Annotated in this window: 222 protein-coding genes and 1 tRNA gene (2 of these 223 running past the window's edge); 105 read left to right on the top strand and 118 right to left on the bottom strand. The window is 72.1% G+C overall.

Features of this window, described 5'->3' with window-relative positions; all coding sequences use genetic code 11:
• The 22 genes from polA to ITJ48_RS01545 all read left to right on the top strand — a co-directional run.
• Positions 1–1177: the final stretch of a DNA polymerase I gene (gene polA, locus ITJ48_RS01645; RefSeq protein ID WP_194612154.1), read on the top strand. It extends 1496 nt beyond the left edge of the window; only the last 1177 of its 2673 coding nucleotides appear in the window; its start codon lies beyond the left edge, outside the window; it ends in the stop codon at positions 1175–1177.
• A gap of 237 nt (positions 1178–1414) precedes the next feature.
• Entirely contained in the window at positions 1415–2176 is a 762-nt protein-coding gene (locus tag ITJ48_RS01640; protein WP_123545849.1) for a DeoR/GlpR family DNA-binding transcription regulator, read from the top strand.
• A complete protein-coding gene (pfkB, locus tag ITJ48_RS01635; RefSeq protein WP_194612153.1) occupies positions 2173–3195 on the top strand; it encodes a 1-phosphofructokinase in 1023 nt (340 codons plus the stop codon). The genes ITJ48_RS01640 and pfkB overlap by 4 nt, the downstream gene beginning before the upstream one ends.
• Before the next feature lie 22 nt (positions 3196–3217).
• Entirely contained in the window at positions 3218–4384 is a 1167-nt protein-coding gene (locus tag ITJ48_RS01630; RefSeq protein WP_228506183.1) for a PTS mannitol transporter subunit IICB, read from the top strand.
• A gap of 57 nt (positions 4385–4441) precedes the next feature.
• On the top strand, positions 4442–4750 hold the full coding sequence (locus ITJ48_RS15985; RefSeq protein ID WP_146900799.1) for a PTS lactose transporter subunit IIB: 309 nt from the start codon (positions 4442–4444) through the stop codon (positions 4748–4750).
• 2 nt (positions 4751–4752) lie between these two features.
• Positions 4753–5217: a PTS sugar transporter subunit IIA gene (locus ITJ48_RS01625; protein ID WP_123545845.1), complete on the top strand. Its 465-nt coding sequence runs from the start codon at positions 4753–4755 to the stop codon at positions 5215–5217.
• Positions 5218–5236: 19 nt separating this feature from the next.
• Complete coding sequence (locus tag ITJ48_RS01620; protein WP_194612152.1) at positions 5237–6322, top strand: zinc-dependent dehydrogenase; 1086 nt, start codon at positions 5237–5239, stop codon at positions 6320–6322.
• Positions 6323–6379: 57 nt separating this feature from the next.
• A complete protein-coding gene (locus ITJ48_RS01615) occupies positions 6380–6649 on the top strand; it encodes an HPr family phosphocarrier protein (protein WP_194612151.1) in 270 nt (89 codons plus the stop codon).
• A gap of 78 nt (positions 6650–6727) precedes the next feature.
• On the top strand, positions 6728–8416 hold the full coding sequence (locus ITJ48_RS01610) for a DUF885 domain-containing protein (protein ID WP_194612150.1): 1689 nt from the start codon (positions 6728–6730) through the stop codon (positions 8414–8416).
• A gap of 147 nt (positions 8417–8563) precedes the next feature.
• A complete protein-coding gene (gene rpsA, locus ITJ48_RS01605; protein WP_123545838.1) occupies positions 8564–10009 on the top strand; it encodes a 30S ribosomal protein S1 in 1446 nt (481 codons plus the stop codon).
• A gap of 110 nt (positions 10010–10119) precedes the next feature.
• Entirely contained in the window at positions 10120–10770 is a 651-nt protein-coding gene (coaE, locus tag ITJ48_RS01600) for a dephospho-CoA kinase (RefSeq protein ID WP_194612149.1), read from the top strand.
• Between the two features lie 10 nt (positions 10771–10780).
• Complete coding sequence (gene uvrB / locus ITJ48_RS01595) at positions 10781–12847, top strand: excinuclease ABC subunit UvrB (protein WP_123545834.1); 2067 nt, start codon at positions 10781–10783, stop codon at positions 12845–12847.
• Positions 12837–13739 carry an SDR family NAD(P)-dependent oxidoreductase gene (locus ITJ48_RS01590; protein ID WP_194612148.1) on the top strand — a complete coding sequence of 301 codons (903 nt, stop codon included), beginning with the start codon at positions 12837–12839 and terminating at the stop codon, positions 13737–13739. The genes uvrB and ITJ48_RS01590 overlap by 11 nt, the downstream gene beginning before the upstream one ends.
• Before the next feature lie 78 nt (positions 13740–13817).
• Positions 13818–16787 (top strand): excinuclease ABC subunit UvrA, encoded by a 2970-nt coding sequence (gene uvrA / locus ITJ48_RS01585; RefSeq protein ID WP_194612147.1) that lies wholly within the window; start codon positions 13818–13820, stop codon positions 16785–16787.
• The gene (uvrC, locus tag ITJ48_RS01580; RefSeq protein WP_194612146.1) at positions 16784–18778 is read left to right on the top strand and encodes an excinuclease ABC subunit UvrC; all 1995 of its coding nucleotides are present in this window, start codon (positions 16784–16786) and stop codon (positions 18776–18778) included. The genes uvrA and uvrC overlap by 4 nt, the downstream gene beginning before the upstream one ends.
• Positions 18779–18830: 52 nt before the next feature.
• The gene (rapZ, locus tag ITJ48_RS01575; protein WP_123545826.1) at positions 18831–19712 is read left to right on the top strand and encodes an RNase adapter RapZ; all 882 of its coding nucleotides are present in this window, start codon (positions 18831–18833) and stop codon (positions 19710–19712) included.
• Between the two features lie 85 nt (positions 19713–19797).
• Positions 19798–20778: a DNA-binding protein WhiA gene (whiA, locus tag ITJ48_RS01570; RefSeq protein ID WP_194612145.1), complete on the top strand. Its 981-nt coding sequence runs from the start codon at positions 19798–19800 to the stop codon at positions 20776–20778.
• A gap of 161 nt (positions 20779–20939) precedes the next feature.
• On the top strand, positions 20940–21944 hold the full coding sequence (gap, locus tag ITJ48_RS01565; protein ID WP_123545822.1) for a type I glyceraldehyde-3-phosphate dehydrogenase: 1005 nt from the start codon (positions 20940–20942) through the stop codon (positions 21942–21944).
• A gap of 94 nt (positions 21945–22038) precedes the next feature.
• The gene (pgk, locus tag ITJ48_RS01560) at positions 22039–23250 is read left to right on the top strand and encodes a phosphoglycerate kinase (RefSeq protein WP_194612144.1); all 1212 of its coding nucleotides are present in this window, start codon (positions 22039–22041) and stop codon (positions 23248–23250) included.
• Positions 23244–24032, top strand: a complete 789-nt coding sequence (tpiA, locus tag ITJ48_RS01555) for a triose-phosphate isomerase (protein ID WP_192169053.1) — start codon at positions 23244–23246, stop codon at positions 24030–24032. Before pgk ends, tpiA begins: the two co-directional genes overlap by 7 nt.
• 105 nt (positions 24033–24137) lie before the next feature.
• On the top strand, positions 24138–24389 hold the full coding sequence (gene secG / locus ITJ48_RS01550) for a preprotein translocase subunit SecG (RefSeq protein ID WP_056054823.1): 252 nt from the start codon (positions 24138–24140) through the stop codon (positions 24387–24389).
• Positions 24389–24745, top strand: coding sequence for an RNA polymerase-binding protein RbpA (locus tag ITJ48_RS01545; protein WP_123545816.1), 357 nt, complete (start codon positions 24389–24391; stop codon positions 24743–24745). The genes secG and ITJ48_RS01545 overlap by 1 nt, the downstream gene beginning before the upstream one ends.
• Before the next feature lie 112 nt (positions 24746–24857).
• Here the strand turns inward: ITJ48_RS01545 and pgl are convergent, their stop codons facing one another.
• From pgl to tkt, 6 genes are all read right to left on the bottom strand, one after another.
• Positions 24858–25628: a 6-phosphogluconolactonase gene (pgl, locus tag ITJ48_RS01540; RefSeq protein WP_123545814.1), complete on the bottom strand. Its 771-nt coding sequence runs from the start codon at positions 25626–25628 to the stop codon at positions 24858–24860.
• Positions 25629–25642: 14 nt separating this feature from the next.
• Positions 25643–26587 carry a glucose-6-phosphate dehydrogenase assembly protein OpcA gene (locus tag ITJ48_RS01535; RefSeq protein WP_192041670.1) on the bottom strand — a complete coding sequence of 315 codons (945 nt, stop codon included), beginning with the start codon at positions 26585–26587 and terminating at the stop codon, positions 25643–25645.
• Positions 26584–28119, bottom strand: coding sequence for a glucose-6-phosphate dehydrogenase (gene zwf / locus ITJ48_RS01530; protein ID WP_194612143.1), 1536 nt, complete (start codon positions 28117–28119; stop codon positions 26584–26586). The genes ITJ48_RS01535 and zwf overlap by 4 nt, the downstream gene beginning before the upstream one ends.
• Positions 28120–28227: 108 nt before the next feature.
• Entirely contained in the window at positions 28228–29823 is a 1596-nt protein-coding gene (locus ITJ48_RS01525) for a glucose-6-phosphate isomerase (protein ID WP_194612142.1), read from the bottom strand.
• Positions 29820–30950 carry a transaldolase gene (gene tal / locus ITJ48_RS01520; RefSeq protein WP_194612141.1) on the bottom strand — a complete coding sequence of 377 codons (1131 nt, stop codon included), beginning with the start codon at positions 30948–30950 and terminating at the stop codon, positions 29820–29822. Before tal ends, ITJ48_RS01525 begins: the two co-directional genes overlap by 4 nt.
• Before the next feature lie 26 nt (positions 30951–30976).
• On the bottom strand, positions 30977–33070 hold the full coding sequence (gene tkt, locus ITJ48_RS01515; protein WP_194612140.1) for a transketolase: 2094 nt from the start codon (positions 33068–33070) through the stop codon (positions 30977–30979).
• Between the two features lie 319 nt (positions 33071–33389).
• On the opposite strand from tkt, the gene ITJ48_RS01510 reads away from it, so the two are divergent.
• Positions 33390–34313, top strand: a complete 924-nt coding sequence (locus ITJ48_RS01510) for a heme o synthase (protein WP_123545802.1) — start codon at positions 33390–33392, stop codon at positions 34311–34313.
• An 8-nt stretch (positions 34314–34321) separates the two neighbouring features.
• A complete protein-coding gene (locus tag ITJ48_RS01505; RefSeq protein WP_194612139.1) occupies positions 34322–34864 on the top strand; it encodes a GNAT family N-acetyltransferase in 543 nt (180 codons plus the stop codon).
• Here ITJ48_RS01505 and ITJ48_RS01500 read toward each other — a convergent pair.
• Positions 34825–35796 (bottom strand): heme A synthase, encoded by a 972-nt coding sequence (locus ITJ48_RS01500; RefSeq protein ID WP_370544728.1) that lies wholly within the window; start codon positions 35794–35796, stop codon positions 34825–34827. The two genes, ITJ48_RS01505 and ITJ48_RS01500, sit on opposite strands and share 40 nt — an antisense overlap.
• Before the next feature lie 288 nt (positions 35797–36084).
• Between ITJ48_RS01500 and sufB the strand changes: the two genes are divergently transcribed.
• The 5 genes from sufB to ITJ48_RS01475 are packed head-to-tail and all read left to right on the top strand — an operon-like array spanning position 36085 to position 40201.
• Positions 36085–37503: a Fe-S cluster assembly protein SufB gene (sufB, locus tag ITJ48_RS01495; RefSeq protein ID WP_146900868.1), complete on the top strand. Its 1419-nt coding sequence runs from the start codon at positions 36085–36087 to the stop codon at positions 37501–37503.
• Positions 37504–38727, top strand: coding sequence for a Fe-S cluster assembly protein SufD (sufD, locus tag ITJ48_RS01490; RefSeq protein WP_123545796.1), 1224 nt, complete (start codon positions 37504–37506; stop codon positions 38725–38727).
• Positions 38727–39062, top strand: coding sequence for a non-heme iron oxygenase ferredoxin subunit (locus ITJ48_RS01485; protein WP_123545794.1), 336 nt, complete (start codon positions 38727–38729; stop codon positions 39060–39062). Before sufD ends, ITJ48_RS01485 begins: the two co-directional genes overlap by 1 nt.
• Before the next feature lie 12 nt (positions 39063–39074).
• On the top strand, positions 39075–39866 hold the full coding sequence (gene sufC / locus ITJ48_RS01480) for a Fe-S cluster assembly ATPase SufC (RefSeq protein WP_194612138.1): 792 nt from the start codon (positions 39075–39077) through the stop codon (positions 39864–39866).
• Between the two features lie 2 nt (positions 39867–39868).
• Positions 39869–40201, top strand: a complete 333-nt coding sequence (locus ITJ48_RS01475) for a metal-sulfur cluster assembly factor (protein ID WP_123545790.1) — start codon at positions 39869–39871, stop codon at positions 40199–40201.
• An 81-nt stretch (positions 40202–40282) separates the two neighbouring features.
• On the opposite strand, the gene ITJ48_RS01470 is transcribed toward ITJ48_RS01475, so the two are convergent.
• Entirely contained in the window at positions 40283–40888 is a 606-nt protein-coding gene (locus ITJ48_RS01470; protein ID WP_194612137.1) for a biotin transporter BioY, read from the bottom strand.
• Positions 40889–41038: 150 nt separating this feature from the next.
• Here ITJ48_RS01470 and ITJ48_RS01465 point away from each other — a divergent pair, with 150 nt between their 5' ends.
• Positions 41039–42637, top strand: coding sequence for an ABC-F family ATP-binding cassette domain-containing protein (locus tag ITJ48_RS01465; protein ID WP_123545786.1), 1599 nt, complete (start codon positions 41039–41041; stop codon positions 42635–42637).
• Between the two features lie 57 nt (positions 42638–42694).
• Here the strand turns inward: ITJ48_RS01465 and ITJ48_RS01460 are convergent, their stop codons facing one another.
• From ITJ48_RS01460 to ITJ48_RS01450, 3 genes are read right to left on the bottom strand one after another with little or no spacing between them, the layout of a single operon-like run.
• The gene (locus ITJ48_RS01460) at positions 42695–43567 is read right to left on the bottom strand and encodes an SURF1 family protein (protein WP_228506182.1); all 873 of its coding nucleotides are present in this window, start codon (positions 43565–43567) and stop codon (positions 42695–42697) included.
• Positions 43564–43809, bottom strand: a complete 246-nt coding sequence (locus ITJ48_RS01455) for a hypothetical protein (protein ID WP_192042303.1) — start codon at positions 43807–43809, stop codon at positions 43564–43566. The genes ITJ48_RS01460 and ITJ48_RS01455 overlap by 4 nt, the downstream gene beginning before the upstream one ends.
• A complete protein-coding gene (locus ITJ48_RS01450; RefSeq protein ID WP_192041659.1) occupies positions 43809–44150 on the bottom strand; it encodes a DUF3099 domain-containing protein in 342 nt (113 codons plus the stop codon). Before ITJ48_RS01450 ends, ITJ48_RS01455 begins: the two co-directional genes overlap by 1 nt.
• 126 nt (positions 44151–44276) lie before the next feature.
• On the opposite strand from ITJ48_RS01450, the gene fabG reads away from it, so the two are divergent.
• Complete coding sequence (gene fabG / locus ITJ48_RS01445) at positions 44277–44987, top strand: 3-oxoacyl-ACP reductase FabG (protein WP_194612136.1); 711 nt, start codon at positions 44277–44279, stop codon at positions 44985–44987.
• Positions 44988–45029: 42 nt separating this feature from the next.
• On the opposite strand, the gene serB is transcribed toward fabG, so the two are convergent.
• Both serB and ITJ48_RS01435 read right to left on the bottom strand, forming a co-directional pair.
• On the bottom strand, positions 45030–45668 hold the full coding sequence (serB, locus tag ITJ48_RS01440) for a phosphoserine phosphatase SerB (protein ID WP_194612135.1): 639 nt from the start codon (positions 45666–45668) through the stop codon (positions 45030–45032).
• 102 nt (positions 45669–45770) lie between these two features.
• Positions 45771–47012, bottom strand: coding sequence for a glucose-1-phosphate adenylyltransferase (locus ITJ48_RS01435; RefSeq protein ID WP_146900896.1), 1242 nt, complete (start codon positions 47010–47012; stop codon positions 45771–45773).
• Between the two features lie 47 nt (positions 47013–47059).
• Here ITJ48_RS01435 and glgA point away from each other — a divergent pair, with 47 nt between their 5' ends.
• The 3 genes from glgA (at position 47060) to ITJ48_RS01420 (ending at position 49426) form a co-directional block, all read left to right on the top strand.
• Entirely contained in the window at positions 47060–48244 is a 1185-nt protein-coding gene (gene glgA / locus ITJ48_RS01430) for a glycogen synthase (RefSeq protein WP_194612134.1), read from the top strand.
• Between the two features lie 10 nt (positions 48245–48254).
• A complete protein-coding gene (locus ITJ48_RS01425) occupies positions 48255–49040 on the top strand; it encodes an ABC transporter ATP-binding protein (RefSeq protein ID WP_194612133.1) in 786 nt (261 codons plus the stop codon).
• A gap of 137 nt (positions 49041–49177) precedes the next feature.
• Positions 49178–49426, top strand: a complete 249-nt coding sequence (locus tag ITJ48_RS01420; RefSeq protein ID WP_043594989.1) for a type B 50S ribosomal protein L31 — start codon at positions 49178–49180, stop codon at positions 49424–49426.
• 108 nt (positions 49427–49534) lie between these two features.
• Here the strand turns inward: ITJ48_RS01420 and ITJ48_RS01415 are convergent, their stop codons facing one another.
• Positions 49535–50245, bottom strand: coding sequence for a 3'-5' exonuclease (locus tag ITJ48_RS01415; protein ID WP_194613286.1), 711 nt, complete (start codon positions 50243–50245; stop codon positions 49535–49537).
• 81 nt (positions 50246–50326) lie between these two features.
• Entirely contained in the window at positions 50327–52066 is a 1740-nt protein-coding gene (gene treS / locus ITJ48_RS01410) for a maltose alpha-D-glucosyltransferase (protein ID WP_194612132.1), read from the bottom strand.
• A gap of 71 nt (positions 52067–52137) precedes the next feature.
• On the opposite strand from treS, the gene ITJ48_RS01405 reads away from it, so the two are divergent.
• The gene (locus ITJ48_RS01405; protein ID WP_370544727.1) at positions 52138–53043 is read left to right on the top strand and encodes an alpha/beta fold hydrolase; all 906 of its coding nucleotides are present in this window, start codon (positions 52138–52140) and stop codon (positions 53041–53043) included.
• Positions 53040–54149, top strand: coding sequence for a glycosyltransferase family 1 protein (locus ITJ48_RS01400; RefSeq protein WP_194612131.1), 1110 nt, complete (start codon positions 53040–53042; stop codon positions 54147–54149). The genes ITJ48_RS01405 and ITJ48_RS01400 overlap by 4 nt, the downstream gene beginning before the upstream one ends.
• On the opposite strand, the gene ITJ48_RS01395 is transcribed toward ITJ48_RS01400, so the two are convergent.
• Both ITJ48_RS01395 and ITJ48_RS01390 read right to left on the bottom strand, forming a co-directional pair.
• Positions 54146–54802, bottom strand: coding sequence for a histidine phosphatase family protein (locus tag ITJ48_RS01395; RefSeq protein WP_194612130.1), 657 nt, complete (start codon positions 54800–54802; stop codon positions 54146–54148). The genes ITJ48_RS01400 and ITJ48_RS01395 overlap by 4 nt on opposite strands.
• On the bottom strand, positions 54799–55692 hold the full coding sequence (locus tag ITJ48_RS01390; protein WP_194613284.1) for an NAD-dependent protein deacetylase: 894 nt from the start codon (positions 55690–55692) through the stop codon (positions 54799–54801). The genes ITJ48_RS01395 and ITJ48_RS01390 overlap by 4 nt, the downstream gene beginning before the upstream one ends.
• A gap of 233 nt (positions 55693–55925) precedes the next feature.
• On the opposite strand from ITJ48_RS01390, the gene ITJ48_RS01385 reads away from it, so the two are divergent.
• Together ITJ48_RS01385 and ITJ48_RS01380 are read left to right on the top strand one after the other, a co-directional pair.
• Complete coding sequence (locus tag ITJ48_RS01385) at positions 55926–56777, top strand: RNA methyltransferase (RefSeq protein WP_194612129.1); 852 nt, start codon at positions 55926–55928, stop codon at positions 56775–56777.
• Complete coding sequence (locus ITJ48_RS01380; RefSeq protein WP_194612128.1) at positions 56774–58003, top strand: D-alanyl-D-alanine carboxypeptidase; 1230 nt, start codon at positions 56774–56776, stop codon at positions 58001–58003. Before ITJ48_RS01385 ends, ITJ48_RS01380 begins: the two co-directional genes overlap by 4 nt.
• A 46-nt stretch (positions 58004–58049) precedes the next feature.
• Here the strand turns inward: ITJ48_RS01380 and ITJ48_RS01375 are convergent, their stop codons facing one another.
• Positions 58050–58847: an SGNH/GDSL hydrolase family protein gene (locus ITJ48_RS01375; RefSeq protein ID WP_123545760.1), complete on the bottom strand. Its 798-nt coding sequence runs from the start codon at positions 58845–58847 to the stop codon at positions 58050–58052.
• Between the two features lie 45 nt (positions 58848–58892).
• Here ITJ48_RS01375 and ITJ48_RS01370 point away from each other — a divergent pair, with 45 nt between their 5' ends.
• The 5 genes from ITJ48_RS01370 to ITJ48_RS01350 all read left to right on the top strand — a co-directional run bounded on the left by ITJ48_RS01370 (position 58893) and on the right by ITJ48_RS01350 (position 64619).
• A complete protein-coding gene (locus ITJ48_RS01370) occupies positions 58893–60083 on the top strand; it encodes an acyl-CoA dehydrogenase family protein (protein ID WP_194612127.1) in 1191 nt (396 codons plus the stop codon).
• 66 nt (positions 60084–60149) lie between these two features.
• A complete protein-coding gene (dinB, locus tag ITJ48_RS01365; RefSeq protein ID WP_194612126.1) occupies positions 60150–61460 on the top strand; it encodes a DNA polymerase IV in 1311 nt (436 codons plus the stop codon).
• 95 nt (positions 61461–61555) lie between these two features.
• A complete protein-coding gene (locus ITJ48_RS01360) occupies positions 61556–63349 on the top strand; it encodes a DEAD/DEAH box helicase (protein WP_194613283.1) in 1794 nt (597 codons plus the stop codon).
• A 23-nt stretch (positions 63350–63372) separates the two neighbouring features.
• On the top strand, positions 63373–64269 hold the full coding sequence (locus tag ITJ48_RS01355; RefSeq protein WP_370544726.1) for an MSMEG_6728 family protein: 897 nt from the start codon (positions 63373–63375) through the stop codon (positions 64267–64269).
• Between the two features lie 95 nt (positions 64270–64364).
• Positions 64365–64619, top strand: coding sequence for a hypothetical protein (locus tag ITJ48_RS01350; RefSeq protein ID WP_194612125.1), 255 nt, complete (start codon positions 64365–64367; stop codon positions 64617–64619).
• Here the strand turns inward: ITJ48_RS01350 and ITJ48_RS01345 are convergent.
• The 15 genes from ITJ48_RS01345 to ITJ48_RS01275 all read right to left on the bottom strand — a co-directional run bounded on the left by ITJ48_RS01345 (position 64568) and on the right by ITJ48_RS01275 (position 84821).
• Positions 64568–65083 (bottom strand): hypothetical protein, encoded by a 516-nt coding sequence (locus ITJ48_RS01345; protein ID WP_194612124.1) that lies wholly within the window; start codon positions 65081–65083, stop codon positions 64568–64570. The genes ITJ48_RS01350 and ITJ48_RS01345 overlap by 52 nt on opposite strands.
• A 132-nt stretch (positions 65084–65215) precedes the next feature.
• A complete protein-coding gene (locus tag ITJ48_RS01340; protein WP_370544725.1) occupies positions 65216–65728 on the bottom strand; it encodes an adenylyltransferase/cytidyltransferase family protein in 513 nt (170 codons plus the stop codon).
• A complete protein-coding gene (locus ITJ48_RS01335; protein ID WP_194612123.1) occupies positions 65725–67023 on the bottom strand; it encodes a hypothetical protein in 1299 nt (432 codons plus the stop codon). The genes ITJ48_RS01340 and ITJ48_RS01335 overlap by 4 nt, the downstream gene beginning before the upstream one ends.
• Positions 67020–68846 (bottom strand): Wzz/FepE/Etk N-terminal domain-containing protein, encoded by a 1827-nt coding sequence (locus ITJ48_RS01330; RefSeq protein WP_194612122.1) that lies wholly within the window; start codon positions 68844–68846, stop codon positions 67020–67022. Before ITJ48_RS01330 ends, ITJ48_RS01335 begins: the two co-directional genes overlap by 4 nt.
• Positions 68843–69652 carry a CDP-alcohol phosphatidyltransferase family protein gene (locus tag ITJ48_RS01325; RefSeq protein WP_370544724.1) on the bottom strand — a complete coding sequence of 270 codons (810 nt, stop codon included), beginning with the start codon at positions 69650–69652 and terminating at the stop codon, positions 68843–68845. Before ITJ48_RS01325 ends, ITJ48_RS01330 begins: the two co-directional genes overlap by 4 nt.
• A complete protein-coding gene (locus ITJ48_RS01320; RefSeq protein WP_192041641.1) occupies positions 69649–70938 on the bottom strand; it encodes a glycosyltransferase family 4 protein in 1290 nt (429 codons plus the stop codon). The genes ITJ48_RS01325 and ITJ48_RS01320 overlap by 4 nt, the downstream gene beginning before the upstream one ends.
• Before the next feature lie 3 nt (positions 70939–70941).
• Entirely contained in the window at positions 70942–74988 is a 4047-nt protein-coding gene (locus tag ITJ48_RS01315) for a LamG-like jellyroll fold domain-containing protein (protein WP_194612121.1), read from the bottom strand.
• Positions 74985–76415, bottom strand: coding sequence for a hypothetical protein (locus ITJ48_RS01310; protein WP_194612120.1), 1431 nt, complete (start codon positions 76413–76415; stop codon positions 74985–74987). The genes ITJ48_RS01315 and ITJ48_RS01310 overlap by 4 nt, the downstream gene beginning before the upstream one ends.
• A complete protein-coding gene (locus ITJ48_RS01305; RefSeq protein WP_194612119.1) occupies positions 76412–77017 on the bottom strand; it encodes a hypothetical protein in 606 nt (201 codons plus the stop codon). Before ITJ48_RS01305 ends, ITJ48_RS01310 begins: the two co-directional genes overlap by 4 nt.
• The gene (locus tag ITJ48_RS01300) at positions 77017–78693 is read right to left on the bottom strand and encodes a sugar transferase (RefSeq protein ID WP_194612118.1); all 1677 of its coding nucleotides are present in this window, start codon (positions 78691–78693) and stop codon (positions 77017–77019) included. The genes ITJ48_RS01305 and ITJ48_RS01300 overlap by 1 nt, the downstream gene beginning before the upstream one ends.
• Before the next feature lie 678 nt (positions 78694–79371).
• On the bottom strand, positions 79372–80397 hold the full coding sequence (locus ITJ48_RS01295) for a glycine betaine ABC transporter substrate-binding protein (RefSeq protein ID WP_123545738.1): 1026 nt from the start codon (positions 80395–80397) through the stop codon (positions 79372–79374).
• A complete protein-coding gene (locus ITJ48_RS01290) occupies positions 80394–81161 on the bottom strand; it encodes an ABC transporter permease (protein ID WP_369878208.1) in 768 nt (255 codons plus the stop codon). Before ITJ48_RS01290 ends, ITJ48_RS01295 begins: the two co-directional genes overlap by 4 nt.
• 14 nt (positions 81162–81175) lie before the next feature.
• Positions 81176–82510 carry an ATP-binding cassette domain-containing protein gene (locus ITJ48_RS01285; protein ID WP_370544723.1) on the bottom strand — a complete coding sequence of 445 codons (1335 nt, stop codon included), beginning with the start codon at positions 82508–82510 and terminating at the stop codon, positions 81176–81178.
• Positions 82497–83147 carry an ABC transporter permease gene (locus ITJ48_RS01280; protein ID WP_194612117.1) on the bottom strand — a complete coding sequence of 217 codons (651 nt, stop codon included), beginning with the start codon at positions 83145–83147 and terminating at the stop codon, positions 82497–82499. Before ITJ48_RS01280 ends, ITJ48_RS01285 begins: the two co-directional genes overlap by 14 nt.
• Positions 83148–83432: 285 nt before the next feature.
• Positions 83433–84821 carry an LLM class flavin-dependent oxidoreductase gene (locus ITJ48_RS01275; RefSeq protein ID WP_194612116.1) on the bottom strand — a complete coding sequence of 463 codons (1389 nt, stop codon included), beginning with the start codon at positions 84819–84821 and terminating at the stop codon, positions 83433–83435.
• Positions 84822–84900: 79 nt separating this feature from the next.
• On the opposite strand from ITJ48_RS01275, the gene ITJ48_RS01270 reads away from it, so the two are divergent.
• The 4 genes from ITJ48_RS01270 (at position 84901) to ITJ48_RS01255 (ending at position 88238) form a co-directional block, all read left to right on the top strand.
• A complete protein-coding gene (locus ITJ48_RS01270; protein WP_370544722.1) occupies positions 84901–86121 on the top strand; it encodes an MFS transporter in 1221 nt (406 codons plus the stop codon).
• A 544-nt stretch (positions 86122–86665) separates the two neighbouring features.
• On the top strand, positions 86666–87280 hold the full coding sequence (locus ITJ48_RS01265) for a hypothetical protein (protein WP_194612115.1): 615 nt from the start codon (positions 86666–86668) through the stop codon (positions 87278–87280).
• Between the two features lie 97 nt (positions 87281–87377).
• A complete protein-coding gene (locus ITJ48_RS16570) occupies positions 87378–87833 on the top strand; it encodes an SdpI family protein (RefSeq protein WP_370544721.1) in 456 nt (151 codons plus the stop codon).
• Positions 87834–87953: 120 nt separating this feature from the next.
• Complete coding sequence (locus ITJ48_RS01255) at positions 87954–88238, top strand: putative quinol monooxygenase (RefSeq protein ID WP_194612113.1); 285 nt, start codon at positions 87954–87956, stop codon at positions 88236–88238.
• Between the two features lie 184 nt (positions 88239–88422).
• On the opposite strand, the gene ITJ48_RS01250 is transcribed toward ITJ48_RS01255, so the two are convergent.
• The 3 genes from ITJ48_RS01250 to ITJ48_RS01240 form a co-directional block, all read right to left on the bottom strand.
• Positions 88423–89697 (bottom strand): MFS transporter, encoded by a 1275-nt coding sequence (locus ITJ48_RS01250; RefSeq protein ID WP_194612112.1) that lies wholly within the window; start codon positions 89695–89697, stop codon positions 88423–88425.
• Complete coding sequence (locus ITJ48_RS01245; protein WP_194612111.1) at positions 89694–90215, bottom strand: helix-turn-helix domain-containing protein; 522 nt, start codon at positions 90213–90215, stop codon at positions 89694–89696. Before ITJ48_RS01245 ends, ITJ48_RS01250 begins: the two co-directional genes overlap by 4 nt.
• A 111-nt stretch (positions 90216–90326) precedes the next feature.
• Positions 90327–91310 carry an aldo/keto reductase gene (locus tag ITJ48_RS01240; protein WP_194612110.1) on the bottom strand — a complete coding sequence of 328 codons (984 nt, stop codon included), beginning with the start codon at positions 91308–91310 and terminating at the stop codon, positions 90327–90329.
• Between the two features lie 89 nt (positions 91311–91399).
• Between ITJ48_RS01240 and ITJ48_RS01235 the strand changes: the two genes are divergently transcribed.
• Complete coding sequence (locus tag ITJ48_RS01235) at positions 91400–91813, top strand: MerR family transcriptional regulator (RefSeq protein ID WP_194612109.1); 414 nt, start codon at positions 91400–91402, stop codon at positions 91811–91813.
• A 78-nt stretch (positions 91814–91891) separates the two neighbouring features.
• Complete coding sequence (locus ITJ48_RS01230; RefSeq protein ID WP_194612108.1) at positions 91892–92143, top strand: hypothetical protein; 252 nt, start codon at positions 91892–91894, stop codon at positions 92141–92143.
• 184 nt (positions 92144–92327) lie between these two features.
• Here ITJ48_RS01230 and ITJ48_RS01225 read toward each other — a convergent pair whose 3' ends face one another.
• The 6 genes from ITJ48_RS01225 to ITJ48_RS01200 all read right to left on the bottom strand — a co-directional run bounded on the left by ITJ48_RS01225 (position 92328) and on the right by ITJ48_RS01200 (position 95388).
• Positions 92328–92783, bottom strand: coding sequence for a VOC family protein (locus tag ITJ48_RS01225; RefSeq protein WP_194612107.1), 456 nt, complete (start codon positions 92781–92783; stop codon positions 92328–92330).
• Between the two features lie 75 nt (positions 92784–92858).
• On the bottom strand, positions 92859–93368 hold the full coding sequence (locus ITJ48_RS01220) for a hypothetical protein (protein ID WP_194612106.1): 510 nt from the start codon (positions 93366–93368) through the stop codon (positions 92859–92861).
• 195 nt (positions 93369–93563) lie between these two features.
• Positions 93564–94067, bottom strand: a complete 504-nt coding sequence (locus ITJ48_RS01215; RefSeq protein WP_194612105.1) for a hypothetical protein — start codon at positions 94065–94067, stop codon at positions 93564–93566.
• Positions 94068–94406: 339 nt separating this feature from the next.
• Positions 94407–94934 (bottom strand): hypothetical protein, encoded by a 528-nt coding sequence (locus ITJ48_RS01210; protein WP_194612104.1) that lies wholly within the window; start codon positions 94932–94934, stop codon positions 94407–94409.
• 49 nt (positions 94935–94983) lie between these two features.
• A complete protein-coding gene (locus ITJ48_RS01205) occupies positions 94984–95157 on the bottom strand; it encodes a hypothetical protein (protein WP_194612103.1) in 174 nt (57 codons plus the stop codon).
• Between the two features lie 30 nt (positions 95158–95187).
• The gene (locus ITJ48_RS01200) at positions 95188–95388 is read right to left on the bottom strand and encodes a hypothetical protein (protein ID WP_194612102.1); all 201 of its coding nucleotides are present in this window, start codon (positions 95386–95388) and stop codon (positions 95188–95190) included.
• An 832-nt stretch (positions 95389–96220) separates the two neighbouring features.
• On the opposite strand from ITJ48_RS01200, the gene ITJ48_RS01195 reads away from it, so the two are divergent.
• Positions 96221–96886 (top strand): hypothetical protein, encoded by a 666-nt coding sequence (locus ITJ48_RS01195; RefSeq protein ID WP_194612101.1) that lies wholly within the window; start codon positions 96221–96223, stop codon positions 96884–96886.
• A gap of 408 nt (positions 96887–97294) precedes the next feature.
• Here the strand turns inward: ITJ48_RS01195 and ITJ48_RS01190 are convergent, their stop codons facing one another.
• The gene (locus tag ITJ48_RS01190) at positions 97295–98275 is read right to left on the bottom strand and encodes an alpha/beta hydrolase (protein WP_194612100.1); all 981 of its coding nucleotides are present in this window, start codon (positions 98273–98275) and stop codon (positions 97295–97297) included.
• On the bottom strand, positions 98268–99794 hold the full coding sequence (locus tag ITJ48_RS01185) for an MFS transporter (RefSeq protein WP_370544720.1): 1527 nt from the start codon (positions 99792–99794) through the stop codon (positions 98268–98270). The genes ITJ48_RS01190 and ITJ48_RS01185 overlap by 8 nt, the downstream gene beginning before the upstream one ends.
• 183 nt (positions 99795–99977) lie before the next feature.
• Here ITJ48_RS01185 and ITJ48_RS01180 point away from each other — a divergent pair, with 183 nt between their 5' ends.
• From ITJ48_RS01180 to ITJ48_RS01165, 4 genes are all read left to right on the top strand, one after another.
• On the top strand, positions 99978–100199 hold the full coding sequence (locus tag ITJ48_RS01180) for a hypothetical protein (RefSeq protein ID WP_194612099.1): 222 nt from the start codon (positions 99978–99980) through the stop codon (positions 100197–100199).
• Positions 100171–100395 carry a DUF2283 domain-containing protein gene (locus ITJ48_RS01175; RefSeq protein WP_194612098.1) on the top strand — a complete coding sequence of 75 codons (225 nt, stop codon included), beginning with the start codon at positions 100171–100173 and terminating at the stop codon, positions 100393–100395. Before ITJ48_RS01180 ends, ITJ48_RS01175 begins: the two co-directional genes overlap by 29 nt.
• A gap of 61 nt (positions 100396–100456) precedes the next feature.
• A complete protein-coding gene (locus tag ITJ48_RS01170) occupies positions 100457–101149 on the top strand; it encodes an HAD family hydrolase (protein ID WP_194612097.1) in 693 nt (230 codons plus the stop codon).
• A gap of 78 nt (positions 101150–101227) precedes the next feature.
• Positions 101228–101761 (top strand): GNAT family N-acetyltransferase, encoded by a 534-nt coding sequence (locus ITJ48_RS01165; RefSeq protein WP_194612096.1) that lies wholly within the window; start codon positions 101228–101230, stop codon positions 101759–101761.
• Between the two features lie 693 nt (positions 101762–102454).
• Here the strand turns inward: ITJ48_RS01165 and ITJ48_RS01160 are convergent.
• From ITJ48_RS01160 to ITJ48_RS01140, 5 genes are all read right to left on the bottom strand, one after another.
• Entirely contained in the window at positions 102455–103849 is a 1395-nt protein-coding gene (locus ITJ48_RS01160; RefSeq protein WP_194612095.1) for an NAD(P)/FAD-dependent oxidoreductase, read from the bottom strand.
• 180 nt (positions 103850–104029) lie between these two features.
• The gene (locus ITJ48_RS01155) at positions 104030–104290 is read right to left on the bottom strand and encodes a hypothetical protein (protein WP_194612094.1); all 261 of its coding nucleotides are present in this window, start codon (positions 104288–104290) and stop codon (positions 104030–104032) included.
• An 82-nt stretch (positions 104291–104372) separates the two neighbouring features.
• The gene (locus ITJ48_RS01150) at positions 104373–105350 is read right to left on the bottom strand and encodes an aldo/keto reductase (RefSeq protein ID WP_194612093.1); all 978 of its coding nucleotides are present in this window, start codon (positions 105348–105350) and stop codon (positions 104373–104375) included.
• A gap of 106 nt (positions 105351–105456) precedes the next feature.
• Positions 105457–106344 carry an alpha/beta hydrolase fold domain-containing protein gene (locus tag ITJ48_RS01145; protein WP_194612092.1) on the bottom strand — a complete coding sequence of 296 codons (888 nt, stop codon included), beginning with the start codon at positions 106342–106344 and terminating at the stop codon, positions 105457–105459.
• Positions 106345–106448: 104 nt separating this feature from the next.
• Positions 106449–106533, bottom strand: a tRNA-Leu gene (locus ITJ48_RS01140).
• Between the two features lie 98 nt (positions 106534–106631).
• On the opposite strand from ITJ48_RS01140, the gene ITJ48_RS01135 reads away from it, so the two are divergent.
• From ITJ48_RS01135 to ITJ48_RS01105, 7 genes are all read left to right on the top strand, one after another.
• Positions 106632–107954: a M20/M25/M40 family metallo-hydrolase gene (locus ITJ48_RS01135; RefSeq protein WP_194612091.1), complete on the top strand. Its 1323-nt coding sequence runs from the start codon at positions 106632–106634 to the stop codon at positions 107952–107954.
• A gap of 25 nt (positions 107955–107979) precedes the next feature.
• Positions 107980–108822: an undecaprenyl-diphosphate phosphatase gene (locus tag ITJ48_RS01130; RefSeq protein WP_194612090.1), complete on the top strand. Its 843-nt coding sequence runs from the start codon at positions 107980–107982 to the stop codon at positions 108820–108822.
• Positions 108819–110078, top strand: coding sequence for a cysteine--1-D-myo-inosityl 2-amino-2-deoxy-alpha-D-glucopyranoside ligase (gene mshC / locus ITJ48_RS01125; RefSeq protein WP_194612089.1), 1260 nt, complete (start codon positions 108819–108821; stop codon positions 110076–110078). The genes ITJ48_RS01130 and mshC overlap by 4 nt, the downstream gene beginning before the upstream one ends.
• Positions 110079–110183: 105 nt before the next feature.
• Positions 110184–111512: a sensor histidine kinase gene (locus ITJ48_RS01120; RefSeq protein ID WP_194612088.1), complete on the top strand. Its 1329-nt coding sequence runs from the start codon at positions 110184–110186 to the stop codon at positions 111510–111512.
• On the top strand, positions 111509–112234 hold the full coding sequence (locus tag ITJ48_RS01115) for a response regulator transcription factor (protein ID WP_194612087.1): 726 nt from the start codon (positions 111509–111511) through the stop codon (positions 112232–112234). The genes ITJ48_RS01120 and ITJ48_RS01115 overlap by 4 nt, the downstream gene beginning before the upstream one ends.
• A 118-nt stretch (positions 112235–112352) precedes the next feature.
• Positions 112353–113237, top strand: a complete 885-nt coding sequence (locus ITJ48_RS01110) for an ATP-binding cassette domain-containing protein (RefSeq protein WP_194612086.1) — start codon at positions 112353–112355, stop codon at positions 113235–113237.
• Positions 113234–114364, top strand: a complete 1131-nt coding sequence (locus tag ITJ48_RS01105; RefSeq protein ID WP_194612085.1) for an ABC transporter permease — start codon at positions 113234–113236, stop codon at positions 114362–114364. Before ITJ48_RS01110 ends, ITJ48_RS01105 begins: the two co-directional genes overlap by 4 nt.
• 67 nt (positions 114365–114431) lie before the next feature.
• On the opposite strand, the gene ITJ48_RS01100 is transcribed toward ITJ48_RS01105, so the two are convergent.
• On the bottom strand, positions 114432–115331 hold the full coding sequence (locus ITJ48_RS01100) for a PAC2 family protein (protein ID WP_194613276.1): 900 nt from the start codon (positions 115329–115331) through the stop codon (positions 114432–114434).
• A 167-nt stretch (positions 115332–115498) separates the two neighbouring features.
• Here ITJ48_RS01100 and ITJ48_RS01095 point away from each other — a divergent pair, with 167 nt between their 5' ends.
• From ITJ48_RS01095 to lnt, 9 genes are all read left to right on the top strand, one after another.
• The gene (locus ITJ48_RS01095) at positions 115499–116191 is read left to right on the top strand and encodes an HAD family phosphatase (protein ID WP_146901067.1); all 693 of its coding nucleotides are present in this window, start codon (positions 115499–115501) and stop codon (positions 116189–116191) included.
• A gap of 74 nt (positions 116192–116265) precedes the next feature.
• Positions 116266–117315, top strand: coding sequence for a tRNA (adenine-N1)-methyltransferase (locus tag ITJ48_RS01090; protein WP_194612084.1), 1050 nt, complete (start codon positions 116266–116268; stop codon positions 117313–117315).
• 67 nt (positions 117316–117382) lie between these two features.
• Positions 117383–118312: an FKBP-type peptidyl-prolyl cis-trans isomerase gene (locus ITJ48_RS01085; protein WP_194612083.1), complete on the top strand. Its 930-nt coding sequence runs from the start codon at positions 117383–117385 to the stop codon at positions 118310–118312.
• A gap of 74 nt (positions 118313–118386) precedes the next feature.
• Entirely contained in the window at positions 118387–119445 is a 1059-nt protein-coding gene (locus ITJ48_RS01080) for a helix-turn-helix transcriptional regulator (protein WP_370544719.1), read from the top strand.
• Complete coding sequence (locus ITJ48_RS01075) at positions 119442–120416, top strand: WYL domain-containing protein (protein ID WP_194612082.1); 975 nt, start codon at positions 119442–119444, stop codon at positions 120414–120416. Before ITJ48_RS01080 ends, ITJ48_RS01075 begins: the two co-directional genes overlap by 4 nt.
• Positions 120417–120529: 113 nt before the next feature.
• On the top strand, positions 120530–120787 hold the full coding sequence (gene tatA, locus ITJ48_RS01070) for a twin-arginine translocase TatA/TatE family subunit (RefSeq protein ID WP_194612081.1): 258 nt from the start codon (positions 120530–120532) through the stop codon (positions 120785–120787).
• Between the two features lie 3 nt (positions 120788–120790).
• Positions 120791–121627: a twin-arginine translocase subunit TatC gene (tatC, locus tag ITJ48_RS01065; RefSeq protein WP_347876480.1), complete on the top strand. Its 837-nt coding sequence runs from the start codon at positions 120791–120793 to the stop codon at positions 121625–121627.
• Positions 121628–121631: 4 nt separating this feature from the next.
• On the top strand, positions 121632–124154 hold the full coding sequence (locus ITJ48_RS01060) for an RNA helicase (protein ID WP_194612080.1): 2523 nt from the start codon (positions 121632–121634) through the stop codon (positions 124152–124154).
• A 96-nt stretch (positions 124155–124250) separates the two neighbouring features.
• The gene (lnt, locus tag ITJ48_RS01055; RefSeq protein WP_370544718.1) at positions 124251–125918 is read left to right on the top strand and encodes an apolipoprotein N-acyltransferase; all 1668 of its coding nucleotides are present in this window, start codon (positions 124251–124253) and stop codon (positions 125916–125918) included.
• 135 nt (positions 125919–126053) lie between these two features.
• Here the strand turns inward: lnt and ITJ48_RS01050 are convergent, their stop codons facing one another.
• From ITJ48_RS01050 to ITJ48_RS01035, 4 genes are all read right to left on the bottom strand, one after another.
• The gene (locus tag ITJ48_RS01050) at positions 126054–126419 is read right to left on the bottom strand and encodes an RNA polymerase-binding protein RbpA (protein WP_123545626.1); all 366 of its coding nucleotides are present in this window, start codon (positions 126417–126419) and stop codon (positions 126054–126056) included.
• 86 nt (positions 126420–126505) lie between these two features.
• Positions 126506–127297 (bottom strand): glycerophosphodiester phosphodiesterase family protein, encoded by a 792-nt coding sequence (locus ITJ48_RS01045; protein WP_194612079.1) that lies wholly within the window; start codon positions 127295–127297, stop codon positions 126506–126508.
• Positions 127297–128421 carry an SPFH domain-containing protein gene (locus ITJ48_RS01040; RefSeq protein ID WP_228506180.1) on the bottom strand — a complete coding sequence of 375 codons (1125 nt, stop codon included), beginning with the start codon at positions 128419–128421 and terminating at the stop codon, positions 127297–127299. The genes ITJ48_RS01045 and ITJ48_RS01040 overlap by 1 nt, the downstream gene beginning before the upstream one ends.
• A gap of 11 nt (positions 128422–128432) precedes the next feature.
• Positions 128433–128897: an NfeD family protein gene (locus ITJ48_RS01035; RefSeq protein ID WP_197980631.1), complete on the bottom strand. Its 465-nt coding sequence runs from the start codon at positions 128895–128897 to the stop codon at positions 128433–128435.
• A 159-nt stretch (positions 128898–129056) separates the two neighbouring features.
• On the opposite strand from ITJ48_RS01035, the gene ITJ48_RS01030 reads away from it, so the two are divergent.
• Positions 129057–129824 (top strand): SDR family oxidoreductase, encoded by a 768-nt coding sequence (locus ITJ48_RS01030; RefSeq protein ID WP_194612078.1) that lies wholly within the window; start codon positions 129057–129059, stop codon positions 129822–129824.
• A 13-nt stretch (positions 129825–129837) separates the two neighbouring features.
• A complete protein-coding gene (locus ITJ48_RS01025; RefSeq protein WP_370544717.1) occupies positions 129838–130293 on the top strand; it encodes an NUDIX hydrolase in 456 nt (151 codons plus the stop codon).
• A gap of 98 nt (positions 130294–130391) precedes the next feature.
• Here the strand turns inward: ITJ48_RS01025 and ITJ48_RS01020 are convergent, their stop codons facing one another.
• Entirely contained in the window at positions 130392–131027 is a 636-nt protein-coding gene (locus ITJ48_RS01020) for a DUF6226 family protein (RefSeq protein ID WP_194612077.1), read from the bottom strand.
• Positions 131028–131143: 116 nt separating this feature from the next.
• Between ITJ48_RS01020 and ITJ48_RS01015 the strand changes: the two genes are divergently transcribed.
• From ITJ48_RS01015 to ITJ48_RS01000, 4 genes are all read left to right on the top strand, one after another.
• On the top strand, positions 131144–131614 hold the full coding sequence (locus ITJ48_RS01015) for a hypothetical protein (RefSeq protein WP_194612076.1): 471 nt from the start codon (positions 131144–131146) through the stop codon (positions 131612–131614).
• A gap of 71 nt (positions 131615–131685) precedes the next feature.
• On the top strand, positions 131686–132279 hold the full coding sequence (gene folE, locus ITJ48_RS01010) for a GTP cyclohydrolase I FolE (RefSeq protein WP_194612075.1): 594 nt from the start codon (positions 131686–131688) through the stop codon (positions 132277–132279).
• Positions 132272–133180, top strand: a complete 909-nt coding sequence (gene folP / locus ITJ48_RS01005) for a dihydropteroate synthase (protein WP_370544716.1) — start codon at positions 132272–132274, stop codon at positions 133178–133180. Before folE ends, folP begins: the two co-directional genes overlap by 8 nt.
• Complete coding sequence (locus ITJ48_RS01000) at positions 133177–133959, top strand: pyrimidine reductase family protein (protein ID WP_370544715.1); 783 nt, start codon at positions 133177–133179, stop codon at positions 133957–133959. The genes folP and ITJ48_RS01000 overlap by 4 nt, the downstream gene beginning before the upstream one ends.
• Positions 133960–134027: 68 nt before the next feature.
• On the opposite strand, the gene dhaM is transcribed toward ITJ48_RS01000, so the two are convergent.
• Genes dhaM through dhaK form a run of 3 tightly spaced genes read right to left on the bottom strand, consistent with a single transcriptional unit; the run spans position 134028 to position 136457 of the window.
• A complete protein-coding gene (dhaM, locus tag ITJ48_RS00995; RefSeq protein WP_194612074.1) occupies positions 134028–134726 on the bottom strand; it encodes a dihydroxyacetone kinase phosphoryl donor subunit DhaM in 699 nt (232 codons plus the stop codon).
• Between the two features lie 2 nt (positions 134727–134728).
• Positions 134729–135400 (bottom strand): dihydroxyacetone kinase subunit DhaL, encoded by a 672-nt coding sequence (gene dhaL, locus ITJ48_RS00990; protein WP_194612073.1) that lies wholly within the window; start codon positions 135398–135400, stop codon positions 134729–134731.
• A gap of 55 nt (positions 135401–135455) precedes the next feature.
• Positions 135456–136457: a dihydroxyacetone kinase subunit DhaK gene (dhaK, locus tag ITJ48_RS00985; protein WP_194612072.1), complete on the bottom strand. Its 1002-nt coding sequence runs from the start codon at positions 136455–136457 to the stop codon at positions 135456–135458.
• A 272-nt stretch (positions 136458–136729) separates the two neighbouring features.
• Here dhaK and ITJ48_RS00980 point away from each other — a divergent pair, with 272 nt between their 5' ends.
• The gene (locus ITJ48_RS00980) at positions 136730–137422 is read left to right on the top strand and encodes an MIP/aquaporin family protein (protein WP_244644872.1); all 693 of its coding nucleotides are present in this window, start codon (positions 136730–136732) and stop codon (positions 137420–137422) included.
• Between the two features lie 120 nt (positions 137423–137542).
• Complete coding sequence (glpK, locus tag ITJ48_RS00975; protein ID WP_123545611.1) at positions 137543–139060, top strand: glycerol kinase GlpK; 1518 nt, start codon at positions 137543–137545, stop codon at positions 139058–139060.
• Positions 139061–139184: 124 nt separating this feature from the next.
• Here the strand turns inward: glpK and trpD are convergent, their stop codons facing one another.
• Positions 139185–140237 (bottom strand): anthranilate phosphoribosyltransferase, encoded by a 1053-nt coding sequence (trpD, locus tag ITJ48_RS00970; protein ID WP_133737451.1) that lies wholly within the window; start codon positions 140235–140237, stop codon positions 139185–139187.
• Positions 140238–140346: 109 nt separating this feature from the next.
• Between trpD and ITJ48_RS00965 the strand changes: the two genes are divergently transcribed.
• From ITJ48_RS00965 to ITJ48_RS00950, 4 genes are read left to right on the top strand one after another with little or no spacing between them, the layout of a single operon-like run.
• Entirely contained in the window at positions 140347–140991 is a 645-nt protein-coding gene (locus ITJ48_RS00965) for a heme-copper oxidase subunit III (protein ID WP_123545607.1), read from the top strand.
• Positions 140992–141012: 21 nt separating this feature from the next.
• Complete coding sequence (locus tag ITJ48_RS00960; RefSeq protein WP_194612071.1) at positions 141013–141858, top strand: c-type cytochrome; 846 nt, start codon at positions 141013–141015, stop codon at positions 141856–141858.
• A gap of 38 nt (positions 141859–141896) precedes the next feature.
• The gene (locus ITJ48_RS00955; protein WP_194612070.1) at positions 141897–142964 is read left to right on the top strand and encodes a ubiquinol-cytochrome c reductase iron-sulfur subunit; all 1068 of its coding nucleotides are present in this window, start codon (positions 141897–141899) and stop codon (positions 142962–142964) included.
• Entirely contained in the window at positions 142961–144631 is a 1671-nt protein-coding gene (locus tag ITJ48_RS00950; RefSeq protein ID WP_370544714.1) for a cytochrome bc complex cytochrome b subunit, read from the top strand. The genes ITJ48_RS00955 and ITJ48_RS00950 overlap by 4 nt, the downstream gene beginning before the upstream one ends.
• 1056 nt (positions 144632–145687) lie before the next feature.
• On the opposite strand, the gene ITJ48_RS00945 is transcribed toward ITJ48_RS00950, so the two are convergent.
• The 5 genes from ITJ48_RS00945 to ITJ48_RS00925 all read right to left on the bottom strand — a co-directional run bounded on the left by ITJ48_RS00945 (position 145688) and on the right by ITJ48_RS00925 (position 150887).
• Complete coding sequence (locus ITJ48_RS00945; protein WP_194612069.1) at positions 145688–146104, bottom strand: cytochrome c oxidase subunit 4; 417 nt, start codon at positions 146102–146104, stop codon at positions 145688–145690.
• A 4-nt stretch (positions 146105–146108) separates the two neighbouring features.
• Entirely contained in the window at positions 146109–147851 is a 1743-nt protein-coding gene (gene ctaD, locus ITJ48_RS00940) for a cytochrome c oxidase subunit I (RefSeq protein WP_123545600.1), read from the bottom strand.
• 13 nt (positions 147852–147864) lie between these two features.
• The gene (gene coxB / locus ITJ48_RS00935; protein WP_194612068.1) at positions 147865–148701 is read right to left on the bottom strand and encodes a cytochrome c oxidase subunit II; all 837 of its coding nucleotides are present in this window, start codon (positions 148699–148701) and stop codon (positions 147865–147867) included.
• 258 nt (positions 148702–148959) lie between these two features.
• A complete protein-coding gene (gene erpA / locus ITJ48_RS00930) occupies positions 148960–149340 on the bottom strand; it encodes an iron-sulfur cluster insertion protein ErpA (protein WP_123545598.1) in 381 nt (126 codons plus the stop codon).
• 131 nt (positions 149341–149471) lie between these two features.
• A complete protein-coding gene (locus ITJ48_RS00925) occupies positions 149472–150887 on the bottom strand; it encodes a dipeptidase (RefSeq protein WP_194612067.1) in 1416 nt (471 codons plus the stop codon).
• 42 nt (positions 150888–150929) lie between these two features.
• Here ITJ48_RS00925 and ITJ48_RS00920 point away from each other — a divergent pair, with 42 nt between their 5' ends.
• Positions 150930–151505: a DUF3043 domain-containing protein gene (locus ITJ48_RS00920; RefSeq protein ID WP_194612066.1), complete on the top strand. Its 576-nt coding sequence runs from the start codon at positions 150930–150932 to the stop codon at positions 151503–151505.
• A gap of 81 nt (positions 151506–151586) precedes the next feature.
• On the opposite strand, the gene ITJ48_RS00915 is transcribed toward ITJ48_RS00920, so the two are convergent.
• The 3 genes from ITJ48_RS00915 to hisD form a co-directional block, all read right to left on the bottom strand.
• Positions 151587–152630, bottom strand: a complete 1044-nt coding sequence (locus ITJ48_RS00915; protein ID WP_370544713.1) for a quinone-dependent dihydroorotate dehydrogenase — start codon at positions 152628–152630, stop codon at positions 151587–151589.
• Positions 152627–153109, bottom strand: a complete 483-nt coding sequence (nrdR, locus tag ITJ48_RS00910; protein WP_194612065.1) for a transcriptional regulator NrdR — start codon at positions 153107–153109, stop codon at positions 152627–152629. Before nrdR ends, ITJ48_RS00915 begins: the two co-directional genes overlap by 4 nt.
• A 99-nt stretch (positions 153110–153208) precedes the next feature.
• Positions 153209–154519 (bottom strand): histidinol dehydrogenase, encoded by a 1311-nt coding sequence (hisD, locus tag ITJ48_RS00905; RefSeq protein WP_192041595.1) that lies wholly within the window; start codon positions 154517–154519, stop codon positions 153209–153211.
• 101 nt (positions 154520–154620) lie between these two features.
• Here hisD and ITJ48_RS00900 point away from each other — a divergent pair, with 101 nt between their 5' ends.
• On the top strand, positions 154621–155151 hold the full coding sequence (locus tag ITJ48_RS00900) for a flavin reductase family protein (protein WP_194612064.1): 531 nt from the start codon (positions 154621–154623) through the stop codon (positions 155149–155151).
• Positions 155152–155248: 97 nt separating this feature from the next.
• Here ITJ48_RS00900 and dnaE read toward each other — a convergent pair whose 3' ends face one another.
• The 21 genes from dnaE to ITJ48_RS00795 all read right to left on the bottom strand — a co-directional run bounded on the left by dnaE (position 155249) and on the right by ITJ48_RS00795 (position 179836).
• The gene (gene dnaE / locus ITJ48_RS00895; protein WP_123545589.1) at positions 155249–158764 is read right to left on the bottom strand and encodes a DNA polymerase III subunit alpha; all 3516 of its coding nucleotides are present in this window, start codon (positions 158762–158764) and stop codon (positions 155249–155251) included.
• Positions 158765–158886: 122 nt separating this feature from the next.
• The gene (locus tag ITJ48_RS00890; RefSeq protein WP_194612063.1) at positions 158887–159810 is read right to left on the bottom strand and encodes an RluA family pseudouridine synthase; all 924 of its coding nucleotides are present in this window, start codon (positions 159808–159810) and stop codon (positions 158887–158889) included.
• The gene (lspA, locus tag ITJ48_RS00885) at positions 159807–160448 is read right to left on the bottom strand and encodes a signal peptidase II (RefSeq protein WP_228506179.1); all 642 of its coding nucleotides are present in this window, start codon (positions 160446–160448) and stop codon (positions 159807–159809) included. Before lspA ends, ITJ48_RS00890 begins: the two co-directional genes overlap by 4 nt.
• Positions 160449–160452: 4 nt before the next feature.
• Entirely contained in the window at positions 160453–161286 is an 834-nt protein-coding gene (locus ITJ48_RS00880; RefSeq protein ID WP_194612062.1) for a DivIVA domain-containing protein, read from the bottom strand.
• A 159-nt stretch (positions 161287–161445) separates the two neighbouring features.
• A complete protein-coding gene (locus tag ITJ48_RS00875) occupies positions 161446–161742 on the bottom strand; it encodes a YggT family protein (RefSeq protein WP_194612061.1) in 297 nt (98 codons plus the stop codon).
• A gap of 74 nt (positions 161743–161816) precedes the next feature.
• Complete coding sequence (locus ITJ48_RS00870; RefSeq protein WP_194612060.1) at positions 161817–162371, bottom strand: cell division protein SepF; 555 nt, start codon at positions 162369–162371, stop codon at positions 161817–161819.
• Positions 162372–162408: 37 nt separating this feature from the next.
• Positions 162409–163107: a YggS family pyridoxal phosphate-dependent enzyme gene (locus ITJ48_RS00865; RefSeq protein ID WP_194612059.1), complete on the bottom strand. Its 699-nt coding sequence runs from the start codon at positions 163105–163107 to the stop codon at positions 162409–162411.
• A 3-nt stretch (positions 163108–163110) separates the two neighbouring features.
• Entirely contained in the window at positions 163111–164277 is a 1167-nt protein-coding gene (gene ftsZ / locus ITJ48_RS00860; RefSeq protein ID WP_123545577.1) for a cell division protein FtsZ, read from the bottom strand.
• 140 nt (positions 164278–164417) lie between these two features.
• Positions 164418–165089: an FtsQ-type POTRA domain-containing protein gene (locus ITJ48_RS00855; protein WP_370544712.1), complete on the bottom strand. Its 672-nt coding sequence runs from the start codon at positions 165087–165089 to the stop codon at positions 164418–164420.
• A 529-nt stretch (positions 165090–165618) separates the two neighbouring features.
• Positions 165619–167049: a UDP-N-acetylmuramate--L-alanine ligase gene (gene murC, locus ITJ48_RS00850; RefSeq protein WP_194612058.1), complete on the bottom strand. Its 1431-nt coding sequence runs from the start codon at positions 167047–167049 to the stop codon at positions 165619–165621.
• Positions 167046–168254, bottom strand: a complete 1209-nt coding sequence (locus tag ITJ48_RS00845) for a UDP-N-acetylglucosamine--N-acetylmuramyl-(pentapeptide) pyrophosphoryl-undecaprenol N-acetylglucosamine transferase (RefSeq protein WP_194612057.1) — start codon at positions 168252–168254, stop codon at positions 167046–167048. Before ITJ48_RS00845 ends, murC begins: the two co-directional genes overlap by 4 nt.
• Positions 168251–169540, bottom strand: coding sequence for a putative lipid II flippase FtsW (gene ftsW, locus ITJ48_RS00840; RefSeq protein ID WP_194612056.1), 1290 nt, complete (start codon positions 169538–169540; stop codon positions 168251–168253). The genes ITJ48_RS00845 and ftsW overlap by 4 nt, the downstream gene beginning before the upstream one ends.
• Positions 169497–171065: a UDP-N-acetylmuramoyl-L-alanine--D-glutamate ligase gene (murD, locus tag ITJ48_RS00835; RefSeq protein WP_194612055.1), complete on the bottom strand. Its 1569-nt coding sequence runs from the start codon at positions 171063–171065 to the stop codon at positions 169497–169499. The genes ftsW and murD overlap by 44 nt, the downstream gene beginning before the upstream one ends.
• A complete protein-coding gene (mraY, locus tag ITJ48_RS00830; RefSeq protein WP_123545568.1) occupies positions 171062–172165 on the bottom strand; it encodes a phospho-N-acetylmuramoyl-pentapeptide-transferase in 1104 nt (367 codons plus the stop codon). Before mraY ends, murD begins: the two co-directional genes overlap by 4 nt.
• A complete protein-coding gene (gene murF, locus ITJ48_RS00825) occupies positions 172162–173571 on the bottom strand; it encodes a UDP-N-acetylmuramoyl-tripeptide--D-alanyl-D-alanine ligase (RefSeq protein WP_194612054.1) in 1410 nt (469 codons plus the stop codon). Before murF ends, mraY begins: the two co-directional genes overlap by 4 nt.
• On the bottom strand, positions 173568–175118 hold the full coding sequence (locus ITJ48_RS00820) for a Mur ligase family protein (protein ID WP_194612053.1): 1551 nt from the start codon (positions 175116–175118) through the stop codon (positions 173568–173570). The genes murF and ITJ48_RS00820 overlap by 4 nt, the downstream gene beginning before the upstream one ends.
• Before the next feature lie 14 nt (positions 175119–175132).
• The gene (locus ITJ48_RS00815; RefSeq protein WP_370544711.1) at positions 175133–176923 is read right to left on the bottom strand and encodes a peptidoglycan D,D-transpeptidase FtsI family protein; all 1791 of its coding nucleotides are present in this window, start codon (positions 176921–176923) and stop codon (positions 175133–175135) included.
• 75 nt (positions 176924–176998) lie between these two features.
• Complete coding sequence (locus tag ITJ48_RS00810) at positions 176999–177634, bottom strand: hypothetical protein (protein WP_194612052.1); 636 nt, start codon at positions 177632–177634, stop codon at positions 176999–177001.
• Entirely contained in the window at positions 177631–178581 is a 951-nt protein-coding gene (rsmH, locus tag ITJ48_RS00805; protein ID WP_194612051.1) for a 16S rRNA (cytosine(1402)-N(4))-methyltransferase RsmH, read from the bottom strand. Before rsmH ends, ITJ48_RS00810 begins: the two co-directional genes overlap by 4 nt.
• Before the next feature lie 102 nt (positions 178582–178683).
• Positions 178684–179115, bottom strand: coding sequence for a division/cell wall cluster transcriptional repressor MraZ (gene mraZ, locus ITJ48_RS00800; protein WP_194612050.1), 432 nt, complete (start codon positions 179113–179115; stop codon positions 178684–178686).
• 307 nt (positions 179116–179422) lie between these two features.
• Entirely contained in the window at positions 179423–179836 is a 414-nt protein-coding gene (locus ITJ48_RS00795) for a DUF3040 domain-containing protein (protein WP_133737434.1), read from the bottom strand.
• Between the two features lie 98 nt (positions 179837–179934).
• Between ITJ48_RS00795 and ITJ48_RS00790 the strand changes: the two genes are divergently transcribed.
• Complete coding sequence (locus tag ITJ48_RS00790) at positions 179935–181056, top strand: polyprenyl synthetase family protein (protein ID WP_194612049.1); 1122 nt, start codon at positions 179935–179937, stop codon at positions 181054–181056.
• A gap of 49 nt (positions 181057–181105) precedes the next feature.
• On the opposite strand, the gene ITJ48_RS00785 is transcribed toward ITJ48_RS00790, so the two are convergent.
• Entirely contained in the window at positions 181106–181462 is a 357-nt protein-coding gene (locus ITJ48_RS00785; protein ID WP_370544710.1) for an Rv2175c family DNA-binding protein, read from the bottom strand.
• Between the two features lie 226 nt (positions 181463–181688).
• On the opposite strand from ITJ48_RS00785, the gene ITJ48_RS00780 reads away from it, so the two are divergent.
• Together ITJ48_RS00780 and pknB are read left to right on the top strand one after the other, a co-directional pair.
• Positions 181689–183077 (top strand): LysM peptidoglycan-binding domain-containing protein, encoded by a 1389-nt coding sequence (locus ITJ48_RS00780; RefSeq protein WP_228506178.1) that lies wholly within the window; start codon positions 181689–181691, stop codon positions 183075–183077.
• 102 nt (positions 183078–183179) lie between these two features.
• Entirely contained in the window at positions 183180–185138 is a 1959-nt protein-coding gene (gene pknB / locus ITJ48_RS00775) for a Stk1 family PASTA domain-containing Ser/Thr kinase (RefSeq protein ID WP_194612048.1), read from the top strand.
• Between the two features lie 106 nt (positions 185139–185244).
• Here the strand turns inward: pknB and ITJ48_RS00770 are convergent, their stop codons facing one another.
• The 3 genes from ITJ48_RS00770 to ITJ48_RS00760 form a co-directional block, all read right to left on the bottom strand.
• On the bottom strand, positions 185245–186573 hold the full coding sequence (locus ITJ48_RS00770; protein WP_194613262.1) for a class II 3-deoxy-7-phosphoheptulonate synthase: 1329 nt from the start codon (positions 186571–186573) through the stop codon (positions 185245–185247).
• 111 nt (positions 186574–186684) lie between these two features.
• Positions 186685–187374 carry a 1-acyl-sn-glycerol-3-phosphate acyltransferase gene (locus ITJ48_RS00765; protein WP_194612047.1) on the bottom strand — a complete coding sequence of 230 codons (690 nt, stop codon included), beginning with the start codon at positions 187372–187374 and terminating at the stop codon, positions 186685–186687.
• Between the two features lie 30 nt (positions 187375–187404).
• A complete protein-coding gene (locus tag ITJ48_RS00760; RefSeq protein WP_123545547.1) occupies positions 187405–188355 on the bottom strand; it encodes an ROK family glucokinase in 951 nt (316 codons plus the stop codon).
• A gap of 121 nt (positions 188356–188476) precedes the next feature.
• Between ITJ48_RS00760 and ITJ48_RS00755 the strand changes: the two genes are divergently transcribed.
• Entirely contained in the window at positions 188477–190330 is a 1854-nt protein-coding gene (locus ITJ48_RS00755) for an AMP-dependent synthetase/ligase (protein ID WP_194612046.1), read from the top strand.
• A 27-nt stretch (positions 190331–190357) separates the two neighbouring features.
• Here ITJ48_RS00755 and def read toward each other — a convergent pair whose 3' ends face one another.
• Complete coding sequence (gene def, locus ITJ48_RS00750; protein ID WP_194612045.1) at positions 190358–190855, bottom strand: peptide deformylase; 498 nt, start codon at positions 190853–190855, stop codon at positions 190358–190360.
• Positions 190856–190986: 131 nt separating this feature from the next.
• On the opposite strand from def, the gene ITJ48_RS00745 reads away from it, so the two are divergent.
• Complete coding sequence (locus ITJ48_RS00745; protein WP_123545543.1) at positions 190987–191799, top strand: ParA family protein; 813 nt, start codon at positions 190987–190989, stop codon at positions 191797–191799.
• A 213-nt stretch (positions 191800–192012) separates the two neighbouring features.
• Here ITJ48_RS00745 and ITJ48_RS00740 read toward each other — a convergent pair whose 3' ends face one another.
• The 3 genes from ITJ48_RS00740 to ITJ48_RS00730 form a co-directional block, all read right to left on the bottom strand.
• A complete protein-coding gene (locus ITJ48_RS00740; RefSeq protein WP_123545541.1) occupies positions 192013–192561 on the bottom strand; it encodes a MerR family transcriptional regulator in 549 nt (182 codons plus the stop codon).
• A 154-nt stretch (positions 192562–192715) separates the two neighbouring features.
• Positions 192716–193414: a MerR family transcriptional regulator gene (locus tag ITJ48_RS00735; protein ID WP_194612044.1), complete on the bottom strand. Its 699-nt coding sequence runs from the start codon at positions 193412–193414 to the stop codon at positions 192716–192718.
• Positions 193414–193950 carry an FHA domain-containing protein gene (locus ITJ48_RS00730; protein ID WP_194612043.1) on the bottom strand — a complete coding sequence of 179 codons (537 nt, stop codon included), beginning with the start codon at positions 193948–193950 and terminating at the stop codon, positions 193414–193416. The genes ITJ48_RS00735 and ITJ48_RS00730 overlap by 1 nt, the downstream gene beginning before the upstream one ends.
• Positions 193951–194185: 235 nt before the next feature.
• Between ITJ48_RS00730 and ITJ48_RS00725 the strand changes: the two genes are divergently transcribed.
• Positions 194186–195661, top strand: coding sequence for a S1C family serine protease (locus ITJ48_RS00725; RefSeq protein WP_194612042.1), 1476 nt, complete (start codon positions 194186–194188; stop codon positions 195659–195661).
• Between the two features lie 56 nt (positions 195662–195717).
• Here the strand turns inward: ITJ48_RS00725 and ITJ48_RS00720 are convergent, their stop codons facing one another.
• The 4 genes from ITJ48_RS00720 to ITJ48_RS00705 form a co-directional block, all read right to left on the bottom strand.
• Positions 195718–196614 (bottom strand): NUDIX domain-containing protein, encoded by an 897-nt coding sequence (locus tag ITJ48_RS00720; protein WP_194612041.1) that lies wholly within the window; start codon positions 196612–196614, stop codon positions 195718–195720.
• Entirely contained in the window at positions 196611–196898 is a 288-nt protein-coding gene (locus ITJ48_RS00715) for a hypothetical protein (protein ID WP_194612040.1), read from the bottom strand. The genes ITJ48_RS00720 and ITJ48_RS00715 overlap by 4 nt, the downstream gene beginning before the upstream one ends.
• Before the next feature lie 168 nt (positions 196899–197066).
• Entirely contained in the window at positions 197067–197453 is a 387-nt protein-coding gene (locus ITJ48_RS00710) for a VOC family protein (RefSeq protein ID WP_194612039.1), read from the bottom strand.
• 80 nt (positions 197454–197533) lie between these two features.
• Positions 197534–198490, bottom strand: a complete 957-nt coding sequence (locus ITJ48_RS00705) for a DnaJ domain-containing protein (protein ID WP_194612038.1) — start codon at positions 198488–198490, stop codon at positions 197534–197536.
• 121 nt (positions 198491–198611) lie between these two features.
• On the opposite strand from ITJ48_RS00705, the gene ITJ48_RS00700 reads away from it, so the two are divergent.
• Positions 198612–199757, top strand: coding sequence for a glycerol dehydrogenase (locus ITJ48_RS00700; RefSeq protein ID WP_194612037.1), 1146 nt, complete (start codon positions 198612–198614; stop codon positions 199755–199757).
• 71 nt (positions 199758–199828) lie between these two features.
• Here ITJ48_RS00700 and ITJ48_RS00695 read toward each other — a convergent pair whose 3' ends face one another.
• Positions 199829–200236 (bottom strand): PGPGW domain-containing protein, encoded by a 408-nt coding sequence (locus ITJ48_RS00695; RefSeq protein ID WP_194612036.1) that lies wholly within the window; start codon positions 200234–200236, stop codon positions 199829–199831.
• A gap of 176 nt (positions 200237–200412) precedes the next feature.
• Here ITJ48_RS00695 and ITJ48_RS00690 point away from each other — a divergent pair, with 176 nt between their 5' ends.
• A complete protein-coding gene (locus ITJ48_RS00690) occupies positions 200413–201288 on the top strand; it encodes an aldo/keto reductase (protein WP_194612035.1) in 876 nt (291 codons plus the stop codon).
• A 45-nt stretch (positions 201289–201333) separates the two neighbouring features.
• On the opposite strand, the gene ITJ48_RS00685 is transcribed toward ITJ48_RS00690, so the two are convergent.
• On the bottom strand, positions 201334–201840 hold the full coding sequence (locus tag ITJ48_RS00685) for a hypothetical protein (RefSeq protein ID WP_194612034.1): 507 nt from the start codon (positions 201838–201840) through the stop codon (positions 201334–201336).
• A gap of 152 nt (positions 201841–201992) precedes the next feature.
• On the opposite strand from ITJ48_RS00685, the gene ITJ48_RS00680 reads away from it, so the two are divergent.
• Genes ITJ48_RS00680 through manD form a run of 3 tightly spaced genes read left to right on the top strand, consistent with a single transcriptional unit; the run spans position 201993 to position 204913 of the window.
• The gene (locus tag ITJ48_RS00680; protein WP_194612033.1) at positions 201993–202847 is read left to right on the top strand and encodes an aldo/keto reductase; all 855 of its coding nucleotides are present in this window, start codon (positions 201993–201995) and stop codon (positions 202845–202847) included.
• A 1-nt stretch (position 202848) separates the two neighbouring features.
• Positions 202849–203715: an EI24 domain-containing protein gene (locus ITJ48_RS00675; protein ID WP_370544709.1), complete on the top strand. Its 867-nt coding sequence runs from the start codon at positions 202849–202851 to the stop codon at positions 203713–203715.
• A complete protein-coding gene (gene manD / locus ITJ48_RS00670) occupies positions 203675–204913 on the top strand; it encodes a D-mannonate dehydratase ManD (RefSeq protein WP_194612032.1) in 1239 nt (412 codons plus the stop codon). Before ITJ48_RS00675 ends, manD begins: the two co-directional genes overlap by 41 nt.
• Positions 204914–204997: 84 nt before the next feature.
• Here manD and ITJ48_RS00665 read toward each other — a convergent pair whose 3' ends face one another.
• The 7 genes from ITJ48_RS00665 to ITJ48_RS00635 all read right to left on the bottom strand — a co-directional run bounded on the left by ITJ48_RS00665 (position 204998) and on the right by ITJ48_RS00635 (position 212902).
• Complete coding sequence (locus ITJ48_RS00665) at positions 204998–205480, bottom strand: VOC family protein (RefSeq protein ID WP_192169000.1); 483 nt, start codon at positions 205478–205480, stop codon at positions 204998–205000.
• A gap of 181 nt (positions 205481–205661) precedes the next feature.
• Positions 205662–207128, bottom strand: coding sequence for an NCS2 family permease (locus ITJ48_RS00660; RefSeq protein ID WP_194612031.1), 1467 nt, complete (start codon positions 207126–207128; stop codon positions 205662–205664).
• A gap of 59 nt (positions 207129–207187) precedes the next feature.
• Entirely contained in the window at positions 207188–208804 is a 1617-nt protein-coding gene (locus ITJ48_RS00655; RefSeq protein ID WP_194612030.1) for a biotin carboxylase N-terminal domain-containing protein, read from the bottom strand.
• Complete coding sequence (pxpB, locus tag ITJ48_RS00650) at positions 208801–210570, bottom strand: 5-oxoprolinase subunit PxpB (RefSeq protein WP_194612029.1); 1770 nt, start codon at positions 210568–210570, stop codon at positions 208801–208803. Before pxpB ends, ITJ48_RS00655 begins: the two co-directional genes overlap by 4 nt.
• Positions 210567–211415: a LamB/YcsF family protein gene (locus ITJ48_RS00645; protein ID WP_194612028.1), complete on the bottom strand. Its 849-nt coding sequence runs from the start codon at positions 211413–211415 to the stop codon at positions 210567–210569. The genes pxpB and ITJ48_RS00645 overlap by 4 nt, the downstream gene beginning before the upstream one ends.
• Before the next feature lie 164 nt (positions 211416–211579).
• Positions 211580–211987 (bottom strand): hypothetical protein, encoded by a 408-nt coding sequence (locus tag ITJ48_RS00640; RefSeq protein ID WP_228506177.1) that lies wholly within the window; start codon positions 211985–211987, stop codon positions 211580–211582.
• Positions 211988–212044: 57 nt separating this feature from the next.
• On the bottom strand, positions 212045–212902 hold the full coding sequence (locus tag ITJ48_RS00635; RefSeq protein WP_194612026.1) for a LysR substrate-binding domain-containing protein: 858 nt from the start codon (positions 212900–212902) through the stop codon (positions 212045–212047).
• Positions 212903–213090: 188 nt separating this feature from the next.
• Between ITJ48_RS00635 and ITJ48_RS00630 the strand changes: the two genes are divergently transcribed.
• On the top strand, positions 213091–214449 hold the full coding sequence (locus ITJ48_RS00630; RefSeq protein WP_228506176.1) for an MFS transporter: 1359 nt from the start codon (positions 213091–213093) through the stop codon (positions 214447–214449).
• 13 nt (positions 214450–214462) lie between these two features.
• Here ITJ48_RS00630 and ITJ48_RS00625 read toward each other — a convergent pair whose 3' ends face one another.
• Entirely contained in the window at positions 214463–214864 is a 402-nt protein-coding gene (locus ITJ48_RS00625) for a hypothetical protein (protein WP_146901276.1), read from the bottom strand.
• A gap of 124 nt (positions 214865–214988) precedes the next feature.
• Here ITJ48_RS00625 and ITJ48_RS00620 point away from each other — a divergent pair, with 124 nt between their 5' ends.
• Both ITJ48_RS00620 and ITJ48_RS00615 read left to right on the top strand, forming a co-directional pair.
• Complete coding sequence (locus ITJ48_RS00620) at positions 214989–216041, top strand: LLM class flavin-dependent oxidoreductase (RefSeq protein WP_194612025.1); 1053 nt, start codon at positions 214989–214991, stop codon at positions 216039–216041.
• 94 nt (positions 216042–216135) lie between these two features.
• Positions 216136–217110, top strand: coding sequence for an acetylxylan esterase (locus ITJ48_RS00615; RefSeq protein WP_194612024.1), 975 nt, complete (start codon positions 216136–216138; stop codon positions 217108–217110).
• Between the two features lie 40 nt (positions 217111–217150).
• Here ITJ48_RS00615 and ITJ48_RS15980 read toward each other — a convergent pair whose 3' ends face one another.
• From ITJ48_RS15980 to ITJ48_RS00600, 5 genes are all read right to left on the bottom strand, one after another.
• A complete protein-coding gene (locus ITJ48_RS15980; RefSeq protein ID WP_370544708.1) occupies positions 217151–217900 on the bottom strand; it encodes a DUF4166 domain-containing protein in 750 nt (249 codons plus the stop codon).
• Positions 217897–218541, bottom strand: a complete 645-nt coding sequence (locus ITJ48_RS15975) for an SRPBCC family protein (protein ID WP_228506175.1) — start codon at positions 218539–218541, stop codon at positions 217897–217899. Before ITJ48_RS15975 ends, ITJ48_RS15980 begins: the two co-directional genes overlap by 4 nt.
• Before the next feature lie 123 nt (positions 218542–218664).
• Positions 218665–219537 carry a hypothetical protein gene (locus ITJ48_RS15970; RefSeq protein ID WP_228506174.1) on the bottom strand — a complete coding sequence of 291 codons (873 nt, stop codon included), beginning with the start codon at positions 219535–219537 and terminating at the stop codon, positions 218665–218667.
• Between the two features lie 91 nt (positions 219538–219628).
• Complete coding sequence (locus ITJ48_RS00605; RefSeq protein WP_194612023.1) at positions 219629–220303, bottom strand: response regulator transcription factor; 675 nt, start codon at positions 220301–220303, stop codon at positions 219629–219631.
• Entirely contained in the window at positions 220300–221751 is a 1452-nt protein-coding gene (locus tag ITJ48_RS00600; protein WP_194612022.1) for a sensor histidine kinase, read from the bottom strand. The genes ITJ48_RS00605 and ITJ48_RS00600 overlap by 4 nt, the downstream gene beginning before the upstream one ends.
• Before the next feature lie 66 nt (positions 221752–221817).
• On the opposite strand from ITJ48_RS00600, the gene ITJ48_RS00595 reads away from it, so the two are divergent.
• The gene (locus ITJ48_RS00595) at positions 221818–222846 is read left to right on the top strand and encodes an NADPH:quinone reductase (RefSeq protein ID WP_194612021.1); all 1029 of its coding nucleotides are present in this window, start codon (positions 221818–221820) and stop codon (positions 222844–222846) included.
• 33 nt (positions 222847–222879) lie between these two features.
• On the top strand, positions 222880–223926 hold the full coding sequence (locus ITJ48_RS00590; protein WP_194612020.1) for an MBL fold metallo-hydrolase: 1047 nt from the start codon (positions 222880–222882) through the stop codon (positions 223924–223926).
• 42 nt (positions 223927–223968) lie between these two features.
• On the opposite strand, the gene ITJ48_RS00585 is transcribed toward ITJ48_RS00590, so the two are convergent.
• Together ITJ48_RS00585 and ITJ48_RS00580 are read right to left on the bottom strand one after the other, a co-directional pair.
• Positions 223969–224310 carry a type II toxin-antitoxin system PemK/MazF family toxin gene (locus ITJ48_RS00585; protein WP_194612019.1) on the bottom strand — a complete coding sequence of 114 codons (342 nt, stop codon included), beginning with the start codon at positions 224308–224310 and terminating at the stop codon, positions 223969–223971.
• A gap of 4 nt (positions 224311–224314) precedes the next feature.
• The gene (locus tag ITJ48_RS00580) at positions 224315–224569 is read right to left on the bottom strand and encodes a ribbon-helix-helix protein, CopG family (RefSeq protein WP_194612018.1); all 255 of its coding nucleotides are present in this window, start codon (positions 224567–224569) and stop codon (positions 224315–224317) included.
• A gap of 61 nt (positions 224570–224630) precedes the next feature.
• On the opposite strand from ITJ48_RS00580, the gene ITJ48_RS00575 reads away from it, so the two are divergent.
• Positions 224631–225743 (top strand): ATP-dependent DNA ligase, encoded by a 1113-nt coding sequence (locus tag ITJ48_RS00575; RefSeq protein WP_255524468.1) that lies wholly within the window; start codon positions 224631–224633, stop codon positions 225741–225743.
• A 50-nt stretch (positions 225744–225793) separates the two neighbouring features.
• Here ITJ48_RS00575 and ligD read toward each other — a convergent pair whose 3' ends face one another.
• Positions 225794–226804, bottom strand: a complete 1011-nt coding sequence (gene ligD / locus ITJ48_RS00570) for a non-homologous end-joining DNA ligase (RefSeq protein ID WP_194612017.1) — start codon at positions 226802–226804, stop codon at positions 225794–225796.
• A gap of 72 nt (positions 226805–226876) precedes the next feature.
• On the opposite strand from ligD, the gene ITJ48_RS00565 reads away from it, so the two are divergent.
• The 4 genes from ITJ48_RS00565 to ITJ48_RS00550 all read left to right on the top strand — a co-directional run.
• Positions 226877–228097 carry a glycosyltransferase gene (locus tag ITJ48_RS00565; protein WP_370544707.1) on the top strand — a complete coding sequence of 407 codons (1221 nt, stop codon included), beginning with the start codon at positions 226877–226879 and terminating at the stop codon, positions 228095–228097.
• A 109-nt stretch (positions 228098–228206) separates the two neighbouring features.
• Complete coding sequence (locus ITJ48_RS00560) at positions 228207–228686, top strand: heme-degrading domain-containing protein (RefSeq protein ID WP_123545479.1); 480 nt, start codon at positions 228207–228209, stop codon at positions 228684–228686.
• A 73-nt stretch (positions 228687–228759) separates the two neighbouring features.
• Entirely contained in the window at positions 228760–229266 is a 507-nt protein-coding gene (locus ITJ48_RS00555; protein WP_194612016.1) for a hypothetical protein, read from the top strand.
• 171 nt (positions 229267–229437) lie between these two features.
• Positions 229438–230053 carry the beginning of an APC family permease gene (locus ITJ48_RS00550; protein WP_194612015.1) on the top strand. The gene runs 956 nt beyond the window's last position, so only the first 616 of its 1572 coding nucleotides appear in the window; the start codon lies at positions 229438–229440; its stop codon lies off the right edge, out of view.

The following is a 230053-nucleotide window of genomic DNA, read 5'->3' as shown; positions in this document are numbered from 1 at the left end:
CGACATGGAGCTCACGGGCGTCGCGGCCGACCACCCGGTCCTGGCCGAGCTCTCCACGCGCCTCGGCGAGACGGCGGCAGGTCTCGCCACGGACGCGTTCGCCGAGATCGGCCGCGAGGTCAACCTCGGTTCGCCCAAGCAGCTGCAGGAGGTCCTCTTCGAGCAGCTCGAGATGCCCAAGACCAGGGCGACCAAGACCGGCTACTCGACCGACGCCGCGTCCCTCGCCGACCTCCAGGAGAAGCACCCGCACCCGTTCCTCGGTCTGTTGCTGCAGCACCGCGACGCGACGAAGCTGCGGCAGATCATCGACACGCTCGACAAGTCGATCGCCGACGACGGCCGCATCCACACGACCTACGACCAGACGGGCACCACGACCGGCCGCATCTCGTCCGTCGACCCGAACCTCCAGAACATCCCGGTCAAGGCCGCTGTCGGCCGCGAGATCAGGGCGGCGTTCGTGCACGGCCCCGAGTACGAGACCCTGCTGACGGCCGACTACTCGCAGATCGAGATGCGCATCATGGCGCACCTCTCCGGCGACGCCGGCCTGATCGAGGCCTTCAACGCCGGAGAAGACCTGCACCGCTTCGTCGGCGCCCGCATCTTCGGCGTCGAGCCGGCCGACGTCAGCCCGGCGATGCGGACCAAGGTCAAGGCGATGTCGTACGGGCTGGCCTACGGGCTCAGCGCGTTCGGCCTGTCGAAGCAGCTCCGCATCGAGAGCTCGGAGGCGAAGCAGCTGATGACCGACTACTTCGAGCGCTTCGGCGCGGTGCGGGAGTACCTGCGCAACGTCGTGGAGAAGGCTCGCGAGGACGGCTACACCGAGACGATCTTCGGTCGCCGGCGTCCCTTCGCCGACCTCAAGTCGCCCAACCGGGTGCTGCGAGAGAACGCCGAGCGCGCTGCGCTGAACGCGCCCATCCAGGGCTCGGCGGCCGACATCATGAAGCGGGCCATGCTCGGTGTCCGCAGCGAGCTCGACGAGCGTGAGATGGCCAGCCGCGTGCTGCTGCAGGTCCACGACGAGATGATCGTCGAGGTCGCGCCGGGCGAGGTCGACGACGTCCGCGACATCGTGCGCCGTCGCATGAGCGGGGCCGCCGAGCTCCGCGTGCCGCTCGACGTCAGCGTCGGCCTCGGCGGCAGCTGGGACGCTGCCGCGCACTAGAGCCAGACGGGGCGGCAGGGGGACGCCGCGAGAGGTCGGCACATCGGCCCCGTCCCCCGAAACGGGCACAAGCGGGGGCGACACGCGCGTCTGACTTGACCAGGGGACGCGAACGGACTTATATAAACCCGGAACAACATCTGTTCCTGCTCTGCCTGCCCCAGCTGTCCACACCCGCTCTCCCCGCTCGGCCTCACCGCCCCGCGAGCCGCACGACTGACGACGGAGTCTCCGCGCATGTACGCTCCCGAGCGCCACCAGCAGATCCTGGACTCGGCGCGCACGCGCGGCCGCGTCGAGGTCGCCGGCCTGGCCCGCGAGCTGTCCGTGACGCCGGAGACCGTGCGCCGCGACCTGACCGCGCTCGAGCGGCGCGGGGTCCTGCGCCGCGTGCACGGCGGCGCGATCGCCGTCGAGCGCCTCGGCATCGAGCCGCACGTCGCCGACCGTGAGGGCTCGGCCGCCGGCGAGAAGGAGCGCATCGCCCGTGCAGCCCTCGACGAGCTGCCCGACGGCGGGTCGATCATCGTCGACGCCGGCACGACGACCGTCCGGTTCGCCGAGCTGCTGCCGACGGACCGCGAGCTCACCGTCGTGACGCACTCGCTGCCCGTCGCGAACGTGCTCGTCGCCCGGCCCAACGTGACCCTGCACCTCCTCGGCGGGGTCGTCCGCGGCCGCACCCTCGCCGCGGTGGGGGAGTGGACCCGGACGCAGATCGCCGAGGTGTTCGCCGACGTGGCCTTCATGGGCACGAACGGCCTCTCGGCCGAGCGGGGCCTCACCACGCCCGACCTCGCCGAGGCGCGGGTGAAGAAGGCCCTGATGGCAGCCTCCCGGCGCACGGTCATCCTCACCGACCACTCGAAGTTCGGGCGCGAGGACTTCGCCCGCGTGGCTCCGCTCTCCGAGGTCGACACGGTCATCACCGACACGGGCGTCGACGCCGACCTCGCCGACGACGTCGAGCGCTCCGGCCCCCGGGTGGTGATCGTGTGATCGTCACCGTCACGCTCAACCCGAGCCTCGACCGCACCGTCGAGGTCGGCCGCCTCGACCGCGGCGACGTCGTCCGCACCGGCGCGCCGCTCCTCGAGCCCGCCGGCAAGGGGGTCAACGTCGCCCGCGCCCTGACCGCCCACGGCGTGCACAGCGTGGCCGTGCTCCCGGTCGGCGGCCGCGAGGGCGCCGAGCTGAGCGCCCTGCTCGACGCGGCCGGCGTGAGCGCGCGGTACGTCCCCGTCTCGGGCCGCACCCGGTCGAACCTGACGGTCGCCGAGCCCGGCGGCACGGTGACCAAGCTGAACGAGCCCGGTCTCGCCCTGAGCCACGACGACCTCACCGCCATCACGGCGGTGGTGCGGGCGACGGCGGAGGACGCCACCTGGATCGTCGTGTCCGGCAGCCTGCCGCCCGAGATCAGCACGGCGACGTTCGCCCGCTTCGTGGACGACGTCCGTCGGACCGGCGCGAAGCTCGCCGTCGACACGAGCGGCGACGCCCTGTCCGCGGCGGTCGAGGCCCGGCCCGACCTGCTCAAGCCGAACCTCGCCGAGCTCGCCGAGCTCGCGGGCCGGTCGCTCGACACGCTCGGCGACGTCGTGGCGGCCGCCGAGGCCGTCCGCGCCTCCGGCGTCGGCACCGTGCTCGTCAGCCTCGGCGCGGAGGGCGCCGTCCTCGTCGGCCCCGACGGGGTCGTCGTCGGCACGTCGCACGTCGACGTCCCGCGCAGCACGGTCGGCGCCGGCGACAGCTTCCTCGCGGGCTACCTCGCGAGCGAGACCGCAGGAGGCGCCCCCCGCGACGCCCTCCTCGCCGCCCTGACCTGGGGTGCCGCCGCCACGAGGCTGCCCGGCACCACCGTCCCGGCCCCGTCCGACCTCGACGCCTCCGAGGCGTCGCTCCTGGCGCAGCCCGACCTGACGAGCCCGCTCGTCGGGGACGCGGCCGCCGCCTCCTCGATCCCCACCCGACGCACCACGTCCCTGCCCACCACCCTCACCGAGACTCACCACTGAGTACGAAGGAGTACCGCCCCTCATGTCCGAATTCACCCCCACGGTCACCGGAACGGGAGTCCGCGCGCGCGTCCAGCGCTTCGGCGGCTTCCTCGCCGGCATGGTCATGCCGAACATCGGCGCGTTCATCGCCTGGGGCCTCATCACGGCCCTCTTCATCCCCACGGGCTGGACGCCCAACGAGACCGTCGCGTCGCTCGTCGACCCGATCATCCTGTACCTGCTCCCGATCCTGATCGCGTACACCGGTGGCCGCATGGTCCACGGGCAGCGCGGCGCCGTCATCGCCTCGATCGCCGTGATGGGCGTCATCGTGGCGACCGACAAGCCGCAGTTCCTCGGCGCGATGATCGTCGGCCCGCTGGCCGCCCTGCTGCTCAAGCAGTTCGACCGCGTGCTCGACGGCCGCATCAAGTCCGGCTTCGAGATGCTCGTCAACAACTTCTCGCTCGGCATCTTCGGCGGCGCCATGGCGATCGGCGCCTACTTCGGCATCGCGCCGCTGACGTCCGGCCTCACCTCGGTGCTCGGCAACGCGGTCGACTTCCTGGTGGAGCGCGGCCTGCTGCCCCTGGCCTCGATCGTCATCGAGCCGGCGAAGATCCTGTTCCTGAACAACGCCATCAACCAGGGCGTGCTCACCCCCCTCGGCATCGACCAGGCGGCCGACACCGGCAAGTCCATCCTGTTCATGCTCGAGTCGAACCCCGGCCCCGGCCTCGGCATCCTGCTCGCGTTCCTCTTCTTCGGACCCCGCGCCATCCGTCCGTCGGCACCGGCCGCGATCATCGTGCAGTTCTTCGGCGGCATCCACGAGATCTACTTCCCGTACGTGCTGATGAAGCCGATCCTCCTCATCGGCGCCGTGCTCGGCGGTGCGACCGGAGTCGGCTTCTTCCTCCTCACGGGCGTCGGCCTGGTCGCCAGCCCCTCGCCCGGCAGCATCATCGCCTACGCGCTCGTCGCCGCCCCCGGCGACTTCCCGCTGATCCTCGTCGGCATCCTGCTGTCCGCCGCCGTCTCGTTCGTGGTCTGCTCGTTCCTCATGGGCTTCGGCCGCAAGGAGAAGCGCGAGGCCGCCGCCGAGGACGACGCCGCACAGGCACAGGCCCTCGCCGACGCCCAGGCCGCCACGGCCGCCAACAAGGCGACCAGCAAGGGCACGGCCGCGCCCTCAGCGTCCAACTGATTGACTCGGGGGGCCGGCCCCGGCCGGCCCCCCACCCCGAAGAACAAGGAGACTGACATGGCAACCCTCGACGGTTCCTCCATCAAGAAGCTCATCGTCGCGTGCGACGCGGGCATGGGCAGCAGCGTCATGCTGGCCTCGACCCTCAAGAAGCAGCTCAAGAAGAGCGGCGTCACCGTCGAGCACTCGCCCGTCGCCGACATCCCGGCCGACGCCGACGTCGTCGTGACGCAGAACAACCTCGCCGAGCGTGCGCGCGGCGTCGTGCCGAACATCCCCGTCGTCCCCTTCCAGCTGTTCATGGGCGACCCCTCGGTCGCCAAGGTGGTCAAGGCCATCCAGGACGGCACGACGGTCGAGGTCTGACGATGGCGGACCAGCAGGCACCCGAGCTGACGTCGCTCCTCGCGGAGTCGTCGATCCGCCTCGACGAGAAGGCGTCGAGCCGGGACGAGGCCATCCGTGCCGCAGGCCAGGCGCTCATCGAGGCCGGCGCGATCGACGAGACCTACGTCGACGCCATGTTCGAGCGCGAGAACTCGGTGTCGACCTACGTCGGCGAGGGCGTCGCCATCCCTCACGGCACCCTCGCCGGCAAGGACTCGGTGAAGAAGGACGCGCTCGTCGTCCTCCGCTTCCCGACCCCGGTCGACTGGGACGGCAACGAGGTCTCGGTGGCCGTCGGCATCGCCGCGGCGGGGAACGGCCACATCGCCATCCTCAGCCAGCTCGCCAGCATCCTGATGGACCCCGACTCCGCCGCCGCGCTGCGCGGCGCCACGACGACGTCGGAGGTCTACGAGCTGCTCGCGTCGACCGACGACGACGAGTGACGGGCGGCTCGGTCTCCTCGTGAGAGCAGCGAAGTGGTGGGCCCCGGGCGACGTGCGTCTCGACGACGTGGCGACGCCCGGGGTCTCTCGCGGTGAGCTCCTCCTCCGCGTCGACAACTGCTCCGCCTGCGGCACCGACCTCAAGATCCTGCGGTCGGGCCACCCCCACATGACCGGCCCGCAGGTGATGGGCCACGAGGTCGCCGGCACCGTCGTCGAGGTCGGCGACGACGTCGACGGCTGGGCCGTCGGCGACCGTGTCCAGGTGATCGCGGCCGTGCCGTGCGGCACCTGCGACGTCTGTCGAGCCGGCCGGCAGAGCGTCTGCCCCCGCCAGACGAGCATCGGCTACCAGTACGCCGGCGGCTTCGCCGAGTTCATGGTCGTCCCTGCGGCCGTCCTGGCCGTCGACGGCGTCAACCGCGTCCCCGACCACGTCTCGTCCGAGGAGGCGTCGCTCGTCGAGCCCCTCGCCTGCGTCCTCAACGGCCAGGAGCTCGCGCGGGTCGGCGCGGGGGACCGAGTCCTGGTCATCGGCTCGGGGCCGATCGGCTGCATGCACGTCCGGCTCGCCCGCGCCCGGGGAGCACGTCAGGTGATCCTCGTCGACGCGAACGCGGACCGCCTCGCGCGGGCCGCCGCCCTCGTCCGCCCGGACCTCGCCCTCGCGGTGGAGGCGGGAGCGGACGGACGGCAGGTCGTCCTCGACCAGGTGCGCGCCGCCTCCGGCGGTCTGGGGGTCGACGTCGTGATCACGGCCGCGGCCTCACGACCTGCCCAGGAGCAGGCGCTGGCCCTCCTCGCCCCCGGCGGACGCCTCAGCCTGTTCGGCGGCCTCGCGCGCGACGACTCGGTCATCGCCATCGACTCGAACCTCGTGCACTACCGTGAACTTACGATCGTGGGCGTGAACGGGTCGAGCCCGGCGCACAACCGCGAGGCGCTCAGGCTCATCGCCTCGGGCGAGGTCGTGGTGGGCGACCTGATCACCCACCGTTTCCCCCTCGACCGCCTGCACGAGGCCCTCGAGGCCATCGCCAGCGGCGAGGCCATCAAGGTCACGATCGAGCCCCGCCGCGACGACCGACCGACCACCCACGACTGACACGTCCCGGGCCCCGGCCCGCACCCCGACCAGACCGGTCTCGACCAAGGAGAAGAAATGCCAGAACGCACCGTCACCATCGCCTCGAGCGTCGGCCTGCACGCCCGCCCCGCCTCGCTGTTCAGCCAGGCCGCCGGCAAGAGCGGCGCCAAGGTCACGCTGACCTCGCCCGCGGGCAAGACCGTCAACGCCGCCAGCATCCTCGGCGTCCTCTCGCTCGGCATCGGCCACGGCGACGAGGTCGTCCTCGCCACCGACGGCGACAACGCCGAGACCGCCCTCGACGAGCTGGCCACGCTGCTCGAGACGGACCTCGACGCCGAGTAGCACCCGTCCGTCCCCGCGGGGCGTCGCTTCGACCCAGGTCGAGGCGGCGCCCCGTCGTCGTGTCGCTAGCCTCGGACCATGACCGAGTCCACGACGCCTCCCGTCCGCCCTCAGACCCCGATCGACGGCATCGCCGAGCGCTGGGTCGACCAGCTCGTCGACCTCGACCCCACCACCGCGACGTGGATCGGGCGCGAGGGGCGCACGGGCGAGTACGGCGACTACTCGCCCGCCGGGCACGAACGCCAGGTCGAGGCCGTCCGGCGAGTGCTCACCGAGCTCGAGGCCGCGTCGCCGGTCGACGACGTCGACCGCGTCACCCAGGACGACCTCGGGGCCGAGCTCCGCCTCGACCTCGAGTACGCCGAACAACGCCTGCAGCTGCGCGACCTCAGCGTCCTCGCGTCGCCGATCCAGGCGATCCGCGACGTCTACGACCTCATGCCCACCGAGACGGAGGGCGACTGGGCCGACGTGGCGTCGCGACTCGGCCGGGTCGACCGGGCACTCGAGCAGCTGGTCGAGACGTTCCGTCAGGGCATCGCCGAGGGCGTGGTCCCGGCGCGGCGCCAGGTGGAGGCGGTGGCCGAGCAGTGCGCCCGGATCGGCTCGCCGGACGGCTTCTTCGCCGAGCTCGCCTCGTCCGCGCGACTGGGCGACGGCACCGCCCCGTCGTCGGCGCTCGCCTCCGACCTCGCGAGGGGCGCCTCCTCGGCGGGGGAGGGCTACCTCGCCGCCCGCCGGTTCCTGCTCGACGAGCTGCTGCCCGCGGCCGCCGTCGAGGACGGCGTCGGCCGCGACGCCTACGCCCTGCACTCGCGGCGGTTCCTCGGGGCGACCGTCGACCTCGACGAGACGTACGAGTGGGGCCTCGACGAGCTCGCGCGGATGACCAGCGAGCAGGAGGCGGTGGCCCGCGAGATCGAGCCGGGCGCGGACGTGGCCCGCGCGATCGCCGTCCTCGACGCCGACCCTGCCCGGCAGCTCGAGGGCACGGAGGCGCTCCAGCAGTGGATGCAGCAGCTCAGCGACCGCGCCGTGGCCGAGCTGGCCGGCACGCACTTCGACGTGCCGGACCCCGTCCGTCGCCTGGAGTGCCGCATCGCCCCGACGAAGGACGGCGGCATCTACTACACGAGCCCCAGCGACGACTTCTCCCGCCCAGGCCGCATGTGGTGGTCCGTGCCCGAGGGCGTCACGCGCTTCGGCACCTGGCGCGAGACGACGACCGTGTTCCACGAGGGCGTGCCGGGGCACCACCTCCAGCTCGGCCAGGCGGTGTACGACAGCGCGCAGCTGAACACCTGGCGCCGTCAGCTCGCCGGCACGTCGGGGCACGCCGAGGGCTGGGCCCTCTACGCGGAGAGGCTGATGGACGAGCTCGGCTGGCTCTCCGACCCGGGCGACCGCCTCGGCATGCTCGACGGCCAGCGGATGCGCGCCGCCAGGGTCGTGCTGGACATCGGCGTGCACCTCGGCAAGACGTTCCCCGGCTCGACCGAGCCCTGGAGCCACGAGACCGCCCTGACGTTCATGCGCGCCAACGTCAACATGGACGACGAGTTCGTGCGCTTCGAGGTCGACCGCTACCTCGGCTGGCCGGGCCAGGCCCCCTCGTACAAGGTCGGACAGCGCATCTGGGAGGACCTGCGTGCCGAGCGGGCTCGTCGCGAGGGAGCCGACTTCGACCTCCGGGCGTTCCACCGCGAGGCGCTCCAGCTCGGCGGCGTCGGGCTCGACACGCTGCGGCGCGCGCTGCTCTCGTGATCGTTGCCCGTCGGGGCGACGCGCAGGTAGTATGGACCAGCGCTATCTGCGCCGATCTGTCCGCACGCCGCGGTCGACACCCCCGAGAAGGCCAAGCCCTCGGGACGACCACGGCCCGATACATGCTTTCACTGGAGCACTAACTACATGACAACCGTAACGACCAAGGCACCCAAGCAGGTCGCCATCAACGACATCGGATCCGCTGATGACTTCCTGGCCGCGGTCGAGAAGACCCTGAAGTTCTTCAACGACGGCGACCTCATCGAGGGCACCGTCGTCAAGATCGACCGCGACGAGGTCCTCCTCGACGTCGGCTACAAGACCGAGGGCGTCATCCCCTCGCGCGAGCTGTCGATCAAGCACGACGTCGACCCCACCGAGGTCGTCGAGGTCGGCGACACCGTCGAGGCCCTCGTCCTCCAGAAGGAGGACAAGGAAGGCCGTCTGATCCTGTCCAAGAAGCGCGCTCAGTACGAGCGTGCCTGGGGCGACGTGGAGAAGATCAAGGACGCCGACGGCGTCGTCACCGGAACGGTCATCGAGGTCGTCAAGGGCGGCCTCATCGTCGACATCGGCCTCCGTGGCTTCCTGCCCGCGTCGCTCATCGAGCTGCGCCGTGTCCGCGACCTCACGCCCTACCTGGGCCAGGAGATCGAGGCGAAGATCCTCGAGCTCGACAAGAACCGCAACAACGTGGTCCTGTCGCGCCGTGCGCTCCTCGAGCAGACGCAGTCCGAGAGCCGCACCACGTTCCTCAACAACCTGCACAAGGGCCAGGTCCGCAAGGGCATCGTCTCCTCGATCGTCAACTTCGGCGCGTTCGTCGACCTCGGCGGCGTGGACGGCCTCGTGCACGTCTCCGAGCTCAGCTGGAAGCACATCGAGCACGCCAGCGAGGTCGTCGAGGTCGGTCAGGAAGTCACCGTCGAGATCCTCGAGGTCGACCTCGACCGTGAGCGCGTGTCGCTCTCGCTCAAGGCGACGCAGGAGGACCCGTGGCAGGTCTTCGCCCGCACCCACGCGATCGGACAGGTCGCGCCGGGCAAGGTCACGAAGCTCGTCCCCTTCGGCGCGTTCGTCCGCGTCGCGGACGGCATCGAGGGCCTCGTGCACATCTCCGAGCTGTCGGCGAAGCACGTCGAGCTGGCCGAGCAGGTCGTCGCCGTCGGCGACGAGGTGTTCGTCAAGGTCATCGACATCGACCTCGACCGTCGCCGCATCTCGCTGAGCCTCAAGCAGGCCAACGAGGGCGTGGACCCCGAGGGCACCGAGTTCGACCCGGCGCTCTACGGCATGCTCACCGAGTACGACGACCAGGGCAACTACAAGTACCCCGAGGGCTTCGACCCGGAGACGAACGAGTGGCGCGAGGGCTTCGACTCGCAGCGCGAGAAGTGGGAGCAGGACTACGCTGCCGCCCAGGCTCGCTGGGAGGCGCACAAGAAGCAGGTCGCTGCGTCGCTCACCGAAGAGGCTTCCTTCGAAGCTCCCTCGGGCTCGACCTTCTCGAGCGAGACCGCCGGTGCCGGCACCCTCGCCGACGACGAGTCGCTCGCCGCTCTGCGCGAGAAGCTGTCCAGCAGCAACTAGCACGCCCCGGTCGGTGCCTCGGCACCTGACCACGTCCGACGGCGGTCCCCTCCTGGAGGGGGCCGCCGTTCGGCGTTCCCGGGTCGAGAGGTCGCAGGTAGCCTCGACGCATGTTCGTCTGTGGCCTGACCGGTGGCATCGCCGCCGGCAAGAGCGTCGTGTCCCGTCGTCTCGCCGAGGGGGGTGCGGCCCACATCGACGCCGACCAGCTCGCCCGGGAGGTGGTCGCTCCGGGCACGCCGGGCCTCGAGGCGATCCGGCGGCGCTTCGGCGACCACGTGCTCACGCCGTCGGGCGAGCTCGACCGGCCGGCGCTCGGCGCCCTGGTCTTCTCCGACCCGGCGGCCCGTCGGGACCTCGAGGCGATCACCCACCCGGCCGTCCGCGAGCTCTCCCGACGGCGCATGGAGGAAGCTGTGGCCGACGACCCCGCGAGGGTCGTGGTGTACGACGTGCCCCTCCTGGTCGAGACGCGCGGGGCCGCCGAGTTCGACGTGGTGGTCGTCGTCCACGCTCCTCGCGAGATGCGCTTGAGGCGCCTGGTCGAGCTCCGGGGGATGAGCCCCGAGGAGGCGGTCCGTCGCGTCGACGCCCAGGCCGACGACGAGGACCGCCTCGCCGTGGCCGACCTCGTGGTCGACTCCTCGATCTCGCTGGAGGCGACCCTCGCGAGGGCGGACGAGGTCGCCGAGGTGCTCCGTTCGCTGTCAGCGGCGAAGGCGGCGGGCCCCTCGGGGCCGAGTGTCAGTGGTCGCTCCTAGACTCGGAGACATGGAACCGACCCGCAGTGTCCGCCCCTTCGAAGTAGTCAGCGAGTACGAGCCGAGCGGCGACCAGCCGGCCGCAATCGCCGAGCTCGCGGGGCGCATCAACGCGGGCGAGACCGACGTCGTGCTCCTCGGCGCGACCGGCACGGGAAAGTCCGCGACGACGGCCTGGCTCGTCGAGCAGGTGCAGCGCCCCACCCTCGTCCTGGCCCACAACAAGACCCTCGCGGCCCAGCTGGCCAACGAGTTCCGCGAGATGTTCCCGCACAACGCCGTCGAGTACTTCGTCTCGTACTACGACTACTACCAGCCCGAGGCGTACGTCCCGCAGACCGACACCTTCATCGAGAAGGACAGCTCGATCAACGCCGAGGTCGAGCGGCTCCGGCACTCCACGACCAACTCGCTGCTCAGCCGTCGCGACGTCATCGTCGTCTCGACGGTGTCCTGCATCTACGGCCTCGGCACGCCCGAGGGCTACATGCAGGCGATGATCGCCCTGCAGGTCGGCATGAAGATCGACCGCGAGACGCTGATCCGGCGCTTCGTCTCGATGCAGTACCAGCGCAACGACATCGACTTCTCCCGCGGGAACTTCCGGGTCCGCGGCGACACCATCGAGATCATCCCGATGTACGAAGAGCTGGCCATCCGCATCGAGATGTTCGGCGACGAGATCGAGGCGCTCTACGCCCTGCACCCCCTCACGGGCGATGTCGTCCGCACCATGGACGCGGTGTCGGTGTTCCCCGGCTCGCACTACGTCGCCGGCACCGACGTGATGCACCGCGCCATCGGCACGATCAAAGAAGAACTCGCCACCCGCCTCGACGAGCTCGACAAGCAGGGCAAGCTGCTCGAGTCGCAGCGCCTGCGCATGCGCACGACCTTCGACCTCGAGATGATGGAGCAGATCGGCTTCTGCAACGGCATCGAGAACTACTCGGCGCACATCGACGGCCGCGGCCCCGGCGAGGCCCCGCACTGCCTCCTCGACTACTTCGCCGACGACTTCCTCGTCGTCATCGACGAGTCCCACGTGACGGTGCCGCAGATCGGCGCGATGTACGAGGGCGACGCCTCGCGCAAGCGCACGCTCGTCGACCACGGCTTCCGGCTGCCGAGCGCGCTCGACAACCGCCCGCTCAAGTTCGAGGAGTTCCTCGGCAGGGTGGGGCAGAAGGTCTACCTGTCGGCGACCCCGGGCAAGTACGAGCTCGGCATCACCGACAGCGTGGTCGAGCAGATCATCCGCCCCACCGGCCTCGTCGACCCCCAGATCGTCGTCAAGCCGTCCGAGGGCCAGATCGACGACCTGCTCGACGAGATCCGGGTCCGCGTCGAGAAGGACGAGCGCGTGCTCGTCACGACGCTCACGAAGAAGATGGCCGAAGAGCTGACCGACTTCCTCACCGAGGCCGGCGTCCGGGTCCGGTACCTGCACTCCGACGTCGACACCCTGCGACGGGTCGAGCTGCTGACCGAGCTGCGCCAGGGCGTCTACGACGTCCTCGTCGGCATCAACCTGCTCCGCGAGGGCCTCGACCTGCCCGAGGTGTCGCTGGTGGCCATCCTCGACGCCGACAAGGAGGGCTTCCTGCGGTCGTCGACGTCGCTCATCCAGACCATCGGACGCGCGGCGCGCAACGTCTCCGGCGAGGTGCACATGTACGCCGACGTCATGACCGACTCGATGCGCAACGCCCTCGAAGAGACGGACCGACGACGCGAGAAGCAGGTCGCGTACAACCTCGAGCGCGGCATCGACCCGCAGCCGCTCCGCAAGAAGATCGCCGACATCACCGAGGTCCTCGCCCGTGAGGGCGCGGACACGGCCGAGCTGCTGGCCGGCCGACAGGGCGGCAAGCGCGCCCCGACCCCCAACCTCCGCCGAGAGGGCAAGGCGGCGAACGCGGCGAACGGCCTCGAGTCGATCATCGCCGACCTCAACGACCAGATGCTCCAGGCCGCCGCCGAGCTGAAGTTCGAGCTCGCCGGGCGCCTCCGCGACGAAGTCGCCGACCTCAAGCGCGACCTGCGGCAGATGGAGGCAGCCGGCCATGCCCGCTGATCGTCGTCTCCGCGTCGTCGTCACCGGGGCGACCGCAGGGCTGGGCTACTTCGCGGCCGAGCGGCTCGCGGCCCTCGGCCACCAGGTCGTGCTGGCGGCCCGGAGCCCGGAGCGGGCCGTCCGTGCGGCCGACACCGTGCGCGACCGCGTCCCCGGCGCCGACGTCTCGACCGTCGACCTCGACCTCGCCGACCTGTCCTCGGTGCGGTCCGGCGCGGACGCGCTCACGGCCGCCGGGGGAGTGGACGCCCTGCTCGCGAACGCGGGGGTCGTCGGGTCGCGCCGACGTCAGACGACGGCCGACGGTTTCGAGCTCCAGTTCGGCACGAACCACCTCGGTCACTTCGCGCTCGTGTCCCACCTGCTGCCAGCCCTGGCCGAGTCGCCTCGGGGCCGCGTCGTGCACCTCGGCAGCATCAGTCACCGCTTCGTCCGCCTCGACCTCGACGACCCCATGATGGTCTCGAGCTACTCGGGCGCGGTCGCCTACGCACGGTCGAAGCTCGCGGTCATGACGTTCGGCCTCGAGCTCGACCGACGCCTCCGGGCCGCCGGCTCGTCGGTGTCGAGCGTGATCGCCCACCCGGGGCTGTCGTGGGAGTCGCTGAGCGACCCACGGCCGCCCGTCGTCGAGCCTCGTCGGCCGCCCGCCGTCGTGACCTCGGCCATGCACGCGTTCTCGCAGGGCAAGGAGGCAGGGGCCGAGCCGCTCGTCCACGCGACGGTCGACCCCGGGGTGCGGGGCGGGGAATACTGGGGGCCCTCCGGGTGGTTCCAGCTGACCGGCCCGCCTGCCGTCGTCCCGACGAAGAAGCACGCGCGAGACCGCGCCTCCGCGGAACGGCTCTGGGCCGTCTCCGCCGAGCTCACCCACACAGACCCCGTCCTCTAGCGCGCGGACGCTCCTCCTGGTGCCGTCAACCGGCCGATCTCCCCGTCGGCCGACCTCGATGTCAGGGGCTTCCGTAGAATGGTAAGAGTGTCAATCTCACCCGTAGAAGGTTCCTCCGTGCTCAGCGTGCGGGGTGCCCGAGTCCACAACCTCGACAACGTCGACCTCGAGATCCCGCGCGACTCGATGGTCGTCTTCACCGGCCTCTCCGGGTCGGGCAAGTCGTCCCTCGCGTTCGACACGATCTTCGCCGAGGGCCAACGCCGCTACGTCGAGTCGCTCTCCGCCTACGCGCGGCAGTTCCTCGGGCAGGTCGACCGCCCCGACGTCGACTTCATCGAGGGCCTCAGCCCGGCCGTCTCGATCGACCAGAAGTCGACGAACCGCAACCCGCGCTCGACGGTCGGCACGATCACCGAGATCTACGACTACATGCGCCTGCTCTGGGCCCGCATCGGGATCGCGCACTGCGCCGTGTGCGGCGAGGTGATCAGCCGCCAGACCGTGCAGCAGATCGCCGACCAGCTGATGACGCTCGAGACCGGCACGCGCTTCCAGGTGCTCAGCCCCGTCGTGTCCCAGAAGAAGGGCGAGTTCGTCGACCTCTTCGCCGAGCTCGCGTCGAGCGGATACTCCCGTGCGATCGTCGACGGCGAGCAGGTCCAGCTCAGCTCGCCTCCGAAGCTGAAGAAGCAGGTCAAGCACGACATCTCGGTCGTCGTCGACCGTCTCGTCGCCTCCGACGAGGGCCTCACGCGCCTGACCGACTCTCTCGAGACCGCCCTGCGCCTCACCGACGGCCTCGTCACCGTCGACTTCGTCGACACGGACGCCGGCGCGGCGGGCAAGTACCGCACGTTCTCCGAGAAGCTCTCGTGCCCGAACGGCCACCCCGTGCAGCTCACCGAGGTCGAGCCCCGCACCTTCTCGTTCAACGCCCCGTTCGGCGCCTGCCCCGAGTGCTCCGGCCTCGGGACGCGCATGTCGGTCGACACCGACCTCGTGCTAGGCGACCCCGACCTCAGCTTGGCCGAGGGCGTCATCCTGCCGTGGACGAACTCCGGCAAGGGCCTCTACAACTACTTCCAGAAGCTGCTCGAGGGCCTGGCCGCCGACCTCGGCTTCAGCCTGAAGACCCCCTGGCGCGAACTGCCGGCCCGCATCCAGCAGGCCGTCCTGCAGGGCAACGACTTCGAGGTCACGGTGAAGTGGAAGAACCGCTTCGGCCGCGAGATGAAGTACTCGACCGGGTTCGAGGGCGTGATGCCCTACATCGAGCGCAAGTACGCCGAGGCCGAGACCGACACGCAGCGCCAGCGCTACTCCGAGTACCTCCGCGAGATCCCGTGCTCCGTCTGCGGCGGCAAGCGGCTGAAGCCCGAGGTGCTCGCGGTCACGGTCGCCGAGCAGAGCATCGCCGACGTCGCCGAGCTCAGCCTCACGGACGCGTTCGCGTTCATGAACGGGCTCACGCTGACGTCGCGTGAGGCGCGGATCGCCGCGCAGGTGCTCCGCGAGATCCGCGTCCGCCTCGAGTTCCTGCTCGAGGTGGGGCTCACCTACCTGTCCCTCAGCCGCGCCGCGGGCTCGCTCTCCGGCGGCGAGGCCCAGCGCATCCGGCTCGCGACCCAGATCGGCTCCGGTCTCACGGGCGTGCTGTACGTGCTCGACGAGCCGAGCATCGGCCTGCACCAGCGCGACAACCGCCGCCTGATCGACACCCTGGTCAAGCTCCGCGACCTCGGCAACACGCTCATCGTCGTCGAGCACGACGAGGACACGATCAAGACCGCCGACTGGGTGGTCGACATCGGACCGGGCGCCGGCGTCAACGGCGGCAAGGTGGTCCACTCGGGCAGCTACGAGGACCTGCTGGCGAACACCGAGTCCTACACCGGCGACTACCTCGCCGGCCGTCGATCGATCGCCACGCCGACGACGCGTCGCCCGGTCGACCGCGACCGTGTGGTCTCCGTCGTCGGTGCGAAGGCGAACAACCTGCGCGACGTCACCGTCGACTTCCCGCTCGGCGTCTTCGTCGCGGTGACCGGGGTCAGCGGCTCGGGCAAGTCGTCCCTCGTCAACGACATCCTCTACAAGGTGATGGCCAACAAGCTGAACGGTGCTCGCCAGATCCCCGGACGGCACCTGCGCGTCACCGGTCTCGAGCACCTCGACAAGGTCGTGCACGTCGACCAGGCGCCGATCGGTCGGACGCCCCGCTCGAACCCCGCCACGTACACCGGCGTCTTCGACCGGATCCGCAACCTGTTCGCCGAGACCGTCGACGCGAAGGCCCGCGGCTACCTGCCGGGCCGCTTCAGCTTCAACGTCAAGGGCGGTCGCTGCGAGAACTGCGCAGGCGACGGCACGATCAAGATCGAGATGAACTTCCTGCCCGACGTCTACGTCGCCTGCGAGGTCTGCGGGGGCGCGCGGTACAACCGCGACACCCTCGCGGTCCAGTACAAGGGCAAGAACATCTCCGAGGTGCTCGACATGCCGATCAGCGAGGCGGCCGTCTTCTTCGAGCCCATCTCGGCGATCTCGCGCTTCATGAAGACGCTGGTGGACGTCGGCCTCGGCTACGTCCGGCTCGGCCAGAGCGCAACGACGCTGAGCGGCGGCGAGGCCCAGCGGGTCAAGCTCGCGACCGAGCTGCAGAAGCGCTCCAACGGGCGCAGCATCTACGTGCTCGACGAGCCCACGACGGGCCTGCACTTCGAGGACGTCCGCAAGCTGCTGCTCGTGCTCGACGGCCTCGTCGAGAAGGGCAACACCGTCATCACCATCGAGCACAACCTCGACGTCATCAAGTCGGCCGACTGGCTGATCGACATGGGCCCCGAGGGCGGCGCCGGGGGAGGCACGGTCCTCGCGACGGGCACGCCCGAGCACCTCGCCACCGTGCCCGAGAGCCACACCGGCGTCTTCCTCGCGGAGATCCTCGAATCGGGCCACGCGGCGCCCGGCCCGGCCGCGGCCAAGAAGAAGAAGGCCGCGACGACGACGGGCAGCCGACGTCGGGAGGCAGTCGAGGCTCGATGAGCAACACCGTCTCGTGGCGTCCGCCGGCGCGTGAGATCCCGACCGACCCCGGGGTCTACCGCTGGCGCGACGAGCGCGGCCGCGTCCTCTACGTCGGCAAGGCGAAGAACCTGCGTGCCCGGCTGAGCAACTACTTCGCCCCGCTGCCGACCCTGCACGAGCGCACGCGGCGGATGGTCCTCACGGCTCGCAGCGTCGAGTGGACCGTCGTCGGCAGCGACATCGAGGCGCTGCAGCTCGAGTACACGTGGATCAAGGAGTTCGACCCGCCCTTCAACGTCAAGTTCCGCGACGACAAGACCTACCCCTTCATGGCGGTGACCCTCGGCGACGAGGCCCCCCGGGTCATGGTCACGCGCAACCCGCGCATCAAGGGCGCGAAGTACTTCGGGCCGTACCCGAAGATCTGGGCCGTGCACGACACCATCGACCAGATGATCAAGGTCTTCCCGATCCGCACCTGCTCCGACAGCAGCTACAAGAAGGCGATGGAGACCGGCAAGCCGTGCTTCCCGGGCCAGATCGGTCGCTGCGGAGGGCCCTGCTCGCACAAGGTCTCGATCGACGAGCACCGTGCGATCGTCGACGAGTTCGTCAAGTTCATGGGCAGCTACGACAAGAAGGTCATCGCCGACAAGCAGAAGGCCATGAAGACGGCAGCGCTCGAGCAGCGCTACGAGGACGCGGCGCGCTACCGCGACCAGGTGCAGGCCCTCGAGGCGGTCCTCGACAAGTCCGCCGTCGTGCTCCGCGACTCCGTCGACCTCGACCTCTACGCCCTCGTCGAGGACGAGCTGGCGGCCGCCGTGCAGCTCTTCACGGTCCGCGGCGGCCGCATCCGCGGCTCCCGCGGCTGGGTCGTCGACAAGGAGATCGACATCACCTCGGGCGAGCTCGTCGAGCAGATCCTGCAGGGCCGGTACACCGCCGGCTCCGAGGTGCCGCGCGAGATCGTCGTGACGACGGTCCCCGACGACAACGACGCCCTCGAGGCCGTCCTCAGCGAGGTCCGGGGGAGGGGCAAGGTGCAGGTCCGCACCGCGCAGCGCGGCGAGAAGGCCGCGCTCATGCAGACGGCCACGCTCAACGCCCAGCAGTCGCTGATGCTCTACAAGACCCGTCGCAGCGCCGACTTCGCGACCCGGTCGACCGCCCTGGCCGACATCCAGGAGGCGCTGGGCATGACGGAGGCGCCCCTCCGGATGGAGTGCTACGACGTCTCGCACCTGTCCGGCACCAACATCGTCGCCTCGATGGTCGTCTTCGAGGACGGCCTGCCCCGCAAGGACCAGTACCGGCGCTTCAACATCCCGCAGTCGACCGACGACACCGAGTCGATCTACCAGACGCTCAGCCGGCGCCTCTCCCGCCTCGACGACGAGCTCGCCCCGGTGGCCGAGGTCGGCGAGGAGCGCAAGCGCTTCGCCTACCGGCCGAACCTGCTGATCGTCGACGGGGGCCAGCCCCAGGTGGCCGCCGCCCGGCGGGCCCTCGACGACGCGGGCGTGACCGACATCGCGCTCTGCGGCATCGCGAAGCGGCTCGAGGAGATCTGGCTGCCCGACGACGACTTCCCTGTCATCCTGCCACGCAACTCCGACGCGCTCTTCCTGATCCAGCGCATCCGCGACGAGGCCCACCGGTTCGCGATCACGCACCAGAGGCAACGACGCAAGCGGGACATCACGACCCAGCTGGCCGAGATCCCGGGACTGGGCCCGTCGCGGGTGGCCCGCCTGCTCAAGCACTTCGGCTCGGTGAAGCGACTCAAGCAGGCCACGCCGGACGAGATCTCGTCGATCCGGGGCATCGGCCCGACGCTCGCCGCGGCCGTCGTCGGTCAGCTCGGGTCCGCGGAGGTCGGAGACGTCGAGCCCGACACGGACGCGGCGGCCGACACTGACGCGTCAGGCGACCTCGACGCCTCGGCCGACGCCGAGGCGCCGGTCGCGACCACGAGCGAGGCCGACGCTGCCCGCGCTCCCGCCTAGACTCGATCCGCCCGTCCCGCACCGACCCGCCACCAGCGAAGGCCCCGCCACCATGAGCGACGCACACGAGCAGCAAGAGGTCATGATCGTCACCGGGATGTCCGGTGCCGGTCGGTCGACGGTCGGCAACGCCCTCGAGGACCTGGGCTGGTACGTGGTCGACAACCTGCCCGCCCAGATGCTGCGGCCCCTCCTCGACCTCGCCGAGCGCGCCGGCGACTCGTTGCCGAAGATCGCCGCGGTGGTCGACGTCCGAGGCGGTCGCCTCTTCTCCGAGGCGCAGGAGGCGGTGCGCACGCTCCGCGAGAGCATGCCGAGCAAGGTCCGCGTCCTGTTCCTCGACGCCACCGACGCCGCCCTCGTGCGCCGGTTCGAGCAGGTCCGTCGACCGCACCCGCTCCAGGGGGACGGCACGCTGCTCGACGGCATCGTCGCCGAGCGCTCCCGGATGGAGGAGCTGCGCGAGACGAGCGACGTCATCATCGACACCTCCGAGCTCAACATCCACCAGCTCGCGACCACCATCACCGAGAAGTTCGCCGAGTCCGAGCGCGCCGGGGTGCAGGTCACGGTGCTGAGCTTCGGCTTCAAGTACGGGCTGCCCGCGGACGCCGACATGGTGGGCGACGCCCGGTTCCTGCCGAACCCGTTCTGGGTCCCCGAGCTCCGCTCGCAGACCGGACTGGACGAGCCCGTGACGAGCTACGTGATGGCCCAGAGCGGGGCCCGCGACTTCGTCCGGGCCTTCGGCGCCGCCTGCGAGCCCGTGCTCGCCGGCTACCAGCGCGAGAACAAGAGACACGCTACGATCGCCATCGGCTGCACGGGCGGGAAGCACCGATCCGTCACCCTGGTCGGCGAGCTGGCGGCGCATCTGCGCGGGCTCCCCGGGGTGGCCGTCGCCGTGAAGCACCGCGACCTGGGCCGGGAGTGACCCGGCGGTCGCACGGGCGCGCCCTCCGGCTGCGCGGGGCCGTGCCCCGCACGCCCGACAACGACTGATGAAAGAGGAACGACCAGTGGCACAGACCGCCGACGTCAAAGAAGAACTCGCCCGCGTCGAGGTGAGCAGGACGACGGTCCGGGCCGCCGAGGTCGCGACCATCCTGCGGTTCGCCGGCGGGCTGCACGTCATCTCGGGCCGCATCGCCGTCGAGGCAGAGCTCGACAGCCCGGTGATCGCCCGCCGTGTCCGCAAGGACCTCGCGGAGCTCTACGGTGCGCGCAGCGACGTGTCCGTCGTGTCCGCGTCGGGGACGCGACGCACCACCCAGTACCTCGTGCGCGTCCACGAGGCCGGCGAGACCCTGGCTCGCCAGACGGGTCTGATGGACGCCCGCCGCCGTCCGGTCCGCGGCTTGCCGAACCGGCTCACGACCGGGTCGCGCGACGACCTGGCGGCGATCTGGCGGGGTGCCTTCCTGGCCCAGGGCTCGTTGACCGACCCCGGCCGGTCCGCCTCGCTCGAGGTCGTCTGCCCCGGCAACGAGTCGGCCATGGCGCTCGTCGGCGCGGCCGGACGGCTCGGCATCGCCGCCAAGGCCCGTGAGGTCCGCGGCGTCCACCGGGTGCTGGTCCGTGAGGGCGAGGCGATCAGCGCGATGCTCACGGTCATGGGCGCCCTCAAGAGCGTCAGCGAGTGGGAGGAGATGCGCCAGCGCCGCGAGGTCCGGGCGACGGCAAACCGGCTCGTGAACTTCGACGACGCGAACCTGCGACGCAGCGCGCAGGCCGCGGTCGCCGCCTGCGCCCGGGTCGAGCGCGCCATGGAGCTGCTCGGCGAGGACATCCCCGACCACCTCAAGTACGCCGGCGACCTCCGCCTGGCGCACCGCGACGCGAGCCTCGACGAGCTCGGCCACCACGCCGACCCGCCCATGACGAAGGACGCCGTCGCCGGGCGGATCCGCCGACTCCTGGCCATGGCCGACAAGAAGGCGTCGGACCTCGGCCTGCCCGGCACCGAGGCCAGCCTGCCGTCCGACCTCGACCTCGACTGACGCCTCCGACGCGGGCGGCGCTCCCGGAGTCACGGAGGCGGTCGACTGGTACTGTCGTAGACGGACGCGAAGCCCGGTCGCCCCGGCCGGATCGTGAGCCACGGGCCTGGTCGCCCGCCCCCTCCACGCGTCCCCGCGACGCCTGATCAACAGGAGTTCCCTTGACCGTCAAGATCGGCATCAACGGCTTCGGTCGCATCGGCCGCAACTACTTCCGCGCGGCGCTCGCCAAGGGCACCGACATCGAGATCGTCGCCGTCAACGACCTGACCGACAACGCCGCCCTCGCGCACCTGCTCAAGTTCGACTCCATCACGGGCCGTCTCGACGCCACGGTCGAGCTCGACGGCGACTCGATCGTCGTCGACGGCAAGCCGATCAAGGTCCTGGCCGAGCGCGACCCCGCCAACCTGCCCTGGGGCGAGCTGGGCGTCGACATCGTCGTCGAGTCCACCGGCTTCTTCACGAAGGCGGAGGACGCGCAGAAGCACATCGACGCCGGCGCGAAGAAGGTCCTCATCTCGGCGCCCGCCACCGGCGACGACGCGACGATCGTCCTCGGCGTCAACGAGGGCATCTACGACCCCGCCAACCACCACATCATCTCGAACGCGTCGTGCACCACGAACAGCCTCGCGCCCCTGATGAAGGTCTTCCTCGACAACTTCGGAGTCGAGCGCGGCCTCATGACGACGGTGCACGCCTACACGGCCGACCAGAACCTGCAGGACGGCCCCCACAAGGACCCGCGTCGTGCCCGCGCCGCCGCCATCAACATCGTCCCCACCTCGACCGGTGCGGCCAAGGCCATCGGCCTCGTCATCCCCGAGCTGTCGGGCAAGCTCGACGGCTACGCGCTCCGCGTCCCGGTGCCGACCGGCTCGATCACCGACGTCACGCTGCAGACCAGCACCCCCGTCACGGTCGAGCAGATCAACGCAGCCTACAAGGCCGCGGCCGAGGGCGACCTCAAGGGCATCCTCCTCTACTCGGAGGACCCGCTGGTCTCGTCCGACATCACGACCGACCCGCACTCGTCGATCTACGACTCGGGCCTCACGAAGGTCATCGGCAACATGGTCAAGATCACGTCCTGGTACGACAACGAGTGGGGCTACTCCAACCGTCTCGTCGACCTGACGAAGTACGTCGCCGACCGCCTGTAGGCGTCCGCACCACGATCGACCCGGGAGGCGGTCAGGCCCTCGGCCTGGCCGCCTCCTCGTCTCCCCACCGACCCCCTCCACAGAATCGAGTTCCATGACCCTCCGAACCCTCGAGTCGCTCGGCTCGACGTCGGGAAAGCGCGTGATCGTCCGCTGCGACCTGAACGTCCCGCTGAAGGACGGCGCCATCACCGACGACGGTCGCGTCCGTGCCTCCGTCGGCACCCTGCAGGCGCTCGTCGCCGACGGCGCCCGCGTCGTCGTGATCTCGCACCTCGGCCGTCCCGACGGCCAGCCCGTCGACGAGTTCAGCCTGCGCCCCGTGGCGGCCCGCCTCGGCGAGCTGCTCGACGCCGACGTCACGTTCGTGCCCTCCACCGTCGGCAGCGAGGCCGAGGAGGCGGTGGCCGGCCTGGCCGACGGCCAGGTGGTCGTCCTCGAGAACCTCCGCTTCAGTCCCGCGGAGACGAGCAAGGACGCCGACGAGCGTCGCGCCTTCGCCGAGCAGCTCGCGGCGCACGGCGACCTGTTCGTCTCGGACGGCTTCGGCGTCGTGCACCGCGAGCAGGCCAGCGTCTACGAGCTGCCGCAGATCCTCCCGAGCGCGGCCGGCTCGCTCATCGAGACCGAGCTCTCGGTCCTGGAGAAGCTCACCGAGACGCCCGAGCGCCCCTACACGGTCGTGCTCGGCGGCTCGAAGGTGTCGGACAAGCTCGGCGTCATCGAGCACCTGCTGCCCCGCGTCGACTCGCTCCTGGTCGGCGGCGGGATGCTGTTCACGTTCCTCGCCGCACAGGGCCACGCCGTCGGCGGCAGCCTGCTCGAGAAGGACCAGCTCGACCGGGTGAGGGGCTACCTCGCCGACGCCGACGAGCGCGGCGTGCAGATCGTCCTGCCCACCGACGTCGTCGTCGCCTCGGCCTTCTCGGCCGACGCCGAGCACGCGGTCGTGCCCGCGGACGGCATCGAGACCTCCGAGCTCGGGGACGGGGCGATCGGCCTCGACATCGGACCGGACACGGCGACCCGCTTCGCGGAGATCGTCGCCGCCTCGAAGACCGTGTTCTGGAACGGGCCCATGGGCGTGTTCGAGTTCGACGCCTTCGCCCACGGCACGAAGACGGTCGCCGAGGCGCTCACGCGCGTCGACGGCCTGGGCGTCGTCGGGGGAGGGGACTCGGCCGCGGCCGTCCGTGCCCTCGGCTTCGACGACGACCAATTCGGCCACATCTCCACCGGTGGTGGAGCCAGCCTCGAGTTCCTCGAGGGCAAACGACTCCCCGGACTGGAGGTCCTCGGATGGTGACCACACGCACGCCCCTCATCGCCGGCAACTGGAAGATGAACCTCGACCACCTGCAGGCCATCGCCTTCGTGCAGAAGCTGGCCTGGAGCCTGAAGGACGCGAAGCACGACCACGCCTCCGTCGAGGCAGCCGTCTTCCCGCCCTTCACCGACCTGCGCAGCGTGCAGACCCTGCTCGACGCCGACGGCCTCTCGCTCGTCCTCGGCGCACAGGACCTGTCGGCGCACGACAGCGGCGCCTACACCGGCGAGGTCTCCGGCGCCTCCCTGGCGAAGCTGGACGTGCACTACGTCCTCGTGGGCCACTCCGAGCGCCGCACCCTGCACGCCGAGGACGACACCGTCGTCGCGACGAAGGTCGCGGCCGCGCACCGCAACGGGCTCGTCCCCGTGATCTGCGTCGGCGAGACCGCGGACGACCTCGAGACGCACGGGCCGAGCGCCGTCCCGGTCGCCCAGCTCCGCGCCTCCCTGGCCGAGGTCCCTGACACGGCCGAGATCGTGGTCGCCTACGAGCCCGTCTGGGCGATCGGCTCGGGCAAGGCGGCCACCGCCGACCAGGCCGAGCAGGTCTGTGCCGCGCTCCGTCAGGCACTGGTCGAGCTCGTCGGGGCCGACCGTGCCGCGGCGACCCGGATCCTCTACGGCGGATCGGTGAAGTCGACGAACATCGCCTCGTTCCTACGCGAGCCTAACGTCGACGGCGCACTCGTCGGCGGTGCGAGCCTCGACGTGGACGAGTTCGCCCGCATCGTGCGCTTCGAGTCCCACGTCGGCGTCTGACGCCGATCGACAGACGGGTCCCTCTCCCGCCCGCGGGTGAGGGACCCGTCGCCGCGTGCGGCAGTTATACTCGTCAACGGTCTCACCGCATCGAAAGGTCCCCCCTTGGAAATTCTGCAGGTCATCCTGCAGGTGCTGCTCGGCATCACGAGCCTCCTGCTGACCCTCCTCATCTTGCTGCACCGCGGTCGCGGCGGCGGTCTGTCCGACATGTTCGGCGGCGGTGTCACGAGCAACCTCGGCGCATCCGGGGTCGCCGAGCGCAACCTGAACCGCATCACCGTGTTCCTCGGGCTCGTCTGGATCACGTGCATCGTGGTCCTCGGCCTCATCACGAAGTTCTCGGCGGTCAGCTGATGGCCTCCGGAGGCAGCGCCATCCGTGGCTCGCGCGTCGGCGCCGGCCCCATGGGCGAGCAGGACCGCGGGTACCACGCCGAGCGCGTGACCATCTCGTACTGGGACGCCCTCGGCAACGAGGTCGTCCGCCACTTCGCCGCGAACGTCCCTGACGAGGAGATCCCCGAGACGGTCGACTCTCCGTCCAGCGGCCTCCCCGCCGGTCGCGACAAGGCCAACCCGCCGACCGTCGCCAAGCTCGAGCCGTACAAGACTCACCTCGCGTACGTCAAGGAGCGACGCTCCGAGGAGGAGGCGGCCCAGCTCCTGGAGGAGGCGCTGCAGCAGCTGCGCGTCCGCCGGGGCAAGGCCTAGCCCGAACCCCGCGTCCGGTGGCCACCGGTCGCCCACGAGAGAAGCCCCGCAGCTCAGCTGCGGGGCTTCTCTCGTGTCGAGGCCCGGTCCGTCACCGGACCGGGCCCGTGGATCAGTAGGTCGAGGCGATCAGGTTCTCGGGGACCTCGGACGCGGCGTCGCTGTCCACGAAGAACACCGTGCGCTTTCGGCCCTTGACGCCGGCCACGGGGACCTGGTCGGCACCGGCGCCGGCGAGGGCGAGGCCCAGCGACGACGCCTTCTCCGCGCCGGCGAGGATCATCCACACGCGCTGCGAGTTGTTGATCACCGGCAGGCTCAGGGTGAGGCGGACCGGCGGCGGCTTGGGGGAGTCGTCCACCGTCAGCACGGTCGGTCCGCTCATCCGCACCTGGGGCGCGTCCGGGAAGAGCGAGGCGACGTGGCCGTCGGGGCCCACGCCGAGGAGCGTGATGTCGAAGCGAGGTGCCTCGTCGTCGCCCTGGGCGTGCTCGAGGAGCTCGGCCCGGTACGCGACCGCGGCGGCCTCGACGTCGGCGAACTCGCCCACGGCGCCGAAGCGGTGCACGTTCTGCGGCTCGACGCCGATGTGGCCGAGCAGGTCGATCTCGGCCTGCCGGTCGTTGCGGTCGTCGTGGCCGCTCTCGACCCAGCGCTCGTCGGCCCACCAGAACGAGACCTTCGACCAGTCGACGCTGTCCCGCGCGGGGGAGGCGTTGATGGCCGCGAGCACGACCGTGCTCACCGACCCGCCGCTGACGACGACGGAGGCGTAGTTCTGCTCCTCCAGGACGTCGATGATCTTGGTGATGAAGCGCGCGGCGACCGAGGCGCCCAGCGATTCCTTGTCGGGGTGAACCAGCACCCGGCGTTCGTTGCTCACTGTGTCAGTCTGCCCTAGTTGCTCTCGACGGGCTCCGCCAGCTGGCGGACCCCCTGTTTCACGACGTCCCCGAAGAGGTCGTCGGGGTCGAGTCTACGGAGTTCCTCCGCGAGGCAGTCGCGCAGCGACCGGCGTGGCAGCGAGAGGTCGTGGGTGGGCTGGTCGGGCTGCGTCAGCGTCGCCACGTCGACGACGGCGCGCTCGAGGACGATGGCACCGGAGGCGCGCACGAGCCGGACCCCGTGGATGCCGCTGGAGCCGTTGCCGCGGGTCAGCTCGTTCACCACGGGCACCTGCAGCTGCAGGCGCAGCCACGCGGCGAGCAGGAGCGTCGACGGCGAGTCGGGAGCACCGTCGACGCGGACCTCGGTGACGGGCTCGTACGGTGGCTGGTCGAGGACGGCTGCGAGCTGGGTGCGCCAGAGCGTCAGGCGGGTCCACGCGAAGTCGGTGTCGCCCGGCTGGTAGGTCTCCGCGAGGTCGACGATGCTCTGACGCGGGTTCGGCTGGCTCGCCGCGTCGGTGATGCGGCGCTGCGCGATGCGTCCGAGGGGCGACTCCGCGACGACCTCCGGAGCTCGACCGGGCCACCAGACGACGACGGGGGCGTCGGGCAGGAGGAGACCGGTGACCAGCCCCTCCTCGTCGCTCGCGGTGTCGCCGTAGGCACGGAGCAGGATGACCTCGCTCGCCCCCGCGTCGCCGCCGACCCGGATCTGGGCGTCGAGCCGGGGCTCCTCGTCGTCGCCGCCCGGGGCGGTCGACACGACGATGACGCGCATGGGGTGCTCACGGGAGGCGTCGTTGGCGGCCTCGATGGCCTCCTCTTCCTCACCGTGGCTCGTCGAGATGATGAGGGTGAGCACGCGGCCGAGCGCGACGACGCCGCCCTCCTCGCGGATGGTGACGAGCGTCTTCTGCACTCGGCTGATGGTGCTGGCGGGCAGATCGACGATCACGGGCGTCTCCAGGTGCGGCCGTCACGGGCCATGAGTTCATCGGCGGACTGGGGTCCCCACGTTCCGGGGCGGTACTGCTCGGGCTGGCCCTGGGCCGCCCAGAACTCCTCGATCGGGTCGAGGATCTTCCAGGAGAGCTCGACCTCCTCGTGGCGGGGGAACAGGGGCGGGTCGCCCAGCAGGACGTCGAGGATGAGGCGCTCGTAGGCCTCGGGGCTCGCCTCGGTGAAGGCGTGGCCGTAGCCGAAGTCCATCGTGACGTCGCGCACCTGGGTGCCGATCCCGGGGACCTTCGAGCCGAAGCGCAGGGTGACGCCCTCGTCGGGCTGCACGCGGATCACCAGGGCGTTCTGGCCCAGCGAGGTCTGCGTGCCGAAGATGTTCTCGGGCACCTGCTTGAAGACCACGGCGATCTCGGTCACGCGACGCCCCAGGCGCTTGCCGGCCCGGAGGTAGAAGGGCACGCCGGCCCAGCGGCGCGTCGCGATCTCGAGCTTCACCGCGGCGAAGGTCTCGGTGACGCTCTCGGGGTTCATGCCCTCCTCGTCGAGGAACCCGAGCACCTTCTCGCCGCCCTGCCAGCCTCCCGAGTACTGGCCACGGGCGGTGCCGGCGGCGATGTCCTCGGGGATGCGCACCGCGGAGAGCACCTTCTCCTTCTCGGCACGGAGGTGAGACGCCGCGAACGTGACCGGCTCCTCCATGGCCGTGAGCGCGAGGAGCTGCAGGAGGTGGTTCTGGATGACGTCGCGAGCGGCACCGATGCCGTCGTAGTAGCCCGCGCGGCCGCCGACGCCGATGTCCTCGGCCATCGTGATCTGGACGTGGTCGACGTAGTTCGAGTTCCAGAGGGGCTCGTACATCTGGTTGGCGAACCGGAGGGTCAGGAGGTTCTGGACCGTCTCCTTGCCCAGGTAGTGGTCGATGCGGAAGACGGAGTCGGGCTCGAAGACGCTCTCGACCACGGCGTTCAGCTCGCGGGCGGTCTGCAGGTCGCTGCCGAACGGCTTCTCGATCACCACGCGGCGCCACGCGCCGTCCTTCTCCTCGGCCAGGCCGCTGCTGCGCAGCTGCTCGGTGACCATCGGGAACGCCTTGGGCGGGATCGAGAGGTAGAAGGCGTGGTTGCCCATCGTGCCGCGCTCACGGTCGAGCTCCTCGATCGTGTCCTTGAGGCGCGTGAACGAGTCGGCGTCGTCGAAGGTGCCCTGCACGAAGCGGAAGCCCTCCTTCAACTGGCGCCAGACGTCCTCGTCGAAGGGGGTGCGGGCGTGCTGCTTGACGGCCTCGTAGACGACCTGCTCGAAGTCCTGGCCCTCGAACTCGCGGCGGGCGAACCCGACGAGCGCGAACCCGGGGGGCAGGAGGCCGCGGTGGGCGAGGTCGTACACGGCCGGCATGAGCTTCTTGCGCGACAGGTCGCCGGTGACGCCGAAGATGATGAGGCCGCTCGGGCCGGCGATCCGGTTCAGGCGTCGGTCGGAGGGCAGCCGCAGGGGGTTGTGCTCCGGCGTGATCTCGACGGGTGACATCGTGGTGGTTCCTTCAGGGTCGTTCTCTCGGGCACGGTCGCGCGGCACGTGGTCGTCCGACCACGGCGAAGGGGGCCGGCGTCCTCACGGACGCCGGCCCCCTCACGCTCAGCGGACTGCGGCGAGCAGTGCGGGCAGTGCGCCCGCCACGTCGTCGACGGACAGCCGGAGCACGGGACGACCGTGGTCGGCCAGCACGGTCGCGTCGCCAGCGGCCTGCGCCTGGACGAGCTGCCCGAACGTGAACGGGCTCTCCGGGATCTCCAGGTCGGTGGACGCCGTCTGGGTGATCTGGAGGAACACGCCGTTGGCGGGTCCGCCCTTGTGGTACTGGCCCGTGGAGTGCAGGAAGCGCGGCCCCCACCCGAAGGTGACGGGACGCTTCGTGCGCGCCGCGAGCACGTCGCGGAGCTCCTCGAGCTGCGGGTAGGCCACGCGGTCGGCGTAGGCCTGGATCGACAGGTAGCCGTCGTCGGTCAGCGCCGACAGGAGGGCCGAGACGGCCGACTCGAGCGAGTCGCCGAGCTCGACGCCGCCGACCTCGCGGACCTCCACGCCCTCGGCGGTGAACGCCGGGGGAGTCGGGGCCGGACGGTCGTCGAGCAGAGCACGCGTGGCGACCTTGGCCGACTCGACGTCGGGCTGGTCGAACGGGTTGATGTCGAGCAGGCGCCCGGCGACCGCGACGGCGTACTCCCAGACCATGATCTGACCGCCGAGCGAACCCGAGATCTCGACCTCGCCGGGGGCGACCTCACGGGTCTCCGCCGCGTTCGCGACCAGGCGCACGACCTGCACGTCGTGCAGGCCCAGGCTGATCTCCGGAGCGTCCGTGCCGAGCACGACGGGGAGGAGGCCGCGGCCCTGCTTGCCGGTCGACTCGGCGATCAGCTGCTCGGCCCAGTCGGGGAACCCGATGATGTGCGTGCCGTCGGCGACGATCGCGATCTTGTCGCGCAGGGGCGAGGTGCCCGCGAGGACGGCGCCCAGCACGAGGCCGGGGTTGTCCGCGCTGTCCTGCGAGAGCTCGACCGTGACGGCGTCCGCCTCGGCGAGCAGCTCGCGGATGTCGGCGCCGGCCAGGCCGGACGGCACGAGGCCGAAGGCCGACAGCGCCGAGTAGCGGCCGCCGATGGCGGGGTCGGCGTTGAAGACGCGGTAGCCGGCCTCGCGGGCCTGCCCGTCGAGGGGCGAGCCCGGGTCGGTGACGACCACGATGCGCTCGACCGGGTCGATGCCGGCGTCGCGGAAGGCCTTCTCGAAGGTCTTGCGCTGGCTGGCGGTCTCGACCGTCGAGCCGGACTTCGACGACACGACGAGCACGGTCCGCTCGAGGCGGTCGTGCAGGGCCGTGAGGACCTGGCCGGGCTCCGTGGCGTCGAGCACGGTCAGCTCGACGCCGTAGGTGCGCGTGATGACCTCGGGGGCCAGCGACGAGCCGCCCATGCCCGCGAGCACGACGTGGTCGACGCCCTTGGCGGCGAGCTCCTCGCGCAGCGCGTCGATCTCGTCGAGGAGGGGCGTGGAGACCACGACGGCCTCGGTCCAGCCGAGCCGCTTGGCCGACTCCTCCTCGGCGTCCGGGCCCCAGAGGGTCGGGTTCTGCGCCGTGATGCCGGAGGCGACGAGGTCGCTGACCAGCTGGGGCACGACGGTCTCGACGGCGGTGGCCGCGTCGCCGCTCGCGGCGATCGTGATGGTCACTTGGCGTCCTCCGCGCTGGGCTTCGAGGACTCGAGGGCTGCGGTGACGGTGTCGAGCAGCTCGTTCCAGGAGACGATGAACTTCTCCACGCCCTCCTTCTCGAGCAGCTCGGTGACCTCGTCGTACGAGACGCCCTGCGCCGCGATCGCGTCCATGACCTCGTTGGCGGAGGCGTAGGAGCCGCTGATCGAGTCGCCTCGGACCTCGCCGTGGTCGAAGGTGGCCTCGAGGGTCTTCTCGGGCATCGTGTTCACGACGTCGGCGGCGACGAGCTCGACCACGTAGGTCGTGTCGAGGACGGCAGGGTCCTTGACGCCGGTCGAGGCCCAGAGGGGACGCTGCTTGTTGGCGCCGGCGGCGAGCAGGCCCTTGGCGCGCTCGGTGTCGAAGGCCTGGACGTATGCCTCGTAGGCGAGCTGGGCGTTCGCGACGCCCGCCTTGCCCTTGAGCGCCGTCGCCTCGTCGGTGCCGACGGCCTCGAGGCGCTTGTCGATCTCGCTGTCGACGCGCGACACGAAGAACGACGCGACGGAGTGGATCTCGCTGATGTCGATGCCCGCGGCCTTGGCCTGCTCGAGACCGGTGAGGTAGGCGTTGATGACCGCGCGGTAGCGCTCGAGGCTGAAGATCAGGGTGACGTTGACGCTGATGCCCTTGGCGATCACGGCGGTGATGGCCTCGAGGCCCTCGACCGTCGCGGGGATCTTGATGAGCGCGTTGGGGCGGCCCACCTTGGCGGCGAGCTTGACGGCCTGGTCGATGGTGCCCTGCGCGTCGTGCGCGAGGCCCGGCTCGACCTCGATCGACACGCGGCCGTCGAAGCCCTTGGTGTCGTCGTAGATGCCGCGGAAGATGTCGCAGGCGCGGGTGACGTCGTCGGTCGTGATCTCGAAGACCGCGTCGGTGACGCTCACGCCGGTCTTGGCGAGCAGCGCGACCTGGTCGTCGTAGGCCTCGCCCTTGGCGAGGGCCGACGCGAAGATGGTCGGGTTCGTGGTGACGCCCACGACGTTGCGCTCGGCGATCAGCTTCTCGAGGCCGCCGGCGTTGATGCGCTCGCGCGAGAGGTCGTCGAGCCAGATGCTGACGCCCGCGGCGGAGAGCTGTGCGGTGTTGGTGTCGGTCATGTCGTTCTCTTCTTTCTTGCCGGCGCTCAGAGAGCGGCCAGCGAGTCCTTGACGGCGGCCACGGCGGCTTCGGTGGTGATGCCGAACTCGCGGTAGAGCGTCTTGTAGTCGGCGGAGGCGCCGAAGTGCTCGATGGAGATGCTGCGGCCGGCGTCGCCGACGATGCCGCGCCACGGGAGCGCGACGCCTGCCTCGATCGAGACACGGGCCTTGACGGCGGCCGGGAGGACCGCCTCCTTGTAGTCGGCGCTCTGCTCGTCGAACCACTCGAGGCTGGGGGCCGACACGACTCGGGCGTTGATGCCTTCGCCGCGCAGGACCTCACGGGCCTCGACGGCGATCTGCACCTCGGAGCCCGTGGCGATCAGGATCACGTCGGGCGTGCCGCCGGGAGCCTCGGCGAGGACGTACGCGCCCTTGGCGACGTTCGCGGCGGACGCGAAGGTCTCGCCCTCGGCGACGCCGTCGCCGCGCTCGAACACGGGCAGGTTCTGGCGGCTGAGCGCCAGGCCGGCCGGGCCGTCGAAGCGGTCGAGGATGGTCTTCCAGGCCCAGGCGGTCTCGTTCGCGTCGGCGGGGCGCACCACGGCGAAGTCGGGGATCGCGCGGAGGGCGGCGAGCTGCTCGACCGGCTGGTGCGTGGGGCCGTCCTCGCCGAGCGCGACGGAGTCGTGGGTCCAGACGTACGTCACCGGCGACTTCATCAGGGCGGCGAGACGAACGGCGGGGCGCATGTAGTCGCTGAAGATGAGGAAGGTGCCGCCGAACACGCGCGTGTTGCCGTGCAGGGCGATGCCGTTCATGATCGAGCCCATGGCGTGCTCGCGGATGCCGAAGTGCAGCACGCGACCGTAGGGGTTGCCCTGCCACTCGTGGGTCGACCACTCGGTCGGCACGAAGGAACCGCCGCCGTTGATGGTCGTGAGGTTCGACTCGGCGAGGTCGGCGGAGCCGCCCCAGAACTCGGGGACGACGCCGGCGATGGCGTTGATGACCTTGCCGGAGGCGGCCCGGGTCGAGACCTCCTTGTCGGTCGGGAAGACCGGCAGCGCCTCGTCGAGGCCCTCGGGCAGCTCGCCCTTGAGGACGCGGTCGAGGAGGGTCTTCTTGTCGGGGTTGGCCGAGGCCCACTCGTCGAACGACGTGCGCCACTCGGCGTGCTGCGCCTGGCCGCGCTCGACGGCCTTGCGGGTGTGCTCGAGGACCTCGGGGTCGACGTCGAAGGTCTTCTCGGGGTCGAAGCCGAGCACCTCCTTCAGGCCCGCGAGCTCTTCGGCGCCGAGCGCCGAGCCGTGGATCTTGCCGGAGTTCTGCTTCTTGGGCGAGGGCCAGCCGATGATCGTCTTGAGGATGATCAGCGAGGGCTTGCTCGTCTCGGCCTTGGCGGCCTCGATCGCGTCGTTGAGGGCGGCGACGTCCTCGACGTACTCGCCCGTCTTCTTCCAGTCGACGACCTGGACCTGCCAGTCGTACGCCTCGTAGCGCGCGTGCACGTCCTCGGTGAAGGCGATGTTCGTGTCGTCCTCGATCGAGATCTGGTTGGAGTCGTAGATCACGACGAGGTTGCCGAGCTGCTGGTGACCGGCGAGCGAGGACGCCTCGCTGGTGACGCCCTCCTGCAGGTCGCCGTCGCCGGCGATGACGTAGACGAAATGGTCGAACGGCGAGGTGCCGACGGCGGCCTCGGGGTCGAACAGGCCGCGCTCGAAGCGGGCGGCGTAGGCCATGCCCACGGCGGAGGCGAGGCCCTGGCCGAGGGGACCGGTGGTGATCTCGACGCCGTCGGTGTGGCCGTACTCGGGGTGGCCGGGCGTCTTCGAGCCCCAGGTGCGCAGCGCCTTGAGGTCGTCGAGCTCGAGGCCGTAGCCGCCGAGGTAGAACTGGACGTACTGGGTCAGCGAGCTGTGCCCGACCGAGAGGACGAAGCGGTCGCGGCCGATCCACTCGCTGTCGCTGGGGTCACGACGCATGACCTTCTGGAAGAGGAGGTACGCGGCGGGCGCGAGGCTCATCGCCGTCCCCGGGTGGCCGTTCCCGACCTTCTCGACCGAGTCGGCCGCGAGGACGCGGACCGTGTCGACGGCCTTGTTGTCAATGGATTCCCACTGCAGATCTGCCACTTGGAGATGACCCTTCTTGTTGCGAACTGCGCGGGGTCGATTCGCTCCCGCGCTGACATGCGCCTGCCGAGACGTCGTCGGCTGCGGCCGCTCGGGCACGGACCGGAGGTCGCGCGACAGGGAGCCGATGGTTCGATGTCGAGGATTCCGTCGCCGTGCGGGCGTGCGACTGGCAAGCACCTGCAAGTATAGGGACGAAAGGGCTCGCTCCGCCCGCAGGGAGCGCCCCGTTCCGCCGTCAGCGTCGCCGGTCATCGCCTAGACTCGCTGGTTCGCCTAGACTCTCCGCGCCGAACCGTACATCTCGTCAGAGGGACCCATGACCGCAGCCATCGACACCCGCCCCACCACCGGACCCCGGGGCATCCGTCGCAAGGCTGGCGCCTACGTCGCGCTCACGAAGCCCCGCGTGATGGAGCTGCTGCTCGTCACCACGGCACCGACCATGTTCCTGGCCCAGGGCGGCGTGCCTAACCTGTGGCTCGTCGCGGCCACCCTCATCGGCGGGGCGCTCAGCGCCGGCTCGGCCTCCGCGTTCAACTGCTACATCGACCGCGACATCGACCGCATCATGAAGCGGACCCAGGGCCGCCCGCTCGTCACCGGCGAGGTGACGGACCGCGAGGCGCTGGCGTTCTCCTGGATCGTGGGCCTCGCCTCCATCGTCTGGCTCGCCCTGACGGTCAACCTCCTGTCGGCCGCCTTGTCGCTCGGCGCGATCTTGTTCTACGTGATCGTGTACACGCTGTGGCTCAAGCGCCGCACGCCGCAGAACATCGTCTGGGGCGGCATCGCGGGGTGCATGCCCGTCCTGATCGGCTGGGCCGCCGTCACGAACGACCTCAGCTGGCCGCCGGTCATCCTCTTCATGGTGATCTTCCTCTGGACGCCCCCGCACTACTGGCCCCTGTCGATGAAGTACCGGGACGACTACGCCGCCGCGTCGGTGCCCATGCTCGCCGTCGTCCGCGGCCGGTCGTCCGTCGGCCTCCAGGTGATCCTGTACGCGTGGGCCACCGTCGCCTGCTCGCTGCTGCTCGTCCCCGTCGCCCACATGGGAGTGCTCTACACGGTCGTCGCCCTCGCGAGCGGCACGTGGTTCGTCTGGGAGTCGCACCGCCTGTACAGCCGCGCGATCCAGCACGTCGCCGAGGTCCGCCCGATGCGGGTGTTCCACAGCTCGATCACCTACCTGACGCTGCTCTTCATCGCCGTCGGCATCGATCCGCTGCTGCCGTTCTGAGGCGCCCGGTGACCTCCGGCACCGTGGACGTCCTCGACTGGACCGTCCGCGAGGGGCGCCCCGACGACGTCGACGCCCTCGCCGACCTGAAGCTCGCCGCCCTCGAGCCCGACCTGAGGCGGGCGGGCGTCTGGCGTCCGCCGCACAACCGTGCGCGCTTCGAGCGCGAGTTCGTGCCGGCCGAGACCCGCGTGGTCGAGGCCGAGGGGGGCCTCCTCGGTTGCCTCGCCGTGCACCCGGAGGGCGACGACGTCTGGCTGCGCCACTTCTACCTGGCCGAGGAGGCGCGGGGACGGGGGATCGGCACGCGCCTGCTCACCGACGCGCTCGCCTCGGTCGGACCGCGGCCGGTCCTGCTCGACGTGCTGACGGGCAGCCGTGCGGCGGGCCTGTACCTCCGGCACGGCTTCGTCGCGGTCGAGGACGACGGCGTCGACGTGATCATGCGTCGGGACGCACGGGCCGAGTCCGACGCGTCGGGCGCGCTCGGCGGCCAGGTCGACGTGGCCGCTCAGACGCGGACGGACTCCGCGGGGTCGACCGTCAGCTGAGCCTCGGACGGGCTCTGGTCCTCACGCAGCGAGAGTACGAGGGCGGTCGTCGCCGCCACCAAGAGGGCCGCCAGCACCATGTGCGATCCCACCAGGAGCGGCGGCAGCCCGGTGCGCGCCTGGGCGATGCCCACCGCGATCTGGACGAGCTCGACGCCGAGGAGGGCGAGGGGGAACCGGCGCGGGAGCCCTGTGCGGAGCGTCCAGACGACGACCGCGAGGGTCAGCGCGAGGGTCGCGTAGGCGGGCCAGCTGTGCACGTGGTCCATCACGGCCGGGTCGAGGCCGTTGCGGGGAGTGGCCGCGTCGCCGGCGTGCGGTCCGGAGCCGGTGGTGAGGACCCCCACGACCACGGTCAGGAGGACGACGCCGGAGAGGACGTGGACGAGCCTGGCGTAGGCCGGGGGAGTCGCCGCGTGGTGCCCGCGCGGGCCGCGGAGCACCCGCCAGACGAGGACGGTCGACAGGGCGACCAGCGCGATCGAGACGAGGAAGTGCGCCCCGACGATGTACGGGTTCAGGCCCGTGAGGACGGTGATGCCGCCCAGCACGGCCTGGAGGGGGATGCTCATGCCCTGGGCGAAGGTGAGCCAGAACAGCTCGCGACGCTGCTTGCGCATGCGGAGGACGAAGAGGAAGGCGAGCACGACGACCGCCGTGAGGACGAAGGTGAGGAGGCGGTTCCCGAACTCGATGACCCCGTGGATCCCCATCTCGGGCGTGCTGACGAACGAGTCGGCCGTGCAGCGAGGCCACGTCGGGCAGCCGAGACCGGACCCGGTCAGCCGCACCGCGCCTCCGGTGCCGATCAGGAGGACCTGACAGACCAGCGAGGCCCACGCGATGAACCGGACGCGTCGGTCGGTCGTCGTCGGCAGCCACCGCCAGAGGCGCGTCACGGGTCCGGGCCGGGTCACCTGTGCGTTGCTCACGAGTTGCTGCCTTTCGTCACATCCGCCGCTCTGCCCTGTAGAATCGATGAGTTCAGGGACACACCCGACACGAGCGTCGACGACGACGCCCGAGGGCCGTGGGATCCGCAGAAGCGGTACGCGGACCTCACATCAGTCTAAGCAACGCTGGCTCCGCCTCCGCTCCACGCAGGCAGCCGTCGCGGCTCGACCGGGAGTCCGTCTCGCAGCGCGAGCAGCTGGGCCCCCATCCGACGGGGAATGGTCACGACCCGACCCACGTTCGGCCCAGCAGAGAAAGAGGTAGTCATGTCAGACGTGTTGATCGACCGACCAGAGCTCGAGAGCCTGGGGCAGTACGAGTTCGGCTGGTCCGACTCCGACGCAGCGGGCGCCTCCGCGCGCCGTGGCGTGTCGCCCGAGGTGGTGACCGACATCTCGGCGCTGAAGAGCGAACCGGAGTGGATGCTCAAGAACCGGCTCAAGGGCCTGGCGCTCTTCGAGCGGAAGCCCATGCCGACCTGGGGCGCCGACCTCTCCGGCATCGACTTCGACAACATCAAGTACTTCGTCCGCTCCACCGAGAAGCAGGCGACGACGTGGGAGGAACTCCCCGACGACATCAAGAACACGTACGAGAAGCTCGGCATCCCCGAGGCGGAGCGCAACCGCCTCGTCGCGGGCGTCGCAGCCCAGTACGAGTCCGAGGTCGTCTACCACCAGATCCGCGAGGACCTGGAAGAGCAGGGCGTCATCTTCATGGACACGGACACCGCACTCCGCGAGCACCCCGAGATCTTCCAGGAGTACTTCGGCACGGTCATCCCGGCCGGCGACAACAAGTTCGCCGCGCTGAACACGGCCGTCTGGTCGGGCGGGTCGTTCGTCTACGTGCCGAAGGGCGTCCGGGTCGAGATCCCGCTGCAGGCCTACTTCCGCATCAACACCGAGAACATGGGCCAGTTCGAGCGGACGCTGATCATCGCCGACGAGGGCAGCTACGTCCACTACATCGAGGGCTGCACGGCGCCGATCTACAAGAGCGACTCCCTGCACTCGGCCGTCGTCGAGATCATCGTGAAGAAGAACGCCCGCGTGCGCTACACGACGATCCAGAACTGGTCGAACAACGTCTACAACCTGGTGACCAAGCGCGCCATCGCCCACGAGGGCGCGACCATGGAGTGGATCGACGGCAACATCGGCTCCAAGGTGACGATGAAGTACCCGTCGATCTACCTCGTCGGCGAGCACGCCAAGGGCGAGACCCTGTCCGTCGCCTTCGCCGGTCCCGGCCAGCACCAGGACGCCGGCGCGAAGATGATCCACATGGCGCCCTACACGACGTCGTCGATCGTCTCGAAGTCGATCGCCCGCGGCGGCGGCCGAGCCGGGTACCGCGGCGAGGTCCGCGTCGACGACGCGGCACACCACTCCGCCAACACCGTGCGCTGCGACGCCCTGCTGGTCGACACCATCTCGCGCTCCGACACCTACCCGGCGATCGACATCCGCGTCGACGACGTGCAGCTCGGCCACGAGGCGACGGTGTCCCGGGTCAGCGAGGAACAGCTCTTCTACCTCATGTCGCGAGGCATGGCGGAGGACGAGGCAATGGCCATGATCGTGCGCGGGTTCATCGAGCCGATCGCCCGGGAGCTGCCGATGGAGTACGCGCTCGAGCTCAACAAGCTCATCGAGATGAGCATGGAAGGATCAGTCGGCTAGATGTCCGCCGCAGCACCCACCACCACAGACACCGCGCCCGAGGGCGTCCAGCACGGCGCAGGAGCGCACAGCGACGGCGGATGGGGCCTCGTGCCCGTCCAGACCCGTTCTGGCCGCTTCCGCTCCACCGACCCCGCGGCCTTCGCGGCCGTCACCGGTCGGGAGGTCGACTGGAAGCTCAGTCCCGTCGACCGCCTCCGCCCGCTCATCGACGGCCCGCTCGACGGCTCGCCGTACGCGTACCTCGCCCGGGAGACCGGAGGCGCGGCCGTCGAGTGGCTCGACCGGGCCGACGCCCGCGTCGGGCGTGCCGGCGCGCCGGAGGACAAGGCCTCGGCCAACGCCTGGGCCTCGACCGAGAAGGTCCTCGCCGTGACCCTGACCGGCGACGAGCCGTCCACGGTCACGATCGGCCGGAGCGGTCTCGACCGCGAGCCCCGTGCCGGCCACACCGTCATCCACGCGACGGCGAACACCCGTTCGATGGTCGTGCTCCGCAACACCGGTTCGGCCCAGCTCGTCGAGAACGTCGAGATCGTCGTCGACGACGGTGCGCACCTGACCGTCGTCACCCTCCAGGAGTGGGACGACGACGCGATCCACCTGGCGAGCCACTTCGCCACGATCGGTCGCGACGCGCAGCTCAAGCACTTCGTCGTATCGCTCGGCGGCTCGGTCGTGCGGGTCAACCCCTCCGCCCACCTGGCCGGGCAGGGCTCGGACACCGAGCTCTACGGCGTGTACTTCGCCGACGCGGGCCAGCACCTCGAGCAGCAGGTGTACGTGCACCACGACGCCCCCAACAGCCGCAGCCGCGTCAACTACAAGGGCGCCCTGCAGGGCGTGGGCGCCCGCACGGTCTGGATCGGCGACGTGCTGATCGCCCGCACCGCGCCCGGGACCGACAGCTACGAGCAGAACCGCAACCTCGTCCTCAGCGAGGGCACGCGGGCGGACTCGATCCCGAACCTGGAGATCGAGACGGGCGACATCGCCGGGGCCGGCCACGCCAGCGCCACCGGCCGGTTCGACGACGAACACCTCTTCTACCTGCAGTCGCGCGGCATCTCGGAGCACGAGGCACGCCGTCTCGTCGTCCTCGGGTTCCTCAGCGAGGTCGTGCAGAAGATCGGCGAGCCCGAGCTGCAGGAGCGCCTCATCGACGCGCTCGAGGTCGAGCTCACCGCGGGCGAGGGCCTCCCGACGGCAGGCGGCCTCGCCTGATGGCCGGGGTCAAGGTCTGCGGCGTCGACGACGTCACGCCGGCCCAGGCGATGCGCGTCGTCGTCGAGGGGGTCGCCGTGGCCGTCGTCAAGGACAGCTCCGGCGACATCCACGCGATCGGCGACACCTGCACCCACGGCGACATCTCGCTGTCCGAGGGCTTCGTCGAGGACGACACGCTCGAGTGCTGGGCCCACGGCTCGAAGTTCGAGCTGACGACCGGCAAGCCGCTCACCCTCCCTGCCTACGAACCCGTCCCGGTCTTCCGTGTCACCGTCGTCGACGGTGACGTGTACGTCGACACCACCGCGTCGTCCGCCGACGTCGCACAGTAAGGAAAAGAACGCATGTCCACTCTCGAGATCCGCGACCTCAAGGTCAGCATCGACACCGACCAGGGCGTCAAGCCCATCCTCAAGGGCGTCGACCTCACCATCAACGAGGGCGAGATCCACGCCGTCATGGGCCCGAACGGCTCCGGCAAGTCCACCCTCGCCTACACGATCGCCGGGCACCCCCGCTACAACGTCGACGGCGGCAGCATCCTGCTCGACGGCCGTGAGGTGCTCGACATGTCGGTCGACGAGCGAGCCAAGGCCGGTCTCTTCCTGGCCATGCAGTACCCGGTCGAGATCCCCGGCGTGACCGTCGCCAACTTCCTCCGCACCGCCAAGACCGCCCTGGACGGCGAGGCCCCCGCGATCCGCACCTGGATCAAGGACCTGCGCACCCACATGAGCGACCTCAAGATGGACTCCTCGTTCGCCGAGCGCAACGTCAACGAGGGCTTCTCGGGCGGCGAGAAGAAGCGTCACGAGATCATGCAGCTCGAGCTGCTGAAGCCGAAGTTCGCCGTCCTCGACGAGACCGACTCCGGTCTCGACGTCGACGCACTCAAGATCGTCTCCGAGGGCGTCAACCGCGCCAAGGCGAACACGGGCCTCGGCCTGCTGATGATCACGCACTACACGCGGATCCTGCGCTACATCAAGCCCGACTTCGTGCACGTCTTCGTCGACGGCCAGGTCGCCGAGCAGGGCGGCCCCGAGCTTGCCGACCGTCTCGAGGACGAGGGCTACGACCGCTACGTGTCCGCTGCGGCCGCCGCGGCGGCCGAGACGACGCCGGCGGTCAGCTGACCATGGCCGTCGCCCTCGCCCCGGAGAAGTTCGACGCCACGATCGAGGCGCTCAAGGAGGTCGTCGACCCCGAGCTCGGGGTCAACATCGTCGATCTCGGCCTGATCTACGACCTCGCCATGGACGAGGAGCAGGAGAACGCCCTCATCATCAGCATGACGCTGACGTCGGCCGGCTGCCCGCTGACCGACGTGATCGAGGCCGACACGGCCAACGCCCTCGACGGCGTGGTCGACGCCTTCCGGATCAACTGGGTCTGGATGCCGCCGTGGGGCCCTGACCGGATCACCGACGACGGCCGCGACATGATGCGCGCGATCGGCTTCTCGATCTGATCCACACCGCGCACGAAGGACGCCCCCGGTCGATGACCGGGGGCGTCCTTCGCGTGCGGCGGAGCTGACCGCGGGGCGCTCCTACTTGCCGAGACGCCCGAGCGCACGCCACGCCAGGGGCAGTGCCGAGGCGGCGATGAGCCACTTCGCGACTCCGCCCACGATGAACGGGTACACACCGAGCGCCAGGACGCTGCCGAGCGACGCGTCGATGCCGAGCGAGTTCAGCACGACCGCCATGTAGGGGAGCCCCGTGGCGAACGGGATCAGGCTGGCGAGGAAGAACGCGGCAGCGGACAGGGCCCACTTCTTGTCCCAGTCGCGCTGCGAGAGCCAGCCGATGACGAGCGCTGCCGGGACGAAGCCGAGGATGAAGCCGAAGCTCGGACGCAGCACGCTGAGCGGACCGCCGGAGAACTCGGCGAAGATCGGCAGGCCGGCGACGCCGAGGACGAGGTACGTGAGCATCGACAGGGCACCCCGTCGGGCCCCCAGGGTGGCGCCGACGAGCATCACGGCCAGGGTCTGACCGGTGATCGGCACGGGCCACATGGGCACCTGCACCTGCGCCAGGGCCGACGTGAAGGCGACCCCGCCGAGCACCAGGGCGACGTCGGTGGCCCAGCTGCGGGCCACCAGCCGGTCGGCGAGGACCGGCCGCGAGATCGATGCGGCGGTGTCAGTCATGCAAGTCTCCTAGTATGGGTAGGTTGATCGGCCGAGCGGCTGGTCGGCAGCGCAGTGCTGCGACCCCTCTCCACGCGACGTCCTCATCCTAGAGGCGGCCCCACGCCGGGCCCCGTTGTGGACATCTCCCCAATCGATTGGACTTCTGCTGTGCTTTCCGTGCACGATCTCGAGATCCGCGTCGGCGCGCGTCTGCTCATGGCCGACGTGAGCTTCCGCGTCGACAAGGGCGACAAGATCGGTCTGGTCGGCCGCAACGGCGCCGGCAAGACCACCATGACCAAGACGCTCGCCGGTGAGACCCTCCCGACGGGCGGCAAGATCGACCGCCACGGCGAGATCGGCTACCTGCCGCAGGACCCTCGCAGCGGCAACCCGGAGGACCTCGCGCGCACGCGGATCCTCGACGCCCGCGGACTCGGGCAGCTGCTCCTGGGCATCCAGGAGGCGACCCTCGCCATGGGCGATCCCGACCCGGACGTCGCGGCTCGCGCCATGAAGCGCTACGGCGACCTCGACGACCAGTTCAACGCGCTCGGGGGCTACGCCGCCGAGGCCGAGGCCGCCTCCATCGCCAGCAACCTGAGCCTGCCCGACCGCATCCTCGACCAGCCCCTCTCGACGCTGTCGGGCGGTCAGCGCCGACGCATCGAGCTCGCGCGCATCCTCTTCTCGGCCGCCGACACGATGATCCTCGACGAGCCGACCAACCACCTCGACGCCGACAGCGTCGTGTGGCTGCGCGAGTACCTCAAGACCTACCAGGGCGGCGTCATCGTCATCAGCCACGACATCGAGCTGGTCGAGGAAGTCGTCAACCGCGTCTTCTACCTCGACGCCAACCGCCAGGCCATCGACATCTACAACATGGGCTGGCGCAACTACCAGCGCCAGCGCGCCGCCGACGAGGAACGTCGCAAGAAGGAGCGCAGCAACGCCGAGAAGCAGGCATCGGCCCTGCAGAAGCAGGCAGCCCGCTTCGGGGCCAAGGCATCGAAGGCCGCCGCTGCCCACCAGATGGTCGCCCGCGCCGAGAAGCTGCTCTCCGGCCTCGAGGAGGTCCGTGCCGTCGACCGCGTCGCCAAGCTGCGCTTCCCCACGCCGGTCGCCTGCGGCAAGACGCCCCTGATGGCCTCGAACCTGTCGAAGAGCTACGGCTCGCTCGAGATCTTCACCGCCGTCGACCTCGCCATCGACCGGGGCTCGAAGGTCGTCATCCTCGGCCTGAACGGTGCCGGCAAGACGACCCTGCTGCGCATCCTGGCGAGCGTCGACGAGCCCGACACCGGCCAGCTGGAGCCCGGGCACGGCCTGCGCGTGGGCTACTACGCACAGGAGCACGAGACGATCGACGTCAAGCGCAGCGTTCTCGAGAACATGGTGTCGTCCTCGCCGAACATCACCGAGATGGAGGCGCGACGTGTGCTCGGCTCGTTCCTGTTCACGGGAGACGACTCGGCCAAGCCTGCCGGCGTGCTCTCCGGCGGAGAGAAGACCCGCCTGGCGTTGGCGATGATCGTCGTCTCGGGCGCGAACGTGCTGCTGCTCGACGAGCCCACGAACAACCTCGACCCGGCCAGCCGCCTCGAGATCCTCGACGCCCTGGCGAACTACGAGGGCGCCGTCGTGCTCGTGAGCCACGACGAGGGCGCCGTCGAGGCGCTCAACCCCGAGCGCGTGCTCATCATGCCCGAGGGCACCGAGGACCACTGGACCCCGGACTACTCGGACCTGATCAACCTGGCCTGAGGCCGTCCGGCGCCGCCGGCGGGCGTCCGCCCCGACGCCGACCGGGCGCTGACGACCTCAGCGCCCGGCGGCGTCGAGCAGCTCGTCCTCTTCTTCGTGGTCCGCACGGGGACGCGACGCTCGCCGACGCTCGCGCTCGGCCGCCTCCTCCGGGGTCTCGTCGTCGGCGGCGTCGAGCAGCTTGTTCCGCCTCTCCTGCCGGAACACGTAGAAGAGGAACCCGAAGGCGCCGACCGCGAACATGATCCACTGAACGAAGTAGGACAGGTTGAGTCCGGTGTCGATCTCCGGGGCGCTGGCCTTCACGGGAGCGGTCGCGGGTGCCGGGTCCTCGGAGGCGAGCAGGCCGTAGCTCGCGTCGTAGATCCGGCCGTCGACGCGCTTCTGCACCTCGCTGAGCTGGATCGTGGCGATCTGGTTCGTGCCGGGGACGCCGGTCCGGTCGCCGAGCGCGGGCTCGCCCGGCTTGAGCCGAGCGGTCACGGTGACCTCGCCGGTCGGCGGGGCGGGCACGACGTCGGGGGCGTCCTGGTCGTTGCCGGTGGGGACCCAGCCGCGGTCGACCACGAAGACGTCGCCGCCGCTGACCTGGAACGGCACGAGCACGTCGAAGCCGGGCTGGCCGTTCAGGGGCCTGTTGCGGACGAGCAGCTCCTCGTCGACGAGGTAGCGGCCGGTCATCGAGACGGGCTGCCACTCGAGGGCGGGATCGTACGAGCCCAGCTCGGGCACCGCCTCCTGCAGGGGGATCGGCGCCGCGTCGTACCGCTGCTCGAGCTGGTGGACGACCGCCATCTTCTCTTCGTGACGGCTCCACTGCCAGTGGGCGAGGAGGCCGCAGATGATCGCGAAGACCACCACGACGGCGAGGTAGCCCAGCCACTTGGAGGCGGTGGTCGGGCGAGCCGCCGACGCCCCCGGGGCGCTCAACGCGCCTCCTGCTCGACCCGGTCGACCGTCTCGCCCGCAGGCGTGAGGACGACCGGGAAGTCGCGGGCCCGGAGGAACTCGGCGAGGTAGCCGACGTGCTCGTCGCAGGCCGACCAGACCTTGACGCGCTCGAGGCCGTGGATCTTGGGGTTGCGCCAGTTGACCGCGTGCACGGCGGCTGCGGTGCACCCTGCCCGGGAGCACTGCACGTCTCCGGGCCCCTGCTGCCCGAGGCCGAGCATCACCGGGGCACTCCGTCGGAGCCGACGACAGGGTCGTCGTCGGGATCGTGGGGTGCCGGGGGAGTCCACGGCTCCTGAGGCCCGCGGTAGACCTCGAGGCCACCGGGCCGCTCGACGTCCTGACCGCTCTCGTGGCCGACGTTGGCCAGCACCACGGCGACGTACGGGATGACGACGGCGCCGAAGACCGGGATGAGCGTCCACCAGCTGAGCGGGATGACGAAGCAGAAGATGATGCAGACGATGCGGATGCCCGTGGCCAGCAGGTACCGGCGCATGCGGGCGTGCCGGTCGTCAGCGGGCGACGGGGGGAGCGTGGTGATCGGGGTGGATGTCTTCATGGCCTCACGGGCTCGGGACGCCGGGGGTCGGCGGTTGACTAGATCGTAATCCCGGCGTCCGACAGTAGGCTGGCACGCGGTCCACGGACCCGAGCACCCCTGACGCCCACACCGAGGAGCCCCATCATGACCACCCCCCGCACCGTCCTCATCACCGGCGGCAACCGAGGGATCGGCTTCGCCATCGCCGAGGAGTTCGTCGCCCAGGGCCACCGCGTGGCCGTGACCGCGCGGAGCGGCCAGGGCCCCGAGGGCACGCTCACGGTCGTCGCCGACGTGACCGACGCCGCGAGCGTCGACGCCGCCTTCACCACCGTCGAGGCCGAGCTCGGCCCGGTCGAGGTCGTCGTCGCGAACGCCGGCATCACGAAGGACGGCCTGCTCATGCGCATGACCGAGGAGGACTTCACCTCCGTCGTCGACACGAACCTCGGCGGTGCCTTCCGCGTCGTCAAGCGCGCCTCGAAGGGCATGCTGAAGGCCCGGTTCGGCCGCATCGTGCTCGTCTCCAGCGTCGTCGGCCTGCTCGGCGGCGCCGGCCAGGCGAACTACTCGGCGTCGAAGGCGGCCCTGGTCGGCTTCGCACGGTCGCTGACGAGGGAGGTGGGCGCCCGGGGCATCACCGCGAACGTCGTCGCCCCGGGGTTCGTCGAGACCGACATGACGGCCGTCCTGCCCGACGAGCAGCAGGCCGAGTACAAGAAGAGCATCCCCGCGGGACGCTTCGGCACCGCCTCGGAGGTCGCCAAGGCGATCACGTGGCTCGCGAGCGACGACGCCGGGTACATCTCCGGCGCGGTCGTGCCGGTCGACGGCGGCCTCGGGATGGGCCACTAGGCCCCAAGGCCCCTGGGGCCCTCAGCCGCGACTGCGCCCAGCTCAGCCGCGGAGGCCGAGCAGCGGGAGGACCTGCGACAGGTCGCAGTGCGTCACGACCACGTCGGCGTGGTCCCGCACCCGGGGCTTGGCGTTGAACGCCACCGAGAGCGCGGCGGCGTCCATCATCAGCAGGTCGTTGGCCCCGTCGCCGACCGCGACCGTACGGCCAGGGGCGACGCCCGCCTCCTCGGCCCACTCGCGGAGGGCGGCGGCCTTGCCCGCGGCGTCGACGACCGGACCGTTTACCCGCCCGGTCAGGGCGCCGTCCACGACCTCGAGCCGGTTGGCGCGCCAGAAGTCGAGCCCGAGGCTCTCCGCGATCGGGTCGAGCACCTCGTGGAAGCCGCCGGACACGACGCCGATCACGCTGCCGTGGGCGTGCAGGCCGGCGACCAGCTCGGGCACGCCCGCCGTGAGGCGGATGCGGGACGCCGCGTCGGCGAAGACCGTGGACGGCAGCCCGGCCAGCGTGGCGACGCGCGCGTGCAGGCTCTCCGCGAAGTCGAGCTCGCCCGCCATCGCGCGCTCGGTGATGGCCGCGACCTCGTCCCGCGCACCGGCGGCCTCGGCGAGGAGCTCGATGACCTCGTCCTCGATGAGCGTGGAGTCGACGTCGAGGACGGTCAGGAAGCGGGGCACGCGATCACCCTAGTGTCCGGCCGCCGGACGACGGGACGGCGCCGTCACCCTTCGTCACGAGACCGACGAGGGTGCGGCGCCGCCGAGGGCACGGACACGGTGCTACTGGTCGACGCGGACGCCCTTGCCGACGACGGTGATGCCCGAGGGGGTGACCGTGAAGCCCCGCGCGCGGTCCGCCTCGGCGTCGACGCCGACGGAGGCACCCTCGGCGATGACGACGTCCTTGTCGAGGATGGCCCTGTTCACCGTCGCGTTCGGCCCGATGTGAGCGCGCTCGAAGACGATCGAGTCCACGACGCGCGAGCCGGAGTCGAGGGTGCACCACGGGCCGAGGACGCTGCGCTCGACGTGCGCGCCCGAGAGGAGCGACCCGAGCGAGACCACCGAGTCGATGGTCGTGCCGAGGTTGCCCAGCCCGTCGCGGACGAACTTGGCGGGCGGCGAGTTGAGCTGCTGGCTGAAGATCGGCCAGTCGGTGTTGTAGAGGTTGAAGATCGGCAGGGCCGAGATCAGGTCGCGGTGCGCGTCGTAGAACGAGTCGATGGTTCCGACGTCGCGCCAGTAGTAGCGGTCGCGCTCGGTGGAGCCGGGCACCTCGTTGCGGTTCAGGTCGTAGACGGCAGCGTCGCCGCGGGACACGAAGTCGGGGACGATGTCGCCGCCCATGTCGTGGTCCGAGTCGGCCTTCTCGCCGTCGCGGAGCACCGCGTCGATGAGCACGTCGGCGTCGAAGACGTAGTTGCCCATCGAGGCGAGGATCTCGTCGGGGGAGTCGGGCAGCCCCGTGGCGTCCTTCGGCTTCTCCAGGAACCGGCCGATGCGGGTCGGGTCGTCGGGATCGACCTCGATCACGCCGAACTGGTCGGCCAGCGAGATGGGCTGGCGGATGGCCGCGACGGTGACGCCGGCGCCCGAGGCGATGTGCGCCTCCACCATCTGCTCGAAGTCCATCCGGTAGACGTGGTCCGCGCCGACCACGACGACGATGTCGGGCTTCTCGTCGCGGAGCAGGTTGAGGCTCTGCAGGATGGCGTCGGCGCTGCCAGCGAACCAGCGCTTGCCGAGGCGCTGCTGTGCGGGCACGGAGGCGACGTACGCGCCGAGCAGCCCCTCGATCGACCAGGTCTGCGAGACGTGGCGGTCGAGGCTGTGCGACTTGTACTGCGTCAGCACGACGATCTGACGCAAGCCCGAGTTGATGAGGTTCGAGAGCGCGAAGTCGATGAGGCGGTAGTTGCCGCCGAACGGGACGGCGGGCTTCGCCCGGTCGGCGGTCAGGGGCATGAGGCGCTTGCCCTCGCCCCCGGCCAGGACGATGCCGAAGATCTTCTTTGATGCCATGGGGCCAGAATGGCACGTTTCTCCGGCGCACGACTACGGTGATGCTCGTGCGAGTCGATGTCATCACGAAGGAATATCCGCCGAACGTCTACGGAGGCGCCGGCGTCCACGTCGTCGAGCTCGCGAAGGCGCTGAGGCAGTCGATCGAGGTGCAGGTCCGGGCCTTCGGCGACGTGGACCCCGAGCCCCACACGACCGGCTACCCGGACCTGGCCGAGCTCGCCCAGGTCAACGGCGCGCTCCGCACCCTCGGCACCGACGTCCGCATCGCCCAGGACGTCGCGGGCGCCGACATCGTGCACAGCCACACCTGGTACGCGAACGCGGCGGGCCAGCTCGCCCAGATGCTGCACGACGTGCCCCACGTCCTCACGGCGCACAGCCTCGAGCCGCTCCGCCCCTGGAAGGCCGAGCAGCTCGGCGGCGGCTACCGCGTCTCGAGCTGGATCGAGCGCCAGGCCTACGAGACGGCCGACGCCGTGATCGCCGTCAGCGAGGGGATGCGCCGCGACATCCTGCGCTCCTACCCCGGCATCGACGAGCAGAAGGTCAGCGTCGTCTACAACGGCATCGACCTCGAGGCGTGGCAGCGCGTCGACGACGCCGAGCTGGTCCGCGAGCTCGGCATCGACCCCGACCGCCCCTCGGTCGTCTTCGTCGGGCGCATCACCCGTCAGAAGGGCCTGCCGTACCTGCTGCGCGCGGCCAAGCTGCTGCCGGCGGACGTCCAGCTGGTGCTCTGCGCCGGTGCGCCCGACACCCCCGAGATCATGGCCGAGGTGAGCGGCCTGGTCCGCGAGCTGCAGGAGGAGCGGACCGGCGTCGTCTGGATCGAGAAGATCCTGCCCCGTCACCAGCTCAGCGCGGTCCTCAGCGCCGCGACGACCTTCGTCTGCCCGTCCGTCTACGAGCCGCTCGGCATCGTCAACCTCGAGGCCATGGCCTGTGGCGTGCCCGTGGTCGGGTCGGACACCGGCGGCATCCCCGAGGTCGTGGCCGACGGCCTCACCGGCCGCATCGTCCCGCTCGAGCAGGCACAGGACGGCACGGGGACCCCGCTCGACCCCGACCGGTTCGTCGCCGACCTCGCCCGCATCCTCACCGAGGTCGTCTCCGACCCGGCCCTCGCCCGGTTGATGGGGCGGGCAGGCCGGATGCGCGCCGAGAGCGAGTTCTCCTGGACGCGGATCGCTGACCGCACCCTCCAGGTCTACGGCTCCCTGCGTCGATAGGCTGTCGAGCATGCCTACCGTCCTGCAGCTGACCGATGTCTCCCTCGTCCGCGGCGGCGTCCCCGTCGTCGACTCGCTGACCTGGACCGTCGACTCGGACGAGCGGTGGATCGTGCTGGGGCCGAACGGCGCCGGGAAGTCCTCCTTGCTCCAGGTGGCGGCGGCACAGACCCATCCGAGCTCCGGCACCGCCGAGGTGCTCGGCGGCGACCTGGGCTCCGTCGACCTCTTCGACCTCCGCCCGCGCATCGGCTTCGCCTCGACGACGATCGCCCGTCGCATCCCGGCCAAGGAGAAGGTCGTCGACGTCGTCCTCACCGCCGCCTACTCGGTCACCGGCCGCTGGAACGAGGAGTACGAGGGCGTCGACGTGCGCCGTGCCCACCGCGTGCTCGACGAGTGGAGCCTCGACCACCTGTCGGAGCGCACCTTCGGCGAGCTGAGCGACGGCGAGCAGAAGCGCGTCCAGATCGCGCGGGCGGTCATGACCGACCCCGAGCTCCTGCTGCTCGACGAGCCGGCCGCGAGCCTCGACCTCGGCGCCCGCGAAGAGCTGCTGCGGATGCTCTCCGGCTACGCGCAGTCCGAGGGCGCCCCGGCGATCGTCATGGTCACCCACCACGTCGAGGAGATCCCGCGCGGCTTCACCCACGCGCTCCTGCTCGACCACGGCTCCGTCGTGGCCGCCGGCCCGATCGACGAGGTCGTGACGGCCGAGACCCTCGGCGCCACCTTCGGCGTCGAGCTCGAGGTCACCTCGGAGGACGGCCGCTACGCGGCTCGCGCCGCCCGCTGACGCGTCCGCGTCGCCGGCCGGTTCGTTCCTCGGATCCGGGCCGCGCGTCTGGTATCGTTGACAGCTGGTCCGGCGCATGCGTGCGCAGCGCCTCCCCGAACTTCACACCACCATCCACCGCTAGACCTAGGACTCTCATGAAGACCGACATCCACCCCGAGTACAAGCAGATCGTCTTCCGCGACCTCGCATCGGGCGCCACGTTCCTCACGCGCTCCACGACGACGAGCGACAAGACCATCGAGCTCGACGGGGAGACCTACCCGGTCATCGACGTCGAGATCTCGTCCGAGTCGCACCCGTTCTACACGGGCAAGCAGCGCATCCTCGACTCGGCCGGTCGCGTCGAGAAGTTCAACTCGCGCTACAAGAACTTCGGCAAGTAGGCACCACGTCAGGGTCACGACCCTGATGCACGTCGAGAGGCGGTCCACCCCGGTGGACCGCCTCTCGTCGTCTGTGCTCCGCCCCGGCAGGCGGCCAGGCCGTCCGCCTCAGGAGGCGGGCAGCGAGCGGTGCGGCCACTCGCCGGACGTCGTGAACGTCGGGTCCTTGCGGCGCATGTACTCCTGGAACGACGCTGCCTGGGTCGAGCACCAGCCGACCTGCAGGTCGTGCAGGTCGGTGGTCGGCACGTCGAGCTGGTCGGGGTACCGCTTCGCCATGGCCTGGGCGACCCGACCCGCGGCCACGGCGTCCGCACCGGCGTCGTGCGCGTCGTCGAGGACCACGCCGTAGACGCCGGCGGCGGCCTCGAGGGTGCGCTTGCCCTTGCGGAAGCGGTCGACCGCCTTGTCGATGACGAGCGGGTCGACGACGCAGCCGATCTCGCCCACCTCGCCGAGGGGCTCGACGCCGTGCCGACGCGCCTCGCGGTCGAGCAGGGTCAGGTCGTAGGGGGCGTTGTACACGACGAGGGGCACGCCCCGGGCGAAGACGGCCCTGACCGCGGCCACGATCTCGGCCACGACCTCGGCGGCGGGTCTCCCCTCGGCACGGGCGCGCTCGGTCGAGATGCCGTGCACCGCGCTGGCCTGCTCGGGGATGTCGACGCCGGGGTCGGCCAGCCACTCGCCGTGGGCGACCGTCTCACCGGTCGCGTCGATGAGACCGACGTGCGCCGTGACGATGCGGGCCGTCTCGACGTCGATCCCGGTCGTCTCCAGGTCGAACACGCCGAGGGCCTTCCACCACTCCGACGGCAGGTCACCCGCCGCGGCGGGTGAGTCGAGGAGGGGAGTGGACGGCACGGTCTTGGCAGGGTCGGTCTGGCTCACCCTCAGAGCCTAGGAGGCGCCGCCGACAGCCGGCGCCGGCGCGGCGGGCACGTCGCCGACGTGCAGCCAGAAGAACTGCTGCGTGCCGAGCGTGATGGTGACCTTGCCCTCGTCGTCGAACGACGGGAACTGCGCCCCGCCGAAGAGGTCGAAGAGCGTCCGGCCCGCCAGGTGCGGTGCCGTGACGGTGACGGCGGACGGGTTGTGCGCGAACGAGAACACGCAGAGGACGTCCTCCGCGGAGGCGCCGAACTGGGTGCCTTCGCCCTCGTACGACCGGACGAACGCGAGCACCGACTCCTGGTCCGTCTCGGCCACCTCGAGCGTGCCGAGCCCGAAGACCGGGTGCGCCTTGCGGACGTGGATGACGTTCCGCACCCAGTGCAGCAGCGACCGCGACTGGGCGAGCTGGCTCTCGACGTTGACCAGGTTGTAGTTGAAGACGAGCGACTGCACGACGGGCAGGAACAGCTTGCCCGGGTCGGCCGTCGAGAAGCCGGCGTTGCGGTCGGGCGTCCACTGCATCGGCGTGCGGGACGAGTCGCGGTCGGGCAGCCAGATGTTGTCACCCATCCCGATCTCGTCGCCGTAGTACAGGAACGGGCTGCCGGGCAGCGCGAAGAGCAGGGCGTGGACGAGCTCGAGCTCGGCCCGCGAGTTGTCGAGCAGGGGAGCGAGGCGACGGCGGATGCCGATGTTCGACCGCATCCGCGGGTCGTAGGCGTACCAGCCGTACATCGCCTGGCGGTACTCCTCGCTCACCATCTCGAGCGTCAGCTCGTCGTGGTTGCGGAGGAAGACGGCCCAGGCGGCGCCCGGCGGCACCTCGGTCGTCTCGGAGAGGATGCGCTTCAGCTCGGAGCCGTTCTGCGCCCGCAGCGAGTAGAAGATGCGGGGCATGACGGGGAAGTCGAAGGCCATGTGGCACTCGGGCTCTTCTTCCGTGCCGAAGAAGGCGGCCGTCTCGGCGGGCCACTGGTTCGCCTCGGCGATGAGCACACGACCGGGGAACTCGTCGTCGACCATGCGACGGAGGCGCTTGATGAACTCGTGGGTGGCGGGCTCGCCCTCGCCGTTGCCCTCCTCCGTCTCGAAGAGGTAGGGGATGGCGTCGAGCCGCAAGCCGTCGACGCCGAGGTCGAGCCAGTGCCGGACGACGTCGAAGACGGCCTCCTGAACGGCCGGGTTCTCGAAGTTGAGGTCGGGCTGGTGCGAGAAGAAGCGGTGGAAGAAGAACTGGCGGCGGACCGGGTCGAAGGTCCAGTTCGACTCTTCCGTGTCGACGAAGATGACGCGGATGTTCGAGTACTCGTCGTCGGTGTCGCGCCAGACGTAGAAGTCGCCGTAGGGGCCCTCCGGGTCTTCGCGAGACTGCTGGAACCACTCGTGCTGGTCCGACGTGTGGTTGAGCACCATGTCGATGACGATGCGCATGTTGCGCTCGTGCGACTTCGTCACGAGGTCGCGGAACTCGTCGAGGGTGCCGAACTCCGGCAGGATCGCCTTGTAGTCGGCGATGTCGTAGCCGCCGTCGCGCAGGGGCGACTGGAAGAACGGCGGGAGCCACAGGGCGTCGACCCCGAGCCACTGCAGGTAGTCGAGCCGCGAGAGCAGGCCCTGGAGGTCGCCGGCGCCGTCGCCGTTGCTGTCGACGAACGAGCGGACCATCACCTCGTAGAACACGGCACGTCGGTGCCATGCGGGATCGAGGGTCAGTCCGGGCTGCTGGATGGGGGCAGTGAAGCTCACCCGGCCAACTCTAGGACGGCCGACGGCCGAGCGCGCGCGTTCCGCCAGGACCGCCTCCGTAGACTCGGCCCGTGATCGTCAGAGAGCCCCGTGTCCCGTCGCCGTACCGGCGCCTCCTCGAGTCCCTCGCGGTGCGCGAGGACGTCGTCCGCGTCGCGGGCAGCGACACCGCGTGGTGGACCTACGACACGCCGGGCGCCGACGACGACAGCCCGGTCGTGCTCGCGGTCCACGGCTTCCGCGGCGACCACCACGGCCTCGAGCCGGTCGTCGCCCACCTCACGGGCGTGCGGGTCGTCATGCCCGACCTGCCGGGTTTCGGCGAGTCGACGCCGCTCGAGGGCGAGCACAGCGTCGCCGCCTACGCCGCCTGGCTGACCGAGTTCGCGGCCGCCGTCGGGCTGGACGAGTCGGTCGTGGTGCTCGGGCACTCGTTCGGGTCGATCGTCACGTCCGCCGCCCTCGCGGACGGGCTCCGCGCCTCCCGGCTCGTGCTCGTCAACCCGATCGCCGCGCCGGCGCTCTCCGGTCCGCGCGGCGTCGTCACCCGCCTCGCCGTCTTCTACTACTGGGCCGGGGCCGCGCTGCCCGAGGCCGCGGGGCTGTCGGTGCTGCAGAACGCGGCCGTGGTCCGCTTCACCAGCCTCGCGATGGTCAAGACGCACGACGCGTCGCTGCGCCGCTGGGTCCACGACCAGCACGACTCGTACTTCTCGCGCTTCGCGGACCGGCGCGTCGTGCTCGACGCGTTCCGCGCCTCCGTGTCGAGCGACGTCAGCAGCTACGCCGCGCGCGTCTCCGTGCCGACGCTGCTGATCGCGGCCGACCGCGACGACATCACGGCGCTGCCCGCCCAGCACGAGCTGCGGGCGCTGTTCCCCGACGCGCGCCTCACGGTGATCGAGGGCGTGGGCCACCTGATCCACTACGAGAAGCCGCAGGAGGCGGCCGCCGCGATCCAGGGATTCGTCGCGTGAGGATCGCGGTCGACTGCCGCTACGTCCGCACCGGGCGGCACGACGGCATCAGCCGGTTCACGGCGGGCGTCGTCGGCGCCCTCGCGGAGCTCACCCGCGGTGACGACGAGGTGGAGCTGACGATGATCGTCTCCGACCTGCGCCAGCTCGACAAGCTGCCCGACCTGCCGCACCTGCTCGTCAGCGACCCGACGAGCCCGCGCGAGCCGCTCGTCGCGCTGCAGGTCGCGGCGGCCCGCCCCGACGTGGTGTGGTCGCCCATGCAGACGATGGGCTCGTGGGGGCGCCGTCACCGGCTCGTGCTGACCCTGCACGACCTCATCTACTACACGAACCGGACGCCGCCGCCCGAGTTCGCCCTGCCGCTGCGCCTGCTCTGGCGGCTCTACCACCTCGCCTGGTGGCCGCAGCGGCTGCTGCTCGACCGGGCCGACGCGGTCGTCACCGTCAGCCGGACGACCCGCGACGAGATGACCCGTCACCGCCTCACGCGGCGCCCCGTCACCGTCGTCTCGAACGCGGCCGACCCGGTCGCCGACCCACGGCCCCGCACGGAGCCCGAGCACCGCGACCTCGTCTACATGGGGTCGTTCATGCCGTACAAGAACGTGGCCGCACTGGCGAGGGCGCTACCTCTGCTCGACGGGCATCGACTGCACCTGATGAGCCGCGTGTCGGAGCGCGAGCGCGCCTCCTTGACGGCCCTCGCCCCTGCGGGCTCGCTGGTGTTCCACGACGGCGCGAGCGACGAGGAGTACCGCGACGTGCTGCTGGGCGCCACCGCCGTGGTCACGGCGAGCCGCGCCGAGGGCTTCGGCATCCCCCTCGTCGAGGGCATGGCCCTCGGCACGCCCGCCGTCGTCAGCGACATCCCGATCTTCCGCGAGATCGGCGGCGACGCGGCCCTGTACTTCGACCCGGAGTCGCCCTCGTCGATCGCGGCGGCCGTGCGCCGGCTCGAGGGGGAGTGGGCGGCACGGTCGGCCGCGTCGGTGCGGCAGGCGGCCCGCTTCAGCTGGGCGGCCTCGGCGGAGGTGCTGCTCGAGCTGCTGTTGGCGACCGGCCGTCCACCCCGACGCCGGAGCAGGCGCAGCCTCCGCGGCTAGTCGGCGGCGGGGCGCTCGAGCGCGTTCTGCCAGTCGAACGCGAAGGTGCCGGCGCGCTCGGACTCGTCCTCGATCGGGTCGTCGAACTCGCGGAGGACCAGGGCGTCGTCGCGCAGCTCGAACGAGTGGATCGAGCCGTTGCGGATGGGGGTCCCGAGGTGCAGGACGTCGTCGCCCGCGACGTGCGTCACCACGGTGCGGATGACGGCGCCGTGCGTCGCGACGACGACGCGGCCGGCACCGTCGCCGTCGACGTCGCCGGCCGAGCGGGCGATCTCGACCAGGGCCGGCAGCACCCGGGCGAGCAGCTCACGACGGCCCTCGCGACCCGGCACGGGCGTGCCTGCGGGGAAGCGCCGTTCGACCTCGCTGCCGGTCAGGCCCTCGGCGTCGCCGTAGCGCCGCTCGGCGACGGCCGGGACGAGCTCCGGCGCGGGCAGCCCGAGCCGGGCGGCGATGATCGCGCCGGTCTCGGCGGCGCGCGACAGGGGGCTGGCGACGACCCGGTCGAACGACCGGCGGGCGAGCAGGTCTCCCGCCTCGGCGGCCTGGGCGCGGCCGAGGTCGTTCAGGGGGATGTCGGTCGCGCCCTGGATGCGGCGGGCGCGGTTCCAGTCGGTCTCGCCGTGGCGGACGAGGTAGAGCAGGGTCATCGTGCCTCCGGGGCAGGGGCGGTCGCGGGCACGAGGCGCTCGACCAGGGCCGTCAGGGTCTCGGTCGTCCCGGCGTCGATCTTCACGGCGGCCCGGGAGTCGCCCTTGGTCTCGCCACGGTTGACGATCACGACGGGGAGCCTGCGGCGCGTGGCCTGGTCGAGCAGCCGGATGCCGGAGTTGACGACGAGCGACGACCCCACGACCAGCAGCGCCTCGGCGCCGACGACGAGCGACCGGGCCTCGGCGAAGCGCTCGACGGGCACGAACTCGCCGAAGAACACGACGTCCGGCTTGAGCATGCCGCCGCAGACGGTGCACGCGGGGACGACGAAGGCGTCGATGTCGTCGACCTCGACGTCGCCGTCCGGGGCGAGGCGGACGCTCTCGGGCTCGTCGATCCACGGGTTGTCGCCGGCGAGGCGGGCGGCGACGGTGTCGCGGGCGAACGACTGGCCGCAGGTGAGGCAGAGCACGCGGTCGACGGTGCCGTGCAGGTCGACCACGCGCCGCGACCCCGCGCGCTCGTGGAGAGCGTCGACGTTCTGGGTGACGACGCCGTTGACGACCCCGGCGCGCTCGAGCTCGGCGAGGGCCCGGTGCCCGCCGTTGGGCGCGGACGCCCGGAACGTCTTCCAGCCGACGTGGCTCCCCGCCCAGTAGCGCTTGCGGTAGCGCTCGCTCGAGAGGAACTGCTGGAAGGTCATGGGGTTGCGCGGGGGCGCCCCGGCCCCCCGGTAGTCGGGGATGCCGGAGTCGGTGCTGATGCCGGCGCCGGTGAGCACGGCGACGCGACGGCCGGCGAGGACCTCGACGGCGGCCTCGAGGGCGTCGCCGGCGGCGGCCGAGGAGGCGCGCCCCGCAGAGGCAGGCGCCGGGGAGGCAGGCACCGAGGAGGCGCGGGCCGGTCCGGCGGGGCCGGCTGCGGCCGGCGGCGTGGCCGGGTCAGTCACGGTGGGGCCTCCTTCGGGGCGGTCGACCTCCGGGCGGGTCGACGTCAGCCTAAACGGCGGGGCCTGGCGATTCGTTCCCCGGACGTTAGCCTGGACTTCGTCCCTGCCCCCTCGTCCTCCTGCGTCGCCTCCCGCCTCGACGCCGACCGGACGTCCTGCCCTGGAGCGCCGTGCGCATCACCCGCATTACCGACCTCGACCGCCCCGACCTCGCGGACTACGCCCGGCTGACCGACGTGGCGCTGCGCCGCGTGTCGGAGCCCGAGGGCGGGCTCTACATCGCCGAGTCGAGCAAGGTGATCGAGCGCGCGCTCCGCGCCGGGCACGTGCCCCGCTCGGTGCTGATGACCGAGCGCTGGCTGGCCGACGTGGAGCCCCTGGTCGCGCACCTCGACGGCGAGATCTTCGTCGGCGACGCCGCCCTGCTCGAGACGCTCACCGGCTACCACCTGCACCGGGGCGCCCTGGCGGCCATGCACCGTCCCGAGCTGCCGAGCGTCGAGTCGCTCCTCGAGGGCGCGCGACGGGTCGTCGTGCTGGAGGACATCGTCGACCACACGAACGTGGGCGCCATCTTCCGGGCGGTCGCCGGGCTCGGCGCGGACGCCGTGCTCGTCACTCCCCGGTGCGCCGACCCGCTGTACCGGCGCAGCGTCCGCGTCAGCATGGGCACCGTGCTCCAGGTGCCGTGGACGCGCCTCCCGGAGTGGCCCCGGGGCGCCGAGCTGCTCCGCGACGCGGGCTTCGAGGTCGCGGCCCTCGCCCTCGCCGACGACGCCGTGCCCCTCGACGAGTACGCCGCCTCCGCCCCCGAGCGCGTCGCCCTGCTGCTCGGGACCGAGGGGGACGGCCTCAGCCGGGACGCCCTCCGCGCCGCCGACCGGGTGGTGACGATCCCGATGCTGCACGGCGTCGACAGCCTCAACGTCGCGGCCGCCTCCGCCGTGGCCCTCTGGGCGCTGCGGGTGCCGCCCGTCGCCGGCGAGGCGACGGCCGACGCCGGGGGAGCGTCGCCCTCGTGACGCGGCGCGCCGTCCTCAGACGTCGTCGGGCCGCCGTGGCCGCCGTCGTGGTGCTCGTGCTCGCCGTGGGCACCTACCTGCCCCTGACGCTGCTCGGCCCGCTGGCGCCTGCCGCGGCCGCCGCGTCGACGTGGGAGGCGCCCGCCCAGCCGGGCGCGCAGCTCGCGTTCCCGGCGTACGGGGCCACGGCCGTCGAGGCCCTCGGCTTCGACGAGAGCCTCACGACGAGCGGCGACGCGCAGCCCCGGCCCATCGCGAGCATCAGCAAGGTGGTGACCGCCCTCGTCGTCCTCGACGCCAAGCCTCTGGACGGGGGCGACGGGCCGTCGATCACCCTCTCGGCCGCCGACGCGGCCCTCTACGACACATACCGCGCGGTGGAGGGGAAGGTCGTGCCGATGACGGCCGGCTCCGTCCTCACCGAACGGCAGCTGCTCGAGGTGACCCTGATCGAGTCGGCCAACAACTACGCGACCTCGCTGGCGCGGTGGGCCTTCGGGTCGGACGCCGCCTTCGTCGCCGCGGCGGCCGCGTGGCTCGCCGAGAACGACCTCGCCGCGACGACCATCGTCGAGCCGACGGGGCTGTCGCCGCAGAACACGAGCACGGCGACCGACCTCGTCGCCCTCGGCGCGCTCGCCCTCGCCGACCCCGACGTCGCGGCCATCGTCGCCACCGACGAGACGACGATCCCCGGCGTGGGCGTCATCGACAACTCGAACGAGCTGCTCGGCCTCGACGGCGTCAAGGGGATCAAGACCGGCACGCTCGACGAGGCCGGCGCCTGCCTGCTCTTCGCGGCCGACTTCACGGTGGCCGACCGGACCGTGACGGTGGTCGGCGTCATGCTGGGCGGCGTCGACCACGACGCCCTCGACGCCGACGTGCAGCGCCTGCTGCAGAGCGTGACGGGCAAGTTCCAGACCATCACGCTGACGAGCCGGGACGACGTCTGGGCCCGCTACGACCTGCCCTGGGGCGCGTCGGCCCAGGCGGTGGCGGCCGAGGACGCCGACCTGCTCGTCTGGGGCGACAAGACGGTCACCTCCGCCCTGCAGACCGACGAGGTCGGACCGGACGCCGCCGGGGACGAGGTGGGCACCGTCCGCTTCGACGTCGGGGGCGAGGAGGTCGACGTGCCGCTGGTGCTCGACGCGACGATCCCGGAGCCCGGCGCGTGGTGGCGGCTGACGCACCCGCAGGACGTCCTCGGCGGGCGTGGCTGACACCTCCTCGTCGGGACGGCTGACCCGGCTGCGGCGGCGCCTGCGTCTACGACGGCGGCTGCTCGTCGCGGTAGATGACCGTCACCGCGTCGGGCCGCTTCGCCTGGCGGCCGTCGCCTGACGACTGGTGCCGGAGGCGGCGGACGACCCAGGGCACCAGGTACTCGCGCGCCCAGCCCATGTCCTCCGAGCGCGCCTGGCGCCACGGACGACGCTCGAGGGGCTCGGGCCGCCACGGCTCGAGGTCGTTCTCGACGGCGAGGGCGCCGAGCACGGCCCGGGCGATCGTGTGGTGGCCGAGCGGGCTGAAGTGCAGCCGGTCGGGCGCCCACATCCGCGAGTCCGACAGCTGGCGGAGCGCCCACATGTCGGCGACCACGGCGTCGTGCTTGAGCGCGATCGCGTGGACGTGCTCGTTGTAGATGGCGACCTTGCCACGGAGCCGCCCGAGCACCGGGGTCAGCCCGATGTCCGGGCCGGTGAAGACGACCACCGTCGCGCCCTGGGAGCCCAGCTTCTCGACGAGGGCGTCGAAGCCGGCGGCGACCTGGTCGGGGTCGGTCCCGGGGCGGATGATGTCGTTGCCGCCGGCCGAGACGGAGATCAGGTCGGGCCGGAGCGACAGGGCGGCGTCGGCCTGCTCGTCGGCGATCTGCGCCAGCAGGCGCCCCCGCACCGCCAGGTTGGCGTAGGCGAAGTCGTCCGCCGACGAGCCGAGGACCTCGGCGACGCGGTCGGCCCAGCCGCGGTGGCCTCCGGGCGCGCGCTCCTCCGGGTCGCCGATCCCCTCCGTGAACGAGTCGCCGATCGCGACGTAGCGGGACCAGGGGTGCAGCTGAGTCATGGCCTCCACGTTACCGCCGGGTGCTGACGTGGCTACCCTCGGGGCATGACCGACGGCGCCCGACCTGCCACCGCCTCCTCGTGGTCGCCCTCTTCACTGCTGCCGGACGACCTGCTCGCCAGGTTCCGCGAGCGTGCCGCCGGCCACGACCGGGACGGCTCGTTCCCGCACGACGACGTCGCCGAGCTGCGCGAGCGGGGGTACCTGACCGTCTTCGTGCCCGAGGACGAAGGAGGCGCGGGCCTGGGACTCGAGCAGGTCGCGGCCCTGCAGTCCCGCCTCGCGGCCGCCGCCCCCGCCACCGCCCTCGCGGTCGGGATGCACCTCGTGTGGACGGGCTGCGCCGCCGTGCTGCGCGCCCGGGGCGACCGGTCGCTCGACCTCGTGCTCGCGGACGCCGCGGCGGGGGAGGTGTTCGCCTTCGGGGTGAGCGAGCCGGGGAACGACCTCGTCCTCTTCGACTCGGTCACCCGCGCCGAGCCGACGGCCGACGGCGGCTGGCGCTTCACCGGCACGAAGACGGCGACCTCGCTCTCGCCGGTCTGGACCCGGCTGGGGGTCTTCGGCCGTGACGACACGGACCCCGCGGCGCCGGTGCTCGTGCACGGCTTCGTGCACCGGGACCAGCCGGGCTGGACCTCGCTCGGCGACTGGGACACCATCGGCATGCGCGCGACCGAGAGCCACAGCACCCGACTCGACGGCGTCGAGGTGCCGGCCTCGCGCATCGTCCGGCGGCTGCCGGTCGGGCCGAGCGCCGACCCGTTCGTGTTCGGGATCTTCGCCGTCTTCGAGACCCTCGTCGCCGCCGTCTACCGCGGGATCGCCCGGCGGGCGGTCGAGCTCGCCGTCGAGTCGGCAGCCGGGAGGACGTCGCGCCGGACGGGCGAGTCGCTCGCCCTCGACCCGATCGTCCGCTGGCGGGTCGCCGACGCCCGCCTGGTGCTCGACGGCCTCGAGCCGCAGATCGACTCGCTGGCCCGCGACGTCGACCGGCTCGTCGACCACGGCGCCGACTGGTCGCCGCTCCTCGTCGGCCTCAAGACCCGCGTGACCGAGGCGGCACGGGAAGTCGTCGACCAGGCCGTCGCGGTCGCCGGAGGCGGGTCGTACCGGGCGTCGTCGGAGCTCGGGCGGCTGCAGCGCGACGTGCTCGCCGGGCGGTTCCACCCGTCGAGCACCGACTCGGCGCACGCGACGATCGCGGCGCGCCTGCTCGGGCCGGCGGAGCAGTAGCCGCGGCGCAGGCGCCCGCGGTCCGCGCCGGTCGGCGATGTCGGCGGTCCGTGTGAGGATCACCGGGTGAGCAAACAGGACGGCAGCGGGCGACTCGTCACCGCGGACCCCACCGACGACGTGTCGGCGCCCATCCTGCACGTCGACATGGACGCGTTCTTCGCCTCGGTCGAGCTGCTCGACCGCCCCGACCTCGTCGGCAAGCCGGTCGTCATCGGCCACCGGTCCGACCGCTCGGTCGTCACGGCCGCGACCTACGAGGCACGCAAGTTCGGCGTCAACTCGGCGATGCCGATGGCGATCGCGCTCCGGCGGTGCCCGCAGGCGATCGTGCTCGAGCCGCACGGCGAGAAGTACCGGCACTGGTCGTCGGTCGTGATGTCGATGTTCGACGACGTGACTCCGCTCGTCGAGCGCCTCGGCATCGACGAGGCGTTCCTCGACGTGACCGGGGCGATCCGTCTGATGGGCCCGCCGTGGCGGATCGCGACCGAGCTGCGGCGCCGCGTGCACGCCGAGACGGGGCTGCGCTGCAGCATCGGGGCCGCGTCCACGAAGTTCGTCGCGAAGCTGGCCTCCAGCGTGTCCAAGCCCGACGGCCTGCTCGTCGTCCCGCACGACCGCACGATCGAGTTCCTCCACCCGCGCCCGATCAGCGCCCTCTGGGGCGTGGGCGGCAAGACGGAGGAGGTCCTCACCAACCTCGGGCTGCGCACGGTCGGCGACGTCGCCACGGCCTCGCTCGACACCCTCGTCCGCGCGGTCGGCCCGGCCGCAGGCGCGAAGCTGCACGACCTGGCCTGGGCACGCGACCCGCGCCGGGTGCACACCGAGACGGTCGAGAAGAGCGTCGGCCACGAGATGACCTTCTCGACCGACGTCGTCGACCCCGACGTCATCCGGCGCGAGCTGCTGCGGCTCAGCGACAAGGTCGGGGCACGCCTCCGCGCGGCGGGCCTCAGCGGCCGCACCGTGGTCCTCAAGCTGCGCACGACCGACTTCGTCACGATCACGCGGTCGCGCACCCTCGCGGACCCGACCGACCTCGGACGCCGCATCTACGACGAGGTGCGCTCGGTCTACGAGGCGACGGGCAAGCAGCACGAGCGCATCCGGCTCGTCGGCGTGCGCGTCGAGCAGCTGGGCACGGGCGACGACAGCGGTCTCTCGCTCGGGCTGTGGGACGACGACGCCGAGTGGCGCGAGGCCGAGTCGACGATGGACGCCCTGCGGGCCCGCTTCGGGGCGGCCGCACCGACCCCGGCGTCGCTGCTGCGCGGCGGCGGCGACGACTCCCGACGACGATCGCGACACGACCGCGGCCAGCCCGGCGACGGCCAGCTCGGTCGTCACCGACCGGGCGCCGACGGCAGGTAAGATCGGTCCAAGTGAGCACAGCGAACGAGCACGACCCGGCCGGGGGCGACCAGTCCGGCCCCGGCGTACCGGTCGGCGTCGGCGACCAGCTCGACCTGGGCGAGGTCGGTGCCACGGCGGGCAACTCGGCTGCCGAGCATCTCTCGCCGGCGTTTCCCGAGCGGGCCGCCTGGGGCACGGCGAGCAAGCTGCGCGCCTGGCAGGCGGAGGCTCTCGAGCAGTACTTCGCGGCCTCCCCCCAGGACTTCCTCGCCGCCGCCACGCCCGGCGCCGGCAAGACGACGTTCGCCCTGCGGCTCGCCACCGAGCTGCTCTCGCGCGGCGAGGTCGACCGGGTCGTGGTCGTCGCCCCGACCGAGCACCTGAAGCGACAGTGGGCGGACGCGGCCGACCGCGTGAACCTGCGGCTCGACCCGATGTTCAAGAACGCCGACGTCTCGTTCGGTCGGCACTACCACGGGGTCGCCGTCACCTACGCCCAGGTCGGCATGAACCCGAAGGTGCACGCCGACCTGACGGCTGCCGGCCGCACGCTCGTCATCCTCGACGAGGTCCACCACGGCGGCGACGCGCTCAGCTGGGGCGACGGCATCCGCGAGGCCTACGGCCGGGCCACGCGCCGGCTCTCGCTCACGGGGACGCCGTTCCGCTCGGACACGGCTCCGATCCCCTTCGTCACCTACGCCCCCGACGAGCAGGGCATCCGCACCTCCCGGTCCGACTACTCGTACGGCTACGGGCGCGCACTGGCCGACGGCGTCGTGCGTCCGGTCCTGTTCATGGCCTACGCCGGGCAGATGCGCTGGCGCACCCGCATGGGCGACGAGATGAGCGCGACCCTCGGCGAGGCGGTCACCAAGGACATCACGGCGCAGGCCTGGCGCACGGCCCTGTCGCCGCAGGGCGACTGGATCCCCGCTGTCCTGTCGGCAGCCGACACCCGCCTGACCGAGGTCCGCCGCGGCGTCCCCGACGCCGGGGGGCTCGTCATCGCCACCGACCACACGGCGGCGCGGCAGTACGCCGCCGTGCTGCAGAAGCTGACGGGCGAACGACCGACGGTCGTCCTGTCGGACGAGAAAGCCGCCTCCGACCGGATCCAGGCGTTCTCGGACGGCGACAGCCGCTGGATGGTGGCGGTGCGGATGGTGTCCGAGGGCGTCGACGTGCCGCGCCTCGCCGTCGGCGTGTACGCCACCTCCGCCTCGACGCCCCTGTTCTTCGCGCAGGCCGTGGGGCGCTTCGTGCGAGCGAGGCGCCGGGGCGAGACCGCCTCGATCTTCCTCCCGAGCGTGCCCAGCCTGATGGCACTCGCGGGGCAGCTCGAGCTCGAGCGCGACCACGCGCTCGACCGGCCGGAGAACGCCGACGACGGCATCTTCGCGCCGGAGGAGGACATGATGGCGGCCGCGAACCGCGAGGAGAAGGCGTCGAGCCTGCTCGACCAGCAGCCCTTCGAGGCGCTCGACTCGCAGGCGTCGTTCGACCGCGTCCTCTTCGACGGCGGCGAGTTCGGCACCGGCGGCGAGATCGGCAGCCTCGAGGAGCTCGACTTCATCGGCATCCCGGGTCTGCTCGAGCCCGACCAGGTGCGCGACCTGCTGCGACAGCGCCAGGCCAAGCAGGCCACCCGGTCCCGCAAGACCGGCATGCCGACGGTGACCGCCGCCGTCGCCGACGCGCGCCCGCTCTACCAGACGATCAAGGAACAGCGACAAGAGCTGAGCCGGCTGGTGTCGATCTGGTCGAGGGTGTCGAACGAGCCCCACGGGATCATCCACGCCGACCTGCGGCGGGTCAGCGGCGGTCCCTCCGTGGCCCAGGCGAGCACCGAGCAGATCCAGAAGCGCATCGACGTGCTGCGGGGTCGGATCGGCAACCGCACCTAGGCCGCACGCCTAGCCTGAGACAGGTGCAGACCTTCCTCCCGTACCCCGACTTCGTCGAGAGCGCGCAGGTGCTCGACCAGGCCAGGCTCGGCAAGCAGCGCGTCGAGGCCCTCCAGGTGCTCCGCGCAGTCACGCTGCCCGGCTACGGGTGGCAGTCCCACCCCGCGATCGCGATGTGGCGCGGCCACCGCACTGCGCTGACGGCCTACGCCCTCGCGATCACCGACGAGTGGATCGCCCAGGGGCACGCCGACACGGTGCGGCCTCAGGTGCTCGAGTTCGCCCCGGCGCTCGGCGACGTCGGGCTCGGCGACCACCGCGGCCGCGACCGCGACCACGACGCAGGACACGCGTCGGCGGCGGGCCTGGTCGCCGCCGACCTGCCGGTCTGGCTCGGCGACGATGCCGTGCACCGCAGCCACCGGTCCAAGCTCCTGCAGAAGGAACCCGAGTGGTACCGGGGCAGGTTCCCGGGCGTGCCGGACGACCTCGACTACGTCTGGCCGGGGGCCGACCCCGGGATGCTCGCGCCCACGGACGACGCGGCGCTCTCCGCGCCCCGGCGCGCCTGGGTGGTGCGCCCCCGGGACGCACGGACGGGTGACGACTGGCGGCGGGCGGGTGTCGCCACCGTCGCCGAGTCGTCCCCCAGGGGCCGGACCACGCCCGTGTGGGCCGCGCAGCGCGAGGCATTCGCCCAGCTCGCGGAGGGGGAGCTCGTGGCGGTGCCGGACGCCGAACAGGCACGGTTCTCGCTCGGCCGACTCGTCGGCGACGCCGTGTCGGCCCAGGACGACGACCGTGCGCCCGTGCTGCTCCGCCGGGTGGAGTGGGAGGACCAGGAGGTGCGGCGGCAGGACCTGCCCGACCCGGCCCTCGCGCAGGACACGCGCAGCGTGTTCCCCCTCGCGCTCGCCTGACCGTCCGGGCGGCCTCTCGACCTGACGGCCCGGCCGCCCGTCGGCCTGGCCGCCGGGGCCGGTGACCGTCGCGAGGGTCCCGGTACGATCGGGACATGCTCGACCGTGCCTCCGATGACCGCTGGTTCGTCCGCCGGACGCCGGACGGCGAGGTCCTGGCCGTCGTCGAGGCCTTCGGGAGCGGCTGGCGGCTGCGTCGCTGGTCGTTCGTCGAGTCGGAGCAGGAGGCCCTCGGGGTCCACACGTCGGCCGAGCTCGCCGAGACCGCCTGGTGGCGCCATCTCGACCGAGGACGGGGTCAGCACGCGGCGAGCACCTCGGAGAGCCGCAGGCGGCTCGGCGAGGACTGAGGCCGCGAGCACCCGTCGCGGTCGGTCACGATCACCGAGTGGGCGTCGTGGGGAGCCACCACGCCGTCGGACGTGCAGGTGAGGACCGCCCGGACGGCGTAGCGGCGAGCCTCGGCGAGGCCGGTGAGCGCGTCTCGCCACGCCGCGTCGGACCACGAGTCGGCCGCGGGCCCGGGCCGCTCGAGCACGAACACGACGGCGGCGACCCCGAACTCGCTCGCGACCTCGTCCAGGGCGTCGCCCCAGCGCTCGACGGCGCGGCGGTCCGGACGCTCGGGGATGCCCTCGAGGGGCACCACCATGGGCAGCTGGACCTGGTCGGCGTCGAGGAAGAGCGTCCAGAGCTGTCGACGCACGGCGACCGGCACGAGACTCTCGACCCGGGCGAGGAGCTCGTCGTCGGAGACGACGGGTCGGTGCGGGTCAGCGGCGGGCGAGGACGGGGAGGCGAGGGTGACGGTCATGGGACCAGCGTCGCGTCCCGGCGCCCGCCTCCTGCGGTCGTCCACAGGCGGATCCGGCGCCGCGGCCGCCGGACCGACCTGGGGAGGGACGACCTCTGCCGCCCACCGCGGACCGCGGGGGCGGGCGACGCGTCAGCGGGCCCGTTCGGCGGTGGCCGCCTCCTGTGCCGGGGCCCCGCCGGACAGGGCCCTCAGCGCCCGGCGCAGCACGGTGCTGGACGTGCTCATCGTGTAGGGGAAGTACACGACCTCGACCCCGACCTCGGCGAACTCGCGCTCGAGCCGGAGGCCCTTCTCCGTGCCGCGCCAGTCGTCGCCCTTGAAGAAGACGTCGAACCGCAGCTCCCGCCAGACGTCGAGCTTGTCGGGCACCGTCTCGGCGTAGGCCGTGTCGACCACGTCGATGTGGTCGACGATCTCGAGCCGCTCCGCCAGGGGCACGACGGGCGTGATCCCCTTCGTCAGGGCGAGCATCTCGTCCGACACGACCCCGGCGATCAGGTGGTCGCAGTGCTGGCGCGCGTGCCTCAGCAGGTTGAGGTGCCCGATGTGGAACAGGTCGAAGGCGCCGGCGGCGTAGCCGACCCGACCGTCGCCTCCGGGGCGGGTGGTCAGGGGGTCGAGCAGGTCGGTGGACGAGGTCACGGGGTCACGCTCCGGGGACGAGGGGCCGACTCGGCGAGCACGACCAGGGTGAAGAAGGCCACGAAGGCGCTGCTGGAGTCGACCAGCCCGCTCTCGACGACGCTCCTGATGGCGATGAAGACGAACGCGGGCAGCACGGCGCCGAAGCCGACGACGCGCAGGCTGGCGCGGCCGGCCGTGGCGAGGCCGACGACGACCCAGATCGCGAGCAGCCCCGTGCCGACGACGCCGGCCTGCGCGAGCGCCGAGATCCAGCTGCTGTCGAGCACCTGCTCGGCCCAGTACTGACCGGCGACGGGGACTTGCTTGACGGTGAGGCCGGAGCCGATCCACCTCGCCCAGGTGCCCGGGTCGGTCTGCAGGACGGTGTTCCAGGCGATGGTGCGCGAGTTCAGGGTGGCGATGCTCGCGGAGTCGCCTCCGCGCTCGATGACCCGGGTGAGGACGTCGGTGCTCGCGAGCAGCGCGACGGCGAGGGGCACGGCGACTGCGACGACGACAGCGACCGTCGGCCGCACACGGCGGGCCGCGACGACGGCCACGGCCACAGCCACGAGGACCGCGAGGAACGCCGCCCGCGAGCCCGTCGTGACGAAGAGGCCGGTCAGGACGACCAGCAGCGCCAGCGACCCGAGGGTCGCCTTCTCGACGAGGAGGCGCTGGACGACCCCGATCAGGGGCAGGCCGAGCAGCAGGGCGATCTCGTTCGGGCTCAGGGCCGGCAGGGTCCCGGCGAGGCGCCCTCCGGCGAGGTAGATCTGCAGGCCCGACAGCGCCGAGACGGCCCCGACGATGCCGAGGGCCAGCAGCAGCGACCGCACGACCACGCGCGGCTCGCTGCGGTGGACGACGGCGACGATCGTCGCGGCGACCATCAGCACGCGGACGACGAGCACGGTCGTCGACGTCGTCAGCCCGGCGGAGACGCCCCCGACGAACGCGATCCCGAGGTAGGCGAGCAGGAACGCCACGGCGACGGGCCCGACGCGGTTCGCGAGCTGACGCCCGTCGCGACCGGCGGGCGCTCCCGTGAGGGCGAGCACGAGCGCCACCGCGGCGAGGAACGCCTTGGCCGCGACGACGGGGTCGAGACCTCCCTCGTAGATGACGCCGGTGCGCCAGGGGACCACGGACGCCACGAGCACGGTCATGACGACCGCCGGACGGACCAGGTGGCGCGCGGCCGGCAGGTCGTCGTGCAGCGCGGTCGCAGCCCGCCACGGCGTCGTGCGCGGCGAGGCCGCGGGCACGACGACGGGGCCGGAGGCTCTCCGCGCCGGGGAGGACACGGTCACTCGCCGTCGGACGGACGCGCGTCGGGGCCGTCGGCGGCGGCGTCGCCGTCGCCGTCGCCGTCCGCAGCGTCGTTCGATCCGCGGGCCGGGCGGGCAGGACGGCGGGGGACGATCCGGCCCTTGCCGCGGGGCTTGCGCACGGACTTCGAGGTCGGCGCCACGGCGGGGGTCGTCGTCTCGTCGGCCTCGGGCCCTGCTTCGCCCTCGGCCTCGGCGGGCACACCGGACTCGTCCGCGGGTGCGGCGGGAGCCACGACCGTCTCGGCGACCGGAGCCTCGGCGGCAGGGTCGGGCGTCGTGAAGGGGTCGCGGACGAGGTCGGCGATGCTCGTCGAGCCCTCCGCCCGCGAAGTGGACGCCTCGGACGGCGCGGCCGTCCCGGACGACACGACCGAAGCGGACGACACGACCGGACCGGTCGACACGGGCGCCGACGACCGCACGTGGGCGGCCGGCGCGTGGCCCGAGCCCGGGCGGTCGACACGGCGGAAGTCCTCGTCGCGCCAGGTGGCGCGCAGCAGCACGCGGCGCCAGCGGGGCACGCCCGCGAGCACGACGCCGATCGGCTCGACGTCGAGGCTCATCAGCTCGGCGGTCAGGCTGCGGAGCGACTCCAGGCGCGTCGCGCCGGCACGGACGACGAGCACCACCTCGTCCGACTCGGCCGTCACGGTCCGCAGGGCGAAGGGGTGGGAGTCCGACGCCGACTGCACGACCGTCACGTCGTAGGTGCCGCGCAGGTCCGCGAAGAACCGCTCGACCCCCGACCGGACGAACGACCGGGTGGAGGCGCCGACCACGTCCGGGACAGGCACGCGGTCGTAGCCGGCGAGGTCCGCCTCCGTCAGCTCCGGGAGAGCGTCGTCGGGGACCGTCGAGGGCCGCGACACGGTGCGAGTGTCGAAGTCCGACTGCAGCAGGGCGCAGGTCGCGCCGAGCTCGACCACGGCCCGTGCGAGACCGCCGTCGACGCCGGCCGCCTCCGACACCGTGTCGGTGCGCGCGAGCAGCAGCACGCGGGGCAGCTCGCCGCCGCGCAGGGCCCGGAGGTTCTGCACGGTCTCGCGGAGCGCGGTGCGGGTCGCGGCCGAGGCGCCGCGTCCGTCGGGGTCGTCCGAGCTGCGCACGACGGCGGGCAGCTGCCCGACGACCGGCAGGCCCGTCGCACGACGGACGTCGTCGACCGTGCTGACGCGGGGACGCGTCCTGGCGAGGACGATCGCGAGCGCGACACCGACCCCGAGGCCGACCAGCAGGCCCAGCAGCCCGAGGACGACCGTGCTCGGGCCCGTCGACGTCGTCGGCACCGGCGCCGGCGCGGTCAGGTCCAGCGAGATCGTCTGCCCGTCGGCACCGTCGGTGGACTCGATCTGGTCGACCGTGTCCGACAGGCGCCCCGCGACGGTGTCCGCGAGCTGGGCCGCGCCGGTGGCCGTGACGTCGGTGGCCGAGACGAGGAGCACCACCGTGTCGACGGGGTTCGTCACGGTCACGCGCTCGCCCAGTTCGGCGAGCGACACGCCCTGGGCCTGGGCGACCGGCCCGAGCACCTGGGCGCTCGTCCCGAGCTGCGCGTAGGAGGCGACCTGCCGCAAGGCGAAGGCCGAGCGCTCGTCGAGGTTCGAGCCGGGCGCGTCGGCCCGGACGAACACGGTCGCCTGGGCCGTGTACGAGGCGGGGGCGACCTGCGAGAGGCCCGCCCCGGCGGCGAGGCCGAGGACGACGGCCACCACGACGACGACGAGGTGCTGGACGACGTAGCGGAGGTAGTCCCCGAGGTCGAGGCGGTCGTCGACGACGACGGCGCGGGCGGTGCTGGTCATGAGGTCCTCATCGGGTCGGAGCGGAGCTCGCGGAACCACTTGGGCAGGGCGAGCAGCAGGTAGGCGGCGTTGGCCGCGAAGAGCAGGAGGTAGGCCACGGTGAACGCGCCGGGCCAGGCGAGCAGGACGAAGACGAGGCACATCAGGCCGTAGTCGGTCGGGACGACCGCCAGCGAGTAGAGGGCACCGGTCTGGCGGCGGACGAGCACGGGCGAGCCCGCGGCGACGGACTCGGCCCGGCGCAGCTGCTCGGTGAGGACGATCGCGAAGAAGGCGACCGTCGCGACGACCTGGTAGGCGAGCGGGAGCGCCAGGATCGCCTCCCGTCCCTCGGGCTCGCGGACCCACGACGCGAAGACCGCGAGGTGCAGCACCGCGATCTTCGTCGCGTCGATCACGTGGTCGAGCCACTCGCCGGCGGGGCTGCCGCCGCCGCGGAGACGGGCGAGCTGCCCGTCGGCCGAGTCGAGGGCGTAGCCGACGACGAGCAGCAGCGGCACGAGCACGGCGGGCAGCCAGCCGGCCGGCACCGTGGCCAGGACGGCGATGCCGACGAAGGTGGCGAGGGCGCTGACCGCAGTCACCTGGTTCGGCGTCGCCCGCAGCACGTGCGCGGCGGCGGCGGCCCACCGGCCGAGGCGGCGGTTCACGAACCGCGAGTAGGCAGGTGCGCCGCTCGACGACTTCTGGGCCGACGCCAGCGCGGCCAGTGCTGCACGGAACTCGTGCGGCACGGGCGTGCGCGACGGGGCCGAGGAGGCGGTGGTCGCCTCGGGACGCACCGGCGTCCCCTCCAGCCGCGTCACGAGGCCACCGCCAGGTCCTGGCCGTGCTCGCGGTGCAGCTCACGGGAGACGACCGCACCGATGCGGCGGCGCATCTTCTCGGGCGTGTAGCGCTCCTGGTAGGCCGCCTGGGCACGACGGCCCGCGGCGGCGAGGGTGTCGACGTCGAGGCCGGCGAACAGGTCGGCGAGGGCGTCGACGTCGCGACGGTCGAAGAGCCAGCCGGTCTCGCCGTCGACGACGACCTCCTCCGGGCCCCCGCTGCGGCTGGCGACGACCGGACGGCCCTCGCTGAACGCCTCGAGGGCGACGAGGCCGAAGCCCTCGAGGGTGTCGGTGGGCAGCACGATCGCGTCCGCGTCGCGGACGTAGGGGGTGGCGTCCTCGACCTGACCGACGACCGTGACGGTCTCGGGCCGGGACACGATGGCCTGCACGAGGGCCGGGACGTCGACGCCGGCCCCGACGGCGGGCGGGCCGCCGAGGACGACGAGCTGACCGGGGCAGCCCGCCGCGTTCCAGGCGGTCAGCAGGGTGCTGTGGCCCTTGTGGGAGTTCCAGCGGCTGGCCATCAGGTAGTGGGGGAGGCGGTGCTCCGGTGCCGCGACCAGGTCGGGCGATCGCCGCGGGACGCCGTTGTGCACGACGACGGCACGGTCGTCGCCGTCGAGGCCGGAGCTGCCGAGGACCGAGCGGGACACGGCCACGAGGGCGGTGCAGGCACGGGCCAGTGGCCGGAGGCCCTTGCGGTCGGTGTCGCCCCACGGCTCCTGCAGGTGGCCGACGACGTGCTGCACGCCGGCCAGGCGCGCGAGGGGGGCGACGACGAGGCAGGCGCTCGTCGCGCAGTAGACGAGGTCGAAGTGCCGACCGGCGAGCCGCGCCGCGGTCCGGGCGGCGTCCCGCGCGAGGCGCGCGAGGCCGACCGGGCCGAGGTGCGACCGTCGGAGGATCGGCAGCGCCGTGCGCTCGACGCGGGCGCCGAGCTCACGGAGCTGCGGCCCCAACGGGCCCACGGCCACGTCGGACGGGAGCCACACGGTCACGTCGAGGTCGTCGCGGGCGGCGAGCTCGCCGACGACCTCGAGCACGATGCGGTCCGAGCCGTACAGCTCGTCGGACGAGTGCACGACGAGGACCCTGCTGCGGCGACCGCCCGGGAGGCGCGGGGGCGCCTCCGGGAGGTCGGCCGCGTCGAGCAGCCACTGCTCGGCCCGCCGGGCCCCGGGTGCCGCGTCCGCGTCGGCGGGCGCTGCCCCGGGCGCCCCCGCGCCCCGGCCGGTCGTTCTGGTGGTGTCGAGGGTCATGGGTCAGTTGCCTGCCTTCGTGATGGTCAGGTCGTCCCACGAGGAGACGACGGGTGCGTTGGTGGCGGAGGCCGACAGGTAGGAGTGGAACCCCACCCGTCCCGCGGCCTGGAGGCCCGCCGTGGAGTCGGTCGCGGTCTTGGCCCACGCCGTCGGCTCGGTGCCGCCGGCGGCCCAGACCTTCGCCCGGACGGTCGTCGGCGACGTGCCGGTGACCTCGAGGGCGACGGCGATCTTCTGTCCGGCGACGTAGGTGAGGCCGGGCACGACGCTCTCGGTGCCGAGGACCGTCTGCGTGCCGTCCGCCGCCTGGCGGAACAGCGCGACGGCGACGGCGCCGTTGGCGCGGAACGTGACCTTGGCGCGGTAGTCGCCCTGGCCCGTCACGCCACGGCCGATGACGGACGCGTAGACGCCCGCCCCGGTAGGCACCTTGTCGAGGGCCACGGTGACGCGGGTGGCCGCGTCGGTGGCCTGCACGCCGTTCAGGTAGATCTGCGGTCCCGAGCCTGCGGCCGCCATCTTGATCAGCCCGGCGCCCTGCGCGGTCGAGAACGACGAGACAGCGTTCGCGGTCGTCCACGCGCCTCCGGTGTCCGCCGAGCCCCAGCCGCCCGTCGTCTGGCGCTCGAAGGCGTCGGCGGCGTAGGCGGTGGTGGCAGGCGGGGTCACGACCGGGGGAGTGACGACCACGGGGGCGGTCACGGTCACCGGCACCGTGGTGCTGGCGGTCGCGCCGTCGTCGTCGGTCACCGTGAGGACGACCTGGTACGTGCCCGCAGCGGCGTAGGCGTGCTGCGCGGTCGCACCGGTGCCGGCCTGTCCGTCGCCGAAGTCCCACGCCCAGGAGGCGACGGTCCCGTCGGTGTCGGACGAGGCGCTGCCGTCGAGCGACGCGGCCAGGTCGACCGAGGTGCTCGTGGCCGACGCCGTGGGGGCGACGTTCGCCGGGGCCGGCGGCGGGGTGACGACGCCGGTGCCGGCGTCGTGGTGAGCCGCCACCTGGGCCGCGGTCAGGGCCGTCGGGTAGACCGACACCTCGTCGATCGACCCGGCCACGTAGGAGCTCGAGGAGCCCCACGTGACGTCGCCGCCGACGTGCCAGCGACCGTTGTAGCCCTGGGCCCCGGTCTGCGGGTTCGTGCCCACGGCGACTCCGTCGACGTAGAGGACCATGCCGGCGCTCGACTGCGTGGCCACGACCTGGTGCCAGGCACCGTCGTTGTAGGCGCGGTCGGTCGTGATCGTGTTCGCCTGGCCCGTCCAGGTGCCGAACACGAGGCGTCCGTCGTCCTGCAGGTAGACGTGGCGGTCGTAGTTGCCCGAGAGCCCCTGCGCGGAGTCGCCGTAGCCGATCAGCTTGCCGCCCGAGGTGGACGTCGTCGAGAACCAGAGCTCGGTGCTGTACGTGCTCGGCGCCTGCGCGTCCTGCACCTGCACGACCTGTCCCTGCTGCCCGTCGAACCCGAAGCCGGTGCCGCGGCTGCCGAGGGCGCCGGCCGCTCCCTTCGTGACGCCGCCGGTGATCAGGCCGGGGGCGGGCGTGGCCGTCGTCGAGACCGCCGTGCTGGTCGAGCCGGTCTCGTCGAGGCGCCAGTACAGCGACGGCTCGTCGGTCGTCACGGCCTTGCCGTAGGCGTCGGCGGGCGGAGCCGGGACGGACGAGGTGCGACCGGACGCGACCCAGTGGCCGTCGACCTGGGCGGCGCTGAGGACGGTCGGGTAGACCGCGACGTCCGCGACGTCGCCCGTGAACCAGTCGCCGCCCGCGTTCGGCCAGCCGCCGATCGTGTCGCCGCCGACCCGCCAGAAGCCCTTGTAGGCCTGGGCGCTGGTGACGTCGCCTCGCGAGGCGACCTTCACGCCGTCGATCGAGAGGCTCATGCCCGCCGAGCCGAGGCTCGCCGTGGCGAGGTGCCACTTCCCGTCGTTGAGGCCGGGGGTGCTCGAGATGCTCTGCGTGCCGCCGGTGTAGGCACCGAAGCTGACGCGTCCCGCACCGTCCATGTAGACGTGGCGGTCGTAGTTCGACGAGTTGCCGGTCGCCCGGTCGCCGAAGCCGACGATCTTGCCGCCGGAGGTGCTCGTCGTGCGGAACCACGACTCGACGGTGAAGGTCTGGGGTCCGTCGACCGGCGCGTTCGCCGATGCCGTCGAGCCCTGCTGCCCCTGGAACGAGGCGGCCGTCGTGCTGACCGGGCCTGCCGTGCCGCGCTGGACGGCGTCCGTCGTGGCGGCGTCGGAGAACCCGACGTGGTCGTAGACGGCGCTGCCGGACGGCTCGCCGAAGGTCCACAGGCTGGTGGCGCCGTCGGCGGCCACGGCCTTCTCGTACGGGTCGCCCGCCGACGACGACACCGTGACGGCGTCGGAGCGCGAGCCGGTGAAGGTGTTGCCGGCGGCGTCCGTCACCGACACGCGGTACGTGTGGCTGCTGCCGGCCGCGAGGCCGGCATCGACGAAGCCGAGCGTCGGGAGGCGCCAGAAGCGGGAGTCCGCGACCTGCGTGGCGATCGGGGTCGTGCCCGAGTCACGGAAGAGGTTGTAGGTCAGGCTGCCGTCGTCGTAGTCCCACGTCGTGGGGAACGACACGCGGACGCTGCCCGACGCGAGCGAGAGGCCGGCGGGCTTCATCGGCGCGTACTGCGGGGCGACCTTGTTCGGTGCGGTGTCGCGCGTGGCGAACGTGGCGAGGCCCTGCTGCGCCTTGCCGTTCACCTGCGTGAACTCGCCGCCCATGACGAGGTACTTGGCGGTGCTCGACGACGCGCCGAGCGACCAGCCGCCCTGCGACTGACCGGTGTACCCGCCGGCGTTGACGAGCGGGTACCAGGGCAGCTGGGTCGGGGTGGCCTGGCCGGAGTAGATGCTGCCCGCGCTCGGGCCCCCCTTGTCGGTGCCGGTCGCCGCGATCGTGTTCGCGGTCGCGCGCTTCCAGATCGACGGAGACTGCTCGCCGAAGGCGCCGACCGAGGTGCAGTCGTGCGAGTGCGAGACCGCGTAGGCCACCTGGCCGATGACGGCCGTCCCGTAGCTCGCGCCGTAGCAGTTGTCGAGCCAGACGAGGGCGCCGGTGTCGAAGCGGGTGGCGAAGCGGCCGTCGAACCAGTGGCCGCCCTCGCCGTTCCCGGTCGCGTAGACGACGCCGTCGACGAGGGTCATGTCGGTGACCCACGAGCGGTTCTTGTCCTGCTGCTTCGAGATCGGCTTCGCCTCGAACGCCTGCACGGTGCCGGTCGTGCCGTCGACCGCGCCGATGCCGACGATCGGCTGGCCGCCGATGGTCTGGAACCGGCCGCCGATGACGACGCGGCTGTCGTCCGGGGCCGCGACGACCGCCTGGGTGATGTTGTCCGTGCCGGGGTTCCACGCGGTGAGCGCGCCGGTCGCGGTCGTGAAGGCGGCCGCGTTGGCGCGGGCCTTCGAGCTCGCGGTGCCGAACGAGCCGACGACGTAGACGGTCGTGGCGGTCGGGGCGATGCCCCACACGGAGCCGGAGATGGAGGCCGAGAACGACGTCTTCAGGGCACCCGTCGAGACGGTGAAGGCCGCGATCTTGCTCTTGGCGACGCCGCCCACCGTCGAGAAGTCGCCGCCCACGTAGAGGGTCGCGCCGTCGGGCGAGACCTCGACGGAACGGCCCTGTGCGCTCAGGTTCGGGTTCCAGGGCAGGATCGCGCCCGTCCGGACGTCGAACGCCATCGCGTTGTTGCGCGTGACCGTGTTCTGGCCGTCGGCGCTGCCGGAGGGGCGCGCCGTCGTGAAGGCGCCGACAGCGTAGGCGGTCGTGCCGACGACGGCCGTGCTCCAGACGACGCCGTTGATCTGCGGCGTCGTCAGGACGTCGGAGCTCACGGTGGCGGTGCCCGCGGCGGCGGCGCTGCCGGCCGGGGTGCTGCTGGTGTAGGCACCGGTGACGGTCATGCCGGGGGCGGCAGCCGTGGCCGCCGAGGCGGCCGTGGGCGCCCAGGCGAGGCCCCCGGCCACGAGGGCCGAGAGCGCGAGGACGCCGACGGCCGAGCGGGCCGTTCGACGAGGGGTGGGGGTCATGGTCGTGTCTCTCCGGTCGGGGTCTCGGGTGAGCGGTGCGCTCGCCCGTCGGGGGGTGCGGGTCGGGTCGCGAGTTCGAGGGGGCGGTCGTCGGGGTCGGGTGCGGGGCGAGGAGGCGGGAGGACCCCGGAGCCGGGCCTACCCGGAGCCGAGGGAACGTCGCCGAGGCTGATCACGACGCGACGCACGAGCAGGCCGCCGAGCAGGCTGCCGGTGCAGAGGGCGAAGGGGACCGCGGCCGGGGGCGCCCCCACGCCGAGGACGGCGACGGCGGCCGCGAGCGAGAAGAACGAGTCGGCGACCCGCACGGCGAGCACGCGGGCCTGACCGCCCCGGACGGCCGCGAGCGACCCGTACGGGGTGACCGCGGCGACGCTCACCGCGTAGGCGGCCCAGCCGGCGACGGCGAGGGTCTCCAGCGGCCGACCGGCCACCAGCTCGCCCGCCACCGGCGCGAGCAGCACGGCGACGGCACCGACGACGAGCGCGCCGACGAGCAGCCGGAGCACGGCCCGGTCGGCCCGGCGCACGAGCGTCCGGGTCGGCACGGCGTGCGCCACCGCGAAGGTCGCGAAGAGGTAGGACGAGAGGCCGCCGACGAGCAGCAGCACCGGTGCCACGAACACGCGGGCCGCCTCCAGGTCGCCGGTCGCCACGGTGCCGACGAACAGGACCACGAGGAGGCGCGTCACGGTCAGCAGGGACGGTCGCACGACGGCCTGGGCCGCCCGCAGGGACCCGTAGGCCGCGACGATGCGCACGCCGCTGTGGCCGGTCGCCCAGCTCGGCGAGGCCGTCGCCGCCGGACGGGGACCAGCGAGAGCGAGCGCGGTCACGAGGGCGACGGACTGTCCTGCGCCGAGCGCGGCGAGCGGCAGCAGCAGGCCGGTCGTGCCGCCGACCGCGAGCAGGCCGGCGGTGCCGAGGAGCGCGCCGAGGCCCGTGAGGTCGACGACGACGAGCCGCCAGAAGCGCAGCTGCGCCATCAGGAGGCGTCGCGCGACCTCCTCGGCGGCGAAGGCACCCGCCGCGAGGGCGAAGAGGGCGGCCTCGGCCGGCTCGAGCACGCCGGAGGCGGCGATCACGACGCCGGCGACCGCCGGGGCGGCCAGGCACCACACGGCAGCCCAGGCCAGCAGTCCTCGACGGACGTCCGCCGAGCGGCGGTCGAGCACGGTCAGGGAGTCGCCGACGAAGCCGCTGGCCAAGGCGGCGAAGACGACGACGACGCCGTAGAGCACGGCGTAGACGCCCCAGTCCGACGGCGCGAGCAGGCGCACCGCGACGACCTGCCCCGCGAGGCCGAGCAGCGCCTGCGTGCCCTGGCCGCCCAGCGCGCCGAGCACGTCCGACCGGCGGCGCGGCCGAGGCCGCCCCGCCGGGGCCGTGCCCTCCCGGCGCACCCCGTCGTGCGTCGAGACGGTCATCGGGGGAGGCTCCCCGTGAAGGTGGCCGGCGCGTGCACGCCGTCCAGGTCGAGGTAGAGCGTGGCCTGGTCGCGGCGGTCCTCCGGGACGACGAAGGCGTACCGGGCGGTGACGTCGGCGCCCGCGGCGACGACGCTGTCGAGGTCGGACACGTCGACGTCGTCGTAGAGCGGCGCCGAGGGGACGGCGTCGCTGCCGGCGCGGAGGCTCGGGACGACGGACGTGAGGTCGACGTCCGCGTCGGTGCCGTTGTGCACCGTCACGGAGAAGACCACGTAGGGCGCCCCCGTGACCACTCCGGAGCCGGTGGCGGTCACCGTGCCCTGGTCGACCGCCTCCGTGGTGACGGTCAGGCCGTCGGGGTAGTCCACCGTGTCGGCGAACGGCACCGCATCGGCCTGCACCCGGTCCTCGGGCGCCTCGGCGCCGTCACGCTCGACGGCAGGCGCACCGGTCTCGGTCGCGACGTAGGCGGGGGCGTCGATGCCGCCCCCGCTCGCCTCGGCCTCGTTCGCCCCGGTGGTGAGCACGACGGTCGCCAGCACTGCGGCGGCCAGCACGACCACGCCAGCTCCGGACAGGAGCAGGGTACGGCGGCGCATCAGTAGGCCCCGTCGTGACGGAGGAGCACGCGGACCGTGCGCCACATGATCACGAGGTCGGCGGTGAGGGACCAGTTCTCGACGTAGTACAGGTCGAGGCGGACGCTGTCCTCCCAGCTGAGGTCGCTGCGGCCGTTGATCTGCCACATGCCGGTCAGGCCGGGCTTGATGTAGAGCCGGCGGTGCACGTGGCGCTCGTAGTCGGCGACCTCGCGGGGGAGGGGCGGGCGGGGACCGACGACGCTCATGTCGCCGCGGACGATGTTCCAGAGCTGGGGCAGCTCGTCGAGCGACCATGTCCGCAGCAGGCGTCCGACGCGGGTCACGCGGGGGTCGTGGCGCATCTTGAACAGCGGGCCCGCGCCCTCGTCCGCCGTGCCGAGCGAACCGAGCAGCTGCTCGGCGTCGACGACCATCGACCGGAACTTCAGCATCTCGAAGGTGCGGCCGTCACGGCCCACACGGCGCTGGCGGAACAGCACCGGCCCGGCGCTGTCGAGCCGGACGACGAGGGCGAGGACCAGGAGGAGCGGCGCGAGCACCACGAGGGCGCCCCCGGCCAGGACGAGGTCGGACACTCGCTTCATCGCGTGGCGCGGCCCGTCGAACTCGGGCAGCTCGACGTGCATCAGGGGGAGTCCCTCGACGGGACGGAAGTGGATGCGGGGGCCGGCGACGTTGGTCAGCCGGGACGCGAGGACGAGCTCGGTGGCGCGGCCCTCGAGGGACCACCCGAGGTCGCGGAGCCAGTCCCGGCCGCGGCCTGCGTCGCCGGCGACGATCACGCTCTCGGCGCTGAGGCGCCAGACGGCACGCGGCACGTCGTCGAGGCCCGCGACGACGGGGACGACGCGGTCGCCGACGACGACGCCGGAGCCGTCACGGTCGCCGTCGGTCAGAGCTGCCCCGACGACGTCGTAGACGGCGCCGCTCGTCGCGTCGATGCGGTCGACCACGTAGGCGACGTCCTCCCGGCTACCGACCACGACGGCGCGGGAGAGGAAGTGGCCGGCGCCCCGCTGGGCCTCGAGCCACCGGCGCATGCCCCACCGGCCGAGCACGAGGCCCGCGCCGCCCGCGGGCAGCGCGACGAGGAAGTACTCCTGGCCGCCGACGTGCCCGGCGACCGAGAACCAGACGGCGACGACGACGAAGGCGAGGACGCTCGCACTGCCCACGCGCTTGTACTCGAGGACGCCGCTGCCGACGACGGCGAGGTCGCGGCTGCGGTAGAGGGCCAGCGCGGCGGTCCAGACGACCGCCACGACGAGGGGGAGCCAGAGAGCCTCGAGGACGCCTGCCACGACCGCGGAGGTCGAGCCGGCGCCCTGGTCCGCGAGGTCGTCGAGCACGTCGACGACCGCGGCGGCGACCACGCTGGCGGCGACGACCGCCGTGTCGACGACACGGAGGCGGCGACGGTAGCGCAGCGCCCACCGGGCGCCGGTGACCGTCTCCGCGGCTGGCTCGGCGAGGGGAGTCGACGTCCGCGCCGGATGCGCCGGGCTGGTCGGAGGCTCCGTGGCGACGGGGGACGCGGCGGAGGCGGCCGAGGGCGCGAGCAGGTCGACGGGCTCGGCCGTTCCGTCGAGGACGGGGCGCACGGACGCGGAGGAGGAACCGGCTGGGCGGCCGGAGGGCAGGAGGGTACGGAGGGACGACGGGCTGCTGGGCATGGGGGACTCGTGCTCGGGTAGGCGACGAATGACACCGGCGCCGATTCGGGCGGCGACGGGCAACGGAACAGCCGTCCGGTCGGGATTCGGGTCCGTCCGGACGACGGGGGTCGACGGCTCGTCTGCCGGCAGCCGCGGGTACGGCAGGACGGCGACGGACGTCGCTGGGCGTCGCCGACGACGGGTGATCGTCGGCAAGGCCCGTTCGGGTGGGTGGAGCGGTTCGGGTAGAGCAGTTCGGGTGTGGCTCTCCGGGGCGGTGGGTGCCGCTGCCGGTGACTCGACTCTAAGGTGGGGGACCCCCCGGGAGGGGACCCCCCGTTCGGGGGTTCCCCTGCCCCCCGCACGTGGGACACCGCGACGCGTCACCCCGGGCGAGTCGCGCCCGGGGCGACGCCCGCCGGGCGACCGGGAGGCGCCTTCCCCGCCGCCCGCCGTGAGGCACCCCTGCGGTCCAGCCTCGCATGAGGACGTAGTATCACCTGGTCAAAGGCAGATTCGGACTCAGTTCGGAGCCTGCCGGTGCAGGTGCAGATCGACGACCATAGGACGACAGCTGTCGTGCAGACCGGGTGACGCACCCCCTCGCCCCGCACACGGGGGACGACGAACGGCAGGTGTCGCCACCTGCCGTTCACCCTGCGTCTAGCCCGTGTTAATCACCCCGCGGGCGATGTCTCACGGGCGTGTCACGAAGCCCTTCTCGACCATCCAGTCGAAGGCGACGTCGGCGGGCTCCTCGCCCTCCACGTCGACGCGGCGGTTCAGGGTGCGGAGCTCGTCGTCCGTGAGCGCCGGAGAGATCTGCTCGTAGACCGCGGCCAGCTGAGGGTAGGTCGCCAGCACGTCGTCGGTCAGCACCGGGGCGACGTTGTAGGCGGGGAAGAACCCCTGGTCGTCCTCCAGCACGGTCAGGTCCAGGGAGTCGATGCGCCCGTCGGTCGTGAAGACCTCGCCGAAGTTGCAGCGACCGCGGTCGGTGGCCTCGTAGACGGTGCCCGTGTCGAGGATGCTCACGTTGCTCGTCGGCACCCCGTCCGCCGCGCCGAGCTCGAGGCCGTAGCGCTCGAGCATGGGGGCGAAGCCGTCCGCGCGCGAGTTGAACTCCGCCTCGACGCAGAACGTCCGCTGGTCGACGGGGAGGGCCGCGATCTGCGACAGCGTGGCGACGTCGCCCAGCTCGGCCACCGCCTCCGACCGGACCGCCATCGCGTAGGTGTTGTTGAGCGGTGCGGGCTCGAGCCAGACGAGGCCGTTGGCCTCGTCGGCGTCGCGCACGGCCTCGTACTGCTCCTGCTTGTCGGGGATGCCCGCCGCCTCTCCGAGGTAGGTGAGCCAGGCGGTGCCCGTGTACTCGTAGGTCATGTCGGCGCCGCCGTCGAGCATGAGCTGGCGGACCGCGACGCTGCCCGGCACGTTGGTCATGTCGGTGACCTCGAAGCCCGCGGCCTGGGCGGCGAGCACGGCGATCTTGCCGAGGATCAGCTGCTCCGTGAAGTTCTTGGCCGTGACCGTGATCGCGGCGTCGTCCGGGAGGTCGTCGATCGCCTCGATCGAGCCGGGCGCCACGGCGGGCACGAACGCGGTCGCGGGCTGCAGCCCGCAGCCCGTGAGGAGGGCCGCGGACGAGGCGGCGACGACGCCCAGCAAGGAGGCGCGGCGCAGCGCCCGCAGGCGGGGGCGACGGTCGTCGGTGGGGGTCATCGGAGGCCCTTCGGTCGGGCGACGTGCTCGACCACGCGGCCGAGCCAGTCGATGAGCAGCGCGAGCAGGGCGACGAGCAGGGCGCCCGAGACGAGCACCTTCGGCAGGAACAGGTTGACGCCGGTCGTGATGAGCAGCCCGAGACCGCCGGCGCCGATGAACGTCGCCAGGGCCGCCGAGCCCACCAGCAGCACGAGGGCGGTGCGGATCCCGGAGAGCATGACGGGCACGGCGAGCGGCAGCTCCACGCGGAACAGGACCGAGGCGGCGGACATCCCCATGCCCCGACCGGCCTCGACGAGGCGCGCGTCGACGCTCTGCAGGCCGACCATGGTGTTGCGCAGGACGGGCAGCGCCGCGTAGAGCACGAGGGCGATGACTGCGGTCCAGAACGAGAAGCCGAGCCACAGGGCCAGCAGCACGATCAGGCCGACGGCGGGGGCCGCCTGCCCGAAGTTGGCGAGCACCAGCACCGGCCCGGCCGCGCGCCGGAACGGACGGCGAGTGAGGAGGACGCCCAGGGGCACGGCCAGGACGAGCACGATCGCGGCCGACGCGAAGGTGAGCGCCAGGTGCTCGCCCGTGTAGGTGACCAGGGCCGACGGGTTCAGGGTCGTGCGCTCGGCGGTGGTCAGGTCGGCGGTCGACAGCCACACGCAGAACGCGGCGAACACCACGGCGACGGCGGCCGGCTGGACGACGAGGCCGAGCCACGACGGCCGGGCACGCCGGGGGCGGCCGGCGGACGAGGAGGCGGCGGGCACGTCGGCGACGGCGGTCACGGACGGTCCCCGGCCGGGCCCGCGCCGTCGGCGACGCGGTCGCGCTCGGCCTCGGCGCCCTCGGCAGGGTCGCCCTCATCGGCCAGCGGCGCGTCCTGCGGCTGCCCGACGACGGGCAGGGGTCCCGTGTTCGTGCCGACCGGGGCGCCCTCGAGCGCCACGGCCGCGGCCTTGCGAGCCCGGGTGATGGCCTCCATGACGACCTCGACCGTGATGACGCCGACGAAGGCGTCGCGTCGTCCGGTGACCAGCGCGGCGCCGGCGCTCGAGACGAGCATCGTGTCGAGGGCGTCGTTGAGGGTGGCGCCGCTGCCGATCACGGGCAGCTGGGGATCCGTCCCGTCGGGCACGACGTCGAGGCGCGAGAGCTGCCGCAGCGACGGCCAGCGGGCGGGGCGGCCGCGGTCGTCGACGACGACGGCGTGCTCGTGCCCCGCGGCCTCGACGCGGGCGGCCACCTCGCGGCCGGACTCGCCGGCCTTGGCGACCACCGCCTCCGCCAGGTCGACGTCGCGCACCCGGGTGAGCGTGAGCTGCTTGAGTCCCGCACCGGAGCCGATGAAGTTCTCGACGAACTCGTTCGCCGGCTCGGCGAGGATGCGCTCCGGGGTGTCGTACTGCACGATGTGCGCGCCCTCGGAGAACACCACGATCCAGTCGCCGAGCTTGACGGCCTCGTCGAAGTCGTGCGTGACGATGACGATCGTCTTCTGCAGCTCGTGCTGGATGTTGATCAGCTCGTCCTGCAGGCGCTGGCGCGTGATGGGGTCGACGGCGCCGAACGGCTCGTCCATGAGCAGCACGGGCGGGTCCGCGGCGAGGGCCCGAGCCACGCCGACGCGCTGCTGCTGGCCGCCCGACAGCTCCCGGGGGAACCGGTCTCGGTAGGTCGCCGGGTCGAGCGAGACGAGCTCGAGCAGCTCGTCGACACGGGCCGTGATGCGGTCCTTGGACCAGCCGAGCATCTTGGGGACGATCGCGATGTTGGCCGCCACCGTCATGTGCGGGAACAACCCACCGGCCTGGATCACGTAGCCGATGCGGCGGCGCAGCTCGTCGCCGTCGATGTCGGTGACGTCGTCGTCGCCGAGCACGACCCGGCCCTCGGTGGGCTCGATCAGGCGGTTGATCATCTTGAGGGTCGTGGTCTTGCCGCAGCCGGAGGGGCCGACGAGCATGACGATCTTGCCCGCGGGGATCTCGAGGGTGATGCCGTCGACGGCCGGGGCGGCCTGTCCCGGGTAGCGCTTCGTGACCTGGTCGAGCAGGATGCTGCGGCCCGACACCTCCGTCGCGGACGAGGAGGCGGTGGGGGAGTCAGTTCTGGACACGGATGCCTCTCGAGATGGTCAGGCGGCCGAGGCCGACGAGCAGGAGGTCGAGCACGAGGGCGAGGACGACGACGCCGACCACCCCGGTGACCACGGAGGCGAGCGCGTTCGCGCCGCCGGCTCGGGACAGGCCCGAGAAGATGAAGCCGCCGAGGCCGGGCCCCAGCGAGTAGGCGGCGACGGCGGCGATGCCCATCACCATCTGCGCGCTGACGCGCACGCCGGTGAGGATGACCGGCCAGGCCAGCGGCAGCTGGACCTGCACGAGGGTGCGGAGGCTGCCCATGCCGATGCCCCGCGCGGACTCGACCAGAGCCGAGTCGACCTGGGTCAGGCCCACCACGGCGTTCCGCAGCACGGGCAGGGTCGCGAAGAAGGTGACGACGACCACCGCGGGCACGACCCCGAAGCCGAGCGGCACGATCAGGAGGCCGACGACGGCGAAGGACGGGAGGGTCAGGCCGATGGCCGAGACGCCGTTCGCCACCGCGGTGAGGGCGGGCACCCGGTACACGAGCGCGGCCACGACGACGGCGATCACCACCGCCAGCACGAGGCACTGGACCACCAACGAGAAGTGCTGCCACGAGGCGAACCAGATCTGGTCCCACCGCCCCGTCACGTAGTCCCACGCCATCTGATCCCCGTTCCTCGTCACTCGCTCGTCGACCCGTCCGCACGAACGCCCGGCCTGGACCGGGCGTTCGGCGTCCACCATAACGAGGACACGTCGGGTCCTGTCCAGGCGACAGCCGTCGGCGAGGGGGCCCTGGCAGGCCGATCGTTACCTGCAGCCGGGCACGGAACCCCTGGTCAGGGGGCCGGTCGGCGATCAGGGAGCAGCCGAGTGTAACGATCGTGAGCAGAACGCCGGAGGCGCGGTGCAGGACCTGCCTGCACCGCGCCTCCTGCGGACTGCCCGTCAGGCCGAGGGCACCCTCGCGGACGCCTTGTGCCGGGCTCCGTGGTGCTCGTCCGGCAGCCGGTCGCCGCGGCCGAAGAGCTTCTGGCGGAGGGTGCCCGGCTCGTACTCGGTCGGGTACACGCCGCGAGCCTGGAGCACCGGGACGACGTGCTCGACGATGTCCTCGAAGGTGCCGGGGGTGATGGCGTAGGCGAGGTTGAACCCGTCGACGTCCGTCTCGGCGACCCACTCCTGCAGCTGGTCGGCGATCTGCTCGCCGGACCCGACGATGCGCGGGCCGAGCCCCCCGATGCCGGCCGCCTCCGCGATGTCGCGGATCGTCCACTCCTTGCCGCTGTCGCCCTCCTGCGCCTGGAAGTTCGCCAGCGCCGACTGGATCGCGTTGCTCTCGACGTCGCCCACCGGGTCGTCGAGCGAGTACGTCGACAGGTCGACGCCCATCCAGCCCGACATCAGGGTCAGCGCGCCTTCGTGCGACGCGTAGCGCTGGTACTCCGCGTGCTTCGCCTCGGCGGCCTCGGGCGTCGCGTCGGTGATGATCGTCAGCAGCGTGTAGATGCGGGCGGAGTACCGGTCGCGGCCCGCCTCCTCGAGGGCGTCGCGGAGCTTCGTGACCGTCGCGGCCAGGCGCTCCTTCGTGGGGGCGGCGACGAAGATCGACTCGGCGTTGCCGGCGGCGAAGCGGATGCCGCGCGGCGAGGCGCCCGCCTGGTAGATCACCGGCGTCCGCTGCGGGCTCGGCTCCGAGACGTGGATGCCGGGCACCTTGTACCAGGTGCCCTCGTGCCCGATCTCGTGCACCTTCGTCGGGTCGGTGAAGACGCCGGTCTCGCGGTCGCGGACGACGGCGTCGTCCTCCCACGAGCCCTCCCACAGCTTGTAGAGCACCTCGAGGTACTCGTCGGCCTGGTCGTAGCGGTCGTCGTGGTCGAGCTGGTCGTCGGCGCCCATGTTGCGGGCGGCGCTGGGCAGGTAGCCGGTGACGACGTTCCAGCCCACGCGACCGTCGGTGAGGTGGTCGAGCGTCGACATGCGCCGCGCGAACGGGACGGGGTGCTCGTAGGCGGTGCCGGCCGTGATGCCGAAGCCGAGGTGCTCGGTCGCGGCCGCCATGGCCGAGACGAGCAGGATCGGGTCGCCGACCGGCGTCTGCGTGCCGTTGCGGAGCGCCGCGTCGTGGTTGCCGCCGTACACGTCGTAGGTGCCGAGCACGTCCGCGATGAAGAGGCCGTCGAAGCGACCGGCCTCGAGGAGGCGCGCGAGGGAGGTCCAGTAGCTCAGCTTCGTGTAGTCGGGCGAGCGGTCGTCGGGGTGCCGCCAGAGACCGGGGGACTGGTGCCCCACGCAGTTCATGTCGAAGGCGTTGAACCGGATGCGTCGAGTCATCGGGCCATCGTCGTCGTGCACCGTCGCGGGCGCCACGGGCCTGCAACACGGCGTCACACGCGACGCCTAGTCTTGGTCGGTGACCCGCCCTGCCCCGACCCGCCGAGACTCGCCCCGCCCTCCTCGTGCACGGCTCGGACGGGACGTCGTCGTCCTGGGCGTCATCGCCTTCTTCGTCATGGTCGGCTTCGGGGTCGTCGTGCCCGTGCTGCCCGTCTACGCGGCGAGCTTCGGCGTCGGCTACGTCGCCGTCGGCGCGGTCCTCTCGGCCTTCGCCCTCATGCGCCTCGTGGCGAGCCCGTTCGTCGGGCGCATGATCGACGTCGCGGGCGAGCGCGTCGTCCTGTCGGTCGGGATCGGCATCGTGGCCGTGTCGAGCGGCCTCGCGGGCCTCGCGCACGACTACGTCCAGCTGCTGCTGCTGCGCGGTGTCGGCGGCATCGGCTCGGCGATGTTCACGATCTCGGCGATGACGCTGCTGCTCGCGTCGACGACGCCCGACCGGCGCGCCCGGTCGATCGGCTTCTACCAGGGCGGGTTCCTCGTCGGGGGCATGGCCGGGCCCGCGCTCGGCGGCCTGCTCGCGACCGTCTCGCTCACCGCGCCGTTCTTCTTCTACGCCGGCACGCTCGCGGTCGCCGGCGTCGTCGGCATCCTGCTGCTCAGCCCGCCGCGCCGAGGCGACGCGGCGGCCGCCGCGGCCGTCGAGCCGGCGCGGCCCCTCGCCGACGTGCTCCGCGACGTGCGGTTCCGGACGGCGTGCGTCGCGAGCTTCGCGCAGGGCTGGTCGTCCCTCGGCGTCCGCAGCGCGCTGGTGCCGGTGCTGGTCGTCGAGGTGCTGCTCCAGCCCACCTCCTGGACGGGCGTCCTCTTCGCCGTCGCCGCCGTGGCGCAGACGCTCGCGCTCGCGCCCGCGTCCCGCTTCGTCGACACCGTGGGTCGGCGACCCGCCGTGATCGGCTCGTTCGCGGTGGCCGCGGTCTCGCTCGCCGCCGTCCCGTTCGCCCCGGGGCTCGTGACCCTCGGCGCGCTGCTGGCCGTCTACGGCGTCGCGACGGCGTTCATGGGCACGGCCCCGGCCGCCCTCGTCGGCGACGCGGCGGGCGCGCGGGGCGGTCGCCCCGTGGCGATCTTCTCGATGTGCTCGGACGTCGGCGCGATCGCGGGCCCCCTCGTCGCGGGGCTGCTCGTCGACGTCGCCTCGTTCGAGGTGGCCTTCGGCACGGCCGCCGCCCTGCTCGCGGTCAGCGCGGTCGTCGCGATCCGGCTGCCGCGCGGCATCCCGGTGCCGCAGCCCTAGCGGGAGCTCGCGGTCGATCCGCCGGCCGGTGCGTCAGGCCCGGCCGTCGAGTCCGAGTTCTCTCAGAGGGACCCGGTCGGAGCACCACGGTGCAGATGTGGTCGCCGCCCTCACGTTCGTCCGATCGGGTTCGTAGGCTGATCGCATGTCCCCTTCGAGGAAGCTCGCTTCTCTGGCAGCCCGCGCAAGGGCGGCTTCCACCTCGACGTCCATGTCCCCTGCGGTGATGCTCGTCACAGGACTCGTCCTGGTAGCTCTGGGCTTCGGGGTCTTGTGGAGCCTGTCTCCTGAGAACGAGGACCCGGGAAACCGACTGCAGGTTCTCGGTCTGATCCTGTTCTCCGGGGGAGTCCTTCTTGCTCTGGGCGGGGTCGGGAAGGCGATCTGGGAACTGTGGACGAGACGCAGCCGGAGATGACCAGCACGAAGTGCAGAATGCGGGGCCCTCTAGCTGGGGCCCGCAAGACGGTCGACCACCGGTACGCCAGAGGCAGTTCGGGTGGCGACCTTCGACCGGCCGCAAAGGTCCCGCTAGCGTCGGGGCATGACGGACAGGGGTGGAGAGAGCTTGCTGCAGCGCTTGGTGAAAGCAGTCGTGAATCGGAGTTCGGTCGTGGAGGTCGTCAAGACGGTTCCTACAGGGCCCGCCACGATCCCTTACCCGCAGCTCGACACTCGAGCGCAGGCTCTGGGCTTCGCCCTCTGCGAGAAGCGACTCTTGACCGAGATCGAGCACGCCCAGGACACCGCCCGAGCGTTGAACGATCTCAGGCCTCATCTTCTCCGCTTCGTGGTGCCCTGGATCGTTCTCCCCACGCGAGCGACGAACGGCATCGCCGAAGACACCGATGGACGAGGGCCGCACCGCGGCGACATGCAGGTCGTCGTCGAGTGGCTCGTGGCGTCCGGCGCTCTCCGCCCCCTCAGTGAGTTCCAGCGAGACGAGCTCGTCCGTGCAGAAGAGACCCACCGCATGGCTCAAGGCAGTGCGAAGGTGTTGTTCGAATCGAAGCCGCCGGAGTATCTGGACGTCTTCGATCGGGAAGTGACGCGGGACGCGTGGGGGGTGCTCCCGGCCGTCATGCTCGAGGTGTACCCGGAGCTGGTGTCGACAGGAACAGCCTGGTCAACGCTACGTGGACCTGGTGCACATACCTAGCCGAGACGATCGGTGCCCGATCGAGGATCGTAAGTCGGGCAGGAACTGCTGACCGCGAAACTCGTACTCATACGGCGATCGCGGAGGCAAGGCCGGCGTGTGGGGTGTCGACGCCTCGGCTGCAGCTTCTTGCAGGGTGTGCGACGGCAGAGGTCGGAACCCGACCGACCTGTCGACCTCGGGTGCTGGAAGGGAACATGTCTTGACCGTCTGGGTAGCTGTTGCCTTGTCTGTGCTCGCGACCGTCATCGCTAGTCTCGCTGGACGGGGAAGCGTTGCGGCCAACGGGCTGGTGGGCATCCGCACACCGGCCTTGCGATCCTCAGACGCGGCGTGGAGAGCAGGCCATCGAGCTGCCGTGCCCATTCTGGCCGCCTTGACCGTCGTCTCTGCCGCGGCAGGAGTCGTTGTCTTCGCCGCCACTTGGGGCAAAGGGGCTGACGTCACGAACATGGCCGGCCTGTGGGTCATCGGCCTCGTCGTCACCGCGATCGTCCTCGCAGCTGTGCGTGCCAACGCAGTTGCAGCCAGCTCAGACCCTGAGACGCACTAACGGTCAGGTCAGCTCAGCGGCCTTGGATGCGCGGTTCTGCCGCTGACGTCTTTCTCCAAGCGGTGACCGCCCGGTAGGGGATCGACTAACGGACGATCAAGAGAGCCGTACGGTGGGCGCATGAGCGAGATACATCTCACTGGTCAACTCGTCTGCGCCACTGAGGAGCAGGCAGAGATCGTCAGATTCCACCTGGCGGATCACATCGAGCTCACGCGTGCCGAAGCCGGGTGTATCTCGTTCGTGGTCGCCCAGACCCCAGATCCGCTGGTCTGGTCAGTCGAGGAGCGGTTCGAAGACCAGCACGTCTTCGAATTTCATCAGCGACGCGTCGCAGGCAGTAAGTGGGGTCGGGTGACGGCCAGCATCGAGCGCCGCTGTTCGATGCAGGGGCTGTCCCACTGAGCCATCGTCATTCGGCCGATCGGTGCCTTCGAGTACGTGTCGGGAGCGTGTCACCGCGGCGCATCAACGGTGCTCGAGGCCCGGTAGGGGATCGGTGAACGGTCTACCTGACGCTGCCACGCGCCAAGCGGCGGCGCCACAAGCGTCGATGTCTTCGTCCACGTCCCGATAGCGGATCTCAGGTTCAGGTGGTCGTGTCTTCGTTTGCCTCTGTGGTGAGTCGTCGCACGCTCTGGGTGGAGATGGCTGCGACTGTCGCCAGGACGATGATCGACGCACACACGAGGAGCGTGGACCGCGTCCCGAATGCGTGCACCGCAGGGCCCACGAGGACCTCGCCGATGGGGATGGCGATGAAGGAGCCGACCATGTCGTACGAGTAGACGCGCGCGAGCGCGGCACGGGGGACGTTGCTCTGCAGCGACTGGTCCCAGGCGATGGCGAAGATCTCGAGGGCGATGCCGCCGAGCAGGAATGCCGCTATGAGGGCGGGGAGCACGGGGAACACTCCGAGGGTTGCGACCGGCACCGCCGTGACGGCCATGAGCCCGACCCCGACGGCCAAGCCCCGCCTGGGCCGCCACCGCAGGGCGATGACCGCGCCGGCCGCGAGGCCGACGGTCTGGGCTGCGACGACGATCCCCCAGGCTGCACGTCCGAACGACGCGTCGGCCACTACGGGGCCGAGCACCGTCGTCGCGCCGACGAAGGCGGCGTTGAGGACGGCGAACTGCGCGACCACGATCCACACCCACGACCGGCGGGTGAACTCCTGCCACCCCTCCCTGAGGTCGGCGAACACCGACATCCGACCGCTGTCCCCCGCGGGCAGGCTCATGGTCCTGGGCGGCCGCAGCTGCGAGAACAGCAGGCCGGCGAGGGCGAAGCCTGCGGCGTCGACGGCCAGGCCCCAGCCTGGTCCGACGAGCGCCACGATCCCGGCGCCGGCCGAGGCGCCAACGACGCTGCCCGCGTTCAGGCCGAGACGGAGGAGTGCATTCGCCGGTCGCAGCAGTTCCGTCGGCACGGTCTCGGGCACGAGAGCCGCCGCGGCGGGGAGGCTGACGGCGGCGACCGCACCGTTGAGCACGCTCATCACCAGGAGCGACGGGATCGTCGCGGCGCCGGTGATGACGAGTGCGGCGATCACGCCTTGGGTCGATGCCGCCGCGAGCGACGTCCCCACGAGGACGACGTCGCGCGGCATTCGGTCGGCGATCACCCCGCCGAACAGCAGCACGGCCACGTTCGCGACGGATCGCGCCGCCACCACGAGCCCGAGGTCGGCGGCCGAGCCCGTGAGATCGAGTACGGCGAAGGCGACCGCGATGGGTGCGACGGCGTTGCCGAGGATGCTGGTCGTCCTGGCGGCGAGCAACCACCGGAACGCCCGATGTGCCGGGGGCCCGCGTCGAGACGTGCGGGGACCGGGGGAGGCGCTCCTTGCTCCGACTTTCATGTTCGTCTCATCGGGAACAGGGCCGCGGTCATCGACACGGGTTCCGTGCCGGGCGTTCGAGGAGGCTGTGCAGCAGCGTGTAGGAGAGCGGAGGCCTGTCCCACGTGGTGGACGACACGGTGCCATGTCTCTGGATCGACCCACAACTCGGCATCGGTGGACACCTGGTGCCCCGTGATCCGCTGACGCGAGCGACGGCGGAGCTCATCGACGAGGGCCTCGACGTACTGCGCCCGCTCCTCGTCGTCCGCCACGGCAGGGCCAGCTTCGAGCGGGAACGGCTGTGCTGACGAGAGGTGTCGATAGCGCTTCGCGTCCCCACCCCTGATGCGGACCACGTCGACGACCGTCACCAGCCCCACGCGTTCGAGGACGCGCAGGTGGTAGCTCGCCGTCGCCTGCGAGAGACCAAGCTCGCGGCCAGCTTCAGCGGCGCTCATCGCGACACTCGTCAAGAGTGAGAGCAGGCGCAGTCGGATGGGATGAGCGGTGGCGCGCAGTTCCTCGAGATCAGACACATGAGCATCGTGCAACTGCCACCCGTCGACCGTCAAACAGCTTTTTGGGGGTCGGGTCGGTTCGGTTCACCCTGTTGCCGATCGTCCGTACTGCGGGCATTCGAGTGGGAGTCAGCCGCGGTCGCGAGCCATCCCTGCCTCTGTGTTGCGCGTCCCGAGAGCGATTCCGTGCGGTGAGGCTGCTTCGATGCGTTCGAGGTCGTTCGCTGTGAGGGCGACATCCGCGGCAGCGGCGTTCTCCGCGACTCGAGACGCCTTCGTGGTGCCGGGGATCGGGACTGTCCCTGCCTGGACGAGCCACGCGAGCGCCAGCTGCGCCGTGGTGACGCCCTTCTCGTCGGCGAGGGCCTGGAGTCCCTCGACGACGCGGAGGTTCGCGTCGATGGCGTCGGCGGAGAACCGGGGGAGGTTCCGTCGGGCGTCGCCCTCGGGCAGGTCGTCTCTCTTGGTGAGGGTGCCGGAGAAGAACCCTCGGCCGAGCGGGGAGAAGGGGACGAACCCGATGCCGAGCTCGCGAGCGGTGTCGAGGACGTCGTTGTGCTCGGCGTCGCGTTCGAAGAGGCTGTACTCGGACTGGATCGCGGTGATCGGGAACGTCGCATGTGCCTGTCGCAGGGTCTCCGCTGATGTCTCCGAGACGCCGATGTAGCGGGCTTTGCCGGGGGTGACCGCTTCGCTCATCGCGCCGATGGTGTCCTCGATCGGCACGTTCGGGTCGGCTCGGTGCAGGTACCAGAGGTCGACGTGGTCGGTTCCGAGGCGTGTGAGGGAGCGGTCGATCGCGCGCCGTGCGTGTTCGGGGGAGCCGTCGAGGCCGATGGAGGTTCCTTCGTCGGTGAAGTCGATGTCGAACTTCGATGCGACGACCACCCGGTCCCGGTCCACGCCGAGGGTGCGGTCGAGTAGCTTCTCGTTCTCGAACGGCCCGTACGCCTCGGCGGTGTCGAACAGGGTGATCCCGAGGTCGAGAGCGCGGCGGATGGTCTCGATGGAGCCGGCCTCGGTGGCGCCGCCGTAGAAGGCGCTCATCCCCATGCACCCGAGGCCGAGTGTGGACGTGACGAGGCCCTGCGAGCCGAGCGGGATCTGCTGCATGGAAGTTCTCCGTTCACCGCCGGGTCGATCCGGATGTCCTGACTCTCGACCCTGGTGTGCACACCATGTCAAGTGCGAGACTCGGGCCCGTGCTGCTTCCTGAGGTCCATGTCGACGAGGCCGTGACGATCAGCGCCGCGGCGGATCTGCTCGGCGTCACCATCGACACGATCCGGTACTACGAGAAGGAGGACATCGCGCCGGCACCGGCGCGAGGCCCTGACGGGTGGCGCCGGTACGACACGGCTGCGCTGAGCTGGCTCGCCGGCACGGTGATGCTCCGCGGCACGGGGATGACCGTGCAAGAGATGCGCGAGTACGCCGCCGCGTACCGGGCGGGTGCTGACGATGCCGAGCGGCTCGCGCTTCTCGAACAGCACCACGCGGCCGTCCTCGAGCGGCAGGCCGAGGTCCAGCGGCACCTCGCTGCGCTGGAACGGAAGATCGCCGCGTACCGCCAGACCATCGCTGCGACGAAGGGGAACGAGCGGTCCGCGGCCTGACCACGCTGTCCGTCAGGCCATCGTTTCGCGGCCGCAGCTGAGTGGATCCGCGGGCTTCTTCGCGGCCAGGATGAGGCGATGACAGAGCTGCAGGGCGCCGCCGTCGTCTTCGCGCCCCTCTTCGCGATCTTCGGCGTCTGCTTCATCGTGTTCCACCAGCACATCTCCGACACCGCTCGTAGGGCCTACGAGGAGCAGGGGCGCCGGATCGGCCCCCAGACCCAGTCGCCAGGGCTGATGATCGTGGGCGGGATCGGCATGCTGATCATCTCGACGGTCATCGTGCTCTACGCCTTCACCGACGTGTTTCCGCCGCCTCCTCCGCAGTAGCTCTCGTCACGAGCGCTGCCCGATAGACGATCGTTGACCGAGATCCGTTTCGGACCGACCTACCGAGACAGCCAGCGTCTCGTAGCTGCGGGGGAGCGGCCAGCGTCCGCCGGTGGTCGGTAGTCGGTGACCGATCGGTAGTCGAGACATCGAGAACCAGGCGAGATCCGATGGCCGACGCAGACTACGGGAGCTGTGGTGGCGCGATCAGTTCGAGGAATCCACCGAAGGCACCTTCGAGGTAGATGATGCGTGTGCCGGCTCGGGCGCCACCAGTCATCCGGTGAGGTGTCCCGACTGCTCTCCAGCCGTGTCCAGCGCAGAGCTCGATCACATGATCGAGGTCTGAGACCGTGAGCGCGATGTGCACCACGCCGACCTGTCCGGGCGAGCCGGCAGACTCGGGCAGTCGGGGCGGGTCGTACTGCAGCAGCTCAACCCGGTGGGGGCCGAGTGTCACCGTCGCTGCGCGGATCACGGCTCCACGGACGCCGGTGGTCGCCGCCGTGACTTCCTCGTCGAGCGCGAAGGTGCGCTCGAGCACGAACCCGAGACCGGAGCACCACAGCACCAGCGCGTCGTCGAGGTCGGCCACGGTGAGACCGGAGTGAGCGACGTCAGAGACGAGCGGTGATGCCATGACATCAGTATCGAGCTCCGACACGCCTGTCCGAGGGAAGAGGGACCCGACACCCGATCGCTCAGAGGGCCGCGGTCACGGTCGCCGGGACCTCAGCCAGCCCCGCCACCAGCGGTCATGTCTGCGTGCCCGCTCAGGTGCGGCCCAGTCGACGGGTTGAAGGCCCTGCTGCTCCCTCTCCTCGTCGATGCGATGTTCCAGGTCCTCCGACCAGGCGTCGAGGTAGTCAACGCGTTCAGTGCTCCAGGCCACGTCCAGCTCGTCAGTGAGGAGGTCGATGAGACCGCCGCCGCCTGGGTGCACTGCGTCCTCGCATCCAGAGATGAGGAGGAAGGAACCGTCTTGCGTGAGGAGCTCCCTGGCCGGCAGCATCAGGTGATACTCGAAGGGTGGAAGAAAGGGCACCTGGTTGCATTCCGCCACGACCCAGCGGCCCTCGTGTTCGCCCCGCCCTATGCGTCCGCCGATGCCGGCGTCAGGCCATGTCTCGAAACACGGCACGGCCGCGCTTCGCGGGATGACCGGCCCTGTGTCAGCTGACGTGGGCGCGCTTCCCGGCTCCGGAGGCTGTCCACGGAAGATCACGTCTCATCATCGTCCATCGTGCAGGACGAGCCGCAGCTCTCAGGCGGAGAAGGACCCCGGGACCAGCCGGGCCTGTGTCAGGCGTGCGTCCCGAGAGGGGATCCACCAGCGGACTGGGGGGCGACCAGAACTCGTTGCGCGGAGTCCTCCGTGCGGGCCTCCGGCCCATCCTTGATGGCTACCCCGGGCGTCGAGCTACCCGGTGACGCCCGAGGAAGGATCGTCTGCCGGCCCGTTCGATGGCTCGACCGTGGTCCCCTCTCGCGAGCGTGTGTGATGGTGGTCAGGACTGAGGGCGACGAACACGTTCTTGGAGACGGCCACGAAGCCGTCCGGCGCGCGCATGCCGTCCGGGACGATCGAGTACGTGATGCCGTCGGGCCCCGCGGCGCGGGTGACGCCTCCGCCACAGCCGACGATCCAGTCGTCCGCGTCGGGATAGGCGATGACGCACGAAGTGTCGTCATCCTGGTGGCTCGCGACCCAGAGGTCTGCGCCGTGGTGTTCGCCTACCCACCGGATCGATTCCCGGTCCAGGTCCTCGGTCGCGTAGGAGGGGAGCTCCGCAGGCAGCGGATGATCGACCGTTGGGGCCTGCTCGAGGTCAGCGAGTCCAGTGCTTGCGGAAGCGCAGCCTGAAGTGACGAGGATGAGCGCGAGCGGCAGCAGTGACATCGTGAGCTTCATCGAGGTGGTCATCTGCCCACCTTCGCAGCTCTGATGTTGATGATGCGTGCCGATCGGCCTGGACAGGATCATCTGCGGCGGGACCCTCTGCGGGAGAAGAAGGCGACGAGCCAAGCGAGAAGGCAGATCGCCGCCAGGGCTGTGACGACGACACCGATGATGATCGCGACGTGCCATCCCGTGAGATTTCCGAGCATCGTTCCAAGGTATCGACCTCGTGGCGAACCGCAAGCGGAGACAGCTGCTACAGATTCTCCTTCGGGAGCGCCCGGTGGACGATGCCCTCGTGGGCTGCAGCTCGCGGCTCCTTCGGGGCGGGGCGGGCCGGGGCGCGGCGCGATCCGATTCGTCTCAGCGGTTGGTGCGCGTCCAGACCGCAACGACGTTCCGGCCATCGACCTGTCCCTGGCCGTACTGCAGATAGCCCGTCCTCTCCGAGGAGACGACGATCGAGTCGGCCCCGAGGTCCACGAGCTCCTGCACGACCATCGTGGAGTTCCCGGGGCTGTCCGGCAGTTGCTCGATGACCCAGCCGTCGGGCACCTCGACGGCGCCCTCGACGTACTCGATGCCCATGCCCAGCATCGAATGCTCGACGGCCTCCGAAGTGATGACCTTGGCCCCCTCGGGGAAGTCCACCCCTGTCACGGCGCCGATGGTCTCGAGAGGCACGTCGTGGCAGCGCGTGGAGAAGGGGTTGCAGACGCCGTACTCGCCCGGCTCGTTCAGCTTCGTGTTCACGGCGATGATCGGTGCCGCCACGACACTCGCGACGATGAGGCCGATGACCAGGAACAGGCCGACGAGCAGGAGCAGTTGCCGGCCGAGGCAGGGCGGGGCGTACTCGTCCATCTGCTCATCCTCGGCGACGGCGACCATGGACGCGTCCGCCTGGCGCCCGAGAGGGGTGCGCCCTGCGGATGAGTGGTCAGCTGGTGGTGTCCCAGGTGAGGAAGACCACCCCGACGAGCACCGGCACGAGGGACAGCAGCGCGATGATGACACCACCGACGATGCTCGCTGCGCGCTTGTCCATCGCCAGCCAGATGCCCCCGACCACGCCGAGGGCGCCGACGATGATCAAGGTCAGGGAGAACGCCACAGGGGTCCTTTCGAGGGCGTCGATGGCCGGCTACGAGATGGAGATGCCCGGCGCCACCGTCACCAGCAGCACCACAGCACCGAGCAGGAGCGGCACCAGCGATCCGACGATGACCACGACGCCGGCGGCGACGCTGAACTTCTCGCTGACGACCTCGCGGTTCCGGATGAGGAACGCGCCGGCACAGAGACCGATGAGTCCTGCGGTGAGGCACACGAGCGCAAGGGTCACGGTGCCGATCCTGTCATGAGATGGATCGTCGATCGATCCAGGGACTGCCCGAGAAGGGGATCGGGCCGCGGGCACGGACGTCTCTCCGGGTGCCGGACACGGACAGGGTGAACCACCTCGGAGGAATGACGACCCCGACCCCCGATGACCTCGACGTGCTCCTCACCGACAGCGCACCCGCGGAGACGACCTCGACCCCAGGGCTGCGCCACGACCTTGCTGTGATGGCCGTCGAGGCCCTAGGGGCTTCGGTCTTCGACTGGGCGCCGTGGGCTCGAGACACTCGCCTGGCTTGCCCGGCCCGAACAGGGGCCTGCGGCGACGACGCAGCATTCAGTAGCCTTCCCGCGTGAGTCGCCCGGCTAGGAGAACCTCTGTCCACGCCGTGCGCGGGATGATGCCGGCCTCCCGGCGACACGACGAGGCGTTGCGGTGGGTCGGACTCGGGCTCGTCGTGGTCGGCGTCGTCCTGGCCGTGCTCGGGACGGGGATCATCGGCGTGTTCGCCGTCGTCCTGGTCCTGGGCGGTGGCGTTCTGTTCACCGTCTCATCGGCTCGGTGGTGGAACTCGGCCGTCGACACGGCACGGTCGATCCGTGCCGGGGGTGACCCCCGGGCCTGGCCGTCCGCCGATCACCCGACTGTCCTGGTCGCCGCCGTGAGCAGAGCGCGGCGGATCGCCCTGGTGCTCAGCGCGACCCTCTCCGCCCTGGCACTCGTGGCGGGGATCGGTAGTGGGGGCCTCCCCGCGCTGGACCCCGCGGAGCCCCCAGCAGCCATTTCGGCAGTCGGGGAGGAGCCTGTCTCGACACCGACACCGACACCGACACGCATGTCGACCCGCGGCGCCCACGGTCTGCCCGTCTCGCCGTTCGACGTGGAGGGCGAAGGCGTGCGCATCGGGCAGGTCGAGGACGAGGACGCCTGGTGGGCGCTCTGCGGAGCGGCCATGGGCGACTCCGACTGTCTGGCTTGGGGCGTCGTCGCCTCGGTCGAGTGTGACCTCGACGTGACGATCAGCTTCGCCGACACCGAGACCGGGCCGAGCGCACGCACCGAAGAGCGATCGGTCCGTGTCCGACCGGGGACGCCAGCGTTCATCGCCTCGGTCGGTGAGGAGACGTGGAGCAGCATCGACGCCGCCGAGTGCCGACCGCGACCGGACGTCGACGACCACGTCGCGACATGGTTCCCCACCCTCGACTACGAGGCTCAGCCCGAAGGATGCTGGGACCTCGGCTGCATCGGGTTCGACGTGATCCCCAGTCGCGACTGCCCGCGAGCCGACGTGCAGTTCGCCGTGTACGACGGCTACGGCGGCACCGGGAATCCACACGACCTCGTGATCCCCGTCGAGCTCCAGGAGGACGTGCCCACCACCGTCTGGGCCGGCGGCGTCGAGAGTTTCGAGGGCGACGCCGTCCTCACCCGGATCTCGTGCCGAGTTCAGCCGAGCGTCGATCGCGCTGCTGCAGGTGAGCAGCACACGGACAGCTAGCGCTTTCTTCCGTTGCGGTAGCCCATCGGTCAGCGGTCAGCGGTCGGCACTCGGGCCGCACCTCCGCCAGAGGATGAGTCGTGCGGCTGCGTCGACAAGGAACCCCCGGTCGGGAGGCTTCTTGCCCCCTCACTGGGAAGCGCACATGATGTCTCCGCTCAGTCAGCTTGCCGGGCTAGCCGCCGGTCTCCCGATCTTGAGCTCGTTTCTCGTGGTCATCGTCTTGGCGTCGGGCGCATACGCCCTCGTCCTCACGATCAGGCTCCTCCGATCGCGACTCGAGCGAGACGGCTCGATGCAGCGCGGTGACGATTCCCGGTAGATGATCGCTCACTGGGCTCTCGCTTGCCGCAGCGCAGTTGTGAGGTGTTCGTCGGCTGCCATTGCCGGTGGGCAGCTCGGTTGCCGTCAGGGTGTGGGGTCGAGGAGGCGCCCGGTCCAGTCGCGCAGGGCGGCGACGGCCCGGCGCGACAGGGTCGCTCCCGGCACCATGCTCGCCGACCCGTGGAACGCCCCCGGCCACACGTGCAGCTCCGCCTGCACGCCGGCCGCCCAGAGCGCGCTGGCCCAGGCGACGGCCTCGTCTCGGAACACCTCGGCGCTGCTGCAGTCGACGTAGGCCGGCGGAAGGCCCACGAGGTCGGTCGCGCGGCCGGGAGCGGCGTAGATCGACACCTCGTCGCCGCCGCGACGGTCGCCGAGGTAGGCGTCCCAGCCGAACCGGGTCATCTCGCGGTCGGCGACGCCCACCCCGTCGAACTGCCGGGCGGAGACGGTCGCGTCACGGTCGTCGAGCATGGGGCTGACGAGTACCTGGCCGACGACGGCCGGCCCCTGTCGGTCGCGGGCGAGGAGCGCCGTGCCCGCGGCGAGTCCGGCCCCGGCGCTCTGGCCGACCAGGACGATCCGCTCGGTGTCGACGCCGAGCTCGGCGGCGTGCTCGGCGACCCAGACGAGGCCGGCGTAGCAGTCCTCGACCGGGTACGGGTCGGGGTGCTCCGGGGCGAGACGGTAGTCGGGGCTGACCAGGACGACGTCGTGCACGAACAGCCAGTCGTCGTACGAGTCGAGGTTGCCGAGGTGGTGGCCGAACATCATGCCGCCGCCGTGGATCGCGTAGGCGCAGGCCGCGGTCCCGGTTCGGCCGATGCGCTGCACGACCGCGAGGGCGATCGGGTCGCCGAGGTGCCCGGGGACGGTGATGCTGCGCCTCTCGAGACCGCGGGCCCGCAGTCCTTCGTCGAGCTGCGCCTCCGTCATCTCCAGCTGTCGCATCCGCGGCAGCATCTCGGTCTCGAGCCGGAAGCGGCCGCGGGCGTCCATCGCCTCCAGGAAGGGAACGAACTCGGGGTCGAACGGCGGGCGGGGCAGGACGGTGGTGTCAGGCACGGGAAGACTCCTGGGTCGATGCGGTGATGGTGGCCGAGCGGGCAAGGGTGACGGGGGTGTCGGTGGCCGTGTCGGCGGTCCGTGCCCGGAGCATCCCGACCACGACGAATACGGCTGCCACGGCGGCGAGGCCGAGTCCGGCGACGGTGAGGGCGTCCTCGAAGTCCGCGAGCCGCGTGGCCGTCCACGGGGTGGTCGTGATGCTGCCGATGACGAACGCCGCGACGATCGTGCCCGCGGCGGCGACCGCGGCTGCTCCCGCGAGCTCGCTCGAGGTGTCGACGAGGGCCGCGCCCACCGAGGTGCGGTCGGCGGGGAGGCCCGTGAGCACGGTAGCTCCGGCCACGACGCCGACGACGCGCATGCCGGCGGCGACGAGCACGAGAGCGACGAGCACCCAGACGTACCCGTGACGGCTCAGCGCGCCGAAGACGGCGAGGCCCGACACGACCGCGGCCGCGCTGACCCACGCCGCCCGGCCGAGGCCGACCCGCTGCACGAACGGCCCCACGAGGCGACCCCCGGCCAGGAGCACGACGACCTGCGGCAGCGTGCCGACGGCGGCGAGGGCCGGAGGCCAGCCCCAGGCGAACTGCAGCTGCAGCGTCACGAGGTACGACAGCCCGGCGACGGCGAGGCCCGACGCGGCCTTGAACGCGAGGCCGCTCGACACCAGGGGGCGGGCGAGCAGGTGCAGGTCGACCACCGGGTGCCGCGCCGTCCGCAGGCGCACGACGAACCCGGCCCCGCACGCGACGGTCAGCACGACGGCGGCCCACCCCCACGAGGAGGCGGTGGCCGGCCCGACGAGGACGGTCGGCGTCACGAGCAGCCCCGCCACGGTCGCGGTGCCCAGCAGCGCGCCGCCGACGTCGACGGGGTCTGGCCGCAGCCCCTCGGCGTCGTCCTCAGCGACACCTAGCCGGATGCCGACGAACGCCAGCACGGCGATCGGCACGTCGGCGAGCAGCAGCACCTGCCACGGGGCGACGGCGAGCACGAACCCGCCGACGGTCGGGCCGACGGCGAGGCCGACGAGCCCCGCGGTCGAGATCACCGTGAGGGCCCGGACGCGCAGGCCCTCGTCGTCGAACAGCCGGAACGCCAACGCCATCGACCCGGGGGTGGTCATCGCGGCGGCGACGCCCGTCAGCACACGGACGGTGACGAGCTGCTCGGTCGTCGTGACCGCCACGGTGGCGAGGCTCGCCACGGCCAGCAGCGCGAGGCCCGCGAGCATGACGCGGCGGCGCCCCACCCGGTCGGCGACGGCGCCGAAGAGCAGCATGAGCCCGCCGAAGGCGACCGCGTAGGCGCCCGACACCCACTGCAGGCCCGTCGTCGAGGAGCCCAGCTCGCGGCCGATCGTCGGCAGGGCGACGTTGAGGACCGAGGTGTCGAGCATCTCGAACAGGAACACCGCGGACAACCCGGCCAGGGCGATCCACGCGTCGGACAGCCGGGGAGGCGCGTCGCCGGCGCGCAGCCGACCGCGGGAGAGGGAGGTACTGGGGGACACGGGGTGCACTCCTTCTGGGAAGAAGTGGCGACTCGTTCGATGCCGCGTGCGGGTGCGTCGCAGAGCGCGACGCCTTTTACCTCAGTGGTGTGAACGATACACCGGCTGCTACGGGAGAAGGACGCGGGACCGTTCAGAGGGTGCTCGTGCCCCGAAGCGGCCGCGCGTCGCTAGGGTCAGGACATGGACGAGGCCGACCGAGAACTGCTCCGGCGGGCCGAGGCCGAGGTGGCAGCGCTGCCCCACCGCGACCCGCTCATCGACCCGTCACCCCGCCTGGGCGGCCCTGCCGACGCGATCGAGCCGACCGGTCGGGCACGGTTGCTCGCCCCGCTGACCCTCATCGTCTGCTTCGTCAACCTGAGACGATCAGTGAATGTCTCTCGGCGAACGCTTCACCTATGACCTTGACAGTGACTGCGCTTACGTCGAGTTGGCGCCTCGCGTCGCTGACGGCGACGCCGTCGAGCAGGTCGTCGTGGAGCGTGAGGGCAGGGGTGACATCGTGCTCGATTTCGATTCAGCGGGGCGACTTCTCGGCGTCGAGATCGTCGGGGCCCGCGCGCTGCTCACCGCCGAGACTCTCGCTGAGGCTCCTTGAACATCGGCCCCTGGCTTTCGTCGAGGGCCCTGGAGAGCCCGGTAGGCTCTAGGCTGGCGCGGTGACGCGGGTGGGTGCGGTCGGATTCGACCTCGACGGGACGCTGTTCGATCACCACGCTTCAGCCCGATCCGCCGCGGTCCACTTCCTGGGCTCGCTCGGCGTGGTCTCGTCGGACTCGACTCTTGAGAGCTGGTTCGCCGCCGAACGGCAGCACTTCGAGCGTTGGCGGTCGGGCGAGATCAGCTTCGCGGAGCAACGCCGCGAGCGACTGCGCTCGGTCCTCTCGCCGCTAGGGGTCCATGTCCCCGCCGGTGATGTCGAGATCGACGACTTGTTCAGCGAGTACCTGCGGGCGTACGAGTCGTCGTGGCGGGCATTCCCTGATGCGCGTCCGCTTCTTCAGAGCCTGCGCGCGTCCGGTCATCGCATCGGGCTGCTGACGAACGGGGCGGAGGCTCAGCAACTAGCGAAGCTCCGGCGCACGGGTCTCCTCGTCGAGTTCGATGTCGTCTGCACGTCTGAGCGAATCGGTTTCTCCAAGCCCGACGTGAGGGCATTCGCCGTTCTCGCCTCTGAGCTCGGAGTCGAGCCGGGGGCATGCCTGTTCGTCGGCGACGACCCGATGAAGGACGTCGCCGGAGCCAGGGCAGCGGGGATGCAGGCGCTGCTGGTCGACGGTGAAGGGCGCCGTGAGCTTCCGATCGGTGAGTCGATCGGGTCCGTGATCGCCGGGTCTGCAGGTGCCCGATAGGGGATCGGTCGGCGGTCCGTCCAGGAGGGGAACCTAGTGGTCAGTAGTGAGCTGCCCCCGTCCTGCGAGGATCAGCGCATGATCTTGAAGAACGGCACCGTCGCTCTGGAGCCCATCACGCCGGCCCTCGCCCTGCGCATCGTCGCTCGTGACGAGCGACCCGGTGACAAGTGGCATGCCGAGTACCCTTTCCTCGACGAGCTCGATCCTCTGAGGTCGTTGGCTGCGTCAGCGTCCCCTGACCCGTGCTACACGATGTACGTCGTCCGACGGGCGTCGGACGGGATGGCTGTGGGGGGCTTCGGGTCCTTCGGTCCTCCGGACGCCGACGGGCGAGTCGAGTTCGGGTACGGCTTGGTTCCTTCGGCCCGGGGCGCGGGCCTCGCGACGTCGGCTGTCCTGCTCGCGCTCGGACACGCTGCTCGGCACGGGGCGACGATCGCGGCGGCGGACACGGAAGCGGACAACGCTGCGTCGCGTCGCGTCCTCACCAAGGGCGGCCTCGCAGAAGTGGGACGAAGCGGCTCCGTGGTCCTCTACGAACGAGTCCTGACCGCCGGGCAGGGAATCAGGCTCGAGACGAATCTCCGAACCTCCATACTCGTTTCGTGACCGATCCGACGAGCGCTCCTGGTCGTGCCCTGCGGCGTCGGCTGCGGGAGACGTCGTGCCCTGACTGCGAGCACCCGTGGGAAGAGCACGGAGGTTCGGCTGTCGAGGGCCCGGTGGCCTGCGGGGAATGCCAGTTCGAAGAGGACCACGCGCAACAGACCCCTGGTCGAGAGACGTGCTGGAACAGCGTGCCCCCAGGGTTGTTCGTGCGGCCGACGGCCCGAGAGCGAGAACGGGCAGCGCCGCTCCACAGGAAGATCCTCCGGCGGTTCGGGCAGGTGGTGATGGCGGTGTTGCATCTCGTCGTGCGCTGGCCCTGACCGAGAGCGCCCGAGCGCCGATCGGTCACCTCAGGCCCCCGCCTCCGCCGGTTCGACGCGGGCACGCCGACGGGGCCTCAGCGTCCGGCTCGTCACGAACAGGCACGTGCACAGGAACGCCCACCCGAAGAGAGCCGGCTCGAGACCGACCGTCGCGAGGAGTCCGAGGCCGAGCACGGCCACGCCGACCGCGCGGGGCAACGGCCGACGCGACAGCGTGGCGATGAGGATCCCGACAGCAGCCGCGGCGACGTGGATCAGACAACGGGGCGGACGGCATCGTCCGTGAGACGCATCAGGCAGAGGCGGGGCGACGACGAAGGAGGCGCACCCCGGTCACCCGGGACGCGCCTCCTTCGCTCCGACGGTCGCGCTACTTCTTCGCGGCGCCGGCCTTCGTCGCGGGCTTCGCCGCGCTCTTGGCCTCGGTCGCGGGGTCCGACTTCGGCTCGACGACCGGCGTCACCTTGAGGAACCCGGCACGCGGGTCCTTCAGGCCGACGAGCGGCGTCTGGTCACGGCCGCCGAAGAAGTTCGTGATCCAGCCGGTGAGGATGCGCCACTTGCGGTTCAGCGTGGGCATCGCGTACAGGTGGTACCCGCGGTGCGCGAGCCAGGCCGGCACGTTCGTGACGGACACGCCCTTGAGCACGCCCGCCCCCTTGCCGATGCCGTAGCTCGCGACCGTGCCGAGCGACTCGTGACGGTACTCGGAGGCCGGGGCGCCCGAGAGCGCCGCGATCACGTTGTCCGCGACGGTGACCGCCTGGCGCACGGCGTTCTGCGCGTTCGGCGGGTAGTAGGCGGGCTGCTTCTCGGCGAGCAGGTTCGGCACCTGCGCGACGTCGCCGAGCGCCCAGACGCCGTCGAGCTTCTCGCCCTGCTCGGTCTCGACCTGCAGGGTGGCGCTGACGTTGACGTGGCCCTTCGGCCCGAGCGGCAGGCCGAGGTCGGCGACCACGGGGTTGGGCTTGACGCCCGCCGTCCAGACGATGGTGCCGGCGGGGATGGTCTCGCCGTCGCTGAGCACGACGTCGCCGTCGACGCACGAGGGCATCGTGGTGCCGAGGCGGACGTCGATGCCGCGGCCGCGGAGGTGGCCCAGGGTCCACTTCGAGAGCTCGGGGCCGACCTCGGGCGCGACGCGGTCGAGCGCCTCGACGAGGACGAACCGCAGCTCGTCGCGCGACAGGGTCGGGAACTGGTCGACGGCCGCCTTGGCGGCGTCGTCGAGCTCGGCCATCGCCTCGACGCCGGTGTAGCCACCGCCGACGAAGACCACGGTGAGCAGCTTGCGACGCGTGGCGGCGTCCGTGACCGATGCGGCCTCGGAGATGTTGCCGAGGATGCGGTCGCGGACGTACTGCGCCTCCTCCACGCTCTTGAAGCCGACGCCGTTCTCGGCGAGGCCGGGCGTCGGGAACGTGCGCGTCACGGCGCCGAGGGCGACGACGAGCTGGTCGTAGGCCAGCACCTGCTCACGGCCGTCGGCGGTGGTGACGGTGACCTTCTTCGCGGCCGAGTCGAGGCCCGTGACCCCGGCCTCGATCACGGACGTCTTGCGGAGCGCCTTCCGGAGCTGCACGGTCACGTCGCGCGGGGCGATGTGCCCGCCCGCGACCTCCGGCAGGAACGGCTGGTACGTGTAGTACGGCGACTGGTCGACCAGCGTGATGCTGGCGCTCTGCGGCGGACGACGCTTCTGGAGCTCGAGTGCGGCGGTGAGCCCGGCGGAACCGCCGCCGAGGATGATGATTCGCTGTGTCATGGATGTGTTCCTCCCTGCGACGACCGTACTCTGCGGGCAGCACGCGGGGCGAGCCGCCGGGCCGGGCCCGGCGATGCCCGGACGCGACCACGGCCGGGCACGGCGACGCCCGCGGGCACGACGACGCCCCGGCCTCGAGGAGGCGCGGGGCGTCGTGCGGGGGAGTGCGACCAGGCTGCGTCAGCGGTCGGAGGGGACGTCCGAGTCGGTGTACGAGCCGTCGGCCTCGCCGTCGTGGGGGCCGGCGGTCGTGCCGCCGTCCTCCGGGATGTCGCTGTCGACGTAGGAGCCGTCCGACTCGCTCGACGTCGTGGTCTCGTGCGAGACGTGCGTGTCGCCGTCGACGTGGCCCTCGTGGTGCCCGTGCGTCTCGGTGCTGGTGTGCTCGGTGTGCTCGGTGTGCTCGGTGTGCTCGTCGGTGCCGTGGTGCTCGGTGCCCATGGGGTGCCTCCGTGTTCGTCGTGGTGGACGGCGTCCTCGCCGCCCGTGCGGCTCACAGTAGACGGACGCCGCGCCCCGTGGGTCAGAACCCCTCGTTCTCCCGGGTGACGTAGGGCGTCTCGAGCCGGTCGAGCTCGTCGTCCGTCAGCCAGAGGTCGGCGGAGGCGACGGCGTCGTCCAGGTGCTGCATCTTGGTCGCGCCGACGATCGGCGCCGAGACGGCCTCCTGCTGGCGCACCCACGCCAGGGCGACTTGCGCTCGCGAGACTCCGCGCTCCTCGGCCACCTCGGCGACTGCCGCGGCGACGCGACGGACGCCCTCCTCCTGCTGCTTGTAGAGGGTCTGGCCGAAGCGGTCCGTCTCGGTGCGCGCGGTCGTGGCGTCCCAGTCGCGGGTCAGCTTGCCACGGGCGAGCGGCGACCAGGGGATGACGCCGACGCCCTGGTCGAGGCAGAGCGGGTGCATCTCCCGCTCCTCCTCGCGCTGCACCAGGCTGTACTGGTCCTGCATCGAGACGAAGCGGGTCCAGCCGCCGAGGTCCGCCGTGTGCTGCGCCTTCGCGAACTGCCACGCCCACATGCTCGACGCGCCGACGTACCGCGCCTTGCCGGAGCGCACGACGTCGTGCAGCGCCTCCATCGTCTCCTCGATCGGCGTCTCCGGGTCCCAGCGGTGGATCTGGTAGAGGTCGACGTGGTCGGTGCCGAGGCGGCGCAGGCTGTCGTCGATCGCGCTCATCACGTGGGCTCGCGAGAGCCCGGCGCCGTTCGGCCCGTCGTTCATCCGGCCGTTCACCTTCGTGGCGATGACGACCTCGTCCCGCCGGGCGAAGTCCGCGAGGGCGCGGCCGACGATCTCCTCGCTCGTGCCGTCGCTGTAGACGTCGGCCGTGTCGAACGTCGTGATGCCCTGCTCGAGGGCCCGGCGGATGAAGGGCCGCGAGGCCTCCTCGTCGAGGGTCCACTCGTGGGCGCCCCTGCCCGGCACGCCGAAGCTCATGCAGCCGAGGATGACGGTCGAGACCCGCAGGCCGCTCGTGCCGAGTCTGGTGTGCTCCATGGTGTTCGTCCTCTCGTCCGGCCTGCGCTCGTGCGGGCCGTCTCTCGTCGCCGCCGAGACTAGGCCGATCCGCGGCCGGGCGGAGGCGCGGGTCGACACGGGGAGGTCAGGGCCGGCCGCGCAGCACGCCGGCCAGGTGCGCAGTCGCCCGTCGCGCCTCCCTCGTCCAGGGCGCGCCGACGAAGACGTGGAACGCACCCCGGTAGACGCGCAGCTCGCCGCGTCCGTCGACCCGGGCGAGGCGACGGGCCAGCTCCTTCGCGTCGGCGACGAACAGGTCGCGGTCGCCCTGGTACGTGAAGACGGGCGGGAGCCCGGCCAGGTCGCCGAACAGCGGGCTGACGAGCGGGTCGCGTCGGTCACGGTCGCCGGCCCACCAAGCCCCGGCGACGACGAGGCCGTCCCGCCCGAGCATGGGGTCGAGGTCTGCCAGCCACAGCACCTCCGGGTCGCTCAGCGTCGCGTCGAGCCAGGGCGACACCAGCAGCACCGAGGAGGCGGCGGGCCGGCCCGTGTCGCGGTGCCGCATCGCCTGGGCGAGGGCGAGCGCGCCGCCGGCCGAGTCCCCGCCGAGGTGCACGACGTCGGCCCCCTCGGCGCGGAGTCCGTCGTGCACGGCGTCGAGCAGCCGCACCGCGTCGTCGACGTCGTGCCCAGGCGCGAGCCCGTAGAGCGGCACGGTGACCGTCACGCCGGAGGCGCGGACCAGCCGGGCGAGCAGGGCCCAGTGGGTGCGCAGCGCCGGGTACACGTAGGCACCGCCGCACGTCCAGATAAGGTGCGCCCCGGTCGCGCCCCGGCGCGGGGTGATCCGGACGACGCGCTGCCCCTCGACGGTCGTCTCCGTCACGACGGCGACGCGGTGCAGCTCCCGGGGGAACGGCGCCGCCTCCGGGCCGCGCTTCGAGATCTCACTCCGCACGCTCTCCTCGCTGCGCGTCGTGCGGGGGAAGAGGTACAGCAGCGAGCGCGTGGCGGCCATGAGGAGCGACATGAGCCGACCCTACGGCGCGTCGGCGGCGGCAAGAAGAAAGGCCCCGCCGAAGCGGGGCCTTTGTCCTGACACTGTCTCAACCAATGTCTCGATCTTGCGACCGGTGTCCGAGGGGGGACTTGAACCCCCACGCCCTATACGGGCACTAGCACCTCAAGCTAGCGCGTCTGCCATTTCCGCCACCCGGACTGGATGGTGCCTGCCGAAGCCGACCACGAAACACTAGCACGGCCATGGAGGCACTCCTGACCACGGGCAGGAGGCGGTCGCCGGGTACCGTGGACCGCATGACGACGAGCGCATCGCAGCCGGACCACCACGACCTCGACGAGACGGCCGTCATCGCGCGCGACCTGATCCGCTTCGACACCTCCAACTACGGCGGCGGCCGGTCCGAGGGCGAGGCCGACGCCGCCGAGTACGTCGCCGAGGCCCTGCGGGCCCTCGACCTCGAGCCTCAGCTCTTCGAGTCCGAGCCGGGGCGCGTCAGCGTCGTCGCCCGGGTCGAGGGCGCCGACAGCGCGAAGCCGGGCCTGGTCGTGCACGGCCACCTCGACGTCGTGCCCGCCGACCCGGCGAACTGGTCGGTCGACCCGTTCGCGGGCGTCGTCAAGGACGACATGCTCTGGGGCCGCGGCGCCGTCGACATGAAGAACATGGACGCGATGATGCTGACGTCGCTCGGCGACATCATCCGCTCCGGCGAGCGCCCCGCCCGCGACCTGGTCGTCGGCTTCTTCGCCGACGAGGAGGCCGGGGGAGTGCTGGGCTCGCACTTCCTGGTGAAGGAACACCCCGAGCTCTTCGCGGGGGCCACCGAGGCCATCAGCGAGGTGGGCGGCTACTCGACCTACATCGACGGGCGTCGCTCGTACCTGCTGCAGACGGGCGAGAAGGCGCTGATCTGGATCACGCTCCGCACCCGGGGCACGGCGGGCCACGGCTCGCAGATGATCCGGGCGAACGCGGTGACGCGGCTCGCGGAGGCCGTCGCCGCGCTCGGCCGTCAGGAGTGGCCGATCGCCCTGACCGAGACGACGACGGCCCTGCTCCGCGAGGTCGCGCGCATCCTCGACGTCGACGTCACGCAGACCGCGCCGGACGAGCTCGTGCTGCACACCGGCACGGCCCAGGGCTTCATCCGCGGCTCGCTCCGCACGACGACGAACCCGACGATGCTGACGGCGGGCTACAAGCACAACGTGGTCCCCGACACCGCGGAGGCGAGGGTCGACATCCGCTGCATGCCCGGCCAGGAGGAGGCGGTCCTCGCCCAGGTGCGCGAGCTCGTCGGCGACGACGTCGAGATCGAGACCGTGCACACCGACATCGGGCTCGAGACGCCGTTCTCGGGCGACCTCGTCGAGGCGATCACGGCCACCCTGCAGCGGCACGACCCGGGCGCGCCCGTGCTGCCGTACCTGCTGTCGGGCGGCACCGACAACAAGGCGCTGAGCCTGCTGGGGATCGCCGGCTACGGCTTCGCCCCGCTGCGGCTGGGGGAGGACATGGACTTCCCGGCGATGTTCCACGGGGTCGACGAGCGGGTCCCGCTCGACGCACTAGCCTTTGGCAGTCGCGTCCTCCGGGACCTCCTGGCGACCTACTGACACCCCCACCAGAAGGGCACCCCGCGTGGAGCATCTCCTCCAGGCACTCCTGCTCGGCCTCGTCCAGGGCCTGACGGAGTTCCTCCCCATCTCGTCGAGCGCGCACCTGCGCCTCGTCGGCCTCTTCTTCTCCGACCCCGACGCCGCCGCGGCCTTCGACCCGGGTGCGACGTTCACCGCCATCACGCAGCTCGGCACCGAGCTGGCCGTGGTCATCTACTTCTGGGGCGACATCAAGCGGATCGTGACCCGCTGGTTCCAGGGGATCACCGGGAAGATCCCCCGCACCGACCCCGACGTCAGGATGGGCTGGCTCGTCATCATCGGCACGGTCCCGATCGTGCTGGTGGGGTACTTCGCGCAGGAGTACATCCGCACCGTCTTCCGCTCGCTCTGGATCGTCGCGGTCGTGCTGATCGTCTTCGGCGTGCTGCTCGGCCTCGCCGACCGGCTCGGCAGGAAGACGGCCCGCTTCGACGAGATGACCTACGGCCACGGCATCGCCGTGGGCGTCGCCCAGGTGCTCGCGCTGTTCCCCGGCGTCTCCCGCTCGGGCGCGACGACGACCGCCGCGCTCAGCCTCGGCTACACGCGTCCCGCTGCGGCCCGGTTCTCGTTCCTCCTCGCCGTGCCCGCGGTGTTCGGCAGCGGTCTCTTCGAGCTGGTCCAGAGCTTCAGCGAGCCGGGCCCCTACTCGCTCGGCGAGACCCTGGCCGCGACGGTCGTGGCCTTCGTCGTCGGGTTCGTCGTGATCGCCTTCTTCATGAACTACATCTCGAAGCGCAGCTTCCTGCCCTTCGTCGTGTACCGCATCCTGCTCGGCGGCGTCCTGCTGGTCCTGCTCGGCACGGGCGTGGTGGCGGCATGAGGTCCTGGAAGGCACCGGCCGTGCCGAGCCTGCCGGGAGACGGACCGCTGCCCGTCCTGTGGGACACGGCCACCGCCTCCTTCGTGACGACCCGCCCGGTCGACGGTGCCGCGACGCTGTACGTCTGCGGCATCACGCCCTACGACGCCACTCACCTCGGTCACGCGAGCACCTACCTCGCCTTCGACTCGCTCGTGCGCGTCTGGCGCGACGCGGGCCTCCGGGTGACCTACGCGCAGAACACGACCGACGTCGACGACCCGCTGCTCGAGCGCGCCACGGCGACGGGCGTCGACTGGCGGGCCCTCGCCGCGTCGCAGACCGATCTCTTCCGCTCGGACATGGAGCACCTCGCCGTCGTCCCGCCGGAGCACTACGTCGCGGTGACCGACGTCGTGGGCGACGTGGCGGACGCCGTCGCGGGCCTGATCGACTCGGACGTCGCCTACCGGGTCGAGACCCCGGGCTCCGAGGCCGGCGACGACGTCTACTTCGACGTCCGGGGCGCCGAGCGCGACACCTCGTGGCACCTCGGCCTCGAGAGCCGCTACGACGCGCCGACCATGGCCCGCTTCTTCGCCGAGCGCGGGGGAGACCCCGACCGCGCCGGTAAGCGTGACCCGCTCGACCCGCTGCTCTGGCGTGCGGCCCGTCCCGACGAGCCGTCCTGGCCGTCGTCGGTGGGCCCGGGCCGGCCCGGCTGGCACATCGAGTGCACCGTCATCGCCGAGCAGCACCTCGGCGCGACGGCCACCGTGGCCGGCGGCGGCAGCGACCTCGTCTTCCCGCACCACGAGATGAGCACGGCGCACGCGACGTCGATCACCGGCGAGCCGTCGGCCCGTCAGTGGGCCCACAGCGGCATGGTCGCCTACCAGGGCGAGAAGATGAGCAAGTCGCTCGGCAACCTCGTCAAGGTCAGCGAGCTCGTCTCCGCCGGCCGGGACGCCCGAGCCGTCCGCCTCGCGATCACCGCGCACCATTGGCGGTCCGACTGGGAGTGGCTCGACGACGACCTGGTCGACGCCGAGCACCGTCTCGCGACCTGGACGACCTGGGCGGACGGAGCGGGCCCGCAGGAGGCGGGGGCGGAGACGACGCCCCTGCTCGCGCTCCTGCGTGCCGCCCTCGCCGACGACCTCGACACGCCCCGGGCGATCCGGGCCGTCGACGACCACGTGGCGGCCGGTCGGCCCGCGACCGCCGTCGACGTCGACGCCGTGGCAGCCCTGCTGGGGATCGACCTCCGGCGCTGAGGAGCGCCTGCCCCGGGGAGGGTCGGGATGCGACGTCGTCGCCCCCGCCCCTCCGGCGTCCGTGACGGAAGCTCGCGACACACGGTCCCTGATATACTGACCAGGATGTCCGTCCCCGTGTGCCCCGCCGACGGGGACGAGACCGTCTGGCGCCCCGGCCCCCTCACCCGACGGCAGGCCAGGGCCGATGTCTGGCTCGCCGCGGCCCTCCTCGGCCTCGGGCTCGTGACCTGGTGGCTCGCGTCGGTCGCCGTCGAGGACTCCGACGTCAGCACGGCACCGCCTCTCGAGGCGATCGCCTGGCTCGTCGCCCTCTGCGCGCCGACCGCGCTGCGCAGGCGCGCCCCGCTCTCCGTCATGGTGGTGGTGAGCGCAGTCCTCGTCCTCAGCCAGCTGCGCGGGTACCCCGACTCCACGGCCCCGTCCATCGTCGAGTTCCTCGTCGTCTACACGGCCAACGCGTGGGCCCGTTCACGGCGGGCGGCCCTGGTCGGCAGCGCGGTCGTGACGGTCGCCGTGCTCGGCTGGTTCGGCGTCGCCGTCCTCGGCCCCCTCCAGCAGGGCGACCCGGTGCTCTCGTCGACCGTCGCCGGCGTCGTCTACTCGTTCGTCCTCAACCTGCTCTTCTTCGTGTCGGCCGTCTGGTTCGGCCGGTCGTCCCGGGTCTCCGCCGCCCGCCTCCGTGCCCTCGAGCGCGCCGGGGTCGACCTCCGCGCCGCCCAGGAGCTCGTGGCCGACCGCGCGATCGGCGAGGAGCGCGCACGCATCGCACGCGAGCTGCACGACGTCGTCGCGCACCACGTCGCCGTGATCGCCATCCAGGCAGGTGCGGCGCGACGCACGCTGCACCGACCCGAGATCGCGAGCGGTGCGCTCGGCGCGGTCGAGTCCACGGCACGCACCGCCATCGACGAGCTGGAGCGGCTGCTCACCGTGCTGCGCGCCCAGGACGGCGCCCCGCACGACGGCCCGACCGGGCTCGCCGCGCTCCCGCAGCTCGTGGCCGACACCCGACGACTCGGCCTCGACGTCCGGTTCAGCACCCACGGCGAGCGCTTCGACGTGCCCGACAGCGTCGGGGTCACCCTGTTCCGGGTCGTCCAGGAGGCGCTGACCAACACCCTCAAGCACGCCTCGGCCGGCGTCGCCGACGTCCGCCTGCGGTTCCGCGACCGCGCCGTGGAGGTCGAGGTGACCGACGACGGGGTGGGCGGAGCCGCAACCTCGCCGACGCAGCAGCACGGCTCGGCCGGTTCGGGCCTCGGTCAGCGCGGGATGCGCGAGCGGGTCGACCTGCACGGCGGCGAGCTGCACGTCGGCCCGCACGCCAAGGGCGGCTACCGGGTGCGCGCCGTGCTGCCCGCCGTCCGCACGGCCACCGCCGCCCCCGAGGACCCCGCCCTTCCCCGCTCTCGAGAGGCACCCGCACGATGACCGCCGACGCCCCTGCGCCCAACGCTCCCGACGCCGACGCCACGCGCCCGATCAGGGTCCTCCTCGCCGACGACCAGGACCTCGTCCGCGCCGGCTTCCGGATCATCCTCGAGACCGCTCCCGACGTCGTCGTCGTGGGCGAGGCCAGGGACGGCCTCGAGGCCGTGGCGCTGGCCGCCTCCACGTCTCCGGACGTGATCGTGATGGACGTCGAGATGCCCGGCATCGACGGGCTGGAGGCGACGCGTCGCCTCCTCGAGGCCGCCGCGCCCGGCGGCCCGGCCGTGCTGGTGCTCACGACCTTCGGTCGCGGCGAGTACCTGTTCCGTGCGCTCCGTGCCGGGGCCAGCGGCTTCCTGCTCAAGACGTCCAGCCCGGAGGAGCTGATCGAGGCGATCGCCGTCGTGCACCGCGGCGACGCACTGCTCGCCCCCGAGCTGACCCGCCGGGTCGTCGCGGCCGCCATCGCCGAGGCCGTCGTGCCCGTGATCGTGCCGAGCCCCCGGCTCGTCGCGCTCACCGACCGCGAGCGAGAGGTGCTCGACCGCATGGCCACGGGCTGCTCGAACGCCGAGATCGCGCGCGACCTGTACCTCGGCGAGGCCACCGTCAAGACGCACGTGTCGAACGTGCTCACGAAGCTCGGGCTGCGCGACCGCACGGCCGCCGTCGTCTTCGCCTACGAGAACGGGGTCGTCGTCCCCGGCGACGGGCCCCGCTAGGGCGACGACTCCGCCGCCGGTGGGACGCGCCGGGTCTCCGCTGCCTCCTACGCTGGGGTCGACGGCCGGCCCCGGCCGACGCCACAGGGCAGCCCGGTGCCGCCCGGAGGGAGGGCCCGTGCTCCAGCTCGACCACGTCCGACGGTCGTTCGGCGGCCGGACCGCGCTCGACGACGTCTCGTTCGACGTCGCCCACGGACGCCTGACCGGCTTCGTCGGGGCCAACGGCGCCGGCAAGACCACGACGATGCGCATCGTCCTCGGCGTGCTCGCCGCCGACTCGGGCGAGGTCCGGTGGGACGGGTCCCCGCTCGGCGACGAGGTGCGCCGCAGCTTCGGCTACATGCCGGAGGAGCGGGGCCTGTACCCGAAGATGACCGTCGTCGACCAGCTCGTCTACCTCGCTCGGCTGCACGGCGTCGGACGAGCCGCGGCGAGGCGCCGCTCGCTCGAGGTGCTCGACCGGCTCGGCCTGGTCGACCGGGCACGCGACAAGCTCGACAGCCTGTCGCTCGGCAACCAGCAGCGGGTCCAGATCGCCGCGGCCCTCGTCCACGAACCGCGGATGCTGGTCCTCGACGAGCCCTTCTCGGGCCTGGACCCGATCGCCGTCGACGTCGTCGTCGCGGTGCTCCGGGAACGGGCGTCGACGGGGGTACCCGTGCTGTTCTCGAGCCACCAGCTGGACGTCGTCGAGCGTCTGTGCGACGACCTGGTCGTGATCGCGGACGGGACCGTCCGGGCGGCCGGGCCGAGGCACGAGCTGCAGGCACGGTTCGCGCGGGCTCGCTGGCGCATCGTCGTCGACGACGACGCGGGCTGGCTGCGCGATCAGCCCGGAGTGACGGTCGTCGAGCTCGACGGCCCCGTGGCCCTCGTCGAGCTCGCGGCCGGGACGGACGACCAGGCCATGCTCGCGGCGGGGCTCCGGCACGGGCCGGTGCGCTCGTTCCACCCCGTCCTGCCCCGGCTCGCCGAGATCTTCGAGGAGGTCGTCCGATGACGCCCGACCCCCCTGTCGCCGACCGGGCCGCCGAGCGCCCCGGTGCTCGCGGGCTCCTCTGGGTCGTCGCCCGACGCGAGATGGCGGTCAAGCTGCGCGATCGCGCGTTCATCGTCAGCGGTGTCGTCATGCTCGTCCTCATCGGCGCCGCACTCGTCGTGCCGGCCCTGCTCGCGGGCGGCCCCGACCGCGTGGCGGTCCTCGACGCGCCCACCGCGGCCGTCGTCGAGGCGACCGGCGCGGAGGCCGTCACGACCTCGTCGGGCGCAGAGGCGACGGCGGCGGTCCGCTCGGGCGACGTCGACGCCGCCGTGCTGCCGGATGCGGGCTCGCCGACCGGGCTCCGCGTCGTGGCCCTGGAGTCTGTCTCGTCGGTGCTCGTGCTGGGCGTCAGCGAGGCGTCGCCGGTCGAGCTGCTGGAGCCCGCCGACGCCGACCCGCTGGTCGCCGTCTTCGCGCCGCTCGCCTTCGGGGTCCTCTTCGTGACGACCTCGCTGCTCTTCGGCCTCAGCATCGCGCAGAGCGTGGTGGAGGAGAAGCAGACCCGCGTCGTGGAGATCCTGGTCGCCGCCGTCCCGGTGCGCACGCTGCTCGCGGGCAAGGTCGTCGGCGCCGCCGTCCTGGCGATCGCCCAGACGGCCGTCCTCGCCGCGGTCGCGCTCGGGGGCCTGGCGCTCACGGGCCGGGCCGACGCCCTGCCGGCCGAGCTCCTGCCCTCCCTGGCCGCGGCCGTCGGCTGGTACGTGCCGTTCTTCGTCGCGGGCTTCCTGCTGCTCGCGGGCATGTGGGCCGTCGCCGGGGCCCTCGTGTCGCGCATCGAGGACCTGGGCTCGACGACGACGCCGGTCCAGCTCGTCGTGATGGTGCCGTTCTTCGCGACGGTCTTCGTGAACACGCCCGGCCCTGCCCTGACCGCGCTGTCGTTCGTGCCGTTCAGCGCGCCGGTCGCGATGCCGGTGCGGATGGTGCTCGAGGGCGGGGTGCCGGTCTGGCAGCCGCTCACGGCCCTCGCGCTGCTCGTCGTCTGCGCGGTCGCCGTGGTGCTGGTCGCCGCGCGCCTCTACGAGGGGTCGCTGCTCCGCACGGGCGGCACGACCTCGCTCGGCCAGGCCTGGCGTCGGCGCTGACCGACGTCGCGCCCGGACCGCTCCCGCGGCACGGCCGGGTCAGAGCACAGCGGGCCGTGGGCAGGGCTCAGGGGGCAGGCGGCAGGCGCGGGTCGTCCGGGCCCTTGCCGTCGTTGCGCCGGAGGTAGCGCTCGAACTCCTCCGCGATCGCCTCGCCGCTGGCCTCGGGCGAGTCGACCGTGTCGCGCGCCTGCTCGAGCTGCTCGATGTAGCCGGCCATGTCGTCGTCGTCCGAGGCGAGGGCGTCGATGCCCTGCTCCCACGCGGCGGACTCCGCCTCGAGGTCGCCTCGGGGGATGCTGACGCCCGCGACCTCGTCGAGCTTCTCGATCAGCGCGAGGGTCGCCTTGGGGGAGGGCGAGGCGTGCACGTAGTGCGGCACCTGGGCCCAGATCGACAGGGTCGGGATCCCGGCGGACTCCACCGCGTCCCCGAGCACGGAGAGGATGCCGACCGGGCCCTCGTAGGTGCTGCGCTCCAGGCTCAGCTCGCCCCGCACCTCCTCGTTGTCGCTGCTGACGAAGACCGAGATGGGACGCGTGTGCGGCACGTCGGCGAGCATCGCGCCGAGGAACACGACGGCGGAGACGTCGTGCACGTCGATCAGGTCGACCACCTCGGCCGCGAAGCCGCGCCAGCTGCGCGAGGGCTCGGCGCCGAGCAGCACGAAGACGTCCGGGGCGTCGCCCGCGGGGCCGCCGGCGGGCGTCGAGGCCACCTCGGGGGAGGCTTGCAGCTGGATCCGGGGCCACACCAGCGCCCGGACCCCGTCGTCGTCGTACCCGACCTGGGGGCGGTTGAACTGGTAGTCGATGTACCGCTCTCCGTCGAGCTCGGCGACCGGCTCGAGCGAGAGGGTGTCGACGATGCTGCGGGCGACGCCGCTGGCCGCCTCGCCGGCGTCGTTCCAGCCCTCGAACGCGACGACCAGGAGGCGGCCCGTCGCGAACGACGGCGTGCCGCTCACCGCCGACCCCTCGGTCGTCGTCTCGTCGGGCACTGCGTCTTCACCGGGCACGGGATCCTCACCGGCCGGGCACGGTCCCCGGCGTCTAGCCCTCCACGATAGCCGTCCGACACCGTCGAGGAGGCGGCAGCGCGGCGGCCCTGACCGCTCCCGTAGACTCGTGCCCCGTGACCGACTCCCTGCCTGCCGCCGTCCTCTGGGACATGGACGGAACCCTCGTCGACACCGAGCCCTACTGGTTCGACTCCCAGGTCGACCTCGTCGCCTCCTTCGGGGGCACCTGGACGAAGGCCGAGGGCGACACCCTGATCGGCTCGGGCCTCTGGCACTCGGCCGCCGTCCTCCAGCGGCACGGCGTCGACCTGCCCGCGGACGAGATCATCGACCGGCTGACGACCGACGTGCTGACGCGCTGCGCCGAGCACGTGCCGTGGCGCCCGGGAGCCCGCGAGCTCCTCGCCGAGCTGCGGGCCGCCGGCGTCCCGACCGCGCTCGTCACGATGTCGATCCGTCGCATGGCCCAGTTCATGGTCGACGCGATCGGCGACGACTCGTTCGACGCCGTCGTGGCCGGCGACGAGGTCGAGCACAGCAAGCCCCACCCCGAGGCGTACCTGCGCGGTGCCGAGCTGCTCGGCGTGGACGTCGCCGACTGCGTCGCCATCGAGGACAGCGTCCCGGGCCTCACCTCGGCGATGGCCGCCGGCGCCGTCGCGCTCGGCGTCGAGCACGCCGCACCGCTCGCCGACGACTCCGGCTACGTCCGCCGTGACACGCTCGTCGGCGTCGGCCTGGCCGACCTGCGCGAGATGCACGCCGCGGGCCGACGCGCCCGCGACGCGCGCACCTCCGACTCCTGACCTCCCGGCGCCGCGTGCGCCGCCCCTCCCGCACCGCGGCCCCGATCCGGGCCCGACAGAGAGCAGCACCCACCATGAGCGCCACCCGCCGACAGTCCGGCCCGTTCCTCGAGGGCGACAAGGTCCAGCTCACCGGCCCCAAGGGCAAGATGAACACCGTCGTGCTGACCCCCGGCGCCGTGTTCCACACGCACCGCGGCATGATCGCCCACGACGACCTCGTCGGCCTCCCCGACGGCTCGGTCGTCGCGAGCACGACCGGCGACGAGTACCTCGCCCTGCGCCCCCTGCTGAGCGACTTCGTCATGTCCATGCCCCGCGGCGCGGCCATCGTCTACCCGAAGGACGCCGCCCAGATCGTCGCCTTCGCCGACATCTTCCCCGGTGCCACGGTCGTCGAGGCCGGCGTCGGATCGGGCGCCCTGTCGCTCTGGCTGCTCCGCGCGATCGGCCCGGAGGGGCGCCTCGCGTCGTTCGAGCGCCGCCAGGAGTTCGCCGACGTCGCCCAGGGCAACGTCGTGAGCTTCTTCGGCGCCGAGCCGCAGAACTGGACGGTGACCGTCGGCGACCTCGTGGAGGAGCTCGCCGCCGTCGTCCCCGACGGCACCGCCGACCGGGTCGTCCTCGACATGCTGGCCCCGTGGGAGTGCGTCGACGAGACCGCCGCCGCGCTCACCCCCGGCGGGCTCGTGGTCTGCTACGTCGCCACGGCCACCCAGCTCTCGCGCGTCGCCGAGGCCCTCCGCGCCTCCGGCCAGTTCACCGAGCCCGACGCCTCCGAGACGCTCGTCCGGGGCTGGCACGTCGAGGGCCTCGCCGTCCGGCCGGACCACCGCATGATCGGGCACACGGGCTTCCTCATCACCGCCCGTCGCCTCGCACCGGGCGCGGTGCTGCCCCAGCTCAAGCGCCGCCCGTCCAAGTCCGACTACTCGGACGAGGACGTCGAGCTGTGGACCCCCGGGGCCCTCGGCGAGCGGTCGGCGAGCGACAAGAAGCTGCGCAAGACCGCACGGCAGGCACGATCGGCGGCCGACAGCGCCGTCGCGGCGACCGACAGCCTCGCCGAGGCGGACGGCGACGGCCAGGCCGACGGCGACGGCCGGGCCGACGCCCCGCACTAAGCTGTCCTCCGCATCACCAGCGACCCGCCAGTCGCGGCCACCGGCCGCAGCCCAGGAAAGAGCCTCCGTGCGCAAGATCCCCGCCCTCGTCGTGACCGTCGGCCTGCTGGCCTCGCTGACCGCGTGCGCGACGACCCCCGCGCCGGGCTCCGCCGGGTGCCCGCCCACGGGCGACGCCGCCTCGGTCGTCACCGCCACCGGCGCCTTCGGCGAGAAGCCCGACGCCCAGGTGCCGAGCCCCATCGTCACGACCGAGACGCAGGTCTCGACCCTGATCGAGGGCACCGGCGACCGCATCCTCGACGGCACGCCGGTCATCATCGACTACACCCTCTACGACGGCACCACCGGCGCCGAGGTCGAGGACTCCGGCTACGACGGCAGCCTCAACGCGCCCATCACCGTCGGCGGCACGGCCCTGGCCCCGCTCGCCTCGGCGCTCGAGTGCTCACGGGTGGGCTCCCGCGTCGCCGTCGCCATCAAGGCCTCCGAGCTGTCGGCGTCGGTCAACGGCGGCGCCGGTGCCACCGACGACGCCCCCGACGCTGCCTACGTCGCCATCGTCGACATCCGCCAGTCCTTCCTCGCCAAGGCGAACGGCCGCCCCGTGCTCGGCGCGCAGGGCATGCCCGCCGTCGTCCGTGCCCCGGACGGCGCCCCCGGAGTGACGGTCCCCGCGTCGGAGGCCCCCACGTCGCCCGAGTCGCACCTCGTCCTCGACGGCTCAGGCCGCGAGCTCGCCGCGGACGACACCGCCGTCGTGCAGTTCACCGCCGTGACGTGGGCCTCGCCCTCGACCGTCGCGACCTCGTCGTGGACGAACGGAGGGTCGGCCACCTCGCTGCCGCTCGCGGACGAGCAGATCCCCGCCCCGATCCGCGACGCGCTCGTGGGCACGCCCATCGGCTCCCAGGTGATGGTCGTCGTGCCCGCCGACGAGACGGCCGGCGTCCCCCAGCCGCTCGTCTACGTCTTCGACGTCCTGGGCGCCCTCTGACCCGCCGTCCCGTGTCGCCCCGCCGCCCCGTCCTCCGGGCCGCGGGGCTCGCGGGCGTGTCCTAGGATCGACCCGTGGCAGCCGTCCGCGCTCCGCGCATCCCCGTCGAGGAACGCCTCTTCAGCCTCGTCCTCGCCCTCCTCGCGACCGACGCCGGCCTGACCAAGACCGAGGTCCTGTCGACCGTCCAGGGCTACCGGCAGAAGTACGCCGCCGGCGGCGACAACGCGGCCCTCGAGCGGCAGTTCGAGCGTGACAAGGACGACATCCGCGAGCTCGGCGTCCCCCTCGAGACCGTCGACGACCCTGCCGCGGCCGGTGACAACCACCTCCTGCGCTACCGCATCCTCCGTGGCGACTACGAACTGCCCGTCGACATCTCCTTCTCGCCGGAGGAGACGGCGCTCCTCACGCTCGCGGGCATGGTGTGGCGCGAGGGCACCCTCTCGGCCGAGTCCCGCCGCGCGCTGCTCAAGCTGCGGTCCCTGGGAGGCGCGACGAACGTCCCCGAGCTCGCCTACGCCCCGCGGGTCCGCAGTCGCGACGCCGCCTTCGAGCCGCTGCGCACCGCCCTCGACCGCGGCGTCGTCGTGCGCTTCGACTACCTCAAGCCGGGGGAGGCGGCGCCCCGTCGCCGAGAGGTGGCGCCCTTCGCGCTGGTCCAGCACCAGGGCCGGTGGATGGTGTCCGTCGTCGAGCCCGACACGTCGTCCCGCAAGAACTTCCTGCTGTCGCGCATCGTGGGCCCGGTGACCGTCACGACGAAGGCGTTCGCGCGTCCCGCCGACGCCACCGCCGACTCCGCGCTGGAGGGCCTCGACCGGTTGTGGGAGCAGAACACGGCCGCCGTCCGGGCCGCCCCCGACTCCGACGCCCGCACCCGCCTCGGCGCGCGGCGCGGCACGGTCCCGGCCGACGGCGACGTGCTGCTCGTGCACTACAGCGATCGTCAGGTCCTCGCCGAGGAGCTCACGTCGTTCGGGCCCGAGGTCGTCGTGCTCGCGCCCGACGACCTGCGCGACCTGGTGGCGTCGCGCCTCCGCGACCTCGCGGCCGACCACGCGGTCGAAGCCGCCCCGGGCCGCGCCGCCGCGGGCTCCGGTGCCGCCACGAGCGGGGGAGCAGCCTCGTGACCGACCGCCGCCCTGCCCTGCACGCGACCGACAAGCTCGCGTTCCTGCTCTCGCTCGTGCCCTGGCTGATCGACCACGAGCGCGTCAGCGTGGCCGAGGCCGCCGCGCACTTCGGCGTGGGCGTGACCGACATCCGGCGCGCCGTCGAGCTGATCGCCGTCTCGGGCATCCCGGGAGACACCGCCCAGTACCAGCACGCCGACCTCTTCGACATCGCGTGGGACGACTTCGAGCAGAACGACGTCATCGTCCTGACCAACCTCGTGGCCATCGACGACACGCCCCGCTTCTCGGCCCGCGAGGCGGCCGCGCTGATCGCCGGCCTGCAGTACCTGTCGTCGCTCCCGGAGAACGCGGACCGCGGGGCGGTCGCCTCGCTGATGTCGAAGCTGTCCCGCGGCGCCTCGGGCGAGCCGAGCCAGGTGGCCGTGGCGCAGGAGGGCACGAGCGAGGTGCTCGCCCTCGTCCGCGACGCCGTCGAGCGCGGGGTGCAGCTCGAGTTCGACTACGCCGGCGTCCGAGGGCAGGTCGAACGGCGCCGCGTCGACCCCCTCCGGGTGGAGTCGCTCGACGCCGACTGGTACCTCCGTGGCTGGGACCACCTGAGGGAGGCGCTCCGGACGTTCCGCCTGGACCGCATCGCGTCGCCTGCCCTTACCGACGCGCGCATCACGCACCGCGCCTCCGACCTGTCGCTGCCCGACACCCTCTTCGAGGGCTCGCCGGACGACCTCGACGTCGTCGTCGAGATCGACGCGGCGGCGGCCCCGCTCCTGGACGACTACCGGCCCTCCGACGTCGTGGACGCAGGGGAGGGGCGCACCCGCCTCACCCTCCGCGTCGGCCACGTGGGCACCGTCGCCCGTCTCGTGAGCGGTCTCCCGGGCCGCGCCCGCGTCGTCGCGCCCGACGAGGCCCGTCTCGCCGTCGCGAGCTGGGCCGCCGGGGCCGCCGCCCGCTACGACGCCTGAGCCGCTCGGCCGCCGGGGCAGCTCGGGTCGCTCGACATGGGCCCGACCGCCAGGTCCCGTCACAGGCTCCGGGTTACACTGGGGACTCCCCTTCCCGCTAGGAGACACCCCTCATGCTCGGAAACCTCACCGGCTGGCACCTGATCATCATCCTGGCGATCATCCTGCTGCTGTTCGGCGCCCCCAAGCTGCCCGCCCTCGCGAAGAGCATCGCCCAGTCGATGCGCATCTTCAAGAACGAGATCGGCGACGACAAGAAGACCGGCGACGACGACGTCACCCGCCGCTCGGCCACCGACAGCACCCTGCGCCGTGACGCCGACGTCCCGACCGTCCGCCCCACCAGCGGCGACGACCACCTGAAGAACTGACGCGTGGCCACGACGACGACTCGTGGCACCGACGAGGGCGACCAGGCACCACGGGGCTCGCGCAAGCGCTCGGCCGACGGGCGCATGTCCCTGGGCGCGCACCTCGTCGAGCTGCGCAAGCGCCTCTTCCGCTCCGCCCTGGCACTGATCCTCGCCAGCGTCGCGGGCTGGTTCGTCTCCCAGTTCGTCCTCGACTTCCTGCGGCAGCCGGTCCTCGTGCTGGCGGGCGGCAACGCGAGCGAGGCCGTCCTCAACTACGGCCAGATCACGAGCAGCTTCGACCTGCGGATGCAGATCGCCGTCACCGTCGGCGTGATCCTCAGCAGCCCGGTCTGGCTGTACCAGGTCTGGGCGTTCATCGTCCCGGCCCTGGTCCGTCGAGAGAAGCTCTACGCCGTCGGCTTCATCGGCTCGGCCATCCCGCTCTTCCTGCTCGGCTGCATGAGCGGCGTCTACGTCCTGCCGAACATCGTGCGCGTGCTCACGGGCTTCGTCTCCGAGCAGGACGCCGCGATCATCGACGCGAAGCAGTACTTCGACTTCGTCCTCAAGCTCGTCCTCGCCTGCGGCATCGCCTTCGTCCTGCCGGTCTTCCTCGTGCTCCTCAACTTCGTCGGGGTCATCAGCGCCGGGGCGATCATCAAGGGCTGGCGCGTCGCCATCCTGCTGATCGCGGTCTTCACCGCCATCGCGACGCCCGCGGCCGACATCTTCTCGATGTTCCTGCTCGCGGTGCCCATGGTGTTCCTCTACTTCGTCGCCGCCGGCGTCGCCTGGATCCACGACCGCGGCGTCGCCAAGCGCGCCGCGGCACTCGACGCCGAACTCGCCGGAGGGTGACCCCATGACCAGCAGCGACCTCAGCCCGGCCGCCCGCTTCGCCGCCTCGAAGAACCGCGTCCGCACGCCGCAGCTGCAGTCGTTCCGGTCGCGCCTCGGCTTCTCCCTCGACCCGTTCCAGGAGGCGGCCTGCGCCTCCGTCGAGGAGGGCTCGAGCGTCCTCGTCGCCGCGCCCACGGGTGCGGGCAAGACGCTGGTCGCCGAGTTCGCCATCCACCTCGCGATGCAGCACCCCCGCGACAAGGTCTTCTACACCGCGCCGATGAAGGCGCTGAGCAACCAGAAGTTCCAGGAGCTGGTGGCCGAGTACGGGGCGTCCGAGGTCGGCCTGCTCACCGGCGACACGAACGTCAACTCCCGTGCGCGCATCGTCGTGATGACGACCGAGGTGCTCCGCAACATGATCTACGCGGGCTCCGAGATGCTCGACGACCTCCGCTACGTCGTCCTCGACGAGGTGCACTTCCTGGCCGACCGCTTCCGCGGCGCCGTGTGGGAAGAAGTGATCATCCACCTCCCGCTCGACGTGCGCCTCATCTCGCTCAGCGCCACCGTGTCGAACGCCGAGGAGTTCGGCGACTGGCTGCAGACCGTCCGCGGCGGCACCGACGTGATCGTCTCCGAGGACCGCCCGGTGCCCCTCGACCAGCACGTCCTCGTCGGGGGCAAGTTCCTCGACCTGTTCGACTCGAGCGGGCAGGCGGCGACCAACCGCGTCAACCCCGAGCTGCTGCGGGCCACCTCGCTGTCGAGACGAGGAGGCGGTAGCCGGCGCGAGCGCGGCGGTCGCGACGGCTTCTCGGGCCGCGGCCCGCGCGGCCACGTCGTGCCGCCGACGCAGCACGCCCAGGGTCGCCTCGACCGCTGGAAGATCGTCGAGATGCTCGACGACCAGAACCTGCTCCCGGCCATCTTCTTCGTCTTCAGCCGCGTCGGCTGCGACCAGGCCGTCAAGCAGGTGCTGCGCTCGGGCATCCGCCTCACCACCGCCGACCAGCGCCGGGAGATCCGCGAGATCGTCGAGGCCCGGTGCCGCACGCTCCGTGACGAGGACCTCGCCGTGCTCGGCTACTGGCAGTGGCTCGACGGGCTCGAGCGCGGGGTCGCCGCGCACCACGCCGGCCTGCTGCCCGCTTTCAAGGAGGTGGTGGAGGAGCTGTTCCAGAAGAAGCTCGTCAAGGTCGTCTTCGCCACCGAGACCCTGGCTCTCGGCATCAACATGCCCGCGCGAACGGTCGTGCTCGAGAAGCTCGAGAAGTTCAACGGCGAGGCCCGCGTGCCGATCACGCCGGGGGAGTACACCCAGCTGACCGGCCGCGCCGGGCGGCGGGGGATCGACGTCGAGGGCCACTCCCTCATCCAGTGGCAGCAGGGCCTCGACCCGCAGGCGGTCGCGAGCCTCGCCTCCCGGCGCACCTATCCGATGAACTCCAGCTTCCGCCCGACCTACAACATGGCGGTCAACCTGATCGAGCAGTTCGGCCGGTCGCGCACCCGCGAGGTGCTCGAGACGTCGTTCGCCCAGTTCCAGGCCGACCGCGCCGTCGTCGACCTCGCCCGCAAGGTCCGGACGCAGCAGGAGAGCCTCGACGGCTACGCCCGCAGCATGCAGTGCCACCTGGGCGACTTCGGCGAGTACACCACGATCCGTCGCGAGCTCGGCGACCTCGAGAAGCAGGGCGCCGCACGAGCCGACGCGCAGTCCCGGGCTGAGCACGACAAGCGCCAGCGGCACCTCGCCGACCTCCGCCGTCGCCTCCGGCAGCACCCCTGCCACGCCTGCCCCGAGCGCGAGCAGCACGCCCGCTGGTCCGAGCGCTGGTGGAAGCTCAAGAAGCAGACCGACCAGCTCTCGGCCCAGATCCGGGGGCGCACCGGCGCCGTGGCGAAGGTCTTCGACCGGGTTACCGACGTGCTGCTCGACCGCGGCTACCTCGAGCCCACGTCACCACGCTCCTCGACGTCCGGTGCGGCCGCACCCGGCTCGTCGAGGCGCGGCAGCGACCGCACGGCCGAGGTCGCCGTCACGTCGACGGGGCGCACCCTCCGCCGCATCTACGGCGACCGCGACCTGCTCGTCGCCGAGAGCCTGCGACTCGGGCTCTGGGACGCGCTCGACGTGCCCTCGATGGCGGCGATGGCCGCCACCCTCGTCTACGAGCCCCGCCGCGACGAGGGCCAGCTCAGCGAGCGGTTCCTGCCCCGCGGCGCGTACCGCGAGGCCCTCGACGAGACGCAGAAGCTCTGGGCCGAGCTCGACGACCTCGAGCAAGAACACCGTCTGCCCGGCAGCAACCCGCCGGCCCCCGGCCTCGCGCTGGCCATGCACCGGTGGGCCCGGGGAGCGGACCTCGACTCCGTGCTCGAGGACGCCGAGCTCGCCGCGGGCGACTTCGTCCGCTGGACGAAGCAGACCATCGACCTGCTCGACCAGCTGTCCGTCGTCGCCGACCTGCCGGTCGGGCCGATCGCCCGCCGTGCCCTCGACGCCGTCCGGCGCGGGATCGTCTCCTACTCGGCGGTCTGAGGCGGGGCTCGGCGGTCCGAGCCGGCTCCGCAGGGTCGCTCTGGGCCTGCAGGAGGCGCGCCCCGCCTCCCAGCCTCGCCCCCGTAGGATCGCACGGTGCCCCTCCGCGTGACCGACTTCCGCCTGCCGCTCTGGGTGGCCGTCCTCGTGGCGGCCGGGGCCGGGGTCGTGCTCGACGCGGGGTTCCCCGACGGCGACGTGTGGCCCCTCGCCTTCGTCGGGATCGCCCTCGTGCTGGTGTCCCTGCGTGGCCGCCGGGCCGGGGGAGCCTTCCTCGTGGGCCTCGTGGCCGGGCTCTCGTTCTACCTCGTCCACATCTTCTGGGCGACCCTCTACCTCGGGCTGCTGCCGTGGGCCGCGCTCTCGACGCTCGAGGCCCTCTTCTTCGGCGGCGGGGCCGTGCTCATCGCCCTCGCCTACCGCTGGGTGCCGCGCATCTGGCCCGGACTCGTCGGCCAGGCCGTCGTCGTCCCGGTCGTCGTGGCCGGCCTCTGGACCCTCCGCGAGTTCGTCGCCGGCAACTGGCCCTACGGCGGGTTCGCGTGGGGCCGCATGGCGCTCAGCCAGTCGCAGAGCCCGTTCGCCGGGCTCGTGGCGTGGGTGGGCATCTCCGGGCTGAGCTTCCTCATGGTGGCCCTCGTCGCGGCGCTGATCCAGCTCGCCCTCATGGTCACGCTGCCCCGCGCGACCCGGCTGCTGGCCGGCGCGATCGCCGTCGTCGCCGTGCTCGCCGTCCCCGCTTGGCCCACGTCGTCGAGCGGCACCGCCCGCATCGCCGGCGTGCAGGGCAACGGACCGGCCGGCTACTTCGACGAGAGGGAGCAGGGCGACCTGCTCAACTCGCAGGTGCTCGCGATGAGCGGCCTCCAGTCCGGCGACGACCTCGACCTCGTCGTCTGGCCCGAGGGCGGCAGCGACCGCGACCCCACCCGCGACGCGTACGGCCGCTACGTCTTCGACGCCATCACGACGGGATACGACGCGCCCCTCCTGTCGGGCGTCATCACGCAGAGCGACGACGGCGAGACCGTCTGGAACTCCTCCGTCCTCTGGGACGACGGCGAGGTGCAGGGGCAGTACGACAAGAAGCACCCGATCCCGTTCGGCGAGTACGTGCCCGACCGCTCCTTCTGGCGGCCCTTCGCACCTGACCTCATCGACCTCATCGCCCGCGACTACACGCCCGGCACACGACCTGAGGCGATGACGATCGGCGACTTCACCGCCGGCATCTCGATCTGCTTCGACATCGTCGACGACCAGCTCGTCACGAACATGATGCGCGACGGCGCCCAGGTGATCATCGCGCAGACCAACAACGCCGACTTCGGCGACACCGACGAGAACGCCCAGCAGCTCGCGATCGCCCGGCTGCGGGCCATCGAGACGGCGCGCCCGGTCGTCAACGTCTCGACCATCGCCTCCAGCCGGGTCATCGACGCGCAGGGGGACATCGTCGCCGGCGTCCAGGACTTCACGGCCGGCACCATGGTCCACATGGTCGACCTCGGCACCGGGACGACGCCCGCGGTCGTCGACAGCCGGGCGATCGAGCTGTTCGTCTCGTTCCTCGGGCTCGCCCTGCTGGTCCTCTCGCGGGTGCTGATCGGCGGTCGTCGGAGCCGACGCCGCCGTCTCCTCACCTCGGCTCCGTGGGCGGAGCTCACCACGCCGCGGCTGGCCGCCGAGAAGTCCGTGGCCCTCGAGGACGAGCTGGACGACCCCGGCCAGTTCGACTCGGTGCGGCGCGGCCGCCGCCGCTGACGAAGCCGCACGGGACGCACGGCGTCACGACCGGCAGGCCGTCAGGACCGGCGACCGGACGCACATCGGCCCCGGCGTCGTGACGACGACCGGGGCCGATGGTGGGGGAGCGGGCCGGAACTCGGAGGGCGAGCCTCAGGCTCCGATGGCCTGCTTGCCGCGACGCGCGCGGAGGAACGTCAGACGCTCCTCGAGGAGCTCCTCGAGCTCCTCACGGCTGCGTCGCTCGAGCAGCATGTCCCAGTGGCTCCTGGGCACCTTGACGTCTCCGGCCTCGATCTCGACGGGCTTGCCGTCCGCGGCGAGCAGACGACCCTCCTGGCCGCTCTTGGGCGACTGCCAGATGTCGGGGATCTCCGCGTCGGCCGCGAAGACCATGTCGAACTCCGTGCCGTCCGCCGTCTGGTAGACGGCACGCTTCCGGGGTGAGAACTCCACGCCCTCTTCGCTCTGCAGGCTCTGACTGCCGAGCCGCATGCCACGCAAACTGCGATCTGCCATTGTGTGGTCTCCTCTCGCGTTGCAATCTCCCGTTGTAACGTCAGGTCGGGTCCGCCTGTTTCATCCGAGACGGATTCACAGTCCGCTCACAGTGCCCTGGCAGTGGCCGCCCGCACCTCCGCGAGGGCGAGATCGGCCCTGTCGGACACGAGTCCGTGCACGCCGAGGGCGAGCAGACGGCGCATGGCGACGGGGTCGTTGACGGTCCAGACGTGGGTCTCGACACCGATCGCCTCGAGGTCGCGGACCCGGCGACGGGTGACGACGCGGAGCGGGCCCTGGCGCTCGGGCACCTGGACGGCCCCGCAGCCACGGAGCGCACGGGCCATCAGTCTTAGCCGGATCGACGTGACGGGCACGGCGCCGAGGGCGACGACGGCGACGACGCCCCAGGACGACGCCGAGGTGGCGACGCCGGGGAGCTCGGCCAGCACCCGCCGTCGGATGCGCTGGTCGAAGGAGGTGAGCAGGACGCGGTGCTCGGCCCGTGCCCGCCGCACCGCGTCGATCGTCGGGTCGACGGCCTCGGCGACCTTGACGTCGATGTTGAAGCGGGTCTCGGGGAACGCGTCCAGCGCCTCCTCGAGGGTCGGCATCTCGTAGCCGTCATCGAGTCGGACCAGCCGGACCTCGGCCAGGGTGAGGTCGTGCACCGAGACGTCACGACCCGCGACCCGCGAGAGGTCGGGGTCGTGGCTCACGACGGCGACGCCGTCGCTCGTCGCGTGGACGTCGGTCTCGACGTAGAGCGCGCCCGCCGCGATCGCCTGCAGGAACGACGCCGTCGTGTTCTCGGGCACGTAGAGGGCCAGGCCGCGGTGCGCCAGCACCCGCGGTGCCGGGCCCTCGAACCAGACGGAGGCGCGGGCCGGCTCCACTAGGGAGCGGCCGGGGGAGCGGTGGGCGGCACGTCGGTGCTGCCGTCCGAGGAGCCGGTCGTGCCCGACGTCCCGGCCGTGCCGGCGGACCCGGGCAGGTCACCGGCCCCGGGACGCGTGACGGTCGGGAAGCCCAGGTCGGGCTCGCTGCCGAGGTCGACCGTGGTCGCGAGGTCGGGCGTCTGCTCGGTCTCGGACACCTTCGTCGTGCCGCGGTCGACCCAGCCGGGCGCCGACGGGTCCTTCGGGGCGAAGAAGCCCGAGCCGATGCCCTTGAGCGCCTCGGTCAGCTCGCTCGGGATGATCCAGAGCTTGTTCGCCGAGCCCTCGGCGAGCTTCGGCAGCGTCTGGAGGTACTGGTAGGCGAGCAGCTTCGGGTCGGGGTCGCCGAGGTGGATGGCGTTGAAGACGGTCTCGATGGCCTCGGCCTCGCCCTGTGCGCGCAGCACCTGTGCCCGGGCGTCGCCCTCGGCCCGGAGGATCGCCGACTGGCGGGAGCCCTCGGCCTCGAGGATCTGCGACTGCTTCGTGCCCTCGGCGGTGAGGATCGCGGCACGACGGTTCCGCTCGGCGCGCATCTGCTGCTCCATCGAGTCCTGGATGGACAAAGGCGGGTCGATCGCCTTGAGCTCGACGCGTCCGACGCGGATGCCCCACTTGCCGGTGGCCTCGTCGAGGACGATGCGGAGCTGGCCGTTGATGTTGTCGCGGCTCGTGAGGGCCTCTTCGAGGTTGAGCCCGCCGACGACGTTGCGGAGGGTCGTCGTGGTCAGCTGCTCGACCGCCCCGAGGTAGTTGGCGATCTCGTAGGTCGCCGCCCGGGCGTCCGTCACCTGGAAGTAGACGACCGTGTCGATCGAGACCACCAGGTTGTCCTCGGTGATGACCGGCTGCGGCGGGAACGACACGACCTGCTCGCGCATGTCGATCAGCGGCCGGACCCGGTCGATGAACGGGACGAGCAGGTTGAGCCCCGGCATGAGGGTCTTGTGGTACTTGCCGAGCCGCTCGACGACGCCCGCGCTGGCCTGCGGGATGATCCGCACGGCTCGGAACAGCACGACGAGCACGAAGACGACGACGATCGCGACGACGGCGACGGTCACGATGGTGGTGGGGTCCATGGTCAGTCCCTTCAGGCGGGGACGACCAGGGCGGTCGACCCCTCGATGGCGGTGACGACGACCGGCGCGCCGGTGTCGAGGACGATCCCGGCCGACGCCGGGGGAGAGGGGAGGAGGCGGGCGGTCCACGTCTCGCCGTTCGCGAGCTTGACCTGGCCGCCGTCGACGCCGATCGGCACGACGACCGTGCCGCGGATGCCCATCAGGGCCGCGAGGTTGCTGGGCGTCGGGTCGCCGCCCTTGCCGAGCGCCCGGAGCAGGGGAGGCCGGACGGTGAAGAGCAGCAGGACGGCGATCAGCCCGGCGACGATGACCTGCAGCCACCACGGCGCCCCGAAGAGGCCGGCCAGCAGGCCGCCCGCGCTGCCGATCGCCAGCATGAGGAACGTGAGCTCGAGGGTCGTGACCTCGACCACGACGAAGACGAGGAGCAGCCCGATCCAGATCAGCCACGCCCACTGGGTGACGACGTCCACGTCGGCCTCCTTCGTCTCGCGTGCGGTCGACCCACTGCGTGGTCGATGCACCGTGTCGTCGACGGTATCAGGGGCGACCGACAGCCGGACGAGGACCGATAGTCTCGAGGCGGTCCGTCGCGACCCGCCGCACGCCCCCACGACAGTCTGGAGCCCACCGTGTCCAACCCCCTCGCCGCAGGATCCCTCACCGGCAAGCGCGCCCTCGTCACGGGCTCGTCCCGGGGCATCGGCGCCGACACGGTCGGCTACCTCGCCGAGGCCGGCGCCCGCGTGGTCGTCAACTTCCGCAACAAGGAGAAGCGCGCGCTCCAGCTCGTCGGCAAGATCGAGGCCGCAGGCGGCGAGGCGATCGCCGTCGGCGCCGACCTCACCGACGCCGAGAGCCTGGACGCCATGTTCGCGCAGGTGCGCGACGCGTTCGGCGGCCTCGACGTGCTCGTCATGAACGCGTCGGGCGGCATGGAGACCGGCATGGCCGAGGACTACGCGCTCAAGCTGAACCGCGACGCCCAGGTCGCCCTGCTCACGGCGGCCCTGCCGCTGATGGCGCCCGGCTCGCGCGTCGTGTTCGTCACGAGCCACCAGGCGCACTTCATCCGCACGACCGAGACGATGCCCGAGTACCTGCCCGTCGCCCTCAGCAAGCGCGCGGGGGAGGACGCCCTGCGCGAGATGCTGCCGCAGCTCGAGGCCGCCGGCGTCGAGTTCGTCGTCGTGTCGGGCGACATGATCGAGGGCACGATCACCGCGACGCTGCTCGAGCGCTCGAACCCGGGCGCGATCTCGTCGCGCAAGGAGAGCGCCGGCAAGCTGTACAACGTCGCCGAGTTCGCCGCCGAGGTCGCCTCCGCTGCGGTCGACCCGATCCCGGCCGACCACACGCGCTACGTGGGCGACACGAGCGACTTCGCCCCGCTGGTCTGAGACGGGGCACCTCGTGACCGAGCGCGTCGTCCGACCGACCTCCCGCCTCCTCGTCCTCGACGAGGACGACCGCCTGCTGCTGATGCGGACGAAGGCGCCCGACACGAGCGGGCACTCCCGCTGGATCACGCCCGGCGGGGGAGTCGACCCCGGTGAGGACCACCCGCAGGCCGCGGTGCGGGAGCTGCTCGAGGAGACCGGTCAGGTCGTCGCCGACGTCGGGCCCGTCGTGCGGGTCGACGACTTCGAGGTCCCGTGGGACGACGCCGACCACACGCACGGCCACGCCGAGTTCTTCGTCGTGCGGCTGCCGCACTTCGAGGTCGTCGACTCGGGCTGGACCGACGACGAGCGCGTCGACATCCTCGAGTCGCGCTGGTGGACGCTCGACGAGCTCGACGCGACCGCCGAGCCGGTCGAGCCGGCCGACCTGACGACGTTGCTGCGCGACGTGCTCTCCCGAGGCTGAGGAGCACCCCTCTCGGTCCCTCAGTTAGGCGCTGATAATGCACATTATGTCAGCTCGCCTGTCCGGACCACTCCTCGCCCCTACCCACGCCTCACGCCTCACGCGTCCGCGTGATCGGCATCCGCATCGGCACGGACGGTCCAGCCGGACCAGCGACCGTCGGGCAGCTGCGCCAGCTGGTCCTCCCACCGGCGCCGCTCGCGTCGACGCACGCCCAGCGACGGCGCCGTCCCCGACCAGTCCCTGCGCCAGCGGGTCAGGGCCCAGCGAGCACGTCCGGACCGTCCAGGGCCGAGGCTCTCGGCCACGCCCCCGCCGGCCAGGCCCAGGACGACCTCCTCCAGAGACTCCGCGATCTCCTCCCAGGGCTCGTCGCAGACCTCGCAGCCGCAGAACCACAGGTCGAACTGGCTGAAGAAGCCGGCGAAGACCGAGAGGACTCCCGGCTCGGTCCCGAAGACGACCCACACCGTGACCTCGCCGGGGCGCCCGGACGCGATCCGCACGATGCGCGAGACGTCGTGCCCGAGCGAGTGCGCGTGCCCCGACGGCAGCGCCACCGGGGCGTCGACGTGCACGTCGTACTCGCGGTCGACGTGCTCGATGAGGGCCTGGGCGACGGAGTGCACGGGGCGGTAGCGCTCCTCGCGCAACCGGTCCGCCTCGTCGCCCACCACGTCCGCGCCGTCGAGGTCGCTCGACTCGGCGAAGACGGGACGGAGGTACTCGTGCACGCCCGAAGGATACCGATCCGACGACGGGTCGCCCGGCCGCAGCGGCGCGGTCCCCGTCGCCGATCCGTACCCCCTCCTCCCTGCCGCCCGACAGCCTCCCGGTGTTCAGTCGTCCCATGCCCGACGACGAGACCCCCGACGACGCCCACCTCCGACCCGACGGCGTCGACGACGCGACGATCGCCGCGCTCGGGAAGCTGTCCGAGGCGCTCGAGGTCGTCGAGCACGCCCGCGGCCTGCTCTACGGCTTCCACCGACTCACCGGCAAGGCCGACCTGGCGCTCGGGGAGGCGGTCGACCTGCTCCGCGAGGCCGGCCACGACGAGCACGCCGACTCCCTGGAGCGCGACCTGGTCGGACGCAACGTCGTCGAGGGCCGCTGGACGTTCCAGATCGTCGAGGACTACGACGACACCTACTGGTCGGAGTTCCGGCGCAGCGAGAAGACCGTGCGCGACGCCCTCGCGGGCGGCAGACGGCACGTCTTCGAGTCCGAGATGAAGGAGGAGCGGCGCAGCCCCGGCCGGCGACACCACGAGGCACGCCCCGCCGAGCAGCACGGCTCCCCCGGCGACGACTCGCGCTGACTCCCCCCAGGCCTCCTGAGAACTGCCTCCGGCGGGCCGAGGCCGGACGGGCCACCTGGCAGGATGGCGAGATGACCCCGCCTCCCGTCGACCGCCCTCGCATCGAGGCGGCGGTCACCGAGATCCTCGCGGCCATCGGCGAGGACGGCACTCGTGAGGGCCTCCTGTCGACGCCCCGACGCGTCGCCGAGGCGTACGCCGAGTTCTTCGCCGGCCTCGAGGTCGACGCCGCCGAGCTCGTGCGCTCGTCGGCCGTCGCCTCCGACCCCGAGAAGCTCGGCGAGCTGGTGGTGGTCCGCGGCATCGCGCTCCGGTCCGTCTGCGAGCACCACCTCCTGCCCTTCGTGGGCCAGGCGCACGTGGCCTACGTGCCGGGCGACCGCATCGTCGGCCTCGGCACCGTGCCCCGCGTGGTCGACGCCCTGGCCTCGCGGCCCCAGCTGCAGGAGCGCCTCGGCGAGGAGATCGCCGACGCCTTCGTCGAGGGCCTCTCCCCCGCCGGCGTCCTCGTCGTCCTCGACGCCGTGCACGGCTGCGTCACGACGCGCGGCCCGCGGCAGGTCGGCAGCTCGACGGTCACCGTCGCGAGCCGGGGCGCCCTCGCCGAGCCCGCCGCTCGTGCCGAGGCGATCGCGCTGATCACGGCGGGCGACGACCGTGCCTGAGGCCTCGCTCCCTGTCTTCATCGCTCCCCCGCTGCGCCTCCCGGTGCGCACGATCGGACGCCGCACCTTCGACTTCTCCCGTCAGGTGGCCGTGATGGCCGTCGTCAACCGCACCCCCGACTCCTTCTTCGACCAGGGCCGCACCTTCGCGCTCGACGCGGCCGTGCAGGCGGCCGTCGACGCGGCCGAGGCCGGGGCCGACTGGGTCGACATCGGGGGCGTCCCCTTCGCGCCGGGCCCCGAGCTGTCGGCTGCCGATGAGCTCGACCGGGTGCTGCCGGTCGTGCAGGCCCTCGCCGCCGTGTCCGACGTCGTGATCTCGGTCGACACGTTCCGGCCAGAGGTCGCCGCCGCGGTGATCGAGGCCGGGGCCGGGGTCGTCAACGACACGACCGGGCTGCACGACCCGCGCCTCGCCGACGTCGTGGCCGACAGCGGCGCGACACTGGTCGTCACGCACAGCCTCGCCGCCCCGCGGCGACCGCACCCGCGGCCGCACTACGACGACGTCGTCGTCGAGGTGGCCGACCTGCTCGCGCGCCGAGTCGACGTCGCCCTCGCCCACGGTGTCCGGGAGGACCAGATCATCGTCGACCCCGGCCACGACCTCAACAAGACGACCGTCCACACCCTCGAGCTGACCCGCCGTCTCGGCGAGGTGGCCGGGCTCGGGCACCCCGTGCTCGCGGCCGTCTCGAACAAGGACTTCGTGGGCGAGTCCCTCGACCGCGCCAAGCCCGACCGCCTCGCCGGCTCGTTGGCGGCCGCCGTCGCCAGCGTGTTCCTCGGCGCCCGCATCGTGCGGATGCACGACGCCCGCGCGGCCGTCGACGCCGCCCGCATGGTCGAGGCGATCCTCGGCTGGCGACGACCCGTGCACGCCGTGCACAACGCCTCGTGACCGGCCCGCGCGTCGTCCGCGTGGTCCCCGGCGGCCACGAGGAGGCGCCCCTCACCGACGCGGACCTGCTGGCGACGCTCTCCCCCCGCGACCGCAGCCGCCCGTGCCTCCGCGTCAACTTCGTGACGACCCTCGACGGCGCCTCGACCTCGGACGGCGTCTCCGGCTCGCTCGGCGGGCCGGCCGACGGCCGGGTCTTCGACCTCCTGAGGCGCGTCACCGACGTCGTCGTCGTCGGCGCCGGAACCGTCCGCGACGAGGGCTACGGCGCGATGCGGCTGAGCGACGACGCGGCGACCTGGCGCGAGCAGGCCGGCCTCGCTCCGCAGCCCGTCTTCGCCCTCGTCTCGGGGTCGCTCCGGCTCGACCCCGAGTCGACCGTCTTCACGGAGGCGCCGGTGCGGCCGCTCGTCCTGACCACCGACCGGGCCGACCCCGGAGCACGTCGGGCGCTCGAGCGCGTCGCCGACGTCGTGGCCTGCGGCGAGGAGCGGGTCGACCCGCACCTCCTGCGCGACGCCCTGGTCGAGCGCGGACTGCCCCAGATGCACTGCGAGGGCGGCCCTCGCCTCTTCGGCGACCTGGTGCGGGCCGACGCCGTCGACGAGCTGTTCCTCACCCTCGCGCCGATGCTCGAGGGCGGCCACGGCCTGCGCGTCAGCCAGGGTGCCGAGGGCGACGACTCGAGCCCGCTGCGGCGCATGCGGCTGGCCCACGTGCTGCAGGACGGCGACGAGCTGCTCACCTGGTACGTGCGCGACCGGGAGCAGACCGCCTGACCCGAGGAGGGGAGCGGCACCGAGATCGGCCCCGCTCCCCCGCCCGAGGTGCGTCGTGCCTCCTCGCGTCAGCCCTGCGGGGCCTCCACGCCTTCGCCGAACCCGCCCTCGATCAGCTCGACGAGGTCGTCGACCGCCTGCTGCGCGTCCGGTCCGGTGGCCATGAGCGACACGGTCGACCCGATGCCGAGCCCCAGGCCCATGATGCGGAGCAGGCTCTTGGCATCGACGCCGTTCACCGTGACGTCGGCCTGGAACCGGGAGGCGTGGGTCACCAGCTCGGCAGCCGGACGGGCGTGCAGGCCCGACGCGTTCACGAGCACGGCGGAGCGCTCGACCGCGTCGCCGCCGCGCAGCTCCCGCTCGTCGGCGTGGGGGTCCGCGACGCCCGTCGCGCTGCGGGCCGCCTCGGCGACCTGGGCCAGCGAACCGCCGGTCTCGGCCGCGACGGCCGCGGCCACCGCGCCCTCCACGATCGGCGCGTCCACGATGACGACGCGCTCGCGATCCGCGTCGTCGAGGAAGTCGACGGCCGTCTCCGAGGTGAGCACCGCGGAGCCGAGGTCGCAGAGCACGACGACTCCCCCGCCGCCGTCGGCGGTGCCGAGCGCGGCGGAGACGGCGTCGAAGCTCGTGCCGATGCCGCCCTCGTCGGTGCCGCCCGCGGCGACGAGGGTCGTGGTGGGCGCCATCTGACGGGCGAGCTCCACCGTGCCCTCGGCGATCTTGGAGCTGTGCGAGACGACGACGATGCCGACGGAGGCCATGGTCACGCCTCCCCGGAGGTCGTCGTCGCGGCAGCCGCGACGTCGTCGGCGGCGTCCGCGGCGGCGGCCAGGATCAGCGCGGACGACTGCGCGCCCGGGTCCCGGTGGCCGACCGCGCGTTCGCCGAGGTAGCTCGCTCGTCCCTTGCGGGCGACGAGCGGCTCGGTCGACTCGGCGCCGGCCGCCGCGGCGTCGGCCGCCGCGCGCAGCACGGCGGCGGGCTCGCTGCCTCCGTCGGCGGCCGCCCTGGCCGCGTCCGTCGCGGGGGTCCAGGCGTCGACCATGGTCTTGTCGCCGACCTCGGCCTTGCCGCGGAGCACGGCGCCGTCCCGGGCCGCGGCCACGAAGGCCGCGACGCCGGCGGAGTCGATCTCGGTCGCGTCGCCGAGAGCACCCGCGCCCTTGAGGAAGGCGGTGCCGAGCAGGGGCCCGGAGGCGCCTCCCACGGTCGAGATGAGGGTCGTCGCGACCATCTTGAGCAGAGCGCCGGGCGTGGCGTCGTCCGGCTGCGACGCGAGCTTCGCGCGCACGGCCGAGAAGCCCCGCTCGAGGTTCTCGCCGTGGTCGCCGTCGCCGATCTCGCGGTCGAGCTCGACGAGCGCCGTCCGGTTCTCGCTGACGGTGTCGGCCGCGCGCTCGACGAAGCGGCGGGCCCAGGTGGAGTCCAGTGTCATGTCGTCCTTCTCTCGGGTGTCTGGTCTGCTCGGGTGTCCGGTGGCGGACGGCTGGTCAGCGGCCGCGCCGCAGGGCCGCGGTCTCGACGGGCGCGTCCCACAGCTCGGTCAGCTCGTCGTCCAGCCTCGTCACGGTGATCGACATGCCCTGCATCTCGAGCGACGTGACGTAGTTGCCGACGAGGGTCCGCGTGACCTCCACGCCCTTCTCTGCCAGCACCTCCGCGGCGCGGCGGAACGCGACGTACAGCTCGACGAGCGGCGTCCCGCCCATCCCGTTGACGAACAGCAGGACGCGATCGCCGGAGGCGGTGCCCAGGTCGTCGAGGACCGCGTCCAGCAGGCGGTCGACGATCCGGTCCACCGGCTCGAGCGGCACGCGCTCGCGACCGGGCTCGCCGTGGATGCCGATGCCGATCTCGACCTCGTCGTCGGCCAGCGTGAAGCTCGGCTCGCCCGCGTGCGGGACGACGCCGGCGGCGAGGGCGACGCCCATCGTCCTGGTCGCGGCGTTCGTCCGCCGGGCCACCTCGGCCACCTGCTCGAGCGAGTCGCCGCGCTCGGCCGCGGCACCTGCCGTCTTCTCGACGACGACCGTGCCGGCGACGCCGCGACGCCCGGCCGTGTAGAGGGAGTCCTTGACGGCGACGTCGTCGTCGACGAGCACCGACGCCACGGTGATGCCCTCGGCCTCGGCCAGGTCGGCCGCGGTCTCGAAGTTGAGGACGTCGCCGGTGTAGTTCTTGACGATGTAGAGGACGCCCGCTCCCCCGTCGACGGCCTGCGTGGCGGCGACGATCGGGTCGGGCGTGGGCGAGGTGAAGACGGGGCCCGGCACGGCGGCGCTGAGCATGCCGTGGCCGACGAAGCCGGCGTGCAGGGGCTCGTGGCCGCTGCCGCCGCCGCTGACGATCGCGACCTTGCCCGCCACGGGAGCGTCGGCGCGGCGCACGAACGTGGGGTCGTGCGAGACGACCAACAGGTCGGGGTGAGCGGCGCCGATGCCGGCCACCGCCTCCTCGACGACGTCCTTCGGATCGTTGATGAGCTTCTTCATCGAAGTCCCTCCCTGGAACGGGCGCGGTGCACGGGCGGCACCGTCGCGCCTCGAAGCTACTCCGGGCAGGGCCCGTGCAGGCAGGGCGCGCGACGCCTCCCGTGCACATATGTGCATCCGTGGTGATTCGGGTGGCGGACGGGGCCGCACGCGGGTCTATGGTGATGCCACACGCTCACCGCGGAGGTGCACAGTGGCACCCCGCCCGACGACTAAGGAAGGTCGACGTGGACCTGGGAACGATTTTTCTCTCTGAGCTGGTGGGCACCGCCATGCTCCTCACCCTCGGTGGCGGCGTGGTCGCCAACGTGGCGCTCACGAAGTCGAAGGGCTTCAACGGCGGCACCCTGATGGTGAACTTCGGCTGGGGCCTCGCGGTATTCGCCGGCATCTCGGTGTCGTACTCCTCCGGCGCCCACCTCAACCCCGCCGTCAGCATCGCGCAGCTGATCCTCGGCAACATCGACTTCCCGCAGTTCCTCGTCTACGTCGCGGCGCAGATGATCGGTGCGATCCTCGGTGCGGTCATCGTGTGGCTGGCCTACAAGAACCACTTCGACGAGGAGCCCGACCCGGCCTCCAAGCTCGGCGTCTTCTCGACCGGCCCGGCCATCCGCAACTATGGCTGGAACCTGGTCACCGAGATCATCGGCACCTTCGTCCTGGTCTTCGTCATCATCGCGTTCACCAACGGCAGTGCGGCCCCGGCGAACCTGGGCGCCCTCGGCGGCCTCGCCGTCGGCCTCCTCGTCGTCGGCATCGGCGCCTCCCTCGGCGGCCCGACCGGCTACGCCATCAACCCTGCCCGTGACCTCGGTCCCCGCATCGCGCACGCCCTGCTGCCCATCAAGGGCAAGGGCTCGAGCGACTGGTCCTACGCCTGGGTGCCCGTCGTGGGCCCCCTGGTCGGCGGTGCGCTCGCGGCGCTCCTGTCGTACCCGCTCCTCCCCCTCATCAACGGCTAGCAGGCCGGCCACACCCGTTCCACGACTGCACCGCGGGGACACCCGGGACACGCTCCGGCCACGGCCGGGGCGTGTCTCCCCTGCCCGGTGCACACCATCAACGACGAAGGAGAACCACCCGTGAGCGACGACTACATCCTGGCGATCGACCAGGGCACCACCAGCACCCGCGCCATCATCTTCGACCACTCCGGCTCGATCGTCTCGACCGGCCAGAAGGAGCACGAGCAGATCTTCCCGCGCGCCGGCTGGGTCGAGCACGACCCCGCCGAGATCTGGGAGAACACCCGTGAGGTCATCGGCCAGGCCCTCTCCCGCGCCGACATCACGCGCCACAACATCAAGGCCGTCGGCATCACCAACCAGCGCGAGACCGCCGTGGTCTGGGACAAGACCACCGGCAAGGCCGTCTACAACGCCATCGTCTGGCAGGACACCCGCACCCAGTCGATCGTCGACCGCCTCGCGGCCGACGGCGGCGTCGAGCGCTTCAAGCCCGTCGTGGGCCTGCCGCTCGCCACCTACTTCTCGGGCACGAAGGTCGTCTGGATCCTCGAGAACGTCGAGGGCGCCCGCGAGAAGGCGGAGGCCGGCGACCTGCTCTTCGGCACGACCGACACCTGGGTCCTCTGGAACCTCACCGGCGGCACCGACGGCGGCGTGCACGTCACCGACGTCACCAACGCCTCGCGCACCCTCTTCATGGACCTCGAGACGCTCGAGTGGCGCGACGACATCCTCGAGGCCTTCGACGTGCCCCGCTCGATGCTCCCCGAGATCAAGAGCTCGTCCGAGGTCTACGGCACGGTCGAGGCCTCCAGCCTCCTCCGCGAGGTCCCGATCGCCGGCATCCTCGGCGACCAGCAGGCCGCCACCTTCGGCCAGGCCGCGTTCGACCAGGGCGAGTCGAAGAACACGTACGGCACCGGCAACTTCCTGATCTTCAACACGGGCGAGGAGATCGTCCACTCGAAGAACGGCCTCCTCACGACGCTGGGCTACAAGCTCGGCGACGCGGCGCCGCACTACGCGCTCGAGGGCTCGATCGCCGTCACCGGCTCGCTGATCCAGTGGCTGCGCGACAACCTCGGCATCATCGGCTCCGCGCCCGAGGTCGAGGAGCTCGCCAAGAGCGTCGAGGACAACGGCGGGGTCTACTTCGTGCCCGCGTTCTCCGGCCTGTTCGCGCCCTACTGGCGCTCGGACGCCCGGGGCGCCCTGGTCGGCCTGACGCGCTACGTCAACAAGGGCCACATCGCTCGCGCCGCCCTCGAGGCGACGGCCTTCCAGACCCGCGAGGTGCTCGACGCGGTCAACGCCGACTCGGGCGTCGACCTGACCGAGCTCAAGGTCGACGGCGGCATGACCGGCAACGACGCGCTGATGCAGTTCCAGGCCGACATCCTGAACGTGCCCGTGGTGCGTCCGGTCGTCGCCGAGACCACCGCGCTGGGCGCCGCCTACGCGGCGGGCCTCGCGGTCGGCTTCTGGGAGACGCTCGACGACCTGCGCTCGAACTGGCAGGAGGACAAGCGCTGGACGCCGAACATCGAGGCCGACGAGCGCGACCGCACCCTCCGCCTCTGGAAGAAGGCCGTCACGAAGACCTTCGACTGGGTCGACGAGGACGTCAACTGACGCCAGCCTCCCCTGAGGTGACAAGAAGAGGGCCCGTTCCGCCAGGAACGGGCCCTCCGTCGTTCCCCGGAGGATCACCGCCTCGTGTCTCACCCGGCGAGACGCAGGAGGCGGTCGGCACGACTCAGCGCCGGGTGGCGGCCACCCAGTCGGCCAGCTTGCGGGAGGCGGCGCCCGAGTCGATCGCCTCGGCGGCGACCAGCAGCTGCTCGCGGAACCGGGCGAGGATCGGCCGGTCGCGCTGGCTCGGGTCCTGGGCGAGGCGGTACGAGACGAGCCCGGCCGCGGCGTTGAGCAGGACGATGTCGCGGACGGGTCCGGTCTCGCCGTCGAGGACACGACGGGCCACCCCGGCGTTGTGCTCGGCGTCGCCGCCCACCAGGTCGGCGATGGCCGCGCGCGGGATGCCCAGTTCGAGGGGGTCGAGGTCGTGCTCGGTCACCGAGCCGGCCGACACCTCCCAGATGTGGCTGTGGCCCGTGGTCGTCAGCTCGTCGAGGCCGTCGTCGCCGCGGAACACCAGGGCGGTCGCGCCTCGGGTCTGGAAGACGCCGACGATGAGCGCCACCTTCTCGGGCGACGCGACGCCGACCGCGCTGGCCTCCGGCCGTGCCGGGTTGACGAGCGGGCCGAGGAAGTTGAACACCGTGGGCACGCCGATCTCGCGCCGGACGGCGGCGGCGTGGCCGAACCCGGGGTGGAACGCCGCCGCGAAGGCGAAGGTGAGCCCCACCTCGCCGAGCACCTCGGCGACGCGGTCGGCACCGAGCCCCAGGTCGATGCCGAGGGCAGCCAACACGTCCGAGGACCCGGACGACGAGCTGGCGGCGCGGTTGCCGTGCTTGATGACGGGGACGCCGGTCGACGCGACGACGACGGACGCCATCGTCGACACGTTCACGGTGCCGAAGCGGTCGCCTCCCGTGCCCACGATGTCGACGGCCATGGAGTCGACGGGCAGCGGCACCGCGTGGGCCAGCACGGCGTCGCGGAAGCCGACGATCTCGTCGACGGTCTCGCCCTTGGCACGGAGGGCCACGAGGAACGCGCCGAGCTGGGCCGGGGTCGCCTCCCCCACCATGACGCGCTCCATCGCCCAGGTCGCCTCGCTGATCGAGAGGTCGTGCCCGGAGAGCAGCTGGTCGATGAGGAAGGGCCAGGTCAGGTCGTGGATCATGCCGCCAAGGCTATCGGCGCACAGGGTGGCCCATCACATAGCTCGTCGTCAACGCAAAATCCACCACCCGGGGTTTCCTGCGCAAACCCTGGGCCGGTTACCAGGCATAATGGTCCTCGTGACAAGTACCTCTCTCTCGAGACCTTCTGCAGGACCGGTCGTGAACCGGCCGAGCACGGTTGCCGTGGGCACCATCGTGTGGCTCGGCAGCGAGGTCATGTTCTTCGCCGGCCTCTTCGCGATCTACTTCACGCTGCGCAGCACCTCACCGGGGCTGTGGGCTGCCGAGACCGCCAAGCTCGACGTGCCGTTCGCCCTGACGAACACGATCATGCTCGTGCTCTCGTCGGTCACCTGCCAGTTCGGCGTCTTCGCCGCCGAGCGCATGCAGGCACGACGCACCGGCAAGCTCTTCCAGGTCGGCTCCTGGGGCATGGTCGAGTGGTTCTTCCTCACCTACTCCATGGGCGCCGCGTTCATCTGCCTCCAGGTCTTCGAGTACGCGCACCTCATCTCCGAGCACGTCACGCTCAGCTCGAGCGCCTACGGCTCGGCCTTCTACATGACGACCGGCTTCCACGGGGCCCACGTCATCGGCGGGCTCATCGCGTTCCTGCTCACGATCGGCCGCGCCTTCGCCGTCAAGAACTTCGGTCACAAGGAGGCGACGACCGCCATCGTCGTCTCGTACTACTGGCACTTCGTCGACGTGGTGTGGATCGGCCTCTTCATGGTCGTCTACGTCCTCAAATAGGCATTGGATCCCTCGCACAGCATGTTCCTCAAAAGCTCAGCAGCCTCGTCCTCTCCCGAGGGCCGCACGCCCAAGCGCCGCCCGGCCAAGACCGGTCGCCGCAGCCCCCTGGCCACGGCCTCGCTCCTCCTGGTCGGCCTGCTGACCACCGGCGGTGCCTACGCCCTCTTCTCGTCGACGGCCACGGCCGACGAGAGCACCACCTCCGCCGCCTCGCAGCAGAGCATCGACGAGGGCCAGAAGCTCTTCGCCTCCAACTGCGCCACCTGCCACGGCCTCGCCGCCGACGGCACGGGCGAGGGCCCCAGCCTCATCGGCGTCGGCGCCGCCTCGGTCGACTTCCAGGTCGGCACGGGCCGCATGCCCATGGCGGCCAACGGCCCCCAGGCAGAAGAGAAGCCCACGCAGTTCACCGACGACCAGGTCTACGACCTCGCCGCCTACGTCGCGTCGCTGGCCCCCGGCCCCGCGATCCCCGACGAGGAGTACCTGCAGGCCGACGGCGACACCAGCAACGGCGCCGAGCTGTTCCGCATCAACTGCGCCATGTGCCACAACGTCGCCGGTGCAGGAGGCGCCCTCACCGAGGGCAAGTACGCCCCCGCTCTCGACGGCGTCAGCGGCGCGCACATCTACGAGGCCATGCTCACCGGCCCGCAGAACATGCCCGTCTTCAACGACCTCAACCTGTCCCCCCAGGACAAGGCCGACGTCATCACCTACCTCAAGTACCTGGAGAACAACCCGTCGCCCGGCGGGTTCGAGCTCGGGAGCCTCGGCCCCGTCGCCGAGGGCCTCTTCATCTGGATCTTCGGCCTCGGCGCGATCGTCGCCGTGACCATCTGGCTCACCGCCCGGTCCAACTGACCCGCGGCTCTCCCGCACTCCACGAAAGGCAAGAAACCATGGCACAGCACGACGACGAGACCCCCACCGCGGGCTCGGCTGTCGAGAAGCATGAGCCTCGACAGGTGTCGGCCGGAACGGCCGTCGTCACGACGGACGTCTTCGAGAACCCGGGTGAGCCGCCCCACCGCGACCGCGTCACGGACATCGACCCCAAGGCCGAGAAGAAGGCCGAGCGACAGGTCAGCATCTGGTTCTTCCTCTCGATCGTCGGCAGCATCGGCGCCATCGGCGCCTACGTCGGGTTCCCGATCACGTCCGGCGACTCGGGCTCCGTCCGCCTGAACAACCTCTTCCTCGGCCTCGGCATCGCTCTCGGCCTGCTCTCCGTGGGCATCGGCGCCGTCCACTGGTCGAAGACGCTGATGCCGGCGCGTGAGATCACGGAGATGCGCCACAGCACCCGCGGCACCGACGAGACCCGCGAGAAGGCCGTCGAGGTCTTCTCCCTGGGCAACCAGGAGTCGGGCTTCGGACGACGTGCCCTCATCCGCAACAGCATGATCGGCGCCCTCGTCGCCACTCCCCTGCCGGCCGTCGTGCTGTTCCGCGACCTGGCCCCCGCAGAGGACCCGAACGCGGTGCTCCGTCACACCCTCTGGGAAGACGGCATGCACCTCACCCGCGACCCTGACGGATCGCGCATCAGAGCGTCCGACGTGACCCTGGGCTCGGTGTTCCACGTGATCCCCGAGAACCTGAACGAGTCGGAGCACCTCCTCGAGGAGAAGGCGAAGGCAGCCGTGCTGCTCATGCGCCTGAAGCCCGAGGACCTCAACATCCCTGAAGGCCGCGAGGGATGGCAGTACGACGGCATCGTCGCGTACTCCAAGATCTGCACGCACGTCGGGTGCCCCGTGGCACTCTACGAGCAGCAGACACACCACCTGCTCTGCCCCTGCCACCAGTCGACCTTCGACGTGACGAACAACTGCGAAGTGATCTTCGGACCGGCCAAGCGGCCCCTCCCGCAGCTGCCCATCGCCGTGGACTCCGACGGGTACCTCGTCGCGCAGAGCGACTTCCACGAACCTGTGGGCCCTAGCTTCTGGGAGCGCGAAAAGTGATCACGACCACACCGGCACCGAGCACCGAGACGGCCCCGTCGTCCGAGGGCTCGAACACCACCACGACGGCACCGGCGTTCGCGCCGACCAAGACCAACAAGATCTTCGGCGCGGCGGCGAACTACGTCGACGAGCGCACCAGCATGTCGGGCCTCGTCCGCGAGGTGGGTCGCAAGATCTTCCCCGACCACTGGTCGTTCATGCTCGGCGAGGTGGCGCTGTACTCGTTCGTCGTGATCCTGCTCTCGGGCACGTTCCTGACGTTCTTCTTCCAGCCGTCCATGGCCGAGGTCAACTACAACGGCTCGTACGTGCCGCTCAAGGGCCTCAACATGTCGGCCGCGATGGCGTCGACGCTCGACATCTCGTTCGACATCCGCGGCGGTCTGCTCTTCCGCCAGATCCACCACTGGGCCGCTCTCCTCTTCGTCGCGGCGATCATGCTGCACATGCTGCGGGTCTACTTCACGGGTGCGTTCCGCAAGCCCCGTGAGATCAACTGGGTCGTCGGCTTCACCCTCTGGATCCTCGCCATGGCCGAGGGCTTCACCGGCTACTCGCTCCCTGACGACCTGCTCTCCGGCAACGGCGCGCGGATCATCGACGGCATGGTCAAGGGCATCCCCGTCATCGGCGTCTGGATCTCGTACCTGCTGTTCGGCGGCGAGTTCCCGGGCACCGACATGGTGGCTCGCTTCTACTCGCTGCACATCATGTTGCTGCCGGCTCTCCTGATCGCCCTCCTCGGCGTCCACCTGCTGCTGCTGATCATCAACAAGCACACGCAGTGGGCTGGCCCCGGCAAGACCAACGAGAACGTCGTCGGCGTCCCCGTCATGCCGGTCTTCGCCGCCAAGGCCGGCGGGTTCTTCTTCATCGTCTTCGGCGTCCTGGTGCTGATCGCGTCGCTCTTCACGATCAACCCGATCTGGAACTACGGCCCCTACGACCCGTCGCCGGTGTCCGCGGGAACGCAGCCTGACTGGTACATCGGCTTCGCCGACGGTGCTCTGCGCCTCGTCCCGCCGGGCTGGGAGTTCCTCTTCTTCGGCTACACGGTGTCGATGAACATCCTGGCGCCCATCGCGCTGCTGACGCTGTTCATCCTCGCGGTCCTCCTCTACCCGTTCCTCGAGGCGTGGGTGACGGGCGACAAGCGCGAGCACCACATCCTCGACCGCCCTCGCAACGCCCCGACCCGGACGGCGATCGGCGCAGCCGGAATCGTCCTCTATGCAGCACTGTGGGCGGCGGCCAGCTCGGACATCATGGCGACGCACTTCAGGCTCTCCCTGAACTTCGTCATCCACTCGGTCCAGGCCGTCCTGATCATCGGGCCCTTCCTGGCCTTCTGGATCACCAAGCGCGTCTGCCTCGCACTGATGAAGAAGGACCGCGAGATCGCGCTCCACGGCTACGAGTCGGGCCGCATCGTGCGCCTCCCCGGCGGCGAGTACGTCGAGGTCCACGAGCAGCTCGACGAGTACGAGCGCTGGCGTCTGCTCAACTTCAACGAGTACGAGCCGCTGATGATCCGTCCGAACGCGAACGGACAGATCACTCCCCTGCAGCGGGTCCGCGCATCGGTGTCGACGTTCTTCTTCGAGGACCGCATCGCTCCGGTGAAGCGCTCCGAGATCGAGGCCTCGCACCACGACGAGCACTGATCCACCTGCACCACCCGAGGGCCCGACCGCACCAGCGGTCGGGCCCTCGGCCGTTCGCCCTGCTTCCCCGCTCCCCCCGTCCCCGCACCTCCGCCCCCGTCTGCTCGAGGGGCGCCTCACCGGCCCCGGCCAGGCACGGCTGCGGCGGGTCCCGATAGCTGTCGGCGGGTTCCCGTAGCGCTCGGCGGGTCCGCGCGAGCCCGCCCGCGACGACAGCAACCCGCCCCGCCCTCTCCCCCGTCTGAAGGTCCACGCACTCGCCAGCGGTCGCACCTCCCCAAGGGCAGCACGCCCCTTGTCATCCAGGGGTTCCGGTCCCCCGTGGGCGGGCTCGGGGGCGCCTCGGCGAGTTCCCGTAGCCCCCGACGGGTTCGCGTAGCCCCGGCGGGTTCCCGTAGCCCCCGGCGGGTCAGCGTTGACCCGCCGGCAGTGACGCCAACCAGCCGACTCCCCTCGAGGCATTGCGACGGACTCGGGCGTTCCGAGGCACAGGAACAGCATCCGCAGGCGTGAACGAACGCCTCGGCGGCCTCCCGTCAATAGCGCGGCGGGCTCCCGTAGGCCCCGGCGGGCCCGCCCTGACCCGCCGTCAGCGGCAAGGACCCGCCCGAGCGTCGCGCCCCCGATAGAGCAGGGCCAGGCACTCGCTAACGCGTGTGGCGACCCCGCTGACACGCGTCCCTGCTCCGGGTGGGTTCCCGTGGTCTTGGGTGGGTTCCCGTGGTCTTGGGCGGGTTCCCACTAGCGGCGGTGGGCTCCCGTAGGTCGCGGGGGTCGGCGGCGGCTCACCGGCGCCGATAGCGGGCCGCCGACTCCGGTCGTACACGGCGAGTGGACGTGCGGCGAGCCGGTACACGGTGAATCCCGCGATCTGGGGGGAAAGGGACAATTGAGTGGGGGCCCCGGGGCGCCTCGTCCCATTCGCGTCAGCGGGCTCGAGTGCCGGCCGTGCGGGACCGGCTGGAACATCGGCCGACTGCACTAGGCCGGCCTAGGGCTACGACGACAGATGCCGCCCACCCGTGAGGGTGAGCGGCATCCGCGTGGACGGTAGCGTCAGTGAGCGAAGTTGCCCCGGTAGTACTCGTAGACCCAGCCGACGAGGGCGACGGCCACGAGGGCGCCACCGATGTAGATGATCCACATGCCGACCGCCAGGGCCAGGAAGATCAGGCCGCAGGCGAAGGCGAGCACGATGGGCCACCACGACCAGGGGCTGAAATGCCCGAGCTCGGGGTCGCCGTCGTCGATGTTGGCGTCGGGACGGTCCTCGGCGAGCTCGCCGCCCTGGGCCGCGTGCGAGCGCCCCATGTAGAAGGCGAGGAACACGCCCAGCGCGCCGGCGAGGCCGATGCCCATGGTGCCGGCCCACTCGACACGTCCGACGTCGATGAGGCTCCAGATGACGTACACGGCATCCATGAAGAAGAAGAAGATCGCGAGGATCCAGAACAGGGTCGCGTTGGTTCTCATCGGACTACTTCACCTCGTTGCTGGATGCGTCGTACGTGGGGGCCTCGGGTGCGTCCTTGACCGGACCGATGCCGACGGGGATGCCTGCCTCGGGGTGGTTGAGGTCGAACGCCGGCGACTCGGAGCGGATGCGCGGGATCGACGTGAAGTTGTGACGGGGCGGCGGGCACGACGTGGCCCACTCGAGCGAGCGGGAGTAGCCCCAGGGGTCGTTGACCTCGACCTTGGGCGCCCGACGCGCGGTGATGTACACGTTGTACAGGAACGGCAGGATCGAGACGCCGAGCAGCATGGCGCCGATCGTCGACAGCTGGTTCATCCACGTGAAGTGGTCCTCGGCCTGGTACGTGGCGTAGCGACGGGGCATGCCCATGACGCCGAGCCAGTGCTGGATGAGGAACGTCGTGTGGAAGCCGATGAACAGCATCCAGAAGTGGATCTTGCCGAGACGCTCGTTGAGCATCTTGCCCGTCCACTTCGGCCACCAGAAGTAGAAGCCGGAGAACATCGCGAAGACGACCGTGCCGAACACCACGTAGTGGAAGTGCGCCACGACGAAGTACGTGTCGGAGACGTGGAAGTCGAGCGGGGGCGACGCCAGGATGACGCCGGTGAGTCCGCCGAAGGTGAACGTCACCAGGAAGCCGATCGCCCAGAGCATCGGGGTCTCGAACGTGACCGAGCCGCGCCACATCGTGCCGATCCAATTGAAGATCTTCACGCCGGTGGGCACCGCGATGAGCATCGTCATCAGGGAGAAGAACGGCAGGAGGACGGAGCCGGTGACGTACATGTGGTGCGCCCACACGGTGACGGACAGCGCCGCGATCGAGATCGTCGCGTACACCAGCGTCTTGTAGCCGAAGATCGGCTTGCGGCTGAACACCGGGAAGACCTCGGAGACGATGCCGAAGAACGGCAGCGCGATGATGTACACCTCAGGGTGGCCGAAGAACCAGAAGAGGTGCTGCCACAGGATGGCGCCTCCGTTGGCGGGGTTGAAGACCTGCGCGTCGAACACCCGGTCGAACCCGAGCCCGAACAGGGCGGCGGCCAGGACGGGGAACGCCATGATCACGAGGATCGAGGTGATCAGCGTGTTCCAGGTGAAGATCGGCATGCGCCACATCGTCATGCCGGGGGCACGCATCGTCACGATGGTGGTGATGAAGTTGACCGAGCCGAGGATGGTGCTGAAGCCGGTCATGCCGAGCCCGAAGACCCACAAGTTGCCGCCGAGCCCTGGTGAGAACGTCGTGTCCGACAGCGGCGCGTAGGCGAACCAGCCGAAGGAGGCGGCGCCCTGGGGGGTGAGGAAGCCGGCGACCGCGATGAGCGAGCCGAAGAGGTACAGCCAGAAGGCGAAGCCGTTCAGCCGCGGGAAGGCGACGTCCGGCGCACCGATCTGCAGGGGCATGAGCGCGTTGGCGAAGCCCGAGAACAGCGGCGTCGCGAACATGAGCAGCATGATCGTGCCGTGCATGGTGAAGAGCTGGTTGTACTGCTCTTTCGTCTGCACGATCTCGAGCCCGGGGGCGAAGAGCTGCGCGCGGATCAGCAGCGCCATGACGCCGCCGAGGCAGAAGAAGAGGAACGACGCGATCAGGTACATGTACCCGATGGTCTTGTGGTCGGTCGACGTCAGCCAGGTGACGACGACGTTGCCCTTGCGCCCCACCTTGGAGGCGCCGAAGTTCTGACCTGAGGACGTACCGCCCGTGGAGGGGCGGGTGGCGGTGGCTGTCATCGAACCCGTGCCTTTACTTCTCGTCCGAACCGGCGGCGACGGGCGCCTCGTTGTTCGGCTGGTTGGTGTTGGTGTTGTACTGGTCGCCGAGGAGGCCGGTGTTGCCCTCGTCGGCGAGCGTGCTGAGGTAGTCCTCGTACTCGCCCTCGGAGACGACCTTGACGTTGAAGAGCATCAGGGAGTGGTACTCGCCGCAGAGCTCGGCGCACTTGCCCGTGAACGTGCCTTCTTTCTCGGGCGTGAAGTACATGTAGTTGGTCTTGCCGGGGATCGTGTCCTTCTTGTAGAGGAAGTCGACGATCCAGAACGAGTGGGCGACGTCGCGCGACTTGAGGTCGATCTGCACGGTCTTGCCCACGGGCAGGTACAGCACGGGGAGCTGGTCCTGGTCGACCTCGCCGCTCGGCAGCTCCTGGGCCTGGATGCCCTGGTAGTAGACGCTGTCGTCTTCCTGCTGCTGGTCGATGTAGTTGAAGTCCCAGGCCCAGCGCTTGGCGTAGACGTCGATCTTCACGTCGGGGCTAGCGGTCGGCTCCTCGATGGCGGCCTGGTCGCGAGCGGTGAAGGCGAAGAAGCCCAGCACGAGGATGAGCGGCACGACCGTGTAGAAGATCTCGATCGGCATGTTGTAGCGGAGCTGCACGGGGAGGCCGGTCTGGCCCTTGCGGCGCCGGTAGGCGATGCAGGTCCAGATGATGAGGCCCCAGACGATGAGCCCGACGATCAGCAGGACGATCCACGACGTGACCCACAGGCCGATGATGCTGTCGACGTGGTTGGTGGTGCCCGCGGTGGTGGGGAGCCAGCCCTGGAGCTGCTCGGGCGTACATCCCGCGAGGACGAGGGCCATGACGGCGGCCACGGGGATGGCGGCCCAACGAAGACGGCGGTTAGAACGCACTGTTACCTCTCGGATGACACGACAGCTTGGGGTCTTCCCAGTCTAGGACGGGACTTCCCTAGCCTACTCGCAGGTTGACCGGGCCTCTGCACGCGGCCCCGCCGAGTCGTTCGAGCACGAGCCACCTGGACGCACGAGAGGGACCGCCTCTCGGCGGTCCCTCTCGTGTGGTGACCGGTCAGGGGCGCCCGGGAGGCGCCTCCTGCGTCAGTGGAAGCTGTCGCCGCAGGCGCAGCTGCCCTGGGCGTTCGGGTTGTCGATGGTGAAGCCCTGCTTCTGGATGGTGTCCTCGAAGTCGATGGCAGCGCCGTCGAGGTACGGGACGCTCATCTTGTCGACGACGACCTCGACGCCGTCGAAGTCGACCGTGGCGTCGTTCTCGAGGAGGCGCTCGTCGAAGTAGAGCTGGTAGATGAGGCCGGAGCAGCCACCGGGCTGGACGGCCACGCGGAGGCGGAGGTCGTCACGCCCCTCCTGCGTCAGGAGGCTCTTCACCTTGTCGGCGGCGGTCGCGGTGATCGTGACGCCGTGGGCGGTCGTCGTGTCGCCGGCGGCCGTCTCGACGGCGGGGGTCGCGGTGTCGGTCATGGAGCCTCCTCGGGTCGGTGCGCAGGGGCACTCGTCGTTGACCAGTGTAAGCAGCCCGTACCCGGATTTGTTCCCGGTGACCAGGGCCGGCGGGGCCGACGGCGCACGGGCGCCGCCGACCCCGTCGTGTCTCAGCTCCGCGCGTCGAGGCGGGCGATCAGCACGGCCTCGCTGAGCACGGCACGGTGCAGCACGCCGAGGTGCTGCGACTCGTTCGGGCTGTGCGCGCGCGTGTCGGGGTCCTCCACGCCCGTGACGAGGATCTGGGCCTCGGGGAACGTCCGGACGAGGTCGGCGATGAAGGGGATCGAGCCGCCGATGCCGATCTGCAGGGGCGCCTCCCCCCAGGCCTCGGTCATGGCCGCGGTGGCCTCGGCGAGGGCCCAGCCGCTGGTGTCGACCAGGAACGGGTCGCCCTGGTCCACGTCGTCGATCTCGACGTGTGCGCCGAACGGGGCGTGCTCGCGGAGGTGCGCCTCGATCGCCGTGTACGCCTCCGAGGCGGCCTGCCCGGGCGCGATGCGCGCGCTGATCCGCACGGAGACCTCGGGCGACAGCGTGTTCGACGCGTTGGCGACGCTCGGGGCGTCGATCCCCGTGACCGTGATCGACGGCTGCGACCAGACGCGGCTGAGGAGCGGGCCCGTGCCGATCGGCGTCACGCCCTCGAGCAGCCCGGCCTCCTCGCGCAGCTGCTGCTCGCTCTGCTCGGGGTGCTCGGCCTCGCGGCTGTGCAGCCCGGCGACGGCGACGCTGCCCGCGTCGTCGTGCAGCGTGGCGAGCAGCTTCACCATCGCGAGCATCGCGTCCGGGACCGCGCCGCCGACCATCCCCGAGTGGGACGCGTGCGCCAGGGTGCGGACGGTCAGGCGGAACGTCACGTTGCCGCGGAGCCCCACGGTGATCGCGGGGACGGTCGTGCTCCAGTTGCCCGAGTCGGCGACGACGATGACGTCGGCCGCGAGGTCGTCCCGGTGCTGGCGGAGGAAGTCGGCGAACGAGCGGGAGCCGAACTCCTCCTCCCCCTCGATGAACACCGCGACGCCGACGCCCAGGTCGTCGCCGAGCACCTCGTGGACGGCCCGCAGCGCCGCCACGTGGGTCATCACGCCGGCCTTGTCGTCGGAGGCGCCCCGCCCGTAGAGGCGATCGCCCTTGACGGTGGGCTCGAACGGAGGCGAGTCCCAGTCGGCGTCGTCGCCCTGCGGCTGCACGTCGTGGTGGGCGTAGAGGAGGACCGTCGGCTTGCCGTCGCGCGCGGGGCGCCGCGCGAGCACGGCCGGCTGGCCGAGGGCGCCGGTGTCGCCGATCGGGGCACGGCTCACCTGGACCGTCTCGAAGAGGCCCGTGCCCCGCACGAGCTCCGCGACGGCCTCGGCGCTGGCGGCGACGTGCGCCGGGTCGAAGGCGTCCCAGGAGACGGACGGGATGCGCACCAGGCCGCCGAGATCGGCGACGGCGGCGGGGAATCCGCCCTGCACCGCCTCCGCGAGTTCGCTGACAGTACGAGGATCGGTCGGGGTCACGGGGTGCTGCGAGTCGGTCATGCAGGTAATCTTAGGAACTCGTTCAACCCCCGAGGACTCTCCGTGGCCAAGGCACCTGACAAGACCATCACGACGACCGTCGACGAGACCGAGTCGCCGACGTCCGGCAAGGGACGGCCGACGCCGACCCGCCGCGAACGCGAGGCCGCCAACCAGCGCCCGCTCGTGGCCACCGGCAAGGAGGCGCAGAAGGCGCAGCGCGCCCGTCTCGCCGAGCAGCGCGAGCGCCAGCGCGCCGGGCTCGCGAACGGCGAGGAGAAGTTCCTCCCCGAGCGCGACAAGGGCGTGCAGCGGAAGTTCATCCGCGACTACGTCGACGCTCGCTACAGCGTCGGCGAGGCGATGATCCCGGTCATGGTGCTCGTCATCGTCATGAGCATCGTCCAGAACGTCGCGGTCCAGACGACGACGCTGTTCGTCCTGTGGGGCTTCTTCATCCTCGCCGTCGCCGACTGCCTCCTCGCCGGCCAGCGCGTCTCCTCGCAGCTGCGAGCGAAATTCGGCGACGACGGCCTGCAGAAGGGCAACCGCTGGTACACCGCCATGCGCGCCATGCAGATGAAGCCGATGCGACTGCCGAAGCCGCAGGTCAAGCGCCGCGAGTTCCCCACGCTGTAGCCAGACCGCACGAAGGAGCCCCCGACCACCGGTCGGGGGCTCCTTCGTGTCAGGCGAGGCTCTCGGGGCTGCCGAGACCGGTCACGCCGCCCGGCGCAGGGCGCGCAGCCCCCGGTTGACCTTCCGGGCCCAGAGCGGCCCCTCGTAGAGGAAGGCCGTGTAGCCCTGCACGAGCGTCGCACCGGCGTCGAGGCGCGACTGCACGTCGGCGGCGCTCGTCACGCCCCCGACGGACACGACGCACGTCTCGTCGGGCAGCACCGAGCGCAGCACCCGGAGCACCTCGAGCGACCGGGACGCGAGCGGGGCGCCGGAGAGACCACCGGCCCCCGCGGCGTCCACGACGGCGGGCGAGGTCCGCAGCCCCGAACGGGAGAGGGTCGTGTTCGTCGCGATCACTCCCCCGAGACCGATGTCGGTGACGAGCTCGGCGATGTGGCGGATGCCGTCGTCGTCGAGGTCGGGGGCGATCTTGACGAGCACGGGTGTGTCGCCTGCGGCCGCGTGGACGGCGCGCAGCAGCGGCGACAGCTTGTCCAGCTCCTGCAGGCCGCGCAGGCCGGGCGTGTTGGGCGAGCTGACGTTGACGGCCAGGTAGTCGGCGAGCGGGGCGAGCAGGCGGGTGCTCACGAGGTAGTCGTCGACCGCGTCGTCCACCTCGACCACACGGCTCTTGCCGATGTTGACCCCGATCACGGGCCGGACGGAGGCCCGCCGTGCGCGAGCGAGCTCGTCGGCTGCCTGCACCGCGCCTCCGTTGTTGAAGCCCATGCGGTTGACGACCGCCAGGTCGGCCACCAGGCGGAACAGCCTCGGTCGCTCGTTGCCCGGCTGGGCCCTGGCCGTGACGGTGCCGACCTCGACGTGGCCGAAGCCCAGCGCACCGAGGCCCGCGATGCCGGTCGCGTCCTTGTCGAAACCCGCGGCGACGCCGAACGGGGACGCGAAGCGGAGGCCGAGGGCGTCGACGGCGAGTGACGGATGCGGCGCCGTGAACCGGCGCACGAGGGGCGCGAGGCCGACCCGCGGGACGGCACGGATGACCCGGGACGCGAGGTGGTGCGCGTCTTCGGGGTCCATCTTCGAGAGCACCAGGTCGAACAGGACCCGGTAGGCGGTCGTCACTCGTCGACCGATCGAGGCGTGCGCTCGCGGTCGCGGTGCTCGTCGCGGAGCTGGGTGATCGACGACTCGAAGTCCTCGAGGGAGTCGAAGGCCTGGTAGACGCTCGCGAAGCGCAGGTAGGCGACCTCGTCGAGCTCGCGCAGGGGCGGCAGGATCGCGAGCCCGATGTCGTTCGCCTCGATCTGCGACGTGCCCGACGCACGCACCGCCTCCTCGACCTTCTGCGCCAGCACCGCCAGGTCGCCGTCGGTGACGGGACGGCCCTGGCAGGCCTTGCGGACGCCGGAGATGATCTTCTCCCGGCTGAAGGGCTCGAGCACGCCGTTGCGCTTGACGACGTTCAGGCTGGCCGTCTCGGTCGTGCTGAAGCGACGACCGCAGTTCGGGCACTGGCGCCGCCGACGGATCGAGGTGCCGTCGTCGCTCGTGCGGGAGTCGACGACGCGGGAATCGGGGTGGCGGCAGAAAGGACAGAACATGGTGCCCTCAGCGTACTGGGGCCCCGCACCCTGCCCCCTCGACGCCACGGGCGGGACACGCTCGGCCGCGCCCCGCACGGACGCCGTCGGGACGACCGGTCAGGGCTTGTGGAGACGCGCCGCGACGGCCTCGCCGTGGGCAGGCAGCAGCTCGGCCCGCGACAGGGCGACCAACCGGTCGGCGACCTCGGCCAGGGCGTCGTGCTCGTAGCGCACGATCTGCTGCGGCCGGAGGAACGTGTACGCGCCGAGTCCCGACGAGAACCGCGACTGGCCGCCCGTGGGCAGCACGTGGTTCGAGCCGGCGAGGTAGTCGCCCAGGCTCACGGGGGTGCTCGGGCCGACGAACACCGCTCCGGCGCTCGTGATGCCCGCGAGCACCCCTTCGTCGTCGCGCGTCTGGATCTCGAGGTGCTCGGGCCCGTAGGCGTTGCTGAAGTCGACGGCGGCCGCCAGGTCGTCGACGAGCACGAGGGCCGACTGGCGGCCGTCGAGGGCCGTCTGCACGCGGGTCGCGCTCAGCGTCCGCGGGACGAGCCGCACGAGCTCGTCGCGGACCCGGTCGGCGAGCTCCGCCGAGGTGGTCACGAGGACGGCGGCGGCCTCCTCGTCGTGCTCGGCCTGGCTGATCAGGTCGACGGCGACGAGCGTCGGGTCGGCCGAGTCGTCGGCGATGACGAGGATCTCGGTGGCGCCCGCCACGGCGTCGATGCCGACGCGTCCGCGGACGAGCTGCTTCGCGGCGGCCACGTAGTTGTTGCCGGGGCCGGTGATGACCTGGACCGGCTCGAGCCCGATCTCGGGCACCCCGTAGGCGAGGGCCGCGATCGCGCCCGCGCCGCCCATGACGTAGACCTCGTCGATGCCGAGGAGGCCCGCCGCGCCGAGGATGACGGGGTGGACGGCGCCGCCGAAGTCGCGCTGCCCGGGTGAGACGAGCGCGACCGAGCCGACCCCGGCCACGAGGGCCGGCACGACGTTCATGACGACGCTCGACGGGTAGACGGCCTTGCCGCCGGGGACGTACACGCCCGCCCGGGCGACCGGCTGCCAGCGCTGCTCGATGAGCGCCCCGGGGGCCGGGACGGTCACGGAGCCCGCGGGCACCTGGGCCCTGCTGGCCTCGGTGACGCGGGCGATCGACTCGACCAGCGCCTCCTTCACCAGGGGGTCGAGCTCGTCGACGGCTCGGGCGATCGCGGCCGCCTCGACGCGGAACACGTCGGTGCGGACGCCGTCGAAGCGCTCTGCCTGGTCGCGCAGGGCGTCCGCGCCGCGCTCGCGCACGGCCTGGACGATCTGGGCCGCGGCACCGGAGGCGGCGGCGACGTCGACGTGCGACCGGGGCACGAGGCCCAGCAGGTCGGCGTGGGTAGGCTTGAGGCCCCGGAGGTCTGTCGTCTGGATCATGGCCCGTCGAGCCTAGCCCGAGCGGGCTCCGCGCGAGCCGTCACGGCGCGCGCCCGCCCGCCACTCCCCCGGCAGCAGAGCACAGGAGGCGCCCACCCGTCATGCCCGACACCACCGCACCAGCAGCCGCGGCTGCCCAGCCCGACCCCGCCGACCTCGCCGCGTTCAAGGCCGGCTTCCGCCGCCACGCCGCGGGCGTCGCCATCGTCACCGCCCGGGACTCGGACGGCCGGCCCGTCGGCTTCACGGCGACCTCCCTCGCCTCGCTCGCCGCCGTCCCGCCGCTGGCCACGTTCAACATGGCGCGCACCGCCAGCTCGTGGCGGGCGATCGAGGAGACCGACCGCGTGGTGATCCACCTGCTCGGCCTCCGGAACCAGGGCCTCGCACGCCGGATGGCCGGCCCGGCCGCCGAGCGGTTCGAGGGCGACCACTGGAGCGAGGGGCCGCACGGCCTCCCCTTGCTGCACGACGTCACCGCCTGGATGACCGGCCGGATCGTCGAGCGGGTGCACGTGCACGGCAACGCGGTCGTCGTCGTGCAGGTCGAGGACGGCGGCACGGGACCCGATGACGACGCGCTGCTCTACCACGACCGTCGCTGGCTCCGGCCCGTGCACCTCGAGGCGTAGCCGAGCCCCCGCCCCGGGCCTCGGGCCTCGCACGCGACGACGGCCCCGCAGACTCGCGTCTGCGGGGCCGTCGTCGTCCCGCGGGGAGGACCGGGCGTCAGACGAGGCAGCCGGGCCCGAGGAGACTCTTCAGCTCGCCGTACAGGTCCGCGGTCACGTCGACCGGCATCGGGATCTCGAACGAGCGGGCGACGTCGCCCTTGACGAGCCGGAGCCGCACCTCGGTGCCGCCGGTGTGTCGGCCGAGCACCGCGGCCAGCTCGGTGACGGTGTCGGTCGTGGCGCGGTGCTCGGGGATCTGCAGCACGAGAGGGCCCTGCGACGCACCGACGCCGAGGTCGGGCATGAACATGCTCGCGGCGTGCATGTTCATGCCGTCGTCGCGCACGCTGACGCGCCCCTTCAGCACGATGATCGAGTCGCCGACGAGCGACGGCCCGAATTCCTGGTAGGTCTTCCCCAGGAACATCGCCGAGATCTCGCCGCCGAAGTCCTCGACCGTGACGATGCCGTACGGGTTGCCCGAGTTGCGGGCGACCCGGTGCTGGACGCTCGTGATGAGGCCGGCGATCGTGACCGTCTCGCCGTCGATCGCGGTCGGCTCGCTCGACAGGATGTCGGTCACCGTCGTGCTCGCGTGCTTCGCGAGCGGCAGCTCGAGCCCGGCCAGCGGGTGGTCGCTGACGTAGAGCCCGAGCATGTCGCGCTCGAACGCCAGCTTGTCCCGCTTCGACCACTCGGGTCGCTCGGGCACGTGCTGGACGTCCTGTGGCTCGTCCCAGAGGGAGTCGAAGTCGAACCCGACCTGGCCGTTGGCCTCGGCCCGCTTCTCGTTGACGGCGGCCTCGACCGCGGACTCGTGGATCTCGACCAGGGCCCGGCGGGTCGAGCCCAGGCTGTCGAACGCCCCGGCCTTCACCAACGACTCGACCGTGCGCTTGTTCGCGACGGGGAGCGGGACCTTGCGCAGGAAGTCGTGGAAGGAGGCGAAGGCTCCTTCTTTCTGGCGGGCGGCGATCACGTGGTCGACGACGTTGAACCCGACGTTGCGGACCGCGCCCATGCCGAACCGGATGTCGTCGCCGACGGCGGCGAAGAAGCCGATCGACTCGTTGACGTCCGGCGGGAGGACCGTGATGCCCATGCGGCGGCACTCGTTGAGGTAGAGCCCGAGCTTGTCGCGCGAGTCGCCGGTGCTGGTGAGCAGGGCGGCCATGTACTCGGCCGGGTAGTGGGCCTTGAGGTAGGCGGTCCAGTAGGACACGACGCCGTAGGCGGCGGAGTGCGCCTTGTTGAACGCGTAGTCGGAGAAGGGCAGCAGGATGTCCCACAGCATCTTGACGGCGTCGGGCGAGAAGCCGTTGTCGAACATGCCCTGCTCGAAGCCCGCGTACTGCTTGTCGAGCTCGGACTTCTTCTTCTTGCCCATGGCACGACGGAGGATGTCGGCCTGGCCGAGCGAGAACCCGGCGACCTTCTGCGCGATCGCCATCACCTGCTCCTGGTAGATGATCAGGCCGTAGCTCGTCGACAGGATCTCCTTCAGGGGCTCCTCGAGCTCGGGGTGGATCGGCGTGATCTCCTGGATGCCGTTCTTCCGCAGCGCGTAGTTCGTGTGGGAGTTCGCACCCATGGGCCCAGGGCGGTACAGCGCGATGACGGCCGAGATGTCCTCGAAGTTGTCGGGCTTCATCAGCCGCAGGAGCCCTCGCATGGGCCCGCCGTCGAGCTGGAAGACGCCGAGCGTGTCACCGCGGCCGAGCAGCTCGTAGGCCGCCCGGTCGTCGAGCTCCAAGTCTTCGAGGACGAGGTCGAAGCCGCGGTTGGTGCGGATGTTGTCGAGGGCGTCGTTGATGATCGTCAGGTTGCGGAGACCCAGGAAGTCCATCTTGATCAGCCCGAGCGACTCGCAGGCGGGGTAGTCGAACTGCGTGACGATCTGGCCGTCCTGCTCGCGCTTCATGATCGGGATGATGTCGATCAGGGGGTCGCTCGACATGATGACGCCGGCCGCGTGCACGCCCCACTGGCGCTTGAGCCCCTCGAGGCCGAGAGCCGTGTCGAAGACCGTCCTCGCCTCGGGATCGGTCTCGACGACCGTCCGGATGTCGCCCGCCTCCTTGTAGCGCTCGTGGGCCTTGTCGAAGATGCCCGTGAGCGGGATGTCCTTGCCCATGACCGCGGGCGGCATGGCCTTCGTGAGCTTCTCGCCCATCCCGAAGGGGAAGCCGAGCACGCGGCTGCTGTCTTTCAGGGCCTGCTTGGCCTTGATGGTGCCGTAGGTGACGATCTGGGCGACGCGCTCGTCGCCGTACTTCTCGGTCACGTACTGGATGACCTCGCCGCGGCGGCGGTCGTCGAAGTCGACGTCGAAGTCGGGCATCGAGACGCGGTCGGGGTTGAGGAAGCGCTCGAAGATGAGGCCGTGGCGGAGCGGGTCGAGGTCGGTGATGCGCATCGCGTAGGCGGCCATGGACCCGGCGCCCGAGCCGCGTCCCGGACCGACGCGGATGCCGTTCTCCTTCGACCAGTTGATGAAGTCGGCGACGACGAGGAAGTAGCCGGGGAAGCCCATGCCGGTGATGACGCCGATCTCGTACTCGGCCTGCTTGCGGACGTCGGAGGGGATGCCGTCCGGGTACCGGTAGACCAGGCCCTTCTCCACCTCCTTGATGAACCACGTCTCTTCCGTCTCGCCCTCGGGCACGGGGTAGCGCGGCATGTAGTTGGCCGAGGTGTTGAACTGGACGTCGCAGCGCTCGGCGATGAGCAGGGTGTTGTCGCAGGCCTCGGGGTGGTCGCGGAAGAGGTGCCGCATCTGCTGGGCGGACTTGAGGTAGAACTCGTCGGCGTCGAACTTGAACCGGTTCGGGTCGTTGAGGGTCGAGCCCGACTGGACGCAGAGCAGCGCCGCGTGGCTCGTGGCGTCGTGCTCGTGCGTGTAGTGCAGGTCGTTGGTGGCCACGAGGGGCAGCCCCAGGTCTTTCGCGAGGCGGAGGAGGTCGCCCATGATCTGGCGCTCGATGCCGAGGCCGTGGTCCATGATCTCGGCGAAGTAGTTCTCGGCGCCGAAGATGTCACGGAAGTCCGCCGCTGCCTTGACCGCCTCGTCGTACTGGCCGAGCCGGAGGCGTGTCTGCACCTCGCCGGACGGGCAGCCCGTCGTGGCGATGAGGCCGTCGGAGTACTGCGACAGCAGCTCGCGGTCCATGCGCGGCTTGAAGTAGTAGCCCTCGAGGGACGCGCGCGACGACAGCCGGAAGAGGTTGTGCATGCCCGCCGTGCTCTGCGAGAGCAACGTCATGTGCGTGTACGCACCGGCGCCGGAGACGTCGTCGCGCCCGCCGTCGCCCCAGCGGATGCGCGTCTTGTCGCCCCGGTGCGTGCCCGGCGTGATGTAGGCCTCGGTGCCGATGATGGGCTTGACCCCGGCGTCGGTCGCCGTCTTCCAGAAGTCGTAGGCGCCGAACACGTTGCCGTGGTCGGTGACCGCGACGGCGGGCATGCCCTGGGCGGCGGCCTCCGCGATCAGCGGCTTGACCCGGGCCGCACCGTCGAGCATCGAGTACTCGCTGTGGACGTGCAGGTGGACGAAGGAATCTTTCGAGGCCACGCGGCTCCTCGTCTGTGGTTCGACGGTTCTGTGGTGGATCTGCGGTTCTGAGGTGCTGCGGCGGTTCTGTGGTGGATCTGCAGCTCTGTGGTGCTGCGCCGGTTCAGCGGCAGGTGGACAGCCTAGGCCGCACGGAGGACATCGAGCGCGTGCTGCAGGTCGTCCGGGTAGGTCGAGCGGTAGACGACCGGCTCGCCCGTGCCCGGGTGGCGGAAGCCGAGCTGGACGGCGTGCAGCCACTGCCGGCCCAGGCCGAGCGTGGCGGACAGCGTCGGGTCGGCCCCGTAGGTCGCGTCGCCCACGCACGGGTGGCGCTGGGCGGCCATGTGGACGCGGATCTGGTGCGTGCGGCCGGTCTCGAGGTGGATCTCGAGCAGCGAGGCCGAGCGGAACGCCTCGACGGTCTCGTAGTGCGTCACCGAGGGCTTGCCGTCCACGACCACGGCGAACTTCCAGTCCGACGACGGGTGACGACCGATCGGCGCGTCGATCGTGCCGGTGAGCGGGTCGGGGTGGCCCTGCACGACCGCGTTGTAGATCTTCTCCACCGTCCGCTCGCGGAAGGCGTCCTTGAGCTGCGCGTAGGCACGCTCGGACTTCGCCACGACCATGAGGCCGCTGGTGCCGACGTCGAGGCGGTGCACGATGCCCGCGCGCTCGGCCGCCCCCGACGTGGCGACCTGGAACCCGGCCGCCGCGAGTCCGCCGAGCACCGTGGGACCGGTCCAGCCGACCGAGGGGTGGGCGGCGACGCCGACGGGCTTGTCGACGACGACGATCTCGTCGTCGTCGTGCACGATGCCGAGGCCGGGGACGTCGAGAGGCACGACGGTCGGAGCCTCGCGCGGAGCCCAGGTGACCTCGAGCCAGGCGCCGGCCTCGAGTCGGTCGGACTTGCCCACGGGGCGACCGTCGACGGCCACTCCCCCGGAGGTCGCCACCTCGGCGGCGAAGGTGCGGCTGAAGCCGAGCAGCTTGGCCAGCGCGGCATCGACCCGCTCGCCGGCGAGACCGTCGGGAACGGGCAGCTGGCGGGACTCGGTCACGGGTGCTCCGTCGGTCGGGCCGCAGGAGGCGCGGCGTCGGCCCCGGCGTCCGTCACGGACCCGGCAGGGGTCGCCTCGTCGGCGGGCGGGTCGCCCGCCGCGTCGCGCGCGGCGCTCGCCTTGGTGGTCCGGGTGCCGTCGAGGTTGACGCCGAGCAGGGTCAGCAGCAGCAGGAGGCCCATGCTCGACACGATGAAGATGTCGGCCACGTTGAAGATCGCCGGCAGCAGCGAGGGGAAGTAGAGGAAGTCGACGACGTGCCCCTGGCCGAATGAGGGCTCACGCGTGAGACGGTCCGTCAGGTTGCCGAGCGTGCCGCCCAGGAGCATGCCCAGCATGACCGCCCAGGCCCGGGACCGGATGCGCCGCGCGAAGACGACGATGGCGACCACGACGGCCGAGGCGGCGATCGAGAAGATCCAGGTCGTGCCGCTGGCCAGGGAGAAGGCCGCACCGGGGTTCCGCACGAAGTGCAGCTGGAAGAACTCGCCCACGACGTCGACGCTCTCGCCCTCGACCAGGCGGGTGGTGACGAGGTGCTTCGACACCTGGTCGAGCGCGTAGGCCGTGACAGCGACGAAGGCCAGCGCCGCGATGATGCGGACGCTGACCTTCGTCGGAGGAGTGCTCTGCGTCAAGACCTTAGTTGGAGCCGAAGCCCTGGGCGCTGGCCGGCGCGAAGCCGCTCGCGGGCTGCTGCTCGCCGGACTCGGCCTCGAGGTCGCGGAGCTGGCCCTCGATGTAGCCCTTGAGCTTCTGGCGGTAGTCGCGCTCGAACGTGCGCAGGTCGTCGATGCGACGCTCCAGGCCGGTGCGCTCGGTCGCGAGCTGCTCGAGCACCTCGCGGCGCTTGGTCTCGGCCTCGGCCACGACCTCGCGGGAGCGGGCCTCGGCCTCGGTGACCACGTCGCGCTGCTTGGCCTCGGCCTCGGCCACGAGACGAGCCGAGGTCGACTGACCCTCGGCGATCAGCGCGTCGCGCTTCTCGACGCCCTCACGGACGTGCTCCTCGTGCAGACGACGAGCGAGCTGCAGCAGGCTGTTGGTGCTCTCCGTGTCGTCCTGGCTGGGTCCGGCGTAGGCCGGGACCGGGGCGACCGCCGCGGCGGCGACCGGCTCGGGTGCTGCCTCGGGCTCGGGTGCGGCCTCGACGGGAGCGGGGACCGACGCGGGTGCCGGCTCGGAGACCGGGGCGGGCTCGGCCTCGGCCTCCGGGGCGGAGGCCGGGGCCTGCGCCGAGGCGGGAGCCTGGGCCGACGCCGGAGCGCCGGCGGCGACCGGGGCGGGGACGGCGGAGGCGCCCGCCGACTCGCCGGACGCCAGCCGCTGACGCAGCTCGTCGTTCTCCTGGCCGAGTCGTCGCAGCTCTGCGACGACCTCGTCGAGGAAGTCGTCGACCTCGTCCTGGTCGTAGCCCTCGCGGAACTTCGTCGGCTGGAACCGCTTGTTGACTACGTCTTCAGGCGTCAAAGCCATTGCCGTCACCTCGTGCATCTGTGGGATCACGTGATCGTGATCGTGGTCTGTGTCGTTCGACTACACCGTAGCGAACACTGGCCCCTGAGGGCAGCGGGGGCGCGGTTGCCCTCGCAGCAGCCTACCCTCTCGCCGTGCGGAGAGAGGCCAGGCCGGACGTCATGCGAAGCGGAGCCCGCTGGCGACGCCCATGAGGATGACGACGGCGAGCATGATGATGCTCCACCCGAAGTCGAGGGCCACCGACCCCAGCCGCACGGGCGGGAGGACGCGCCGGACGGCCTTGATGGGCGGATCGGTGACCGTGTAGGCGATCTCGGCCAGCACCAGGACGGGCCCCCTGGGGCGCCACCCGCGGCTGAAGGACTGTGCCAGGTCGAGGACGAAGCGCCCCCACATCAGCAGGAAGAACAGGAGGAGCGCGTAGTACGCGATCGAGGCGATCAGGAACGTCATCGGGGTGTCATCAGCTCACACTGGTCGGCGTGGTCGAGCCACGGAGAGGAGTCGGGGCGTCGGGACGCCGACGCTCAGGACTGCGCGAAGAAGGACGCCTCGATGTCGGACTCTACCTCGGCCTGCTCGCCGCTCACCGCGATGTGGGCCGGGGACAGGAGGAAGACCTTGTTCGTGACGCGCTCGATCTTGCCGAAGAGGCCCTGCGACAGGCCGCTGGCGAAGTCGACGAGGCGACGGGCGTCGGCCTCGGTCATCTGCGACAGGTTGATGATGACGGGGATGCCGTCCCGGAAGCTCTCGGCGATCGCCTGGGCGTCCTTGTACTCGCGGGGGTGGACGGTGAGGATCTCGTTCATGTCGTGGGGCACCGTGTTCTTCGAGGTGGTGGAGGTCGAGCTGCGACGCAGGGGCGTCACGGGGGCGCGTGTCGCGGCGGGGGCAGGCGCCGGCGCGGGGACGGGGGCGACCGGGGAGGCGTGCGCCGCCGCGGAGGACGGACGGGCGGCCGGCTGGGCGGCCTGGGCAGGCTGCTGGCGCTGTTCCTGCCGCTGCTCCTGCTCGTCGTACTCGAGTTCTTCGTCGGCGAGGCCCAGGTAGACCATCGTCTTTCGCAGGGGGTTGGCCATGGGGTGTCCTCCGGGTCGTGGGGCGTTGTGTCCGAGGTTAACGAGCTTCGGGCCTCGAACCCGTGATTGCGGTGCCGATGCGGAGGTGTGTCGCTCCCTCGGCGATCGCGTCGGCGAAGTCGTGCGACATGCCGGCGGAGATCGCGTCGGCGCCGGGAGCGGTCCGACGGACTTCTTCGGAGACCTGGCGGAGGCGCGCGAACGCCGGCCGCGCCGGCTCGCCCAGCGGCGCCACGGCCATCACTCCCCTGAGGCGGACGCCGGGCACGAGCAGGAGCCGCTCGACCAGGCGCTCGACCTCGGACGCGGGGACGCCGCCCCGCCCCTCCTGGCCATCGAGGGACACCTGCACGAAGCCGTCCACGACGTGGCCGTCGTCCACCCCGAGGGCGTCCACGACGCTGTCCCGGTCGAGCGAGTGCACGGCCGAGACGTAGCGCCGGGCCTGCCGGGCCTTCTTCGACTGGAGCTGGCCCACGAAGTGCCACCGGAGGCCCTCGAGGTCGGCGGTGTCGGCCGACTTGGCCTGCGCCTCCTGGTGTCGGTTCTCCGCGACGTCGCGCACGCCGAGGGCGTGCAGCTCACGGACCAGCGATGCCGGGTGGAACTTCGTGACGACGATGGTCGTCACCTCGTCGGCCCGACGCCCGGCGGCCCTGACCGCGTCGTCGACGCCGGAGGCGACCCGGGCGAGACGCTCGCCGAGGTCGCCTCCGAGATCGAGACCGTCCGTCACGCGCTACTTGAGGAAGTCGGGCACGTCGAGGTCGTCGTCGCCGCCGTCGAAGGCAGGGTCGACGGCCTGCGTGGCCGCGTGGTCGTCGGGCCGGCGCCACGACGGGGTGTCGTGCGACGCACCGCTGTCGGCGATGGCCGAGACGCCCGGCGTCGACGCCGCGGCCGGGGCCGCGTCGGACTCGACGAAGCTCGAGCGCCGGTCCTTCGTCTTGGCCGTGGGCTCGCCGCCGTCGAAGCCGGCGGCGATGACGGTCACCCGCACCTCGTCGCCGAGGGTGTCGTCGATCACCGCGCCGAAGATGATGTTGGCCTCGGAGTGGACGGCCTCCTGCACCAGGCGCGCGGCGTCGTTGATCTCGAAGATGCCGAGGTTGGAGCCGCCCTGGATGGAGAGGAGGACGCCGTGGGCGCCGTCGATGCTCGCCTCGAGCAGGGGCGACGCGACGGCGAGCTCGGCGGCCTTGATCGCCCGGTCGGCACCTCGCGACGAGCCGATGCCCATCAGGGCCGAGCCTGCGCCCTGCATGACCGACTTGACGTCGGCGAAGTCGAGGTTGATGAGCCCGGGGGTCGTGATCAGGTCGGTGATGCCCTGGACGCCGGCGAGGAGCACCTGGTCGGCCGTGCCGAAGGCCTCGACCATCGAGATGCCGCGCTCGGAGATCTCGAGGAGGCGGTCGTTGGGGACCACGATGAGGGTGTCGACCTCGTCCTTGAGCTGGGCCACGCCCGCCTCGGCCTGGGCCTGGCGACGCTTGCCCTCGAAGCCGAAGGGCTTCGTGACGACGCCGATGGTCAGCGCGCCGATCGACTTCGCGATGCGGGCCACGACCGGTGCGCCGCCCGTGCCCGTGCCGCCGCCCTCGCCCGCGGTGACGAAGACCATGTCGGCGCCGGCCAGCGCCTCCTCGATCTCCTCCGCGTGGTCCTCGGCGGCGCGTCGGCCGACTTCGGGGTCCGCTCCGGCGCCGAGGCCGCGCGTCAGCTCACGGCCGACGTCGAGCTTGACGTCGGCGTCGCTGAGGAGCAGTGCCTGGGCGTCGGTGTTGATGGCGATGAACTCGACTCCGCGGAGACCGAGCTCGATCATGCGGTTGACGGCGTTGACGCCACCGCCGCCGACACCGACGACCTTGATCACGGCTAGGTAGTTATGGTTCGTTGTCACGTCCGGGCCTCCGCTGAAACCTTAACTCGGAAGTTGAAGGTTAAGGTTGTACATGGTATGTAAGTGGTGCAGTCACAAGTTAGGTGCCGCCGCGAGACGCACGGTCCAGCCGGGCAGGCGTGTCGCGAACGCACGGCGTGTCATCGGGTCCTGATGATGCCGTTGTCCGGCGCCGAGACGTCGAACTCGACCGATGCGGCCGGGTCCCGTCTCGCCTGGTCGGCGATGAGACCCGAGAGCACCTGCGCCTTCTCCGCCGAGTCGTCCGCGCTGCCCCAGACCACCCGTTCCCCCGTCGTGAGGGACAGCGTGACGTCGTCCGCGGTCGAGGCGGTCGCGGAGTCCACGGTCTGCCGGAGCGCCTGAGGCAGGGCGAGCAGGACCTCTGCGGTGGACCGGAAGGCCGTGTCGTCCAACGAGGCGCCGCCCACGTCGACCAGCGGGACGCCCTCCTGGCGAGCGTCGAGGTGCTGCACGACGATGCCGGCGGGGTCGACGAGGTCGAAGCCGTCGCCGGAGGGCACCGTCGCGATCGGCTGACGCTCGGTCACCCGGATGACGAGGGTGTGCGGCGGAGCCGTCTCGGTGACGTAGCTGGCGATGAGGGGGAACTGCTCGAGCTCGGTCGTGATCCGCGAGAAGTCGATCCGGGCGAGGGGGGTGCCGAGCTGGCCCGAGACGGCGGCCTGCACCGACGCGGCGTCGACCCGGTCCGTCCCCTCGACCTCGATCTGCTCGAGCGAGAGGAGCGGCGAGAAGACGGCGATCCCCACCGAGGCCGCGAGCGACAGGGCGACGGCTGCGGCGGTCACCCACGCCGCTCGGCGGTGGCGTGAACGCCTCGTGAAGCGGCGGACCTCGGTCCGCTCCGTGCGCCGCCGCTCCCCTGACGCACGGCGTGCGGCACGTCGCGCCTCGGCGGCTCGTCGACGAGCCTCGTCCGCTCCCCCCTCGGGCTCGATGCGCGGGGTCACGGTGCGCGTCGCCTCGTCGGCGTCCGACGCGGACACGGCCCCCTCGGGCCGACCGGTCGACGACGCTCCCCGACGGGACGCGACACCCGACAGGCCTGACGCGACGCGGGAGGCGACGCCGGCCACGGTGCCCGATCCCGTCGGCACGGCCACCGGTCCCGTGGGCGTGTCGTCCGAGGTCTCGGACGATCCCTCCGGCTCGGACCGGGCTCGACGAGGCCGTGCCGCGGCCAACCGGTCGCGCAGGGACGACGGACGTGCCGCCTCCTCGGGCTCCGGGGCCCCGTCGGAGCCGGGGGCGGACGGGTCGAAGCCCTCGGGCCGCCTCACGGGCGCCGCCCGCCGGTCGACGCGGGTCGACGCGGGGTCACGCGCCGGACTCCTCCGCGGTCGACGCGTCCGGCGCCGACGCGGCGTCGAGCGAGCCGAGCAGCTGGGGGACGATGCGGTAGACGTCGCCGCAGCCGAGGGTGATCACGAAGTCGCCGTCACGGGCGACGGCCGCCGTGCGGTCGGCGGCGGCCTGCCAGTCCGCGACGAAGTCGACGCGCGACGCGTCGGCGAAGCGCTCGGACACGAGGGCGCCCGTGACCCCGGGCTCCGGGTCCTCGCGCGCGCCGTAGACGTCGAGCACGATCGTGTGGTCGGCGAGCCGCTCGTAGGTCTCGGCGAACTCCCCCGCCATCATGCGGGTCCGGCTGTAGAGATGGGGCTGGTGCACGGCGATGAGGCGTCCGTCGCCGACGACGGACCGGGCGGCCTGCAGGGCGGCCGCGACCTCGGTGGGGTGGTGGGCGTAGTCGTCGTAGACGCTCACGCCGCGGACCGTGCCGTGCAGCTCGAACCGGCGCTCCGTGCCGCCGAAGGTCTCGAGGCCGGCGATCGCCGCCTCGGGCTCCACGCCGAGGCCGATGAGCACGGCGAAGGCGCCCGCGGCGTTGACGGCGTTGTGGTGCCCGGGCACGCGGAGCTGGACGGGCCAGCTCGAGCCGTCGTGGTGCAGGGTGAACGACACCGGGCCCGAGGAGGCGACGTCGGTCAGCCGGACGTCCGCGGACTCGTCCTCTCCGAAGGTCACCACGTGCGGGTGCGTGAGCGCCTCCGTGACGCGACGCGCGCCGGCGTCGTCGGACGACACCACGACGAGCTCGCGGGCCGCGGACGCGAACTCGACGAAGGCGGCGTCGAAGGCCTCGTGCGAGCCGTAGTGGTCGAGGTGGTCGGCGTCGACGTTCGTGATGAGCGCGACCGACGTGTCGTAGAGCAGGAACGAGCCGTCCGACTCGTCCGCCTCGACGACGAACAGGTCGTCGGAGCCGCCTCGCGCGCTCACGCCGAGCGACTGGATGACGCCCCCGTTGACGAAGCTCGGGTCGTGGCCCGCCGAGAGCAGCGCGGTGACGAGCATGCCGGTCGAGGTCGTCTTGCCGTGGGCGCCGGCGACCGAGACGAGGCGGTGCTGCCCGATCAGCCAGGCCAGCGCCTGCGACCGGTGCAGCACGGGGAGGCCCCGCTCGAGGGCGAGCTGGTACTCGGGGTTGTCCTGCCAGAGGGCGCCCGTGACGACGAGCGTGTCGGCGTCGCCGACGTTCGCCGCGTCGTGGCCGATGGCGATCTCGGCGCCGAGCTCGCGGAGGGCGGCCACCCCGGCCGTCTCGCGGATGTCGGAGCCGGAGACGGTGTGGCCCGCAGCGAGGAAGACGCGCGCGATGCCGCTCATCCCGGAGCCGCCGATGCCGACGAAGTGGACCCGGCCGAGCTCGGCCGGGATCTGCTGCTGGAGGTCGGGCTTGATCATGGGCGCTCGGGGCTCGCCTTCTCGGTCTGGGCGTCGGTGCGGTCGGTGCGGTCGGTGCGGCGGTCGCTGGCGGTCCGGGACGAGGCATGCCGCTGCGTGCGGGGCGGAACGTCGTGGTCGGCACGGGCGGGCGCCTCGCGGACGGCCTCCCGGACCAGCTCGACCGTGCGGTCGGTCCCGTCCAGCACGCCGACGGTGCCGGCCCGGACGGCCATCTCGGCGACGGCCGCGCGGTCCTGCAGGAGGCCCACGAGCGTGGAGCGCACCCAGTCGGGCGTGAAGTCGGCGTCCGCGACCAGCAGCGCTCCGCCGGCGGCCACGACGTCGGTGGCGTTGTGTCGCTGCTCGCCGTTGCCGACGGGGTAGGGCACGAGGACGGAGGGCAGGCCGAGGGCCGTCAGCTCGCTGACCGTGGCGGAGCCGGCGCGGGAGACGACGAGGTCGGCCGCGGAGAGCGCCAGGTCCATCCGGTCGCAGTAGGGCAGGAGGTGGTGGTCGGCCAGGTCGGTCGAGCGCAGCTCGGACTTCTGGCCCGTCACGTGCAGGATCTGCCAGCCGGCGCCGAGCACGCTCGTCGCCGACCGGGCGATGGTCTCGTTCAGGCGACGGGCGCCCGACGATCCGCCGGTGACCAGCAACGTCGGCTTGCGGGGGTCGAGGCCGAACTCGACCAGCGCCTCCTGCCGGCTCTCGCGGCGGTCGAGCTGCTCGATCTCGCGGCGGAGGGGCATGCCGACCTGACGGCCGTGCCGGAGCCGCGTCGACCGGTGGACCACGCCGACGTGCCGCGTGAACCACGAGCCGAGCACGTTCGCGATGCCCGGCTTGGCGTTCGCCTCGTGCACGACGAGCGGGACGTGCGAGCGCCAGGCCGCGACGTAGGCCGGCGCCGACGCGTAGCCGCCGAAGCCCACGACGACGTCGACGTCGTGCTGGTCGAGCAGCTCGCGGACGCCGGCGACGGCTCCGCGGAGCGCCGAGGGGAACCGGAGCGCGGCGCGGGAGGGGCGGCGCGGGAAGGGCAGGCGGGGCACGGTGAGGAGCTCGTAGCCGCGCAGCGGGACGAGCCGGGCCTCGAGGCCCTCGGCCGTGCCGAGGACCAGGACGGTCGCGTCGGGCTCGGTGTCGCGGATCCGGTCGGCCACCGCGAGCAGGGGGTTCACGTGCCCGGCGGTGCCGCCGCCGGCGAGGAGGTACGTCGTCACCGGAGAGACCCTACCCGCTGACGCGGGGCGCCTCGGCCGGCCAGGGGCTCCTCCGGCTGACGCGCGAACGAGAGCACCACACCGATCGCCACGAGGGTCACGATGAGCGCCGAGCCGCCCGCGGAGATCAGCGGCAGCGGCACTCCGAGCACCGGGAGCAGCCCGAGGACGACGGCGACGTTGATCAGCGCCTGGCCGATGATCCAGGCGGTGACTGCACCGGTGACGACCCGGACGAACGGGTCGTTCGTGCGTCGGATGATCTTGACGAAGCCGACGGCGAGCACGACGAAGAGCGCCAGCACGACGATCGCACCGATCAGCCCCAGCTCTTCGCCGATGATCGCGAAGATGAAGTCGTTGTCGGCCTCGGGCAGCCAGGACCACTTCGACTTGGAGTTGCCGAGGCCGACCCCGAAGAGTCCGCCGGAGGCGAGCGCCCAGGTGCCGTGCAGCGTCTGCCAGCAGGCGGCCTGGTAGTCGCTCGAGTCGGTGCAGCCCGACATCCACGCCGCGATGCGCTCGTTGCGCGAGGCCGAGCCGGACGCGATCAGAGGGATGGCCGCGGCCAGGAAGAGGACGGGGACCGCGAGGTACCGGAGGCGGACGCCCGCGAACCAGACGGCCGCGAAGACGAGGAGGAGCATCACCATCGTGGTGCCCAGGTCGCCGCCCAGCACGACCAGGCCCACGGCGACGCCGACGACGGGCACCAGCGGGATGGCGAGGTGCTTCCAGTCGTCGAGCAGGTCGCGCTTGACGCTGAGGATCATGCCGAGCCAGATCGCCAGGGCGAGCTTCACCGCCTCGGAGGGCTGCGCGGTGAAGGAACCGAGGTCGATCCAGTTGCGGTTGCCGCCGATCTCGTAGCCGAGGGGGGTGAAGACGAGCAGCTGGAGCACGACCGTGACGAGCAGGATCTGCCAGGCCCAGCGCTTCCAGAACGAGACGGGCACGCGGGAGGCGATCAGCATCAGCGGGACCCCGATGGCCGCGTAGACGCCCTGCCGCACGAACGCGCCGAAGAAGGACGTGTGCCGCGAGGCGATGTACTGCTCGACGGACGACGACGACAGGACCATCACGAGGCCCAGCACGACCATGAACAGCGTCGTGCCGAGGATCAGGAAGAACGAGCCGGTCTCGGCGGCGAAGAGCTTCTTGACGGCCACCACGGCCGCGGCCTGCCTGCCGTCGTGCGGCGCGGCACGGGTGCCGTCGTCGTCCCGCGGGCGGGTCGACTCAGTCGGCCGGCGACGCGGGAGGCTGGTGGGCTTCGTGGCCATCAGCGTCACCTCCCAGGTGGTGTGCGACCGCGGCGGCGAATGCCCTGCCGCGCGCGGTGTAGTCGGTGAACTGGTCGAAGGACGCCGCCGCGGGGGCGAGGAGGACGGTGTCGCCCGGCCTCGCCGCGGCCGCCGCCAGGCGGACCGCCGTCGGCATCACCCGCTCAGTGTCGGTCTCGTCGACCTCGAAGACGGGCAGCTCGGGGGCGTGTCGCCGGAAGGCCTCCCGCAGGCCCTCCCGGTCGACGCCGATCAGCACGGCGGCGGCGAGGCCCTCGGACGCGTCGCGGACGAGGGGCTCCGGGTCGACGCCCTTGAACGTGCCGCCCACGATCCACACGACGGAGGGGAACGAGCCGAGGGACGCGTGTGCCGCGTGGGGGTTCGTGGCCTTCGAGTCGTCGACCCAGACGACGCCGCCCGACTCGGCCACCACCTCCGTCCGGTGGTGGTCGACCCGGAACGCGAGGAGGGCCTCACGGACGGCGGCCGGGTCGACGTCGACGGCCCGGACGAGCGCGGCGGCGGCCAGCACGTCCTCGACGAGGTGGTCGGCTGCGAGGCCGGCCGTCTCGAGCTCGGCCGTCGTCGCCAGCTCCAGGGCACGGTGGCGCCGCTCGGCGAGGAAGGCGCGGTCGACGAGCACGCCGCCGTCCTCGCCGCTGACGATCCCGAAGTCGCTCGGGCCGGGGGCGGAGAGCCCGAAGCCGACGGCGCGGCAGCCCTCGGCCACGTCGGCCTGCTCGACCATGTGGACGGTGGCCGCGTCGGCCTTGTTGTACACGCACGCGGTGATCGTGTTCTCGTACACGCGGGCCTTGGCGTCACGGTAGGCCTCGGCCGACCCGTGCCACTCGAGGTGGTCGGACTCCAGGTTGAGGCAGACGGACGCCCGGGGCCGGAGGGCGCCGGGGCCCTCGACGGGCAGCCAGTGCAGCTGGTGGCTGGACAGCTCGACCACGAGCACGTCCAGCCCCTCGGGGTCACGGACGGCGTCGAGGACGGGCACGCCGATGTTGCCGACGGCCGCGGCACGCCGGCCGCCGGCCAGTGCCATGGCCGTCGCGAGCTGCGTCGTCGTCGTCTTGCCGTTCGTGCCCGTGACGAGCAACCACTCGGCGATCGTCGGCGTCTTGTCGCGGAGGCGCCAGGCCAGCTCGACGTCGCCCCAGACGGCGGCTGTCGACTCGACCACGCGCACGGCCAGGGGGTGGTGGGGCGCGAAGCCCGGCGACAGGACGACGAGCTCGGGATCGAAGTCGACGACGCTCGCCGGGAGGTCGGCCATCCCCGGGTCGAGGACGAGCTCGGCGCCGATCAGGCCCAGCAGCTCGGCTCGGTCGTCGTCGACGCTCGGGGCGAGCACGACGACCCGGGCGCCGAGCTCGGTCAGGGTGTCGGCGACGGAGAACCCCGTGACGCCGAGGCCGAGGACGAGCACACGGAGGCCCGACCAGTCGGCGTGCCAGCTCGTCAGGCCGTCGAGCCTCGCCGCCAGGACGGGGTCGGAGGCGGAGTTCGTCATGAGGTGCGCGAGATCCACTCGAGGTAGAACACGCCCACGCCCGCGGCCACGAAGAGCCCCGCGATGATCCAGAACCGGACGACGACCGTCACCTCGGCCCAGCCCTTCAGCTCGAAGTGGTGGTGCAGGGGGCTCATCAGGAATATCCGCTTGCCGTGCGTGATCTTGAAGTACGCCCGTTGCAGGATGACCGAGCCCGTGACGACGATGAACAGGCCGCCGATGAGGACGAGGAGCAGCTCGGTGCGGCTGAGGATCGCGAGTGCCGCGAGTGCGCCGCCGAGGCCGAGCGAGCCCGTGTCGCCGAGGAAGATCTGCGCCGGCGACGTGTTCCACCAGAGGAACCCGATCAGGCCGCCGCAGATGGCCGCTGCCACCACGGCCAGGTCGAGCGGGTTGGCGACCGTGTAGCAGGCCGCCCGGGTCGACTCGTCGAGCCGCGTGCTGAAGCACGACTGGTTGAACTGCCAGAACCCGATGAAGATGTAGGAGGCGATGGCCAGGATCGACGCCCCGGTCGCGAGGCCGTCCAGTCCGTCGGCCACGTTCACGCCGTTCGACGTGCTGACCGTGATGAGGACGACCCAGATCAGGAAGAGCCCGCCGCCAGCGATCGTGCCGAAGAACATGAAGTCGAGCCACGAGATGTCGCGGACGCCGCTGATCATGGTCGAGGCCGGCGTGAGGCCGTTCTCGTTGGGGAACGACAGCGCGAGGACGGCGAACACCGCGCCGACCACCACCTGCCCCGCGATCTTCGCCCAGCCGCCGAGGCCGAGGCTCCGCTGGTTGCGCACCTTGAGGAAGTCGTCGAGGAACCCCACGGCGCCGAGCCCGACCATCATGAAGAGGACGAGCAGGCCGCTGTTGGTGATCGCGTCGGGAGCGACGATGTGGCCGACGAAGTAGCCGAGCACGGTGCCGATGATCAGGACGATGCCGCCCATGGTCGCGGTGCCCCGTTTGGTGTGGTGCGACTGCGGCCCGTCGTCGCGGATGAACTGCCCCCAGCCGAGGCGGTGGAACAACCGGATGAAGAGCGGCGTCATCAGGAGCGTGAAGACGAGCGAGACGGCGCCCGCGATGAGGAGCGCGATCACGAGGACACCCCCGCGAGGCGGTCGCCGAGGTGGCGGAGACCGGCCGACTTCGACGACTTCACGAGCACGACGTCGCCGTCGCGCAGCGTCTGGCGGAGCAGGTCGTAGGCCTCGTCGACGGTGTCGACGAGGACGGACTCGCCGTCCCACGAGCCCTCGAGGCCGGCGGCGACGTGGATGTGCCGGGCCTCGTGGCCGACGACCACCAGCTGGCCGACGTTGAGCCGGACGACGAGGCGTCCGACGCGGTCGTGCTCCTCGCGGGCGAGGTCGCCGAGCTCGGCCATCTCGCCGAGGACGGCGATCGAGCGACCGCCGGGGGGCACGATCTGCGCCAGGGTCTTGAGGGCCGCGGCGACGGAGTCGGGGCTCGCGTTGTACGCGTCGTTGACGACGGTGACGCCGTCGCCACCGTCGAGCACCTCCATGCGCCAGCGCTCGGCGCGGGCGACGCCCTCGAGCACGGTGACGGCACGGTCGAGGTCGAGACCCCACTCCCCCGCGACCGTCAGGGCGGCGAGGGCGTTCATGACGTGGTGCTCGCCCAGGATGCGCAGTCGGACGGGGCGTGAGACGCCGTCGTGCTCGAGGACGAAGGAGGTGCCCTCCCGGGTGACCTCGAGGTCGGACGCCCGGTAGGCGGCCGAGCCGGTCAGGCCGAAGCCGACGACGCGGGCGGCGGTGTCGGCGGCCATGCCGGCGACGCGGTCGTCGTCCACGTTGAGGACGGCGGTCGCCGTCGGGGGCAGGTCCGTCACCATCTCGGCCTTGGCCGCGCGGGTGCCCTCGATGCCGCCGAACCCGCCGGCGTGCGCGAGGCCCACCTTGAGGACGACGCCGGTGTCGGGTCGGGCGATCGCGACCAGGCGGGCGATCTCGCCCGGGCCGGAGGCCCCCATCTCGACGACGAGGAACTCGGTGTCGAGATCGACGCGGAGCATCGAGATCGGCGCCCCGACGTGGTTGTTGAACGAGCCCTCGGGCGCGACGGTCGGTCCGACGTCGGACAGCACGGCACGGAGCATGTTCTTGGTGCTCGTCTTGCCGTTCGAGCCGGTCACCCCGACGACGCGCAGCCGCCCGCCGCGACGGACGCGTTCGACGACCCCCGCGGCGAGGCGGGACAGGGCGGCCACGCCGTCGTCGACGACGACGAAGGGGACGGCGAGGTCGAGCGGACGCTCGGCGACGACGACCGCGGCGCCGGAGGCGACGGCCGCGTCGGCGAAGAGGTGCCCGTCGGTCTCGTCGCCGCGGAGGGCGAAGAAGACGGAGCCGGAGGTCACGAGCCGGGAATCGGTCTCCACCGACCCGTCGACGACCTGGTCGGCATCGGGGCCGGCCTCGGGGAGGTGCAGGGCGCCTCCGGCGATCTCGGCCAGCTCGGCCAGCGTGAGGGCGATCACTCGGCCCACCCGGCCTCTCGCAGCGCGGCGCGCGCCTCGTCGCGGGCGGAGTACGGGGTCCGCTCGCCGCGGATGTCGCGGTAGTCCTGGTGGCCGGGGCCGGCCCAGAGGATGGAGTCGCCCTCGCCGGCCAGGCCGACGGCGGTGCGGATGGCCGCCTCGGGCGGGCTGACCTCGTGGATCTCGTGCTCGGGGTACGCCTCGCGGGCCGCGCCGACGAGCGTCGCCCGGATCTCGGCAGGGTCCTCGAAGCGGGGGTGGTGGTCGGTGACGACGAGGATGTCGGAGCCCTCGGCGGCCACGCGGGCCATGTCGCCGCGCTTGGTCTTGTCGCGGTCGCCGTCGGCGCCGAACAGCATGATGACCTTGCCGGGGGTGAAGCGGCGGACGGCCGCGAGGGTGGTGAGGAAGGCGTCGGGGCTGTGGCCGAAGTCGACGTACACGCTCGGGCCGCGGTCGCCCGAGACGCGCTCGGTGCGGCCCGGCAGGTAGGCGACGATGCCGCCCTCGGCCTCGAGGGCCTGCGAGATCGCGCCGAGCTCGAAGCCGGCCTCGACAAGCATGACGATCGCCAGCGCGGCGTTCGCGACCATGTGCCACCCGATGAGCGGCACGCGGGTGACGAGCTCGCGGTTCTCCGGGCCGGTGAGCCGGAACTCGGTCCAGGCAGCCTGCTCGTCGAGGATCTCGACGCGCCAGTCGGCCTCGACGTCGGGGAGGATCGTGATCGTCGTCAGCGGCACGCGCGCGTTGTCGACGACGCGTTGCCCGTACGGCGAGTCGAGCGAGATGACGGCGCGCTTCGCCCGGTCGGGCTGGAACAGCGGCAGCTTCGCCTGGAAGTACTCCTCCATGTCGGCGTAGTCGTCGAGGTGGTCGTGGCTGAGGTTCGTGAACGCCGCGACGTCGAAGACCAGGCCGTCGACGCGGTTGCGGCTCAGCGCCTGCGCGCTGACCTCGACGGCCACCGCTCGCACCTCGCTCTCGCGCATGCGGGCCAGCAGGGCGTGCATCTCGCTCGCCTCGGGCGTGGTCAGGCGGCTGACGACGGTGAGGTCGCCGATGTGGCGCTCGGCCGTGCTGCTCAGGCCGGTCACGAGCCCGAGCTGGCGGAGGACGCCCTCGAGCAGGTAGGAGGTGCTGGTCTTGCCGTTCGTGCCGGTGACGGCGAACAAGAGGGGCGAGTCGTCGCCGCCGGTGCGGTAGATCCACGCCGAGACGTCGCCGAGGGCCGCGCGGGGCGAGTCGACGAGCACCACGGGCAGTCCGCTCTCGCGGGCGATCTCGAGGCCCGCGGCGTCGGTGAGCAGCGCGACCGCGCCGCCCTCCCGTGCCTGCGCGGCGAACTCGGCACCGTGCCGGTGCTCGCCGGGGACGCCGACGTACAGGTCACCGGGGTGGAGGTCCGCCGTGCTCAGCGTGACTCCGGTGACCTCGACGCCGTCGAGGGAACCCTCGTGCTCGAGACCGAACTCGCTGACCAGCTGGGCGAGTGACCTCGCCGACGGATGTTCCGGTCGAAGGACCGGGGGGATCCGGGCGCTCAATGAATCCTCTTCTCTCACCAGGTCTGGGGGATGGCCGGTGCGGGCTCCGTCGACGGAGGGACGCGGTACATCTCGAGGACCTGGGACATGATCTTGTTGAAGGTCGGCGCCGCGGCGGCCGACGTCTTCATGGTACTGGGCTTGGTGAAGCTCACGACGACGACGTACTTCGGGTCCTCGGCCGGGGCGATGCCCGCGACGGACACCACGCGGTCGGAACCGTAGCCGGTGCCGTCGGCGCGGGCCATCTCGGCGGTGCCGGTCTTGGCGGCGACCCGGTAGCCCGGGATGGTCAGCGCGTCCTTCTGCTCGCCGGCCGAGACGACGCTCTCGAGCATGTTCACCGTCGTGTCGGCGGCGTACGGCGACACCACGGTCGTGCCCTCGACGGCGGGTGCCGGCGTGACCGTCCCGTCGGCGGCCGTGCAGCCCTCGACGAGCTGGGACGGGAGCCTCACGCCGTGGTTGCCGAGGGTCTGGAAGATGCTCGCCACGTGCAGGGCCGTCGTCGAGACGCCCTGGCCGAACATCGTGTTGATGCTGGTCTGCTGGTCCCACGAGCTCGCGGCCCGGACGCCCTGCGTCGGCTCGCCGAGGAACCCGACGGCCGTGGGCTCGTTCAGGCCGAACTTGACCATGTAGTCGTACCGCGCCTGCGCGCTGAGGTTCTGCCCGAGCAGCGAGATGCCGACGTTGGACGAGTCGCGCAGGATGCCGGTCAAGGTGAGCCGCTCGGTCGGGTGGAAGCTCGCGTCGTGGATCTCGCCGCCCCAGGGGAACGAGCGGGAGTAGGGCACGGTCGCCTGGCTCGTCGGCGTGGCCTTGCCGGAGTCGAGCAGCATGGCCGCGGTCATCGCCTTGAAGGTCGAGCCCGGCTCGTAGGAGGCGGTGAAGGCCTTGGAGCCGAGGTCGCCGACGTCCTTCGTCAGGTTCACGTCGTTGGGGTCGACCGTGGGCCAGTCCGCCACGGCGAGCAGCTTGCCGGTCGCCACCTCCTGGACGACGGCGGTCGCCGACTCGGCCCCGATGGCCTGGCCCTGCTCGGCGATGGCCTGCTGCGTCATGTACTGCAGGTCCTTGTCGACGGTGAGCTGCAGCGTGCCGCCGGCCACCGCCTCCTTCGTGGTCACGGTGCTGCCGGGGAGCTGCACGCCGTCGGCGCCGCGCTCGTAGGTCTCGCTGCCGTTCGTGCCGGCGAGGCAGGAGTCGGCCGTGCGCTCGAGCCCCGCCTGCGGCCCGTCGGTGCCGACGAAGCCCGTGAGGTTGCCGGCCACCGAGCCGTTCGGGTAGGTCCGGGCGGACTGGCGCTCGAAGTAGAGCCAGGAGACTCCGCTGTTCTTGAGGTCGCGGACGGCGCGGAAGGCGTCGACGTCGACGCCCTTGACGAGGAACGCGAAGTTGGCCTCGGGGTCGCGGGTGAGGGCCTCCTGCATGGTCTCCGCCGACCCGCCGGTGATCTCGGCCACCTCGGCCAGCACCTGGTCGACCGACATGGCGACCTTGGTCTTCTCGCCGTCCGCGCCGGTCCCCGTCACGGTGACGTCGTCGGCGAAGGCGGGCGCGGCGGTGATGTTGTACCGCGTGACGCTGCCGGCGAGGACCGTGCCGTCGTTCGCGGTGATGTCGCCCCGGTCGCCGTACGTCACCTGCTGGATCTCGCGCTTGTTCTGCGACTGCGCGTTGAGCTCGGCGGCCTGGACGAGCTGGATGTCGGCCAGGCGGACGACGAACACGCCGACCAGCGCGATCACCACGGCCATGGCCAGCGTCGCGCGGAGCCGGCGGCTGCGAGGGGCTGTGTTCACGGAGGTGTCCTCACCGCGGCAGGTCGTGTGGCACCGGCCGCTTTCGTCGTCAGGTGCGCCACGAGGGGCGCACCGCTAGCGGGTCTGGGGAGCCGCGAGCTGGTCAGGGTCAGACGCTACCGAGGGGGTGCCGGTTCCCGCGGTCGCCGCGCCCGTCGTGGCGGAGTCGGTCGGAGGCGTGCCCTGAGCGGCCGCGTCGCTCGACGCCGCCGGGTCCGCCGTGTCGGTGGTCGCCGTGTCGGGTGCGACCGTCGCGAGGGGGACGCCGTCGAGCAGGGTGTTCGGGATCAGGTTGTCCGTGCCGTCCGCCGTGCCGTCGGCCGGGGCCGGGTCGCCGTGCACTGCGCCGGTCGTCGGGTCGAGGTAGACCGGGTTCGAGTTGCGGACCATGCCGAGCTGCTCGGCGTTGTTCGCCAGGTTCTGGGGCGACGAGAGGACGTCGAGCTGCTCGGAGTACTTCTGCTGGTCGCGCGTCAGCTCGGTCTTCTCGGCCTGCAGGTCGGAGATCGTGTACGCGCCGTCGCTGAGGGCGATGCTGATCGCCAGCTGCGTCAGGAGGAGCACGAACAAGGAGGCGGTGGCCACGAGCGCGTACGCGATCCGGGGCCGCGCGCGACGCTGTGCCCGGCTCGTGACGATCTCGACCGGTGCCCGGCGAGGCTCGTGCGAGAGGCGGCGCTGCGGGATCGGGTCGATCGCGGCGTTGCTCATGCTGTTCTCCGGATTCGTTCGGCTGCGCGCAGTCGCACGGGCTTGGCACGGGGGTTCAGGTCGATCTCGTCGGCGGAGGCGAGCTCGGCGCCGCGGACGAGGAGGCGGTAGCCGGGCCGGTGCTCGGGCAGCTCGACCGGGAGGCCCTGGGGCGCCGTCGAGGTGGTCCGGGCCGCGAGCTCGCGCTTGACGAAGCGGTCCTCGAGCGACTGGTAGGCGAGCACGACGACGCGACCGTCGACGGCGATGCGGTCGAGAGCGGCGGGGACGGCCGCCTCGAGGGACGCCAGCTCGCCGTTCACCTCGATGCGGAGCGCCTGGAAGACGCGCTTGGCCGGGTGGCCCGCGCGCTGCAGGGCCATCGGGGTGGCGGCGATGAGCAGGTCGACGAGCTCGCCGCTGCGACGGAGCGGCGCCTCGGCACGGTGCTCCACGATGCGACGGGCGTAGCGGGGGCTGAGCTTCTCCTCGCCGTACTGGTAGAAGATGCGCCGCAGCTCGGACTCGGGGTACTCGGCGAGGATCGTCTCGGCCGTGACCGGGGAGGTCGGGTCCATCCGCATGTCGAGCGGTGCGTCCTTGGAGTAGGAGAAGCCCCGCTCGACCCGGTCGAGCTGGAGCGACGAGACGCCGAGGTCGAAGAGCACGCCCTGCACCTCGTCGATGCCCAGCTCGTCGAGGGCGTCGGCCACGCCGTCGTAGCGCGTGTGCACCAGTCGGGCACGCTCGCCGAACGGTCGCAGACGCTCGCCGGCGATCGCGAGCGCCTCGGTGTCGCGGTCGAGGCCGACCACGGTGAGGTCGGGGAACCGCTCGAGCATCGCGGCCGCGTGGCCGCCCATGCCGAGCGTCGCGTCGACCGCGACGGCGCCCGGGCGCGAGATCGCCGGGGCGAGGAGCTCGAGCGTGCGCTCGAGGAGGACGGGGGTGTGGATCTGATCTGCCATGGCTGACCTGGGCCTGGATCCCGGGCCCTGATCCCCATCCATCTCGACCTGGCACCGGGGAAGGTGCGCCAGGGCGGACGGCTGGGAGTCAGGGCCGAGGAGCTAGAAGAGCCCGGGGATCACCTCCTCCGTGGTGTTCGCGAACGCGGCCTCCTGGGCCTCGTAGTAGGTGTTCCACGCGTCCGTGGCCCAGATCTCGGCGCGGTTGCCCGCGCCGATGACCGTGAGGTCGCGGCCCAGGCCCGCATAGTCCCGCAGCGTCGACGGGATCGTGACGCGGTTCTGCTTGTCGGGGACGTCGTCGCTGGCGCCGGAGAGGAACAGGCGCATGTAGTCGCGCCCCTCCTTGCTCGTGATCGGCGCCTGCCGGATGCGCGCGTGCATGTCCTCGAACTCGGCCTGGCTGAACACGTAGACGCAGCGCTCCTGACCGCGGGTCATGACGAGGCCGGAAGCCAGCTCGTCACGGAACTTCGCGGGGAGGATGATCCGGCCCTTCTCGTCGAGCTTGGGCGAGTAGGTGCCGAGGAACATGCGCCTCGCCCCCCTTCGCCCCGCACCCCGTTCGTGGCACGTGCCTCCACTTTACTCCACAATCCCCCACCCGGATAGGCGCCACGGGGCCGAAGTCGTGCCGGGACGTCCCGGATCCGCTCCAGTTCGGGGGCCACGGCGGTGGAGGAGAAGGGAGGGGAAAGTCGACCGGGGACCACGCGACGGGTCCGGGACGCGCGCCGACACCGGGAAGGGACCCCTGCGGGGAGGCGCCAGGAGGCCCGGGCGCACGAGAAAGGGGCCGGCCCGGAGGCCGACCCCTGAGGTCGTGGTGCGAAGTGGAGGACTAGGAGCGGTCGCCGTCCTGGCGGCGCTCCCAGCGATCGTTGAGGCGGTCCATCATGCTGCCGCTGCGCGCGGGGCGCGACGCCGACGGACGAGCAGAACCGGGAGCGGACGACGCGGCGGAGGGACGAGCCTGCGAGCCACGACGGGGAGGCGCCATCGCGAAGACTGCACCGGCCACGAGGAGCACGAAGCCGGCGACGCCGACGAGGGGGCCCACGGGAGGAGTCCGGATGATCACGCCGGTGACGATGACCGCGATGCCGACGAGAGCCGCGAGCACGCCGATGACGACCATCGTGTAGTTCGGGCGCCCACGGCGCCCGCCGACCGTCGCCACGAAGTCGGAGTCGTTGCTGTAGAGGCTCCGCTCCATCTCTTCGAGGAGTCGTTGCTCCTGTTCGGAAAGTGGCATCTCTTTGTTCCCTTCGAGCACAGGCCCCGCGGCCTCGGGATCACCGCGTGTGGATACGGGCGAGTGTATGCCCGGGCGCTGTGGCTAGGCTAGGCAGCGTGGCTGAGAGTACGCGGTTAGTGGACGTCGTTCAAGAGCGCATCGATCGGTTCCTCGACGACCGCCGACCGGCCCTCCGGGGCATCGCCGACGACCTCTCCCCCTTCGCCGGTTTCTCCAGCGACCTGCTCCGCGGCGGCAAGCGCTTCCGGGCCCTGTTCTGCTACTGGGGCTGGCAGTCCGTCGCCGGCCGTGACGCCGGGTTCGACCCGCTCGGGACGACCGTCGACCAGCGGTCCCTCGACGCCGTGATGACCGCCTCCGTCGGGCTCGAGTTCTTCCACGCGGCCGCGCTCGTGCACGACGACATCATGGACAACTCCGACACCCGTCGCGGACGCCCGGCCGCGCACCGCCGGTTCGAGGCGCTGCACCGCGAGGGCGGGTGGCTCGGCTCCGCCTCCGGCTTCGGCACGTCGGCGGCCCTGCTCATGGGCGACCTCCTCCTCGCGTGGAGCGACGAGCAGATCAGCGAGGCCCTCGACGCCCTCGAGTCCCGGGGCGCCGCCCTGTCGGCTCGGCGCGAGTTCAACCGCATGCGCACCGAGGTCACGGTGGGCCAGTACCTCGACATCCTCGAGGAGAACGCCTGGCGCAGCGTCCCCGACGTCGACCTGCTGCCCCGGGCCCAGCGGGTCATCGTCTACAAGTCCGCGAAGTACAGCGTCGAGGCACCGCTCACGATCGGGGCGGCCATGGCCGGCGGCTCCGAGTCGGAGCTCGAGTCGCTGAGGCGCTTCGGCCTCCCCCTCGGCATCGCCTACCAGCTCCGGGACGACCTGCTGGGCGTCTTCGGCGACCCCGAGGTGACCGGCAAGCCCGCCGGCGACGACCTCCGCGAGGGCAAGCGCACCGTCCTCGTGGCGACGGCCCGCCGGGCGCTGCCCCCGAGCTCCGTCCGCCTGCTCGACGAGTTGCTGGGCGATCCCGACCTCGACGACGACCAGATCGGCGTGCTGCAGGCGACGCTGAGGGAATCGGGTGCCGTGGAGGCGGTGGAGCAGTCCATCACCGACCAGGTCGAGCGCGCCGTGGCGGCGCTCGACGGGGCGGACCTCGCGCCCTCCGCACGGGCCCAGCTCACGCGGCTCGCCGACACGGTGACGAAGCGCACCTACTAGGTCCGGGGCCGCCGGCCTCCGGCTGCCCCCCGACCGATCGGGAGAGGGCTCAGAGGAGGCTCTGTGCCACCCGGCGGACCTCGGCTTTGCGCCCCGCGCGCAGCGCCTCGACCGGGGAGACGCCCAGGCTGTCCTCGACGGAGAGCATCCAGTCGAGCGCCTCGTCGTCCGTGAACCCGTTGTCGGCGAGGACGGTGACGGTGCCCCGGAGCTCGTGCATGGGCTCGCCGTCGACCAGGAACACCGCGGGCGTGACGACGACGCCGTCCACCCGCGTGGAGATCAGGACGTGGTCCTCGAAGAGCCGGTGGACGCGGCTGACGCTGAGGCCGAGCAGTTCGACGAGGTCGGGCACCGCCAGCCACTCGGTGTCGTCGAACCAGGGCTGCTGAGAGAGATCGGTCACGGGTCCACCTTGCCACGGTCGCCCGCCGCTCCGTGTCGTGCCTCGTAGCTCGTGTCACTCTCGTCACACAAGCCACAACAGTCACACCAGCAACATCGACCCCGTTCGTAGCACTGGCCACTGTGATTGACACGGGTCTCCACCTGTGCCAACTTGGCACCACGAGACACGCCGTCGCGGATCAGGTTGTCGACGTGTCGGACGCCACGACCCGAGGATCACCTCCATGAACGACAGCAGCTCGGACCGCGCCCTCGACCTCGACGGGACCCCGGACGCACCCCGCGCCACACGGCTGCCCGGTGCCGCCTTCGGCCGCGGAGCACTCGACGCCGACGGACGGGGGGCTCGTTCACGGGCTGCTCGCTCCATGCTCCAGACGGTGCCGATCATGCTCGTCGGCTCGATGGCGCTCAGCCTCGGCATGACCGGCCCCGTGGCGTCGGTCGCCCACCACCAGCAGCCCACGAAGAAGCCGCACGCCGCGCCGCGCCCGATCGCGCTCCCGCCGACGGCAGCCGCTCCGGCCCCGGAGTCGACGTCCGCGACCGTCGACGTCGCCGCGTCGTCGAGCACGGTCCTGGCCCCGTCGACCTACACCGTCGCCTCGGGCGACACCGTCGCCAGCATCGCCGCGTCCTTCGGGCTCAGCACCGCCTCCGTCCTCGCCCTCAACGGGCTCAGCTGGAAGTCGACCATCTTCCCCGGCCAGACGCTCAGCCTCGTCGCGTCCTCGCCGACGCCCGCTCCCGCGGCGCCGACCAGCGCGCCCCGGTCCGCCGCGGCCGGCAGCTACACCATCGCGCGCGGCGACACCCTCAGCTCGATCGCCGGCGCGCACGGGGTGAGCACCGCCTCGCTGCTCGGGGCGAACGGCCTGAGCTGGTCGAGCATCATCTACCCGGGCCAGGTGCTCTCCCTTCCCGGCGGGGCCTCGCAGGCCGCGCCGGCAGCCCCGAGGGCCGCTGCCCCTGCGCCCGCAGCGACGGGCGGCCACGTCATCAGGAGCGGCGAGACGATCGCCTCCATCGCGAGGCAGACCGGCACGACGGTCCAGGCGCTCCTCGCGGCCAACGGGCTGAGCATGACGAGCACGATCTACGCGGGCCGCACCCTCGTCGTCCCCGGCGCCTCGTCGCCCGCCCCTGCCGCCGCGCCCACGACGGTCGCGGCCACCACCTCCGTGGCCCCGCTGACGACGAGCACCACGCTCACCGCCGAGCAGCAGGAGAACGCTCGCGTGATCATCCGCGTCGGGCGCGAGCTGGGCGTCGGAGACCAGGCCATCGTCGTGGCCCTCGCCGCCGCGGCGCAGGAGTCGAGCCTCAGGAACATCGACCACGGCGACCGCGACTCGCTCGGCCTGTTCCAGCAGCGTCCGAGCACGGGCTGGGGCACCCCCGCGCAGCTCACGGACGCCGCGCACGCGACGAAGCTCTTCTTCGGCGGACGGACGAACCCGAACGTCGGCAAGACCCGCGGCCTGCTCGACGTCCGGGGCTGGTCCTCGATGTCGCTGACGGACGCCGCCCAGGCGGTCCAGCTCTCGGCCCACCCCACGGCCTACGCCAAGTGGGAGGCACCGGCACGCACGTGGCTCAGCACCCTGGGCTGAGCCGTCCGCGCCACCACCGCGGCGACGTCGGCGGCACCCTCGTTCGACACTCGCCGGTGAGCCGCGTCCGCCACCGGCGCGCCGACTCGTAAGATCGCCTCGATGAGCGCGAACCAGACTGACCCGATGATCGGCCGGCTCATCGACGACCGGTACCAGGTCCGCTCGCGCATCGCCCGCGGCGGCATGGCCACCGTGTACCTGGCCACCGACCTCCGGCTCGAGCGCCGGGTCGCGATCAAGATCATGCACGGGCACCTGGCGGACGACGCCTCCTTCAAGGAGCGGTTCATCCAGGAGGCGCGCTCGGCAGCGAGGCTCGCCCACCCCAACGTCGTCAACGTCTTCGACCAGGGCCAGGACGACGACAGCGCCTACCTCGTCATGGAGTACCTGCCCGGCATCACGCTGCGCGAGCTGCTGCAGGACCACAAGGTCCTCACGAGCGAGCAGGCCATGGACATCCTGGAGGCGGTGCTCGCCGGCCTCGCCGCCGCCCACCGCGCCGGCATCGTCCACCGCGACCTCAAGCCCGAGAACGTCCTGCTCGCCGACGACGGCCGGATCAAGATCGGCGACTTCGGCCTCGCCCGCGCCGCGACCGCGAACACCGCGACCGGCGCCGCCCTGCTCGGCACGATCGCCTACCTCTCCCCCGAGCTCGTCACCCGCGGCGTGGCCGACACCCGCAGCGACATCTACGCGCTCGGCATCATGCTCTACGAGATGCTCACCGGCGAGCAGCCCTACAAGGGCGAGCAGCCGATGCAGATCGCCTACCAGCACGCGAACGACACGGTCCCCGCACCCAGCTCGGCGAACCCGTCGGTCCCCGCCGAGCTCGACGAGCTCGTCCTGTGGGCCACGGCGCGCGACCCGGAGCACCGTCCCCGTGACGCCCGGGCCATGCTCGACCAGCTGATCGACGTCCAGCGCGTCCTCGCCGACCCGTCCGGTGCTCCCCTCGGCCGCACCATGGTGCTGCCCCCCGCCTCCGCGACGATGGTCCTGCCGCGTGGCGGCACCGGCGAGACGCAGGCGCTCCCCAAGGCACGCCACCGCACCGGACCGGTGGGACCGGCGGCCGTCGACACGGTCGCCGAGCTGAGCGACGTGGCCCGGAGGCGGCGTCGACGGGGCTTCGTGTGGGTCGCGCTCGTCCTCGTGCTGGCCGTGGTCGGCGGCGGCGCGGGCTGGTGGTTCGGCGCAGGGCCCGGCAGCCAGGTGGCCGTCCCCGACGTGGCCGGCCAGGACCCCGCCGCCGCCGCGTCCGTCCTGGAGGCGGCCGAGTTCGTCGTGGCGGAGCAGAACGCGGCCGACTTCTCGGTCGAGGTGCCGACCGGGCAGGTGATCGGGACGGACCCCGGTCCGTCCTCGCGCCTCCAGAAGGGGTCGACCGTCACGCTGGTCGTCTCGCAGGGCCCGCAGCCGCTCGACCTGCCCGCCGTGGTGGGTCAGACCGAGGACTCGGCCCGCGCCTCCTTGTCGTCCTTCGCCGTCCAGGACAGCACGACCCAGTTCGACGCCGCCGACCCCGGCACCGTGCTCGCCGTCTCGGGGGTCGACTCCGCGGGGACGGCCGTCGACCTGGCCGGCGCGGCCCAGTACGGCGAGCAGCAGCCCGTCACGCTGACCGTCTCGCTCGGCCCCGTCCCGGACGTCGTCGGCCAGTCGGTCGAGGACGCCCAGGCGACGCTCCAGGACGTGGGCCTCACGGGCGTCGAGGCCGGCACGGAGTTCAGCGACGACGTCGACGAGGGCGCCGTGATCCGTGCCGACCAGCAGCAGGACGGCCCGATCCGGCCCGGCGCCTCCCTCGACCTCGTCGTCTCGGACGGGCCTCCGCCCGTCACCGTCCCCGACGTCACCGGCAAGACCATCGACCAGGCCACGGCCCAGCTGCAGGCACTCGGCCTGCGGGTCAGCTACGACCGGTGCACGAACTTCACCTGCGCCTTCTTCGACTGGGAGGCGAGCCTCACGGTCGTCTCGACGGACCCCGTCCCGGGAGCCACCGCGTCCCGCGGCTCGACGATCAGGCTGTCCTACCGCGTCGAGTGACCGCCGCGCGCCCGCCCTGGGCCGCCCCCCGTCACGTCGAAGGGCCCGCCTCCCGTGGGAGGCGGGCCCTTCGACGTGGCCGTTCGGCGAGCGGAGGAGGCGCGGCCTAGTTGGCCGCCAGCTCCTCCGCGACGAGGAACGCGAGCTCGAGCGACTGCATGTGGTTCAGCCGCGGGTCGCAGAGCGACTCGTACCGCGTCGCGAGCGTGGCCTCGTCGATGTGCTCGGAGCCGCCCAGGCACTCGGTCACGTCGTCGCCGGTCAGCTCGATGTGGATGCCGCCGGGGTGGGTGCCCGCGGCGCGGTGCGCCTCGAAGAACCCCTTGACCTCGTCCATGATCTCCTCGAAGCGGCGGGTCTTGTAGCCCGTCGGCGTCGTGAGGCCGTTGCCGTGCATCGGGTCGCTGACCCAGAGCGGCGTCGCGTCGGCGCCCTTGATCGCCTCGAGCAGCGGCGGCAGCGACTCGCGGATCTTGCCGGCGCCCATGCGCGTGATGAACGTCAGGCGCCCGGGCTCGCGGTCGGGGTCGAGCACGTCGATGAGGCGGAGCATGTCGTCCGGCGTGGTCGACGGGCCGAGCTTGACGCCGATGGGGTTGCGGACCCGGGAGAGGAAGTCGACGTGGGCGCCGTCGAGGTCACGCGTGCGCTCGCCGATCCAGACGAAGTGCGACGACAGGACGTAGGGCTCGCCCGTGCGCGAGTCGATCCGTGTCATCGGCCGCTCGTAGTCCATCAGCAGGGCCTCGTGGCTGGTGTAGAACTCGACGCGCTTGAGCTCGTCGAAGTCCGCACCGGCCGCCTCCATGAAGCGGATGGCCTTGTCGATCTCCTTCGCGAGGTGCTCGTAGGCGGCGTTGGCGGGGTTCGCCGCGAAGCCGCGGTTCCAGCTGTGCACCTGGCGGAGGTCGGCGAAGCCGCCCTGCGTGAACGCGCGGATCAGGTTGATCGTCGACGCGGAGGTGTGGTATCCCTTCACGAGCCGGGCAGGGTCGGCCCGTCGGGACTCGGGCGTGAAGTCGTAGCCGTTGACGATGTCGCCGCGGTAGGCGGGCAGCGTCACGCCGTCGCGGGTCTCGGAGTCGCTCGAGCGGGGCTTCGCGAACTGGCCCGCCATGCGCCCCATCTTGATGACCGGGACCGAGGCGCCGTACGTGAGCACGACGGCCATCTGCAGGATCGTCTTGACGCGGTCGCGGATCTGGTCGGCGGTGGCGCCGGCGAACGTCTCGGCGCAGTCGCCGCCCTGCAGCAGGAACGCGTCGCCTCGGGCCGCCGCGGCCAGCCGGTCGCGGAGGGTGTCGACCTCGCCCGCGAAGACGAGGGGCGGCAGCGCGGCGATCTCGGCCGACGCGGCCTGGACCGCGGAGGGATCGGGCCACGCGGGCTGCTGCTTGATCGGGAGCGTGCGCCAGTAGTCGAGTCCGTCGATCACGTCGGTGGTGGAGGCGTCGGTGACGACGCCCGCGGACGGTTCGGCGATGGGGACCACGGTCTTCCTTGCAGCTAGGACGGGCCAGGGACCGATCGATCCCGGCGGTCGAGCCTACCGCGCGGAGGCGACGCGCTTCTCCTTGACCGACGAGGCGTAGACGTCGGCGTACTCCTGGCCGCTCAGGGCGCCGAGCTCGTACATGATCTCGTCGGTGATGGACCGGAGGATGAACCGGTCGCCCTCCATGCCCTCGAACCGGCTGAAGTCGAGCGGCTCGCCGAAGACGATGCCGACCCGGCGGATCTTGGGGATCTTGGTGCCGGTCTTCATGACCTTCTCGGTGTCGATCATGGCGACCGGGACGACGGGGACGTGCCCCTCGAGGATCATGCGCGCCACGCCCGTGCGGCCGCGGTAGAGCTTGCCGTCGGGGCTGCGGGTGCCCTCGGGGTAGATGCCCAGCTGCTCTCCGCGGCCCAGGACCGACAGGCCCGTCGCGAGCGACGCCTCCGACGCCTTGCCGCCCGAGCGGTCGATCGACAGCTGGCCGGTGGCGGTGAAGAAGAGGCGCATGAGCCAGCCCTTGACGCCGGAGCCGGTGAAGTAGTCGCTCTTGGCCAGGAACGAGATTCGCCGCTCGAGCGCGAGCGGCAGGAAGATCGAGTCGACGAACGACAGGTGGTTGCTCGCGAAGATGACGGCCCCGGACGCCGGGACGTTCTCGAGCCCCCGGACCCAGGGACGGAACACCGTGAGCATGAGGGGGCTCGCCACCATCGTCTTCAAGAACCAGTAGAGCATCGGGGCCCCTCCCTCGTCGGCGGTCGGAGTCTAGCGAGTGGACGCGTGGAGCCGGGCCAGGTCGGCGGCGCCCACGACGCCCGCGTCGTTGACCAGCTCGGCGATGACGAAGTCGGGCTCCGGGTGGAACCCACGGGCCGGCAGGTGCTCGTGGAACGCCTTGCGGACGGGGGCGAGGAGGAGCTCGCCCGACTGCGCGACTCCCCCGCCGAAGACGAAGACCTGCGGGTCGAGGATGGCGGCGAGCGAGGCCGCGGCCTGGCCGAGCCAGGTGCCCAGCTGACGGAGCGCCTCGAGGGCACCGGCGTCGCCGGCCTGCATCAGCGCGGCCACGTCGTGGCCCGTGAGCTCGCCCTTCTCGGCACGGACCGCCGCCAGCGCCGACCCGACTCCGCCGAGGTCGGCCACCTCGCCCGCCATGCGCAGCAGGGCCCTGCCGGAGCCGTACTGCTCGATGCAGCCGCGGGCGCCGCAGCCGCAGGGCAGGCCGTCGGGCACGATGCGCATGTGGCCGAGCTCGCCGCCGGTGCCGAAGCCGCCCCGGAGCAGGCGGTCCTGGGCGACGACGGCGCCGCCGACGCCCGTGCCGATGGTGAGCATGGTCATGTCGCTCGCGAGGCGGCCTGCGCCGAACCGGAACTCGGCCCAGCCCGCGGCGTTCGCGTCGTTGTCGATCGTGATGTGCAGGTCGAGCTGCTCGGACAGCCGGGCCCTGAGCGGCTCGTTCCGCCACGGGATGTTCGGCGTGTAGTAGACGACCGACTGCGAGGCGTCGATGAAGCCGGGGGCTGCGACCCCTGCGGCGACGACGTCGGGGTGACGCGCCTGGAGGCCCTTCACCATCGCGACGACGGCGTCGACGATCGCGCCGGCGTCGCCGGCGGGGGTGGGGACCCGCTCCTCGGCGACGATCTCGCCCAGCTCGGTGACGACTCCGCCCGCGATCTTCGTCCCGCCGATGTCAATGCCTATTGCCTGCACGAGCGACGAGTCTATCCTCGGCCCGTCTCCTGCCGTTCCACGACGTCCGCAGGTCGTCACGGGACGGACGGAGTGGCCCCCGCTAAGCTCGTCGGACCCTGCCGGTGCCGAAGGAGCTGCCGTGAACGAACACACCGTCCCCCTCGTGGTCCCCGCCGACCCGACCGCCAACGCGACAGACCTGCTCGTGCAGCGGGCGGCGGCGACGCCGAACGAGCCGTTGTTCTCCGTGCCCGACGGCACGGGAGGCTGGACCGACGTCACCGCCGCGGAGTTCGTCGCCCGGGTGCGCGAGGTCGCCAAGGGCCTGATCGCCGCCGGCATCCAGCCCGGCGACGTGGTGGGCCTGATGAGCCGCACCCGCTACGAGTGGACGCTCGTCGACTTCGCGGTCTGGTTCGCCGGCGCGCTGCTCGTGCCCGTCTACGAGACGTCGTCGCCGAGCCAGGTGCACTGGAACCTCAGCGACTCGGGCGCCGTGGCCCTGATCGTCGAGACGCCGGACCACTTCGCCCGCTTCGACGAGGTGCACCCCGAGCTGCCGGACGTCGCCCACGTCTGGCAGATCGACCTCGGCGACCTCGAGAAGCTGGCCCGCTCCGGGCGGGGCGTGTCGGACGACGAGCTCGAGCGCCGCCGCACGCTGGCGAACGGGGACGACCTCGCGACCATCATCTACACGTCGGGCACCACGGGACGCCCCAAGGGCTGCATGCTGACGCACGCCAACTTCGTGGAGACCAGCCGCAACGCGGCGGTGGCCATGGGCGACGTCGTGGCGCCGGGCTCGTCGACCCTTCTGTTCATCACGACGGCCCACGTCTTCGCCCGCTTCATCGCGGTGATGTCGGTGCACGCCGGGGTCAAGGTGGGCCACCAGGCCGACACCAAGCAGCTCCTGCCGTCGCTCGCCTCCTTCCGCCCCTCGTTCCTGCTCGCGGTGCCGCGGGTGTTCGAGAAGGTCTACAACTCCGCCGAGCAGAAGGCCGAGGCCTCGGGCAAGGGCGGCATCTTCCGTCAGGCCGTCGCGGTGGCGATCGCGCACTCCAAGGCCCTCGACGAGGGGACGGTGCCCGTCGGCCTCCGCCTGCGCTTCGCCCTCTTCGACCGGCTCGTGTACCGCAAGCTGAAGAAGGCCATGGGCGGGAACATCCGCTACGCCGTCTCGGGCTCCGCTCCGCTCGGCACCCGCCTCGGGCACTTCTTCCGCAGCCTCGACATCCGCATCCTCGAGGGCTACGGCCTGACCGAGACCACGGCGCCGGCCTCGGTGAACCTCGTGTCGCGGTTCAAGATCGGGACCGTCGGACCGGCCCTGCCGGGCGTCTCGCTGCGGATCGACGACGACGGCGAGGTGCTCGTCAAGGGCGAGAACGTCTTCGCCGGCTACTGGAGGAACGAGGAGGAGACGGCCGCGGTCATGCAGGACGGCTGGTTCCGCACCGGAGACCTCGGCAGCCTCGACTCCGACGGCTACCTCACCATCACGGGTCGCAAGAAGGAGATCATCGTCACCGCCGGGGGCAAGAACGTCGCCCCCGCCGTCCTCGAGGACCCGATCCGCGCGAACCCCCTCGTCGCCCAGGTCGTCGTGGTGGGCGACCAGCGCCCGTTCATCTCGGCGCTCGTCACCCTCGACACCGAGATGCTGCCGGTCTGGCTCAACAACGCGGGCGAGGCCGCGGACATGCCGCTGGCCGAGGCTGCAGAGCACCCCGCCGTGCTGGCCGAGGTGCAGAGGGCGGTCGACCTCGCGAACGAGGCGGTCTCCCGAGCGGAGTCGATCCGCAAGTTCGTCGTGCTGCCGATCGAGCTGACGGAGGCCAGCGGCCACCTGACGCCCAAGATGAGCGTCAAGCGCGCCGTCGTGGTCGAGGACTTCGCGGGCCAGATCGCCGACCTCTACTCCGTCTACCCCAACACGGAGTCGGTCAGGACCGTCTCGTCCGCCGACAAGCCGGGGCCGACCGCCTGACCGCGAGAGCTGCTGGTGGCGCGCCGGTCAGGCCCGCCACCAGTCGCTCGCCCGGATCTGTCGCAGGGCGTCGCGGCGGGTCTCGGTCTCGAGGGTCATGACGTAGAGGGTGCCGGCGAGGTGGTCGGTCTCGTGCTGGAGCGCCTGCGCCATGAGGCCGTCGCCCTCGAGCACGACAGGCTCGCCGTCGAGGTCGATGCCCTCGACGCGAGCCCTGCTCCAGCGCGGGGTCGGGAACCAGAAGCCCGGGACGGACAGGCAGCCCTCCTCCACCAGCTCCTTCTCGCCCGAGAGCTCGGCGATCTCGGGGTTCAGGACGTAGCCGACCTCGCCGTCGACGTTGTAGCTGAAGGCCCGCAGGCCGACTCCGATCTGGGGGGCGGCCACACCGGCGCGACCGGGCTCGCGCACGGTGTCGAGGAGGTCGTCGACCAGCGAGGACAGCCGGGCGTCGCCCACCCGGACGGGGTCGGAGGGCGACCGGAGCACCGGGTCGCCGAAGAGTCGGATGGGTCGGACGCTCACGACGAGCACCTCCTGGGGAAGGAACGGGGACGGGGCTCGGAGCCACCGGAGACGAGGGAGCCTGCCGGGATCGCCCGTCGGGCGACGTGGCGTGCAGGTGCTTCAAGAATAGTGACGGTATCGTCGTCGTCGTGCATGTACTCAGCGTCAGTTCTCTCAAAGGCGGCGTCGGCAAGACGACCGTGACGCTCGGACTCACGTCGGCGGCCTTCGCCAAGGGCCTCCGGACCCTGGTGGTCGACCTCGACCCGCAGTCCGACGTCTCGACCGGCCTCGACATCACGGTCGCGGGGCACCTCAACGTCGCCGACGTCCTCGCGTCGCCGAAGGAGAAGACGGTCCGTGCCGCGATCGCCCCCAGCGGCTGGACCAAGGGCCGCACGGGCAAGATCGACGTCATGATCGGCAGCCCCTCGGCCATCAACTTCGACGGCCCGCACCCGTCGATCCGCGACATCTGGAAGCTCGAGGAGGCGCTCGCCAACGTCGAGGCCGACTACGATCTCGTCCTCATCGACTGCGCCCCCTCCCTGAACGCCCTGACGCGCACCGCCTGGGCCGCCTCCGACCGCGTCACCGTGGTCACCGAGCCCGGTCTCTTCAGCGTCGCCGCGGCGGACCGTGCCCTGCGGGCGATCGAGGAGATCCGCCGCGGCCTCTCCCCTCGGCTCCAGCCCCTGGGCATCATCGTCAACCGTGCTCGCGTCCAGTCGATCGAGCACCAGTTCCGCATCAAGGAGCTCCGCGACATGTTCGGGCCCCTCGTCCTGAGCCCGCAGCTGCCCGAGCGGACCTCGCTGCAGCAGGCGCAGGGCGCCGCGAAGCCCCTGCACGTCTGGCCCGGCGAGAGCGCACAGGAGATGGCCCGCAACTTCGACCAGCTGCTCGAGCGCATCATGCGCACGGCGAAGATCGGCGACTACGCCGAACCCGCCGCGCGCTGAGACCGGTCGCCCCTCCGCACGCCGGTCGAGGCACGCCCGCTGGCGCACGTCTTCTGACGTGGGCTCCTGGGGCACAGGGACCCGCGCCCTGTCGTCTCGCTGCTGAGACGGGGACGAACCCCACGAGAAGTGCCGGCTCGCGGCCGCCGAGGCCCCCGCACGCTGCGCCCGCGAGTGACGGGCAGCGCTCGACCGGACGCCGACCGAAGCAAGTCAGCTGGCGCGGTCGCCTCGACGGGCGGCCAGCTCGTCGGAGGGATCGGCCGCGGGGGTGCTGTCGAGCTCGACGAGGCTCGTCTCGACCTCGCGGAGGACCTTGCCGACGGCGATGCCGAAGACGCCCTGACCGCGGCTCACGAGGTCGATGACCTCGTCGTCGGACGTGCAGAGGTAGACGCTGGCGCCGTCGCTCATGAGCGTGGTCTGCGCCAGGTCGCTGACCCCCGCCTCCCTCAGCTGGTTCACGGCGGTGCGGATCTGCTGGAGCGAGATGCCGGTGTCGAGCAGGCGCTTCACGAGCTTGAGCACGAGGATGTCGCGGAAGCCGTAGAGCCGCTGCGAGCCCGAGCCGGCGGCGCTGCGGATGGTGGGCTCGACGAGGCCGGTCCGGGCCCAGTAGTCGAGCTGGCGGTAGCTGATGCCGGCGGCGCGAGCCGCGACGGTGCCGCGGTAGCCGCTGTCGGCGTCGAGCTCGGGCATGCCGTCCGTGAAGAGCAGGCCCCGCTCGTAGCGGGATCCCTCAGGGGAACCTGACTCGTTCATGCTGTTGCCTTCCACGTCGCGATCTGACCCGAAACATTCAACACCGGGTTGATGGTTCGACCTGGTCCCACGGTACCCACATCGGGTGCTCGTCGAGGCGACATCCGCGTCGAGGAGTCGGCGTGTCGAGGATATTCGTCGACGGCGCCGGCGTCTACGTGTCGAGGCGGTCGAGGGCGGAGCGGATGAGGGAGGTGCGGACCACCTCGAGCTGCCCGGCGAGCTCTCGCGAGAGCTCGGCGACCCGTGCCCGACCGGCCGGGTCGCGACGGCGAGCGACCGACGCGAGCGCGCTCTCGATGAGGCTGAGCTCTCGTTCGGCGGCTGCACGGAAGCTCCGCAGGTGACGGGGCTCGATGCCCGAGCGACCGAGCTCGACCAGGGCGACGAGCACGGCGAGGGGCTCGTCGCCGTACGTCTCGGACGGCGAGATCAGGGACGACGCGATCGCGTCGTCGAGCAGGGCCGAGGAGGCGCCCGACTCGCGGAGCAGGTCGGCTCGGGAGAACCGGCGCACGGTGGAGAGCATCGAGACGGGAGCGGAGCCCATCGGGAGAGTGGACGGTCGACCGGCATCGAGGTCGTCGAGGTGCTGACGGATGACCTTGAGGGGCAGGTAGTGGTCGCGCTGCAGCCCGAGGATGAAGCGGAGGCGCTCGACGTCGGCGGACGAGAACTTGCGGTAGCCCGACGCGGTGCGCACGGGCGTGACCAGTTGACGTTCTTCGAGGAACCGGAGCTTGCTGTTGCTCAGGTCGGGGAACTCGGGCTTGAGACGCGCCAGGACCTGCCCGATCGTCAACAGGTCGGCCGACCCGGTCGGCGACGACCGGGCGGCGGCGGAGCCGGGCACTACTGGAGGGCCAGGGTGGCCAGGTCGACGCGCGAGGCGTAGAAGGTGAGGCGGAACTTGCCGACCTGCACCTCGGCGCCGTCGCTGAGCAGGGCCTCGTCGATGCGGACGCCGTCGAAGTACGTGCCGTTGAGCGAGCCGAGGTCGTTGACCGTGAACGTCGTGCCCGACCGACGGAACTCGGCGTGCTTGCGGCTGACCGTGACGTCGTCGAGGAAGATGCCCGCATCGGGGTGCCGGCCGGCCACCGTGACGTCGGAGTCGAGGAGGAACCGGGCACCGATGTTCGGGCCTCGTCGAACGACGAGGAGGGCGGAGCCGGAGGGGAGCGCGGCGACCGCCTCGCCCTCGTCGGACGTGGCACCCCCCTGGAGCGCGGCGAGCTGCGCCTGGTACTCCTCGTTGAAGCTGAGGGTGGTGTCGACCTCTCGAGAGGACCCGGGGACGCCCTGCGCGGGGGTGTGTGCCGTGTGCGCGCCGGGGCTGCCCTCGTCGGGGCGGTGCTCGTCGGGCACGTGGTGAACGGGCTCTGCCATCGTGGACCTCCTTCGGGTGACCAGCGTATCGGATCGGCGGCACCGGGCGACAACGCTTTTCGGGGCGGACCGCCCGGGGACGGACGGTCGTCCGCCGAAGGGAGGACACGGCCCGGGGCTGTCGGCGGTCCCTCCGAGAACTCACGACCACCTCCTCGGCGGTTCATAGGGAATCCATCGGCGGACCTCGTTCCATGGTCCTCATCACCTCGACCACCGCCCCAGGAGGCACCCCATGAACGACCGCGAGAGCGACGCCGACCGCACCGCTGACCAGCCGACGCCCGCGACGACGCCGACGCCGAGCACGACGCCGGACACGAGCTCGACCCCGACCCCGAGCGCGACGGACCGGGCTCCGGCAGAGGCCCGCACGCTCCCCCACGTGACGGGCTCCTCGGACGCACGCTTCGTGTCCGCCGCCGCGGAGGACCCGGCCGCGACGCAGGGCGGCACGGCCGCGTCCGCCCCCTCCCTCCCGTCGGCCTTCGGTCCCCGCCCCTCCCGTCGTCGCCGGCCCGCCCGCTGGGCCCTCGTGACCGGCGCCGCCGCCGTCCTCGTGCTCGGCGTCGGCGGGGCGAGCGTGGGCGCCTGGTCGCTCGGCCACTCCGTCGGCCTCGCCGCCGCGGAGGCACGCCAGCAGACCTACCAGCTCACCCCTCAGCAGCTGCCCTCGCAGGGCTCGCCGTTCGGCAGCTCGGACGGGTCGTCCTCGGGGGGCCAGCTGCTCCCCGGCCAGGCTCAGGGCGGCGCGGGCAGCACCGGCGGCACGGGCGCCTCCGAGTCGTCCGCCACGGCGGCGACCGCGGACGAGACGAAGGGCGTCGTGACGATCGTCAGCACCCTGAACTACGACACGTCGTACGAGTCGGCCGGCACCGGGATGGTCATGACGGCGGACGGGCTGGTGCTCACGAACAACCACGTGGTGCAGGGCGCGACGAGCATCGAGGTCACCGACGAGACGACCGGGCAGGCCTACACCGCGAAGGTCGTCGGCACCGACGCCACGAACGACGTCGCCGTGCTGCAGCTCGAGGACGCGAGCGGGCTGACGCCCGTGGACTTCGACGCCTCGGGCGACGTGGCCACCGGCGACGCCGTGCACTCGACGGGCAACGCCGGCGGCACCGGGGACCTGGTGACGGCCGAGGGCACGGTGCTCGCGACCGACCAGGCGATCTCCGTCGCCAGCGAGACGGGCAGCGGCACGGAGTCGCTGTCGGGCCTGATCGAGCTGCAGTCGGACGTCGTCTCGGGCGACTCCGGCGGGCCGCTGCGCGACGCCGACGGCGAGGTCGTCGGGATCGTGACCGCCGCCTCCTCGGGCGCCGCTCCGATCACCGGCTACGCCATCCCGATCTCGCACGCGCTGTCGATCGCGAAGCAGATCGTCGCGGGTCAGGGCAGCTCGACGATCCAGATCGGGCTCCCCGCGTTCCTCGGCGCCCAGATCTCGAGCACGGCGACGGGCACCGGGGCAGGCGTCGCGATCGCCGGCACCGTCGAGGGCAGCGCCGCGGAGTCGGCCGGCCTCGTCGCGGGCGACACCGTCACCGCGCTCGACAGCACCGCCGTGGCGGACGCCTCGGCCCTGACCGCGGCCGTCCAGGCGCACGACGCAGGCGACCAGGTGCAGCTCACCTGGACCGACGCGACCGGCACGAGCCACACCGCGACGGTGACGCTCGGCGAGGGCCCCGCAGCCTGACCCCCGACGCGCGCGAAGGCCCTTCCTCCCGGTCCGGAGGGAGGGCCTCCGTGCCGTCAGCCGAGCAGGTCGAGGAGGCGCCGGGGGCCGACGACGGCGCCGCCCACGGCCCGCACGCGGTCGGCCAGGCCACGATCGGCCGTCACCACGACGACCCGAGGCGTCGCTCCGGCGCCGACGGCAGCGGCCACGCGCTGCTCGACCTCGAGGACGATCGCGTCGTCGCCCTCTCCCGGGGCGCGTCGCACCGTGAGCCCGTCGACGTCGAGGGCTCGCCGGGCCTCGCCCTCGAGCACGACCGTCGTCGTCGGCCACCAGGACGTCGCAGCGCCGGGACCCTCGGGAGGGGCGTCCCACAGGAGCCGGGCGGGGAGGCCGACCGCGAGCGCGTCGACCAGGGACCCGAGGAGGCGGGCGGCGCCTCCTGCGCGGTCCCGCCACCAGCCGTCGGGCCGCGACCCCACGACGTTCGCCGCGTCGACGACCAGGTGCACGTCGTCGTCGAGCTGGGCACGGAGGCCGGGCCAGGAGGCCGCGAGCCCCGGGTGCAGCGGGAGGACGTCGAGCTCGGATCGAGGGACCCAGCGCAGCTCGAGGCTCTCGGCGTCGGAGATGACGGGGTCGAAGTCGCGCGTGACGGCCGCGACGACGGTGGTGTACGACCAGAAGCCGAGGTCGAGGACCGACTCGGACCGCAGTCGCAGGGCGTCGGCGGGGACGGCGGCCTCCTCGCCTGCCTCGCGGAGGGCTCCGGCCACGGCGGTCTCGTCGAAGTCGCGCGCGCCCCCGGGCAGGCCCCAGGTGCCGCCGAAGTGGCTCCACTCGACGCGGTGCTGGAGGAGGACGCGGTCGGCGGCGTCGACGGCGAGCAGGCCGGCGGCCCCGGCGCGGCCCCAGAACCGTCGGCCGTCGGGGCCCTCGACCCAGCCGTCGGCCGGTCCGTGGACGGTCACGAGCGCTGGGACAGGACGACGAGGCCCGCCACCGTGCCGAGCACGGCCAGGGCCCCGAGCACGAGGCCGATGATCGCGAGGACGAGCCCCGACCGCAGCGGACCGCGGGAGCGCAGCGCCCGGCTGCGTCGGAGGCCGAGCACGCCGTAGACGAGGGCGCCGAGGGAGAAGACCACGTTGAGGGCCGGGACGGGCACCGCGAAGGCCAGCACGCCCGCCGCGACGGACAGGAACGCCGCGATCGGGCGGTCGGAGGCGGGGCGGGGTTCGGCGTCGCGCGTCATCGCTGGTGCTCCTCGGGTCGGTGCCCCAAGGTTACCGGCCGCCGCTCCGAGGACGACGTGACACCCAACCGGCGGGCCGGGGACTCCGAACGAGGACAGGGGGCTGGCCCGGAACCCGATGTCGGGCCAGCCCTCCGCTCGTGCTGCCGCCTCGGCTCGCGTCTGCCGTCACTGCTGCTGGACGGAGAAGACGTTCCCTGCGGGGTCGTGGAACCAGGCGATGTCGGGGCCGTGGCCCGAGGCGCGCCCGCGGACGACCTGGTCGTCGCCCGCCCAGGGCCCGCCCGGGTCGGGACTCAGCGCGCGCTCGGCGAGGCCGGCCAGGGCGACGTCGAGGTCGTCGACGACGAGGTTGAGGACGGTGAAGCCCGCGGGCCGATGGTCGTCCTTGCCGTAGACGAGCACCTTCGCGGCGCTGCCGGGCAGCTCGAGCTGCAGCATCGTGCCGTCCATGAGGGGCGTGACGGCCAGTCCGAGCACCTCGCCCCAGAACTCGGCCGCCGCCGGGACGTCGTCGACGCTGAAGCCGCCGTAGGCGCTGACGGGCTCGAACACGGGGACCTCCTCGATCGGGACACCAGTGTGCGCCTCGGGACCTGCCCCGGGGAAGGGCGCGCCCCGAGGCGCTTCTCGGTTCACACGAAGCGGACGGCCTGCTGGAGGCGCTCCCGGATCTCGAAGACGTCGGAGAGCGCCGTCCGGTCGCCCAGCTCGGGACCGTGCCGCAGCACCTGGGCGAGGAGCGAGCGCCGGAGGACCCACGTGCTGCCCCGTCGACCACGCCCGACCTGCTCGAGCGCCGTGGGCAGGTCGTCGTCGGGCACGACGATCAGCTGGTGGGTGAACGACACCCGGGTCTCGCGCCGGACGGCGCGGGCCTGCCTCGTCACGTCGCGGACCGGCTGCTCGTCGAGGGGGATGCCCGGGCCGACGAGGTCGCCCTTGGACACGGTGACCTCGCTCCCCCAGTCGGACGACTGCACGGCGAAGAGGCCCGAAGGGCCGAGCACGATGTGGTCGAGCTTGCCGTCGGGGCCGGCGTCGACGTCGCTCCAGATGGTGAAGCCGATGCCGAGCCCGGTGACGATCGCGACCGTCGCCTCCTCGGCCAGGGCGTCGGCGAGCACGTGCCGGATCTCCGGGGGCGCGCTCCGCACGAGGGCCTCGTCGTAGGGGTCGTCGAGGGGGACGCCGCGGCCGACCCACTCGCGCATCAGCGACAGGTAGCGCTCCCGGTTGGCGCCGCCGGGATGGCCGTGCACCCGGGCCCTCGGCCGGGAGTCGGTGCGCTGGGGGTCACGGGGCGGCGGTGCCCAGCCGGGCGTCGGGGCGCCGGTGGGAGACGACCCGGAGCCCGAGCGGCCGGACGCCGACGACGACGGGCGCCGACGGTCGTACGCGGCCCGCGCCTCCGGCGTCCCGACCGCCTCCCACGCCAGCTGCAGGTCGCGGAAGGCCGAGGCGCTGCCGCCGAGGTCGGGGTGCGTCTCTCGGGCGAGGCGGCGGTAGGCACGTCGCAGGTCGTCGTCGGACGCCGTGGAGGGGACGCCGAGCACCTCGTAGGCGGTGGCGGAGGCAGGACTGGGCGTCACCCCGCAACGATATCGGGCTGCGGCTGGGCAGGACGTCGGCGTCGGTGTCGGCGTCCACCGGACACGGAGCCGCCCCGCCTACCGTGCACGACACACGTTCCGCAACGAGAGGAAGACCCGCATGCCCGTTCCCGTCCGCACCGTCATGAGCCCCGCCCGCTACGTCCAGGGCAAGGACGCGATCACCCGCCTCGGCGAGTTCGTCGCGCCGATCGGGAGCCGCCCCCTCGTGGTCTCGGACGACGTCGTCTGGAGCCTCGTCGAGGAGGCGGTGGGCACGAGCTTCGCCGCCGAGTCGCTGCGCGTCGAGCGCGTCCCGTTCGGCCGGTTCGCGACGCCGGCCGCGATCGACGAGCTGGCGGAGTCGATCCGGTCGTCGGACGCGGACGTCGTCGTGGCGATCGGCGGCGGCAGCGCCGTCGACGCGGCCAAGGCCGCCGGCCACGCCACCGGCATCCGTTGGGTGAGCGTGCCCACCGTCGCCTCGACCGACGCGCCGACCTCGGCCCTCGCCGTCGTCTACACGGACGAGGGCGAGTTCATCGAGTACCGGTTCTTCCCGCGGAACCCGGACCTCGTGCTGATCGACACGCAGCTCGTCGCGAACGCCCCCGTGCAGTTCCTGGTGGCGGGGATCGGCGACGCGCTCGCCACCTGGATCGAGGCCCGCGCGTCGGCGAAGGCCGCCGCGACCACGATGGCCGGCGGACTCGCGACCCAGGCGGGCACCGCCCTGGCCGAGCTGTCGTGGCGCATCATCCACGAGAACGCCTTCTCCGCCCTCGACGCCGTCCGCGACGGGATCGTCACGCCGGCGCTCGAGTCGCTCGTCGAGGCGAACACGCTGCTCTCCGGCCTCGGCTTCGAGTCGGGCGGCCTCGCCGCCGCGCACGCGATCCACAACGGCCTGACCGCCGCCCCGCAGACGCACGGCCTGACCCACGGCCAGAAGGTCAACATCGGATCGCTGACCCAGCTCGTGCTCGAGGGGGCGCCCCGTGCCGAGATCGAGGACTTCGTCGAGTTCACGACCCGGGTGGGCCTGCCGAACACGCTCACCGAGATCGGCCTGAGCACGGACGACATCGAGGAGCTCGAGGCGGTGGCCGCGGCCGCCACCGTCGAGTCGGAGACCATCCACTCGATGCCGTTCCCGGTGACCGCCGCCGACGTCGTCGCGGCCCTCACCTCGATCGAGCGCCTGTCGCGGTCGATCCGGGCCGACAAGGGCCTGCCCGAGCCGGTGAAGTACGAGGCCGCGCACTAGCGACTGCTCCGGCATCGACACCGCAGAGGGCCCGTCCACGATCGTGGACGGGCCCTCTGCCGTGCAGGTGGTCAGGCGCGCGCGGCGGCCCGGTTCGCTCGCCAGGCCCGCCAGCGCAGCCGGAGGCGGTGGGCGAGCCGTCGCACGGCCTGCGTGACGCGGTGTGCGGCCGGGAACTCGGTCCCGAGGACCGCGACACCCACGAAGACGATCAACCAGCCGGGACCGGGCAGCGGGACGAGCACGAGGCCGACGGCGATCACGACGACGCCCACCAGCGCCACCCCGACCTTGTAGGCGACGCGGAGGCGGGGGTAGCCGTCGAGCTTCTCTCGCCCGGCACGCCACCGAGCCCGCGCCCGGGCAGCCCGGCCGAGCCCCTCCTCGGGGGCGCCCGGAGACGTCGCACCGTGGGGAGCGCCGTCGTCGTGCGGGCCGGCGGCGGGCCGGGACGGGGCCACGGCGGTCTCGGAGGTCATGCGGAGAACCTAGGCGGCTCCCCTGGCAGACCCCGCCGTGCCCCCTGCCAGGCACCTGGGCGCCGCCCGTTCCTGGGAACGGGGAGGCCCGGCGGGCGTAGCCAGGACGCAGGGTCCCCGCGTGCGGGGACCGCCACGATCACGAGCGCCGCACCGCTGCGGCACGAGGAGGACCCATGAAGACGAGGACCATCGGAGACGTCACCGTGAGCGCGATCGGCCTGGGCGGCATGCCCCTGTCGATCGAGGGACGGCCGGACGAGAAGCAGGCGATCGCCACGATCCACGCCGCTCTCGAGCAGGGCATCACCCTGATCGACACCGCCGACGCCTACCACCAGCCCGGCACCCACGAGATCGGGCACAACGAGTCGTTGATCGCCCGGGCGCTCGAGAGCTTCCACGGTGACACCTCGGACGTGCTCGTCGCGACGAAGGGCGGCCACCTCCGACCGGAGGCAGGAGCCTGGGCACAGAACGGCGACCCGGCCTACCTGAAGGAGGCGGCGCGCGCGTCCGCACAGCGCCTCGGCGTCGAGACCATCGGCCTCTACCAGTTCCACCGCCCCGACCCGGCCGTGCCGTACGCCGACTCGGTGGGCGCGCTGGTGGAGCTGCTCGACGAGGGCGTCATCCGCATGGCCGGCATCTCGAACGCGACCGTCGACCAGATCCGCGAGGCGAACGACGTCCTCGACGGGCGCCTGGTCTCCGTGCAGAACCAGTACTCCCCCGCGTTCCGCTCGAGCACCGAGGAGCTCGTGCTGTGCGACGAGATGGGCATCGCCTTCCTGCCGTGGAGCCCGCTGGGCGGCATCACGAACGCCGCCGACCTCGGCACGAAGCACGCCGTCTTCGCCGAGATCGCGAACGCCCGTCGGATCTCGCCCCAGGTGCTGACCCTCGCGTGGGAGCTGCACGCGTCCGAGCTGGTCATCCCCATCCCCGGGTCGACTCGTCCGCAGACGATCATGAACTCGGCCACCGCCGCGACGATCAAGCTGTCCGCCGACGAGGTGCAGAGGCTCGACGCAGCCGCCGACGCGGCGTGAGCTGACGGGCCCCTCCGGGCGACGGCACGGGCGGGCGGGCGACGGTCAGTGGTACGGATTCCGCATCGGGATCAGTTGCGGGCCGTCGCCGGGCACGCCGAACCCCTCGGGGAGGTCGGTCGCCGTGACCTGTCCTGGAAGCCGCGGGGCCGGGTCGAACCCGCCCGGCGTGCGGCGCACCTGGCCGCGGAGGCTCAGCGGGCCGCGTCGGAGCCTCTCGTCGAGGCCCCTCGCCCAGGTGGCCACGGCCAGGTCGTCGAGGGGCGTCTCGCCCTCGCGCTGCCACACGAGCACGACCGAGCGGGCCCGCACGTCGCTCGCCTGGTCGCGGACGACGCGCTCGAGGGAGGCGACGTCGCGGCCGTAGGGCAGCCGGGGCAGGCCCCTCAGCCGGATCAGGTTCGCGCAGGGGTACTCGCCGCGATCGAAGAACGCGACGTAGACGAGGTCCTCGTCACAGGGCTCGTCGCAGACGACGCTCGCCCACTGCGCGAGGGCGGACTCGGAGGAGCTGGCGGGCAGGGGCGGGACGGTGCGGTCTGTCGTGGTCATGGGGACCACCGTGCCGCAGCGGGCCTCCCGGCTCGACCCGCGCCTCCTCGACTGTGGACGGTGCCGCGAGCCATCGACTCTGGGGAGGGAGCACGCGTCTGCGGCGCGGGGAGGACGGGCCGTGAGCACGGTCTCCCGGGCACACTGGGGCGATGGCCGCTCACGAGAACCCCCGCGTCACGTTCCCCGACGGACGCACCGCCCCCGCCCTCGGGCTCGGCACCTGGGAGCTCGGCGACGACCCCCGTCGACGCGACGCCGAGCTGGCGGCCCTCCACGAGGGGCTCGACCTCGGCATGACCCTGGTCGACACGGCGGAGATGTACGGGCGCGGCGCCTCGGAGCGACTCGTCGCCCAGGCGATCGCGGGTCGGCGCGACGAGGTGTTCCTCGTGAGCAAGGTGCTGCCCTCGAACGCGAGCCGCCGCGGCACGATCGAGGCGTGCCAGGCCAGCCTCGCCCGCCTCGGCACCGACCGGCTCGACCTCTACCTGCTGCACTGGCGCGGCGGCCACCCGCTCGAGGACACGGTGGAGGCGATGGAGGCGCTCGTCGCCGAGGGCGCGATCGGCGGCTGGGGCGTCAGCAACTTCGACGTCGACGACCTCGTCGACCTCGCCAGGGCCACCGGCGGCTCGTCGGTGCCCCAGACCGACCAGGTGCTCTACAACCTCGCGCGCCGGGGGCCGGAGCACGACCTGCTGCCGCGCCTGCGCGAGTCGGGGACGCCCCTCATGGCGTACTCGCCCGTCGACCACGGCGAGCTCCTCGACCACCCGGTCGTCGCCTCCGTCGCTGACGACCTCGGCGTGACGCCGGCCCAGCTCGCGATCGCCTGGGTGCTGCGGCTCGCGCCCGACGTGCTGCTCGCCGTGAAGGCCGGCAGCGTCGAGCACGTGCGCGAGGACGCCGAAGCCCTCGCCGTCGACCTCGACGACCAGGCGTTCGCGCAGCTCGAGCGCGCGTTCCCGGCCCCGACCGGGCCCGTTCCGCTCGAGGTGCGCTGAGGTGTCGGCGCTCCGCGAGTTCGGCTCGGGCGTCGCGGTGCTCGGCCGGGGGCTCCGCCTCTGGGGCACGTCGCCGCGGCTGATGCTGCTCGGGGCCGTGCCCGCCCTGATCGTCGGCGCCGTCTTCGTCGCCCTGCTCGTGCTGGTGAACGGGCAGGCGGACGACCTGGCCGTCCTGGCGACCCCGTTCGCCGACCGGTGGCCGGAATGGGGCCGCGTGCTCGTCCGGGTCGGCGTCGGCGTCGCGGTCGCGCTGCTGGCCGTCCTGCTCGCCGTCGTCACCTTCACGGCCGTCACGCTGCTCGTCGGCGATCCCTTCTACGAGCGCATCTGGCGGCACGTCGAGCAGCGCGAGGGCGACGCACCGGCCGACGTCGACCAGGGGTTCTGGCGCGGCGTGCTGCGGAGCGTCGGCGACTCCGTCCGCCTGCTGCTCGCCACCGCGGCGGTCGGCGTCTGCCTGTTCGTCGGCGGGTTCGTGCCCGTCGTCGGGCAGACCCTCGTGCCCGTGCTCGGGGCGCTGACCGGCGGGTGGTTCCTGGCCGTCGAGCTGACCGGGTTCGCCCTCGACGCCCGCGGGCGGTCGCTGCGGCAGCGACGCGCGGCGCTGGCGGCGAACCGCTGGCGGACCCTCGGCTTCGGCACGGCCACCTGGCTGTCGTTCTTCGTCCCCCTCGGGGCCGTCGTCGTGATGCCCGCCGCGGTCGCCGGCGCGACCCTGCTGGCGCGCGACGCCGCGGGCGCGCAGGACGCCCTGGCGCGTGACGCCCAGGTGCGACAGGGTGGTGAGGAGGCGCTGCCGCCACCATCCAGTCGAAGGAGACCGAATGAAGATCGACAAGGCCGAGGTCGTCGTCACCAGCCCTGACCGCAACTTCGTCACGCTGAAGCTGACCACCGACGAGGGGGTCACCGGGCTCGGCGACGCCACCCTGAACGGCCGCGAGCTCGCGGTCGTCGCCTACCTCAGCGAGCACGTCGTGCCGCTCCTGCTCGGCCGGGACCCCGGCCGCATCGAGGACACCTGGCAGTTCCTCTACCGCAGCGCCTACTGGCGCCGCGGCCCCGTCACGATGGCCGCCATCGCCGCCGTCGACGTCGCCCTCTGGGACATCAAGGCGAAGGTCGCCGGCATGCCGCTCTACCAGCTGCTCGGCGGCGCCTCCCGCACCGGCCTGCTCACCTACGGCCACGCCTCCGGCAAGGACCTGGACGAGCTCTTCGACAGCGTGCGCGACCACCAGGAGCAGGGCTACAAGGCCATCCGCGTGCAGACCGGCGTGCCCGGGCTGAAGTCGATCTACGGCATCGCCTCGAACGCCACCTTCGACGCCAACACGGGCGTGCGCTACGACCACGAGCCCGCCCAGCGCGGCGCCCTGCCGAACGAGGAGGACTGGGACACCCGCTCGTACCTGCGGCACGTGCCGACCGTCTTCGAGGCCGTGCGGAACGAGTTCGGGCCTGAGATCCCCCTGCTGCACGACGGTCACCACCGCATGACGCCGATCCAGGCGGCCTCGCTCGGGAAGAGCCTCGAGCCCTACGACCTGTTCTGGCTCGAGGACGTCACCCCGGCCGAGAACCCCGAGGCTCTGCGGCTCGTCCGCCAGCACACGACGACGCCCCTGGCGATCGGCGAGATCTTCAACACGGTCTGGGACTACCAGCAGATCATCCGCGAACAGCTGATCGACTACGTCCGGAGCGCCGTCACCCACACCGGCGGGATCACTCACCTGCGCAGGGTGCTCGACTACGCGGCGCAATACCAGATCAAGTCGGGCATGCACGGGCCGACCGACATCTCGCCCGTCGGCATGGCCGCCGCGATGCACCTCGGCCTCGCGATCCACAACTTCGGCATCCAGGAGTACATGAAGCACGGCGAGAAGACCGACTCCGTCTTCCGGCAGAGCTTCACCTTCGTCGACGGGATGCTGCACCCCGGCGAGCAGCCGGGCATCGGGGTCGAGCTCGACGTCGACGAGGCCGGGAAGTACCCCTACGAGCAGGCCTACCTGCCCTACAACCGCCTCGCCGACGGGACGGTGCACGACTGGTGAGCTGAGGAGGCGCTCGAGAGGCCTCGGATCGACCTCACGCCACGACTGCGGATCGATCTGGGGCCTCTCGTCGCGGCAGGCAGGTCAGTCGCCGCGGTAGGCGGCCTCGAGGTCGGCGACGACCAGGCGGCCCATGCCCATCATCGCCTCCATGGCGCGGGAGGCGCCGGCCGGGTCGGGCCCGCCGACGGTCCGCTGCATCGCGCTCGGCACGACCTGCCACCAGAAGCCCCAGCGGTCGCGGACCCAGCCGCACCGCCCCTCCTGGCCGCCGTCGGAGGCGAGGGCGTCCCAGATCCGGTCCAGCTCCTCCTGGTCGTCGACCGGCACCGAGAGCGAGACGGCCTCGTTGGGGACGAACCCGGGGCCGCCGTTGAGCCCCTGGAAGCCCTGGCCGTCGAGGTCGAACTCGACGACGAGCGCCTGGCCGGCCAGGGCCGGGTCGGGGAAGTCGTCGGGGTACCGGGACACGTGGCTGATGTGGGAGACCGGGAACAGCGAGACGTAGAACGTCGCGGCCGCCTCGGCCTCGCCGTCGAACCACAGGACTGGGGTGATGCGGGGCACGGGGCGCTTCCTCGGCTCGGTCGCGCCGACGACGGTGTCGGCGCGTGCGGCAGACGCTACCGCGCACCGCGTCCGGCCGCGAGGGTCGAAAGCTGCGCCTCGGTCGTCCCGCACCTCGAAGTGGACGATGCACCCCGATACGTCGGGGTGCCTCGTCCACGTCGAGGTGTCGCGCGGAGGATCAGCCGATCAGGGTCTCGATCGGGCCGCGGACGAAGTAGACCAGGAACCCGACCGCGACGATCCACAGCAGGGGGCTGATCTCGCGTGCCTTGCCCGAGAAGGCGCGGACGATCACCCAGGTGACGAAGCCGACCCCGATGCCGTTGGCGATCGAGTAGGTCAGCGGCATGACGATGATCGTGAGGAACACGGGCAGGGCGACGCTGAAGTCGGTCCAGTCGATGTCCTTGATCTGCGAGACCATCAGCGCGCCGACGATGACGAGCGCCGCGGCGGCGACCTCGAGGGGCACGACCTGGGTCAGCGGCGTGAGGAACATGGCGAGGATGAAGAGCAGCCCGGTGACGACCGAGGCGAAGCCGGTGCGGGCGCCCTCGCCGATGCCGGAGGCCGACTCGACGAAGACGGTGTTCGACGACGAGCTCGTCGCGCCGCCGGCGACCGCGCCGATGCCCTCGACGACGAGCGCCGACTTCAGGCGGGGGAACGTGCCGTCGGGCGCGGCGACGTCGGCGGCCTTCGCGAGGCCGGTCATCGTGCCCATGGCGTCGAAGAAGTTCGTGAAGACGAGGGTGAAGACGAGCATGACGGCCGACAGCCAGCCGATGCGCGCGAAGGCGCCGAGGCTGACGTCGCCGATCAGCGACAGGTCGGGCAGGGCGACGATCTGCGTCGGCAGCACCGGCGCGTTGAGGTTCCAGTCGTCGAGGTTCTGGCCGTTCGAGGTGGGCACCTGGAAGATCGCCTGCAGGACGATCGCGATGACCGTCGAGGCGACGATCCCGATGAAGATCGCGCCGCGGACGCGACGGGCCATGAGCACGCCGATGACGACGAGGCCGATGACGAACGTGATGGTCGGCAGGGTGCTGATCGACCCGCCGTCGCCGAGCTGCACCGGCGGCGACGCGGCGCCGCTCGTGCGGACGAAGCCCGAGTCGACGAGGCCGATGAACGCGATGAAGAGGCCGATGCCGACCGTGATCGCGGTCTTGAGGGCCGCGGGCACCGCGCTGAAGATCATGCTGCGGAGGCCCGTGACGGCGAGGATCGTGATGACGAGGCCGTTGATGACGACGAGGCCCATCGCCTCGGGCCAGGTGACGTCCTGCACGACCGTGACCGCGAGGAACGAGTTGATGCCGAGGCCCGCGGCGAAGGCGAACGGGAGGCGCGCGACGGTGCCGAAGAGGATGGTCATGACGCCCGCGGTGAGGGCCGTGACCGCGCCGACCTGGCTGTTCTGCAGCCAGCCGCCGAGGACGTCCTTCGCGGCCTGGTCCTCGCTGAAGCCGCCGAGGATCAGAGGGTTGAGGATCACGATGTAGGCCATCGTCACGAAGGTGACGACGCCGCCGCGGATCTCGCGGGCCCAGCTCGAGCCGCGGCCGGTGATCTCGAAGTAGCGGTCGAGGGCACCGGCCACGCCGGGGCGGCGCGAGTCGGTGGACACGGGGGTGGTCATGGTGGCTCCCGAGGAGTAGGGCGGCGAGGAGGGCGCGCGACTCTGGGCGCACTCTCAGCTTACGACGCCGAGGAGCCCTGGTCGGCCCGTCCGGGGACATCGACCTCGACCGCCGCGGCGGCGATGCCCGCGACGAGCGCGTCGGACCCGAGCGCGCCCTCGGCGGAGCCGACGACGTCGGCGAGCGGCAGCACGAGGGGGACGCGACACCCGTCGACGACGACCCACGTGCGGAGGGACCCCGGGCCGGCTGCCGCCTCCGGCGTGGCGCTCGCCAGCTCGTCCAGCCACTCGCACTCGGTCTCGATCCAGCGGGTGTGGACGGTCGGCTCGTCGCCGTCCGCTCCCCCGCCGTCGGCCCCCGTCCCCGCGTCGGCGACGACACCCGTGAAGGCCGGGTCGTCGACGAGGAGGCGGTGGAAGCGCGCGGTGGTCGCGGGCCCCTCGACGACGAGGCCGTCCAGGGCGCGGCGTGCGCGGCTCAGGGCCGCCGCACGGTCCCGGCCCGTCACGACGACGGTGAGGAGGAGCGGGTCGCGGCCCGCCGGGACGGCCGACCCCGCGACGACGCCCGAGTCGACCCGGACGCCCGGTCCGCCCGGCAGCTCGAGGCGGGCCACCGGGGCAGGTGCCGGCAGGAACCCGCGACCGGCGTCCTCCGCCGTGACGCGGAACGAGATCGTGTGCCCACGGCTCTCGGGCACGTCGGCGAGGTCGAGCCCCAGCCCGCCCGCCACGAGCAGCTGCTGCCGCACCAGGTCGACGCCCGTGGCCTGCTCGGTGGCGACGTGCTCGAGCGGCAGTGCGGTGCCCACCTCGAGGAACGAGACCTGGCCTGCCCGCGACACGAGGAACTCGACGGTGCCGGCGCCGCGGTACGAGACGGCCGAGCCGAGCGCGACGGAGGTGGAGGTGACGACCTCGAGCTGCTCGTCGGTCAGGTGCGGCGCCGGCGCCTCGCCGACGAGCTTCTGGTGCCGGCGCTGCACCGAGCACTCGCGGGTGCCGACCACGACGACCCGTCCCTCGCCGTCGCCCAGCAGCTGGGCCTCGACGTGGCGCGGCCGGTCGAGGTACTGCTCGACGAAGACCTCTCCGCGGCCGAAGACGGCGGCCGACTCGCGCACGGCGGAGTCGAGCAGGTCGGCGACCTCGTCGAGCCGACGAGCGACGCGCAGCCCCAGTCCGCCGCCTCCGTGGGCCGCCTTGAGCGCGATCGGCAGCCCGTGCCGCTGGGCGAAGGCGACCGCCTCGTCCGCCGAGGCGATCGGCTCGGAGGTGCCGACGACGAGGGGCGCGCCGACCGAGTCCGCGAGGGCACGGGCCGACACCTTGTCGCCGAGCAGCTCCATCGTCTCGGGGTCGGGACCGACCCAGGTGAGGCCCGCGGCGAGCACGCGACGCGCGAACTCGGCGTTCTCGCTCAGGGGCCCGCAGCCGGGGTGCACGGCGTCCGCCCCGCTGCGCTCGGCGACGTCGAGGAGCGCCTGCATGTCGCGGTAGGCGTCGGCGCCGGGCAGCTCGTCGAGCGCCCAGGCCTCGTCGGCGGCCCGCACGTGCAGGGCGTCGACGTCGTCGGGGGCGAACACCGCGACGGAGGGCAGGTCGAGGTCGGCGGCGGCCCTCGCGACGCGCACCGCCACGAGCCCGCGCTCGGCGATCAGGAGCTTCCTCACTGCTCGACCCCCCGCTCGTCGGCGGCGCGCTCGTCGACCCGCGCGTCACGCCGGCCGCCGCGCCGACCCGCGCCGAGGTCGGGCCCGGGCACGACGCGGAACCGCACGCTCGCCCCGACGGGCACCTGCGCGGCACGGTCGAGCTGGTCGCCGACGACGCACGCGACGACCGGGTAGCCGCCCGTGACCGGGTGGTCGGCCATGAAGAGGACGGGCTGGCCGTCGGGCGGCACCTGCAATGCGCCCGAGACGGTCGCCTCGCTCGGCAGCTCGTGCTCGACCGCACGCTCGAGCGGGTGCTCGCCCGCCAGGCGGAGCCCGATCCGGTTCGACTGCGCCGTGACCGTGAACCGCTGGCCCGTCAGGCGCTCGAGCGCCTCGGCAGTGAACCAGTCGTCGCGCGGGCCGAGCACGACGTCGAGCAGGGTGACCTCGTCCGGGGCGGAGACCGAGCGCTGGGCGTCGTGGGCCGCCGCGGCGACGCTCTCGGACCAGGCGCGTCCGACGGCGAGCTCGTCGCCGGCGGCCAGCCGGCCGGGGCCGATGCGGGCGAGCACGTCGCCGGAGGCGCTGTCGAGCACGCTCTCGGCCTCCCAGCCGCCGCGGACGGCGAGGTACGAGTAGACGCCCCGAGGAGGCGCCCCCACGACGAGCACCTCGCCGTCGTCGAGCGCGAACGCGGCCCCCGGGACGGCGTGGCGGACGCCGCTCGCGCCGTGCACCGTCAGCGGGACGGGCGCGCCCGCCACGGCGAGCACGAGGTCGCCGCGCGCCGTGGCCTCGAGCCCGCCGTAGGCCAGCTCGAGCGCGGCCGCGCCCGTCGCCGCGCCGACCAGGCGGTTGGCCTCGCGGAGGGCCCGGTGGTCCATCGCGCCGGACCGGGAGACTCCGAGGCCCGAGCGGCCGGGCCGCCCCAGGTCCTCGAGGATGCTGAAGGGGCCGGGGGCCGTGACGACGAGCGCACGGTCGGGGCGCGGGCGGTCGACGGGCGCGGGCACGGCGGGCGCAGGCGCGTCGGACATCGTCTCAGCCGGCGGGAGCGCGGATCCGGACTCTACGGACGAGGCGCTCCTGGACTCCTGGCTCGCCGCCTCCTCGGCTGCGGCGGGACGCTCCGTGACGTCGACGAAGCGGACGCGCATCCCCGGCTGCAGCAGCGCCGGGACACGCTCGGCGAGGTCCCAGAGGGCGACGTCGGTGCGCCCGAGCAGCTGCCAGCCGCCCGGGCTCTCGCGGGGGTAGACCCCGGTGAACTCGCCCGCCATGGCGACCGCCCCGGCGGGCACGGAGGTGCGGGGCGTCGCACGGCGAGGCACGGCGAGGGACGGGTCGCCGCCCGTGAGGTAGGCGAAGCCCGGTGCGAAGCCCGTGAAGGCCACGGTGTAGGTGGCACCGGCGTGGCGGTCGACGACCTCGTCGACGCTGAGGCCGCTCAGCCGGGCGACCTCGGCCAGGTCCTCTCCGTCGTAGACGACGGGGATCTCGACGAGCCGGCCCTCGGTCGCGGCGTCGCGCGACGTCGGCAGCGACCGGAGGACGCTCATCAGGGAGGCGATGGGCAGCAGCGTGGGGAGGAACCGCACCGCGACGCTCCGCGCGGCCGGCACGACGTCGAGGATGCCCGCGACGGGCTGGGCGAGCAGGGCGCCGAAGAGGGCGAGCGACTCGTCGAGCCCGTCGGTCTCGATGAGCACGCCGTCCGTGCCGAGCGGCAGCACCCGGAGGTGCGCGAGAGCGGCGCCGAGATCGACCTCGTGGCCGGTCACCGGGCGGTCGTCCCGGGGTCGAGCGGCGTCGCCGACGACGGGGGCGTCGCAGGGGCGCCGGCCGCCTGCGGGACCGTCACGAAAGGGCGGAGGACGACCCCTGCCTCCTCGAGGGCGCCGCGCACCCCGACGGCGATCGCGACGGCGTCCGGGCTGTCGCCGTGCACGCAGACCGTGTCGGCCCGCAGCTCGACGACGGCACCGTCGACGGAGCGCACCGTGCCGGTCTCGACCAGCTGGAGGACGCGGTCGCGGACCTCGCCGGCGTCGTGCAGCACGGCCCCGGGTCGGCTGCGGGGCACGAGCGCGCCGGTCGCGTCGTAGGCGCGGTCGGCGAAGGCCTCGGCGACGACGTGGAGGCCCTCCTGCTCGGCACGCCGGAGGAACGCGGAGCCGGCGAGCCCGACGACGGGCAGGGCCGGGTCGACCCGCAGGACCGCCTCGATCACGGCGCCCGCGTGGACGGCGCCCCGGCCGTCGGCGTCCGCGACGACCGAGTAGAGGGCGCCGTGCGGCTTGACGTAGCGGACGGCCCCGCCGACCGCTCGGGACAGCCCGGTCAGCGCGCCGATCTGCCAGACCACGTCCGCGACGAGCTCGTCGTGCGAGGCCTCGACGTAGCGGCGGCCGAAGCCGACCAGGTCGCGGTACGAGACGTGCGCCCCGACGACGACCCCGCGACGGTGGGCCGCGTCGACGACGTGCAGCAGGCCGGCAGGGTCGCCCGCGTGGAACCCGCAGGCGACGTTCGCGCTCGTCACGACGTCGAGCAGGGCGTCGTCGTCGCCGAGCGTCCAGCGGCCGAAGCCCTCGCCGAGGTCGGCGTTGAGGTCGATCGTGGTCATGCGGGCCTCCCCTCGGCGGTCGTCGTGCGGCTGTCGCGCGGCGTCGGTGCGGCGGTCGGCTCGTGGGCCGGTCGTCCACGGTACCGGGCCGGGGCGGGGAGGACGCCGGGCAGGAGGCGCGGCGACGCCCACGAGGACGCGCGGCGGCCGCTCCGTCGGGTCGGCTAGGAGGCGCGGCTCACGGCGAGCGCGCTCGCCACGAGCGGCACCTGCAGCGGCAGGCGGACGACGGTGACGACCCGTCGGGCCGTCCCGGCGCGGCTGCTCCGGAGCGCCCGCAGGGCCATCGACACGTTCGCCGGGAACACGGCGACGAAGAGCGCGGCCGCGAGGGCGCCGCCCGCCCGTCGTGTGGCCGTCGAGAGCAGGGCGCCGGCGACGACGACCTCCGCGACGCCGGAGCTCGTGGTCCACAGGCGGGCCGGGCCGGGCATGCTGCGCGGCACGACCGCGTCGTAGGCGCTCGGGCGCACCAGGTGGAGCACGCCGGAGACGCCGCAGGCGGCCGCGAGGAGGAGCGCCGTGCGGCGGACGGAGGCGGTGCGGGCGTGGCGGGTGCGTCGGGTGCTCATGCGGTCCATCCTGCTCGCCCGCGCCTCCTCGACGGGTCCGACCCGGCCGAGGGGAGGTCAGACGGCGCGGCGGACGCCCCGGCTCATGATCGCGGAGGTGAGCGCCTCGACCGGTTCGCGCGGTGCGGCGGGGTTGGCGACGAGCACGTAGTCGACGTCGCCGAGGGCCGGCAGCGAGAAGCGGTCGCTGACCTTGACGAGGTCGGTGGGGATGAGCGAGAAGGGGAACACGGCGACGCCCATGCCCGCCCGCACCGCCGCGAGCACGCCGTTCACGTCGCGCGTGTTGCAGGTGATGCGCCAGGTGCGCCCGCTCGCCTCGAGGGCGCCGATCGCGAGCTGACGGCTGAGGCTCGGCGCCTGGTAGGCGATCAGGGGCACCGGCCGACCCGGCTCGACCTGCAGCTTCTCCTGGCCGATCCAGACCATCGTGTCGCCGGCGACCCGGCGACCCTCGTCGGACTCGCCCGCCGTCTGCTTCACGAAGATGAGGTCGAGGTGGCCGGAGGCGAGCCGGCGTCGCAGGGGACCGCTCTGGTTCACCGTCAGCTCGAGGTCGACGTCGGGGTGCAGCTGCCGGAAGTGCCGGAGGATGCGCGGCAGCTGCGTGATGGCGAGGTCGTCCGCGGCCCCGAAGCGCAGGCGGCCGCGCATCGCCGAGCCGCTGAACCAGCTCTCGGCCGCGGAGTGCGCCGCGAGGATCGTGCGGGCGAAGCCGGCCATCGCGTCGCCGTCGTCGGTGAGGCGCACGTCGCGGGTGTCCCGCACCACGAGGGTGCGGCCCGCCGCCTTCTCCAGCCGGCCGACGTGCTGGCTCACCGTCTGCTGGCTGATGCCGAGACGGAGGCCCGCGGCCGTGAAGCTGCGCGTCTCCGCGACGGCGAGGAACGTCGTGAGCAGGGCAGGGTCGAACATGGTGAGGCCTCCTCCCGTCGCGTCATTCGATGATCGCATGACACTGATTCACACCATAGGGGGTCCGAATGACGTCGGCGGCCTTACCGTCGAGGGACGAGGAGGCGCGGCTCACCACCGCGAGGCCCCTCGCCTCCTCCCCCGGCGGCCGCGACCGCCCCGGGCCGCCCACCAGCGCAGGAACACCGATGTCCTCACCGTCCACCGCCAGCACCCCCGTAATCGACCCCGCCGCCTCCATCCCCGCCACCGCGCCGCTGCCCGTCGCGACGCAGCGCCCGCCGTGGCGGCACACCTTCATCGCGCTCAGCGTGCCGAACTTCCGGCTCTGGACGGTCGGCAACTTCGTGGCCATGACCGCCGGCTGGATGCAGCGCATCGCCCAGGACTGGCTCGTCCTCGAGCTGACCGGCAGCGCGACGGCCGTCGGCGTCACGGTGGCGATGCAGTTCGCGCCGATGCTCTTCTTCGGCCTGCTCGGCGGCGTGCTCGTCGACCGGTTCTCGAAGCGGGCGCTGATGGTCGTCACCCAGAGCGTCTTCGCGGTGCTGAGCGTCGGGCTCGCCGTGCTGACCCTGACCGGCGTCGTCGAGGCCTGGCACGTGTTCGCCATCGCCTTCGCGACCGGCCTGGTGACCGTGGTCGACAACCCGGCCCGCCAGGTGATCGTGAGCGAGCTCGTCGGCCAGCGCCACCTCCGGAACGCCATCAGCGTCAACTCGAGCGTGTTCCAGCTCGGCGGCATGATCGGCCCCGCGGTCAGCGGCGTGCTGCTGCTCGCGGTCGGCGCCGGGTGGGCGTTCGCCGTGAACGGCGTCGCCTGCCTGCTCGTGGTCGGCATGCTCGGCCTGCTCCGCACCTCCCAGATGACCCGCACCGCACCGGCTCCCCGGTCGCGCGGCCAGCTGCGCGAGGGCCTCGCGTACGCGCGGGCGAAGCCGACCATCCTCGTGCCGGTCGTGCTCGTCGCGTCCTACGCCGTGTTCGGCCTGACGATGCCCGTGCTGCTCGCGTCGTACGCCGACGAGGTCTTCGACGTGGGCGCCGGCGGCTACGGGCTCTTCAACTCGATGATCGCGGTGGGAGCCCTCACGGGGGCTCTGCTGTCGACCCGGCGGGCCACGATCCGGTTGCGCACCCTCGTCGTGGGCCTGCTCGTGACCGGCCTGCTGCAGGCGGGCGCCGGGATCGTCGGCGGCGCCGCCGGCGTCGTCCCGTTCGCCCTGGTGCTCGTCTCGGTCGGGCTGGCGTCGCTGCTGTTCCTGACATCGGCGAACCAGCTGGTGCAGTTGTCGAGCAACATCGGCATCCGCGGTCGAGTGATGTCGCTCTACGTGCTCGTGCTGCTCGGCGGCCAGGCCGTCGGCGGACCGCTGATGGGCGGGATCGTCGAGCTGCTCGGCACGCCGACGGCCATGGTGGTCTCCGGCGGCGTGCCCGCGGTCGTCGCGGGCGTGACCGCGCTCGTGCTCGCCCGGCGCGGACAGCTCACGCTGCAGATGCGCGTGCGGCGGCACCTGCCCGTGGTCGAGATCGCGGCGCGCTAGGCGTGGTCGCGGCTCAGACGGCCGCGCTGCGACCGGGCGACCCGAACCGGATCGACACGTCCACGCGCCACGCCTTGGGCTCGCCCGCCACGTGGGTGGTGCCCACGAAGCGCAGCCGCTCCCCTGCCGCCAGGCTGAGCTGGCCGTGCACGTCGAGCGACTCCCCGAGCCAGAACGAGATCTCGTGCTCGTCGAGCAGGTCGTCGTCGACCGTGACGCCGAAGCTGGCGCCGTCGAACTTGAGGGGCACGTCGCGGAACTCGAGCCGCGGGGCGTCGTCCGACCAGTCGGCCACCTCGGGCACCCGGGCCGCGACGATGGTCGCGTCGACCACCCCGTCCGAGCCCATAGTCACCGAGGAGGCGCGCAGGTCGACCCCGAGGTCGTCGCCGTCGATCCGGAAGCGGTTCTCCACGGGACCCACGCTAGCGGCGCCTCCTCGTCCCGTCACCTGTGATCTCTGCGGCTGCCGCTGCCCTCGGACGTGCACAGGGGCGAGTGGCGGAATGCGGGAGGCGGTGCATGCGTTGGCATCGAACATGACGAAGCGCATCGGGTTCCTCTCGTTCGGCCACTACCAGGACGTGCCCGGTTCCCGGACGCCCACCGCCCGGGAGGCGCTGGTCCAGTCGATCGAGCTGGCGGTCGCCGCCGAGGAGATCGGCATCGACAGCGCCTCCGTGCGCGTGCACCACTTCGCGAAGCAGCTGGCCAGCCCGTTCCCGCTGCTGGCCGCCATGGCCGCGCGCACGAGCCGCATCGAGCTCGGCACCGGCATCATCGACATGCGCTACGAGAACCCGCTCTCGATGGCCGAGCAGGCCGCGGCAGCCGACCTGATCAGCGCCGGGCGGCTGCAGCTCGGCGTCAGCCGGGGATCACCCGAGACCTCGCTGCGCGGCTACGAGGCGTTCGGCCACGTGCCCGAGGACGGCGAGACCGACGCCGACATGGCCCGCCGTCACACCGACCTGTTCCGCCGGGCGATCGACGGCGACGCGGTCGCCCAGAGCGACCCGCGCATGACTGGCTGGTCGAGCCCGCTCGCGATCGAGCCGCGGTCGCCGGGGCTCGGCGAGCGCATCTGGTGGGGCTCCGGCACCCGGGCGACTGCGCAGTGGACGGGCGAGCAGGGCATGAACCTGATGAGCAGCACCCTGCTCACCGAGGACACCGGCGTGCCGTTCGACGAGCTGCAGGCGGAGCAGATCGCGGTGTTCCGGGCGGCGTGGGCCGCGGCGGGGCACGAGCGGGAGCCGCGCGTCGCCGTCAGCCGCAGCGTCATCCCGATCACGACGGACGAGGACGTCCGGTACTTCGGCGTCCGCGCCCAGGCCGACTCGCAGGACCAGGTCGGCATGCTCGACGGCGTCCAGTCGCGCTTCGGCAAGAGCTACGTCGGCGAGCCCGACGTCATCGCCCGCCAGCTGGCCGACGACGCGGCCGTGCAGGCGGCGGACACCGTGCACCTCACGGTGCCGAACCAGTTGGGCGTCGACTACAACGCGCGGCTGCTGCGCACCGTGGCGGAGCACGTCGCGCCCGCGATCGGGTGGGTGCCCGCGTTCGGTCGCGCGACCACCGCCTCGTAGGGGCGAGAACCGCCTCGTAGCAGCGACCGCCGCTCCCGAGGCGAGCCGCGCCTCTTCGTCCCCTCGCCGCCCTGCGGCCTGTAGACATGTCTGCATGAACACGGACCTCGACGAGGCGGCCCTCCGCGCGTACCGCAGCACCCAGACCGAGCCCGACGACTTCGACGACTTCTGGCGCCGGACCCTCTCCGAGGCACGCGAGCACGACCTCGACGTCCAGGCGGAGCCGGTGGACACCGGGCTCACAACGGTCGACGTGCTCGACGTGTCGTTCCGCGGGGCCGACGGCCAGCGCGTGCGCGCCTGGCTGCGGGTGCCGGCCGGCGCCGCCGCCTCGGGCGAGCTGCTGCCGACGGTCGTCGAGTTCGTCGGCTACGGGGGCGGCCGAGGGCACGCTCAGCAGAACCTGTTCTGGGCCTCCGCCGGCTTCGCGCACCTGCAGATGGACACCCGGGGACAGGGCTCGCTCTGGAGCACGGGCGACACCGCCGACTCCGGGGGCTCGGGCCCGGCCGCCGACGGCGTGATGACCCGGGGGATCGACAGCCCCGAGAGCTACTACTACCGCCGGGTGTACACGGACGGGGTGCGCGCCGTCGAGGCGGCCCGGTCGCTCGACGTCGTCGACGCCGACCGCGTGGCCGTGCTGGGCACCAGCCAGGGAGGCGGCATCACGCTGGCCGTCGCCGGTCTCGTCGAGGGGCTGGTCGCCGCGGTGCCGCGGGTGCCGTTCCTCTGCGACTTCCGCCGTGCGTCCGTCATCACCGACAGCGACCCGTACAAGCAGATCGGGCGCTACCTCGCGGTGCACCGCCACCGTGCCGAGCAGGTGCACGAGGTGCTGTCGTACTTCGACGGGGTGAACTTCGCCAAGCGGGCCACGGCGCCCGCGCTGTTCTCGACGGCGCTGATGGACGCGACCTGCCCGCCGTCGACGGTGTTCGGCGCGTTCCACGCGTACGGCGGCGACGCGGACATCACCGTGTGGCCGTACAACGGGCACGAGGGCGGCGGGGTCGAGGACGACCTCGAGGCGCTGGCGATGCTGCGCGGGGCGTTCGGGCTGTAGCTGCACCGCGCCGGGTCCGGGGGTGCGGATCGCACCGGGCCTACAGACGCTCCTCGTGGCGCAGGGGCCTCACGTGGTCCGGAGCCTCGGACGCGGGCGGGTACTCGGCGGTGAACCAGCCCTCGTAGCCGAACAGGAACCCGAAGAGCCGGTTGTGCACCTCCAGCGAGATGCGGAACACCCCGGCGTCGTCGTCCCACCGCTCGCGGAGCGACGCCGTGCCCGAGGCGAGCATCGGGAACCGGAACGCCGCCCGCCCCTCGTAGAAGCGCTGCGCGTGCGAGGTGAGGTGCATCGAGCCGTCGTCCTCGACGTGGAGGTCGAGGTCGACCGCGAGGTGCTGGTGGGTGCCGAGGTAGTCGACGACGGTGCCGCGCCCCGGGTCGATCACCATGGTCGCGTCGAAGCGGCTCACCGCGCGACGCCTCGGCGCGCGGTACTCGCGCACGAAGGTCACCGTCTCGCGTCCGAACGGGTCGACGTACGGCCAGTTCTCGATGCGGAACGACACGTCGCGGCCGACGTCGGCGATGAGGATGTTCCGCAGGCGGCCGATCTGCAGGAAGGGCACCGTCCACCAGGGGCCGCGCCGCACCTCCGTCATGACGCCCGTGCCCACGCAGCCGCGGCCGTCCGCGACCGAGACCCCGAAGCGCTCCTGGAGGCGCGGGTGCAGCCGGTCGAAGTCGTCGCCGAGCGCGGCACGGAAGACCGAGCCGGTCGTCGGCCCGCCGGTGCGCGAGAGCGGCGTCCGACGGGGACGCGGGGAGCGGTCGAGCGGGGCGGTCACGGTGCCTCCAGGGTCGAGAGGGCCGTCGGGGCGTCGGCCAGGGCTCCCCGGCGCGGGGCGGTCGTGCCGCAGCGGGACGCCCGCGGACGGTCCGCGCGCCAGAACGCCAGCACCGACGCGAGCGGCCACGCCTCGGGCGGCGTGCCCGTCTCGGCCCAGATCCGCAGCCGGTCGAACGACCACGCCGTCATCCACAGCACGACGGGCCGGAGGAGGCGGTCGGCGGCTCGCCCGAGACCGGGCTCGTAGTCGTAGCCGGTGACGAACCGCACGCCGCCGTCGACCGGGACGTAGCGCCAGTAGCCGCGGCCCCCACGGAGCGGCGACAGGCGGTCGGCGGTGTCGAACCGCAGGGCGGAGGTGCGGGTGCCGTCCGGTCGTTCCCGCTCGCCGAGCGAGGTGCCGGTCCCGGTGATCACGTGGCCGGGCATCGACCGCTCGTAGCGGAAGCGCCAGCCGCCGCCGGGCAGGTCGGCCACGGGCACGATGCGGCTGAAGCGGAGGTCCCAGCGGACGTGTTCCTCCGGGGCCTGCGTGAGCTCCCAGACGCGCTCGAGGGGGGCGTGGATCGTCGTCTCGACCCAGAGGGGCGCACCTGCACCGCCGCGGGGCGGCCGCGCGGGCCGGTCTCGTCTGCTCACGGCCCGAGTCTGGCGCGGACGACGGCGGCGGGCCAGCCCCCCGTGGAGGGCTGGCCCGTCGTGACGCGGACGAGGGCCGAGCAGCACGCGGCTGCTCGGCCCCCGAGGTGCGACGGCCCCGGCTCAGCCGATCGGAGTCGGGTCGGTCGGCAGCGGCGGCACCGGCAGCGAGCCGCGGATCTGGTTCTGCGCCTGGCACTGGCTCGTGCAGTTCGTGGCGCCGGCGCTCAGCTCGATCGCGTCCTCGCCGAGGACTCCTCCGAGGCGACCGCCCGACTGGACGACCCACTTCGTGACGGTGCCGGTCTGCAGGGTCTTCGTCGCGACCTGGGGGCTGTCCTTGCCGAGCAGCATCTGGTGCGCTCCGGCACCCGAGGTCACGGGGTCGACGCCGTCGCCGAAGTTGACCTTGCCCGTGTACTGGTTGACGAAGTAGAACAGGCCGGCGCCGAGGGTGTGCGTGAACTCGACGGGCGCGCCGAACTCGGACTCCATCTGGAAGATGCCGCCCTGCGCGCCGTCCTTCGCCTGGATCTTGAACTTGCCGCCCGCGGTGCTGAAGAGCACGACGAGGGTGTCGTCCTTGACCTCGAGGCTCTTGATCGTCGCGCCCGCGAGCTGTGCCGGCGTGAGGGTCGGCACCTTGGAGGCGAACACGACGGTCGGCTTCGTCACCATCCGCTGAGTGTCCGGCGCGCCGGTCAGCGTGTAGTCGTAGACGCCCAGGGTGGCGACGTCGATGTCGAAGCCGTTGTTCACCCCGCGGACCGCGATGCGGCCGGTCGGGACGATCCCGCTCATCTTGACGCTCTTGCCGGGGGCCGGGTCGTAGGTCGTGCTGCCGATCGTCACGCGGTAGTCGCCGCCCGCGCTGGTCTTGCCGGAGGCGCTGGCCGGGCCGGCCGAGAGGGCCAGCGACCCGGCGACGACGGCCGCGACGAGCACCGCCGCGCGGAGCTGACGGGCCGTGCGGCCGAGAGGTGTGGTGGTGGTCATGGCGGGCTCCTCGTGGAGGGTGGGCGGCCCGTCCCCCGGGCCTGCGACCACTCTCGCCGCGGGCGTCCCGGCGCACCATCGGACCTTGGTACTAGTACCCGTGGTCGCGCGCCCACAGGGCCGCGCTCGTCCGGTCGCCGACGCCGATGCGGCGGAAGACGCTGCCGACGTGCGCCTTGACCGTGCGCTCGCTGATGCCGAGCTCGGTGGCGATCTGCTTGTTCGCGAGGCCGCGGCCGAGCAGGCGCAGCACCTCGGCCTCCCGGCCGGAGACGAACGGGGCCGGATCGGGCGCCGCGGCGGACGCCGGACCTCCCGGCACCGACCTGACCGGAGCTGATCTGTCCGGCGCCGCCCGGTCCGGCAGGAGCGCCCGGGCGGCCCGCGGGTCGAGGGGCGCCCCGCCCTCCGCCGCGGCCCGGACCCCGGCCACGACGGCCGCGGGCTCGGCGTCCTTGAGCAGGTAGCCGACCGCCCCGGCGGCCAGCGCCTCCCGGACCGACGAGGCGTCGGGCACGGACGTGAGGACGACGACGTGCACCCGCGGGTCGGCCGCCACGATGCGCCGCGTGGCCTCGACGCCGCCGATGCCCGGCATGGACAGGTCCATGAGGACGACGTCCGGCCGGTGCAGGGCGGCCGCGGCGACTCCTCGTTCGCCGTCCGCCGCCTCCTCGACCACCTCGACGCCGTCGGCCTGGTCGACGAGCGAGCGGAGTCCCTGGCGAACCAGCGGGTGGTCGTCGACCACCAGGACGCGGATCACGGCTGGCTCCCGGGGCGGCCTGCGGTGGACGACGCGGCCAGGGCGGACGCCGGCAGGGTGAGGCGCCACCGCGTCCCGTGGCCGGGCGCGGTCTGCAGGTCGAGGCCCGCGCCTCCTGCGCCCGCGACGTCGGCGAGCACCCGCAGGCCGAAGTGGTCGGGCTCGGGACTCGTGAGCAGCTCGGGGTCGAAGCCCGCGCCGTCGTCGGCCACCGTGACGACGACGCCGCCCTCGGCGGCACGGTCCGCGGTGACCGACACGACGGAGGCGCGGGCGTGGGCCACGACGTTGGCCAGGCACTCCTGCACCACCCGGAACACCAGCCGCTGGCCCTCGTCGTCCAGCGCCGAGGCCGCGTCGGCCTCGAGCACGACGGCGACCCCGCGCGACCGCACGCCCGCCGCGAGGTCGTCGAGAGCCGGGCCGATGCCCGCCCGCGCGAGGTTCGGCGGGTAGATGTCGACGAGCAGCGAGCGCAGGCCCCCGACGCTGCCGCGCAGCGCGCCGGCCACCCGGTCGAGCCCGTCGGCCGTGGTGACGTCGTTGCGCGCCCTGGCCGAGCCGGACTCGGCCGACACCGCGAGCGAGGCGCCCACGAGGTCCTGCACCACACCGTCGTGGAGGGCCGCCGCGATGCGGCGTCGCTCGGCGGCGCTCGCGTCGAGCGCGCGCTCGAGCAGCGCCTCGCGCTGGACCCTGGCCCGGTCGAGTGCCCGCAGCAGCTGCCGCAGCACGGGCAGCAACAGCAGCACGACGAGCACGATGCTGCCGATCGTGATGCCCGCGAACCCGGCGAACAGCTGCCCGCTGCGCTGCAGCACCTCGTCGTAGCGGAAGTACACCTCGAACAGCAGCGTCTGCCCGCCCGGCGTCTCGACGGCCCGGTAGGCCTCGAGCAGCTTGCCTCGGTCGCGCTCGTACTCGTTCTCGGCGGCGGTCAGGTCGCTGACCTCGGCCTCGACGCCGCTGCCGGTGCCGCTGCCTGCGGCGGCGAGCGCCTCGAGGTCGTCCTCGTCGAGGGTGAACCGGCGGTCGATCAGCGCGGGCTCGTCGGACCAGACGACGCGGCCGGTGTCGTCCCAGATCTTGACGCGGACGATGCTCGAGCTGAGCACGTGGTCGCGGACCTCGTCGTCCATGGCGCGACGCGCCTCCTCGTCCCCGTCGACCAGCGCGTCGGTGAGGGCAGGTTCGACGATCGCGTCGGCGATGCGGTCCGCCCGATCGGCGGCGTCGCGCACCGACTCGGCCTCGGCGAGGCCGCGGGCGGCGAAGAGGGCGGCGACCGCGACCGCGACGATGACGAGCACCGAGACGACGGCGACCCAGGCGACGACCCCGGAGGGGCGGGGGTCGGCGGCGGAGGCGGGCGTGCGGTCGGCGGGCCGGGCGACGGTCGTCCAGTGCGGGACGGCACCGCTGCCGCCCTCCCCCCGAGGTGTGCTCATCTGCACATCTTCGTCGATCTGCGTCGCCGCGGAACACGCACCGCTGCCGCGTCGTTGACTGGGGGCATGAAGTCGATCACCTACACCGAGACCGGTCCGTCGTCCGTCCTGCACCTCGTCGAGCGCGAGGTGCCCGAGCCGGGGGCGGGCGAGGTGCGCGTGCGCGTCGTCGCGTCGGGCGTGAACCCGACCGACTGGAAGTCGCGCACGGGCGAGACCAGCGGCGGCGACGTGCCGTTCCCCGTGATCGTGCCGAACCAGGACGGCGCGGGCGTCGTGGACGCCGTCGGCGAGGGCGTGGACGACCTCGAGGTCGGCGACCGGGTCTGGTCGTTCATCTCGGCGAACGGCCACGCGACCGGCACCGCGCAGGAGTACACGGTGCTGCCGCGAGCTCGCGTCGTCCCGCTGCCCGAGGGCGCCTCGTTCGACCTCGGCGCGAGCCTCGGCGTGCCGGCCATGACCGCGCACCGGGCACTGACCGTGCACGAGGACGGGCCCTCGCGACTGTCACCCGGCGCGCTCGAGGGCGTGACCGTGCTCGTCTCGGGCGGCGCGGGAGCCGTCGGCCACGCCGCGATCCAGCTGGCGGCCTGGGCGGGCGCGACGGTGATCACGACGATCTCGAGCGACGAGAAGGCCGCGCTCGCCCGCGCTGCCGGTGCGCACCACGTCGTGAACTACAAGGAGCAGGACGCCGCCGCCGAGATCCGCCGCATCGCGCCCGACGGCGTGCAGATCGTCGTCGAGGTGTCGATCCGGCAGAACGCGGAGCTGGTCGCGGCGGTCGTCTCGACCCGCGCCTCCGTCGCGATCTACGCCAACGACGGCGGCGACACGGTCGAGCTGCCGCTCCGCGCGAACATGGGCACCAACACCCGGTACCAGTTCGTGCTGCTGTACACGGTGGGCGAGGAGGCGCTGCAGGCGGCCGCCGAGGACGTCACCGCGGCCGTCCGCGACGGCGCCCTGCCGGTCGGCGCGGAGGCAGGACTGCCGCTGCACCGGTACTCGCTCGAGCAGACGGCCGCGGCCCACGACGCCGTCGAGGGCGGGGTCACGGGCAAGGTGCTGATCGACGTCGCCCAGGGCTGAGGACGGGCGGAGGGGGCGGGCTAGGCTCGGCGGATGCCTGCTCCTGCTCCGCTCAGCCCCGTGCAGGCCGAGGCCCTGCGTGCGGGCACGGTCCCTCCGCTCGAGGAGGTGCGGCACGGCGTCTGGTCACTGACCTCGCCGGCCACCTCCTCCGTCGCGGACTTCTCCTACGGCTACCTCGTCGAGGGCTCCGACGAGCGACTGACGCTGATCGACCCGGGCTGGCCCTCCCCCGACGCCGTCGACCGGCTCGAGGCCGCCCTGCACGAGCTCGACCACCGGCTGGACGACGTCGACCTGGTCGTGGCCACCCACCTGCACGTCGACCACCTGGGCGCGGCCGACGCCGTCCGACGCGCCACGGGCGCCCGCCTCGCGATGCACCCGGCCGAGCAGCGTGCGCTCGCCGGCCGGGCCGACGACGCCGTCGCGGCCGACGCGGACCTCGAGCGCTGGCAGGTGCCGGCCGAGGCGCAGGAGGCGCTGGTCGCCTCGTGGGGCTCGGGCCGCCTCCTCGTCGACGTCGTCCCCGACCTGCTGCTCGACGACGGCGACGAGCTGCCGGTCGCGGGGCGTCGCCTGCGCGCGTTGCACACGCCCGGCCACACGTCGGGGCACCTGTGCCTGGTCGAGCCCGAGCAGCGGCTGATCTTCACGGGCGACCACGTGCTGCCGACGATCAACCCGGGGATCGGCCTCGGCGGCCGCACCGCCGCCAACCCGCTCGACGACGTGCTCGCCTCGCTGGCTCGCGTCGTCGAGCTCGACCGGCCGGGCGCCGACGCGCTCGAGGTCTGCCCCGGCCACGAGTACCGGTTCGTCGGGCTCACGGAGCGGGCGGAGGCGCTCGTCGCGCACCGCGAGGAGCGCACCCGCGACGCGGTGAGCGCCCTCGACGGGCTGCTCGGCGGTGCCGGTACCGGTACGGGTACGGCGCCGTCCGTGTGGCAGGTGGCCGAGGCCATGACGGGCTGGCGCGGCGGGCTCCGGTCGATGAGCGGCCTGCCGCTCGCGTCGGCCCTGGCGCAGACCGAGTGGCACCTGCGTGCGGCGGGCCGCGCGGCCGACCTCGCGAGCTGACCGCCGCCCCGCGACCGCCCTCGACACCGACGGCGAGTCGGCTCAGACGGCGAGGACCAGCCGCAGCCCCGCCGAGACGTCGTCGACGATGTACGGGGGCAGGACGCCCAGAGGCTCGCTCAGCGCGGCCTCGTCGACCGTGGCGAGCTGCGTGACGTTCACGATGCTGTCCTTGGTCAGCCCGGAGGCCCGAGCGGGGACGAAGACGTTGCCCGGGTACTCGGCCAGCGCAGTGTTCGAGGTCAGGGCGGCGACCACGACGGTCGCGAGGGCGCTGCGGCTGAACGCGTCGGCCTGGACGACGACGACGGGCCGACGCCCGGCGGGGGCGCTGCCCTCGACGGCGCCGAGGTCGATCCAGCACACGGCACCCCGGGTCAGCACGGCCTCACCACTCGTCGTCGGAGAGCGTCGCGAGCGATCGGGCCGCCCCCGCGGCGAACTGCGCGGCCTCGGCCCGGCCGGACGGCCCCGCCGCCTCGACCGCGTTGTCGAGGCGCGCCGTGATCTCGACCGAGTCGAGCTCGACGAGCCACCGTTCGGCCGCCATCGTGTAGAACTGCGACCTGTTGACGCCGAGCTCGCGGGCTCGCCGGTCGACTCGGTCGAACGTCTCGTCCGGGACGGAGATGGCTGCTTTCATCCCCCGAGTATGACACGGTATGACCAGGACGGAAAGGGATCCCTGCGAGCAGACTCGAGCGATGACGCCGCCACGCAGCCCGAGCCCGTCCGCCGACCACGCGGCAGCCCCTGCCGCCGTGCCCACCGCCGCCGACCCCGTCGCGCCGATGCTGGCGAAGGCGGTCGCCAGCGTGCCCGACGCGGACAGCGTCGAGGGCGGCCTGTCGTACGAGCCCAAGTGGGACGGCTTCCGCGGCCTCGTCTACTGGGACGGCGAGCAGCTCGAGATCGGCAGCCGCGGCTCGAAGCCGCTGACGCGGTACTTCCCCGAGCTCGTCGCGGCCCTCGGCGAGCAGCTGCCCCGCCCGTGCGTGCTCGACGGCGAGATCGTCCTGCGCCGCGGCGACCACGGCGGCGAGCGCCTCGACTGGGAGGCCCTCTCGCAGCGGATCCACCCGGCCCCATCGCGCATCGCGCGGCTGTCCGTCGAGACCCCCGCCTCCTTCGTCGCGTTCGACCTCCTCGCCGACGGCGACGAGAGCCTGCTCGACCGGCCCTTCGGCGAGCGCCGTGCCGCGCTCGAGGGCCTGCTCGACGGGGCGACCGCTCCCCTGCACCTCAGCCGCACGACGACCGACGCCGACGTCGCCCGCCGGTGGCTCGTCGAGTTCGAGGGCGCGGGGCTCGACGGAGTGGTGGCCAAGCCGCTCGCCGCCTCCTACCTGCCCGGCAAGAGGACGATGCTCAAGGTCAAGCACCACCGCACGGCCGACTGCGTGCTGCTCGGCTACCGGGTGCACAAGAGCGGCCGGGGCGTGGGGTCGCTGCTGCTGGGGCTGTACGACTCCGAGGGCGAGCTGCGGAACGTGGGAGGCGCCTCCGCGTTCTCGGACGCCCGTCGCCTCGAGCTCGTCGACGAGCTCGCCGACCTGGTGCGGCGCGACGACGACGGAGGCGTCGCGCACGCCGAGACGGACCGCAGCCGGTTCTCGTCGGGGAAGGACGTCTCGTACGTGCCGCTCCGCCCCGAGTGCGTCGTGGAGGTGCGCTACGACCAGATGGAGGGCGCGCGGTTCCGGCACACGGTCCAGGTCGAGCGCTGGCGGGACGACCGCGAGGCCGCGTCGTGCGGATTCGACCAGCTCGAGGTGCCGGCGGCGTACGACCTCGGAGAGGTCCTCGTCCGCCCCTGACCGCGACCCGCCTGCCGGCCGTGCCGCGCCTGCTGGCGGGGCCCCGCCTCCTACGGCTGCTTCTTGGCCCTGCTGGGCTGGACGCGGGGCGGCTCCCCCGGCATCTTCGGGAAGTCGGGCGGGAACGGCAGCTCGCCGAGTCCGGCCTCGACGTCGCGCTCCCACCACGAGAGCAGCTCGTCCACGGTGCCGGGCTCGTCGTGCATCCGCTCCCACGGGTCGCCGGTCGCGGCGAGGCGGTCCGGGACGGTGAGGACGGTGAACGCCGACGGGTCGACGCCGTCGAGCTCGCTCCAGTCGAGGGGCGTGGACACGGAGGCGGCGGCGAGAGCCCGGGGAGACCAGGCGCCCGCCATGGTGCGGTCGCGGTTCGCCTGGTTGTAGTCGACGAAGATCCGCTGCCCGCGCTCCTCCTTCCACCACTTCGTGGTGACCGCCTCGGGGAGGCGTCGTTCGAGCTCGCGCGCGGCCGCGATGACGGCGTGCCGCACGTCGAGGAACTCGCGGGTCGGCTCGATCGGGGCGAAGACGTGCAGGCCGCGGTTGCCGCTCGTCTTGACGAACGCGGTGAGGCCCGCGTCGGCGAGCACCCGGCGGAGCTCGTGCGCGACCGGCACCGCGTCGGCGACGTCGGTGCCCGGCTGGGGGTCGAGGTCGATGCGCAGCTGGTCGGGCAGGTCGCTGGCGTCGGCCCGGGACGCCCAGGGGTGGAACACCACCGTGTTCATCTGCGCGGCCCAGACCGCGGCGGCGGGCTCGTCGATCACGAGCTGCGGGTGCGACCGGCCGCTGGGGTAGGTCACCTCGACGCTGCGGACGAACTCGGGGGCGCCCTTCGGCGGGTTCTTGGAGAAGTAGTCGTCGCCGTCGACCCCGGCGGGGAACCGCTGCAGCGACACGGGCCGGCCGCCGTTCGCCCGGACGAACGCGTCGCCCACGGTCGCGAGGTACCGGGCGAGGTCGAGCTTCGTGATCCCCAGGTCGGGCCAGAGCACCCGCCCCGGGCTCGAGACCCGGACCTCGCGGTCGCCCACGTGCAGCATCGTCGCCTCGCTCGCCATGCCTCACCGTATGCCCGGCGGCGCCGGGCGGGCCGTGCGGGCCGTGCGGGCCACGGCGAGTACGCTCGGGCAGTGACCTCACCCCTCCGCATCGCGCTCGTCTCGCTCCACACCTCGCCGGGGGCCGAGCCGGGATCGGGCGACGTCGGGGGCATGAACGTCGTCGTGCGCAACCAGGCGGAGGCGCTCGGCGCGGCGGGCCACGAGGTCGAGATCCTCACTCGGCGGTCCTCCCCCGACGAGCCCGAGACCGTCGAGCTGTCGCCCGGCGTCGTGCTCCGGTTCCTCGCCGCGGGGCCCGTCGAGGCCGTGCCGAAGGGCCGCCACGAGGAGTTCGTCGACGAGTTCCGCGAGCGTCTCGCCGAGCTCGGCCCCTGGGACGTGATCCACTCCCACCACTGGTTCAGCGGCGTCGCCGCCCTGCCGATCGCGCGGCAGCGCGGGATCCCGCACGTGCAGAGCTTCCACTCCATCGCCGCCGCCGACAGCACTCCCCTCTCGCACGGCGAACGCGCCGAGTCGCCCGGCCGCCTCGCCGGCGAGGCGATGCTCGCCCGGGAGTCCGACGCCGTCGTGGCCATCAGCCACGCCGAGGCCGAGACCGTCACGAGCCGACTCGGCGGCGACCCGGCCCGGGTCGCGATCGTGCTGCCGGGCGTGGACGCCGAGCTGTTCCGCCCTCTCGCTACGGGCGAGACGGCCTCGCACCCCACCGTCGTCGTCGCCGGCCGGCTGGAGCCGCTCAAGGGCCCGGACCTCGCCATCGAGGCCGTGGCCGCGGTGCCCGCCGAGCTGCGACCCGAGCTCGTGATCGCCGGAGGCGCCTCCACGGAGTTCGCCGGCTACGAGCGCGACCTGGCCGCGCTCGCCGACCGGTCGGGGCTCGACGTCCGGTTCCTCGGCCCGCAGACCCGCCCGGGCCTCGCGAGCCTGCTCCGCGAGGCCCGGATCGTGCTCGTGCCGTCGCACTCCGAGACGTACGGGCTGATCGCCCTCGAGGCCGCGGCCAGCGGGGTCCCGGTGGTCGCCGCCTCCTCGGGGGGCCTCCGCGAGTCCGTCGTCGACGGCGTGACCGGCGTCGTGCTCGACTCACGCGACCCCGCCGTCTGGGGCGAGACGGTCACCCGGCTGCTCGGGGACGGCGAGCTGTGGGGGCGACTGGCACGCGCCTCCCGCGAGCGCGCTCTCGAGCACCCGTGGTCGCTGTCGGCCGCCGAGCTGTCCGACGTGTACTGCCGGCTCGTCGGCAGCGACCCCTGCCGGGCGCTCGCCGCGGCGGGCGGGCGTCGCTGACCCTCGGGAACGAGACGGGCCGGCGGCCGCGCCGATCTCGTCCCCAGCGCCCGCGTCTAGGCTCGGCCGGGGCGACGACGCCCGCTCGACCTGACATCCCGGAGGCACCATGACCGACGACACGCTGCTGCGCACCCTCGCCGAGCAGGAGGAGCGCCTCACCTTCCGCAGGTTCACCACGGACACGGCCCTCGACCTCGGCGCCCACGTCCTCGCCGGTGCTCGCCGGCGCGGCCTGCCCGTCACGATCGCCGTGCTCAAGGGCCGCCAGCGGGTGTTCCACGCGGCGCTGCCCGGCACCTCCCTCGACAACGACGAGTGGCTCGACCGCAAGGCCCGCGTCGTCGAGCGCTACGGGAAGAGCTCGTGGCGGGTCGGCGAGCAGTTCCGGGTGGACGGCTCGACCTTCGACGAGAAGTCCCGGCTCGAGACCGCGCTCTACGCGGCGCACGGCGGGGTGTTCCCCGTGATCGTCCGCGGCGTCGGCATGGTCGGCTCCGTCGGCGTCTCGGGCCTGCCCCAGGCCGACGACCACGCGCTCGTCGTCGAGCTCGTCGAGGACTTCCTCGACCACGGCTACGACAGCTGACCCGCCGGGCAGGCCCGCGACCCACAAGCACCCCACGACACAGCACGACCCGACAGACCCCCGAGGAGGCGCGGTGACCGACGACGAGGCCGTCACGGCTGCCGACTCCCTCGCGCGCCTCCTCCGCGCGACCGCCGCCGAGCTGGGCGCCCGGCACGCCCGCGACGAGGCGCTGGCCACGGTGAAGGCCTCGCGGAAGCTGCTGCTCGTGCACACCTCGGCGTCGATGCAGCCCGCCGGGCGGGCCTGGCGGCTCGGGGTCCTGCTGCTCGGCCGTGGCGGCGAGGTCTGGGCCACCGGCCGGATCACCCGCGCGACCGAGCCGAAGAAGGAGCAGGGCCTCTCCGCCTCGGTCGAGGAGCGCCGCGACGCCCGCCGGGCCGCCTCGAAGAAGTTCACCGAGGGCGAGGTCGTCAACTTCGAGCACGTCCCGCTGCCGCTCGACGCCGACTCGCTGCGGAGCGGGGCATCCGACCCGCTCGTGCTGCGCGACGGGGTCGTGCACGTGCGCTGGGGCCGCGGCCCCGACGAGGTGCGCGAGCTGCGCGCCTACCTGGCCGACCGGTCCGAGTTCGTCTAGGCCGCCCCCTCGGGGCTCCCCTGAGGGAAGTGACGCGTCGAGGGTGTCCTGCACCCGTCGATGCCCCCGGCGCGTCACATGGTCGACCGGGCTCCTCGAGCGCGCGGGCGAACGCTGCACGGCCTGCAAAGTCGATCGCAGCAGGTGACCTGGGCCGCGGGGCGGAGCAGGATGGTCCGTCAACCGGACCCGTGCAGCACCGATGCGCCCCAGGAGGCCCTCGTGTCGACGACCACCACTCCTCCCGACCAGCCGACCGCCGCCTCCGGCGCTGCCCCCGACGGGGAGGAGGGGACAGAGCTGAAGCGGGTCATCGGGCCGAAGCTGCTGCTGCTCTTCATCGTCGGCGACATCCTCGGCACGGGCGTCTACGCGCTGACCGGCCAGGTCGCCGCCGAGGTCGGCGGGGCCGCCTGGCTCCCGTTCCTGATCGCGTTCGGCGTCGCGCTCGTGACGGCCTTCTCGTACCTCGAGCTCGTCACCAAGTACCCGCAGACCGCCGGCGCCGCCCTCTACGTGCACAAGGCGTTCGGGGTCCACTTCGTGACGTTCCTCGTCTGCTTCGTGGTGATGTGCTCGGGGATCACCAGCGCCTCCACCGCCTCACGGGCGTTCGCCGCGAACCTCGCCGTCGGCGTCGGGCTCGAGCTGCCGAACATCGCCGTGATGGGCATCGCGATGGGCTTCATGCTGCTGGTGATGCTCGTCAACTTCCGCGGCGTCAGCGAGAGCGTCAAGGCCAACGTCGTACTGACCCTGGTCGAGCTGTCCGGCCTCGTGATGGTCA

The organism is Frigoribacterium sp. VKM Ac-2530 (assembly GCF_015350835.1).
Lineage (GTDB): Bacteria > Actinomycetota > Actinomycetes > Actinomycetales > Microbacteriaceae > Frigoribacterium.
The sequence above is the reverse complement of the archived record's forward strand: the minus strand, read 5'-3'. Positions and strand labels throughout refer to the sequence as shown.

Coding starts and splice junctions, on each gene's coding strand:
- ITJ48_RS01640 (WP_123545849.1), top strand. CDS start 1,415: ATGTACGCTCCCGAGCGCCACCAGCAGATCCTGGACTCGGCGCGCACG.
- ITJ48_RS01630 (WP_228506183.1), top strand. CDS start 3,218: ATGTCCGAATTCACCCCCACGGTCACCGGAACGGGAGTCCGCGCGCGC.
- ITJ48_RS15985 (WP_146900799.1), top strand. CDS start 4,442: ATGGCAACCCTCGACGGTTCCTCCATCAAGAAGCTCATCGTCGCGTGC.
- ITJ48_RS01625 (WP_123545845.1), top strand. CDS start 4,753: ATGGCGGACCAGCAGGCACCCGAGCTGACGTCGCTCCTCGCGGAGTCG.
- ITJ48_RS01615 (WP_194612151.1), top strand. CDS start 6,380: ATGCCAGAACGCACCGTCACCATCGCCTCGAGCGTCGGCCTGCACGCC.
- ITJ48_RS01610 (WP_194612150.1), top strand. CDS start 6,728: ATGACCGAGTCCACGACGCCTCCCGTCCGCCCTCAGACCCCGATCGAC.
- rpsA (WP_123545838.1), top strand. CDS start 8,564: ATGACAACCGTAACGACCAAGGCACCCAAGCAGGTCGCCATCAACGAC.
- coaE (WP_194612149.1), top strand. CDS start 10,120: ATGTTCGTCTGTGGCCTGACCGGTGGCATCGCCGCCGGCAAGAGCGTC.
- uvrB (WP_123545834.1), top strand. CDS start 10,781: ATGGAACCGACCCGCAGTGTCCGCCCCTTCGAAGTAGTCAGCGAGTAC.
- ITJ48_RS01590 (WP_194612148.1), top strand. CDS start 12,837: ATGCCCGCTGATCGTCGTCTCCGCGTCGTCGTCACCGGGGCGACCGCA.
- uvrA (WP_194612147.1), top strand. CDS start 13,818: ATGGTAAGAGTGTCAATCTCACCCGTAGAAGGTTCCTCCGTGCTCAGC.
- uvrC (WP_194612146.1), top strand. CDS start 16,784: ATGAGCAACACCGTCTCGTGGCGTCCGCCGGCGCGTGAGATCCCGACC.
- rapZ (WP_123545826.1), top strand. CDS start 18,831: ATGAGCGACGCACACGAGCAGCAAGAGGTCATGATCGTCACCGGGATG.
- pgk (WP_194612144.1), top strand. CDS start 22,039: ATGACCCTCCGAACCCTCGAGTCGCTCGGCTCGACGTCGGGAAAGCGC.
- tpiA (WP_192169053.1), top strand. CDS start 23,244: ATGGTGACCACACGCACGCCCCTCATCGCCGGCAACTGGAAGATGAAC.
- ITJ48_RS01545 (WP_123545816.1), top strand. CDS start 24,389: ATGGCCTCCGGAGGCAGCGCCATCCGTGGCTCGCGCGTCGGCGCCGGC.
- zwf (WP_194612143.1), bottom strand. CDS start 28,119: ATGTCACCCGTCGAGATCACGCCGGAGCACAACCCCCTGCGGCTGCCC.
- tal (WP_194612141.1), bottom strand. CDS start 30,950: ATGACCGACACCAACACCGCACAGCTCTCCGCCGCGGGCGTCAGCATC.
- ITJ48_RS01510 (WP_123545802.1), top strand. CDS start 33,390: ATGACCGCAGCCATCGACACCCGCCCCACCACCGGACCCCGGGGCATC.
- sufB (WP_146900868.1), top strand. CDS start 36,085: ATGTCAGACGTGTTGATCGACCGACCAGAGCTCGAGAGCCTGGGGCAG.
- sufD (WP_123545796.1), top strand. CDS start 37,504: ATGTCCGCCGCAGCACCCACCACCACAGACACCGCGCCCGAGGGCGTC.
- ITJ48_RS01485 (WP_123545794.1), top strand. CDS start 38,727: ATGGCCGGGGTCAAGGTCTGCGGCGTCGACGACGTCACGCCGGCCCAG.
- sufC (WP_194612138.1), top strand. CDS start 39,075: ATGTCCACTCTCGAGATCCGCGACCTCAAGGTCAGCATCGACACCGAC.
- ITJ48_RS01475 (WP_123545790.1), top strand. CDS start 39,869: ATGGCCGTCGCCCTCGCCCCGGAGAAGTTCGACGCCACGATCGAGGCG.
- ITJ48_RS01470 (WP_194612137.1), bottom strand. CDS start 40,888: ATGACTGACACCGCCGCATCGATCTCGCGGCCGGTCCTCGCCGACCGG.
- ITJ48_RS01455 (WP_192042303.1), bottom strand. CDS start 43,809: ATGCTCGGCCTCGGGCAGCAGGGGCCCGGAGACGTGCAGTGCTCCCGG.
- ITJ48_RS01450 (WP_192041659.1), bottom strand. CDS start 44,150: ATGAAGACATCCACCCCGATCACCACGCTCCCCCCGTCGCCCGCTGAC.
- fabG (WP_194612136.1), top strand. CDS start 44,277: ATGACCACCCCCCGCACCGTCCTCATCACCGGCGGCAACCGAGGGATC.
- ITJ48_RS01435 (WP_146900896.1), bottom strand. CDS start 47,012: ATGGCATCAAAGAAGATCTTCGGCATCGTCCTGGCCGGGGGCGAGGGC.
- ITJ48_RS01425 (WP_194612133.1), top strand. CDS start 48,255: ATGCCTACCGTCCTGCAGCTGACCGATGTCTCCCTCGTCCGCGGCGGC.
- ITJ48_RS01420 (WP_043594989.1), top strand. CDS start 49,178: ATGAAGACCGACATCCACCCCGAGTACAAGCAGATCGTCTTCCGCGAC.
- ITJ48_RS01395 (WP_194612130.1), bottom strand. CDS start 54,802: ATGACCCTGCTCTACCTCGTCCGCCACGGCGAGACCGACTGGAACCGC.
- ITJ48_RS01375 (WP_123545760.1), bottom strand. CDS start 58,847: ATGACTCAGCTGCACCCCTGGTCCCGCTACGTCGCGATCGGCGACTCG.
- ITJ48_RS01370 (WP_194612127.1), top strand. CDS start 58,893: ATGACCGACGGCGCCCGACCTGCCACCGCCTCCTCGTGGTCGCCCTCT.
- ITJ48_RS01350 (WP_194612125.1), top strand. CDS start 64,365: ATGCTCGACCGTGCCTCCGATGACCGCTGGTTCGTCCGCCGGACGCCG.
- ITJ48_RS01345 (WP_194612124.1), bottom strand. CDS start 65,083: ATGACCGTCACCCTCGCCTCCCCGTCCTCGCCCGCCGCTGACCCGCAC.
- ITJ48_RS01330 (WP_194612122.1), bottom strand. CDS start 68,846: ATGACCAGCACCGCCCGCGCCGTCGTCGTCGACGACCGCCTCGACCTC.
- ITJ48_RS01320 (WP_192041641.1), bottom strand. CDS start 70,938: ATGACCCTCGACACCACCAGAACGACCGGCCGGGGCGCGGGGGCGCCC.
- ITJ48_RS01315 (WP_194612121.1), bottom strand. CDS start 74,988: ATGACCCCCACCCCTCGTCGAACGGCCCGCTCGGCCGTCGGCGTCCTC.
- ITJ48_RS01310 (WP_194612120.1), bottom strand. CDS start 76,415: ATGACCGTCTCGACGCACGACGGGGTGCGCCGGGAGGGCACGGCCCCG.
- ITJ48_RS01305 (WP_194612119.1), bottom strand. CDS start 77,017: ATGCGCCGCCGTACCCTGCTCCTGTCCGGAGCTGGCGTGGTCGTGCTG.
- ITJ48_RS01300 (WP_194612118.1), bottom strand. CDS start 78,693: ATGCCCAGCAGCCCGTCGTCCCTCCGTACCCTCCTGCCCTCCGGCCGC.
- ITJ48_RS01295 (WP_123545738.1), bottom strand. CDS start 80,397: ATGACCCCCACCGACGACCGTCGCCCCCGCCTGCGGGCGCTGCGCCGC.
- ITJ48_RS01280 (WP_194612117.1), bottom strand. CDS start 83,147: ATGGCGTGGGACTACGTGACGGGGCGGTGGGACCAGATCTGGTTCGCC.
- ITJ48_RS01275 (WP_194612116.1), bottom strand. CDS start 84,821: ATGACTCGACGCATCCGGTTCAACGCCTTCGACATGAACTGCGTGGGG.
- ITJ48_RS01265 (WP_194612115.1), top strand. CDS start 86,666: ATGACGGACAGGGGTGGAGAGAGCTTGCTGCAGCGCTTGGTGAAAGCA.
- ITJ48_RS01255 (WP_194612113.1), top strand. CDS start 87,954: ATGAGCGAGATACATCTCACTGGTCAACTCGTCTGCGCCACTGAGGAG.
- ITJ48_RS01250 (WP_194612112.1), bottom strand. CDS start 89,697: ATGAAAGTCGGAGCAAGGAGCGCCTCCCCCGGTCCCCGCACGTCTCGA.
- ITJ48_RS01240 (WP_194612110.1), bottom strand. CDS start 91,310: ATGCAGCAGATCCCGCTCGGCTCGCAGGGCCTCGTCACGTCCACACTC.
- ITJ48_RS01230 (WP_194612108.1), top strand. CDS start 91,892: ATGACAGAGCTGCAGGGCGCCGCCGTCGTCTTCGCGCCCCTCTTCGCG.
- ITJ48_RS01225 (WP_194612107.1), bottom strand. CDS start 92,783: ATGGCATCACCGCTCGTCTCTGACGTCGCTCACTCCGGTCTCACCGTG.
- ITJ48_RS01215 (WP_194612105.1), bottom strand. CDS start 94,067: ATGACCACCTCGATGAAGCTCACGATGTCACTGCTGCCGCTCGCGCTC.
- ITJ48_RS01210 (WP_194612104.1), bottom strand. CDS start 94,934: ATGGTCGCCGTCGCCGAGGATGAGCAGATGGACGAGTACGCCCCGCCC.
- ITJ48_RS01195 (WP_194612101.1), top strand. CDS start 96,221: ATGTCGACCCGCGGCGCCCACGGTCTGCCCGTCTCGCCGTTCGACGTG.
- ITJ48_RS01180 (WP_194612099.1), top strand. CDS start 99,978: ATGGACGAGGCCGACCGAGAACTGCTCCGGCGGGCCGAGGCCGAGGTG.
- ITJ48_RS01175 (WP_194612098.1), top strand. CDS start 100,171: ATGTCTCTCGGCGAACGCTTCACCTATGACCTTGACAGTGACTGCGCT.
- ITJ48_RS01165 (WP_194612096.1), top strand. CDS start 101,228: ATGATCTTGAAGAACGGCACCGTCGCTCTGGAGCCCATCACGCCGGCC.
- ITJ48_RS01160 (WP_194612095.1), bottom strand. CDS start 103,849: ATGACACAGCGAATCATCATCCTCGGCGGCGGTTCCGCCGGGCTCACC.
- ITJ48_RS01155 (WP_194612094.1), bottom strand. CDS start 104,290: ATGGGCACCGAGCACCACGGCACCGACGAGCACACCGAGCACACCGAG.
- ITJ48_RS01150 (WP_194612093.1), bottom strand. CDS start 105,350: ATGGAGCACACCAGACTCGGCACGAGCGGCCTGCGGGTCTCGACCGTC.
- ITJ48_RS01145 (WP_194612092.1), bottom strand. CDS start 106,344: ATGTCGCTCCTCATGGCCGCCACGCGCTCGCTGCTGTACCTCTTCCCC.
- ITJ48_RS01135 (WP_194612091.1), top strand. CDS start 106,632: ATGACGACGAGCGCATCGCAGCCGGACCACCACGACCTCGACGAGACG.
- mshC (WP_194612089.1), top strand. CDS start 108,819: ATGAGGTCCTGGAAGGCACCGGCCGTGCCGAGCCTGCCGGGAGACGGA.
- ITJ48_RS01120 (WP_194612088.1), top strand. CDS start 110,184: ATGTCCGTCCCCGTGTGCCCCGCCGACGGGGACGAGACCGTCTGGCGC.
- ITJ48_RS01115 (WP_194612087.1), top strand. CDS start 111,509: ATGACCGCCGACGCCCCTGCGCCCAACGCTCCCGACGCCGACGCCACG.
- ITJ48_RS01105 (WP_194612085.1), top strand. CDS start 113,234: ATGACGCCCGACCCCCCTGTCGCCGACCGGGCCGCCGAGCGCCCCGGT.
- ITJ48_RS01090 (WP_194612084.1), top strand. CDS start 116,266: ATGAGCGCCACCCGCCGACAGTCCGGCCCGTTCCTCGAGGGCGACAAG.
- tatA (WP_194612081.1), top strand. CDS start 120,530: ATGCTCGGAAACCTCACCGGCTGGCACCTGATCATCATCCTGGCGATC.
- ITJ48_RS01060 (WP_194612080.1), top strand. CDS start 121,632: ATGACCAGCAGCGACCTCAGCCCGGCCGCCCGCTTCGCCGCCTCGAAG.
- ITJ48_RS01050 (WP_123545626.1), bottom strand. CDS start 126,419: ATGGCAGATCGCAGTTTGCGTGGCATGCGGCTCGGCAGTCAGAGCCTG.
- ITJ48_RS01040 (WP_228506180.1), bottom strand. CDS start 128,421: ATGGACCCCACCACCATCGTGACCGTCGCCGTCGTCGCGATCGTCGTC.
- ITJ48_RS01015 (WP_194612076.1), top strand. CDS start 131,144: ATGCCCGACGACGAGACCCCCGACGACGCCCACCTCCGACCCGACGGC.
- folE (WP_194612075.1), top strand. CDS start 131,686: ATGACCCCGCCTCCCGTCGACCGCCCTCGCATCGAGGCGGCGGTCACC.
- dhaM (WP_194612074.1), bottom strand. CDS start 134,726: ATGGCCTCCGTCGGCATCGTCGTCGTCTCGCACAGCTCCAAGATCGCC.
- dhaL (WP_194612073.1), bottom strand. CDS start 135,400: ATGACACTGGACTCCACCTGGGCCCGCCGCTTCGTCGAGCGCGCGGCC.
- dhaK (WP_194612072.1), bottom strand. CDS start 136,457: ATGAAGAAGCTCATCAACGATCCGAAGGACGTCGTCGAGGAGGCGGTG.
- ITJ48_RS00980 (WP_244644872.1), top strand. CDS start 136,730: ATGCTCCTCACCCTCGGTGGCGGCGTGGTCGCCAACGTGGCGCTCACG.
- trpD (WP_133737451.1), bottom strand. CDS start 140,237: ATGATCCACGACCTGACCTGGCCCTTCCTCATCGACCAGCTGCTCTCC.
- ITJ48_RS00965 (WP_123545607.1), top strand. CDS start 140,347: ATGGTCCTCGTGACAAGTACCTCTCTCTCGAGACCTTCTGCAGGACCG.
- ITJ48_RS00960 (WP_194612071.1), top strand. CDS start 141,013: ATGTTCCTCAAAAGCTCAGCAGCCTCGTCCTCTCCCGAGGGCCGCACG.
- ITJ48_RS00955 (WP_194612070.1), top strand. CDS start 141,897: ATGGCACAGCACGACGACGAGACCCCCACCGCGGGCTCGGCTGTCGAG.
- ITJ48_RS00945 (WP_194612069.1), bottom strand. CDS start 146,104: ATGAGAACCAACGCGACCCTGTTCTGGATCCTCGCGATCTTCTTCTTC.
- ctaD (WP_123545600.1), bottom strand. CDS start 147,851: ATGACAGCCACCGCCACCCGCCCCTCCACGGGCGGTACGTCCTCAGGT.
- coxB (WP_194612068.1), bottom strand. CDS start 148,701: ATGGCCCTCGTCCTCGCGGGATGTACGCCCGAGCAGCTCCAGGGCTGG.
- erpA (WP_123545598.1), bottom strand. CDS start 149,340: ATGACCGACACCGCGACCCCCGCCGTCGAGACGGCCGCCGGCGACACG.
- ITJ48_RS00925 (WP_194612067.1), bottom strand. CDS start 150,887: ATGACCGACTCGCAGCACCCCGTGACCCCGACCGATCCTCGTACTGTC.
- nrdR (WP_194612065.1), bottom strand. CDS start 153,109: ATGTTCTGTCCTTTCTGCCGCCACCCCGATTCCCGCGTCGTCGACTCC.
- hisD (WP_192041595.1), bottom strand. CDS start 154,519: ATGATCCAGACGACAGACCTCCGGGGCCTCAAGCCTACCCACGCCGAC.
- ITJ48_RS00900 (WP_194612064.1), top strand. CDS start 154,621: ATGCCCGACACCACCGCACCAGCAGCCGCGGCTGCCCAGCCCGACCCC.
- ITJ48_RS00880 (WP_194612062.1), bottom strand. CDS start 161,286: ATGGCTTTGACGCCTGAAGACGTAGTCAACAAGCGGTTCCAGCCGACG.
- ITJ48_RS00875 (WP_194612061.1), bottom strand. CDS start 161,742: ATGACGTTCCTGATCGCCTCGATCGCGTACTACGCGCTCCTCCTGTTC.
- ITJ48_RS00870 (WP_194612060.1), bottom strand. CDS start 162,371: ATGGCCAACCCCCTGCGAAAGACGATGGTCTACCTGGGCCTCGCCGAC.
- murC (WP_194612058.1), bottom strand. CDS start 167,049: ATGATCAAGCCCGACCTCCAGCAGCAGATCCCGGCCGAGCTCGGCCGG.
- ftsW (WP_194612056.1), bottom strand. CDS start 169,540: ATGGCCACGAAGCCCACCAGCCTCCCGCGTCGCCGGCCGACTGAGTCG.
- murD (WP_194612055.1), bottom strand. CDS start 171,065: ATGACGAACTCCGCCTCCGACCCCGTCCTGGCGGCGAGGCTCGACGGC.
- ITJ48_RS00810 (WP_194612052.1), bottom strand. CDS start 177,634: ATGAGCAACGCCGCGATCGACCCGATCCCGCAGCGCCGCCTCTCGCAC.
- rsmH (WP_194612051.1), bottom strand. CDS start 178,581: ATGGCAGATCAGATCCACACCCCCGTCCTCCTCGAGCGCACGCTCGAG.
- mraZ (WP_194612050.1), bottom strand. CDS start 179,115: ATGTTCCTCGGCACCTACTCGCCCAAGCTCGACGAGAAGGGCCGGATC.
- ITJ48_RS00795 (WP_133737434.1), bottom strand. CDS start 179,836: ATGCCACTTTCCGAACAGGAGCAACGACTCCTCGAAGAGATGGAGCGG.
- ITJ48_RS00780 (WP_228506178.1), top strand. CDS start 181,689: ATGAACGACAGCAGCTCGGACCGCGCCCTCGACCTCGACGGGACCCCG.
- pknB (WP_194612048.1), top strand. CDS start 183,180: ATGAGCGCGAACCAGACTGACCCGATGATCGGCCGGCTCATCGACGAC.
- ITJ48_RS00765 (WP_194612047.1), bottom strand. CDS start 187,374: ATGCTCTACTGGTTCTTGAAGACGATGGTGGCGAGCCCCCTCATGCTC.
- ITJ48_RS00740 (WP_123545541.1), bottom strand. CDS start 192,561: ATGAACGAGTCAGGTTCCCCTGAGGGATCCCGCTACGAGCGGGGCCTG.
- ITJ48_RS00730 (WP_194612043.1), bottom strand. CDS start 193,950: ATGGCAGAGCCCGTTCACCACGTGCCCGACGAGCACCGCCCCGACGAG.
- ITJ48_RS00725 (WP_194612042.1), top strand. CDS start 194,186: ATGAACGACCGCGAGAGCGACGCCGACCGCACCGCTGACCAGCCGACG.
- ITJ48_RS00715 (WP_194612040.1), bottom strand. CDS start 196,898: ATGACGCGCGACGCCGAACCCCGCCCCGCCTCCGACCGCCCGATCGCG.
- ITJ48_RS00700 (WP_194612037.1), top strand. CDS start 198,612: ATGCCCGTTCCCGTCCGCACCGTCATGAGCCCCGCCCGCTACGTCCAG.
- ITJ48_RS00695 (WP_194612036.1), bottom strand. CDS start 200,236: ATGACCTCCGAGACCGCCGTGGCCCCGTCCCGGCCCGCCGCCGGCCCG.
- ITJ48_RS00690 (WP_194612035.1), top strand. CDS start 200,413: ATGAAGACGAGGACCATCGGAGACGTCACCGTGAGCGCGATCGGCCTG.
- ITJ48_RS00685 (WP_194612034.1), bottom strand. CDS start 201,840: ATGACCACGACAGACCGCACCGTCCCGCCCCTGCCCGCCAGCTCCTCC.
- ITJ48_RS00680 (WP_194612033.1), top strand. CDS start 201,993: ATGGCCGCTCACGAGAACCCCCGCGTCACGTTCCCCGACGGACGCACC.
- manD (WP_194612032.1), top strand. CDS start 203,675: ATGAAGATCGACAAGGCCGAGGTCGTCGTCACCAGCCCTGACCGCAAC.
- ITJ48_RS00660 (WP_194612031.1), bottom strand. CDS start 207,128: ATGACCACCCCCGTGTCCACCGACTCGCGCCGCCCCGGCGTGGCCGGT.
- ITJ48_RS00645 (WP_194612028.1), bottom strand. CDS start 211,415: ATGACCACGATCGACCTCAACGCCGACCTCGGCGAGGGCTTCGGCCGC.
- ITJ48_RS00640 (WP_228506177.1), bottom strand. CDS start 211,987: ATGAGCACCCGACGCACCCGCCACGCCCGCACCGCCTCCGTCCGCCGC.
- ITJ48_RS00635 (WP_194612026.1), bottom strand. CDS start 212,902: ATGTTCGACCCTGCCCTGCTCACGACGTTCCTCGCCGTCGCGGAGACG.
- ITJ48_RS00630 (WP_228506176.1), top strand. CDS start 213,091: ATGTCCTCACCGTCCACCGCCAGCACCCCCGTAATCGACCCCGCCGCC.
- ITJ48_RS00620 (WP_194612025.1), top strand. CDS start 214,989: ATGACGAAGCGCATCGGGTTCCTCTCGTTCGGCCACTACCAGGACGTG.
- ITJ48_RS00615 (WP_194612024.1), top strand. CDS start 216,136: ATGAACACGGACCTCGACGAGGCGGCCCTCCGCGCGTACCGCAGCACC.
- ITJ48_RS15970 (WP_228506174.1), bottom strand. CDS start 219,537: ATGACCACCACCACACCTCTCGGCCGCACGGCCCGTCAGCTCCGCGCG.
- ITJ48_RS00600 (WP_194612022.1), bottom strand. CDS start 221,751: ATGAGCACACCTCGGGGGGAGGGCGGCAGCGGTGCCGTCCCGCACTGG.
- ITJ48_RS00595 (WP_194612021.1), top strand. CDS start 221,818: ATGAAGTCGATCACCTACACCGAGACCGGTCCGTCGTCCGTCCTGCAC.
- ITJ48_RS00590 (WP_194612020.1), top strand. CDS start 222,880: ATGCCTGCTCCTGCTCCGCTCAGCCCCGTGCAGGCCGAGGCCCTGCGT.
- ITJ48_RS00580 (WP_194612018.1), bottom strand. CDS start 224,569: ATGAAAGCAGCCATCTCCGTCCCGGACGAGACGTTCGACCGAGTCGAC.
- ITJ48_RS00575 (WP_255524468.1), top strand. CDS start 224,631: ATGACGCCGCCACGCAGCCCGAGCCCGTCCGCCGACCACGCGGCAGCC.
- ligD (WP_194612017.1), bottom strand. CDS start 226,804: ATGGCGAGCGAGGCGACGATGCTGCACGTGGGCGACCGCGAGGTCCGG.
- ITJ48_RS00560 (WP_123545479.1), top strand. CDS start 228,207: ATGACCGACGACACGCTGCTGCGCACCCTCGCCGAGCAGGAGGAGCGC.